Origin of the sequence: Paenibacillus sp. LjRoot153 (assembly GCF_964253085.1) — a bacterium.
Lineage (GTDB): Bacteria > Bacillota > Bacilli > Paenibacillales > NBRC-103111 > Paenibacillus_E.
This window is the reverse complement of the sequence record NZ_CAXUQH020000001.1, coordinates 335,172-565,857: the sequence shown is the minus strand read 5'-3', so window position 1 is coordinate 565,857 and position 230,686 is coordinate 335,172. Positions and strand designations below refer to the sequence as shown.

Here is a 230,686-nt window from a genome sequence, read left to right as displayed (position 1 = left end):
ATCCTGCGTCCGGATATCATTCAGCTGTACGAGGACATCGCGATTTTTCATAATCTCATCTAATAGCGTATTGATGGACATGCTGACGTTGCGCGAGTTGAACTCTTTCCCCGACTGAATAGATGCGAACGTCTGCCCCATCTGTGTCATGACAAGCCGCTTCGTTTCTTCCGACAGGATTTCTGGGATCTCCACATCTTCTAGGTTCGGGTCTTTGATATAAATCATCGTCACGCCAATTCGATTCAGCGTATTAATCATAAATACGGTTAGCTGCACATTCTCCGAAAGCAAAATAGCCCCATTGCTGGCATATATCGTACGTCCCAGGTATTGACCAGACTCCACCGAATCCAAATGCACATATTTCATAGGATTCACTCCACATGTTGTAGTTGTTGAACTTCTAGGAGAGCAATGTTCGTTGTTCCAAATCTAATAAGTGCATTTTGGTCGGAAGCCCCCCGCCATACCCCACAAGATCGCCGTTTGCTCCAATGATCCGATGACAAGGGATGATGACAGGAATGGGATTTTGATTGTTCGCTCCCCCTACGGCTCTAACCGCTTTAGGCGAGCCAATCGCTTCCGCTATATGTTTATAGGAAGCTGTCTCCCCATAAGGGATCGTTTGCAAGGCCAGCCATACACGCTTCTGGAAATCCGTCCCCTGCAAATCCAGTTCCCCTTCAAAGCTCTCCCGTTCTCTCTTAAAATACTGCGTTAACTGCTGAGTGGTTGCCTCCAATTGCTCGGCATTCTCGTTAAACTCATATTGTCCATACCATCGACCTGCCCATTGCTCACGTTGTTCTCGATTCTTCTCATAGGTACCGAACTCGACCTTGCAGAGGCCTTGTGGCGATGCCACTAGCACGAGGGGACCGATGGGAGAGTCGATCTCGGTATAGGTGAGCAAGACTGTCTCCTGCGGCTGTTTCATCTTATTCCTCCTCTTGTACGGCCACTGCTTGACTGTTCTGTACAGCTATGGCTTTCTCGATGTCCTTCTTCACCTGCGGCTCTTGCTCAGCCGCAGCGGCTTTACTTAAAGCGGCGAAAGCTTCCTCGCCGCCGATACGCCCTAGCGCCCACGCTGCGGTAGCCCGGATCTCCGGGCGAGGGTCACTCAGCAGCAGGTCCCCCAGGACCGGCACCGCTGTGCGGTCCTTGAAATTGCCCAACGCGATGATTGCGTTGCGCTGGATCGGTTTTTTGCCGCGCCAAGATGCCGCGATGCGCCCGTACTGCTCTTTAAAATCCTTGTTCGACATTGTGAGCAAGGGAATTAGGAGCGGCTTGACCTTCTCGGGGTCAGGCGTAAGCTCGGGATGATGCGTCCAGTTCATTCCCTTGTTCTTCGGACAGACGACCTGGCAGGTATCACAGCCGTAGAGTCGGTTGCCGATTTTACGTTTGTATTCGTCATCCACATACCCCTTGGTCTGTGTGATGAACGAGATGCAGCGGCTCGAATTGAGCTGTCCTGGGCCGACTAGCGCCCCTGTTGGACAGGCATCGATGCAAATTGTGCAGTCCCCGCATTGGTCCATAATCGATATATCGGATGCGAATGGGATGTTCGTGATCATTTCGCCCAAATACACCCACGATCCCCATTCGGGGGTGATGACGGCGCAGTTTTTGCCGCTCCAGCCGATGCCGGCACGCTCGGCGACGGCCCGGTCGACCAGGGCACCGGTGTCGACCATGCTCTGCAGCCTCGCCTCCGGCACGCGCTGGGCGATGAAGGCCTCCAGCTTCGCGAGCCGGTCGCGAAGCACGTCGTGGTAGTCGCTCCCCCACGAGGAGCGCGAGATCATGCCCCGATAAGCCCCAGGCTCAGATCGTGGCGGGTTCGGGAGCTTCGACGGGTACGCGACGGCGATCGAGATGATCGACCGCGGCGCGTCGAAGCTTAGCTCTGGGTGTACCCGCTTCTCGATATCCGGCTCCTCGAAGCCGGATTCGAAGCCCTTCTCCCTGTGGCGGAGAAGGATATCCTTCAGTTCGTGGAACGGCTCCGCAGAGGTGAAGCCGATCTTATCAATACCAAGAGATGGTGCGGCTTCCACGATCTCTTGTTGTAGCTTGCGCCAGTCTGTTGTCTCTGCAAGGGAAACCGCCAATCTGCTCACCTCTCTCAAGTCCAGTTTTGATCACGAAGTAGTCCAAGAAGCATACTCGACATCGAATATTGAATTCAGCCGGAACTTCCGGTACACGCATTTACAGCTTCCCCGCCATATCGAGCGGCCATAACACGAACTCAGCCCGTCCTTGGACGAGACTGATCGGTATGACCCCGAACATTCGGCTGTCTGCACTTGCTGCCAGATGGCGATTATCGCCCATTACGAAGATCTGGCCGGGTCCGACTTCTGTCGGTCCGAAGTCGCCATCCTCAATAGGCGTATCTGCATAGGGCTCGGTGACTTTATCGCCGTTCACATAAAGAGCCCCTTCGCGGCCCTGCACCTCATCACCTGCGATTGCAATGACCCTTTTGACCAACAAAGGGTGCTGCGGTAACGCTAACTTCTCAGGCTCCTGGAGAATAACGATTTCACCTCGGCTTGGTGCTTTCAAATAGGTGATGGCTTTATTCACGAAGAGCCACTCACCCTCCCGAAGCGTCGGATCCATCGAGTGACCGCGCACCGTAGATAAATTGAAGCCGAATTGATGAACAATGATAACAACAAGAAGAGCTACTAGAATGGATTTCGTCCAATCCCACAGCTCGTGCGTGAAACTTTTCGATTCTTGAACAATTCCTTGCGCAGTAACTTTCCTATTCGAATCTTCACGCCCTACAAAGAAGCTCATTCATCCGCCTCCGCTCTTATACTTTTCCCATTGCTCATAATAGTAGTTCACCATGTCATCCTGGAAAGGAGGCTTATCCTCATTCACTAGCGCCAGCAGCGCTGCGAGCCCTTCCTTCACCTTCGTTTCGACAAGGGACGAGTAATGATAGCCGATCTTATGACGCTCGTATTCATCTTGATCCACAATATGTACCGTTCGATCCGGCAACCGTATAACATCCAAGTCATAATCGATATACGTTAAGACTTGCTGATTCACATATAACGGAGAGGCGACATTACAGTAATAGCGCACCCCCGTCTCCTCCATGAGCGCTACGATATTGAACCACATTTTCGGAATAAAAAAAGAAACCCCTGGAATGCGGCTAACCCACTCCTTGCCATCCGCTTCTTGAATCTTAGTCTGACTATTAATGAACACAAGCATGCCCTGTTTCTGATGCTCTTCATGAAGCATACTTGAAGGAACCCGCCAGTTGGTCAACCACATGCGATGGAGATGCCCGTCGTGTTTGAAGCTTTTTATCACATACGGCGTGAAATTATCCATGTTCAAGCTCCTCTGTAAATTGCTGCCGAAACGTCACCTTATTATACTAGAAAAGCATATCTGACCCCCAATTGCAATGGCGGCACAGATATGCTCCCTATAAGTCAAACTTATGATTTCCCTACCTGTAACCCGTGAAAGACTACACGCTTACTTTTTTCACAATACTTAGCCGATGAGCAGCTCTGGAAAAGTCATTTGAACTGTAACCAGCAGACTCATACACAGGCAGCACCATTTCATTGTGCACATCTACCGTTACCATAATTTTCTTAACATTCCGCCCGAGAAACCGCTGCTTCATTGCCTCGATCAAAGCTTTGCCAATACCCTTACGTTGATATGCTGTTGCGACTGCGATCCTATAGTAGTAGCCATTGTTATTATCAATCGTGCCGATAATCATGCCTACGACTTGCTCTTCTTCTTGAGCGATTAAAACGAGCTCCGTGTCCCACGATAGCTGACGAGCGAAGGCTTCAATCGTCTCCTCATAGCAGGTTTCCGACAGAACGTCTTCTAGAAGTTCTTTAACCGAAGAGGTATCACCAAGCTGAAATGAACGAACATGCATACGGTTCTCTCCCAATTCCATATTAATTTGTTGAGATTAATTTTCTGGTAAAGAAGTAAATACGACAAAAAAACACGAAATCCTGCTGAAAATGTGATGAAATTCACAAAAAACTTTGTTTTTTTCGAAATATCTCTTGAAAGCGCTTAAATGCAAGCGTTTTCAATTTTATTCACTCGATTTTTGCAGATTATTCTAGTTCTTTCTACCTCCTTGCGATTCGTTATGATCTAGCCTCTAAGACGCATAAAATGACACATGCCAAGGAACAATGAAAGACAGAACTGTGAAATTGAGAATTTATGGGATGGTTGAACATGGAACTGCTCCGCCGCATATTAAAAGCCGCAAATCGGATGCTCGAGAAAAATGCTAACTCTCAACAGGAAATAGCCACATCCGAAATTGTCGAAATAAACGCTGCCCTATCGCAGAATATCGCTCAACTCGCTACGATTTTCAGTGATACGCCAGATTTAATCGTTCGCACGTTTACATATAAACAATCCGGGGTTCCAGCAGCTCTTGCCTATCTCGATGGGCTAGTGGATAAAAACTCCATCAATAATAACGTTCTCCACGAACTCATATTTCACACGACTACGGATGACAGGGATGAATTGTCTGTCGCTTTAGGAGAAATCAAAAGCCTCCTTGACTGGGAATCCGTAGAAAATGCAATTTTGCGCGGATACAGCATTCTTTTCATCGATGGGCAAGCTCATGCCTTTTCTTTAGAAACACAAGGCTGGCCGCAACGAGGCATTTCGGATTCTCAGGTCGAAGCATCGCTTAAAGGCGCACATCAAGGCTTTATTGAAACAGGTAGTCAAAATATTGCCTTAATTCGTCGATACATCTCCAGCCGAGAGCTCAAGATTAAAGAATTCTATGTCGGAAACAGGACCAAAAGCAAAGTATCCATCTTATATTTAGAAGATGTAGCTCTTCCGGAAATACGTCAGGAATTAGAGCGCCGCATCTCCAGCTTGCAGATCGACTGCATCTTAAATACAGGCGAGCTTGCGGAGTTAATCGAAGATAACCCCTTCTCCCTGTTCCCACAGATGATTACAACCGAACGTCCGGACACAGCTGCATCTCAGCTGCTGCAAGGAAGATTCTGCGTAGTTGTGGATCGATCTTCCTCCGTGTTGATAGCACCTGTAGGATTAGCCGCCTTCTTTCAAGGTATTGATGATTACAGCACGCGCTGGCCCGTTGCTACGTTCTTTCGACTGCTTCGTTTCTTCGCCTGTATCATCGCTGCATTTCTTCCCGCTTTCTATATTGCCTGTGTGTCATTTAACCATGAACTGATTCCTTTGGATTTGATTTTATCGATAGGCGAGTTTCGATCAGCGGTCCCCTTTCCTCCTTTTATAGAGGCGCTTATCATGGAGATTATGCTCGAAATGCTGAGAGAGGCTGGCGTTCGTCTTCCTGCGCCCGTGGGCCAAACTGTGGGGATTGTAGGAGGAATTGTCATCGGACAAGCAGCGGTACAAGCGGGCATTGTGAGCAACCTCATGGTCGTTGTCGTCGCCTCTACAGCGGTTGCCTCGTTCATCCTTCCGAATTATGACATGGCGGCTTCCGTTCGTTTAATTCGCTTTCCGATGATGACGATCGCGTCCATGTATGGAATCATTGGGATGATGGCAGGCGCCATGGTCATCCTAGCTCATATCATTAGTTTAAAATCACTCGGAGAGCCATATAGTTCTCCTATTGCACCGCTGCGAATGGCGGACTGGAAAGATGTTTTCATCCGCCTACCGCTCAAAAAAATGGTCCACCGCCCCAAAAGTGTACGGTCTCTTCAAAAGCGTCGATATGGCAAGATGAAACAGGAAGGGGGGGATTCTTCATGAATCCAGGCAAAGGCAATCAGATTACGCTGTTTCAATATATTTTGATCATTCACAGTGTTCAACTCGGTATTGGCCTCATTCCTTTGCCGGGCGATCTTGCGAAAGGCTGCGGGACAGACGGATGGATTGTTTTAATCATCGGATGGCTCGCTTCTATGGCCATCAGCCTGATTATCATTCAGATCATGAGAAGGCACCCCAATGGTACGATCATTGATTTACTGAGTCACTACTTTGGAAAATGGGTTGGAAAATTGGGAATGGTTATGTTTGTCGGCTATTTCCTCCTCTTCATTTATTTAATTTATAGTCGTATGGCCCTGCTGGTTCAGAATTGGGTCATGCAGCAAACGAATATTGCCATTCTCATGCTGCTTTTCCTTATTCCGGCTTATATGATCACCAAGGGTGGATTTCGAATTATTGGCCGCTATTCTGAAATTCTCCTTTTCCTTTCTAGCGGCTTACTATTAACTTCCCTCTATCTATTCAAACATGCGCACTGGATTCATCTGCTTCCCATCATGAAACATGGCTGGACGCCTATCTTACAAACTGTAAGAACCAACATTCTGGCTTTTATCGGGTTTGAGATTGCCTTCTTTCTATACCCGTACTTAGAAAAAAAAAGCTCTGCCTCTCTCGGCATTATTATTGCGAATTCGATTACCTTCTTCGTTTACATGCTGTTTACCTTACTTGCTTTTGTCAATTTCAGTCCAGACGAAATAACACAATACCATAATACAGTCATCTCTTTATTTAAAATCATTGAGTTTCGTTTTCTGGAACGTTTTGATATTCTAATCCTCTCCACCTACTTGCTCATTGTCGTAAGAACTTTCATACCACTGCTGTATGCTGCTGTTATTTGTACACAGCAGCTTGGGTTCAAAGGGCAGCCCCGACTACATATCCTCCTTATTCTTGCCGCTATGGTTGGCGTCACATGGATTTTGAAGCCTGGTTGGAATGAAAGTGAGCGATTAAAAGATTTTGTTCAAAATATCGGAATCGGGATCGTTTTTATTATGCCGCCACTCTTATGGGGCATTCTAGCAGGCATGCGTCGAATCTTAAAGAGGGCCTCGCCATGAAGCCGATGCGAACGAGCCTTATTTTATTTCCGCTTTTCGCTCTTTTCATTTTGATATCTAGTTGTAAAGATCAGATGCCCTTAGAAAATGTGACGCTTGTTCTCATGGTCGGGATGGATTTAGATAAAGATAATAACCTCGTCATTTATGCATCAAGTCCCGTCTTTAACAAAGAAGCCAAGGAGAAAAATGAAGTCATAAAAGTAACATCGATTAACGTGAGGGATAGCCGAAACAAATTAGACTCGCGTGCTTCGGCGCTTATTAGCGCAGGTAAAATTCAAAATGTGCTCATAAGCAAACGCATCTTGGCCCATGACGACTGGTTTAAACTGCTGGATGTCTTCTTCCGTGACCCCAAAACATCTGAAACGGCCAGAGTCATCGCGGTTGAGGGCTCCGTCGAGGAGATTATGAACTTTGCGCCAGCAGATAAACGGAGAATGTCCTTGCATATTGCCAAGCTATTGGATACCGCTCATATGCGCAACCTGGTACAAGTCACAACACTATTTGAGCTTCATCGGCAAATGTATGAGAAAGGAATTACGCCCTACTTAACTAACCTCCGCAAAGATACGGAAGTTGTGGCAGCGGGCACAATGCTTTTGAGTAAAAAAGGAAAGTATGCATACACCATCAACAATAATGAAAACCAACTTCTTCAAATGCTTCAAAAGGAGAAAAGTGGTGCTCTATCCTTTACCATCAAGCTTCCAGAAGAGCAAGGCGACTCCATCTTTGAAACAGGCACGCTCAGCTTCTATGCGTTACGTGTCAAAAGGGACATTAAAGTCACCTTCGAGCAGAATAAGTTCGTTTTTGATATCCAACTCTCCATTCCTATTCAATTGACTGAAAAACCTTTCACCTACGATGTGAGGCATGAAGCGACTAGGCTTGAAGCCGAAATCAATAAGCAGTTAGATGAGCAAATGAAAGCTTTGGTTACGAACATGCAGAAGCATGAAGTTGACCCTATCGGCCTTGGCCTTTATGCGCGCGGCTATCAGTTCAAAGCTTGGGAACACGTGCAGGATGAATGGGGGCACGCTTTCTCAGAAGCCGAGGTGAATGTTCATGTGGAGACGAAAATAAAGAATATGGGCGAAACCATTTAAGCATGAATGAGATGCATGAAATAAAACCATCTTATAGGAGGATATTCCGATAACGAAAGAGGTGAAACCTATGCCAGATAAAATTATTAAACTAGATAACGAAGGCGAGTATCCCCGTAATATTCCTGATTTTCAGCTGCTGAGCACCAAAAAGCCTGAAGAATGGACCGAAATTGAGCTCCTTCAGCTCCACCGGACTATGAGCGACTTATCTCCCTATCTTCATGAGCAAGATACAGCCATGCATAATCAAATCACGCGAGAAATGGAACGTCGTGGCATTTAAGAGTCTGCCGACTTAGTAAACACAAATGTTGCTTTATTAGCTTCGTTCCTTCATAATGAGATTGAAACTACATAATTTTTAGGAGGTATTTATTCAATGGCACATCAACTACCCGCTCTTCCGTACGCTAACGAGGCTCTTGAGCCGCACATCGATGCAAAGACAATGGAAATCCATCACGATCGTCACCATAACGCTTATGTAACAAACTTGAATGCAGCTTTGGACAAACACCCAGCTCTGCATGACAAATCCCTTAACGACCTGATCGCTGACCTTAACAGCCTTCCTGAAGATATCCGCACAGCAGTTCGTAACAATGGTGGCGGACACGCTAACCACTCCCTATTCTGGGAAACAATCGGACCAGAAGCTGGCGGCGCACCAACAGGCGCACTAGCAGCTGCAATTGACAGCGAGCTTGGTGGATTTGATAAATTCAAAGCTGATTTCGCTGCTGCTGCAACTACACGTTTTGGCTCTGGCTGGGCTTTCCTAGCTGTTGACAAAGCTGGTAAATTGAAAGTATACAGCTTGCCGAACCAAGACAGCCCGATCATGGAAGGCGAAACGCCTGTTCTTGGTCTTGATGTTTGGGAGCATGCTTACTACCTGAACTACCAAAACAAACGCCCTGACTACATCGCAGCTTTCTGGAACGTTGTTAACTGGAACGAAGTTGGCAAACGTTACGACGCAGCGAAGTAATAGGCATTGAAAAAGCGACCCTGAGGGTCGCTTTTTTTTGTGTAATAGATTTTTTTTCGCAAAGAATTCACATTTTATTTACATTTTCCTCGATAAACACCTTAAACGGAATAAAGCGCTCTCTAGGACTCTTTACGCCATTAAAGCGAAGTTGTACGATATTGGTAAATAAATCTAAAGCTGAAATGAGTTGACGCTTCCTTGAAGACCATCGTTCCTTTACTTCAACATATCCCCCTTTTTCAGGAGCTTGCTGAAGAAGACTTAATTGGGATCGCCCCATTATTTACTGAAAAGAAAGTGAAGAAGGGAACCATTCTTTTTGTCGAGGGAGATGCTGGCGAAGAACTATTTTTAATCCATACCGGCGTGGTGAAAATATATCGTTTGGATGAAGCCAAGGAGATTATTCTGGCGTTGTTTCGAGATGGGGATTTTTTCGGTGAAATGTCACTCATTAGCAGCGGTTTAACTCGTTCCGCAACCGCCGAAGCGATGCAATCTTGTACGCTGTACGTGCTCAATCGCACGGCATTTACGGACTTCATGGAAAAGAGCCCTAGGCTATGCCTAAAGCTCTTGGAAACGACGATGCAGCGACTGCGCCATGCTAATGATCAAATCTATGATTTGACGTTCCTTGGGGTACGCTCACGTATTATTAAAACGATTATTCGCTTGTCTGAGCAGCACGGAAGTGCTACGCCAAACGGTATTCTCATCAATGTGAAGCTGACTCACCAGCAGTTGGCGAACCTCGTAGGTACCGTGCGTGAGTCCGTTACGAAAGTTTTGCAGGAATTGTTGGATGATGAGTTCATTTTCATTGATAAAAAATTAATTACATTACGCAACATCGAGGCGATTCGGGCTGAGATTCGGTAAACCAAGGCAGCGAGTGGCTAACTCTTCGGGTTTGGACCATATTGATTATCGTTGGCATCGCTATCCTGGCAGAAAAACACGAGCAATATGATGGAACCAATCAAAGGAATCAGCCCAATGAGCAGCCACCAACCACTTTTACCTGTGTCATGCAATCTGCGAAATCCTACGGCTAGTGAGGGTAGCAAAACCGCTAATGAATAAATAAAGGACAATACTTGATTCGTTCCGATAATGGCTTCAATGATCGCAAGTCCGATTGAAATAATAATATTGAACAGCACAAACATCCAATATTCCTTTCGTCTTGCTCTACCTTGAAACCCGACGTAATTCGTTATTACCTTCAGATACCATTCCAATTAACATCAACTCCTTTTTGTTATTTGGGCGAACAGGCTCCTTGGGACACTTCCATGTTTTACTCAACCATTGATTGATATTCCATTGTGATGAATCTCATACATTGGTTTTTTCGCCAAAAATGAAAAAGAGACCCGAAAGGGTCTCTTTTTGTATCTTTTCAATTCATCATACAAGCCTCGCTACATGTCACTGCGCTCCTGCCATTCCTTCATGATCCGTACGAAAACATTTGGAAACGCATAGTTTTGGAGATCCTCCGGGCCTACCCAGCGGTAATGGAACGGAATCCATTCCTGCCCCGTGCTCGGACGGTTCGCATCGCCAAGCTTAGCGCGGTATACCTTCATTTTCCACACAATATGGCTGAAAATATGCTCGGTATCCATAAACCACATGTCGGGTTGGATACCGATTTTCTCTTGCTCAGCGAGAGCTTCGCGAAGTGCAGCCTGGTTGTCCTCATCCGATTGCCAGGCAGCAGTCGCCCACTCGACATGTGGTAATTCCCACATACGAGCGAGCAGCCCCTCTTGCGGGCGCTGTCGGATCAACCATTTGCCTGCATGCTCCCCAGTACCTTCGATGAGAGCCACAGCCCGCAGCTCTGGGCGGGGTGGTTTGGCTTTCTTTTTAATAGGCAGCGCTTCTTCCATGCCAGCTTCACGGGCCGAACAATGGGCCATTACAGGGCACGTCAAACAGTGTGGTGACCTCGGCGTACACACCATGGCCCCCAGTTCCATTAGTGCTTGGTTGAAGTCGCTGGCGGTCCCTTCCAAAATGAGCTCCCGCGCCAGCTTTTCCATAATCGTCCGCGTCGATGGCTTCATAATATCTTCTTCGATAAGAAAATAACGCGAAAGCACGCGCATCACATTGCCATCCACAGCCGGTTCCGGCTTATTGTAGGCAATGCTGAGGATCGCGCCTGATGTATAAGGACCCACACCTTTGAGCGCAGAAATGTCTTCTTTGTTAGCAGGGACAATGCCCTCGTAACGTTCGTGCACTTCTCTGACTGCTGATTGCAGATTTCTCGCTCGCGAGTAGTAGCCGAGTCCTTCCCACGCTTTGAGCACATTTTCTTCTGGTGCCGTTGCTAAGGCCTCGACAGTTGGAAATTGATCAACGAACCGATGGAAATACGGAATCACGGTATCCACACGCGTTTGCTGCAGCATCACTTCGGAAATCCATATATAATAAGGGTTTTTACTTCTTCGCCATGGTAAATCACGTTTATGTGTTTGGTACCAATCCAAGAGATTCTTAGAAAAATACATCTTCTGTTCTTCGCTGTACATGAGCTCTCCTTCTCTATGGGGCACGTTCAAGTTATAATGGATGAATGGACATGGTACCATTATACGAGAAGTATGGAACATAAAACTAGAGGTGAATGTATGCAAACGTCGAAGCAAGCTGATTTGACTAACACGGGGCAACAACAATTAGAAAATAAGAGAAAAGATTGGCTGCGTGATGCACAGGGCTTAATCACCCTGCTGTTCATTTGGGGCGCGGAATGGATATTCAGCGCAATCATTGATTTTGCCCTTTACTGGCGCGACCTAGATTGGCTGAAGCAAGCGGCTTTCGTTACGGCCGTGGTGGCCAGCTTGATCCAAATTTGGGGAATGCGGAAACTGTTTAACACGGCGGATACGCGTACAACGGATGATGCTGTGAAAGGTGGCTGGGGCCATCCGGTATTACTAGTGCTGCCGGGAGCACTGCTCGTTGCTGCCGTTGCTTTCATGGAGGCGATTGGTGCGGTGAACCCGTTTTTCGCCCCTATCCTGCGTTCATTCCTACTCGCGATTGGTTTCGTGCAGGTCGGACTGTTGCTTGGCAGGCCTCTTATATATTTGGGAGTGTGGCTTTTCGCGCTGGCCGCGGTGATGGGCGTGTGGTATTTGGGGTATTCGGGCGTGATTCTCGAGGGAATGGGCGGTATCAGCCTGCTTGTTAGCGGGTATATGCTGCGGGTTTGGAGAAGATAGGGTACTTAAGTATCAACCGCCCCAACACGGGCTCAGGCGCGCACCAGCAATTGCTCAACTATCGCATAAACCGCAGCCGTTGGACGACCTTGCGTAATGCTGATAACAGGGGGCAAATTAACTGGAAAACTGCACTTAGAATAAAAAGTGGACGTCTCTTAGTGTAGAAGTAATAATAAGCTTAACAATTAACTAAGAGGTGTCTCTCCATGAGCGAATCAAGACAACGATATAATGAAACTTTTAAACGTGAAGCTGTAAAGTATGTGCAAGAGCAGACTAAATCCTTAGAGCATATCGCGGACGAGTTGAATGTTAATCCTGGTACTCTTCGAAATTGGCTGGGGAAATACCGTGAGTTTGATCATGAGCCTGTGAACAAAGTGGAAAACCTCCGCGAGCAGTCTCAACTCATTGATGATCAGAAACGGGAAATCGAAGATCTCAAGGAAGAGATCGCAATTCTAAAAAAGGCCATGCACATCTTCAGCAAAGAAAGGAACTGAGATTTCAGTTTATTGAAGATCACCGCTCTGAGTTTCGATTGGAGAAGATGTGCAACGTTTTAAAAGTGTCCAAGAGCGGATATTACAAATGGAAAACAGCTGACGTCTCTGAGCAGTGCAAGCGTAAAGAGGAACTAACAGATCGTATTAAATACTATTTTCAACTGAAGCATGAAATCTATGGCAGCCCACGTATACACAAAGAACTTCTAAAGGAAGGCTTGTGCGTATCGGAACGGACGGTCGGCCTTATTATGCGTGAACAAGGGTTACGCTCCTGCATGGCACGTAAATTCAGAGTGCAAACAACGGATTCTAACCACGACCAGCCGATTGCGCCCAATCTCCTTCAGCAAGATTTTGCTGCAACGAAGCCAAATGAAAAATGGGTAGCAGATATTACTTACATTCCATGCCGTCAAGGAAAGCTCTACCTTGCAAGCATATTAGATCTTTACACAAAGCAAATTGTTGGATGGAAACTGTGTGACCGAATGACAACGGATCTCGTCTTAGATGCACTTAAGAAGGCTTATAGCGTGAAGAAGCCTAGAGAAGACCTGATTCACCATTCCGACCGAGGTTCTCAATATGCGTCCAAAGAGTACCGCAAACAGCTCGAAAACTACGGGATAACACCAAGTATGAGTCGAAAAGGAAACTGTTATGACAATGCCTGTATTGAGGCATTTCATAGCATTTTGAAGCGTGAATTCATCTATAGCAACCCAAAATTCAAGACCAAACAAGAAGCTCAGCAGAAGCTGTATCGGTATCTTGAGTTCTTTTACAACAGGACAAGGTCGAATAGCACAATTGGTTACATGTCACCTGAGCAATTTGAGCAGCTATACTACCAGCAGGTCGCATAACTTAGTGACGTCCACTTTCTTGACAGAAGAGCAAACCTCCAGCTAATTTAGGGGAAATTCACTTTTTTCAACGATTAGATGGATTTTCTGCATCTATTTTCGCCGATAGTAGCTAATTTAGCTCAATCGGCTGAAATTAACAGCAGAAAATCCATCTATTTGCTTTAAACGCCGAAATCCCGGTCATTTAGATGCAGAAAATCCAGTTATTTTGCTGCAGATTGCGGCATAGGTGGAAGTCGCTACTTATACTTGCTCAACAATCGCGTAGGCGGCAGCCATAGCCCCAGTATGCGTAATGCTGATATGAAGACGATGACTGCCTTGAAGGCCTGCGCGCAGCAAGGCCTCATCTGTCACGGTGCAGACCGGTTTACCTAGTAGGTCCGGCAGCACTTCTACATCTTGAAAACCAATCTGCTTGCCAATGCCGCAGCCGATGGCTTTCACGATCGCTTCCTTCGCAGCGAAACGGCCAGCAACGAACTCCGCGAGCCGTCCACGGCGCTTCTGTGCCAACTCTCGCTCCGCCGGTGTCAAGACCCGCTCCATAAACCGACCTCCTGAAGAGCCCTCTAGCATTTTGCCTATCCGCTCAATTTCAATTAAATCCGTTCCGACCCCAATGATCATCCTCAGCCGATCCTCTCTTTTTCCAGAACTAGCCTTTTGCGTACAATTTAACCGATTCCTCGCTTAAGGTCAAGTGAGATAACATGCACAAGGACCATTGCTTACGTAAAGGTAAGTAAGTAACACTATTTTCAGGTCTTATGCTGATCTGTATCAGGCGTTATACTATGCGTAGAACTTATAGCTTAGGAGGCCATCATTGTGAAAATCATGCCATTGGAAAGACGCGGGATTTCGAACAGCCGCATAGTCTTCGGATGTATGGGATTAGGCGGAGATTGGGCCGGCAATCCATTAACTAAGGAAGATTACATCACCGCTGAAAAAGCCGTAGAAGCCGCATTATCAATTGGAATTACGATGTTCGATCATGCTGACATTTATAAAAGAGGGAACTCCGAGACTGTCTTCGGTCAGGTTCTCAAAAATAGACCTGATTTGCGCGACCAAATTATTTTGCAATCGAAATGTGGGATTCGCTTCCAAGATGATCAGCATCCACAGCGTTTTGATTTCAGCAAAAATCACATCCTAAGCTCCGTCGATGGTATTCTCGGTCGTCTTGGGGTTGAGCACATCGATATCTTGCTGCTGCACCGTCCCGACCCGCTCATGGAGCCTGAAGAAATCGCGGAAGCTTTCAATACACTGCGCTCTGCAGGTAAGGTGCGCCATTTCGGCGTGTCCAACATGACTTCCGCACAAATGCGCTTCATTCAAAACTCACTTCCTGAACCACTTGTCGTGAACCAATTGGAGTTGAGTTTGGCACGCTTGGACTGGATTGAGCAAGGCATTCTGGTGAATCAGAAGGTAGGAAACAGCGTCAATTTCGCCGATGGCATCCTCGAATATTGCCAAATGAACGACGTTCAAATTCAGGCATGGGGCCCTCTCGCCAAAGGTAAGTTCTCAGGCAGCGATATCTCTGACGCGCCTGATACCGTCAAGAAAACGGCCGCGCTTGTTCAGAAGCTGGCCACTGAGAAAGAAACGACGCCCGAAGCCATCGTGCTCGGCTGGCTCATGAAGCATCCGGCACGCATCCAGCCGGTCATCGGAACTTCCTCCGCACAGCGTATCGTCGCTTGTGAAGATGCAGTTCGCATCGCGGACACCATGAGTCGCGAAGAGTGGTACACGCTGCTCGAAAGCTCCCGCGGCGTGCGCATGCCTTAGCCGTTTATATCCTGGGCATCTGCGTGCCCACGCACATAAGGCCGTCCCCAAGTAGAAGAACCTACTAGGAGACGGCCTTTTTTCTCAGCTTATCACTTCACGCAAATCCCGATACTCCTGGGGGCTAACACCCTCCATCTCCTTGAACACACGGCTAAAATGTTTCACATTCTCGAAGCCAGCTCGCTCGCTGATTTCATAAACCTTGAAGTCCGTCGTGGCGAGCAACTCACGTGCCCGTACAATGCGCAGCCTTTTCAAATAGTGAACGAAGCTTTCGCCAGTGTATTCCTTGAATGCCTGACTGAAATAGGAGTAATTGAAGGAAACATGATTCGAAACCATGGCCATATTCAAATCTTTATCAAAGTTCTCCTGTATGTATTGTGTGGCTTTCTTCATTTCTCTGTGATCAATATGGAACGTCTTCATCGTGCGCACATACTCATTGAGTCGATCCAACAGACCCTCGACACTATGAAAGTAATCGGAGAAATAATAAAAATTCGAGATATCCCCGACCTTTTTGAACAGCCGCAGGATCTCTACAGACTCTCCCCCATACACATGAAATACTTTATCAAACACAAGCTCATTCAAGGCTTTGCTCACAGCCTCCACATAGGCGATATCGAGCCGAGCTACAGTTTTCATGTCCAGTATTTCCAATAGCAGAGCGGACATTTCCTTATTGCGATCCGTTCCCAACATATTGGCGATTCTCTGGATGAGTGGAATAGGGACAGTGAAATCCTTATTTTTATGACAAATACTTTCATAACTAACACTGCCTGGCCCCGACTGTAAAAACGTATACTTCAGCGCCTCTAGAGCTTCCATATACGCAGGCTGCAACCGCTCCGCTCCACGCGTGTAGTCGCTTGCCCCCATGCTGTACATGAAATAACCCGCCCCAGCGATCCGCTCCGTTAAATACGGAAACAAATCACCCTGCTCGGCAATGAACACTAGCTGGTTTTCTTTATCCAGCACGATCGCATGCCGATCACGGCAGTGGTCTGGCACTTGGGCAAGCTCATCTTGGATACGAGCTAGAAATTCGGAATGCTTCATCCCCGGTATCGTTCCCCGATAGTGAAGCACCCCAACTTGAAACCCTGCCTCCACCCATGCCATGTCAATCTGCCCCAGCTTGCTCCGCATGGTTTCACCGTCCATATGAGAATGCCTGAGCAGATAACTCAACTGGCTCTCCTTGAAAGCTTCCCGCTGCTGGAAGGAGCTGCTCAGTTGCTCGGATATTTGCTCCTTCAGCTTCAGGTCATTCTCCAAACGAACTAGCGTGCTGGACAGCTCATCCCGAATAATAGGCTTCAAGAGATATTCCTTCACCTCACAACGGATCGCTTCCTTTGCATAGGGGAAGTCATCGTGTCCGCTTAGAATGATAACCGCAGGTTTCTGAGCCATCTCTTGAATACGATTTATCAGCGTAATTCCATCCATCACAGGCATACGAATATCCGTAATGACAATATCTATAGTGACACTCTGCAACAGTTGCAGCGCTTCTTCGCCGTCCTCAGCAAACTCGAACGTATAAGCTTCCGGAAATTCGCGGGCAATCATGGCTTTCAAGCCGAGTCGGATATTTTTCTCATCGTCAACGATAAGTATGTTTCTCATCCGTAGACATTCCTCCAGATAATATCAAATAAGGCAGCTTCATGAATACTTTGGTATACGTCCCCTCCGCACTCTCTACCCAAATCCCATACTCATTCCCATAGTACATTTTGATACGCTGCGTCACATTTCGCATCCCAATGCCGTTGCCTTCCTGCTCACGCTCAGACCTATTCCCATATTTGTTATGAAAATAAGCATCCTCCATATGCATCTTTTCGTGAAGCTCCTCCAGCTGACGCGCTGACATGCCTGCACCGTTATCCCCCACCTCGATGAGCATGCCATCCGCACTCTGGCTCGCACGAATCCAGATCGTGACACCCGCTCGTCTGGCACGCTCGATATTCATGCCGTGCTTCACCGCGTTCTCTACAAGGGGCTGAAGCGACATTTTCAACACTTCTTGCTCTAAATAACTGCTCGGGATATCCAGTTTCAGCTCTAATTTATCATCATATCGAATGTTCATGATCGCGATGTAATTCTGAATATGCTGAATTTCATTCCGCAGCTGAACCTGATCGCTGGACCACTTCAGACTGTAGCGCATCATCGCGCCAAGTGAAGTTAACGCATTGGAAATCGTATACTGCGCTTCGACTTCAGCCATCATTTTCAAATTTTCCAACGTGTTGTATAAGAAATGCGCATCGATCTGATTTTTCAATGAACTCAGCTCCGCCTCTTTGGTCGCCGCTTGTTTGTTCACAGCCTCCACAATGAGCTCATTCATCTTCTTCATCATTTGCCGGAAATGGTGGGCAAGCTCGCCAACTTCTCCGCCAGCATCCATATCAATCTGGACATTGAGATCGCCTCTGCGAACCTTTTTCATCGAATCTCGCAAGATATGCAATTTTTTCAAAATTAATCCTTGTAGGAAATACGTAATCGCTGACAAAAGCGCAATTAACACAACAGCAGCCGCGATAAATAGATTGCGGGTATGGCGAATTTGGGTTACGGGTTCTTTTAAAGACACCACATTCAGCAAGTGAGCATCCAAATTATCGATGACTGTCGCTAAGATCAGGTACGGCGTATCCCCGATGGTTACTGTAAAATTAGACCCTTCTGGATGCGGGTTGGCACTCCACGCTTGGCGCAGCTGCTCCATGTTCATGCCTTTGAAAAACGCATCACCATTCCCAGTGAACATCCCACCATGTCGATCGACGACGAGCATATGCGACTGACCATCCTGAATGGGACTGAACAGCTTCTGAAAAAACTTCTCCATCAGCATATCAACCTCAAGAATCGCGACACGCGTGTCCTTGGGATAATAGATTTCTTTCAACAAGGATACATACGTCCAGCTAGCTTCATTATCCGTGTTGTACCGATTCATAATATCTTTCTCATTCTGTAAAATTTCCCACTGAGCCTCGCCCTTACGCGCAAGCACATCCTTGTACCAAGGACGATCGGCAATTCGGTTCTCTTTTAGAAAAATGGGCCAAATCTCTTCCGTATTCGGATTATCTGTAAACAAGCGCACATTGGCGATATTCGGGTTGTTAAACAGGAGGCGCTGCAAATTTGAAAACGTATTCATATTAAAATCAACAAGTTCGGACACTTCAAGCTCATGAGCGCTATGCAGATATTGAATAACCTCTCTGTCCGTTATGGAAAACTGAGCGGCACGCCCCATCGCTTCAATATTGTTAAGAATACTCGCCTTCTCGCTCTCTAACGCATATTGATTATTGTTTACGGTGTCTTGGATCGTATTTTGGTAAAATTCATTAAATAAATACCAAGAAATCAATATAATGGGAATCAAAATGATGATGATATAGGCACCGATTAGTTTCGTTTGAATCGAAATACGGTTCGTTATCTGCGTAACCCGCATTCTCCCTTTGCCCAGCATGAATCCCATGGCCTCATATCCCGTCTTTCTTTCGGTAATTCTCTTATTTTAAACTAAAATACAGCGCATGCGGGAACTATTTGCAGCGAAAAACCCGAAAACCCGATAAATTCGGGCTCTCAGGTCATCTTATCGATTTACTTTGAGGATTGGGCAATTTTCTTCACGTTGGATTCAAATTCTTTCTGTTGATAGGCCTGCACCTTATCCAATCCAGCTGCTTTGCGATCCTTTTGGTACTTATCGAAAAGCTGATCGAATTCGGCATCTGTCTTGGCTAATAGCAGCTTCGGAAGCGTTTTGCCCCACGCCTGGGCGATTTTCGTATTGGCAATCCCCTCTTCCGATGTCCCTGTTGGCACAATGTTATCGTACTGCGAGAAGCTCTTCGACTTGCCTTTCGTCCACTCTTCAGGTTGTTTGATTGGTTCTACGCTAGGCGGAGCCCATTGCAGATTCATGTTCGTATCCATGAGCATCCAAAAGGTGTAGGACGAGCCGTATTTCTTATCAAAAGCAGCCCGGTCTTTATTCATCAGATCCAGCACTTCGGGTTTAAATTGATCCTTGCCATTGATGGTGTCATAGCTTACGCCTTTCTCACCTAGGTACAGATCCTTGTTGCCTTCCTCGCTAATGAGGTAGCTCAGGAATTTAATCGCTCTTGCTTTGTCCTTCACGTCTTTGGAAATCAAGGTCACTGTCCAACCGGAGATCCCAGGACCTGCTAGGGTTGGTGGGCTTTTCGCAGCATTCGCTGGACCGTCTACGGCGATGTAGACTTTGTTCGGATCTTTTTGGTACAGGGAAATATTTTGATTCGCTAAATCAGAACGTTGATACAACATGGAAAAATAACGGCCTTGCGCAATCTTTTCTTCCATTTGAGGGCGCTTATCGATAAAAATATCTTTGGCCAGCAAGCCCATTTCATTGGCTTTACGGAACGTTTTGAGCCAGCTCACGAACTCTGGATCCGTGGAACGATCGTAGAGCTTGTTATCTTTTTCATAAGGAATCGCTAAGAAATTCTGCAGCATGGAACCATTTTGACCAGCATCAAGCAGTGAACTATTCCCTAAGTCTCCGAACTCATGCAAACCTAGCGGAATCAGCGGCTGACCGTTCACATCAGGGAACTTCTCTTTCGCAGCCTTGAGCGCGTTCAGGAACCCTTCTTGTGTTCTCATATCCGGTTTACCGATCGCCTCATACATATCTTTGCGCACAAGGAACGTTTGGTTGGATACGAAGTTTTGCCCGTATTTCTTATAGTCCTCTGAGGAGGAGGAAGCGTTTGGATAGCCGTAGAAATTGCCATCTTTCTGTGTGTACCACGAGGTCTTAGCCGGGTCAGCGACCTTAATGAAATAAGGATCATACTGTTTGGCAAGCTCATTCAGCGGAAGCACCATATTGCCTTCGATCATTTTCTTCACAGCATCTTCGTACCAGCCCAGTGTGATAAAGTCAGGCAGCTTCCCGGAAGCAATCATCGTATTCAGCTTCTCGTTCTCATTGCCAGCAGGCACGATAAAGTTGATATTTACACCGGTTTTCTTGGTTATGTATTGCGAAGTAGCATCAACGCCCCATTTATTAGGAAACCATGAAAAGTTGAGGTACCAATCGAAAGTAATCGGCTTTGTATCGGATTTCCAACCGGGATCATTCGCATTCGCCACAGGTGCAGCCGATTGTGCTGCAGCCGTTTCAGCTGGCTTGGTCGCCTCAGGACTTGCAGTACTGGTGTTGGTCTCTTTATCCGTCGTACAGGCGGTTATTGAAAAAGCTGTAAATAAAGCAAGCAAGGTCGTTAGCGTTTTGCGTGGTTTTCTCATCGGCGTTTCCCCTTTTCTGATTCATTGTCATATGTGTAATCTCTGTTTACGAACAGAGCTGGCCACCAGTATCATTCAGCTCCAAGCGACTAACCTTTAATAGAGCCAATCATAAAACCTTTTACAAAATACTTCTGTAAGAACGGATATACCAACACAATGGGTAAAGTGGTCACAACCATCGTTGCGAGCTTAATCGACTGAGACGATACCGTCTTCGCCACACTTCCCGTCGTTGCGGCCATCATTTGATTGGAGCTGGACTGCGCAACAACCCGATAGAGATACGTCTGAATCGGTTGAAGCTCGCTTTTGTTAATATAAATCATCCCTGTAAAGTAATCATTCCACTGGTAGACGCCATGAAAGAGGGCAATCGTCGCCACGACGGGCATGGAAACTGGCAGGATAATTTGATAAAAGATTTTGAAATCATTCGCGCCATCAATCTTCGCCGCTTCCTCCAACGCATCCGGGATCTCTCGGAAGAAGGATAAGAAAATAATGAGATCAAAAAAGCTGAACATCGCAGGAATGATATACACAAGGAAGCTGTCGAGCATCCCTAAATCACGAATTAACAAGTAATACGGAATTAAGCCTCCGCTGAAAAATAAGGTTACCGTACCGATCAGCATGTAGACGTTGCGGCCGATTAACTCCTTGCGGGAAAATGCGTAGGCAACCATCGCTGTAAAAAGCACGTGAACCACGGTACCTATCAGTGTTTTCGCTACCGTTACTCCCATTGCAAGCATAATGCCATTATTCGCAAAAACAGCCCTATAGCTGTCGATACTGAACACCCGTGGCCACCAGTAAATTCCCCCTCGCATGGCGTCATTCCCTTCATTGAAGGAATTGACCAGCACATACCAGATCGGATAGATGGTTACGAAGCAGATAACTAGCATGAAAATAAAATTGAAATGATCGAATGCAGCCTCTTTGTAGGTTCTGCGATTCAGGGAAAGCATCGTTGGCTCACCTCCTAGCATTGAAGCATGATGATTTTAAAATAACGATGTGTTATTAAGACGCTTGGTGATGAAGTTCGCCGAAAGCAGCAGGATGAGTGAAATGAGAGACTTAATTAAGCCCACCGCCGTTGCATAGGAAAAGCGGCTCTGACGAAGACCTACTTCATACACATACACATCGATCACGTTGCTGGCGCTGGCGTTTAGTTGGTTTTTGAGTACGAGAATTTGGTCAAAGTTGGAGTTCAGAATACCGCTCACAGAAAGAATGAAGAGGATCGTGATCGTTCCTTTAATGGATGGAAGGGTCACATAGAACATTTTCTGAAAGCGTCCTGCCCCATCAATCGTAGCCGCCTCATACATATCCGGGGATACGCCGGACATCGCAGCTAAATAGATAATTGCCGACCAGCCAAGCTCTTTCCAGATATCGGAGGTGATGATAATACTCCAGAAATACGAAGGCTCTGCGAGATAACTGATAGGCTCTTGGATGATATTGAGCGCTAGGAGAACTTTATTGACTAAGCCCACGTCAGCTAACCATGTGGCAAGTATGCCACCGAGAATAACCCAAGATAAGAAGTGGGGTAAATAGGAAATGGTTTGAACCAGCTTCTTAAAACGGATAGAACGGAGTTCATTCAGAAATAACGCGAACACAATGGGAAGCGGAAAGCCAATAATGAGTTTGAGCACACTCATCCCGACGGTATTTTTAATGACGCTTGCCAAATTGTCATCTTCCAGAAAAGCCTTAAAGTGCTCAAGCCCCGCCCAGGGTGCTGCCGATATTGGTTTAACAATATTGAAATCCTTAAAGGCGATGATGATCCCGTACATGGGGACATAGTGAAAAATGATCATCCACACGACGCCCAGCAACGCCATGACCTGCAAATATCGCTGTGCATATACGATGCGGAGCAGCCTTGACGCTGATTTGCGGAAGGGGACTGACTTGTGATTCGGAGTGGCGATTTCCGTCTCCGTCTTCATTTCTGGCTGCACCTCCTGTGTCTTCTTCCTTGTAAGCACTTTCACTTCACTCATTATAGGTCTTCTATTCGGACGATGTAAGGCTTCAAAGTTCAGCTATGGTTACTATTTTTTGGGTGACCTCTACTCCTAATCCTCCTTCTACTCCTAAACCGCTTAACCATCCAGCCTATTCTACGCGCACTAAACAAATTAATGGATTTTATGTAGCTAATTTTGCTACTTCTCCCCATTTGGGAGCACTAGATGGATTTCCTACAGTTAATTTCCACCAAAGTCCACCAAACGGCCAATCTCGCTGATATTAGCTGTATTTTTTCCATCTATTCGCTAAATCTTAGATAATACGACAATTTTAGCTATATATTTTACAGTTATTTGATTATAAAAAAAGACCCAAGGCATACTTTGCCTCGGGTCTTCTTCGATTAGGTTTACTTACTTGCTGGCACGGCTGTCGGTGCTGACGTTAACTCCCTCACCGCTGGGGCTGCTGCAGGCGCTGATCTTGGACCCTCCACAACTTGAGCTGGAGCTGAACTTGGCTTCCTCACTTCTTGGGCTGCTGCAGGTGCTGATCCCTCTGTTGCTTGAGCTGGCGCAGGTGTTAGTGTTGGTGTTGGACTTGACTCCACCGTTGGAGTGGTTGGTGTCACTACGTCGGCCGCCTTGGTTTCACCTACGGTTTCTATGGAGGTATTCTTATCCGTTCCCGTTGTTAGTGAGCTTGTATCTGTTGTCTTTTGATCAACAATCGTAGAATTCGATTCCGTTGCTGACTTCTTATCTACACTAGCATTCGTCAATGAACAACCACTAATGATGAGAATGGCGGCCAAACCTAGGAACGACCAACGATACGAATTAAATTGAAACTGTTTAATCATCATAATTCTCCTCTTTAACTGTGACTTGTTTCCGGATAAATGAACATTGCCTGGCACACTTACGGGACGTACATAGCTTTCTAATAATTGAATGAGTGTATATCCGTACTCTTCTCTTTTGGCTGGCTCTATATAAGAAAGGGCTAAGGCATCGCTTGCAATCTCCTGGTCTTCACGCATACGTTGATATGCGTACCAAAGTACAGGGTTGAACCAATGAATAATCAACAGAAATTGCATTAGCCAATTGACGCCAATATCATTTCGTTTACAATGTGCCAGTTCATGTAGAAAAACATGCCGTAATTGTTCATGGTTCAAACTGTTAATTACCGTCTGCGATATAACTAAACAGGGATTCCTGAATCCAAATAGCGTCGGCATTGACAATTTGTCTGATACCACTAATGTGACCGGTTTATGTATCGACATTTGCTGTTGACACTGAGCGAACAACTGCATGATGCCGATGTCCGATATCGGTCTCGTTTCTTTCGTTATTTTCAGCACAAATTTACGGTTGATCACAAACGTATATATCGCAAATAGGACAATCCCCAGCAACCATACATACATGGCATACTTATAAAAAATATTCGCCATTGAGTCACCAACTGCCAACTCCTCATGCGTTCCTATCTCCACTGCTTGATCGAGTTCGTGAATCGTATCAGGGTAAGATAACCAATTATAAATGCTTAAATTGCTCTCCAAGTGCCAAGGTAGGAGCAGTCTTACGAGCACCAACAGCCACATGAGATAGTGCCATCTAGGTTTTATCCGTTTATGCAGAATGCGCTTAATCAGCATGATGAACACAACTGTAATGGTTGCCATGATCGATACCGATATGATCCAATCAAAAAAACCAGTAAGAAGTTCACTCATTTGGTTCACGTTCACCCCTCCCTTCACTCCTAGAAGTGGAACCTTGCTGAAGCGATGCCCAATCTCGGGTTCCTTGTCATTTGCTTTTACCGTCTAGCATATCTCTTAACTCTTTGATGTCTTCCTCTGACAACTGTTCCTCTTTCAAAAAATTAACGAGCATCGGCTTAAAGGCCCCGCCATAAATTCTTTTCAAAAAAGATTGCGTCTCCGACTTCACACACTCACCCTCAGAGACCAAAGGGAAGTAAGCATACACTCTGTTCTCTTGCGTAAATGATATCGCCTGCTTCTGCGCTAACCTGTTCAACAAGGTTCGAATTGTTTTGGGCTTCCACTCTGTCCTCTCCTGCATGGCATCAATAACTTCATTAGCCGTGCGTGGTGATTCGTTCCAGAGTACCTTCATAACTTCCCATTCGGCATCCGTAATATGAGGGACCGTCTTCACATCGTTTCCTCCTTTCGGTTGGATTACAACTGTAATACAAATTGAATATTACAGTTGTAATCCAAACTTGTCAAGCTGAGTCGTTCGAGAAATAAAAAAAGACTATCCATGTTTAACATGGATAGTCTCTATACTTTAACGCCTAAACCCCTGGAATCGGGATCCGTTTATGCTCCGTTTTCAAATACTGCTTCTCCAGCTTCTCTTGCACAGCTGGATCAATTTGCTTGCCTTCGAGGTAGTCGCTGTTATCACCATAGGTGATGCCGAGCTCATCCTCGTCGGTTTGACCGTCCCAAAGCCCGGCTGTCGGGGCTTTGTCCAGCACGCTTTGCGGAACGCCGATCTTCGCAGCGAGCGAGCGCACTTGGCGCTTGTTCAGCGTGCTCAGCGGCGTAATGTCAACCGCACCGTCGCCGTACTTCGTGAAGAAGCCGGTGATTGCTTCAGAAGCATGATCCGTACCTACGACGATCAAGCCCAGTTCAAAAGCCAAGGCATACTGCATGACCATGCGCGTACGTGCCTTGATGTTGCCTTTGCCGCCGCGGCTCACATGCTGGTGAACGCCGATATGCTTGAGGCCGTATTCGACTTCGATGGCAATCTCATCGACGGATTCTTCGATGTTGTTCTCGATTTGATACTTCAAATCGAAGGCTTTGGCTACAGCATAGCTATCCTCAATGTCGACTTGCTGGCCATAAGGCTGGAACACGCCGACGGTTTTGTATTCTTTGCCTTTTTCCGCTGTCAGTTCGTCCGTAGCTTGCTTACATAGTCCTGCCGCTACCGCGCTGTCGATACCGCCGCTGATCGCGATCAGCAGGCCGTTCGCGTGTGCGCCAAGCACGTAATTTTTCAGGAAATCTACGCGTTTACGGATCTCTTCATCAATATCAATTTCCGGTTTAACGCCGAGCTTAGCGATAATTTCTGCTTGCAAACTCATGCAACTCTCCACCTTTTATCTAAATTTTGGAATGATGCCTTCTTTAAGCATTAGTATAGACTTTCAGCCTTCAAATTTCAAAGTGTAATGGAAAAAACAGCCTCGCGAAAGACGAGTAAGTCGATTTTTCCGTCTAGGAGTGGAATCCTCCTACTTGATGGCAGCTCTTTTTGCTTTTTCCCACTTTCGTTCAAACACAACTTACTCCAGTATCTCACAAACCAAACCTTCCCCCGCAAACACCTTCACTCCAAGCCCCACTAACGATTAACTGGATTTCCTACATCTAATTTCACACCAATCGAGCATTAGCAGCGGTATGAAAACGCTAAAATTAGCTGTACTTTTTCCAGCTATTCGTTCCGGAAGTGGTAAGCCACAGCTTGATAATGACGCAGGTGCTGTTTAGGTTGGAAGAGATAGCTAGTTTGAAAGCCGATGTGCAGAAGGAGACGGATTGAAGTAGATGTGCAGAAATAGCTAAGGGAAGTGCCAGTAAGTCGATTTTTCGACTTACTGCTCCTGCAGGTCCTCAAGGATTGCTTTTCCACGCCCCAAAAATAAAAAAAGCCCACCTGCTCATTGGCAGGTAGGGCCCTTATGGTTCCTTGCTTGTATTATTTGCAATATTGTTCAAAAGCACCAATCAAATCGCCAGCGATCATGTCTGCGGAACGATCTTCGATTTGGTGACGTTGAATGAAGTGAGCTAGCTCACCGTTCTTGAACAACGCGATGGATGGGGATGATGGCGGGTATGGCGCCAAGAATTCACGCGCTTTTGCCGTAGCATCCTTCTCTTGACCAGCGAACACCGTGTACGTGTAAGTTGGTACGGTTTCGTTCTGAAGGGCTTTCGCAACACCTGGACGACATTGACCAGCTGCACAGCCACAAACGGAGTTCACGACAAGCAGCATCGTGCCATCCTTGGATTTCTCAATTGCTTCCTCTACTTGCTCAGGAGTCAGAAGCTCCGTAATACCCAGACGAGTCAAATCTTCTCTCATCGGTTTAACCATATCTTTCATGTAGGAATCAAAAGACATTGCCATATGTGCCACCCCTTAGGATTTGATAGTTACTCTTAAAACGTAATGACTATAACTTATATTATACATCCGTTAGCGATGAAAGCAAAGTCCAATGTCCCAGCTCCATAACATAGAAATAAAGCGAAAGCTGTTAGGCTTCCGCTTCATCATTTTTTTTGCTGGTCGTAGCTTCGGCCGTCACAGAGGCCACATTCTTATCCGCATGGGTAAATATCCCGCTCTGCGGCTTGATGCCCTCTTCAAATAGCTCTCGATTCTCGGCACTTTGGAAGCCGACATCCTTAAAGGGATGAACCCATTGATCTCCCGCCATGACCTCAGGGTTCGTGTCCGATGTCCACTGCTCCAATGGAGAGTTGTCGGATTCATAATCATGATCACCGATGGTGACACCATACTCATTCACAAATGGAAGCCGCGGGCCTCGCCCCTGTTCAAACTGTGGTAGAAATTCAATCTCATAGGGATCGAGATCACTCTGCTCCTTGGCTGACTTGGTCGACTTCGTATGATCCTGACTCATGTGGATGGGCGGTTGGGACCGTCCAGTTTTTTATCGACATAACCCTCTTTACTGGCAGGTGATTTAGCGCGTTCTTGGTTTTGCTGTTCTTGCTGGATTTGCGTTTTAGAATCATTCTGACTCATATCTATCAGCTCCCTTCTGCCCGTAGTATGTGACAAAATAGGGAGGTTCATTCCAATAATCAGCATGAGTAGGTTCATCAACTGCTCAAGGGTGAGATACACCGCGGTCGGCTCCGATAAAGCAAAATAGCTCGCAACCATCCCCGCTGCACCGCCATAGAACAAGGTGTCTTTCAGCAGCTTGCCTGATCCCAGAACCGTCGTCGAACGAGCAGTCCACAGCTGCTGCCACACCAGTAACGGCAGCAATAAGATCGCCAGGTACGCGTGATGGGGATGAAACCTCGACACGGTACCTTCCACCCCAATCCCCCAGGGCAAAAGGGTTGGCAGTCCGAATACAGGCGTCAACGCCGCATAAAGAAATACCGCTGACGCAGCACCGATAGCCAACATATCCAGCAAAACTCGCCAAGCAATACCATGCTTACGTACTTGATACGATAGATAGATATACGCTAACACGATGCCTACTACGATCTCCATCTTAGAGCCTGCTGTCAGAAGCAGCTTCATCGGACTTTCCCATAGCAGGGATGGCTGCGTCAGCAGGCCGCCTAATCGCCATGTAAAGAACACGATCAAGACCCCATTTAAGATCAAATCATCCAAACCTTTTACAGCTACCCGAGCATCATTTGGCACTTCAGCCCCTTCTGGCACTTCCAGCTCTGCCTGATTCCATTGCCGCAATACACGCCGCATCAACCAAAACCCGAACACACACGCCAACAACAATGCGATTAATTGCCCCTGCAATTGCAGCGGTCCGATGGATACCACTTCAGGCATAGGTGACCTCCGTTTTTCCATTACATGTATCATTATCATTAATACCCTTAAGTTTCGACAAGACGCTTACTATTTCCTGGGAAATTTTGCAGAAGAGCGTGAACGTTTGTCTAAATCCCTCGAAATTACTGATGATCGATCACAGCTACCTACCGAGATCGTCGTCCCATCCTATTTCCCGACAAAAGGAAACAACAGCTTCTGATTCTCGTTCGTATACATGTTATCCTTGGTGATAACCTCAGAGCCCGTATCCATCACGTGTTTGACCGTTTCGCCGCGATGCGCTTGGAGTGCCGTTTTGACAGCGAGATATCCCATGTTAAAAGGCTTCTGGACGACCGTTGCTTGCAAAATCCCAGCCTCAAGGAAGGAAATTTCATTCATTGAGCTGTCAAAGCCGACAAGCTTTATTGTTCGCCCAGGGTCCATCTCCTTTAGAGCCCTCCCGGCGCCAATAGTCGAAACCTCATTCAAACCAAAAATGCCTTTGATTTCCGAGTGCTCCCTGAGAAGTTCCTTCGTTTGCTCATACGCCTTGTCTTCAGATCCGTTACTATACAACGAATCTAGCAGCTTAACGGAAGCATCACTGTTCAAGCTATCTCGCACCCCGTTTTCGCGATCCATCTGGGTGGTCGAGGTTTTCACAAAGCTAACGATTGCGTACGTTGCTGGCCCTTGCACATAACCCTTCATCGTTTCCACAGCTTTGCGCCCTGCCGCGTAATTATCTGTTGCAATAAAGCTCTCCGAAAGGCCGCCCGCAAGACCTGAATCGACCGTGATCAGCGTAATCCCTGCATCTATCGCACGCCTAGCAACAGGAACTAGCCGATTGTAGTCCGTAGCCGCCAGTATGATCGCCTTCGGCTTCTCCGCTATCGCTTGTTCCACAAACTTAATCTGTTCCTCAATTTGTGATTCCGATGCGGTTCCCATGATCTTAATCTCTGCATTATACTCTTTCGCGGCTGCAAATACGCCTTGATTCAACACCTGCCAGAATTCCACATGTGGATCAATCGTCTTGGGGATCACAATAATGGAATTGTTCTTGGCCCCGAATTGGTTAGCGATGATTAGATATCCCGTGATCAGAATAACGGCAGCGGCAAGCGTAATCACAACAGCACTAATTCTAATTTTCAAAAGAACACCTCACTTCTAGCCTTCACTTTGATCCGGAACGGGCGGCATTTCAGGAAACGTAATTGTGACTGTCGTACCCTCTTCGAGTTCGCTTTCGAATTGCAATCCGTACAGCTCTCCAAAGTACAGCTGAATACGGTGATTCACATTAAGCACACCGAAGCCTTTCCCTGATTGCGATTGATGTGTTGTCTTCAGTCTTAAAGCCTTCAACTGCTCCTCGCTCATGCCAACGCCGTTATCTATGACCTTAAGCTCAATTACACCGTCCCGCTTCCGCCCGGTAATACGGATATGCCCGCTTTCTGCCAAATGCTTCATGCCATGATAGATCGCATTTTCCACGAGCGGCTGCAGCACGATTTTCAAACTACGATCCTCCAATAGATCCGCTTCCACCTCAATGTCGTACGTAAATTTATTGCGGTAACGGATATTTTGTATCGTTAAATAGTTCTCAATATGAGCCAATTCCACACGGATAGGAACGAGTTCCTCCCCTTTGCTAATGCTCGAACGCAGCAGCTTGGACAAGGCAGAGGTCATCGTCACAACATCATCGACTTTCCCCATCTCGGCCATCCAAATAATCGAATCCAGCGTATTGTATAGAAAATGTGGCTGAATCTGCGCTTGCAAGGCCTTCAGCTCGCTAATCCGTTTGACCTCCTGATCCAGCACCGTCTGGCTCATCAGCTCTTTGATTTTGCTAATCATCAGATTGAACGTCCGTGACAGCTTGCTAATCTCATTCGCTCCTTCCACATCAACACGGATGTCGAAGTTCCCCTTCTCAACCTGCTTCATGTGCACTTCGAGCTGTTTAATCGGTTTGGTCAACGTGATCGACAGCCAAATCGAAATCGCCAGCGCAATAATAAGCGCAATACCGCCCCACATGGCGGAGGTTAACTGCATGTCTTTTTTGTTCCCGCTGAGGTCACCAGCATAGGTTACGCCAATCATTTTCCAACCAAAGCTCGTTGTACGTACGGTATAGATCTTATTTTCATCCGTCACCACCTTCTCGAACGTACTATCCTTGGCCTGCATCAATGCACGGATATCCTCCGATTTCAAGCCCGAATACAGCAGCTGCTGCTGCGGATGATAAATGAGATCACCGCTCTGATCGAGGATGAATACGTACCCCCGCTGACCCAACTGAATTTGATTACACAAATCATTAATGAGGTTAAAGTTCAGGTCAACGAGCAGCACCCCGCTTGCGCCTCCTGACTGTGAACTTGGCATCTGTTTCGAGATCGAAACGACCCATTTATATTCATCTTTATACACATGCTGCACATGGGAAGAGGAAATGACGACATCCCCCTTGCTCCTGCTCGCTTTCGTGTACCATTCCTGTGAAATCAGCTCGGCATAGGGCTTAAATTCGGGTGACACCCGATCCGACACAACGGCACCATTGGAACCGATGAACACAATGGAAGCGATATCATTACGTGATGCAACGATTGTGCTGAAATAGCTGCTGATCTGGCTCTTCAGCTGTTGCGCTTCCGTATCTTCTAGACTTTTCAGAGAGAGATATTGCCTCAGATCCGTGTTGCTCAAAGAAAGGGTAGAAATGCTCTCCATGTTGCCAATGTAAGTTTGGATATTCTTATTCACTTGCTCCATCAGTTGGTTCGTATACGTCAGCGAGGCATCCGTTACAGCAACTGTCGAGAGACGATAGGCGCTATAGCTGAGAATGACGGTTGTACATAAAATTAAACAAGAAAAGGCCAATGCGAACTTCGTATGAATGCTTTTGAATTGAAAGGATCGAAGTAGACTTCTCATAAGCTCAGTCCAGCCTTGTTGGCGGCTCTGAACTCCTTCGGCGTCATGCCCGTATGTCTTTTGAAAATCACACTAAAATATTGCGGATCACCATAACCGACCTTGGCAGCGAGCTCATACGTTTTGAGCTGTGTGGTGGCTAGCATTTCCTTGGCTTTCTCCAACCGGTATCGGGTCACATACTCAATGAAGGTCTCCCCCGTATGCGGCTTAAATAAGGCGCTGAAGTAGCTCATGCTCATATAGATATGATTGCACACCTGCTGCAGCGAAAGCTGCTCATCGGCATAATGTTCATGGATATAGGCAACCGCCGACTCCAACTGCGCCCCTGACACATGCGTACGCTTCTCCGCCAACCGATCTACGAAGGCTAAACAAATGCCCTCTAGCCATAGTCGCACATCATCCAATGTTTTGCGTGTGTAGAGTTCCATGAACGAATGATCGCCTAGCATGTCTCCTTCATCCAGCCCGGTCTCCACCCCAGCATTCATCAGGGCGACGAGCAATTTGTGCAGCTTGCCGTAACAAGTCTCCATCGGGCACGCCGACTTCTTCAAATCGTCGATCCACTCGTGCAGCGTGTTCGTGATGGCCGTCTTTTCACCTGTTTTGATCGCTGCAATCAATCTCTTCTCTGTACGTAAATAGCTCGTATTATCTTGGCTGCTCCCGAACTCCATATCCCCAATAGCAATGATCCGATTATTTCCCAGCATAAAGCGGTAATCGAGAGCCGTTAGCGCCTCTTGAAAAGCCTTCGGCAGCTCCTGCAGTCCCTCGCACATGCGGCTAATGCCTACCGTGACGGTCATCCCTAAGTATTTCTCAATGCTGTATCTCGCTTGTTCAGCCAGCGTTTGGCAGATGACCTCGACCTGATCCTCAGCGCCCGAAACGAGCCCGACAAGCTTATCATCACGGGTCCGGAAAACCGTACCGCCATACTCCTTCTCTACAATTTCATGCAGAATATTATAAGCCGCAAACCGAAGCAGCTCTTCTTCCGCCACCTGGTCGCTGTACAGCTCCCTCCCAAAATCATCAATATCCAGGGCGAGCACGGCATGCCCCGAACCTGAACCGTTCAAGTGCAAACCAAACATCGGCAGCTTCCGCTCGATCTCGTCTTTCCGCATGCCGGACGTGACCAACCGTTCCAGAAATCGCTCGCGCAGCAAGGGCATGCTCTCTTGAAATTGATGGCGAAGGAACGTGATGTCCTCACGCTGCTTACGCTCCTCATCCAGCTCGAGGCATAGCTTCTGTAGGAATTCTGTGAATTCTGCACTATTGATCGGCTTCAGTAAATAGTCTTTGACCTTCAGCTTAATCGCTTGCTTCGCATAGTCAAAATCCTCGTAACCGGTTACAATTACGACTTTAATAGTACGATACTTGGCGACTATCCGCTCCGTGAGCTGAAGTCCGTCCATAAACGGCATATTAATGTCGGTGATGACGACATCTGGCTGCAGCCGCTCAACCGCCTCGTAGGCGTCACGGCCATTATCGTAATCACCAACCAGCTGGAAGCCGCAAGCTTCCCAGTTCGTCTTCTTCTTGATGCCTTCTCTGACTTCATCCTCATCATCTATCATGATAATTGTGTACATCTGGGTTCACCTCTGGCGAAATCGAATTAGGCTCTATGTGTATTGTACACAGCAGTCTCAGTAACTGGCAATGCATACTCCTTAGTCGATCGCTGACAAGCACACAAAAGAGGCTGCATAATTGCAGCCCCTATCGCTTGTATGATTATTTTCCGAGAACCGAGAACTTTTTCTACTATGCTTATAAAGGTACGTTATGAGTAGACAAGAAGAACTCAAACTGAATCTCTTGATCCGCTGGGATCTGATATTCTTCATGGACAGGCGCACCCCAACTGTCATCCCCGCCGACACCCATTTGTTTGCCCGCAATAGTAACAACCGTGTAATGAACCTCTGGCAGTTCAAAGGCATGATCCGCATGTTCAAGTTCAAATGCCGTATAAGGAGACAAGTTGCACTCTACAGGTGCTAATGGATCTGACTGAATCGATAGACCAATACCCGCTACATCCGTCACATTCACACGGCGGACACCGGTCCGGTTGCCAGATTCCTGTGGAACCAGATAAGGAGTAGGCAATTGATCCACTTGACGGCTAAATACGCCCAAACGAGCACCGAAATTGCGATCGATATAGTTTTCCTCAGGCCCCATTGCATACCATTCGGATTGGTTATAATCCGCAGACATCTTGAACGATACGGCTAGTATCGGCAAATTCGGCAGACCCGCGGCACCTTTATAGTGTGTATTCACGCGAATCGTTCCATTCGCTAATACTGTGTATGCAATGCGAACAGTCACTTCAGCGCTAATGCTGAATTTGTAATCAAAAATGACCGTTGCCGAACCTTTGTCTTGACGCAGCTCCCAATTGACACATTTGCGCGCAAGACTGGCGGCATACCAAGCCCCGGCCGTAAAGCTCATCGCGGTTCCTTTGTCATTATCCGTAGTTGCCCGCCAGAATAATGGAGCAGGAGGCGTTGCGATCATTTCGCGACCCTCGTATTTCAATGAAACAAGCGATCCTACCTGTTTGGAGAAAATGACGGAGAAACCTTTACCCGTCACGCTCATATTCACATCGCCTTCAACGACGACGACTTCACCAGATGGCTGCTCATTCTGACGGCTTGCCCCAATCACAAATGTTGTTTCACCAAACGTAGTCTCAAATCCAGCATCGGCCCAAATCGTAGCTTCTCTCAGAACCAAAGAAGCCTGAATGCAGTACTCACCTGGTATTTCTTCTACATCTGGCAGTTCAATTGGCAGACTGAATTCACTCTGAGCTTCGACTTCGATATTCGCTTGCCCACCGCCAATTTCTTTCCCCTCATGGTACAGACGATACACAAGCACGAAATCATCTGTATTCGCAAATAAATTCTCGTTCACGATGTTAATATGAGTTCTTGTTGGTTCCAGCTTGATATTCTGATACAGGAATTTAACTTCCTGCATTTTAGGTGTTATTTGACGATCAGCAAAGACTAGACCATTGCCGCAGAAGCTGTAATCGGTTGGACGATCTTTGAAATCTCCACCATACGCCAAAAACTCACGGCCATTTCGGTCCTTTTTCACAATTGCCTGATCGATATAATCCCAAATAAAGCCGCCTTGATACATCGGATATTTGTTCTCAAGCTCCGTATATTTATGAAGGCCTCCGACGGAATTCCCCATCGCGTGCATGTATTCGCAGCTAATGTATGGCTTATCTGGTTGACTTTTGAGGTACGCCTCAATATCCGCTGGCTTCGCATACATGCGGCTTTCCATGTCGCTGGTAGCTCCATAATTGCGATCGTAGAAAACACCTTCGTAGTGAACTAATCGCGTAGGATCCGTTTCGCGGAAATAGTTGGACACATTTAGAATAACTTGGCCAGCATACGACTCATTACCGCAAGACCAAATGAGAATCGACGGATGGTTCTTATCCCGCTCCACCATCGAAATCGCGCGGTCCATTACGATGTCTTGCCACCCCATATCGTTACCCGGAATATTCCAGGAAGGTTCAACAGCGCCCATCTTTTGCCATGAGCCGTGCGTCTCTAAATTCATTTCATCAATAACATAGACCCCGTACTCATCACAAAGCTCATACCAAAGCGTCTGGTTCGGATAGTGAGACGTACGGACCGCATTAATGTTACTGCGCTTGATTGTTTGAATATCCCACAACATATCCTGCTTCGTAATCGCACGTCCGCTGCGGCTGTTAAACTCATGTCGATTGACACCTTTGAAAACAATGCGTTTCCCATTGATGCACATCAGCTTGTCCTTCATTTCAAAACGACGGAACCCCGTCTTCTGAACGATGGCTTCAACTAAATTTCCGCTCTCATCGTAGATCGAGATACACGCGGCATATAAATAAGGGCTTTCCGCACTCCAAGGCTGAACAGTACCTGCTGAAACGTTGAATGATAGGTTGCCACCACGGAATTCACCTTCTTTTGTGAGGCAAATTTGTCCTTCAGCATCCTTTAGTTCCAGCTTAGCGCGAACGGATTCCGTATGCTCATTGCGAAGCTTGAGCTCAATCTCAAGCAGTCCTTGCTCATATGCATCATCCAAATCTGCCTTCACACGCATATCCCATACATGCACTTTTGGTACGGTGTACAAATACACCTCACGGAAAATACCTGACATCCGCCAGAAATCCTGATCTTCGAGCCAGCTTCCTGTGCTCCGCTGATAAACCTCAACAGCCAGTTTATTCTCACCTTCACGAATATGAGGCGTTAAGTCAAACTCAGCAGGCGTAAAGCTATCCTCGCTGTAACCGATGAATTCCCCGTTCAGCCAGACATAGAAGGCCGATTCAACTCCTTGGAAGGAAATATAGACGGGCTTGCCAAACATCGTATCAGGTAATTCAAAATTTTTCACATAGCTGCCAACTGGATTATGCTCTTGCGAAATGTGCGGAGGACGAAGCGCCTCTACACCATCCCACGGATACATCGTGTTGACATATTGCGGTTGCCCCCAGCCTTGAAGCTGGATATGGCCAGGTACTTGAATATGCTCCCAAGCACTACAGTTATAATCCATTTGATAAAAAGACTGCACACGACTTGCGGGGTTAACCGCATAACTGAACTGCCAGCGCCCGTTCAAGCTATGCCGCATATCCATAGGCGCGCCTGCCTCCGCAGACGCCATTGACTCATAATAGCGATGATCCGAATGGGCATCCAGCCTGTTCACTTTGAAAACCCGCACATCTTGAAGCCAATCAAGGCTTGGTACCGAATGTTTCATTTTTCTACGCCTCCCAAAAAATAAGACCCAAAAAGGGTCTCTAATTAAGCACTATTTTACAGAACCTACCATACCAGCGACAAATTGTTTCTGCATTAAGAAAAATACGAGCGCTGTCGGTAGTGTTGAGATCACAATTGCCGTCATAATCACCCCAAAATCCGGTGAATAACTCGAACCCAAATTGGAAATCAACAAAGGAATTGTTCGTTTCTCCGGTGTTTGCAAGACAATAAGCGGCCACAAGTAGTTGTTCCAGCTAGACATAAAAGTAATGATAGCGGCAGCTGAATACGTTGTTTTCATTGTCGGCATATACACACGGAAAAACAATCCTAATTCCGTCAATCCATCAATACGCCCAGCTTCCAGAAGCTCTTTAGCAAACATTTTCGTGCTTTGACGGAAGAAGAAAATGAGAAACGCTGTCGTAAATGTCGGAAGGACTACCGCATTCATCGTGTTGATCCCGATAAACGGGACCGCACGAGATAGGCTGGAAAACATTTGGTAAAGCGGAACCATTAACGCTGCGAAAGGAATCATCATGGAGACAAGAAGGATATTAAACACGATATCCTTGGCTTTACTCCGATAAATTTCAAAAGCATAACCTGCTAGCGAAGCAACCACTAAGGCTAAGATCGTTGTAGCTAACGAGATTCTCAATGAATTCCAAAGTGCAGGAACGAGATTGATTGACTTCGTTAATTTGTGGAAGTTGTCCATGAAATGCGTTCCTGGTAACATTCTGCCCTGCGTAACGTCCACAGACAGATTCGTGGAACTAATAACCATCCATAGGAATGGAAATATGGATATTACAGCCACTGCAAAAAGAAAGATATATATGATTGTACGTCTTAGAGCTATCATTTTTTATCACCCGCCAATTTGATTTGAAGGACAGATAACACAATGATCATGACAACAACCGAGTAGGAAACTGTTGCTGCATAGCCAAAATCAGGTGTGTATTTAAACGAAAGATTGTAGATGTACTGCGATATGGAGAGGGTAGAATTACCTGGGCCACCCTTCGTAATATTCATAATCTCATCGAACAATTGCAGGGTACCAATCGTCGAGGTAATGGACGTGAAGAGAACAATAGGCTTAAGCATTGGAAACGTAATAAAGAAAAACTGCTTGATCGAAGACGCTCCGTCAATACGAGCTGCCTCATAAATAGAGCTGTCAATGTTTTGCAAAGAGGAAAGGAAAAAAATCATATTATATCCTGTCCAGCGCCATGTAATGGCAAGGATAATCGTAATTTTCGCCCAGAAAGGATCCGAAATCCATGCGATGGGCTGTGAAATCAAGTGAATCTTAATTAAAGCCATATTGATCAAACCATCATTGCCAAATAAATATTTGAAAACTACCGAGTAGGCAACAAGTGAAGTTACACAAGGCAAGAAAATTGCTGTACGGAAAAATCCTTTGAAACGAAGCTTACTGTCATTTAACAACACGGAAATCATCATTGAAAGAATGATCATTACCGGCACCTGGATAATCAAATAGATAAACGTATTCTTCACGGCAGTAATAAAAGTCTTATCGCTAAAGAGCCGCTTATAGTTGCTGATCCCGTTGAAATGTAGATTCGCACCCGCGCCTGTTTTAAAGGATAGCAGCAATGCTTGAATCATGGGATAAAAGTAAAACAAACATATCATCAATACGGCAATAGCGATAAACAGCCATCCCGTAAGCTTTGCACGGCTACGCATCGAGTAGTTCATTAGAATTCAAATCCTTCCATTATTTACGATGAAAAATCGAAACGCTGTCCCCTGCTTTGCATATTTGCAATTCAGAGGTCAGCGTTCCATAGGTTAATGGGAAGAGAAACTTACTTAAGTTGGGATTCTGCTTGGGACTGAGCATCACTGAATACTTTTGCGATGTCTTTACCCTTCAGGTAGTTTTGCATCTCAACTTTGAGAATATCTTCAATCGCATACGTATGCAGACCATAGTTGACTTTAGGAATTTGAGCCGTCCATGTTGCGAAATCAGAAATCACCTTTTGACCTCCGAAGAAATCATCGGCTTTCGTATAAGCTTCACCTTGCGCAGCAGGTTTATAAGTACCAACAACCCCTACGTCTGTCACTAATTTTTGATACAAATTCACATCAGAACCGAGTGTTTTTCCAAGGAAATCAGCAGCGGTATCTTTCCCCGTACTGTTCAATACATACCAGGAGCTTCCCCCTAGGTTAGATGCGTTAACGGAACTAGCTGTATTTTTCAACTTAGGAAAAGGAACAACTGCCCATTTACCGGATTGATCAGCTTGTGATTTAACCGATGGCGTAATCCAGTTACCTGTCGGAACAGAAGCAACAGCACCGCTATTGAATCCAGCTAGGAAGGAGTTCCAATCCGAGTTGATTTTAACAATGTTCGCGTTCATGATTTCTTTGTATGTTTCGAAAGCTTCTTTCAACACAGCGTTGTCTTTCAGATCTGGGGTCGTGCCGTCACTTTTCAGATACCAAGCGCCTGCGGATTGAATCATCATACGGATCAAACCAAGATCATTTGGATCTTGCGTCAGCAAATCTTTACCTGTTTTGGCTTTAACCGCTTTACCGACTTCAATGAATTTCTGCCAATCGATATTTTTCAAATCATCAACTTTATAGCCAGCTGTTTCCAAATAATCTCTACGTACGTAAAGACCAGTAACACCGGAGTCAAATGGCACACCGTATTGTTTGCCATTCAAGCTCGTTGGGCCTAACTTGTATTCAGCGAAATCCGAAGCCTTAATGGATGCGGACATATCTGCGAATGCATCTGGATATGTTTTCAAAAAGCTTTGTGCACGATAATCTTCAATCAATACAACATTCGGAAGGCCTGACTTTGAACCAGAGTTCAAACCAGTGTTCATCTTTTGAATAATGTCATCTTGTGCATATTCAACAACATTGATCTTCACATCAGGATGATCCTTGGCATAAGCGTCTTTCGCTAGGTTCATTGCTGCGATATTAAAGTTCTTATCCCATGCCCAAACGGTAATTTCTTTACTAGTGCTTGCAGCACCGCCGCTAGGAGTAGTCGTTGATGATGTGTCTGACGAATTACTTGAACATGCCGTCAAAAGCATAAAACTTGCAAGTAAAACCGTAGAAATTTTCTTCTTCATATGATCCCCCTGATGATTTGAATTTGTAAGTGCTTACTTATAGATAATATCATTTGGGCAAATCGTCTTGTTAGAACGAAATTTACTGAAATTAGCGTTTTTATTGTGTCTGAAATCCCATCCTCCATCGTTCATTTGTATTATTTTTATATTTTGTATTTATTTTAGTTTTTTATACTTCTACGTGTACTGTTCTGTACGCCATGGAAGGGTAATCGATACTTTCGTCCCTTGTCCCAACGTGCTTGTTATCGCAACCCCATATTCTTCTCCGTACAAAAGAACCAGGCGATCATGAACATTACGAATACCAATTCCTGTGAACATTTGCCTTGCACTTGTGGGATTCGGCATCTCATCCGCTTCGTTAGAAAGTTCCATGCCATCCCCATTGTCAACGACTTCACAGAGCAGCGTATCCCTCTCTTTCGTGATGATGACATAAATATATCCCGTACCTTTCTTATTAAAAGCATGAAAAAAAGCATTCTCAATAAAAGGTTGCAGCATCAAATTAGGCACTTGCGCAGGGAAGCAGTCCGGTGAAACAAAGTAATCAACCTTAATCCCTTGGCCATAACGAATCTGATTAATGAATACGTAATGCTTTAAATTCACCAACTCTTGCACAACGGGAATCGTTTCTTTGACATTGCTGATGGTATTCTGCAGGAGAGAAATAAGCGCATGAATCGTTTGCGTGGCGGACTCTTGGCTCCCTCGCTGAACAAGGATGTTAACAGAAGCTAGCGTATTATATAAAAAATGCGGATTAATCTGCTGCTGCAGCGCGGCTAATTCTGCCTTGCGCTGCTCTTTCTGCGTTTCAACAAGCTGACTAATATAGTCGTTCAACTCATCGAGCATGAAATTGAAGGATCGGCTAAGTTCCCTTGTCTCATAGGTGCCCGTTACCGCCATATAATTATGAAAATTCTCTTTCGTTACCGTGGACATTTTCTTAACAAGCTTTCTTAACGAGAGCGTCAGCCTCCGCGTAATCACATACACAAGGAGCACAGCAATAGCAACGATTCCCGCAACAATGAAGAAAATCGCTTTCCTGTTGAGCATTTGACCAAGTGTCGCCTTCTTATCAATGACATTCATGATGTAAAAATCGTACAACGGCAACTCTCCAGCCAATACAATGACATCCTTATCGGACATCTCCATTTCATCATTGGCCAAGTTATGCTGACGAATCCTCTGGGCACTCTCTAAGAGCTCTTTCGATGTAGTTCCGATCAGCTCAGCTCGATTGCTAGAAACGATTAGACCTTGACGATCTAATATCAACACATCATTCCCATCACTTGTGAAGCTTGCATAAATGGATCTTAGATCGCTTTCTTTCATGATGATATAAAGCGTCCCATACCAATCTTTACTGACAGGATCAGTCAGAGCTTTGGCGGCAACCAGTCCTGGATCTCCAGAACCTGGCCTCCCTTCATCCAAATAGCTGTATAACAAGCGTCCTGGCTGGTTCCGCGACTCTTGTGTAATCGGATTTCGCCCTAAATCCGCCAAAGAACCTGACCAGTAGGTACGGTCGCTCGTATAGTTTTTGCCATTTATGCCCGAAATGATCATCCCAATGTTCTTGGCTCCAATGCCCGACTGGATTCGCTTCATCTGTTCGCTCATACCGAAGGCCACCTTGAAGTTGGTTACCGAATCGGTATCTCCTTCGGTCAGAAAACTCTTAATCGCGCCGCTTTGCGCTGCGTTAACGACAATATTTACATTTGAATAATGAATGGATTCCAAACCGCTTTTAATTTGTTCAATTATTTTGGAATTTGTGATACTAAATGTCTTCACAAAAAGCTTTTCCGACATTTGCACGGTAACCCAAGAAGTCGCCACCGTGACAGTGATCATGCTAAGCACCATCACAAGAAACAACTTACTGAATAAGCTTTGATCGGAGAATTTTCTTAACCATGCCCCCATATGTCTTATGATTCCCTTCGTCTTCATTTTTTGCGATAGTGGCTAGGTGAAGTCCCCATCAACTTCCGAAACACTTTCGTGAAGTAACTATGATCGGAGTAGCCAACAAGAGCGCTAATTTCTGAAATCGACATATGCGTGCTATCTCTTAGTAATTCACACGCACGTTCGATCCGAATCCGATTCAAATACTCATTGAAGCCTTCTTTATTATGAATGGTGAAATAATTGGATAGATAGGAGGGGTTGAAATGAAACTGTTTGGCTACTTCTGTCAGCGTCAGCGGTTCCGTAAAATGCTCATCCAGATACATTAAAATCTTCTGTATGCCCGGAGAACTCGTTTTGTTTCCTGTCACACAGTCTGTCGCCTCATTAAGAAACTTGGCTAGAAGAGCACGCACTTCCCCGATATGTTTGGCCTCATGAATGGCACGGAAATACTCATACTTCGCTTCATCCAGCGTTCTAGCCTCATAGTGAAAATGCAGTAAAGAGACAATAATATTGAATAGGCTGTGGCCTAGAAAGGATTTAAACTCGAACATATCCGTATCCAATCTGCCAGGCATGGAGGCTACATAACGGCCAAGACGTTCAAAAGCTTGTTGAAAATCTTGATGATTCAGTTCAGCGCTAAACGCCTCCGAATCAAATGATTCTCCGTTCCCTTCATGTTCTACCAGTTCGTCTGCAAAGAACAGTTGTTGATCCGATAAAAAGAAACGGTGATCCAACACTTTGAGAATATCTTGCGTATATACGTCATGGAGTTCTTCGATTTTCTTGAAATTTTTGCTAAGCGCCACATAGAAGGAGGATCCCCCTCTTACGCCAGAATCCACTACCTGTTCACATAAATGAATGGCATCCATTCTGCTAGCATCCTCTGTATTCAGCAAAAATCGGACATGGCTGTCTTGATGGGACAAACGATGAATGATAAAGGGTTGCTCGGCATCCTGAACCAACCCTTTCAATAAGGTTTCGATCCATTCCTCGTTTCGTTTCATCGAAGAAGATGAGCTATCTTGCATATCTGCAACGAATAAAATAAAGCAAGGATACGGGAAGTGAGTACTGATCTCCGCACCCTCCATCTCCATGGCATAGCCGGAAATGAGCCTGTCCAACACATAGTCGACAGACTGTCCTTTTTCATTCGTAAAGTCCATGTGTCGAAAGGCTGGCATCCCTTGTACGGTCTTTTTTAATACAGCTAACAGCGAATTTGCATCTAATTTAGGTTTTAATAAATAATCTGCTACACCATTCTGAAACGTAGAGCGCACATACTCAAATTCACCGTAGCTGCTGAGCACCACGATTTCAATCTCTGGATAGAGGCCTTTCACAACTCTGACCAATTCCTCTCCACTCATAACCGGCATAACAATATCTGTCAGGATCAGGTTGGGTTCGAGTCGCTTGACCATGTCAAGCGCATCCTGACCGTTAGAAGCCTCGCCGACAATCTGGAATCCTTCGCTTTCCCAATCGAGAAGATGTCTGATCCCTTGACGAACTAGCATCTCATCATCAACAATTAATATCTTGCAATACGTCTCCATGACTTACTCCTTTGTGGACTATACATAGCTTCCCACTTTTAGATTGAACGATGTATCGGTCTCTGTCGGATTTTAAAGTTAATTGTACACATTAACGAGCATGAATCAACAATCATCCCGAGAACTTAACTACGCAGCAAAAAAAAGCATCATTCACCATGTTAGCGTGAAAGATGCTTCCTGCAGACAGTTTTTCTAATTCATTTCCAATTTAAATATAACGTCGCATGATGTCGTTTTTATTCGTAAAGTAGCGGCTTGATATCCGCAGCATCAATGTTCGTTTTGTCATACCAGTGGAAACCTGTATCGATGTTTTTGGCAACTGTTTCGCCTTTGATCGCTTGCACGGCCGCTTTTACGGACCAATAGCCGATGCCGATCGGATCTTGCGTAATCGCCCCAGCCATTTTACCGCTGCGGATGGCATCCATTTGTTGTTTGCCGGAGTCGTAACCGATAACAACGATTTTGTCTTTCTTGAGCTCAGTCACCGCATTCAGAACACCGATAGCTGAACCTTCATTGGCACCGAAGAAGCCTTTGATATTCGGGTGTGCTTGAACAATCGCTTTGGCTAAGTCTGTTGATTTGAGCTGGTCGCCACCGCCGTATTGGGTATCGACGATTTTGATGTTCGGATATTTTGCTTTGATCTGATTCGTGAAGCCATCTCGACGATCGATCCCTGTGCGGCTCGTTTGGTCATGCACGACAAGTGCGATTTCGCCTTCGCCTCCGATAAGCGCAGCCATTTTGTCGGCGGCGAGCGCAGCAGCCGCTTTATTATCAGTAGCGGCAGTCGTCACCGGAATGTCGCTATCCACACCGGAGTCGAAGCCGATGACCGGGATTTTGCTTGCTTTGGCCTTCTCGAGCAGCGGCGTCGCCGCCTTACTGTCAAGGGCAGCGAATGCGATGGCCTGTGGCTTTTTGCCCAGTGCAGCTTGCAGCATTTCAATTTGCTTATCCACCTGTGTTTCTGTCTCAGGACCTTCAAATGTAATCTCCACATTGAATTCCTTCGCTGCTTTCTCTGCGCCTTGCTTCACCGCTTGCCAGAACTGGTGCTGGAAGCCCTTGGAGATGACCGGAATATAGATTTTATCTGACTTTACTGTTGTCGTTGATCCCGCTGTGGATGTCGCTGTTTTCGTCGTGGAACTGCATGCACTCAATAAAATGGCTGACAGCAATACCAAAGATGATGCAACAGCCAATTTCTTTGTCCGTTTAAGCACTGTACCTCGCCCCTTGCTTCTCAATTTTTGGTTGTATAGGACTCCTGACGGAGTGAATACCAAGGTTATTTCTTGCGGCGGCGCATCATATCTGCGTATACCGCCAGCACAATGACGATCCCGACAATTACCGTCTGCCACTCCTGCTTCACGGATAAAATACGAAGTCCATTCGTCAGCACACTCATGATCAGCGCACCGATGACGGTTCCAAGGATGGAACCTTTGCCCCCGCTGAGGGACGTGCCCCCAATGACCACGGCTGCGATGGCTTCGAGCTCATAGCCAGATCCAAGTGCAGGCTGCGCTGAGTTGAGGCGAGAGGCCATCATGATGCCGGCAATTCCGCTGAACACACCTGTTAGTGTGTAAATGACGATTTTCCAGTAGTCCACGTTGACGCCAGAAAGCCTAGTAGATTCTTCATTGCTGCCTAGGGCAAAGTTGTAACGGCCAATGATCGTTTTGGTCAAAATAATACTGGCTATGATCGCAGCGCCGAAGAACACGAGAATCGCGTTCGGAATTTCCACACCTGGGAAAATGTCGCTAACTAGTGAGCCCATCGAAATCTTCGTGAATGCAGGCGTATCGTTAAAATAAATCGGCTTCGTTCCCGATATGACAAGCGATAAGCCCTTCGTCACCATCATCATGGCAAGCGTTGCGATGAAGGGCGGAATTTTCATTTTAGCTACAAGCAGCCCGCTAATGAGTCCGCAGACAGCCCCAGTCAGAATGCCTCCGACAATGCCGAGCGGCATCGGGAGCTGCCACGTCGTGATGATCACGCCGGCCATGACGGAGGAAAAGGTCATCACGGTTCCAACGGCCAAATCGATCCCCGAGGTGATGATAACGAACGTAGAGCCTAACGCTAGAACCCCGATAACGGCGGTTGAGAGCATAATAGCAATGAGGTTATCGAATTGGAAAAAGTTGCTCGACGAGATGGAAAAAATGAGAACGAGCATGATTAAACTGGCAAATGCCAATAGCTTCTGTGCAGCTCCGTTTTGTTTGGACAAGGTGGGAATTGTTTTTTTGTAGGCATGTGCAAGTCTTGTTGACATGAGACTCCTCCTAACTGATTCGCATCGTGGCGAATCGCATAATAGCTTCCTGTGTGGCTTCTTGCTGCGTGAGTTCACCGGTAATGCGACCTTCGCACATGACCATGATGCGATGACTCATACGTAATATTTCTGGCAGCTCCGAGGAGATCATGATGATCGATTTCCCTTGCGCCGCGAGATCATCGAGCAGCTTGTAAATCTCGGTTTTGGCTCCCACATCGATGCCTCTTGTCGGTTCATCGAAAATGAGAATATCGCAGTCCCGCAGCAGCCATTTACCGATAACGACCTTCTGTTGGTTACCGCCGGATAGGAATTTCACCTGTTGATGGATCGTTGGTGTTTTGATTTGAAGCGCTTCCACATAGTGCTGCGCTTTCTCGCCGATGATGCTGTCTTGCATCCAGCCGAGTCGCCGCGCCTTTCGATAGGAGGCGAGTGCGATGTTCATTTTCACATCCATCTCCACCATGAGCCCGAAGCGCTTGCGGTCCTCAGACAAGTAACCGATGCCGTGCCTCACCGCGTCATGCGGCGCTTGGATACGGACCTGCTGTCCATGGATGCGGATGTCTCCGGAATCGATGGCGTCTGCGCCAAAAATCGCCCGCGCCACCTCCGTACGCCCCGCTCCCATCAGACCGGCGAAGCCGAGGATTTCACCTTTGGCCAGATGGAAGGAAACATCCTTCACCGCTGAGCCGCGGTTTAGTTTGGAAACTTCCAACACCTTCTCTTTTGAGGTGGTGGTTGTTTGTTGATTCGGGCTGACGTAGAGCTCGCGCCCTACCATCATCGCAATGATCTGATCGATGGATGTCCTCTGCGTCTGTACCGTATCTATATAACGGCCGTCACGCATGACGGTGATGCGATCACTGATGCGTTTCAGCTCTTCCATCCGGTGAGAGATGTAGACGATTCCCACACCGCGGCTGCGGAGCTGATGGATGATGCGGAACAGCTCCTCTATCTCTGCATGCGTGAGGGCGGCTGTCGGTTCGTCCATAATCAGCACCTCGGATTGAAAGGATAGCGCCTTCGCAATCTCTACCATCTGCTGCTTGGCTACTGTCAAATCCGCCACCATCGTTCGCGGGTCTAGCTGTAGGTTCATCTGATCCAGGAGGTTCTGCGCTTGCTCATTCAGCATGCGTTCATCGACGAATAGCTTGATGCCATGTCTCGGCTCGCGGCCGATAAAGATATTCTGTGCGATCGTCAAATCTGGCATCAGGTTCAACTCTTGATGAATCATCGAAATACCTAGCTGCTGCGCTGCTCTTGTATGGGGGAGGCTCACTTCCTTCCCCTTCACAAGGATGCGTCCTTCGTCCTTCTGGTACACACCTGTAGCAATTTTCATCAACGTTGATTTCCCTGCCCCATTCTCACCGACTAGCGCATGCACCTCACCAGCAGCCAGCGTCAACTGACACTGATGCAGCGCATGTACACCAGGAAAATGCTTCTCAATCCCTTCCATCCTGAGCAAAACTTCATCTCTCATCGTCTATCTCACCTCGTACCCCAGTTCGTCATGTCCCTTGTTCATGAGTTCATTCTACCCGCCAGAAGTTGGAATGAGAGTGGATAAATCTCTTCAAAAACGTTGAAAATCTTCTGATTCTGAGCGTGGGGTTGGAGCTAAGTGGGGGACAGGACGTCGTGCGCTGACTCTAAGACCGGGCTGCGTATGATGGGAGACGGGCTCATCGTGTGCTGGGCACCGAACAGCGAGCTCCATTGGAGAAATTCAATGGAATGAGTAAAATAGGCGGGCTGGATGGGTAACCACGTTTCGCAACTTGAGGAGTTAATTGAGGGGCGTGCTAGGGGCTGGGGAGTTCCGTACTACCCCCAAACACCGCAAAAAGCCCCTCACCAGGAGGGGCTTTCCGCACTACACACCAATCTGCTACTCAGCAGCTTGACCGTTCAATTTCTCTTTGAGCAGGTTCAACTGCTCATCCACTTTAGCTTGCTTCGCTGTATCGATCGGCGTGTAGCTGCCAACAGTACCTCCGGGTACGTATGGCTTGCGAGCGATCTCAGCTTCAACTTCAAGCTGGATGATTTTCTCTTCCATGCGCTGGAAGCCGCGGGATGCGTTGCCGCTCTCGATCACACCGTTGTAGGACACTTGTGCCATTTGTTTCTTCGCTTTCGCCAACTGAGCGCGGGATACAAGCTCGTTGCGTTTGTTGCGCATTTTGTAGAATTCATCTTTCATCTCGTGCAATTGCTGTGTCAACTCATCCGCATGTGCTTTCGCAGAAGCGTATAGATCTGTGTACTCAACAATTTTATCTTCGTGGTACAGTTTTTCTTCAACTGCTTGGCGAGCAATCGCTTCTTGGCCGTTTTTGATTGCTGCGGAAGCTTTCGCTTCGCGGTCAGCTACAAGGCGAACTGATTCCTCAAGGCGCTGCTTCAGCTTGCGCTCACTTGCGATTTGGCGAGCAACAGTTACTTCCGCTTGGGCAATTTCTTGCTCCATATCGCGAAGATATTGGTTCAACATTACGATTGGATCTTCAATTTTATCTAATACCTCGTGAATTGAAGCTTTCGTCATATCTTTCATTCTTGTAAATACACCCATGGTTTACACGTCTCCTTTTTTACTATCCAATGTTTGTTTTTCAAAGCGAGCCACTTTAGCTCTTAGTTCGTCTACTTCTCTTTGCAAGGCTTTCTTCTCAATGTCTTTCATCATCTCATCGATGTTGTTCGTTGGTTGGCTCGCTTCATAGGAAGCGTACTTGCTAGTCGGTTGTGGCGCTTGGCGGTGGTTATGGGATTTATGATGATTCCATGCTCCCCCTGAATAGTTTTGATGACCATACGAGCTTGCATAGGGATCAAATGGGGGCTGATCAAACCCAGGTTCCTTCGGAATAACAATCGCCGCTACAAAGTAGACGAAAATGACGGTGCCTCCGGTGAAAAACGTGGTGATCACGACTAGTAAACGTAATAGTGTGACATCTACATTCATGGCTTCTGCAAGTCCCCCGCATAGCCCCGTTAATTTCTTATCTCTTCGTGAGCGATACAGTTTGTTCATGATCCTTTGTTCCCTCCTGTTTCAGTCTATTGCGAAGTGCTTCCATTTCCGCATCTACAGCTGGGTTACCCCCACTGTAGTAGCTTTCGCGACCCATCTTCCTAACGTCGCGAAGCGTCCTGGCGTGCAGCTCCATATCGGATACGCGCTCTTCCAATCGGCCGAACATCCGCGGTGCCCCATCTTGTGTGACACTGCTGCGAGCGTGCATTCGCTGCTGCAAGCGAGCGGACTCCATACGAGCCAAGTAGTAGCTTCGTTTGTCTGCGACTTCTTTGTAATCTGCCTTCAATTGTTGCAGCTCCTCATCAAGCTCAAGGATGGACTGCTTCGCCTGCTCATAAAGATCATGGTATTGCACGCTTTTCTCTTCCGCCTGCAACTTCTCTTGCAGCACGATTCGTGCCATATGTTCTTCGCCAGCCTTCAAAGCCAGCAGCGCTTGATGCTCGCGCTTTTCTTTCGTTTCTAGTGCCGTTAAATATTGCTGCCGAAGTGACGCTGCATGACTTACGCATTGCTGATACAATCTTTCTGACTGCACAAGCTGCTCACGCTGGGCTGCTAAGTATTGGTCAATCAAGCGTACCGGATCTTCCGACTTCTCTAAATGCTCATTCAAAGTTGCCACGGTTATATCTCTCATCCGCCTAAATAGGCTCATCTTCACTCCACCTTTTTCACACTCTGTATTCGATTCTTTTCCTGCTTACGTTAAGCTGTTCTTCCTTTTAACATTGAAAATCCATATCCGATTAACCCGATTGCCAGAAGGATAATGATCCAACCTGCTAGCTTACTTACTAGAATGATTATCCCGATTCCGGCAATTACCCATCCTATTTTCTTATCGTTCTTAATCCCTAGGTAACCCAGTCCAACCATAATGAGGGGAATCACATATCCCATCACCGAGCCTATAAAGTCTCCTAAGTGAAAACCTAGCTTGTTAAATAAAATCAGTGCGCCGAATGCGATTAGCAGAGCGGCAAATCCTGTATTTCTTTTCATCGTTTCGTCACCGCCTTTCGTTGTTTGTCGTCGTCTTCTTCATGTCTTTATTCTAGGTAAAATCGCAGCTTTCCAAAACGGACCGTGGACGGTATTTGCTCCTAGACCTTAGTCGGGGTGGGTCTACGACCTCTGATAGACGGGTATCCCCCCCCTTCTGGCATGACTAAAATTATCGTGAGTGCCATTTAGGAAGTATGGTAAAATAAGGGCTAGTTGAACTATCTCGCTTATTGCGTAAGGAGGATTCTCTTGTGAACATCACGGAGGGAACGTTTCAGGGAGTTGGCGGGGTTGACCTTTTCTATAGAAAAGCCACTCCGTCAGAAGCACCAGCCAAAGGCGCTATTATTGCTGTCCATGGACATGGCGACCACAGCGGTGGATTAGTCAATATGTGTGACGCACTCGTACAGGGTGGTTATATCGTCTATTCGGCTGATTCACGTGGTCATGGGCGAAGCCCAGGTATTCGTGGATTCATTCGCTCATGGGATGAATACAAAGGAGATCTGCACATATTTAGAGAACTCGTCCTATCTGAAAATCCTGAATTGCCTCTCTTTATCATCGGTCACAGTATGGGTGGTGTGATTAGTGCGGACTATGTGCTTGATCAGGGTACTGGGATTAGTGGACTCGTTTTGGTGGCTCCTGCGATTTCATATGAAATGACGACCTTTGAAAATTGGCTCATTAAGCTTCTGGGAAAGCTCCGGCCACAACTCACCATTCAAAAATCCGGCAGTGTAGAGGGATTAACTCAAGATCCTGACATGGCGGCCAAACTGCAATCTGATCCATTGCGTCATAGTACCGTAACGCCAGGCTTAGGCCTTGGACTAAGTCAAGCCATTCCAAGAATCTTGAATCAAGCACAATCGTTTCAACTCCCCCTTCTCCTACAATACGGACTAGAAGATCAATTGACTCCCCCCGCTAAGCTTCAGCAATTCCTGCACTTGGTGGGTTCGCAGGATAAAAAGAGCTATGCTTACGATACGATGCGTCATCGTCCTTTTGATGACCTAGGGCGAGAGCAATTTCTTTCTGATTTACTAGGTTGGTTGGATCAACATACGGCTACGCCTACTAAACCCAAGATGTATGCTTGAAAATGAAAGAAAAACCGCCGTCAAATGACGGCGGTTTTTCCTATTCTCATAGTCGCTGCTACACGTTTTCTCTATCTAACACATACACCTTCACGTTCTTTTTCACACCAAACTCCTGGGCTTGGCCCAAATCATTCATGAAGACATCAATTCTAGAGCCACGAATCGCCGATCCGATATCTTCCGCTTTCCGAATGCCAATACCTTCGATGAACACCGTTGATCCTAAGGGAATGACGGCTGGATCTACAGCAATCGTGCGTCCCTCCTTGGCTTTAATACCACTATAAGTAATGCCGTATGTAGGATGAGAGGCTTTTTTGCCTGTCGATTCAAAGCCCGCGGTATACGCGGTTAACGTTGTATTAATTACTTTTTTAATAATTTTCGGCTGTCCCTCGGATGCAGATGCTACAGCGACAAGGGGGATGGTTAGACTTTGTCCGATCGTCAGTTGGTTCGGATTGGAAATTGAATTGGCAGAAATGAGGTCATCGACAGCGATTTCAAAGCTTTTTGCTATTTTGAACAGGGTGTCTCCTTGGCTTACTTTGTACGTTGTCACAGCTTGTTCGACTTCAGCGGCTGGAGCTTCAGCTATCGAAGTATCCGAGCTTTCATTCGAAGAAGCCACATAGACAGGCGACATATCCATATCTTCATCGTTCGTTGGATACGAATATGCCTTCGATTGCATGAACCACAATCCAAGCAACAAGATGAGGGATAAGGTCGAAATACATATTTTACGAAACATCATAGCTATAGCTCCTCCTAGAAAAGTTAATAGAGTTATAGCTACTAGACTCGGCTAAAAGTAAACTTTCTATACATTTCCTATGAAATTAATGATAGATACATAGGAACATTAAGAGAGAACCATAAGGGCTGTCTTGTATATTTCCACCTTATTCTGTTTACGATAGTAGACCTATGGCTGATATCAAAAGCAAAATGAATGAGTCTTGATACATTTACCCATTAGAATATGCCTTGACAGGAATATTCCGTTTGAGTTATATTCAATACATGAATACGATATTCAGTGCTCTTGCCGAACCACATCGCTTACACATGGTTGAGCTTTTGCGAGACGGCCCCCTGACTGTAGGGGAGATAGTCGAGCGGCTCGGCCTTAGTCAGCCACAAGTTTCCAAACATCTGCGTGTACTTAGTGAAGCAGGACTTGTAGAGGTACAGCCAATAGCGAATCGAAGGGTCTATAAACTGCGGCCGCAGTCCCTTCAAGACATTGAAAACTGGCTTGGTTCCTTCCGTCGCCTATGGGAATCACAATTCGATCGGTTGGAGGCCTATCTAGCAACCATGCAAGCGAAAGACAGCAAACCGACTGATCCGGAATAAACCAGGATTAGATCAACCAATTGGAGGTATTTACAATGACACAAGAAAACGCAACTTACAAATATGAAATGAAAAACGATGGCTCAGAATTGGTGATTACACGTATCATTAATGCCCCTCGTGAACTTGTATTTCAAGTATGGACGACACCTGAACATTTAGCAGAATGGTGGGGACCTACAGGCATGAAGCTAACGGTGGAATCCTTAGATGTTCGCCCTGGCGGCAGCTTCCACTACTCGATGAAGTCACCTGAAGGCTTTGAAATGTTCGGTAAATTCGTTTATCACGAAGTTGCTGCACCTGAGACGTTATCTTATGTGAGCTCCTTCGCTGATGCAGAGGCTAATGTGATTCGCGCCCCATTTAGCCCCATTTTCCCAATGGAAATTATGAACCACTTAACGTTCACAGAAGAGGATGGGAAGACGATTCTTACTATGCGTGGAGGTCCAATCAACGCGACAGAAGAAGAATTGAATTTCTTCGCTTCCATGAAAGGTTCTATGGAAGAAGGCTTCGGCGGAACATTCAAGCAATTGGATGAGTACCTAACGAAAATCACAGCTTAATAAATACAGTAAAAGAGCCTCCAGAAGTGATTCTGGGGCTCTTTTTGGTGAAAGTTTATACAGCCGCTCTGCGCAGCAATCCGTACGAAATGAGCGAATAGATGACAACCAATGGGATCAACCACCAGAACAAATCCATATAGTGATGCGCTACCCAATGCCCAATATCGTCCCAAAGTCCGAAATGCGTCAGCGTGTAGGACGTGATCGTCCCTAACAACAGCGCGGCTGTAAAGAAGATGTACATCGACATTCTGCCAAAACGGCGATGCAAGCTCGAAATGGCAAATCCAAGAAAGTACAAATGTATCAATAGGATGATATTAATCCCCAGTATAGCGATGTATGGTAGATCGTTAAGGAACCCTATTTCAAATAGATGCAAATTCACATTCCACCCATTCGTTGCATGCTCAATGGCCGAAAGTATGGTTATGGCTATCCCTGAAATCGTATTCACCAACAGGACAGTCAATGCTGTACCGAAGAAATAATCCTTTCTCCGAATGCTAAGACCGATGGCGAATGGGAACGTTTCTTTGAGCGTAAGCGTGCCTGCTATAAATGTGTAGACAAAGATGGAGGCAATCGCACCCGTATTTATAACTTCGCCTTCATTAAGTGAAAGAGCAATTAAAGCATTGATCAGAAAATTAGCGCCCAGGATGGCCCATGGAACCAAAAACCATGTGTTCTTATTCCTCAGATGGAGCATGACGACTTGCTTAACTCGGTTCATAGTGATTCAGACCCCTTTCCCGCCACTTGCGTGCGTGTCAGATGAACAATGAGCTGCTGGATGGAAACTGGCTCGAATTCCAGTCCTAATTCTTCGGCGTATTTGCGATCTTGCACCGAAAGAGCCCCTATGATGGTCGCTGTTGCAGCAGAACCAATTGCCGTTCGCTCCAGCACCTCTTTCCCCCGTGCGAACGCATCTACCGCTGATTTCAATCCAGAAACCGTACAAGCACGGCCGCGTAACGCATCGGCATCTTCATTAAGAATCAACTTACCGTTATCGATCACAAGCACATGCTCCAGTAAACGACTTACCTCGTCAATCAAGTGCGTAGAAAGGATGACGGTTCTCGGGTATTCTGCATAATCTTGCAGCAAGCTATCATAAAAAAGTACGCGTGCTACAGCATCTAAGCCTAGATAGGGCTCATCAAAAATCGTCAATGGCGCGCGGCTAGCGAGCCCAACCACAATTCCCACCGAGGAGAGCATACCTCTGGAAAGCTTTTTAATTTTCCTTTTGATCGGAAGTCGGAAATCTTCAATTAACGCGTAGGCATACGCATCATCCCAATTCGGGTATAACGTTTTGGCAACCGCCAGCACATCAATAATACGGAATGTATCCGGATATTTCTGGCTCTCTTTGATAAAACAAATCTGATTCAGCACCCGACTATTCTCAAAAGGCTCCTCGCCAAACACCCTCAACTCGCCGCTAGTCGCGAATTGCTGTGCGGAGATCATATGCATGATGGTCGTTTTGCCTGCGCCATTTCTGCCGAGTAAGCCATAAATTTTGTTCGCTTCTACCGTGAAGCTGACCCCGTCAACAGCCTTAACTTGGCCATAGGCCTTCGTCAGTCCTTTTACCTCAACAACGTTCATCATTAAGCTTTCTCCCCCCTCCGCACCATTTCCGTCAGTTGCTCTACCGTTATGCCCAGCTTCTCCGCTTCTCTCACCATCGTCACGACATATTGCTCATAAAAGAGTTCTTTACGCTTCTCCATCAGCTTAGCCCTCGCTCCCTCCGCTACAAACATGCCAATTCCACGCTTCTTGTATAAAATCCCTTGGTCCACTAGCAGGTTAACACCCTTCGCTGCCGTTGCCGGATTGATCTGATAAAAGGCTGCAAATTGATTCGTAGAAGGAACCTGCGATTCTTCCGGCATGCGTGATTCGATAATGTCATCTTCAATCTGCTCTGCGATTTGCATAAAAATCGGGCGGCTATCATCCATCATAAATCCCACAATTCTCACCACCGCTTTCATCACTACATTGGTTAGTTACTCATGTAATTAACCATACAACCAAATAACATTGAAGTCAAGTAAATTACAAAAGTTGGGTAGTTAAATAATTTCTTTTTTGTAGGGGAATACCAGTAGGGCGTGGGGTGGGAGCCGGACGAGGTAATGATACAAGGGCAGGAATTGGTTAAATAGAGGAAGAGATGGTTAAAGACATAGAGCAAGCGCATCACGACACTTTTATAGGAAGGTAGGTTTTCTATGTTTCTATCTATCATACGGAGTAGTTTGGCGGTTTTGTTGGGGTTGGCGTTGATTAACCCTGCTGGGGAAGGAATAAAGTCTACGCGCGCGTCACAGCATGCATCTGTACAAGTGGCGCCGCAAACAGCTGCTGCACAAGTAGAACCGAAAACCGCTGCACCGTTGTTTTCCTTCTCGGTGATGAGCGACGTTCATATCCTATCGTCGGACTCGGCTTCCCAGCTGCTTCTGCGGCAAGCGCTCGCCGATCACCATGAGCTGCGCCCAGACAGCAAGTTGCTTGTCCTGAACGGCGATCTCACGAATGGCAGTGAAGGCGATTACCGCAGCTTGTTGGCGCTGCTCAGTCGCCAGCCCCATGCCCCTGTGCAGGCAACCATGGGCAACCATGACTACTATGGCGTGTGGCGCAAGCCGGATGGGCAGATGGATTACACGAAGATGAATACATCGTGGACGAGTCGTGATGCGGTCGCGTTATTCGACCGCATGATGGGTTACGACAAGCCGTATCACGAGCTTGTCGTGGAGGGCTACCGCTTCCTGTTCCTTAGCGGGGAAGCGTACAGAGACGTAGACGCATCCATCAACGAGGATGCGTACCTCTCTCCCGCGCAGCTCAGCTGGCTGAGCGAGCGGCTCACAGCGGCGAGCTCGGCGGATGCCGGCAAGCCCGTGTTCGTGTTCCTCCACCAGCCGCTGCCGCAGACGCTGGATGGTACAGATACGGAGCTGGGGGTCGTCCAGCACAAGGAACTGCGTGCGATACTTGACGCACACCCAAACGTCATTTTGTTCAGTGGGCACACCCACTGGAACATCGAAACGACCAGCCAAGTGAAGCAGCTGAAGTTTCTTGCCGCTTCCAGCGCCTCCATCCGCGAGGTATGGAGCGCTAAAAATGAGCCCGAGACGCGATTGCTTAGCCAGAGCCTCGTCGTCGATGTCTACCCCGAACGCGTCGTCATTCTGCGCCGCGAGCATACCGAAAAGCGATGGATCGAGCCATCCATCGCTAAGGGGTATGATATGAAGTGAGGCTGCCGTTCCTGGGCTCATTTAAGTCCGAAGATCCGAACTATTGATTAGCATTGAAAGAGACCCTTCCCTATTGGAACGGTCTCTTTCTTTTCCTCTTTCTTTTCCTCTTGTTTTTCCTTCTTCTGTCCCTCGTTATCTTCATCTACTCACGGATTCAGCCCAATCAACGATTTTAACATTCACGCAATCCCGAATCTATTAATCAATCTATTAACACATTTTTTCTTACATGGGTAAATCTAGTTAACGGGCATGCCTGTTTCGACATCTACTATAAGCAGATAGAGAGAAGGAGGTGAAACATAGATGCAAAACAAAAAACGCAGCATCCCTACTCTCAAAGACTCTGGCAAGCTAGGTAAATCGTACACTCGCATTCCCCTCAGCAAAAACATCGGTCCTACACAAACACTAAGACGACTTACGATTCTTTGGGTAGCTACTAATGGTGTCCCTTTCGTCACCTCCGGCTTCTTCTGCGAGGCTCGTACTTTAAACGGAACTCGTCTTGCAACTGCTCGATTTGACGCTTTTGGAACTGCCGTATTCCGTACAATCGGTACGCCTACTACACGTACTTTAGTGCTTAGGACTTTCGATGAAGACGGTGTCCTCTTCCGTACACGTACGGTTCGTTCTGGTATTTCGGCTTTCGTATTTATCGGCTAATAAAACAAAAACAGCCCACCCCATGGCAAGTCCAAGGGTCGGGCTGTTTCTCTTTTACTTAAATTGCTTCAGAAGGCGCTTCGCTGTTCCGTTCGGTGTGTTAATGACTTCATACATATTGACGACGATGCCGGAACTTACTTGCTCGTTTTTCAATCCAGAAATGGTTACTCTCTGGCTGCCGCTCGTTAATTTGCCCGTGCCCATTAAAGAAGCATCTTGGGTGCCAACGATACGACCGAGAGAATCGACCATTTCGAATTGAATCTTGGAGAAATTAGCATCAATAATCACTTGATCTTCATGAGAAATATCCATATCCAAACTCAGGACATAGGAGTAGGTCCCTCCACTATACGTCCAGCCAATCGAGCTGTCATTAATTTTGAGCGAGAACGGATAGATCGCAATGGTATCTCCTGTCTCTGCTTCTTGCAAAGCCACTTTGAACGTCCCTGCGGACACATTGCCTTCAGAAACGGACTTATCATCATACACATTCAGCGCAAAAGAATCATCCTCGTCATCAGTTTCCTTATTAGGCAGCAAGTAGGAATAGCTGACTACATAGGAGCTTCCTGGTGTAATTTGTGTGGCCGCCTCGCTTTGTCGAGAGCCGGTATAAGCATTACCTTTATTATCGATGATCTCGTTCTGCAGCTCAGGCAGTGCGAGCGTGCTCGTTCCGTTGTTCGTGATTTTGTATTTGGCGATCGCGGTTTTGTAGCCGAGATCATCATTCTCATGCGCATGAAGCTCAATGAGCGATACATCAAGATTCGGGCTCACAACGCTGCTGCCCAGAGCAAGCTTGGTTCCAAGCTCATAGTCTACCGCTGTGGTGAAGCCGTTTTGGGCTTCGCTCGCACCTTTGAGCACGAACACAGCCACAGGCTGTTGCCCTGTTGTTGTCGATGTACTGATTCCTGTCGTGGCCGTACTGCTACCTGTTCCAGTCGTTGTCCCGCTCCCCGCTGTGCTTCCCGTCGTACTTCCCGTACTCGCCGCCGCTGCTTTCTGCCACAGCACGAGCTGTGCCGCATTCGGATCGACACCCGTTGGCAGTGTCGCATTGAAGTAATAGGTCGACGTTTCCTTCGGCGCTAAAAAGCCGCTGCGCGTACTGTTGTCTGTCGAGGATACGGATGAACCGGAATCGCCGAACTGGTAGGAGGCTGCCAATGCAGGAACAGGTGCGACTACGTCCCCATCATTACTCAGTGTGACCACAGTCTGAACATGGACACCATCGGCCTGAATGGAATACGTAGAAGAGCTTGCCTTCGCTGTCACGTTCTCGCCATCTTGCTGCCCCGCATAGCTCTGTTTCACGCCCAGAGCTACCGTATTCAGCGACGAATTCATACTCAAAGTTCCCAGTGAAACATCTTCACTTTGATTGAGGTAATAATATTCCAACGTTAGCCCGCTTGTAGGCATGCCTTTGGAAATTAGCGTTTTGAGCGTCAATGTGTCGGACTGATTTGGCAAAATAGCCGTATCCGCCCCACTCTGGACGGTAGCCGTATATTTCATGCCATTGGCATCCACAAGTCTAGCAAGCAATCCTGCGGGTACTTTCACACTGCTTGAACCTAAGTTCTTCGCTGCGACTTGCGTGTACATGTACCATTTGCCATTCTCGGTCACACGTACGCTCTGGCCTAGCCCAAAAGCAAGGGAAGCATCATTCGCAAGTGTGCTGTCTAGCGTACGCAAGCTAATAATTTCTTCTGGCGCTTCCAGCTGCCCTTCTTGGATGACGGAGACAATTGGCAGCTCGCCGAGATGATTCATGAAATCGGATTTATTGTAATCCCAACGGAATACATCTACTTTCAAATCAGCTGCAGTTTCACCTGCTGGCAAATTCGCGTAGAATCGGAAGCTCTCCTCTTGCCCGCCATTCACGATGCCGCTCTTTTTCTCACTCAAATTGGCCGTGTAGCTGTGTCCAGCACTATCCGTCACGCGAACACCATACTTGTTAAAATCAAGCGTCTGATTTTCCCCATTGTGGAACAGGACGGAGAATTGTAGGGATGAAGAGGAAAGTGAGGCTCTATTTAGCATAAAATAGGAATCTTTCGAGATAAAAACGCCTTCAGATGCAGCGTGTGCGGATGGCGCCGGAGCTGCCCATGAGGCAGCCAGCAAACTTCCCGTCAGCAGTACAGCTAGACTTGTCTGTTTAAATGAGTTTTTGGATCGGAGTCCAATCGATGTTAGTTGACGAATCATGGTACAAACCTCCTGTTGCCTAATCGTAACGCAGTGCGTCGATAGGTTTTAATTTTGATGCTTTATTCGCTGGATATAAACCGAAAATGACACCAACAAGTGCTGAGAATAAGAACGCGTAAAACCCGACGTTGAGCGATAAGCTCGTCTCTTGGCTTGGATTGATATACGGCCAGGCCAGTGATAAAGCGACCCCGACCAGTAGACCGATCAGACCGCCCATCCCGCTAATCAAGGTAGCTTCGACTAGGAATTGCAGCAAAATATTTCTTCGCTTCGCCCCAATCGACTTCCGAATCCCGATCTCTCTCGTCCGCTCACTCACCGTCACGAGCATAATATTCATAATCCCGATCCCGCCTACAAGCAGGGAAATCGCAGCAACAGCAACCAATTGGTTGGTCAGCGTACTAGACGCCGTTTGTCTTGCGCTAATGAGCTCGGATGAGTTCAAAATATTGTAGCCGGTTGTACTTTTAAACTTCTGATATAAGTAAGCTTCTACGGCTAATTGTGCACGGCTGACAAGATCACCAGAGGATGCTTCCACATAGGCGGTCCGAATATTACCTAACTTAAAATCCCGGCTCATCGTCGGCAGCGGCACTAACACGGAGCTATCCAATGAGGTTCCGCTCGTATTGGAACCCTTCGTTTGAAGAACACCGATAATCGTGTACATGTAGCCCTTCACATTAATTTCTTCGTCGATTGGATCTTCCTTGCCAAAAAACTTCGTAGCCACTTCACTCCCGATAACTGCAACGTGATTGCGGAAATCCAGATCTGCTTGAGCGAGGAAACGTCCGCTGGCCATCTTCCCTTTTTGCAACTCCAAATAACGGTCATTCGTTCCGATCACATTGTAGCTCTCCGTTGTGCGGTCGAATTTAATGCTGCTATTCTGCGTCATTGTAGGTGCAATCGACGAGATGCCCGCTGTACCCTCCAGGGTCATGAACTCATCGTAATTCAACTGTGTGGCGCGCCCGTTCCCCATTAGGTTAACCGTTAGCAGATTCGTCCCCAGACCTTCGTACTGCTTTTCGATGGCTTTGGACGTCCCTTGACCGATGGACACAAGCGTAATCACCGAAGCAACCCCGATAATAACGCCTAGCATGGTCAGAATCGTTCGTAACGGATTAGAACGAATCGTGCTCATGGCCATTTGGAAAAGCTCCCAAATTCTCATGAATGCGCCTCCTCTAACTTAGGCACTTCAACCGACCACGCATCATTGCGTGTATCACTGACGATTTCGCCATCTCGCAGCGCCACCACACGCTTCGCATTGTCTGCAATGTGATGATCATGAGTGATTAACACAATCGTGTTGCCCTGCTGATTTAATTCTTTGATCAACTCGAGTACCTCGATACCTGTCTTCGAGTCCAGTGCACCTGTCGGTTCATCCGCCAGAATGAGCGACGGTGAAATAGCCAACGCTCGTGCAATCGCAACCCGCTGCTGCTGTCCACCCGAAAGCTCACTTGGTTTGTGATGTCCACGCTCACCCATCCCCAACTTCTCTAGCATGCGTTTGGCTTGTTCTCTCCGCTGTTTGGCAGGTATGCCTGCATAAATCATGGGGAGCTCGACGTTCTCCGTCGCTGACAGCCTTGGCAACAGGTTAAACTGTTGAAAAATAAAACCAATCTTCCGATTGCGCAGCTGAGCAAGTCCGTTGTCTGACATTTTCTCAGTAGCTACGCCATCCAATGTATATGAACCTGACGTTGGGCTGTCTAGCAGCCCAATTGTATTCATCAACGTCGATTTCCCCGATCCGCTGGGACCAATAATGGCGACAAAATCCCCTTCTGCAATATGCAGGGTAATGCCCCGCAAAATCTGCAATTCCTCCGCACCACGGGTGTAACTCTTCGTGATCTCATTTAGCTCAATGATATTCATCCCATTAACTCCTTTCCGGGCGAGATTAGCTCTTTATTGACGCGCTCCGCCACCGCCAGCATTACCGCCACCCTGGAAACCACCGCCGCCAGCAGCTCCACCTGCACCGCCTTGGAAGCCGCCTGCACCACCTGGGAAGGCACCTCCGCCTGGGAAGCCTTGCTGTTGCTGGTTCGTCGTGGTTGTTGCTCTACGCACCGGCATGACGACCTCTTCGCCTTCTTTTACCCCGCCTAGAACTTCAACCTGCGTTTTGCTGCGGATACCTACTTGCAGTTCACGCTCTTCCGTCGTACCATCGGCCTTCTTCACCGTAACCGTCGACTTGCCTCTTGTTGTCGTCACCACTTGGATCGGAAGAACGAGAATATCCTTCTTATCTTGAATGAGGATTTCAGCAGTCGCCGTCATCGCATATTTCAAATCGTTCTGTGCTGTATTTGGAATCGCCACAACCGCATCATAGGTGGTCACGCCATTCGTCGTTGTACCCACATTGGAGACAGATGTCACTTCACCTGTAAAAGTTTTCCCTGCAATCGCATCTACTTTTACGTTAACTTTTTGCCCTACCTTCACACTCGTTAGATCGAGCTCATCCACAGCAATCGCGAGCTGCATTGTGCTTAAGCTTGCTACTGCACCGAGCGTTGTGTTCGCATTAATTTGCGCGCCAGCCGGGTAATTCCGAAGGACGTTATTTTTACTGTTGGCAAAATCCGCCGAGAACACGCCATCAAACGGTGCTTTGATCGTCAATTGATCGACTTTTTGCTGAGCATCGCTGACACGGATTTTCTGGCTTTCAATCGCAGATTGTTTGGAGATGATATTCTTTTGAATGTCGTCGTTAAAAAGGGTCACAATCAGATCGCCTTGTTTAATCGTATCGCCATCTTTGAATTTCAGCGTTTTCACAGTACCGCTAGCTTCGGAGAAAATAGACGCCGTGCGCACATAAGCAAGTTCAGCCTGATCGGAGGACGCCACCTTGGTAGTGCCGCTGCCGATGCTGCCTTTGACCTTCAAGCCCGCCGAAAGTGTACCGTCATTATCGACGAGTACATCGACCAATACCACTTTATTCCCATTCGCGTCGGCGCTAATTTCGTGACCGATCGTATCGACAGCACCAACCTTCGATAACAAGTAACCATCCACGCTCAGCTCCACGGGGTCACCTTTTTTCAGTTGAACAGCTTCTTGCAGTGAAAATGGCAGTTTTACCTTAAACTGCGTTGTATCTGAAATCGTACCGATCTTAGTCGTTTTACTCACTTGGCTGCCGACATCAAAATTAGCATTCAAGGTAATCTTGCCCGACATCGGAGAGGATACGCTCATATTTCCTTGTTCAGACTGCAGCTCGGCTAGATCACTTTCCAGCTGCCCCAAGGTCACTTGCGCTTCCTTGAGATTCGTTTCCGTTGACGGGACAGAAAGTTCGACGAGCACATCGCCTTTTTTTACCGCTTGATTCTGGGTTAGATTCATTGTTTTGATGATCCCTTCGATCGGAATCACTATGTTTTGCTTATCCTTAGCGTCCAATTGGGAGGTACCTGATACGGCCATCGAAATGGCACCCTTGGCCACTTTCATTGTCGTTTGTTGTGCTGCCGTTGCAGCTGGCTTCGCATTATTATGTACATAGTAGTATGTTCCTGCCCCACACAGGATGGCCGCCAGGGCTACAATGAGCCACCTTTTCTTACTGCCTACTTTCATCCGTCATAACCCCTCTCACGGTTTACCTAGACTTCCATGCCTAGGCCTAACATTCTTCACAAGATGTAGTCTACTAGGGACGACTGAAACCTGTCTGAGTGTAAGCTGAAAGTAAGTTGAACGAAAGCTGAGTGTTTGCTGAAAATGGGGACAAGTTCCGTGCCGCCTCAGCTGTTGTTACGCTCGGCACATTTCCTCACTTAGCTACTCTAAGAGCTCCCCGCCCAGTAAAATTCCCATATAACTGCCACCTCAAGCACAAAAAGCCGCTCACATGGTGAGCAGCTTCCTATTACATCCCCTTAGTTGGCAGCTGTCGGGGCTGGTGTTGTTGATTGTGTGGATGCGTTGCGACCCGGACGACCTTTACCACCCTCAGGACGCTGCTGAGCAGTACCTTTTTCCTCTACAGCCTTCTTGATAGAATCCGTCATGCCGTCTTTAATTTTGCTGATTAAATCATCTTCGCTAATCCCTTTCGCTGTTGCGATATCCACGAGGGATTTGCCTGATTCTAGTTCTGTTCTCAACTCATCTTGTGTAAGACCCAGAATAGTCGTGATGACTTCCGGATTGCCGAAATGTCCGCCACCGAAACCTCCTGGACCGCCTTTACCGCCGCCTGGGAAACCGCCCTTGAAGCCAGTGCCATCAATTTGCTTCGTTAATTGGTCGCTCAGGCCTTTAATCCTCTCATCTGCCTTCTCTTGTGTCAGCTTCCCAGCTGTGACATCAGCTGTAATCGCAGCTGTCTCGGCTGCAACCAGCTTAGATAAGTAATCTTCCTTCGATAGTCCTTTTTCAAGAGCAAAAGCAGCTAATGTTTTATCTGCTTTAAGTGCTTCCTGCACAACACTTTCTTCAACACCTAGAATCGTTGCTGTTTCTTTGATCACATTGCCGCCACGGAAGCCACCTCGATCTCCCATTTGTCCACGACCTTTATCGTTAAAGCCTTTGCCGCCCTGTCCTGCTGCGGGAGCTGCTGTACTCGTTGAATTGCCTACTACTGTATCTGCGAACGCTTCATTATGTAGGGCTCCTACTAAGCCAACTCCGATGACAAAAGATGCTACTAGTGAACCTGCGAGAATTTTTTTGCTGATTTTTTTCATAATTGAATTCCACCTCATCTTTGGATTTGTGTTTTGTGTTTCCCTTACAAAACCAAGTATAGACCCCTTACCTGAAACCCATCTGAGCGTAAACTGAAGGTTGGTTGAGAACTATCTGAGCATTGGCTGAAAGTGGCATGGAAAGTATTGAATGGAAATTTTACGTACTGGTGTTCGCTTTCGCTTATTTTATGGTAGAATAAGGATTATATGAGCACAATTCCGAAATAGGGGGATGCTGTCTAATGTCTTATCGTAAAGAGCGTAATAAACTAATCGCTTACTGGGTAACCACCATCCTAGGACCTGCAAGTTTCGTCATCGGCGGATTCTTCTTCCTTACCCATGGTGAGCAGCAAATCGCTACATTAACCGGGCTCGGATATCCCGAGTATATCTTAACCATCCTGGGCTTCTGGAAGCTGATGGCCGTCATCGCAATCCTTATCCCACGTTTTCCACGACTGAAGGAGTGGGCATACGCAGGCTTTTTCTTCGAGCTTACGGGAGCTGCAGCATCGCACATTTTGAATGGCGACAGCCTAGCTCTCGCTGCTCAACCACTTGTGTTTCTAGCGCTCGTCATGGCTTCATGGGCACTTCGCCCGCGCAGCCGCAAACTTGTCTCTTAGCCGTTGATGCCAAAGGCCAACCGTTCGACGATTGGCCTTTTTGGTGTTCATGCGTGAGGGGAGGCTGTTGGGGAAGGATGGGTGAGAGTAGCTAGTCTATGGTTGGAGGCCGATAACTGGTTATGCTGGGAGACTCTGTCGATGGGGGCGAGGGGTTAAGTAGCTAGTCTGTTGTCGTTGAGGGTGCTGGTGCCGTGTCCGTTGGGATGATTTCCTTCCCCCCACGACCATTAACTGTAAAAAATACAGTTAATTCCCGCATTCCCCCCTGATCTCAACGTTTAACTGGATTTCCTCCATCTATTTCTTACGATTTCAGTAAAATCGGCCACTTCGGCTGAATTTAGCTACATGAAATCCATCTATTTGCTCAAAAGCAAGATTTCCATCCAAATTAACTGTATGAAATCCAGCTATTTCCGCCGCTGAGGCTGTATACTCGGCATGAATCCTGCTATGCCCCTACTTTTGTCCATCTACATCCCTGCTCTCTACAACACACACCAAAAAAAGCCAACGCCTCAGCGTCAGCTTCTTCTCTTCCTACCTATCGCGGCAACCGCACGATAAATGCGCTACCCTCACCAACGCTACTCTCCACATGGATGGTTCCGCCATGCAGCTCCACGATGGAGCGAGTAATTGAAAGGCCTAAGCCCGCTCCGCCGCTGCGTCTTGCCCGCGAGGAGTCGATGCGGTAAAACCGATCAAACAAATGCGCGATATGCTCCGGCGCAATCCCAGGACCATTATCGCGTACAGCGATCTCAGCGCCTGCGTCCGTTTTCATAAGTGAGACTCTTACCTCACCTGTCTCCGAATGTGTATGCTGGACCGCGTTATGGAACAGGTTGAGAATGACCTGCTTGATTTTATCCGGGTCGCAATGGCACTGCGTCTCCGGCTCCAAGAGGAAGGTGACCGACCGCTCACCTGCGAGCAGACGCAGCTGGTGCTCCATTTCATGAAGCACATCGTCCATGGCTACCTCCGTCTTATGGAAAGACGGCGTTCGGTCCAACCGAGCCAACAGCAGTAGGTCCTCAACTAATTTATTAATGCGGATGGATTCACCGTGCATGCTTTTCAAAGCTTTCAACAGCGGTTCAGGCTGTTGATAGGCCCCGCGCAGCAGTACCTCCAGGAAGCCATGAATGGAGGTCAGTGGCGTGCGAAGTTCATGCGAGGCATCAGCGGCAAAACGACGCATCTGCTCCTTCGCTTCCTTTTCCGCTTCAAATGAAAATTCCAACCGCTCTAGCATGCTATTGAAGGAAGTCGCCAAGCGATCCATCTCAGCCTGCCCTTGATGGTCAGGAAAGCGTTCATTCAAGTTACCCGAATCAATACTTTTCACCGTATCTACCAAATTAGACAGCGGCACAAGCGTCCGCCGCAGCACAGGCAGGAAGCCTAACAATCCAATGACCATCGCCAGCATTGATAGAAATAGGAACGTGAGCAGCTGCCTTAGGAGAACATCCTTAATCGGCGCTGTGCTTGTGCTTGCTTGAATGAGCCCCTGATAGCCGCGGGAATGATCCGGTTCCCCTCCCCCGATTTGATGAAACACAATTAATTGCTCATTTCCTTTGCTGTCTTTCATAATCAGGTGTTCCTGCTTCTTTGTTCGCTTTTGCAGGATTCTCACATATTCTTCCTTGCCTAACTCCAACGTCGACTGTTCATCTTGGGAGGAAACGAGTTTATAGGTCCCCTTGTCATCAATAAGCGCAATCGTTAGATCCGGTACGAAAATCCGTGGACCTTCGCCGACATTATCCTGCCGATTGTTTCGCGTGAAATCCTGCCTAGGCAGAAATGGACTCGTACTCTTATCTCCCCCTAGCTCAGCCCGAAGCCACACGTTAGGCGGCAGCGCTGCAAGCTGATTGCGGATCGTCTCTGCTTTATTTTGAAACATAAACTGCTGCATGAATACATATTGAAACACGCCGATTAACAGCAATAGTGCAGACATGACCAATAAGGTGCGAGATAAAATTTGAAACTTTAAGGATCTCGTCTCCAAGACAGCAGCTAACCAACCGCGCGTCTTCATGTCAAATCCATCCGATACCCCGCGCCGCGAATGGTGCGAATCAGCTTGTGCTCCTTATCCCCTAACTTGTCACGCAAGGAACGTATGTACACTTCCACAATATTTTCTTCGCCGCCAAAATCATAGCCCCATACTTTATCCAGAATCATCGTCTTACTCAGCACGAGGCCGTGATTGATCGCCATAAATTTCAGCAATTCGTATTCCGTTGGCGATAGTTCTAAGATTCGGTCATACATACTAATTTCTTTGCGGCGATCGTCCATGCGAAGCGGTCCAATAACGACTTCCCCGAACAAGTTTGGAAAATGGTTTCGAATCCGCGCGTAGATCCGCGCCAGCAACTCCTCAAAGCTAAACGGTTTGATCATGTAATCATCGGCTCCGAGCGTGAGCCCCTTCACCCGATCATCGATTTCATCTTTGGCAGTTAGCATAATGACCGCGACATTGTCCGTCTTCTTGATCATGCGACACACCTCGAAACCATCCATGCCTGGCATCATGACATCCAGAATCGCGATATGCGGCTGAAATTTATTACAAGCTGTGATCGCACTGATGCCATCCTGTGCCGTCATCACTTCGAAGCCTTCGTTCGTTAGACCTAGCTCTAGAAATTCTAAGATATGTGGCTCGTCATCGACGAGTAATATTTTAATCCCTTTTAATTGACGCATCTGCACTCGACTCCCCCGAATTTCATTCATATACGACTTCTACAATCAGTATCCCATATCCTGCCTAAAAGCAATCTGAGCAGCGGCTGAAAGCTAGCTGAAAGTTAAATCTTCAGCTAGCTTTCAGCTAACGGTCAATTCAATCTCAGCTATCCCTCATATACTGATCTCAGATTAAGTACGGATTCGACAGAAAAGAGGAATTCCTGATGACAATGACAACAAACACCTTCCTCCCCTTTCATTTTCAAACGCTGGACTCAGCTATTGAACTTCTTCTTCCCTGCGGTGAGCAGCAACAACAGTTGCGGATTCATGAGATCGGCAACGAGTGGTTCGAGCGTGAGGAGAAGCGATTCAGCCACAGTCTCCCTGACAGTGAAATCAACCTTTTAAATACATTAGCCGGAGAATGCTGCCTTGTCTCCAACTCCATGCTAGAGGTGCTCTTCCTTGCTGAGATGTATCAAGCCATCACAGATGGTAAATATACGCCTCTTCTATATAAAGAAAAGACAACACTAACGCGCATGCCAGCTTCTGCTGCGCAAGGCTGGAAGGTAAATCCTACAACCAAATCAGTAACCCTGCCAGAGCATACCTCTATTCATTTGCAAGGACTCGACAAAAGCTGGTCCCTGAAACGATTAACCGACTATTTCAAGAAAACCTTATCCATTTCACGTGGACGCCTGCTATCTCAGGGCGATGTAACCGTATGGGGGCCAGCTAGCGCCGAGCAGGAGCCATGGATGATCGGGATCCAAAATCCATGGAACGAGAATGCCAAGTTAGGAGCGATTGCGATGCCAGAGGGTGCGTTATCTACTTACAGCCCGCTCGAGGACCGCAGAGATGGTGACTCCGGCAGCGATGTACTGCAATGCACAGTTGCTGGCCATGATCTCGTGGCATGCCATGTATGGGCACGATTGTTAGGCTCACTTGGGCTAGAGGCTGGCCTGCCCCTTTTCGCCAAACGCAGTGACGCTTGTGAAGCGATTGTGCTTACCAAGCAAGATGAGATTCACTACTATGGGCGGGAAACCTCCCTCGGGCATCGATGGCTAGATCTTCAGGTAGATCATTATCATTTTAGCGACAAACATGGTAGGAAGGATGTTGATAGTTTCACCTGAAGGATTTGTATTGAAGAACGTTTGTGGATGAAATTAGGAAAAAATGCATGTTATCCACATTTCGCCTACGATTGTCCACAGACGATAGGTCAGTTATCCACGAAAACAGCTATTTTATCAACAAGTTATCCACGTACTGTGTGTATCTTTTGAATATGAAGCCCTTCACATGCTATGATGATACAAAATACGCGAGGCAGGGGCTTTATTCGGATGACATATGATGTAATTGTAATTGGCGGTGGTTCTGCTGGCCTCATGGCTAGTATTGCCGCAAGCAGGGACGGCGCAAAGGTGCTGCTCGTCGATAAAGGCGATAAACTGGGGCGTAAGCTCGGTATTTCTGGCGGCGGCAGATGTAATGTGACGAACAACAAAGAGATGGATGAATTGATCAAACATATCCCCGGCAACGGGCGATTCCTTTATAGTGCATTTACCCATTTTGGGAATAAGGACATTATTGCTTTCTTTGAAAATCTCGGCATCCATCTCAAGGAAGAGGACAATGGTCGGATGTTTCCCATCAGCGACAAAGCCAAAACCGTCGTCGACGCGTTGATAGGCCAAGTGAGGCGCCAGGGTGTGGAGATCCGGACCAACAGTCCGGTCAAAAAGGTCTTGTACGCTGACGGCGCCGTGAGCGGCGTTCAGCTGCATGGCGGAGAGACGCTAAACAGCAACGCTGTGATCGTCGCCTCCGGCGGATGCTCGGTGCCGCATACCGGCTCCACGGGAGACGGTTATGCGTGGGCTGAGGCGGGCGGGCACACCATCACGCCGCTGTTTCCGACCGAGGTTCCGTTAACCTCGAAGGAGTCTTTCATTCGCAGCCGCGAGCTGCAAGGACTGTCCTTGCGCGACGTGACGCTCAGCGTGCTGAACGCGAAGGGGAAGCCGATCATCGCGCATCGCGGTGATATGTTGTTCACCCACTTCGGCCTTTCTGGGCCAATCGCGCTGCGCTGCAGCCAGTTCGTCGTGAAGGAACTGAACAAATCCGAGCGCAAGGAAGTGCTCGTCACGGTGGATTTGTTCCCTGATCTAAGCACCGACGAGGTGTACAATCAGAGCATGGCGCTCGCGAGAAGCGATGCGAAGAAAGCGATCAAAAACGTGCTCAAATCCCTGCTATCCGAGCGGCTCATTCCTCTTCTGCTTGCGAAGTCGGAGCTGGACGAGCTGCTGACGTACAACAACATTCCGAAGCAGAAATGGTTGGAGTTGTGCAAGCTCATGAAAGCATTCCCCGTCATCGTCAAAGGGACGCTATCCTTGGAGGAAGCTTTCGTCACAGGCGGCGGCGTCACGCTCAAAGAAGTAGATCCGAGCACGATGCAATCTAAGCTGGTTCAAGGTCTCTACTTCTGCGGCGAAATCCTCGACATCCACGGATATACGGGTGGGTATAACATTACAGCAGCCTTTTCGACGGGATATATGGCGGGCACGCATGCGGCAATGCAGAGCTAGGTGATATCTCCTTTTATACAGAAACTCCACCACCGACGCTCTTTTACTTCATTAACTGGAAAAACTACAGCTAGTTTGCGCAAGAAACGCCTTTTATTTTGAATAACTGGATTTCCTCCAGCTAATTTTGCACATCTTCGTTGAAATTGACGAATGACGAAAAATTAACTGGATTTTTTCCATTTAAATGGTGATTTCGATTCTAATCGATTAGTTTAACTGTAGGTTTTCCATTTAATGCTACTACTCGCCCCCCTCGGGTAGCTAGAATGAGAAAATCGCTTGGCGGAAAAGTGTTACTTAGAAGAGTCGTGTTACTTGGAGGTGGAGCGTTACTTGGCGGGCGGGCGGCACTCACGCATGCAGCGCTGCATGACTAATATCTGCGATTGGCGGATACGAAGTTGATGTCTTTTGTTCCATTTGTAGCAGTCCGGTGATTCAGTCTCCGCCCGAATGGGTATTATTTGGTATAAAGGTCAACCCCCATACCAGAAAAGGGAGCTGAAAACGATGGAACCGATGAAAAGCGTGGACATTGAGCAGAAGCGAATTGAGCAAAAATATGACAAGGGACTTGTCGCATCAACTTTTATCAAATATGCAGCGTACATCATTATCATTTTTGGACTGCTGTATTTCCTGGTCCGCTACGTATTTCCGCGGTTTTAGAACATACATCGACAAAAACCAAAAAGACGAACACACACCCAAGGTGCTGTTCGTCTTTTTTCATTTATTTACCGCGATTAAGCAGTTGCTAATTCCAATTCATCTTCTTCGTCACGATCGAATGAAGCGCGGTCGAATTCACCTTCGGATTCAGCTACTAACAGAGCCGTTACCGTAGTTCCAGTTGCATTAACTGCTGTACGACCCATGTCGATCAATGCTTCAACGCCTAGAACTAGACCCATACCTTCAATCGGCAAGCCAAGTGCAGTCAATACAACCGTTGTTGAGATGGATGCAGGACCTGGTACACCAGCTACCCCGATGGAGGAAATGACAGCTACTAAGATTAACAAGGCATACTCGGAAATGCCAAGCGGAAGATTGTATACTTTTGCTACGAAAATTGCCACAATCGCCGGCCAAACACCACCACAGCCGTTGAAGTTCATTGTTGCCCCAAGCGGTGCCACGAAGCTGGCAATTCGCGGTGATACGCGAAGACGTTTCGTAATAACTTCCAAATTCACTGGAAGTGTTGCATAACTACTACGTGTTGTGAAAGCAACAGCGATCGTCGGATATGCCTTTTTGAAGAATTTAATAGGGTTTACTTTCGCAACCAGCAGCACTAGGCCACCGAATACCAAGACGAAGTGAATAATTAATGCCACGTAGGAAGTCAAAATGATTTTAGCTAACGGCTCTAATGTTTCCCAACCGTATTTCCCTGCCATAGCCGCGATCAACGCGTACACCCCATAAGGTGTCAAACGAATTACATACTTAACAACTTGGTGCATAACCGCAGCAGCTGAAGCAATGAACGCCTTCACGGATGCTACAGCTTCAGGTTTCTTGGAACCTACCGATACAATGGCAACAGCTACGAAAATCGCGAAGATTAGAACCGGTACAACCTTACCGCTTGCCATGTCGCTAATTGGATTGGAAGGTACTAGATCCAAAATAACTTGTGAGAAAGTCGGAATTTCTTTGGCTTTAAAATCCTTCGGAACTGCTTGTGCGATCCCATTACCTGGATCAATCGCCAATGCGACTAGTAGACCGATCAATGCTGCGATCCCCGTTGTAAGTAGGAACCAGCCAATTGTTTTGAAACCTAATTTACGAAGTTGAGCCATGTTGGACAACGACGAAATACTATTAATTACTAGAATAAATACAAGCGGCATAACAAGCATTTTGATCAGATTGACGTAAATTGTTCCGATCGTGCTAACACTTTTAAATTGCAGACCTGCCTGATTGAAAATGACCCCTGCGATGATACCTAATCCTAAACCGATAAATACTCGGTTACCAAAACTGACTTTCTTTTTACCCAGAAAATAAATAAAGCCAATCACTACTAATGAAACGACTAAACTGACCCAGTTCGTTTGAAATGCACTTACTAAGTTGTTTTGCATGGTCAACATCTCCAATCCCCATTGGTTCACTTGGTTTAATTGTGATAAATATATGACAACTCACATCGGCTGTCAATGGTTACTATTTCCAGTTAGCACGAAAAACCGAACATTCCTCCTATTTATACGAAGGTCGATTCGGCTTTAGATCATTTTTATGAAATTTCATGTAAAACATCTACATCGTATGCTGGTCATGGACGATAGCAACCACATACCACTGTGATCCTGTATATTCAAAAACTAGCCGTAAGCTGGTCCAATCCATACCTTGATACTGTGGACCGAAGCCCGGGAAGTGATATTCAACCGTTATATAGGAAGATGTAGGGTACACGCTGAACACATTGTTGATCATATTCCCTTTGCCAATCATCGTATTATAGCTAATCTGTGGCGCAGCGGCAAAGTTAGCGTTATACACAAATTTAGCCCAGTAGTTTGGCATCGTAAGATCAATAGGGTCGCCTGACCCATCGAAAGTTCCCCAATGCGTGAGACTTGGGCTAGCCCATAGGGCCGCAAGATTGCTGCCTTGCACTTGAATGTCTGTCGCTGTGTGAATATAGGAATACGGTGAGAATTGTACACCTTTCTGCGGATGCACGAGACTGACAAGCTTTGTTATATTACGCTCTTTCAGCGCGGTCATCACTTCTAGGGCACGGGCTTCAATAACTTTCTTGGCATCTGCCGCAGAGGAAAAGCTTGGTGGCGTTGCTGCTGGCGTAGGTTGCGAGCTGGCTGTCGCCTGCGGATTCGTAGTGGATACTGGTGGAGATGATGGTTGCGATGTTCCTGGAACAGTAGTTGGTACGGATGTCGCTGCTGGCGTTGGTACAGGGGAGGGCGACGAAGTGACACTCGTGGTTGGTTGCGTCGTTGGCTGAGAACTGCTCGTGCCCCCATTTACGGTCTCCTTCTCGCTGCAGCCTGCTAATGCGCTGACCAAACTGACCATAACCACGGCCATGACGATCTTCCTCCTACTTCCCATGAGAACCACCCCTTCTTCAACTATCTTCCTTATTACACCAAACGTATGCGGGTTGCGAAAGGTTACAGACTATATATCTACAATCAAAATAAAATTGAAACCGTTCTCCTCCGTTCTCGTTCATGCGCCATGATTGGATAATTTACTGGTTCAAATTAGCGTTGTATGGGACTTGACCACCCCAAAGCTTTGCCTTCATCTTTTGTTAATCTTAGAGCTATTGGATATACTACACAACTGGAAGCATCGCTAAAAAATGGAGGAGGTATATGCGTTTCGTGCGGATAAAGAGTCATAGCTCTAACCAGATTGAATCGACAAATCCCCCTCTCCCTAACGAACAAAATGCAGAATTAAGTACAGAACTCGTTATGAACGAGAAGATGCTTAGAGAAACTTTTCAAGAATGCTCCGATATCGTATTTCGTCCTATTTGCAACAACCCTAAAGTACTTTTAATTTACACAGATGGTTTAATCGATACAAAAACGTTGGATATAGTTGTGTTAACGCCAATCTTATTTAATGGAACTCCCGGCGAGTTGAACGGAGTTCCTATTTCAGGACAGATCATCCAAGAGCAACTGGTTGCCATCTCGCAAATTCAAACGGTTTCTACAGTCAAGGATGTGACCGATGGGATTCTGAAGGCGAATATCGCCCTATTGGTTGACGGAGAAAACATGGCTATAATCGCGGATCTCAAAGGATTCGAGAAACGAGCTGTTGAAGAACCGGCCGCCGAAGTTTCTATCCGCGGACCCAGAGACGGCTTTACGGAAACGTTACGAATCAATACAAGCTTAATTCGTAGACGAATTCGCAGTCCAAAGCTGAAAATGGAATCGATTACGGTTGGTCAAGTTTCTCAGACCGATATCGTAATCGTATATATTGATGGGATTGTCTCGAATCCGATTTTGAAGGAAGTCCGTAAAAGAATCGACCGAATCCAAATTGACGGGATACTGGAATCGGGTTTTATCGAAGAATTTATTGAAGATGCCACTTGGTCTCCATTCCCCCAAATTCAAAATACCGAACGGCCCGATATCGTATGCGCCAGTCTGCTTGAAGGGAAAATAGCGATTATTGTCGATAACACCCCCTTCGCACTGATCCTTCCAATGACTTTTTGGACTGGCTTGCAGGCGGTAGAGGATTATTACGAACGTTCAATCTATACGACCTTCGTTCGATTCGTGCGATATTCCTTATTAAATATCGCACTATTACTTCCGTCTTTGTACGTCGCGCTCTCAACCTTTCATCAACAACTTATTCCTACCAACTTACTCATCAGTATCGCTAGTTCCAGGGAAGGAGTTCCATTTCCGACGTTTGTCGAGACGTTGTTGATGGAGTTTATGTTCGAGGGACTCCGGGAGGCGGGAATTCGTATGCCTAAAGCCGTTGGTTCGGCCGTAAGCATTGTGGGAGCGCTTGTCATTGGGCAAGCCGCCGTACAAGCAGGCATCGTATCAGCCCCTGTCGTGATTGTCGTAGCCACGACCGGGATCGCATCGTTTGCCATTCCACGATATAATTTCGGGACCGCATACCGGCTTCTTCGTTTCCCGATGTTAATATTGGCGGGAATGCTAGGTTTATATGGAATTATAAGCGGAGTATTTCTCATGATTATCCATCTTCTTAGTCTACGTTCGTTTGGAGTTCCGTATATGAGTCCGGTAGTTCCGCTAATGACTCAAGGCCTGAAGGATGTATTCATACGTGCGCCCAGATGGAGTATGAATCAGCGACCTTCACTCTTTTCAGGGGTAAATAAGAGGCGCATCCCAGAAGGGCAACAACCAAGTCCAAAACGAGGGAGAGATGGCAAATGAAAAGAAAACGAGGGGGGCGCCTCTGTCTGGTTCTCTCTCTTTTATTTATAACGGGCTGTTGGGATAGTTCGGAAGTTAACGAGCTTGCCATTGAACTCGCGTGGGGGGTCGACAAAGCCCCCAATAAGAAAGTCATGATAAGTGCTCAGGCAATCATCCCGTCGAAAATAAAGGGAGGGCAGTACGATGGTACAGGTGGAGCAAGCAAGGGAAAACCTTTTTTTGTTGTCACGAGCGATGGGATGAATACGCTCGATGCGGTACAGCGGATGCAGACTAAGCTTTCCCGGCAAGTGTTCCGTGGTCATCGGCGAGTCATTGTAATTGGGGAATCCATGGCTAGACAGGGGATTAAGGAGGTACTCGATACCTACACACGAGATCCGAACCTCAAGCTTCGAACAGATATATTTGTTGTCAAGGGAGGTACTGCTAAGGATTTCTTAAAAATATCTTACCCATTAGAGACTATTCCCGGTCTCGCGGTTTTAGGCGAAATTAACCAGTTGGGGACATTCAGAGAAATGGGGATCTTAACCTTTTTGCTCTCTGCAAACAGCGAAGGAGCTTGTCCATCCGTACCCTCAGTTGCAGTTGGCATGAACCCTGCTTCACAAGATGGAGACAATCAGAAAGATCAATCCGATGAGGATGGGTTTCGAATCGTAGGGCCTGGCATTTTTAATAAAGATTTGAAATTAGTTGGATTCTTGAATGTAGAGGAAGGTCAGGCCATGCGATGGGTATCCGGAAATCTAAAGAAGCTGACGGTTTCGGCAGCGATACCGCAAGAGGACGGCAACGTCAGTATGGACATATACAAGTTAGGCAACAAGATCCAATCGGTTATCCAAGGGGGCAAGATAAAAATCCATGTCACGTTAACGGGGCAAGGAGCGATTCGTGAAAACAACACCAGCCTGGACCTTACGCAGACAAAATATATTACCCTTCTGCAAAACGCACTAGACAAACAAGTTGAAGAGAATGTACTTCGAACGATTACCAAAGTGCAAAAAAACTATGGGACAGATGTGTTCGGATTTAGTGATAACATTCGCAGAAAAAATTTGCCATTGTGGAAATCCGTAAGGAATGACTGGGAAGCGGCGTTTCGAGAAGCTGAAATTTCCGTGAACACGAAATTGACGGTTCGACGGATAGGAATAACAGGGCCATCCTTACAATTAAACGTAAACGAGATTAAGAAATGAAGGTTCATTTCTTCAATTGCCGCAACCAAGTAACGATGAGAAGGATTGTTGGTAAGACTAGGAGCAAAGGCACCCACACATAAGGAACAAGTATTTCAAAGTGGTGACGATAAACGTGCTCGGAAATGTTTTTAGACATAGTCATCCCAAGGAATAGTGCGATGGCGCATGCAGGGATGACCAGTACGCGGTAATCCTTCATATTCGTTAATTGCTGAATCCCTTTTACCGCTGCGAGCATATGAACGACGCTTTTTAAAAGTGCCGTCATAAAGAAATAGAGGACGCCGATCATCTGTAAATTTTCAATGAAATTTCCGATACTTATCAAACTCAGTAAGGTGTAAAGAGGATACAGAAATCCCGAAAACATACCTCCAAAAACTAAAAGAGCCAACACGTCAAAGCTGGATATCATGATTCCGGACAGCAAAGTGGCGAGGACTGTAAGCTTCATTACTTTTTCAGGGCGTTTGGTCTCCGGCCAGAACATGGCAAAGACGAGTGTTTCCCCAAAGGATTGCGTGATGCCGGATGGGTAAACAACCTTCCAGACAGGCGCCCACCCTTTTTCAAACATAGGCAGTAAATTATTGATATGCATGACGTCGGAGCTAAAAAGAAGAATAACTTCAATACAAAACATGATTAATACGATGGGAAGGAACATTTCTCCCAGTCGAGAAACGATCTCAATGCCGCCATATACGCAATAGGCAATGATGATGACAAATACCCCTGCGATAATAATCAGCGGTGTATTAAATAATACGGTAGATGACACCATATCTCTGATATCCGCAATAATCCGTCCAACCACGTATAGAGACATAAGAGGGTACAGAAATGCAAGAGGCGTCCCGATCGCGCGCCCGAATTGTGCTGGAAACCATTGGACAAGGGTTAACCCCGGATTCATCCGCATTAAGGCGATATAGATCAGAACTACGAATACACCCAGACAACAGGAAACCAGTTCGCCAATCCACGCATCCCGGCCGGCTAAGCCTCCGAAGCCGAAGACAATGGTAGTACCTAATTGGAAAATAAAAGTAATCGCGAATAACTGATAGACGGAAATTTTATGCATAGTATCCTCTCGAAACAATCTGATTCGCTTCCGCTGTCAAAAGCACAACGTCTCGGAATATTTGGATGGAGCAGACCCTACCCGCACCAGCTATTATTACCATTGGAAAGATGCGGTAACCGCTTAGCAGAATTAAAAAATACCGGCGCTCCAACCCCAAACAAGCTAAGTAACCAGAAGAGCCCGAGAATTGCTTCCTCGGGCTCTTCTGGTTATGTGCCAATTAAATGCGAATACCTGCGCTAAAATGATTGTAGTCATCCGCCGAAGGATCGAAAGCAGCCTCGTCATCACTCGGTACCGCATCACGATCCACTGCCACCGCGGATGCGGCATAGCTGTCAGACCAATCCTCATTCACGGTATGTGCCGGGATGCGGATGGAGCCCTCCAAGTCATACGCCATTGCGAAGGTGGCCTGCTCGGACTGCATCTGCGGCCGATCCACGAGCCGCCCGCCGTGAGATTGAGCGATTTCGATTGCCGAGGTGATCTCCTGCTCATCTAGATGAATGTGCAGCGTTGCGCGCTCCCCTTCCAGCAGCTCCGGCTTGTAGCCGAGCTCTTCTAATGTGTCTAACGCCAGCAACGCATCTCGCGTTTGATCGAATTCAAAAAAGATAGGAACAAAGTCCTTCATCTAACAGCACCCTTTCTTCCTTCAAATGGAAAGTCTGCCATTAGGTTTGACCAATTGTTCCTATCCTATTCGAAAACCTATTTCGCTGTACGCAGCGCCTCTTGAACGAGTTGTAGCAACTCTGCATGATAGGCTGGCACAGCGGCGACCAAATAGCTAGCTCCGTCTGTGACCGCTTCATCTACAACGGCTATGCCACCGAGCAAAGCAACCGGATTACCCGCGAAATCCGTCACTTTCACACCAGCCTCCTGCGCAAGCAGCAAGCCAGCATAGAGATCTTCCCCTTCGGAGTTGTACATGACAACCCCATGCAGATCACCTCTGGCCAGCATCGCCCACACAATGGAAGGCGCCCATAAGCGCATCACTCTTTTGACTGCATACTCCAGATGATGTCGAAGCGCTAATGCCCGCTGATCGTCCTTCGTTACGGCATGCCCTTGAATCCATGAAAGGGTAGACTTCGTCAGCGTACCACTAGGCCTTGCCATCAGCCGCCTGTCACCTTGCCACGCTCCTTCATCTTGAACCGCCACATAAGTCAGTTCCATAGCCGAATCATGAACGACGCCAAGTACAATCCGACCTTGATAGCTCAAAGAAATGGAAACGCCGTACAAGGGGAGGCCCAGTGCGAAATTGTTCGTCCCATCCAAGGGATCCACATGCCACACCCAGTCACTCGCTGCTCCACCCTCACCCGCTTCTTCACTATATATGCGATGAGTCGGAAACACGCTCAAGATGTCATCCACGATGAGACGATCCGCCTGCACATCCACCTCCGTCACGAGATCACCGCGCTCATCTTTGTGCTGAAGGATTAATTGACCACCGAAACGTTTCTTGGCCAATTCACCTGCTTTCACAGCCGCTCCTACAGCAACCTCTCTTGCTAATGTCCATTCGTTCCGATTCATTCCGTTCATCCCCCTCGCGTGATCACTTCTGTCTTTTCCATATTACCATATCCTACCTAGAAAAGTTGCGCGGAAGCCTACGCTTGCATTGACAAGCCACCTGTTCATAAGTGATAATATAGCAAAATCAGAAGGCGACAAGAGCTGTCGAAAGGGGTATTTGCGAGTATGGTAAAGCATCATCAACACAAGATTTTGGATTGTACGATTCGAGACGGCGGTTTAGTTAACGATTGGGATTTTAGCGTGGAGTTTGTCCAAGATATGTATCGCGGTTTAAGCGCTGCCGGCGTAGAATATATGGAAATTGGTTACAAAAACTCAGAAAAGCTACTAAAAGGCGGATCATCCGGCCCTTGGAGATTCCTTAACGAATCCTTCTTGCGTGATGTTATCACCAAAAAAACAGATACAAAGCTATCCGCTCTTGTTGATATCGGACGTGTGGATGAGAAAGACATTTTGCCTCGTGAAGACAGCTTACTTGACCTGATCCGCGTTGCTTGTTACATCAAGGATGTTGATAAAGGCCTTGAGCTGGTTCAGAAATTCCATGACATGGGTTACGAGACGTCCCTGAACATCATGGCGCTTTCCCACGTAATGGAGAACGAATTGACAGAAGCTTTTGAAGAAATCAACAAAAGCGCAGTTGACGTTGTTTATGTCGTAGATTCTTACGGCAGCATGGGCAGCAAAGACATTGACTACCTCGTATCCAAATTCCAACGCTTACTTCCTGAGAAGGAGCTAGGCTTGCATATGCACAATAACATGCAGCTTGCTTTCGCTAACACAATCACTGGAGCTTCCAAAGGTGTAACTTTCTTGGATTCATCCGTGTACGGTATGGGTCGCGCTGCAGGTAACTGTACGACCGAATTGTTGCTCAGCCACCTCAAGGGTGCACGCTACGATGTGCGTCCAGTTCTTGAAATTATTGAGAAGCATATGATCACAATGCGTGAGAAATGGGATTGGGGCTACCTCATTCCTTACATGATCGTTGGTGCACTAGACGAGCACCCTCGCACGGCAATGGCATTGCTTGACTCACCTGAGAGAAATAATTTCACCGACTTCTACGATCGTTTAACTTCCGTAGAAACGTTCCCGTCAGCAAGCAAGAAATAATAATCAACTTAACTTCAAAAACCCCTAATCGACAGTTCAGGTAAGTTTATCACCTGACTGCACGACTAGGGGTTTTTTGCGACACAAGTTGACCACTATTTGATAATCTTTGCCGAAACGACATAGTTTTCTGCGTAAGCACGATCGATTAGGAAAATGAAATCCTCCCCTACTCTGCGATTAAAATTCCTTCTAGGAAGAACCTCGATATATTCACTGTCGATTAACATCGTACATTTCTCATCCGTGTAGATTAACCCATCTTCTAAGCGTTTTATAGCTTCCATCATGACTTCCCGTGATTTCAAATCTCCAAGAATCTCCACATAGACTTTGGCGGTAGCGTCGTGATCTTGGAGTAAAATCGCTACCTTGTGTTTAGCTTTGATGCGTACCTTCTTTTTGGGAGAAATACTCATTGGTTCTATACTCATAGGTTCTACTCCTTCATTACGTCTATAGGTTTATTTTATGTCGCAATCGGGTCATGTGGACTAGGCTAATGGACAATTTCACTCCTCTATTCCGTATGACTTCAGGTGTTTAAAGGCAAGGAAGGATATTTTTTCCCCAATTTGAAAATAGTAAGATCATTAGCACGTCAGGGGGGTTCTGCGTGATCCAAGTGCTCTCGACATGGCAAACATTCTGTCTTTTGTTTTTATTCCAGCTGGGTACAACCATTGTATTCGGCTTCGCTGGCGGAGCTAAGCAGGACGCTTGGCTAGCTGCCCTAATCAGTGCCACCATAGGAATAAGCATCGTATGGATGTTTACTCGTATTTATGAACGCAATCCAGGTGAAACCTTAGTTTCCCTGCTCCAGATAACCTTCGGCAAGTACGTTGGCCACTTTTTAACCTCACTCTATATTTTTGCTTTTATTTATGAATCGGGGCGCATTCTGAGGGATTTAGGTGAGTTGATGAGCACGTTTCTACTCCCAAGTACACCAGCTCCGTTCTTAATGCTGCTTCTTGTCCTATTGGTTGCTTATGCTTGTTATGCAGGGATTGAACGCATTGCTCGGCTAGCTGAACTCAGTATTATCATCGTTTTTTTGTTTACCTGCATCCAGCTCATTCTGCTTCTTTTCTCGGATGTTATTGACTTCTCCTGGCTGCTGCCTGTTGCATCGGATTGGAGAAGTATTGGTGTAACGGTATTCCCCCTAGGCTTAACAACAACCTTCGGTGAAATTATTGTCTTCGCTGTATTCTGGAAATTAACTGTAAGCCCTAACAAGTTTCGCAAGGCTGCGCTGTACTCCTCCCTTCTAGTCGGCGCTGTTTTTGTGGTACTTGATCTCATTGCCGTTAGTACGCTAGGACCAGACCTGTTCTACCGTTCTTTTTACCCGCTGCTCACCAGCTTTCAGTTGATCCGAATCGCCGATTTCATCGACAATTTGGATCCTTTTGTTGTAACAACTTTCATTACAGGCGGTTTGTTCAAAATCATTCTGTATGCCTACGCGGCATGCACAACGATCACCACACAGTGGAAAATGGAGAATCATCGCGTCGTTATTATACCGGTCACCTTGCTGATTTGGTTTATTTCCATCTACACCGCCAAAAATATTGCCAGCCATATTTTTGTAGGCCTGAAGGTTGTGCCTTGGATTATCGAACTCCCTTTATTCGTCGTAATCCCATTGGTTATTTTCATCCTGAACGGGGTATTCAGAAAACGCAGCGTAGAGAGCTAAGGAGGGAGAAGCGGATGCTACAAACACCTGTTGATGAAGCCATCGACATTACTCAACTGCAATCTGATATCACTCAGCAGCTTGATCACGATCCAGATTTAGTCTTTGTGTACATCCGTTCTACCCTCATTGTCTACATCTCAGGCTTGGTTGACGCAGAGCGGATTGAACGCGAGATAACCAAACCCTTATCTGAAGCACAGCCAACAACAGAAACGCTTTCCTCCCATCTATTGACGCCTGAAGTCAAACAAACCAATCTTTTCGAAACGTTGATCGATAGTCTGCTCATTGGCTTTGTTATGATCGCCGAGCAAGGGGAGAGGCAGGTGCTATTGGCCAATCTGGCCTGCCTGCCACATCGTAATATTGAGCAGCCTGAAACAGAATCTGGTGTCCGCGGCCCTAGGGAGGGCTTTACAGAGCATTTGGAAACGAATGTTGCCTTACTTCGACGTCGTTTGAAAACAGACAAAATGCGGATAAAAACCTGGCAAATCGGCGCGCTCAGCCAAACGGAAGTACGACTCATTTATTTGGAAGGTATCGCGGATCAAGAAATTGTCGATGAAATTATCAAACGGCTATCCGCTATTCATATTGATGCCGTACTGGAAAGCAGCTATATCGAAGAATTGATTCGGGATAATCCCTTCAGTATTTTCCCTACCATGGAATACACGGAAAGGCCCGATGTGGTAGCAGGCGCACTCTTGGAAGGGAAGGTATCTATTTTCACAAATAATACGCCTTTCGTGTTAATTGCTCCGTTTCAGTTCTGGTCGGCCTTTCAGTCCAGTGAAGACTACTACTTGATGTTCACCAGCGCAACCTTCATTCGGTTTATTCGCTCTTTGTCTATCATTCTGGCTCTTCTATTGCCTTCTCTCTATGTGGCCATTACAACCTTCCACCCTGAAATGCTGCCGACGAATTTACTGCTCGCTGTTGCAGGTGCTCGTGAAGCCTCTCCTTTCCCTGCTATGGTCGAGGCACTCATCATGGAAATTACCTTCGAAGCACTCCGGGAAGCGATACTCCGGTTACCGCGCATCATGGGACAAACCGTCAGTATCGTCGGCGCTCTCGTCATCGGACAAGCGGTTGTACAAGCTGGGATCGTATCTACACCCATGGTCATCGTTGTTTCAGTGACGGGGATCGCTTCGTTCATGATTCCGCGCTATAACATGACCTTTTCCATTCGGATTATGCGCTTGCTGCTGCTCTTGCTTGCAGGTACGCTCGGCTTCGTCGGAATCCTGCTTGGGCTGTTCACACTTGCTCTCTATTTGACGGGAATCCGCTCTGTTGGCGTTCCCTACTTATCTCCGATTGGACCTTTGCGATTAAAAGGGCTGCGAGACTTTCTAGTCCGTTCCCCGCATTGGATCCTGGACCGTGATCTGGTTACAACTCCGCCAGAGGCGGATACCAAGAGGCACGAATGATGAGAAGACTGAGTCAACTGATAACGTATACGATGATGCTTCTCCTTCTGACAGGGTGCTGGGATCGAAAAGAAATTAATGACATTGCCATTATTCAGCTTGCCGCATTTGATCTGATGCCGGATACAGGCAAGTACCGTGGCTATGTTCAAATTGCGATTCCTAAATCGATTGGTGCGGGCCAATTGACCACAAGTGGTGGCACGCAACAGAAGACGTACATGCCGCTCGTCGATTATGGCGACAATATGGAGGCTATGACCGTGAAGCTAGAGCGTAAGCTTTCAAGAGATGCGTTGCCGTCACACCGCCGGATTTTCATGGTCGGAGAATCATTAGCCCGGCAAAACATGGCGCCCTTGCTAGATTTGATTTCAAGAAATCCCAAAAATCGATTGCGCACCTATCTTGTTATTGCTCGGGATACCGATGCCAAAAGTCTCGTCGAGACGGAGTATCCCTTGGAAGCCACGAAGGAAGAAGCTTTGCGTGAAATCATTGTGCGTAAAATGCAGATCCCTTCGATGCTCCGCAGTTTCTATGCCTCCTCCGCTGCTGCCGGTATTGAGCCCATTGCGGCAGCGTTCTCCAAGGATAAGGACGGTAAAATTCTGCTGAGCAGCGTCGCCTTGTTTAATAAAACTACTTTGGTAGGCTATGTGGATGATATGCAAGCTGTCGCGCTTACGAGTCTATTGGGCAAAAAGCCCTTCGGTGACGTGGATGTAGCTCTCCCCGATCAGGAAAGTAAATTGTCTGTTCGAGTCAGTACGTTATCTGCTAAAAAACGAGTGGAAGTCTCTTCCGATGAGCAGCCGCATTTTATTATGGACATTAAAGCTACTGGCCGTATCATGGATAATCGCTCAAAGCTGGATCCAAGTGATCCGGCTGTTATGGAGAAACTCAATGCGTCCTTTCAAGAGCAACTAACGCAGAGTTATCAGAAGCTCTTTCACACCCTGCAAACGACCTACAAGACAGACAACGCAGGTCTCGGACAATCTGTCTATCGGAAATATCCAAAGTTGTGGAAAAAAATTGAGAAAGATTGGGAGACTATGTTTCCTGAAGTGGACGTTCAGTTCAAGGTTGACGCTAATATTTATCAAATCGGTGTTCAGGGCGCTCCCTATTACTTAAGAGAGGATGAGATTAGTCAATAATGTGGCTCAAAATGACCGCCCTTACGATTCCATCCATCCTCATTGCCATCCAGCAAATGTCCTATTGGACGAGACAGGGAAGCCGCAAACAAGCTTTGGTCTTTCTCCTCTGGATGATCATAGCTTGGGGGATCGGATGCGCCTTTATCGGCGGATTTCGTCTTCCAGAACCTACCAAACCATTATTCCCTGGTTGGAAGTAGGTCGGGTTAACACGCATCCACTTCTGCCCACATACATTAATATCATTGATTAATGTGATCGTGGGAGGAATTGTGCTTGAAGATAAACCCGGTTGATTTACTTATATTTGCTCCGCATCCCGATGATGAAATACTCGGGACAGCTGGCACGATCATGGACGCCATTGCCTGCGGCAAGAGAGTTCATGTTGTGTTCTTCACGAATGGTGATGGGTACCCGGAAGCAGCTACCCTCTTATTTGGCAAGCGTCCTGAGGAGCTGGGGCCAGCGCATTATTTGGAGCTGGCACGCATACGCCAGCAAGAGGCTTTGACAGCCGCGACGCTGATCGGGCTCCGCCCGCAGGATCTGACCTTCCTCGGCTATCCAGATGCCGGGCTGGGCCGTGTATATGCCACTACGGGCGCCATGCCGCCCTTTCAGCAGCGTTTCACGCAGCGGCAGGCGACCTACGGCGGGCTTGTGCCTGATTTTCACTCGATGTATTACGGCTGCCCTGCACCGTATCGAAAGGCTTGCGCCCTCGGCGATACGAAGGTATTAATCGCGATGCTGCAGCCCAAAGAGATCTATGTCACAGATGCTGCCGATACCCATCTCGACCATGCGGCGGCCCATGCATTCGTCATGGAAGCCGTCCTGCAAACTGGGTATACGGGTGCGGTCTACACATATTTGATCCATAGCGGTGCCGAATCTCAGTGGCCTTGGCCACGTGGTATCACACCAGATCTTCCTTTCGAGGCGCACCTTGTAGAGGGACATCGCGTTCCTTTGAACGTACCTTGGCCGCCACCGATCCGCCGACCACTGACATTGGCCCAGGCCTATTGCAAGTGGCAGGCGCTGCTCGCCTACCGTACACAGATTCCAGTTGAACCGGAATTTCTTCAATCTTTTATTAAATGCGAAGAGATTTTCTGGATGCCGAATCCGATACAAATCGATATCGCTGCCTCTAAGCAGTGACTTTGGGAGTGAATATGAGCCGTTATGAGCCGCATTTTGCTAATTGAAGATGAAGAACGTATTGCCCGTGTGCTGCAGCTAGAGCTTGAGCATGAAGGCTATGAGGTACTAATTTGTGGGGATGGGCGATCTGGACTTCAAGCTGCCTTAAGCGAAGACGGATGGGATCTCATCCTTCTTGACGTCATGCTCCCGGAACTCAACGGACTTGAGGTTCTAAGACGGCTTAGACAGGTAAATGCCTCCCTGCCTGTCATTCTGCTGACTGCACGCGATGCTATCCCTGATCGCGTCAGCGGGCTGGATCAAGGCGCCAACGACTATGTCACGAAGCCTTTTGCAACCGTGGAGCTGCTAGCCCGTATTCGCAGTCTGCTCCGGCAGAAGAGCCTGCAAGAGCAAGTGCCCGAACAGGATCATTTGCTGAAAATCGATGACCTAACGATGGATTTGAAGAGCCGCGCGGTCTCGCGTGAGGGCACTGCCATTGAGCTGACGCCAACGGAGTTTGATTTGCTGCGCTTTCTCATTCAGCATCAGAATGAAGTGATGTCCCGCGAGCAAATTATTACCGAGGTGTGGGGCTATGATTTTATCGGGGATACGAATGTTGTCGATGTGTATATTCGCTATTTACGTCAGAAAGTGGACAAGCCCTTTACCACCAAGCTGATTCAGACGATTCGCGGCATCGGCTATTTGATTAAGTCAGATAAGACGGATTCAGAAGGCAGTTCTTCACTCTCCGATGATGGGCAGGAGTCGGTATGAGCCTAAGATTGAAAATTACGTTATGGGTATCGGTCGGATTGATGGTGATCCTATTCGTCTGCTTTACCTTCGTATATTACATGTTTATCCGCGTGACAACGAAGGGTGAAATTGACCTTTTGAAGGATAAAGCCAGCGCTTTGCTGCTAAAGGATTTACCTAACCATCCCGAGTATTGGAAAGATAATATGCAAATGGATGAATTGCTCATCCCGCAAGAAATGCTGCGATATATTACACCAGACTCGAAGGTCGCACACCAGATTTATTCAGATACGTATCTTGCCAGTTACCCAGCAAGCTATTCGACTGAGGCGTCTGAAATCTTATTAACCGATGCGGATGGCATTCTATTATTCGTTCGGACACCCGTATTCAAAGACGGGAAACAAGTTGCCCTCTTAGAAATAGGACGTAACTTGCGAAGACTTGGCACGTACTCCGAAATGTTGATCTCGATTCTTGTCCTGACTTCCATTGGCGCGCTCATATTGACTCTGATTGGGGGTTATTTTTATACAAATGTGCTGTTTCGACCGCTTAAACAATTCATCGTTACTATGCAAAACATTGAGGAAAGCGGTTCATTCCGTCATATTACACTACCTGCCAACCAAGCCAATGATGAATTGATGATGCTCGCTAACACCTTCAATCGCATGATTGACAGGCTGCAAGATATGTTTCGCAAACAGGAGCAATTCCTCGCCGACGCATCTCATGAGCTTAGAACCCCGCTCACGATTATTGAAAGCTACGCAAGTCTCTTGCGGAGATGGGCTTCCAGCAATGATCAATTGCGCGAAGAGGCCCTAGAGGCCATCGTGTCAGAGTCCGCCCAGCTGAAGCTGCTCACGCAAAATCTGCTTTCACTCACGAATACCAACCGTGAAAACTGTGAGCAGAATACAGACTTCGACCTTATTCTACTGGTAGAGCAAACCGCCGCGTCTCTTCGCGTCACTTCTTCCCGAGAGATTCGGGTACAGTCCGAGCTCAATATGAAGGAACTTCCGATGACAGGGGATCCCTATCAGATCAGGCAGTTACTTATTATTTTAATAGACAACGCTTTAAAATATAGCCAGAAGATCGTGGATATTCGCATCTGTTTGCAGGATAAACAAGTGATTCTTAAGGTCATGGATCAAGGTATTGGCATCGCTGAAGAGGATCTCCCCCATGTCTTTGACCGCTTCTATCGGTCTGATAAAGCTAGAAACCGTAAACAAGGAGGAGCAGGTCTTGGACTCGCTATTGCCCAGCATATTGTGCAAAAACATCGAGGAACAATAGAGCTCCAAAGCAGTCTAGGACAAGGCTCCACGGCCGTTGTAACGCTTCCACAATCCTGTCAATAAGAACATTATAAGGGGATTCTCATCATTCTCTCAGAATTGGGCTTTCCCCTTGATATAGCACGAATTACATGGTTGCGTGGTAAATAATAGGGCAAATTTCATCTGCTATACTGAGTCTCAGGTGGTCAACCACATCGCCAAACTCATTCAACAGTATGAAATAAGTTTACTTGAGATAAATCAGCGAGTGCTTACCTAATAAGCTTTCTCGCGAAAAACTCTAAGGAGGCAACCCCTATGAAAAACACACAAAAAACTTGGTACAAAAAATTAGTCGTTACGGCATTGTCCGTATCTATAGGATTATCAGTAGCTGCAGCAGCTACACCAGCTAAGGCAGAGGCAGCTACAGCTGCGTCTACAGAAGTAACCAACGCTACAGCGCTTACAGCATCTGCAACCTCAACTTCTAGAGGCAGTCAAGTCATTTCCATTGGTAAAAGATATTTAGGAACACCTTACAAATTCGGAGCTACTGCAGGTCAAACACGTAACTTTGACTGTTCTTCCTTCACGCAATATGTATTTAAAAAAGTAGGCGTTCGCCTGCCGCGTACATCCCAACAACAAGCTCGTGTAGGTAAGTATGTATCTCGCAGCAACCTGCGGGTTGGCGATTTGGTGTTCTTCTCGATCCCAGGTAAGCCGGGTGTCATTCACCATGTAGGGATTTATGCAGGTAATAACAAAATCCTTCAAACCTACGGCGCAGGTGGTGTACGGATTACCAATCTGTACAGTGGTACTTGGTCATCCCGTTATATGACAGCACGTCGCGTGCTGTAGTAGGTTAACGGCCATGTGTTTTGCCCCATGAATGAGAGAGTGAGAGAGTGAGAGTCGAATAGATGGAAATCATCCATCTATTTCGGCTCTTTTTGCGTGAAAAATCCAAATAGCTGGATTTTCTCCCGTTAATATTGGCTAATTTCGCAAACAGATGAGGAAACACTGAAATTAACTACATTAAATCCATTTGTTTTCTTTTTCGGCTTGTTTTCCGCGAAAATAACTACAGTAAATCCATCTAGTTTGCGGCAGAGCGGCGGGTATGGTGGGGGAATTGAGCATGGGGAGCTGAGCTTGCTGTGGGTTGTTGGAGTGCTCATGGAGAATTGAGCCTGCTTCTGTTGGGGATCTGATCGTGGATTGGCTCATGGAGAGTTGCTCTGTTGGGGAGCTACTGGAGATTCATATCCCCCTACCAGCTCAGCCGCTCCTCCCTCCCCTACACCGAAACGAAAGAACCCCCTCAGCCATATGGCTTAAGGGGGTTCCTTCAGTTCCTACGCGGTGACTAGTACCGGATATACGCCTCATGATAGCTCTCCTTCAACCCGCGCTTGCGAATCTTGATCTCCAATACTCGCTGCTTATAGGTCACATTGGCAGTTCTCGGCAGCACGAGTGTTGGCACCTTTACAATTCGATTCTTACCATTCGTAAATCCTGTCAGCTTAATTTGATTCGATTTGACGAACACTTGGAGCGCCCTCGGATCTTCTTCCTTCGCAATTTTCACCTTAACTATGACATGCTCATGGGTTTCAAAAATTTCTGTTCCGATGGTTCCAGAGGATGAAATGCTGGCATCCATGCCTGGCATCGCTTTTTTCAGCATGTCCTGTACATATCCTTCAGCCCACGTCATATTATCTAGAAAGGTCTGCCCTTTTTCGGCGAATGGCAGCTTTTGTCCAAGAAACTTCTCAACCTGTTCCCACTTCAGCCAAGGATGGCGATTAAATCCGCTCAAGCCTATCACCTCATTTTGTTAACAGTATATGTGCCTACGTCCCGATGTGACACCCTTCCGAAAATTCAGAGCACCTCTAGGCGGATACCTCATATACTGTAGGTGTGATAACGCAAGGGGGATCGGATTATGCCAGCTATCGTCGGGAATGTGAAAATTATTAGTGTCGGTTCCAGTTCTGTCGTTCATTTCGGCGATTCCTTTATTATTTCACCCACTAGCTCCTCCAAGACTTTTGCCGGAGCCGGTTCATTTAACACCGGGGATTTCCCACGTGTCTATAATACTTACAGTACGACGGTCACCAATGATTCTGACTTTATTGATGCGAATGCGAGCGGCAATATCCTCTGACAATTGTCAGCCTAGAGCGAGGTGTTCCACGGCATATGAACTGGACCATCCATCAAACCATTATGATTCAGCAGCTAAAAGTAAACTCTGTCGCCAACTCATCCGTCCTCCAAATTGGCACAGCGGGATCGATTCGTTCCTTGTCTAATCTGTACAATACAGGTGGTTTCGTAGAGCCTGCTCCTGAGCTTGGAACAAGTGAAGTTAATCCTGTCGCCCTTGTTCCTCTGCCGGCACCGACATAATGTTAACTCAACCTTATACATTTCGCTTCAAGATTAGCCAGGCAGTCCTTTGAATATCGGAGTCATCCGGAAGGAGGTGCATTCTCGAATGAATAATGCGATCACGTGGCAGCAATGGGCCCAACAACTCTGCAGCTATGTCGACATGCAGAAACAGCGCATCGATAAGTTAGAGCAAACCGTAAACAAGCTGCAGGCGGATCTGAAAGCCATGAAGGACGAGAAGCGCATTCACATTGATAAAATAGAATATAATTTTGATCAGCTTAAGGTTGAAAAGCTAGACGGGACGCTCACGATCGGAATCAGTCCCAGTGCACTGGATCAGATTGAAGACTTCAGCGTGAATGGTAACTCCCTGAACAAAGAGAATACCGGTGGCGGCATGGCTCCCATGGATATGAATCCTTTTTACCAGGGCGGGCAATATCAGGGAACAGGGCCAAGTGGCGGGATCGGTGCGGGTCAAGAGGCCGTACGAGGAGAAGCTGCAAAGCAAGGCAAAGACATTCAAGCCGATGTTGCTAGGGGCATTGAACAGTATTTACAGTTTGGCGTACAGGGCGATATTAATAACCTTGAACATAAATATCAGCATCCACTCGATGAGGATTACAAAGATTTGATCATCGAAGATATTCGCAAGCAACTGGATACACGTATCCAACATTATGTGAATCAATACCGCGGCGTTGGGTTCAAAGAACCTTTGGAGGCTGTAACCAACAATATCATGGACAAAACGAAGCAAGACATCCTTACAGCAATAGAGACTTACATATCCAGTCTGCCCAAGTAAATGGTTCCAACTTGATCAACTATTTTAGGGAGAGAAGGGCTAAAGATGTTTAATTTACATGTTGAAAACAAACAAATCTGTGTTGGCGATGTCCGTATCGTTGGGGTATCCAGTGCGTCCGTTTTCCTGATCGGGGATACAGAGGTCATCTCCTTATCCTCCATGTTTGACACGCCGCCGGAATCCGTCATTATCTCCCCTTTCGTTCCACTTGCTTCGGAAGGCTAATCGATGGTTCGACTATCGATTGTTGGCAACATCTATATCAATAGCATAGGCTCAGCAAGCACGATGCATACGGGTGATAATGTTTATACTGCCTTGCAGAACAGAGTTTTTGCTGTCCAACGTGAAGTGCCTTTTTATTATGGGAATGAGGGCAGCTTTGCTGCTTACTCTTTCTTCCAACGACCTTTCCCTATTCCACAGCCTCCTGAACCCTTCACAATGTGTGTGGATAACTTAGGGAGCTATATAACAGTTCGTAACATCCGCATTCTCGGAGTCGCGGCTTCATCTCTCTTTCAAATTGGCAGCAATCGCGTCACGACCGCCGAAACCCGCATCAAAAATATTCGTCAATTCGTGACTAATAAACCAGGTCCGAAGGAACAAACAACATTCGTTTATACAGGGACAGATGATACGCTTGGCGAACCCCCACCAAAGTCGACAACTGCTGCTGAGAAGAAGCCGCCACGTATTGTATTTGTCACTCAGCAGCTACAATCTACACCAACGTAAGTCTTTTTAACTTTTGCAAACATTTCAGATCGAGAGGTTACTTCGATAAAAAATGTTTCATCTTTGCACTTCCAATGCTTCACAGCTTAATTCATAATACGAACAAGGTGATTTGGAGAAATATCTTCCTGGTCGCAGCATTTCCATGTCACCCTTGCAAGAAGAGGGGTCCCCGCCACATACGTGGCTTTGGGGACCCCTCTTTTACCTATCACTGCGTGAGCAGCGGCTGCGCACGGCGTAGTAGTGCAGCCATCTGAGCTCGCGTCAAGGACGCGAGCGGGCGGAACGTGCCGCCCTCGAAGCCGTCGACAAGGCCCCTGCTGCTCATCGCAGCAATGGCCTCTGCCGACCAGCTGTCAGCTGGCACGTCCGTGAACGTCTTCGCCACGCCGCTAGCCGGCGTGGTCAGCTTTAAGGCGCGGGAGAGCAGCACACTCATCTGCTCCCGCGTCATGGTCTGATCGGGCGCGAAGCGATCGTTGCTGATGCCCTGCATCAGCCCGTTCTGCTGCGCGATCCCGATATTCTGCGACGCCCAGTGGGTCGCAGGCACATCCTTGAACGCGGCACTGATGACGACCGCCGCGCTCTCTAAACCGAGCGCGCGCACGATAATCGTCGCGGCTTCTGCCCTTGTGAGCGCCGCGTCGGGCGCGAATGTGTCTGCGGCTACGCCAAGCATCCAGCCGCGATTCGCGGCGTTCAGGACGTCGGCCTGGGCCCAGTGCTTTTGCATATCCGTGAAGTAAAAACCATCAGCCCAAAGCTGGTAGTAACTCCAAGTATCGTCAGCCTCTTGATTTAAGCTCCAGCTGCCGGTTCCTTTCAACTGATATTTCCCTACTAACTTCAGCTTAGCTTTCATAGATTGCTCGTTATCGAACCAAACCGTGTAAGTACCTGCTGCTAACTCTTTGCCATTCACGGTTGCTTTCGCATCCGTTGATTGGATCGTAAATGTAGCAACAGGTGACTGACTTGCTGCATCATAACGTACTGTCCCTTGATATTGATATACCAGCTTTTGAACGCTCTTAGCAGTTATACCTGCCCCATTGGATGCAGGATCTTGGTTCCAATAGCGGCCATATAATGGGATTCCCAATACGATTTTATTTGCTGGAGCTTGGGACAACGCATACTGAATGGATTTCTCGACAAAGGGTAAGCTAGCAACAGGACCCGGTGTAGGATCACCAGGATAGCTCTCATCATAGGTCATCACCATTAGATAATTACTGACCGACGCTAATGCTTTATAGTCATACAGACCGATCCAGCTCGTCGTAGAGCCTGTTGGATTTGCGGCCACAGCAACAGAAACCTCCATCGTGGTCGGCAGCTCCGCACGGAGCTTTTTAACGAAATCTGTGTACTTATCGCGGTATGCTGCGCCTACATTTTCAATATCTAACTGGATGCCGTCAAGCTGATTGGCTTTGATACTTGCAACAAGTTCTTTAACTAGTGTTTCGCGTTCATCGATCGCTTTCTCACCTAGCGTTCTATCGAAATCGTTACTTAGAAAAGGAACAACTCTCTTCCCTTGCCTGTGCATCTCCGTTATGAAGGAGGCCTGCAGATCTATGACGTCTAAACGACCATCTTCTTTTATGTGATAATAACTCGGCGACACCACATCTAAGGTATCTCCGCTCTTATTTACTTGTGACGTATAGGTGCTAGGCGCTCCACTGAATAAGTAGGACATATTGAATTTCCCCTGAGCCACCGTAGCCTCAGCTAGAACCTCATTCTTGTACACGAACGTTACCTGACACATCGCACCGACGACGACTAGGGACATAACAAGCCTTCGCCATCCACGTTTGGATTTCACCTTGTCTCATCCCCTATTCGATTCGTTTTGATTCCTTCTATCATCCTAGAAAGCTACCAAAATCGCTACGAGTAAATTCTGGGGATACGCCAAAAAACCTTTACGGCAGCGTGATTACACACTGCCGTAAAGGTCAAACATACTGGCCTTATTACGGTTAAATCACCGCCAGCTTTTCCTATAAATGTAGTCTAGTTGTTCTTAATCTTTGTCTAAGGCTTGGATTAAACGGCGAATCATAGCCGCTGCTTCAGCGCGGGTTGCATTAGCTTGCGGCAGGAACTTGCCTGCATCATCCCCTTGGATAATACCTATCTTCACAGCTAAGTTCACACCTGCCTTTGCCCAATCCGCAATCTGATCTTGATCTGCAAATGTTTTGTTTACCGTCAGATCCGCCTGTTTCACCAAACGTGAAATCACAACAGCCAGCTCTTGTCGGCTGATTGCCGCATCAGGACGGAATTGTCCATCTGCTCCTTGGAAGATACCTGCTTTCTCTACGGCAGCTACGGCATCCGCATACCAAGCATTTGCTGACACATCTACGAAGGAAGACGCTGTATCTGAATTCTTTAATTGAAGCATTTGTGCAAACAATTTGGCAATTTGCCCGCGTGTCGTTGTACCTGCAGGATCAAATTCCGTATCCGTGGTACCATCAACGATATGATGAGACACTAAATATTGAATATCTTGTTTTGCCCAGTGGTTATCCACATCCATAAATTTGCGTTCGAATTTAGCCAACCCAAATGTTCCTGATGCAGAGAAGGATACATTAATTTCTCTACCAAGGTAATGTGGCGTACCATTAACAAATTCATATGCGCCTAGCAACTCAGGTTCATTCGAAGGCGTTGCAGAAAGCCTTAAGATCAATGGCTCAGCAGCTGTAAGCTCTTCTTTTTTACCGTTATTCTTCTTGCCCAAGCTAACTTGAAGCGTTTGACTTGAAGCTGTATAACCGACAGGATAAGTTGATTTACTCGGTTGCAGTACTAGCTCCAATGTCTCGTCGTCTTTTAAGACAAAAGCTTTGGCTGGAATCGTAACCTCAGCATCTTTATGCTGCAGTTTCACGATGTAGCCTTTGGATTGAATGGCGTTCCATACATTCCCTTTAACAAGAATTGTATCTTGTTTGTCAGTCAGAGTTACATGCACTTCATTATTCGTCACGGATTTGGATAAAGTAACGAAATCCAATTCCAGTTCATTCGAAGCAACGGAATTACCACCGCCACCACCAGTTTGCATCGGCTTTGCCGAAGTTACTGTCTTAAACGTATAACTTGTGTCAGCTACGAGTATGTTGCTGCCGCTATAGTCAAGCAAGTTGCCTTTAACGATAACTTTATATGTCGAACCTGACGCAAGCGCAGTCCGCGGTTTCAGCGTCAGCTTCTTACTTAATTTCTTCGAATCATCTTCGATAAACCAACCACTCTGGTTATTGCCATCCAGAAGTTGGGCATCTCGCAATGATAGATCTTCTTTGTAGCCCTTCATGTGCTGATACTCAAACGTAACATCAATCGGTGTCTCTTGCACTCCCTCAACCTTCACAAGCTGAATAACATCCGTATTCAAACTCGTTTCATCCATTGGGCGATCAAAGACAATATCCACATTCGAGCTTACATTAACATCCTGCGCATTGTTCGCAGGTGTGATAGATGTAATCTCTGGCGTTGTTGTACGTACTAGCGGTACATTCAATTGCGTTTCCGCTGGAGGCACAACTACGATCCGGGAAGTATAGTCTTCATAGCCTTCTTTGCTAAACAATACACGCCAATTGCCTTGTAGGACATCCCAACCGTAGCGGCCTTCAACATCCGTGGTTTGCGGGTTGATTTGACCATAATCGTCTGCATTCCAGCTAGTCCACTGCGTGTTATTTTCCTGTTGTACGACAGCTGTCACACCAGACACTCGGTTATCCATACTGCCTTCAAATACGTAACCAGATGGATCGATGAGCACGATAACTTCCATCAGTGGCACAGTAACACTTAGCCCATTCTTAACATAAGTGAGCGTAAGCATTTGCTCACCGTATGAGCTCCATCCATAAGGCACTTCGCCTGTAAAGGTTTTTCCATCACTAGATTTGGTCAATGGATACGTGCTTCCGATAAAGGAAATGGACGCCTCATTGACAGCCTCTTTAAATACAACCTTTGTTGAAATCGGCGTTTTCTCCGTAACCGCGAATGTAGCTACTGAAACTTTCGGATTCAACTTCACATCTACGTTCCAACCTGCTGTAATTCTAGCCTCATCAATCCCCGGTACGCCAGACTTATACTTCACATTCACAGCTTCCGAAGATTGGCTTTGATTATTTTCTACAACCTGTGCAGTAAGTCGAAGCTCAGCTTCATCCGCATCAGCTGCTACTGGCAATACAACATCTGCATACCACCAACGGCCTTCTGCTGTCACACGTCCCAGACTCATGGAGCCTGCAAAAATTTCCACCGTAGATCCCGGCTTTGTCGACCCGTATACTTTGATCTTCTTATCCCCGGTTACAGCCGGTGCATTCAAAGTCACATACAATACATTTGAAGTAGCGATCTGTGTTGGCTCTTCTTTGTTCCCGTTAATGACCGGGTAAGCAGATGTACGAATCGAAGCTTCATCCGCTTGATCGACGAGAGCCTTAAAGCTGATCTCACCGCTTCCCCCCGCAATAACATCTCCGGCTGGAACTTGAAGTACGCCGTTTGTTGCCGTTGCATTTACTATTTTGCCATTCAATTCTACAGAACCATTGACCAACTTCACATTGGACGGCAGTTCAAAACTCCAGATCGTGCTGACAGATGTGGACGTATTATTGTTCTTATATTTCAAACTGTAGCTAAATTCTTTCCCTAAAATAACTGTAGCTACAGACGGAGCAAAGCTATTACCTTCTCCGAAGAAGTGTCCACCTTGTGACTGTAGAACGATGGTTCGTTGGTCTGCGCTTGTTACGAGATTATTCTCATAGCTCGGATAACCATACAAGGAAGCACTGAATTTGTAGGTTCCTGCGGACAATCCACGAATTTTGAAATAACCATCGGCATCGGTTCTTGCCCATCCGCTGTTCTTGCTGTTGCTTGCATATACACTCACATATTTCAGCGGTTTGTTGTCTTTATCAACAACCTTACCGTGTATGAATTGATCATTTTCAAGCGTAATCAACGGAATTTGGTGATCGGTAACCTGTTGCATCGCCGTATTATCCGTAAATCCAACAGCATGCACCGAAATCTGAATTTGATTCGATTCACTCAATCGATCCAGTCTGTAGCTGCCGTCCGCATCCGTACGCGCATACGCGTAAGATGATCCTGCATACGCAGATACATCAGCACCCACGACTGGACGTCCAGCTTCATCTACGATCCGACCGGTATACACAACCGAAGGCTGAAGCGCAACCTCAAGCGTCGAAGTTCCTGTAACAACGGTTACTTGGGACTTGTTCACAGGTTGAAGGCCAGGTACGGAAACGTTAAGTGTGTAGTCATTTGCAGCCGCAATCCCAGGAAGCGAAAGAGTGCCATAATATCCGTATACTTTCTGAGTAACCGTTGGATCTGCACCTTCCAGCACAAGCAGTGGATTCGGCACATAGACACGTTCCGATACGGTCATGGATTGATTGTACCCATAGAGATAGCCTGACTCCCAACCAAATGATTGAGAAGCTGTGGAACTATAAAGATAATAAGATTCCAACTGATTCGTTTGAGCACCCTCTGGCATGAAGAGCTTTAACGTAACATTGGCAATTCCTTTGATCTTTTTGGCAACTGAGATCGTTACCGGATTTGTTACGTAATTGGAAACTTCATCTACGTTAAATGTCGTTTTCGTTTCTTCATATAAGCTATCGCCTATAATGGAAATGGTATAACTGCCTGGCTTTAATCGCCTAAGCTCCGATTCACCAGAGTAGGTCGCGAAGTAACCGTCCTGTCCGATATACCCTTCTTTGTTGACAGAACCTGAGATCGAAACGTGCAGCGATCTGGTTACAGGTACCTGCGTTCCTTGTTCTAGCAAACGAAGCTTCACGTTCTGCAGCACTGGTAATTTAACTATAATACCCGTCTGTTTGACACCAAGCTCAGTTGTAATTCCCTGAACCACATCTGTGTAGCGGTCTGTGCCTGTGCCAATCACATTGATTTTAACGGAACCGCCCGGCAGACCTGCTGCCGTAAAATTGCCGTTGGCATCCGCATTTACTTTCACGTACTGGCCACCAATGATAAATTCTATATCCGGTTTGTCTGTGACAGCTGCATCGCGCTGCTTAATGGTACCTGCCAGCGTTGCGCCGACTTTCTTGTTCAATTCAACTTTCTTCTCATCCGAGTTCGTTCCGTCTCTCGTCAAATAAGCTTTAACCGAAACAATCTCGGTCACACCTTCTTTAATCTCGAATGTACCTAGGTACTTGCCTTGGCTAGGTGTAAGAACGACCTCCTCCGTGAGCACCTCTGTACCCGTACCTTTCTTGAAAGAAACCACCGCTTTCGCGCTAATTCCATCTCCGATGGATCCAGTCAGTTCGATAGGCATTTGGCTGCCCATTTTGAGAAGTCCAGCTGAGCTTTGAACTGTGGATGTTTTCACATCCAGCTGTGACACAGCAAATGCTGGAACAGCAAAATGAATAATGCTGGATTCCGTGCTAATGCCCTTACTATTTACTGCAACAACCTTAAGATCGTAGATCTTGCCAGGTTGGGCCTCTGCGTAAGTGAAGGATGTACCCGTAACATTGCCTTTGATTTTGACCAAAGTTTGACCTTGCTCTGCTGCATAGACGTCGTAATACGACGCTCCAGACACGGCATCCCAAGTCAGCTTAAGCCCTTGGCCAGCGAAAGTTGCTTTCGGATCCGGCTTGCCCGGAGGAGCGTTCGGATCGCCTACAGAATAAGGCTGAGAAAATGCAATTTCTTGTCCAGGTCCAATCGGTAATTGGTAGGTTAACAGATAATTGCCGTTTTTGTCAGGAATCTCTGCATAAACCGAATCCGAATAAGAAGAATCCGATTTTATCACAACATTGCCGCTCTCATCTTTGACGGTAAGCGTCCCTGGGACGGAATTATAGTAGGAATACCCTCCGTCATCATAAGGACCTTTCCCCACAATTGCAGTGCTAAACGTTTGATAACTGTTGCCTTGCTTTACGAACACTTGATTAAGATTCAAGTCGCCGGCTTTGATGATTGCCGATGTGTAGAGTAACGTCCGATCAGGATTCGTATAGTCATAGGTCTGGATTGGACCGAAAACGCCTTGAATATCATCATTAAAGCTCAAGCTCGTAGCTTCTGAGTAGACTCTTCGTTCCGAACTCCATATGTAGCGCCACGGTGTTTCGTAGTCCGCTTTCTTAACCTGAGAAAACTGGAATCGATATTCGCCTGGCGTCGTATACAATTTCGTTAGCTTATTCTCTTCCGTTTTACTGGTTGATGGCAAGATAGACGAGTAGGAATAATTGGATTTAAGCACACTGACCATTTCGAAGGGAACGTTGGTTTGACCGTTCTTCAATTCCACTGAAATGAGGCTGTTAGCCAACTCAGCAAAACTTACGATGTTCTGCTCTTGTGCCGGAATCGTAACCGACTTATTGTAATGATACGCATTCGTTGAGCCATCTGTACCAACAAGTGATGCCTCCAAAGTGGTAGGCGTACTTAATAATACACCTGGCGCTGAGAATGATACCTGGTCATTCAAGGCTGTTATTGGTAGAGATAAAACCACATTTGCCATTTGGGTAATCGATGTTCCGTCCAGAGAGAATACCGTCCGAACAAGTCCGCTTTGCAGCGGCAGCGATTGTAGATTCTGCATTTGTTCGCCTGTGAAAGTTTGGTCTACCAGATAACCGGCAGTTGGACTCCCAGTCGAACTCGAAATTAGAAATGCAGCCACTATTCGGTATTGACGTGCAGGATTAATCTCTTTATAAAATTCGAGACTGCCGCCAGATATAGTTTGACTAGCTGTCACACGACTGCCGTCGAGTTCAATAATTGCCCCTCTATTTAAGTAACTGGTGGAGTAGCCGGAAGGTAGTTGAACACCAATTGACTTCGTGCTGTTGTTTTGTCCAATCTGAATGGACTGATCCAAGGATAAAGACACGACATTGGTAGGAAACAACTGCCTATTCAATTTAAGACGATATGTACCTTGAGACACATTATTGATTTGAATCGGATATGAGATTTGTCTTATCCCTGAGAGGGTTCTCAGTAATGTGCCATTCTGGCTAAGCTGATACTCCAAAATCGGGTCATTCCAATCAAGCGCTTGTACGACACCATTAGGATCGATGCCAGTCCCTGCGCTGTTGAGCGAAGATCGGACCGGTGTTCCGTTCGTACCTAACGTCTCATTCCAGAGTCCCTTCTCTTGCATAGACGTGCTGAAAGCGCCCGCTGGTAGTGAATCTACGAATTGCAATTGATTATTGTATCTGTCAAAGTAATAAGCATATGTGTAGTACTCGCCATTTCCATTGCTGTTTACATAGGAGACTTTCCCTTGAAATGTGCTGTCCAGTTGTAGAGTTATGTTTTCAGTAAAAGAAATATTGCCTCTTGAAAAAATATATCTCGTATTATCTTTTAAGACACTAAAATTTACACTGCCTATCATGCCTTTGCTAACATAGCCTACTCGAGCCTGAAAGGCTGATCCAATGTTTTGCAATCCAAGCGATACCCCTGAGTTATCATAACCCGTCGGTGGTGTAACCTTGACCGTCTCACCGCCGAAAGAAATGGATTGCCCGCTTTGCACATCGGCAGGAATGTTTGCCTCTAGCATATAAGTTTCTGAATAACCTTGTGTCACTAGAGATGCATATGCTTTAAATCCTGCGTTGGAAGCTACCCATGCTGTCACTTCACCTTGCTCATTGAATGGACGGGTATACATAGGGTAGGATACCTTATCTGTCTTGCCATAAATATCTGTAGGCATCAGCAGCAAATTACCTGTTGCTTCTTTACCATGTGTGAATGTCAGTCTTTTTAATTGATCTTTGCCGAAATTCAAGCTGCTTATATCTCCACCTATAAAGCTATAGTGGTAAACAATTGCTTCACCAGAGGAAGATGTTCCTCTCACTTGAAGCTCATACTGCTTACCTTTTAAAATAAAAGAATTCGGGATGAAAATCTCCCCGTTACGAACCCTGGTAGTGAATGCCTGGTTCGTATAATACTGCTGTTCCCCGTTTGAAGAATAGTGCATGTATACATAGAGATTCACCTCTCCATCTTGCATAGGTGCACCCGTGTCATTTTCAACCTGGGCAATCAGACCATTGACTTCCTGAACCTCTGCGAACGCTGGTAAACTGCTGCCAAACAACAATATAACGGCAAGCGCAAGCTGTAACCAACGTAATGACGTCTTTTTACTCATTCCTCGCCATTCCTCCTTATACATAATTTAACAAAATTTCTAGTATTTCGACTTCCATCTTACTAAACAAGGAATTACAATAGCATTACACGCTAGCACTTTAGACACATTAAGGAGTTTGTCATGCGCCTTATTAATGATTTTTTTGATGCCCATTCCCCTTCTAACAGGCTAGAAGGACCTAAACAAGCTGTCGTACTTATTCATGGATTAGGGCTGAATAGCGCACTATGGGAGACTTTGACGCCCTATTTGTATGATAAATATTACATTATCACCTATGACTTGCCGGGCCACGGGGTTGAGCATGTACATCCGCTCCCTTTCACTTGGTCTGATATATGCGATCAATTTATTGCTTTTTTGGATAAAAACCGATTAGACACCGTCCATCTCATCGGCCATGGCCTTGGAGCCAATCTCGCTGTTAAAGCAGCTCTACGAGTCCCCTTACGTATACAGTCGCTCAGCTTGCTCTCCTTGCCGGGATTTATTCCATCTGAATATTTAAAACAAGGGATTGAAGATAGAATTAAGCTTATGCTAAGCAACGATCGCGCTAGTTTTATTACGCATATCCTGCCTTCATTGACGCTTCAGTATGAATCCGATGAAATAAGCTCGCGCATCTCTCAAGCCTACCAAAGTGTCCATACAGGGAACTATCTCAAACTCTTACAGTTGTTCCGTGAAAATGATACGATTGCTGATTTGAAGAGTTTGAGTACACCCACCATCCTTTTGGTAGGAGAGCAGGACCCCGTTTATACGCCAGTGCTTTCTGCTATAAGTGCCAGCTATATTCCACAAGGGCGCTTCCAGGTCATTCCTGGCGCCGCGAACCTCATTTTCATGGATCAGCCCAAGTGGACAGCTTATTGGGTTTGTAAACATATCGACACATCGTCTTCCATTGCGATCGATACCGAAAACGCGATGCCAGATACCACGATTTCCTTGCATAAAGTCATTCAATCGGGACAACACCTTTTACAGAACCGGCAGGAATTGGACATCCAATTTCTGCATTCGTTCCGGATTTGTGTAAATGGCGTTGAGCTTCCTACAGGCTGGAACAAACGGTTCGCCAAACAACTACTTCTATATTTGTTGCTTTTCCCCAATGCAACTCGTCAGCAAATGTACGACGATTTATGGCCGAATTACGAACTGAAGAAAGCACAAAATTATTTGCGGGTCTGCTTGAGTCATTTGAAGTCGTTACTTGAGCAGCATTCCGAAGGGAGTGAGTTTCTGCGTATCGACCGGGAACATATCACACTTCAAGGGAATATACGCTGCGATTTGCTCGACTTGATACATAACTTGAAAGAAGCGATGAACGAACAGAATGAGGAAGTGAAGGCCGCTCGTATCCTTCAGATATGGGAGAACCTTCCACGTCATCTTCTATCCGGCTACGTCGACGATTGGATTCTGGGGACAAGAGACAAAATAGAATGGCAGCTCACCGTTTTAGCACACTGGTTGAAAAAAAAGGGGAATCTCTCCGACATGGCTGTCAACTTCAATTACATAGCAATAAGAAACTTCTTGCATGAGGAGGAATAAGCCAAAGGTCGAAAATTAGCGAACGCTGTCAATTCACTTGCCATTTTGGATGACCCGAAACCTACTGTATACCTAAATGTATCAATTTAGCCCGCGAGAATCTACCTTTTGTCAATAAATGGATAGAAATTATTAGGAGAATCGTTCTATAATGTAGGTAATATATGTAATATTCGAGAGAGGGAAACACCCTTCTTACTTTAGGAGTTGTTTCATCACTGAGGGGGATTTCAAACATGGCAGGAGAAACCATTTTAGTCGTTGATGACGAGCAAGAAATTGTCCAGTTAATTCAACTCTACTTGGCGCGTGAAGGCTACACAGTAATCAGTGCCAATAACGGACATGATGTGTTTGGTATTGTTAGAGAACATAAGCCTGATCTCATTATTCTGGATATTTTGCTGCCAGGACTTGATGGTATAGAGGTGTGTCGTCAGCTCCGCAAAACGAGTAATACGCCAATCTTATTTATTTCATGCAAAAGCGAGGATATTGACATCATTCTTGGTCTTAGCATGGGTGGTGACGATTACATGACGAAGCCGTTCAGCCCAAGTCAGCTTGTGGCCCGGGTCAAAGCACATCTTCGCCGTAACTCCATTCGCGAGCAGCATCAGGATGATCCCCAATTGGTTAAATTCCCTGGATTAGAAATCGATCTCGTGAGCCACATCGTACGTGCAAATGGACAAACGATCTCCCTTTCAGCCAAAGAATTTGATCTGCTCTCCCTAATGGCCAAGACACCTAACCGTGTTTATAAAATCGAACACCTCTTTGAACTCATCTGGAGCTTGGACAGCATGGGCGATCCACGCACACTCATTGTACATATTAGCAATTTACGCAAAAAAATTGAACTTAATCCAGCTGAGCCCCGCTACATTATTACTGTACGAGGCGTAGGCTACAAATTTAATGGCTCCGCTGTATAAATTTATTTATTCAGCCAATCCGTTATGAACTGCTGAAGTGGCACCGCTGCCGCGGCAATGACAAGTGCAGGCAGCATGTTCGCCACGTTGATTTTCCTTATTTGTAAAATATTCATTCCCACACCAATCACCAACACGCCACCTACCGCGGTAATTTGAACAATCATCGCATCCAGAGACGCTTGGCTAAACGCCATGGCGATTACGGTTGCCAACAATGCAATCGTTCCTTGCATCACAAACACAGATGCGGCGGAGAAGATAACGCCAATCCCCAAGGTGGATGCGAAGATGATGGATAAGAATCCGTCGAGCAGTGACTTGGTGTATAAAATATCGTGATTATGCCGCAGCCCGCCATCCAAGGGACCTAATATCGCCATAGCGCCGATGCAATACACGAGTGTACAGGTGACGAAGCCTTCCGATATGCTGGTTGGCGCTGCTGGATGAGATGTCGGTTGCTTGCTCATCTTGGTCTGCAGCCAATCGCCAAGTTTGGTGAGATTCGCTTCTATCCGCATGAGCTCTCCGAGAATACCGCCAATCACAATGCTCATGATGACAATCACAATTTGATCTGATTTGAGTGCCATTGTAATACCTAACACAGTGATTGCGAGCCCAAGGCCCTGCAGGACTGTGTTTTTTATACTTTCTGAGATGCGGGGCAGCAGTATGCCTAATAATCCACCGATAATAATGGCAACTGCATTCACGATCGTCCCCCATAAAGCCATGCCTTTCATTCCTCTCTGCGTACAAGCTATGATGACCTTCTCATTCTACATGATTCTCCTCATAATTTCCTGCAACCTTGGAAATGGTAAGGATAAGCAACAGGAAAGGAGGCATGTTGAATGTCGAAGAACAAATCAATGGATCCCATGACTGGCGATACGGTCGAAACCGACGGTATTTATGCCAATGAGGCTGGACAAGAAGTCACACTTAAACGAGGTGATGAATTCCCCGCCGATCTGGTTCTAGGCCGTAGTACGTATGAGCTGCAAGGCTTTGCCGATGAAGCGGAGATTGATCACGATCAGTCGGAGCTTAACCCTATGCGTAAGCGTGTAGATGCAAGAACCTAAGCTTTACTAAGCATGCATCCTGCAAAAAGAAACCGAGCGGCCTCTATGGCTTCTCGGTTTTTTACTCTTCTGTGCTATACTAAGGGGAATACATTGGTTAATTTTTCCCCGGGGGATTCTTGATATGACACGCATAATGATAATTACAGGCGGCACACTTGGCGATTGGGCACTAAAGGAGATTCGCGCGGATGATATTCTGGTTGGTTCCGATCGTGGGGCCCTCTTCCTCATTCAAAACGGCCACCTCCCTCATATTTCGATGGGGGATTTCGACTCCGTCACAGCCGAGGAGCTTGCCCTTATTCGAGCTTCTAGCAAAGAATTCATAGACTGTGATCCTATTTATAAGGATCTGACGGATACGGAGATGGCTTTTAATTGGGCGCTGGATCAAAAGCCAAGCCAAATTCTGCTCGTCGGCGCGTTAGGCACGCGGTTCGATCATTCCCTTGCCAATGTGCATTTGCTTCGCAAAGGCATCGCGCATGGCATTCCCTGTGCGATTATGGATGCCAATAATCTCATAATGGTGATCGATCAACCCACTCGCGTGAGGAAGGGTCCGTACACACATACTTCCCTGCTCCCACTAAGCTTAGAGGTCACGGGGATCACGCTGCATGGCTTCCAATATCCCCTTCATCAAGCAACACTTGAAATTGGGATGTCGCTTGGCATCAGTAATATTCTCCTTGAGCCAGATGGTCTCATCGAGCTGTCTTCAGGTCTCTTGCTTGTGATTCAAAGCAAGGATTAGGGACCACTCCACCTTGTAATCCGGCAAAGTTACATGAAAATTTGGAAATTCGACACGCACTTCCATACTATAGGATTGCTTACTCTGTTACAATAAAGGATAAGCTAGACATTTATTGAGATATTGAGGTCGTTTAAGCATGCCCCCTGTTCAAGAGAATCTTGTGAGAAATCTTCTTCCTACCAAACTACCTTCTGTTATCACACACTTTGCATCTCGACATGTCCTTACAACGCGTGAAGCCGAAATTATTAGCCTTATCGCTTTGCGTGGTTATAGCAACAAAGAAATCGCAGATTATTGCTTTATCAGTGAGAAAACAGTCAAAGTGCACATCGAGAAAATCATGGATAAAGTCGGAACTCGATCGATGCGCAAGCTTCTATCAGCTATTATCAGCACCGACGCTTATCCTTCATAATGAGACCACAAAGAACCGCCAGTTGCATGAGCAGCTGGCGGTTCTTTGTGATATTGAGCGATGCGTTAGGGTGCGGCGAGCTGATGTGAGGCGAAATGCCCAGAGGTACGCGGACACCCCGACTAACTGGAAAAACTACAGCTAATCCTGCTGTTTTTCGCTAGATACGTAAAACAGATGGAAAACCCGGCTAGGCCCCCTTAATTTGGAGTCTTAGCCTACAGTAATTGTGCATTCTTAGAAAAGCTCACTATTTCGAGCGTTTACATGGAATTATGAAATGCCGAAGAGTCTTCCAGTGTCTTTACCCATTCTGAAAACTTGCTTGGAGGCATTAATCTCAAACTACCGTGCATTTTACGATTATTGTAAAAATCCATATAGTCATCGAGTTTCTTGTACGCTTCATCAAAGGTCATAAAATCTCTTTGACTGAAGAGATCACGTTCTAAGAGGCTATGGAAAGACTCGATGAATGCATTAAGGTTCGGAGTCTTTGGCGGTATGCGTTCATGTACCAAATCGAGGCTCTCACAGGTGTCTTGAAATAACTTACTAATGAATTGAGGCCCGTTGTCCGTTCGAACGACTGGTAATTCCTCACTAGCCGTTATACGGCTCTGTATTGCGTTCCATAATGTTTGGACGGCATGTTTGGCTTCACAAATCGGACCTTTGTATTGCCCAACAACGACGCGGTCAAACACATCAATAATACTGAGTACATAGAAGAAACGTTCCAGTCCAATGACATAGCCATACTTAATATCCATTTGCCAGAGCTGGTTGTGCCCTGTTATGGATCTATTTTTCGCTAATCTACGGGGATGTGTCTGAATTCGTTTGCGTTGTTTTTGAAGGATCCCTAGCTCTTTACACAAGCGATACGACTTCTTTTTGTTCAGTCTCACGCCATGTTGGTTGCGAATGCATTGTGCTAGAAGTTTATAGCCGTAGACATGTTCCTCGCCTTCAAGAAGCTCTAGAAGCCACTCTTTGATTTGTTCATCACTAACCTTATTACCTGTTTCTGTATGCGAGTAACCAGGCACGGGGCGTCCCATTACAGCATTTGTCGGGCATATCGGCCTAGATTGTGCAGATCGCTTTTTCCGATCATAGTATGTGGATTCAGACAATCCAAGTATGCGCAGAACCTTTGCAGTTGAATTTCCCCGCTTAATAAATAGATCTGCTACTTCAAATTTTTCAGATAAGCGGGGTTCTTCTTTTTTAGCAGCTCACGTAAAATCTCAATTTCTAGTTCCTTTTCACCAAGCACCTTACAGGCCTTTTCATAGCGCTCTTCAACTTCTTGTAGCCTTTGAAGCTCTTGCAAATGCTCGTCCGCCATAGGTATTTCTTCTTGTGGAATGGAGTCACGGTGCTCCCTAACCCACTCGCGAATGGTCTCAGGATGAATGTCGTACATACGAGCTAACACCCCAACCTTAACTCCAGCCAATGCTTCTTTAACAATTTTCAGACGTTCTTCTTGCTTCAATCTTTTTCCCATACCGGATCATCTCCCTTATCCCTATTTTAATAAAATGGGTAGGAAGACTCCAGTTTCATTAGGGGGCCTAAGAGAACCTACAGTTAATCCAGTCACCTCCACCGTTTTGGAGCTGAATGCTGGAATTTAGCTGTATATTATCCTGCTATTCTCTTCAGATCGATAAATTAGCGAGAATTAGCTGGATATTATCCAGTTATTCGCTATTAGACACCAATAATATCGCGCCGAACGCCGCCCTTCGTTAATTTTGATGCTGCATCGCCGCGGCGAGCTTTTGCACAAACTGCTCCAGATAGCGCTGGTCGACGTCATTGAACCGATTGAGGCTCGGACTGTCGATATCCAGCACCCCGACAAGTTCAGCTCCTGCCACAATCGGGATCACGATCTCCGATTGCGAAGCCGCATCACAAGCGATATGTCCCGGGAAAGCATGGACATCAGGAACAAGCACAGTTTCCATGCGCTCAGCAGCCGTACCACACACCCCTTTACCGAAAGGAATTCGTACGCAGGCTGGTAATCCCTGAAAAGGACCGAGCACAAGCTCCTTCCGGTCAAGCTGCTCATCCACCAAGTAGAATCCTACCCAATTCACGTCCTCTAGGAACTGCCCCAGCAATGCGGAGGCATTCGCCAGATTAGCAATACGGTTTGGTTCATCCTGTATTAATGCTTCAACTTGCCCAATCAGCAAGGTATATTGTTCTTCTTTTGTTCCACTATAATTCGATTTCGCAAACATCTGTCATCATCCTCTTCTGCCTAGTCTACTTTTCATCATACCAAATGAACGGCTCCCCGCCAAAAGATGTAAAGCGCAGCTTAGGGTCGCATGCAACAAAAAGGACAATCAGCTGAGTCAGCCGATTGCCCTTGATAAATCTTATTTTTGCCCGTAATACGCGTTGGCTCTTTATATGTACAGCATCATTTAAGAATGAATAATTGAGAAAACAATCGTCTTCCCATCGGACTCCAGCCGCGTTTCCACCGAATAATTGCCGATTTGTTTTGTTGTTGTTTCGAGAACACCCTTCGCTGCTGCGCGCCCGCATGCATCCGTAAATTGACGGTTGAAAATATCTGCATCATAACCGAATAGGAAATCCGTAAACTTGCGTATGCTTTCCGTATTACGAGCAAGCACCCCGTCCTCCAGTCGCACAGTGACTCCATAGGTCGCAAACTGTGGATCCAACCAGAGAGAAGCTTCATTGCTGTTGCGCGCTTCCGCCGTAGCTCCGCTCAGAGATTGCGCTTTGGCTTCTGAATTCCGAAATAGACGCAGCGTCGTTTCTTCCAGATCGTAATTCGTCCCGCGCAGCTTGCCTGCCCCTTCCATCACTTCGTAGGCTTGCAGCATGCGCTCATCTGGGAAAACGAGCTTCTTGTAGCTGCCATCCTTGGTTGGCACGACTTTGATGAAAGCTTCGTTATCGTTTTTCACGCTGACGCGCTTTGATTTCGTCTGCAAACGCGTAATAATTTGCAACGCTTCGGCACGTGTCACATATTGACCCACCCCGAAGTAGCCATTCGGATACCCTTCCATGATCCCCTTCGTCATCGACTCTCCGATAAACTTCTGCTGCCTGCTCGTTGCGCTCTGTAAATCTCCGAAATGAGATGCTGCTGCAAGACTATATGTCTCGTCCTCCAAATATTCCGTTTCCTTCAATAAATAGTACAAAATCTCCGCGACATCTTCTCGCTTCAATGAAGCTTTATAATCAGTGAATTGTCCTTTGCTTATAAAATGAAGATCACTTGCCAAATCCAAATATGGCTTAGCCCAGTAACCGACCGTGTTCGGCTTAAACGTGAAATCCCGGTAGTCCTGTTGTAAAATATTTTGATTACTGGCACTCAGCGTTTGCAAAAAGCTTGTCTTCCACTTCCGTTCCCCATTTGGGAACTTATCTGTGAAGGCTAGAAGTACAATTTTCACAAATTGATCTGCGGTAACGGTCTCATCCGGTCGGAATGTTCCATCTGGAAAGCCATCCAATAAACCTTGCTGTACCATTTGATCAATCGTCTGTTCCGCCCAATGTCCCCCAATATCCTTAAACCCTGCTGCCTCGCTTCTACCTTGCAGACCACCTATTGTTAATAGGCAACCGATCGTCGCAATTGTCAGCCATTTATTCCATCGTATCATCGCCAATTTCTCCGCTTCTGTCCTAATTTTCGGCACCAACTTCTACCATTCTCTAGGATAAGCCTTCTACTAGTCTTTGAGAACATGCTAAAAAGCCCATTCATTAAGGCAGAATAATCCCACCTTAACTGGGTCTATAGCCATATAAAAGGCCAAAAAGACCCTGCCCTCTACTAGGTAGAAAGCAAGATCCGCTATCGTGAACGTTATTATACTTTCTTTTTCGTACTTGCTACCGCTTTGGCAGAATTATAATAGCGCATCCAATCGACTATGTACATCATTTTAGCTAAGTAATCGGGTGCACTCCCCTGCAAATGACTGTACTGCTCTTCCTGCAGCAGCTGTTGCAGCTCGTACCCCTTCGTGTAGAGAGTCTTCGTGAACGCTTCTTCCGTCTGTGGCTTGTAGAGATCCGTTCCTCGGGAAAGCTCAATTTCCTCGATAATTGTACCCCGATAGTACGGGTAAACATTCACCTGCAGGCCCATATCGATATAGGCTAAACCTGTATATTCATAAGGAAGCCAAATTAAATTCGTCTTCTTGTCTTCTAGCTTCACGGTGTACACTAAACCTAAGTTCAGGGCAATCGGCTGCGGATAATTGCTTATTAGTCCGGATCGCAAATGATCTGCTATATGCTCAACGAAATTCATGCTGCTCTTCCTCTCCGAAGGATCTAGTCCTTCCTTCATATTGCGTGCTAAAGCGCTTCGTTGTCAAGCAAGTCCGCATACGTTCCAGTTTCTACTCTTATTCTTCTCTTTCCTAGGCATAATTTCCTGCCGATCACGATCTAGCTATTGGGCATGAACAGATCTACAAAAGAATACGCTCTGATGAGGCACAAAGGGGCAGCGGCTTACGAAAGATGTAAGTAAAGTTTTTATTTCGAATGATGAACTTTTCAGGAATAGATGCGTCTATATAGAAGAGGTGAGAGAATTGGAAACGACCGGTGTCCATGTATTTGATTATTTGAAGTACATTGCAGAAACAACAGATCAGAAGGTGATCCTTCGTAATTTGATGGAAACCTACGGGAATGATGTGTGGAATTATGCCTTCAGTATTTGTCGCAATAAAGATGCAGCTGACGATATTGCACAAGATGCTTTCTTAAAAGTATATCGCAATCTGACGACTTTCCGTGGTGAAGCTGCGGTAAAAACCTGGTTGCTTACGATAACCCGCAATACCGCTTATGATTATATGCGCAAAGCATTTTGGCGCAAGGTGACTCTGGTTGGATTCGTGCAATCGGGAGGTACCACAAGCTCGGCAGAAACAGAAGCGGTTGAGAATTTATATGCAAGTGAAATTTGGCAGAAAGTCATGACCTTATCCGCAAAATATAGAGAAATTTTGATTCTTCACGCACATTATCAGATGACCACCAAGGAAATGGCAGCTATTCTGGATATTTCGGAAGGAACAGTTAAATCCAGGCTTCACCACGCCAGACTTAAGGTACTTAGTCTGAAGGAGCGTGAAGCGCTTGAACACTCCTGAGCCGGATGACTTCCAGAAGCAATTGGAAGATGGGCCCCTTCAGCAGAAGGGGTTCACCTCCAAGCTTCAGCATGACATCGAGCAAACGATTCGACAGAAGGAGCGCAGCAAGTCCAAGGTAAAGCCTCTTCTCTGTGTCGCTGGTTTAGGTACTGTCTTGGCTGTTGTACTTTTTTTCCCATGGCATACGATGCATACACAAAGTGAGGCAGCAGCTCTCGAGGGGAAAATGATGCCGGCGGCAGTCACCGTCTCCACGCCCCCTCCTGCTCCCATTAGCACAGCCTTGCTTATTGGACTACGGACAGAGCATGAGTCTGCCGCAAGCGGCCAAGGGCGCGTACTGTCGCCGCTTCGTTACAGCACCTATCGAACGATGCTCATTGCGCCCGTTCGCGGGCAATTACAGAAAACCTCCGAAGGCGCTGGCATTTTGATGCCGTATAAGCAAAATTTCTGGAAAATCGACTCCCTCACACATATAACGAACAAAGGCGAGTCTCACTATTTATCTGCTCATTTGGCTGATCAGCCCGTCAAGCCAGAACGCTTCGCAGAGCCAGAGGATCAAGAGTTTAATCGCGTAGAAACACTGTTGTTTGCAGGCAACCAGTACGTCTCCATAGCCGAGTCGGAGGCAGCTTGGAATGGCAATGCTCCCTATCATGCGGATCGCATCTGGGTGCGCACACTCCCGCAATTGAAGGAAGCACGCACATTGCAATTCTACAAAAAGCCAGTGGACAAGAACCATGTGTCCTTGATGGATGTCTTTGGCACAAGTACGAGCACTGATCTTGCGAAGATGTCGAGCATTGAAGACAATGCGCTTAGTGAGGTTTCTGGGCAGAGCTGGACAGTGCAGCGTGAGCCAGGACAGTGGGTTGGCAAAGTTGCTGAAACGCCTAAAGCTGGTTTATCGAGACCTGATTCTTACGTACTGCGCAATTTCCCACGTCAGCTGCCGGATAAAGTCGTTAATCACGACGATATCTGTTGTTCTTGGAACAATATCAAGTCCTCGTGGCCGCAAGCTAAAGATGCGCTAACCTCCCCCTTGGACGATATGCTCGTCATCTTCGAGGGAGATACGCTCAAATTCTACTCCTACGGGCAAGCGCCCGGCAGCATTCCGCAGCTTACCTTAGATCTGGCGCCTGGTGAACAGCTCGTCATGGCTCAATGGGCCACAGATCACTACGTCCAGGAGTGGATCGACAAGGTCGGACGCTATCTATCCACTGAGACGGATTTCAGGCCCGTGGGTGCTACTGGGTCTGCGGCGGGACTGCAAATGGAAACACAAACCAAATCTCGCTAGAGATTAATAAAACCCGCTGGTCCTCCTGGACAGAGCGGGTTTATTGTGGTTTCGGCTGGGCAGGTGTTTACCAGCCTTCCGCATTATCTCCAATTCTGGCCATAATAGCTGCACTTTTTCCATCTATTCGACACCACAGGCCGCTCGGCTACCCTACTCCCCTGTGGCCCCCTGACTACCACTTCCAGCTAACTAGTCCTTGTCCTTGTACGCATCCATAAAGCCCTGAACAAACCGGGGATCCCACTGGCTCCCCTTCCCGTCCGCGAGAATGTCCATTGCCTTCTCGATAGGCATTCCTTTCCGATACGGACGATCGGACGTCATCGCATCGAACGCATCCGCTACTGCAATGATGCGGCCGAACACAGGGATATCCTGGCCCTTCAGGCCATCGGGATATCCGGCGCCATCGTAGCGCTCGTGATGCGAGCGCACGCCTGGAAGCAAAGGAGCCATCGCCTCAACAGGCTCAATCTGTTTTAAAATCGACTCACCCAGATCTGGGTGAAGCTTGATTTGCTCAAATTCCTCCTCGGTTAATCGGCCATCCTTCAATAGCACCGCATCGCGCACGCCGATTTTGCCGATATCGTGCAGCAGCGCTGTTTTGTTCAACCAATCGAGCTCTTGTTCGCTCAGGTTAACCGCTCGTCCAATCAACAAGGAGTACTTGGCGACGCGCGTTGAATGCCCTGCTGTATAGGCATCTCGCGCATCGAGAGCTGCTGCAAGTGTAGCGTAATAGCTGTGCAGGAGCTGATTGTTCATTTTTTCACGGGCATCGAGGCCCTTCACCATATGGTTAAAGCCCGCAAATAACCGCGAAAACTCATCCGAGTATAAGTCAGAGGCCCTTACTTTGAGATCACCGGACTGCACTTGCTTCATCACGCGATGTAAATCTTCAATCGGTTGTTGAATATCACTGGCCAGCAGGCGTGCTCCCAAAGACGAGAAACCAACGCCCAGCAAAAGAATAATCGCCGCCCATTTCCAATAATCAGCGATCAGCTGGGAGGAATCCCCGCTTGTGCTCAACCGAATTTGCGTTGCTAAGCTAAAAAGAAATAGCGGCATCGTACCAATGAGGAACGCACTCAACTGAAATTTGCGCTGAATCGACACAATGACGCGTCCATCCAACGAGACGTCTTCTCCATAAAGCCGCTGACCCAACTCGCGTATATGTATCAGCATGGGCCGAATGGCTTGCGCCGTCGTAAAAAACTCAAGTAACGCATGCATACTGGCAATCAGTATGGCCCCTATGCCCGCCAGCCCGATATAAAAAGCCGGCAATGTCAACCAACCCCATGCAATCCCTAAGCTCGCCATAGTCATTGCTGGAATCGATAGCCCCAAAAAGTGCGGCCCCATAATCCGCATCACCGACAACGCAGGAAAGCGATGTGTCTGTAAGTAGGCTGCACGAATAGTCGCCAGTGACGGCTTCTCTTGCCCCATCATTTCGCGAATAGGACTCATGTGTCGGCGAAATACCAGAAACTCCGCAAGCATCATTACACATAACGATGAAATCATAATAATAAACACACGGAACAACTCGACACCCGAAATCGTAAGTGTTGTCGAAATAATAACCCCGCCTACAACAAGAACAGCAATACCCGAACCCATCATATAATTTCGTAAAAGATCACGCAGAAATTTTCTGTATATCAGCATTTGTCTCCCCGCCTCTATCCAAACTATGCTTAGTGCGAAGTAGACTCGCATCCCCTCTATTGTATCGTAATCTAGTGAAATCTGCTTGATAACTCTAGTAAAATCGATTAGATTGCTAGCTATTCTGGCAAAAGGAAAAAGCCACGCTCTACAGCTAAGAGTGTGGCTTTGTTTGGTCCGTGTCCGCGGTTTTAGCGCCCCTTTCGGGCCTTACCTTATCCGCGGCCCCCTCCCTATCCTTCCCGCTTCAACGTCGGGTCGGCATCCGTACCTAGGAACGCGCGCGCCAAGTCGGTTACGCTTTTGCCTGTGAGCGTCTGGGTGATTTCCGGTACCTGCGCGATCATTTTGGCAATATCACCGGTGATGCGATTCACGCCTGACGTCGAGCCGTCCTGCGAGATCACGGTGATCTTATCCACGTTGCTTAGCGGTGCTGCAATTTTCTCCGCCAGCTCCGGCAGGATGCGGAGGATTTCCACCGTCACAGCCGCCTGCGTGTACTGCTTGTAGGCCTCGGCTTTCTTCTCCAGCGCCTCCGCTTCCGCAAGCCCCGCTAGGCGCACGACCTCAGCGTTCGCCTTCCCTATGGCGAGTTCCGCTTCCGCCGTGGCTTCGCCGCGCTTTCTCGTCGACTCCGCTTCCGCCTCGGCCTCAAGGATTTGCCGTTGCTTGCTCACCTCGGCGCGCATAATGGCCGCCAGCCTCTCCGCTTCGGCTGGTTTAATAACAGAAGCCTCGAGCTCCTTCTGCTTCAGCTCGACCTCGATCTGGCGAACGGTTTTGTTCGCCTCCGCTTCCATCTGACGGATCCGTACCTGCTCCGTCACAAGTTGCTGCTGAATTTGCTTTTGCTTCAATTCATAGGCCAAATCAGCTTCCGCTTGACGACTCGTCGTCTCCTGCTTGAACTCGGCTTCCTTCATGCTGAGCTCCTTGCGGTACTGGGCTTCCTTCGCCGATGCCGCACTCTCCGCTTCAATCGTCAATTGATGGGCTTCCGCCTTGCGAATGGCCGACTCCTTCTCCGTATCTGCCTGCCTAATTTGAATATCCCGCTCGACTTCCGCCTTGGCAATACTCGCGCTTTTGCGAATCCGCTCCACCTCAGGTACACCCAAGTTCTCGATGTAGCCCTGATCGTCCGCTACCCGCTTCAGCACGAAGGAAATGAGGTTGAGTCCCATTTTATCCAAATCCTCTGAACACGTTTCCCTCATCTTACTGTTGAGCTCATCGGGGTTCTTGAGGATCGATTCTACCGTCAATTGCCCGACCAATCCCCGCAAATGCCCTTCTACTGAGTGCAAAATCATCGCTTCCCGCTCCGCCATCGAATGATCGAGGAACTGCTCGGAAGCGGTTGCGATCGCGACGGGATCGCTTTGGATTTTGATCTGAGCGACAGCTTCAATTTTGAGACGAATACCTTGCAGAGAGAACATCGGCTGGTCCGGCTTCACGTCAAAGCTCGTAAGCATCATTGAGATGGTTTTGTAGCTCTGAAAACCGGGGATAACGAATGTCCCACCGCCTTGTACGACTCTTTTGCCACCTAAACCAAACACGATCATCGCTTCATTCGGCGGCACCTTTTTATACGCTTTTACAATCGAAGCTAGTAAGATAAAAACAACAACCACAATGGCAACTACCATAATAAGTACTGAATACATCATTCCTGCCCTACCTCCCTGTCATTCCTCACTATTGGTTGAAGCAAGAACCTGTCATTCAAATTCACTAAATTCCGTCACCGTAGCAACACCTTTGCTCATGTTCAAAATAACAACCTTCGTCCCTTTCGCCAGGGACTCACCGTTCTCGGAACGAACGCTGATAGAGCGTGTGGTTCCTTGGAGCACATACACCATTTCACCCATGCCTTTTCCAATAATCGGAACTGTAAGCTTCCCCAACTGACCGCTGAGCTCAAAATCGCTCTCCCTCATACTGTCATCATGCTTATAAATAACCTTGGCGTACAAAAGAAAGAAGAGCCACGCCATCACAAGACCAGCCGCAATGGCAACTAGAAGAATCATTAAACCGCTTGTCATGCCAACCTTGCCCAAGATATACCCCATACCGCCGAATACGGTTAAACCCGCGAGCAATGAGGACAAATTGAACCACGATGGGCCGCTTTGCCCGTGCCCGTGTCCATGTGTAGCGCCTGCATCGCCATGCAGCTCGAAGCTGTCCACACCGAAGAGTGTGATGAGCAACGTAAGTACGAGACCTACAAAAAAACAAACAATAAACATCGTCATCATCGGCTTTACCTCCCACATAAATTTAGACGAAATTGGGAATAAAAGGTTTCGATTCAACTCGATTTAGTTGTTTAGGCTAATTTAGTTTCCTTTGTTAGGACTATCCCAAAAATTATTCATTTCAAAGTAGGAATAGTTCGATGTTTTTGGATTATTGGAATTAGGGGATTCGAAATACCGATGCAATTACTTACATGCAAAACGCATCCTTCTCATATTACTTGCGTATAATCATTCGATGACTTATCGTTAATTCTATTAAAACAAAGGAGTAGATTATCCCATGCACACAAAAAAATGGACTTGGTTAATTTCGGCAGCGCTGGTAATCATGATGTTGACACTAACGGGTTGTCAATCAATACAAGGCATGGAACTGGCGAAAGCCGTTCAGAATGACGCGAATGTGAAGTCTTCCGAGTCAAAAGGTACTTTGCAGTTCGAGCTTGTCCCAGGAGATACGTCAAAGCTATCCGCGGGTGAAAAAGCGGCACTTGCAGCCTTGCAGAATGTGAAGGTTGAGCTCGCGGTAAAAACGCAGGATAGCCAACATCTATCTGCCGACGGTAAGATTATTTACAGTAAAGGTACCATTCCTTTCACTGTCACCATGGAAGGAACGAAAATCAATCTAAGCATTGAAGGTGCGAAACAGCCGATTGTTATTGATCTTTTAAGCGGGGCTGATATTTCTTTCTTAAGTTTCCTACCTAAGGCAATCCAAGAACAATTCGGTAATAAATTACTTGAGATCAAATCAGCACTCATCGAACTTATTTTAGCGAACACCTCTGATCCTGCTAATCTAGCGATTACTTCGGTAACAGATAAAGTCAATGATGAATCGCTCTCATTGCGCAAAGCCCATGTAGAGCTTAGCGGCACTGAATTAGCTTCCCTTCTGCAACAGCTGTTAGCTAACGTTCTTGCCGACGAAGCTGGCCTCAAAAAAGTGCTTAGCCAGTTGTACGATGCGCTTGCTCCTGTGATCCAAGAACAAATCGCAGCTGGAGATAAAAGCATTACTTTGAGTCTTCTATCGAATAAAGATCTGACGCTTGGCTTTGTGTACTCCCCGATCCACGATTACCTAGCGGGATTGGCGGATTCAATTGATCCAACGAAAGATATGTTTAGTAGCAAGGCATCGCTTCAAGCAGATGTATACATCGATAGTGACAAGCAAATCCGTAAGCAGAACATCGCAATCCATATGCCAATTACAGAATCAAACAATGGCGCTTCCGCGATTAAGATTTCCTATGTGAGTGAATCTTGGAATTTGAATAAACCAGTTACGGCGAGCACAATTAATACGTCTGGCGCACTCCAACTTAAACCAGATGCTACGGCCATCTTCAAGGTGCTTGCTACACTCGATAAGCAGTCTACGCTATATAAAATGCTTAAAAATGATCTGCAAGTAACGAAAAAAGATATCAATATGGTTACCGATGGGTCGGGGGCTAAAGACGACGCACCTCAACCATTTATTAATGCAAATGGCACGACGATGGTACCGGTTCGCTTTGTTTCCGAGCAGCTAGGTGCTGAGGTAGGCTGGAATGGTGAGCTCAAACAAGTTACCATTACAGATTTTATCAATGGCAAAACACTCCTCTTGACGTTGAATAGCACAAACGCAACTGTAAATGGCGCAGCCGTTCCTGAACTGGAAAGTGCAGCTACACTGTCCGATAACTCAACTTTTGTTCCTATTCGCTTCATTGCTGAGCAGCTTGGCTGCGTAGTTTCGTTCAATAATGAGACGCGTGTCGTCACGATCCACCGTGATTAAGGGATAAATTGCTCCTAGGCGATCACCCTTTTCGTAAAGCTGAATAGTCTAGTAATGAACCTAGGCAGAAAGCCTGCTGCGAGTGCGCAGTTGTACGAGAAGGAGTGAACGTTTATCTATACAAACCCTATGCATCCGCAAGGGCCGCAAGGCCATCATGGGCACCAAGGACCTCATGTGGTGTACCAATCAGAGCCCAACTGGCAGCACATGATGAAGCACAAAAGAGACGCAGTCATGCATGCACTGCATCCGCTCATGGGCCGTAAGATTCGTGTAACGACAATTGATGGGCATACACATGAAGGTGTCCTCATTAACGCAGATGGTCATCACGTGTATCTGAATACGGATCCTCATCATGGGCACCATCAAGGTCATCACAGACCCATCTACACACCAGCACAATATAACCAAATTATGACACTCGTGCTCTATGAGCTTTTGGTTATCCTTCTGCTCGCCTAAAACAGAAAGCTCACTCCTCAAGGCCGTAGGCCAAGGGAGCGAGCTTTTTTAATTGATTATTGCTGAGCGGCAAGATCATATCGCTGCCTGAAAATAACTTTGATGTTTTTTCAGAAAAGTGGAATAAGCTTCCTGAATAATGGATATATTATCAAAGCTGCGTTAATAACTTACAAACTCTTCGGAACGAGTTGAATCCGCCGATGAGAATCGCAGGCACAAATTATTGTTGGAGGTTTATGAACACATGGAAACTGGTACAGTAAAATGGTTTAACGCAGAAAAAGGATTTGGGTTTATCGAAATGGAAGGCGGCAATGACGTATTCGTTCATTTCAGCGCCATTACAGGAGAAGGTTTTAAAAGCTTGGATGAAGGCCAACGTGTTCAATTCGAAGTTGTTCAAGGTAACCGCGGACCGCAAGCTGAAAATGTAGTCAAGCTGTAGTCCTTCATCACATATGCTTTAACTGCTTGCGCGTCAGAGTCAATTATGACAAGGAGGAGTTCGATTGTACTTTTCAAAAAAATCATTGGAACCAGTACCGGAGGAACAAACCAGCATCTGGACCTGCAGCACTGATCAGTGCTCTTGCTGGATGAGAGATAACTTTTCATTCGCGGATAGTCCCGCATGTCCGATTTGCAATTCATCCATGGTCAAGGATTTAAAGATGCTCCCAACCTTATCGAACACAAGCAGCAGGCGATGAATCCGGCACAAAAGCCCCTGTCTCCAATGGAGACAAGGGCTTTTGCTTGTTATAGGAAGTTATAGGACTAATACATAGTATCCTCTTATATGATAGTTCGCTGGAAAGCTTCTCCTTGGTACATCAACAAGGTATCTTCTTCGCTCATATGAGGCGTGGCTAATACGAGGATTTTCCCCCACTCCAGTTCAGTTATGAGTCTGTCCGCTTCCTCTTCTGGCACGCCGAGCGCCATAATCTTGGCTTTGAGCTCTTCACCACGTGATCGGAACAGATTGGCGATCGACGTGAACAATCCTTCTTCCGCCATCGAAATCTGCTCTGCACCCGTAAACTCCGCAACGTAATCTGTACCTTCAGCACTATGTGTCAGAACATAAATATGATCTTTTTTAAAGCCTTCGTTATGCAGCTGTTGTACCTTATTCTGCGTATCCTCAAGACTTGATGTCACACTTACTCTGGTATACGTACTCATGGTAATTCCTCCTCGTCAATGGGTTTTATTGGGTGTATCCGTGTTACTCGAGTTACATCCTTAAGTTACATGCTAGCTAGACGCGTTGACGTCTGCCGAAAATCAGAGATACTACGAACATAATAAGGAAGACGAAGAACAAAATTTTGGCGATACCTACTGCTGTTGAGACAATCCCAAAGAATCCAAAAACACCTGCAACTAGCGCAATTACGAGAAACATGATAGCCCATCCTAGCATACCCAACACCTCTCTCTTCCTTTTCGATAGTGTTCATCTTGCTATGCTATCTATTACCCACACCACCTAGGGTTGAAACAGGCCTTTAAACGAATCTGGTCAAAAAAAGAGGCGCCCCCGCCATATATATGGCTTTGGGGCACCTATCCAATAACGCCTGCTACGATTTCTTACGGTAGATACGCTCTTGTGGCACAAAATCATCGTAGTGCACACCTTCAGGCACGTGAAGAATATACTCTTTCTTCCCCAGACCCAAGTAACCTTGCGGGGTTAAGCTGCTGTAGAACAACCTGTGCACCTGCTGCTGCAGCTTCTGATCGAAGTAGATCATCACATTCCGGCAGAGGATGACGTGAAATTCGTTAAAAGAGCCGTCTGTCACCAGGTTATGTTGGGCAAACATCATATTTTCTTTCAGCTGGGGTTTAAAATAGGCAAACTGATGATCGGTCGTGTAATACTCCGAGAACGCTTTGGTGCCGCCAGATTCCAAATAATTCGTGGTATACAGCTGCATCTGCTTCAGCGGGAAAGCACCTCTTTGCGCGGACTCAATGGCGTGCTCATTCATGTCAGTAGCATAAATGCGCGTCTTCTCCGCCAAGCCCTCCTCTTGCATGAGGATGGCCATGGCATAGGCTTCTTCGCCTGTCGCGCAACCTGCGTGCCAGATGCGAATCTCCGGATAGTCCCGAAGCTCTGGCACAACTAGGCTCCGAAAAGCATGGAAGAAACTCGGATCTCGGAACATTTCCGTCACGCGAATCGACATGTCTCCCAGTAGTTTGTCTACGAACAGCGGCTCATGTAACACTTTTTCCAGGAGTGCTGAAATCGTTGGCAGCTTTTCCATTTTCATTCGATTCAGAATACGCCTGCGTAAAGAGGAGCGTATATAATGACGGAAATCAAATCCGTACATTTGAAATAAGCCCTCCAGAAGCAGATTGATCTCAATATTTTGCCTCTCATCGTCAGGCAGCTCTTCCACCTCATTCCAACCATCCTGAGGTTCACGTGTCAATGCTTCTTCACCTGCTTCGTGAGCCACACTCGCATCAGTGAGAAGAGTTGTTCCATCTGCAACGGCTTCGTAATATAGTCCGATGCTCCCGCTTCGAGACATTTCTCTTTCTCACTCTTCATCGCCTTCGCTGTCAATGCAATGATTGGCAAATGGCGTAATTCCAGTCCTGCCCGTATCTCCTTCATTGCGTCGTAGCCACCCATAATTGGCATCATAATATCCATTAATACCAAATCGTAATCTGGCTTCTCAGTTAATAGATCAATTGCTTCTCGGCCATTCTCGGCAACAACGACTGTTATGCCTTTTAATTCCAAGGCACTAACCAGAGCGAATACGTTACGGGCGTCATCATCGACAAGCAAAACCCTCTTCCCTTCGAACAACTGCGCATCCGCATGGATGGGCACATCTAGGGATGGACCGGCTTCGCTAAAGGAGCTCTTCCGATAGGAGGCTCCCCCCATATACGGAATCCCTTGCTCATTAGAAGCGGCGATCTGACCTTGTGCGTAGGTATCGTCATGACGGATCAGCTCTTCTTGGCCATTATTGGGAATATACAGGGTGAACGTAGAGCCTACCTGCAGCTCACTCTTAACAACGATCGTGCCCCCAAGCAAACGGGTAAACTCGCGGCAGATGGATAAACCAAGACCCGTTCCGCCATACTGACGATTCGTTGTACCATCCACTTGTTGGAAAGCTTCGAAAATAATGTGCTGCTTATCAATTGGAATCCCAATACCAGTATCCTTAATCGAGATCGCAAGAATCGTTTCCTCTGGATCTCGGTGGAGAAGTTCTTTAATACGTGCCGATTCAGCAAGCGCTATTCGCATGGAAACCGAGCCTTTTTCGGTAAATTTAAAAGCATTCGACAGCAAGTTCTTCAAAATTTGCTGCAGTCGTTGACCATCTGTTACGATGACGGACGGCACATTAGGCTCAAGAATAATATGGAAATCAAGCGCCTTCTTAGCGGCCACCGGTGCAAACATAAGCTCCATAGCCTGCGGTAGCTCCGTCACATTAACTTCATCCTGCATGATCTCTATTTTCCCAGCTTCGACCTTGGACAAATCTAGAATATCATCGATGAGCGACAGCAAATCATGACCCGCTGCATTCACTACACGCGAATACTCCACGACCTCGGACATTTGAATGTCTCCATTACTCTCCGCTAGCATTTGCGAAAGAATCATGATGCTATTCAGCGGTGTTCGCAATTCATGGGACATATTAGCCAAGAAGTCGGATTTGTACTGCGAACTTGTCTTTAACTTCAACGAATAGTCTTCGAGTTCGTCTTTGGCCTTCTCTAGCTCCATCGCTTTCTGTTCGGCAAAATGGTTCTGCTCCTCCAGAAACTCATTCGTCATCCGCAGCTGCTCCTGTTGCATCTGCAGCTCTTCCGACTGTGTCTGAAGCTCCTCTGATTGAGCTTGCAGCTCCTCTGTCAGCATTTGCGACTCTGAGAGGAGACGCTCCACTTCCATACGGCTGCGCACACTCGTAATCGCCGTCCCGAACTTCTCTTGCAGAGAATCAATTAAAGTCAGATGCTTCGACTCAAATTGATGAAGGGAGGCTAACTCAATAACAGCCTCTGTATTTCCATCGACAAGAATCGGTGCCACTAATAGGCTGCGAGGTGTCGAAACCCCGAGACCAGACGTTATTTTCACATGATTGTCGGGGAGGTTGTCCATGAGAAAGATCCGCTTGTCAATTGCACATTGTCCAATCAGGCCCTCACCTAATTGAAAGCTTGATACCGCTTGATATTGTCCAGAAGCAGCATAGCCTGCAATTTTCACATAAGAAGGCTGCCCTCCCTCGTTCTGCCTCAAGTAAATAACGCCATAACTTGCCTCCAGCATGGGAGCAAGCTTTTGTATAAAAGCCTCACTGAGAACAGTTATATCACGTATACCTTGATAGAGGGTGGACACCTCGGTAATACTGGATTGAATCCAGCTCGTTTTCTCCAAATTCGCCAATAACTCGTTCGTAGCTTCGGCCAGCACACGAATTTCATCATTCGTTCTCACTTCAATCCTTGAGGTAAGACTGCCCTCCATCGCGGTTATATCACGAATTTTTCGAGTAACTTGTTTAATTGTGTTCGTTATCGAATTTGATAAAATCAATGCCACAATAACAGCAATAATCGAAATAAGGCCTAAAATAGTAAAAAGAACAACTTTAAGATTATAGTTGCTTTTGGCGATTTGCTGAACTCTTTTGGATGTAAGCATCTTCTCCGTGATGAGGAAGGCATCAAATTGCGTCCGCAGCTGATCCGTCAATTTCTTGCCTACATTCTGCTTATAAAACTCATTGATTGCAGCTGTATTGTTTTCTTTTTTCATACGAATGACATTGTCCCCGCCAGTTTTCAACCAACTCTGAATCGTCTCTTCGATCCCTTCCAAGCTTTGCACTTGGGATGGGTTGTCACTGATAAGTTGATGAAGGTGATCATACGTCTCCTGCCAGTTGCGATTGCCTTCAATGTAAGGCTCAAGATACTGCTCCTCACCTGTAATCACATAGCCGCGCATGCCTGTTTCCATATCAAGCACATTTTTCAGTAAGCCGTGCAACTGGTCGTGCACATCCATATCATGCGAAGAAACATAACTAACTTCTTTCTGTAGATCGGTCACACGACTACTTACGACCAATAGCGCTAGACCAAGGCAAATAAGAATTAATACATAACTCATCATAATTTTCGGTTTAATCTTCAATTGGGAAGTAAACATGTGAGCGTGCCTCCTGGTACAGTTGGTAGCAAATGTAATGACATTATACTAACCTACTATACCACACTTACTGCCTCTAGCAGGTAGCTAGCCTCTATATGTTTGGGGTCAAGGCTGTTTTCAATTTCAGCATCGCCCTCTTCTGAATGCGAGATACACTCATCTGAGAGATGCCTAGCTGCTCAGCAATATGGCGTTGAGACTGTCCTTCTTGGTAAATCATACCAATAACTGTGCGTTCCTCTTCCTTCAAGCAATCCATGGCTTCCGCTAGATCCATACGCCGCTCTAAGACCTGATAATCATCGGAGGTACCTGCAATCATATCCCCAATTGTAGCCCCCCCATCCCCATCACTTGTGAGCGGGGTATCTAGGGATGTGTAATGATAATAATCACGACCAGCTAAGATCTCAATGGTTTCTTCTGAACTCAGCTCTAGATAAGCTGCAATTTCCTCGACATTCGGTGAGCGCTCCAGCTTAGCTGTCAGCTCGTCCAACGCACGCCCAATCTGCGCTCCCTTTTCCTTAATACGTCTGGGAACTTGTATGTACCATGATTTGTCGCGTAAATAATTTTTGAGATGACCTATGATGCTTTTCATCGCGTAGCCTTCAAAAGGCACTTCCATGGCATGGTCATACTGCGCAAATAACTTGAGCATGGACATCTGAGCGACTTGAAATAGGTCTTCATAAAGGTCAGGGCGGCTTCGAGACATTTTGCCTACTGCCATTCGAACAATCGGTTCATAGTGCAGGAGCAATGCGGTAGCTGCCTCTTGGCACCCGGTTTCCTTATAAATCTTCTTCTTTTCATAGATATCATATAAAGAGTCGGAGGAAGAGACAGTTCCCTTCGCATTCATACAATCTCCTCTTTTCTACACACCTGCTTGGTTAGAATGACCTCAGTTCCCTGGCCACCGCGCGCAAATACCTGCACATCATCCATTAAAGCTTGCATAAGAAAGAGACCTAGTCCCCCAACCGTAGCCTCATGAATGGATTTATGGTGCAGCGTTACTTCCTCGGGGTCCGTTTGAACATAATGAAAACTGCCCCCTTCATCCTTCACCGTTATTTTCATATAGCCCTCGCTAAGCTCAAATTGAATCTCTACTATGCCTGGCTCCCCCTCTGCATAAGCATGAAGAATAGCATTGTTGCAAGCTTCCGCGACAGCGACTTTCATATCTTCAATATCTTCAAAGGAAAAGCCAGCTTTAGTTGCAACGCCGTATAAAGTGAGTCGAACAATATCCAAATATTCTGCTTGTGCAGGTATGGTCAGACCGATGTATGGGCTCATATGATTTCTTCTTTCCTTTCAGCAACGCCTTGATTTTCTCTTAAACTGCCATTGTTATGCAAATAACTGGAAACGCCTGTAATATCGAATAACCGTCTAACTTTGGCCGGGATATGGTCGATCTGGAACGCTGCGTGCGTAGCAGCCCTGACTTTAATCGCGGAGACAATGAGCCCGATTCCCGTGCTATCTATATATTTTAACTCCTTCAAATCTAGGATAAGTGTTTCTTCCGCTTTCCAAACTACAGAGTCCAGTACACTAGCTAGTGAAGAGGCCGCTGAGAGATCAAGCTCCCCACTGAGATATATCCTATTTTCTTTCCCATCCGACTGTTTATAAAACATAAATTTACGTATGGCGTTCACGTGATGACCCCTCTCTATTTCATCGTACCGGCTTGCGGTGATGACTTCTTACTTTTCATTTTATCCCAAATTTCGAGCGTCATGGTCGCTCCTTGCAGAATAGTTCTCAGCTTTCCGCTAAACGGAGAAGCCTGCTTCGATGATGCACCCTTGGGTTGGACAGAAGCAAGAATGCTTGAGGCTGATTGTTTGACGGAAGAAGATAGCTCATGGATCACTTGACCTACATCCTGCACGGAGCTGAATAGATGATTAAGATTGGAAAGCTTCATTCGCATATCGATCGCAACCTCATTCGTATTGAGAATGACATCCTTCACATCGGAACTGATCTCCGTCACTTCATTTTTCATCTGCCCCATCGTTGACGTTATCTCATCAAGGGAATGCTTCAATGATTTTAAGGTTTGGATCAAATAAAAGACCAGAAATGCAAACGCAACTGCTACTAGGCTTACACTTATTTGAAGCATCATGGGAATCCCTCCTATTTGCCTTGTTATTACGTAGTTACCCAAGTTAGAGGAAGTTGAAACACATGAATCACAAATATGTTCATCTTAACTTAACTGTTTCACTTCGTCCCCGTAAGGGTACTTATCTTGTAGACACAACAAAACCAATTATGTGGAGGTATGATCATGGTTAATACGACTACTATAACGAAGGCTAGCCCGCTAACAGACATGCTCGATAAACAGGTCGCCAACTTCTCGGTACTCTATATGAAGCTGCATAATTATCATTGGTATGTGAAAGGTGAGCAGTTCTTCACCCTACATATCAAATTCGAGGAATTGTACACGGAAGCCACACTCCATTTGGATACGATTGCAGAAAGAATGCTTTCCCTGCGCGCGATCCCGACTGCCACCCTGAAAGAGCATCTACACTTGGCTTCAATTAACGAAGCTAAGAAGACTGAAAATGATGGCAATCTCATGGTGGAACAACTCGTTGATGATTTCACTTTGTTATGCTCAGAATTGACCGAGGGGATCCAACTGGCTGAAGACCAAAAGGATCAGCCTACAGCGGATATGCTTATTACCATCCGCTCCTCCTTGGAGAAACACAGCTGGATGCTAGCCGCCTATCTCGGCAAATAGAACAGCAAAGAAAAACCACGGTTTGGCGGTTATTCCGTCATTCCGTGGTTTTTGCTGTGAACATATTTAACTAAAGTAACCTCAGTGCCATCCGTTGTATCGATCAGGACTTCGTCCATTAACGCTTCCATCAGATAAATGCCCAGACCACCGGTGGTAAGCTCGCTCGGCGTCGTCCCCGTGAAAGGAGCCGTTTGTCGGCTTTCGTTAGACGCCTCGTAGCCTGTACCGTTATCCTTCACTTTCACCCGGAGTGCATCGTCACTAAGTTCATAGCTAATGTCGATGTGGCCGCTGCCATCTCCGGAATTCGCATGCAGAATGGCATTATTACAAGCTTCAGATACAGCTACCTTCATGTCTTCAATGTCTTCATACGAGAAGCCTAGTTTCGTTGCTACACCATACAAGCTAAGTCTCACGATCTCCAAATGCTCCGCTGCTGCTGGAATATGTAAGCGAATGACCCTCATACGCTGTCTTCGATCCCTTCATTCAGAAATCCGGTAATCCCCGTCAAATCAAACAGCTTCCTTACCCCTGGCGGAATATCATGAACGGCAAACGGCGCTTTGATTTCATCGCGAATTTTCAAGGTAGATACCACGATGCCAATCCCCGTACTATCGATATAGCTTAAATGCTTCAAATTGAGAATTAATTCTTTATCTTCCCGATGAACAACGGCCTCCAGTGCCTGGCGGAAGGCTTGTGCTGCTGCCAAATCAAGCTCCCCACGAATAATGAGCTGTATCGACTTCTCCGATTCTTCAAGATCCATTTGAAATCTTTCTGAGGACATAAGCCACACTCCCTAGTCATTATTGTCTAAATCCCATCAAGACCACTACTAGTATTCAAGTTTCACTGACTTGCGCAAGCTAGGAGGCCGAGATCATCACCAGGCACATATCATCCTGCGAAGGGTCGCTCATCGTTGTAGGAGAGAGCCTTTCGATTAGCCCTTCCGGGTCATGCCCGTTCATATTCTTGAGGCTGCCCTTAATTTGAGCCATACCATCCTGCTCCTCGTCCGCGATCCATTCCGTCAATCCATCGGTGTATAAGACAATCTGAGCTTGTTCCTCGTAACTCGCATACCCTTTGGTAATCCCAATACCTTCAAAAAAGCCAATTGCACAGCATCCTTCAGAGAGCAGCTGCACTTCGCCATCGAGCACAGCAACGCCAGCTGGATGGCCTGCATTCACATATTCAATGGTACGCTGCTCGGTATCAAGTACCAGATAGATCGCGGTAAAGTAATAATTAATAAGACTATCCGTGACATGAAGCTGATTCATTCGCCGATTAAGCTCCTGCATCACCAGCTCTGGATCGCCTATCCCCGTGATCGTATCCTTCAAAGCCGAGTAGATGTACATACATACTAAGGATGAAGAAATACCATGCCCCATCATGTCGAGCAAAATAATGCCATATTGATGCGGCCCGATCGGATACCACGCATAAAAGTCACCCGCCAGTTCTGACGAAGGCCGATACACCGCGGAAATCTCGATATTCTCTTTCTTCAGTGGATGGCTAAGCACACTAAGTTGGACCTGTTTAGCCAAATCAAGCTCATACTTAATCCGTTTGTCGCGCTCTTTATGCCAATCCTTCTCATATTTCAAACGAAGTGTTGAACGAATCCGCGCTAGAAGCTCCACCTTGTTAATCGGTTTCATTACATAATCCAACGCCCCTGCATCTAATGCCTCTGCCAACTTATTGGAATCCCCCATCGCCGTTACGAAAATGATCGGAATATCCCTTAACCGCTCATCAGCTTGTACCCTACGACATGCTTCTACCCCGTCGATTTCCGGCATCATCATATCCATAAGAATGAGATCAACTGTTATTTCCGCTTGATCGGGTGTATCCATACCAAGCAAGTGATAGAGCTCTCTTGCCGAAGAAAGCGCAATTAAATCTGTGTAGCCCGCTTTCTCCAAAATCTTTTCAATAATTAATAAATTCGTCTTATTATCATCCACAATTGCAATACTCATCGCACTAACCCCTTTCGGGTGAATAGGAACAAAGTCCCCATACATATAATCTATCATATATCCTATAACCCTATCGCCGACAATTCAATCAGGTAATAAATAATTTTGAAATATTATCCAATAATTACACTTCCCAAGGCGTCAGAAAAAAGTGACAGATTAACATTTGTGCACTCCCCTGTTTCAATATGCCTCTAAGCGGGTACATCCAAGTATGGACATGCAACACCTATCCCCACAAACTGAAGGAGAGATGACGTATGAGTGAAACAGTCGAGACGAACAAAGGCGGACTATGGTTAGGTCTAGTGATTGGTGGTGCTGTCGGCGCGATAACCTCATTGTTAATTGCCCCTAAAGCGGGGTCGAAGCTGCGCAAAGATCTCTGGAGCACCTATCGTACTTGGCAGGATAAAACGAAAGAGTTCGCCTCCTCCGTAAGCGAAAACTCAAAAGCCCTTGCGGAATCCGTTAGCCAAAAAACGGAAGACCTCGTAGATACAGCTAAAGAAAGTCAGCATCGTGTCACAGACTCGATCCAGGCAGCGAAAACAACCTTTCAAAATAATTAACACTAGCTGTAATGGGTTCGTCCCCTACGAAAGGAGCGATATCCGATGGACAAACATACCTTGCATCAACAATTAACTGACCTTGGACTTGAACGTATGGAATACGTCGAAAAGTCCGTGTACCGCATTGATATTTACAATGATGCCACCTCAGCGGCCTATCCGTTGACGTTAACCACCGTAACCTCAGAGCTTGGGAGCACAACCGTGCATTTCCATGAGGCCGATTTCACAGACAACCAATTCATTCCTCTTCAAGTTCGCCGGGCCGCGCTGGATAAATTAATTGAGCTTGAGCAGATCTGTAATGGATCGGCCGGTAAATCCATTGAAGAAGCCAACAACGGCTCTATGGCTCAGGATATGGACGAAATGAAGAAACTCGGGAATGAAATGAAGCATATGAAAACCAATAGCGAGCTCATAGAGAACGATATGGTTCCTGATCCGATGCCGTAGTGGATTGGACATAATAGCAGACTGTTTCATCCGATATCTGGAAAAACCGAAATGACAAAGGAGCTAAAGCGTGTTTGCGCTTAGCTCCTTTTTTTTGGAAATTCGGCTGGAAGCGTGGATGCTCCCCTTATATACCAACCTTATGCCTTCGGATGTACCATATCCTCTGGCTTCACGTAGCTGTCGAATTGCTCCGCTGTTAAGTATCCGCTGCGCACCGCTGACTCCTTCAGCGTCAGCCCTTCCTTGTGCGCTTGCTTCGCAATGCTGGCAGCCTTCTCATACCCGATATACGGGTTGAGCGCCGTGACCAGCATAAGCGACTGCTCGAGATTGCGCTGAATCACCGCGCGGTTCGGTTCCATGCCTGCGAGGCAGTGATCGTTGAACGAGCGCATGCTATCCGCCAGCAGTCGTACGGACTGCAGGAAGCTGTGGATGATCACGGGCTTGAACACGTTCAGCTCGAAATTGCCTTGGCTAGCGGCGAAGCCGATGGTCGCATCGTTGCCCATGACCTGGCACACGACCATCGTCATCGCTTCGCTCTGCGTGGGGTTGACCTTGCCCGGCATGATCGAGCTGCCGGGCTCGTTCTCCGGAATCGTGATTTCACCGATTCCGCAGCGGGGACCGCTCGATAGCCACCGAACATCGTTGGCTATCTTCATTAAGTTCGCCGCCAGCGCCTTGAGCGCGCCGTGGGCGTAAACGATCTGATCATGGCTGGTCAGCGCATGATATTTGTTCTCCGCCGAGACGAAGCGCGTGCCCGTCTCGCGAGTCAGGGCTTCGGCGACGCGGGCGCCGAATTCGGGATGCGCGTTCAGCCCCGTGCCGACGGCGGTCCCGCCGATCGCGAGCTCGCGCATCGTATCTACGGCGCCGCGCACCATGCGCGCCGTCATGTCCAGCATCGCCCACCACCCGCTGATCTCCTGACCCAGCGTCAGCGGGGTCGCGTCCTGCAGGTGGGTGCGGCCGATCTTGACGATGTCGGCGAAGGCCGACATCTTGGTGTATAGCGTCGCCTGCAGCAACTCCAGCGCAGGCAGCAGCTCTTGCTCTACCGCGATGACACCGGCAACGTGCATTGCGGTCGGGAACGTATCGTTCGAGCTCTGCGAACGATTCACATCATCGTTGGGATGGATGCGCGGAGCGCCCTCCCCGAGCAGTTCGTTGCCTCGGTGGGCGATCACCTCGTTGACGTTCATGTTCGACTGCGTGCCGCTGCCCGTCTGCCAGACGACAAGCGGGAACTCGTCGTTCCATCGGCCTTGTACGATTTCATCCGCCGCTTGAGAGATCGCCTCCGCTTTCTCCGGCGGCAAACCGCCGAGGTCACGGTTAACGTGAGCGGCTGCTTTTTTGAGCAGTGCAAAAGCGCTTATCAAGCGTGGCGGCATCCGCTCCGTACCGATTTTGAAATTTTCGAAGCTGCGCTGTGTCTGTGCCCCCCATAACTTATCCACAGGTACTCTGATTTCCCCCATGGTATCACGTTCTATGCGATATTCTTGCGTCATATGTTCCCTCCTAGGTCATGCCAAACTAACACATCTTTACTTAGTACCGTACCCATACCCACTACTACCCACACTTGGGTACGCATAAACACGCATCGCATAGTTTCCCCAAATGTTGGTGCCTTATGAGTCGCTACTGGTTATCCCCCTACCGGGAAAGCTATAATAGTGAATGTTAGAGGATAGACATCTGCATCTATTGCCCTTCCCACTGTCGAATGCCACGTTGTATTTGGGTTACGAGTTACAGCGCGTACTGCGGTTCGGCGGTTACCGGTTCCCGCACCCTTTCATACTAGTCATTCAAAACAAAAGGAGATCACACATATGGAAACAAAGCTAGCAATCATTGTCCGCTCCACTGAAATTGATGTGAATGGTCATGTAAATAATGCCAAATATTTGGAGTACCTCGAATGGGGGCGTGAAGAGTGGTATGAGGCCTGTGAGCTATCTTACGAGACTTTTGATGCCCTTGGTATTCAAACGGTAACCGTCAATATCAACATCAATTATCGTAAAGAATGCAAGCAAGGTGAGCATCTAACGGTGAGCTGCCGCCCGGAGAAGATCGGCAGCTCCAGCTATGTGCTGCAACAAGAGATTCGTAACCAGCAAGGCGAACTGTGTGCAGATGCACTTGTGACCAGCGTGACGATGGACAGCACAACGCGCAAAAGCCGGGAGGCCCCGGCGGCATTACGAACGCATTTCGTCTAATCGTTCGGCATAAGCGAAGGCCGAGTTAGCGGACAGTGACCGAGTGGCGGCGCGTCAGGTATGAATTCAGTGAGCTTGCGCATGAAATAGCACGACTCCGGAAAATGGTGTTCTAGAAAACGCAGTGTCGATTTCGATAGCAATTGAGCATTGCGATATTGAACAACGATTCGCTGTACGAAATCATAGAATGCTTTCACAGTTCCTAATACTTCCTTAGCAAATTGAATCTCCGCTGGGAAGCCTGGCGGTGTGAACCGCAAATAACCTTGCATGGCGCGATTTTTCGTCATATAGGACGAGAAAAGCGAAGCAAATTTATCCGTCTCTAGACCAAGTATTCGCTCCACAGGGTCCAGCAGCCCATTAAGCAGCACGGCATGCCCTAGCTGATCCTCAAGCCAGAGATCCAACAATTGAGTCAGTTTCAAAGGTACAGCGGGAACTCCTTGCATCCAGTACGTGAGTTGCCGCAAATACTCTCTGTTTTCATTAATGGTCCCATTAAAGTAAGAGGGCGTTAAATTCAGATTGACGCGATTCCACAACCGCAAATGCTGCATGTGTCCTTCAAGCCTGCAATATGCGTCTGCTAGGGGGTATACATGTCTCGCGAAAGCCTGCATGTTCGGAGAATCAGCTGTATCTATCGGTGATAACCCTTTCGCCTGTTGGATAGCCTCTTGAAATTGCGGGATGAACCTCTCAGCTTCCTGCCACCACTTGATTTCCACTGGAGATAAATAATCCCTCAGAAAATGCGCATGATCTTCTAGCACCTCAAGCCAGAAAAGATGCTCTTCCTTCACTGTTATTCGCGTCTCTATCATCTTGCAGGTCCCTCCTCCGCACGCCTTTCTTTCATTCAAAATGTATGAAAGAAATCGGAGTCATAGACCGCTTCACGGTTTGGGAGCTGGTTGATTAATACGGGCTCTTCTGCTTTTTATCCAGAAGACAACCGGATAGATGAAGAACAAACCCTCGATGAATAGGGCAAAGGTAGCCCAGCTGCTATTAAAATATTCCGCCAGCTCTACGGGATTCTTAGCTAAAATAAGTGACAGCAAGACGACAATGGCCGCCAGCGAGAATGTAATTGGTTTGTAAGTACTTAGCGACAGGGCTTGCGAGCAAAGCAGCGTCCCTATCGTAAAAATAATACTCAGCTTAATGAAATAGCCAGTGAACCAGATCGAGACAATTAGCGCATCTGTGTTGCGTAGAAAGTCGCCTAAATGCAGGAATCCCGTAAGCTCTAGCGCAGGATACCTTAATGTAGCCCCAAGCTTAGGCCCGAAGAAAAACATCATTAACAGAAATTCTACAAGAAGTATGTAAGTGCCCGCCAAGGATCCTATCCAAATGATTTTGCGGTTTTTTTGCTTGGTATTTAGCTCTGGGACGATATACGAGAACATAATTAATTCGCCATACCATGGGATCATGGCATACGTTTGAGCCCACAGTGCCTTCCAATCATGAATACGCGTAAACTCGTACCACATGGGTGTATCCATAGCCGTAAGAAAAAATAATGGTTTGAACACGAACAGCACGCCTATAAATAAAAAGCACCCCTGGGCAAATCTGAACACAGTTGAGACCCCGGATTGGGTCAAAGATGCAACGGCAGCCATAACCAGCACAGCAACAGCGACGGGCGGTGTTTCCCGCAAATAAGTCGGTATGAAGAAGTCGGTAAACTCGCGCAAAATATAAGAGGCCAAATGTAGAAAAAAGAATGACACCAGCAACAGAATACCTTTATGCAAGTACTTGTTTATGATGGTGCCGCCGTACTCACCAAGATAGTTCGAGGGTTGGCGCAGAGCAAATCGGAGGCTGAGGGTCGCAAGCCCTGTGCCACAGATCGAGGCAAGTAGGATGCACCATCCGCCATCAAAGGAGACCGCACCCGCAAGAGGACTGATGAGAAAGGCTATCGTGGTTGAAAATACGAACACAAAGGTCAAGGCACCCAACTGCAGTCCTGTCACTGTTCCTTGCTGCTTCACCTTGCCGCCTCCCTGCATGCCTATCTTTGAGTAATGAAGCTTTGAATCGGCTCAAATAGCAAATGAATCGCGTGACTGGGATTTACCCACTCCGGCCAGAAGATACTGATGGTGCCAAAAACAAACGCGGCACCGGTAACCGACAGAGCAATTCTCCTTTCTTTCGGGCTTGCAGATTGACGTCGAAGCAACGAGATTTGATAGATCAGGATACAACCAATACCTATGATTACATACAACAAGGACTGTGATCTCCTTTCGAATTCAAAGTTTCGCTGAGCGGCTTATGCCCGTGCTTCGCAAAACCACATGAACATGTATTTCAGGATCTGTATGTGTAAACATCATCTCGCGGGGGTTTTCCGCCCATTCCTGCCATATCCCGGGGTATTTATATTTAACTAATTCGCTCCACTGAAAAACATCGGCCTGATGATCTTGCGCTTTCTCAGTCGCAGATTGAACCAGTTGTCGAATACGATCACTCACTGCCCTCTCCACGATTGTGATATTCTCTGGCGCGTTTAAATTCATATTGGATTCAATGGAAATGAGATCTGATTTTGCCTGAATAGATACCTGAATGGTGACCTTGCTTCCGCTGCGAATCGCTCGCGTTTTATGCTTCACATCAATGAGCCTGGCGCTAAAAACACCCTTTTTATCTGGGAGTTTCCCCGTAATGATCATCTCAGGAATCCGGTTCATCATGATTAAAATGCCCATCGTTTCTTCATTCGTAAATCTACCTGTAACAGTGCCATTTTTCATGATGGCAGCGCCCCCAACCCCCGACCACTTCACCGTCTTGGCTTCTGTCAGCAGCTTAAGATCACGCAAACTTAACTCCGGAATATAAGAGTCCCCTAAGTTATTCCATTGGGCATATAATAATTCTCGGATTCTGATTGGAGGAATTCGCTTGGTATGCGCTGATTCTCGCCAAATTTCAGTGGGGAACCGCTCAAACACAGATTCTAACTTCGCTAGATTCCTGGCGAGGCCGTTGAAATAAAACACATAGATCGGCAACCTGAAGTCCGTTGCACGAATCAAATGATCAAACAGAGGGGTCAACCCTGCACGTGCGAAACGATCACCAATCACGACGACTTGCATCTGTCCCCACGTAACCGATCTAGGTAACTCCGCCTGAATATGCTGGAGCGCCTCAGCGACATCGGAGCCTTTGCCCGAAATCGATACGAACGGTTTTTGATTAACACTATTCGAATTGACTCCATTAGATATGCGATTTGGCAACATGAACAGCGTAGAAACTTCGGTCTGTCCATCTTCGTTCAAATCAACAAGCATCGTCGATACGAAGGTGCGGTCATTGAGTTCTTGTTTGGACCAGCATCCGGTTAACCCTGTTGGGACAGCCGTGATAAGCACCAGCATAACAACGACACGCTTTATATTTCGCAACATGGCAGCCCCTCCCTGATTGATCAAGGTCGTTTCTTGCTAATCCAATTCGTCCAAGGAAATCGGCCAGCGGCATCCCTCATCTGTTCAGACTTAAAAGGAATGAACGGAGAAAGATAAGGCGTGCCATAAGACTCCATCGATAACAAATGAATATAAATAAAAAAGACCCCAATCAATAATCCGAGAAGCCCAAATATGGCCGAGATAAACAATAGCGCGAATCTCAGGATTCGAATCGTCAAGGTAAGTGAGAAATGCGGTACAACAAAGGAAGAAATTCCAGTGAGGGCAACAATAATAACCATTGGCGCACTCACGATGCCTGCCTGAACAGCCGCTTCCCCTATGACAATGGCTCCGACGATGGAGATCGTCTGTCCCATGGTTGTAGGGATACGCTGCCCCGCTTCTCGCATAACTTCAAACGTTACCTCCATAATTAAGGCCTCCAAGATCGCTGGGAATGGTACAATATCCCTGCTTGCGGCCAAAGAGATCAGCATATTATAGGGAAGCATCTCTGGATGAAAGGTCGTAATGGCCACATAAGCTGATGGCAAAACTAGACTGACAACGAAAAAAATGTATCGCAGCAGACGGATCCAACTACTGAAGAAATAGCGCTGATAATAATCCTCTGCCGACTGCATAAACGACAATAAGGTCGCAGGGGCGACCAAATTACTTGGTGTTCCGTCTGTCAGCAACGCCAAGCGTCCTTCAAATAACGAAGAAACCACAACATCAGGTCTCTCTGTATTCAGCATTTTAGGAAATGGAGATATAAGACGATCGTCTAGTAACTCTTCTAGAAAGCTGCTGCCCGGAACACGGTCCGTTCGAATCTCCCCAAGTTTCGTTTTAAATTGCTGCACCATATCAGGGGCACAGCGACCATTCATATAGACCAGAAGAACAATGGTTCGTGATTCACTCCCGATAATAAATTGCTCAACGACAAGATTTTCGCTTTTGATACGCTGACGGATGAGTGACAAGTTCGTCCATACATCTTCTACGAAGGATTCCTTCGGACCTCGAATCGTCTTCTCATTCTCAGAAATACTAACTACTCGCTTCGCTTTTTGAGGAAATGGGAACAAGACGCCCGCTGTCTCACCGGAAATACAGAGTAAGACATACCCGTCCAATAAGCCTTCTAACGCTTTTTCTGGCGTATGTGCAACGGAATAAGTCGTCGGAAAAAACGTGTAACTCTGGAATATGCTTTGGAGACGCTCGTCACTACGTCCCGGATATGGCTGCAGCAACTTACGCAGTACATGCGTTTGCAGCATCTCCAAATCAATCGCATCCATCATATAGTAAATTGTGCAGATGAAGTCATCCTGCTCAATCCTTTGCGAGACCATATCTAAACGATCTTGCAGCCTCTCGCGGATCCATTGGGTCAAATCCATATACGGGACTTCCTTTTTGGTAGTAGTTTCCTCCGAATTGGAAGTAATTATGCATCCCACGGCGAAACCATTGGCCCCATATGCATAGGCAAATTACATACTATCTGTGGATAACTTCTCGCCGATCGGTGTCGGCAGTCCGTCCATGCTCGTCATATTTTTCTTCTGCCAATAGGCGAGCAGTCCTTCATCCCCTTGCTTCGTTGCCCAATTTTGCAGCGTATTCCGCTCACCCTCATAGGTGTAAAATGGAACGCTGTAGCCGCAGGAGGACTTCACCTCATGAATGTCTACGACCATGATTTGCCGTGCACCCGGCAGCAACTCGAACTTCGGCGCCAACTGTTCCCACTCCTCCGATCCAAGCAAAACCACGCGTCCTTTACCATATAGTCTTATAATTTGTGGAGGTCCTTCAATCGCCATGAACATGATCGTGATGCGGCCATTTTCCGTTAGATGCGCGCTGGTTTCATTGCCACTCCCTGTTAAATCCAGATACGCCACTTCACTAGGAGATAGCACACGTAGCACATCGTGCCCCTTTGGCGAGATATTAACATGACCTTCCGCAGATAGCGGGGCTGACCCCACGAAAAAGATGTGTTGCTTAGCGATAAACGCCTCGTGTTCCGGCAGTAGTGCCGCGAATGATTTCCCCATTTTGCACTCACTCACTTTCCATTTTCTTCTATTATGTGCTCCGTAACTCTATTTGTAAAATACATAAATTATATCCACTCCATAGGAATTACCTATAGCGATACGTATCCATGCATCGATCAAATTCTCACCGATCGCTTTTACATATTTATGGAATTTACAGGTTAAAGTAAGGGGAAGTGATGATGCAGGAGGGGACACGCGTGAAACAAAGTCCAACGATTGAAGCGGCAGAGCCCTATTTCAAACAACTTTTCTCCGAACAAAGCGACTTTCAATCGAAACAGTTGCTCATTGGAGGAACTGTGTTTAGGCTGTTTTATTTCGACACGATGGTCGATTCGTCCCTCGTTCAAGATTTTATTCTGAAGCCGCTGTTTCTCCATCCTCAGGATGCGATTCGCGAGGTAGTGTCGATTCTCGACTATGCCGAAACGGAGCATCTGGAGGAAGCGGTTCAGGCCATTTTGTACGGTAAAGTCGTACTCCATCACGGCGGAGACAGCAAGCTTTACCTGCTCGGGGTGGATTTAAAGAAGGAACGCTCCATCAATATCCCGACCAACGAACGGGTTTTACGCGGTGCGAACGAAGCCTTCATAGAAAACTTAGATACCAACATCAATCTCATGCGCAAGCTAATTAACTCTACCGAATTCGTCGTAAAAACATATACAATTGGCCGACTCTCGCGGACGAAGGTCGCTGTCATGTACATCAAGTCGATTGCAAAAAAAGCGATCGTAGAGGAAATAGACAAGAGGCTTAAAAGCATTGACATGGACTATGTCGAAGCACCAGGATTTATCGATGAGATGATCCATGAGAAGAAATTCAGCCTATTTCCGCAACTACTCATTACGGAACGTCCAGACCGCGCGCGCGCCTATTTAATGGAGGGGAAAGTCGTCATTGGAACAGCAGGGTCACCAGACACGATCATCCTGCCAGTGACGTTCTGGTCCTTCTTCCAAAGCCCTGATGATTACCAAGTAAGTTGGCTGATAGGTACTTTTTTTCGACTTTTGCGCATTAGCTGCCTTTTCATTACGATTGGCCTGCCTGCCGTTTATGTGGCAGTCAGTGCCTTTAATCCACAACTGCTGCCGATCAATTTCGTCAATACGCTGCAGAGCTCACTGAAATTCGTCACGTTCCCACCGGTACTCGAGGCGCTTTCGATGATGTTCATGCTTGAGATTTTAAGAGAAGCGACCATTCGGCTGGCGAGTCCCGTCGGCCAAACCATTGGCGTAGTGGGCGGTATTGTTATCGGAACAGTGGTTGTGCAGGCCAATTTGGTTTCCAATACCATTGTTATCGTAACTGCTTTAACCGGACTAGCCTCCTTTGTCTTGCCTTCTTACGAGATGAGCAGTGCAGTTCGCCTGCTAAGCTATCCTGCGCTCCTTCTTTCCTCGTTGTTCGGCTTGTTTGGCCTCGCATTCTTCTTCATGATGATTTGTATCCATCTGTGCCAAATGACAACGCTGGGACTCCCGTATTATACGCCGCCCTTTTCCTTTCGTGATACGAAGGATACGCTGTTTCGGGCACCGCTTTGGAGCATGCGTAAGCACCCGATAGGAGCGGTTTCGAGCAATCGAATACGGATACGGAATCCAAGGAGTTGGAAACGTTGAAAAAGGAAGAAACCATCACGAGAAGACAGCTGATCTCGCTAGTCATTATGGTTCAGCTCGGAACCGAAGTATTATCCCTGCCCCATGTAGAAGCTAGAGTTGCAGGCCATGATACATGGTTGGCTGTCTTGCTAGCTGCACTGGCCTCACAAGTAGGCATTACTTTGCTTTGGTGGCTTGGCAGCCGCTATCCAACGCGTATCTTCTATGCCTACATCCCACTTATTGTAGGTAAACCTATTGGAACCAGTATCAATTTGTTATTTGGATGCTATTACACCCTTTCTGGACTCTTGTTGACATTACTTTATAGCGACATCTTAAAAAGATGGCTGTTTCAACTCACGCCTAGATGGGTTCTCATTCTTATGATTCTCCTTGTGTGCGGCTATGCGGCTACGTCAACGTTGAAACAGCTTGCTAACGTATCGCAAACCTTTATGGTCTTCGCTTACATCAGCTTTGTGCTTATCGTATTTAGCGGAATCTACGGTCTTGATGTGAGAAATTTGCTGCCGATTTTGCAGGGCGGTTGGTATCCCATTCTGAAGGGGGCTTATTCAGCATTTAGTGCTTATGTTGGTTATGATCTGCTCCTTTATGCTTACCCGTACGTACAATCCCAAAGCAAAAAAAAGCTGCTGCTTTCGATGACTCTGGCGAACGCCTCCACGGCCGTGTTTTATATTGCCGTTTGCCTGATCTGTTCCATGAAGTTCAACTTGAAACAGCTTGAGGTTATACCGGAACCTATCATTTTTATCTTAAAAAATTATCGCGTTGATATCTTGCAGAGCATTGACATCTTGTTCCTCATCTTCTATGTATGCATTGTATCGGCGACGATCTATGTGTATTTCTTTATGGCTGTTAAAGCATTCCTGCATCTACGCAGCCAGGGCTTGGGTAAGCAGCATGTTTGGGTATGGACGATGGTCGCGCTTTGTTTCCTTGGAGGTTTCTTCCTAACGAAGCGTAACGACATTTTGCAGTTTGCTACGATTCAGGATATCATGTCGATCCTGTTGGTCATCGGTCTGCCAGCCGTTCTGCTCATCATTTCCGGGCTACGCGGTGCGGGGAGGAACGAGATATGAAGAAAGTGATAGCGGCGCTGCTCGTCTGCTTACTGCTGACAGGATGCTGGGATCAGTCCCAGCTGAAGAAGCTGCTTTTTGTCGATGTGATCGGCGTAGATTACGAGGGTGACAGCAAGCAGCTTAAGATCAGCTATGTCATTTCCTCGCTTCAGAATGCCAATCAAGGGGGAGGCAATCCGAACAACTTATTCGTGGAGTCAACAGGCGATAACATCTATGACGCCGTGAGTAAAACAAATAAAGAATTTCCTGGCATTCTTTCTGTACTGGAAACCAGGTTATTTCTAATAAGCACCCGATTCGCCAAAGATCAGCCGCTGAACTATCTGAATGTTACCAGCCAATTCATCGCCAATCCGTTATACGGCTATCTGGCGGTATATGACGGCGATCTTTCGACGCTGTTGCATAAGAAGAAAATTAAAGATCAGACCTTATCGGAATTTCTGGTAGGATTATTAGAAGAGGAGAAGAAGAGGGGGACAATCCCTTTAAACAAATTAGTCCAATTTATACTCGGGGGAGCGGGGTTCCTTAACGATTTCGCACTTAATCGGTTCGAGCCTTACGAGAACGGGGTTCGTCTAGCAGGTACCTCCTTGTTTCGAGACGGGACGTTTACCGGAATCAATCTGGATGATGAGGATACCCTCTTCGCCACTCTTTTGGGTGGCACATCGGGCAAAAACCAGCTGATTACGGGTAAATTGGATGGAAAGAATTACTCGGCGCAGGTGCAGAACGCCCATCGGGATTTCCATATTAACGATAAGGATGGCAGTCTTCGTGACATTGAAATCTCGTTAAACCTGGATCTTAAACTAATCGAAGCAGGACTTGACGTTAAAAGACATACGAAAGACAGCCTCACAGAGATCGAAAAAAAAATCACTGCTGATATTACGGCAAAAGTGACTAACGTGATTGCAACCTTGCAGAAGACCAATTGCGATTACTTACAGCTTGGACATGAGGTTTCAGCCTATCATCCGAAGCTGTTTGGAGGCATCGACTGGTGGCGCGAACAGTATCCGAAACTCAGCATTAAGCCACAAGTTAAGGTTAAGATTCTTAACACGGGTATTTTGGAATAACGTCAGTAAAAATCTTGCGTTATGTTTGCATATTTTACCACCATTTGAAGAATACTTAGTTGGTTGAATCTTAGCTAATGCTTACGACGCCAGTTTTCTGGCGAAAACGTGAAGGAGGTGATCGTACCATGTCAACGACGAACAGTAATGACGACGTAGTCAGTCACGCGATTAATGCTGCTCAGGCGAATGCTGAAGACAGCCAATCCCAGCAACAGGTTGAGGAATTGTCTGCTGCGCTGCAAAGTTCAACATCCGATGCTAGTGATGAGGAAAACACCTCACAGGAATAATTCGCTTCAGTTCTGCACCAAATAAAGAGCTTTCCCTCACGCCAATCGCGATGTAGGGAAAGCTCTTTATCTTTGGCAATGGCATGAATTCCTCCCATGTATTGAACCAAACGCCCAGTTTTTGAATATGGTGTAGCAAAAACGTTGGGATGATGACACATGAGAGACACGAAAGTCATGAGAGACATGGACCAGGACTTGGAATTGGAACACCAACCCGTTAGTATACAAACCTATAAAGTGTTGAAGAGCAATTTAAATCTGTTGTACCCCGCTGTTATTCATTTGAATCCGCCGATGGTGCAGCATACCATTAACACAACGATTGTCGATGCCGTGAACAAACAGCTGCATGATCAGGGCTACCCGCAAAACCCGTCAACCGATGTGACGGCCTATTACGAAATTAAAACAAACGAACGCCGTGTACTTAGTTTATCTTTGATCAATTATGCTTTTTCAGGCGGGGCTCACGGACTCACGATTCAACATTCGTTAACCTTCAATACGGAAACTGGAAAAAGCTATAAGCTGAGCGAGTTATTTAAGCCAGGCAGCGATTATGTCGCTAAGCTGAGTGCCATGATTGCAGCCGAGATCAAGTTACGGGATATCCCTTTGTTGGTTGATTTTAAAAGCATTCGCCCCGATCAGGATTATTATATAGCTGATAAATCTCTCGTTATTTATTTTCAAGTGTATGAACTTGCCGCTTATGTATATGGATTCCTCTACTTCCCGATTTCCGTCTATGCGCTGCAAGATATGATTGCTGAAGACAGCCCGCTCGGGAAAATGATGTACTAATCAGGGCTAGACGCAGACGATAATCTGCCTGCTGAAATTGCCCTTGTTCACGGTGCAGCGTGAATCGATGTGGAAGCCTGCTTGGGTCAAAAGCGGGTCGATCTGCTCTGTCGTTACGATTACCGCGCGCCGCGCTAATCGGCGGGCTGTTTGCAGCATGTCCAGTTTCTCTGCCTCGGGCAAGACAGAGCACAGATTGTATGGCATGTCCAAGATCAGCGCATCGTAGATGGGCTCTGGACTGCCTTGCAGGGCTGTAGGATGCGGAACGAGCGTCCGCATGTCCGCGATTTGAACCACATCCGGCATGCCGAAGTGGTCCAAATTCACCCGCGCGCCGCGCACGGCCAGCGGGTTGATGTCGTAGCCCACGATGTCGATCCCCATCGACATCGCCTCCACCAGCACCGTGCCGATGCCGCAGCACGGGTCAATGACCCGCGTGCCCGCGACCTCGGGCACGGCGATGTTCACCACCGCCCGCGCGAGGCGCGTACCAAGGGCGGTGGAGTAGTTCTGTGGCTTCTGCTGATGCTGAAGCCACACAGCTTCGCCGTAGCTGCCCTCGCCGAACAACCACCGGCCTCCCAGCTCCGTCACGGCGAAATATTGCTCCGGCCTGCGCATCTCGGCCTTGCCGCGCAGCCCCAGCCCTAGTTCGCGCTCGACGCTTCGCTGGCGGTCATAGCTGACCGCCGTGTCCGTCTCCGCGAACACGACCTTAAACGTTGCGCCGCGCACGGTCAACGTCTCCAACTGCGAGGCCAGATCCGACAGGCTGTCGGCCTCAAAGGCAACATCCATCCGTAGCTTTAGAAACGGGCTGCGGCTCGGCTCTACCCTGCGCACGCTGACCGCGTAGCGCGCACCTATTACTGCGTCTGCGCCCAACAACGTGCGCAGCTCCAACTGACACAACGCCTGCTCATCTTCATGACAGGCGAATACATATATACTCTTTTGCACCATACCCATACCCATACCCTCACTCTTCCCTCAACACGAAGCAAATTCCTGAATAACCTGCTTCACGAACGTATCCATTGTTTTGCACAAAAACATATCCTTCCGATACACAATGCCCACTTCCTTCTGTGGAACGGGATCGATAATCGGGATCGCGCAAAGCTTCTGCTCACGCATCTGAACGCTCATCCCCTCCACATACGATTGAGGCAAAATTGCGCCACACACATGGTTTTTCGCCATTTGCAGCAGAGATTCGAGCGTTGACAGCTCCACAATAGGCTTCCAAGCAAGACCAATCTGCGCGCAACAATTATCCATCATTTGCCGAACATAGAACTTCTGCTGAAGCATCGCAATCGGAATCTCAGTCAGCTCCGCCAACCTGATCTCCTTCACCTGATCTTGGGCAAATGAATGCTGAGCCGATACCACAAGCTGAAGCTTCTCTTGGTATAACGGCATACACCGCAGCTGCTCGTCCTCCTCCGGCAAAAAAACCACACCAACATCCAACTCATTGCTCAGCAGTTTTTCCTTGGTCTCCTCGGTCGCCAGCTCCATGACGGAAAGCTCAATATTCGGATATTTGGCATGAAACGTCATGATTGTCGCCGTCAGCAAATGATTCCCTGAACAGCCGATTCGCAATCGTCCACGCTGCATGCCTTGGAGCTCATTCATCGCCGTCTGCGCTTGCTCCAGCTCATGAAAAATATTCCGGCTATGCTTGCGCAAAATCTCGCCCGCTTCGGTCACATATACTTTTTTACCCATGCGCTGAAAAAGCGGAGACCCCACTCGATCCTCCAGCAATCGGATCTGTTGACTAAGTGTAGGCTGGCTAATGCCCAGCTTCTCTGCTGCTTTGGTGAAGTGCAGCTCCTCACACACCGCCAAAAAATACACCAATAACCGATAATCCACCTGAAGCCCCCCGATCATAGTTATTAACTATGATAGTAATTGATAAATCGCAATTGATCAATGAATCCGTTTTTTTTATAGTTAAAGGTAAAAGATTGTGAGAACCCTCAATGGGAAAGGTGGCACAACGTATGTACGGAAGCATTCGCATCGAACAGCATCTAAAGGGCAAGCCCATGCCCAATTTAGATGAGAATCTAGGGTTTGGTAAACATTTTACAGAACATATGTTTATGATGGATTACGAAGAAGGCCAGGGCTGGCATGATCCGCGCATCATTCCTTACGGTCCAATCTCACATGATCCCGCGGCGATGGTTTTCCACTATGGGCAAGCGGTTTTCGAAGGTATGAAGGCGTTTCGCACCGAGAACGATGAGATCGTGTTGTTCCGACCTGATCAAAACGCCAAGCGTTTGAACCGCTCCAGCGAACGACTCAGCATCCCACAAATGGATGAAGAATTCGTTGTCCGTGCCATTCAGGAGCTAGTTCGTGTCGATGCTGCTTGGGTGCCGAAGAAGAAAGGCTCCTCCCTTTATATTCGCCCCTTCGTCATTGCTACGGAAGCGATTTTAGGTGTCCGCCCATCTATGCAGTATTCCTTTATCATCATTATGTCGCCTGTCGATGCTTACTATGATGAGGGGTTGCAGCCGATTAACATCCTTGTGGAAAGCTATTATGCTCGATCCGTGCAAGGCGGGACGGGCAATGCCAAAGTAGCCGGCAATTACGCAGCCAGTCTGAAGGCGCAAACGCTGGCTAAAGAGCATAACTGTGCGCAGGTGCTCTGGTTGGATGCGATCGAGAAGAAGTATTTAGAAGAAGTCGGCAGTATGAATGTTTTTTTCAAAATCAACGGAGAAGTAGTCACGCCTAGCCTTAGCGGCAGCATTCTGGAGGGTATCACGCGTGGTAGCATCATCCACCTGCTGAAAGAATGGGGCATCCCCGTATCTGAGCGGAAAATTTCAATCGATGACATCGTTAAGGCTCATGCGGATGGAACGCTGGAAGAGGCTTTCGGCACCGGTACCGCTGCGGTCGTATCGCCAATTGGCAGCCTGCTGTGGAACGGTACACCGATGGTCGTAAACCATGGGGAGATCGGCAAGCTTGTCGAGCGACTATATACAACGATCACAGGTATTCAAAGTGGGAAGCTGCCGGACACGTTCAGTTGGTTGTTAAAGGTTTAAGATCTATTTTGTCGCGAAATAACTGCGGAGCAAATAACCGACGAAGGAAAAATTCGTCGGTTATTTGTTCATTGATGCTGTTTAGGTACATAGATGTTTGAATAGAGGCAGGGTTGGTGGCTAGCAAGTTGGCCCTCACCAGACTACCTCAAAAACTTCAACTACTTCGAATAGCTGGAAATCATACAGTTAAATCCACGCTAATCCCCGACTTTAGCGGGATAGCTGGAAAACATGTAGTTATTTCCGCTCGTTTTCAGCGAAACTGGCGGATGTGCGGAAAATAACTACGTATTTTCCATCTAATCGTTATTTTTACCCGTAAACCGTGAAATTAGCTGTAGATTTTCCAGTTATACGAGGAACTCAGCGGGCTCAGCTCCTTCAACCACTCCCCACATATGGCGCGGCACCCGCCGCCGCCGGCCCCTCGTTCCTTTTGTTTTTGCTTCAAATAGCGCCCTCACGTTCCCTTATCGGATACCTGCATCCCTCTACCAACTACTTCTCCACATGCACGTCATCGTCCTTCGCTTTCCCTTGCTCTTCCACCACGTGACCATCAATATCGATAATATCCTTGCTGCTCACAACATCGTCTCCAAGGAAATCTCTCAGCTTGCTTTTCGCTTTCCGCCTGACATCGTCATCGATGCTCTTCGATACAGCCGCCAAGGCAAAGCCCAGTGCACTTAGATCATCCACATATCCCACAATCGGCAATAAATCTGGCATAAGATCTAACGGCAAGATAAGATACCCCAGCGCACCATAGATTTGAACCTTTGCGCGTAGCGGTGTTTTCGGGCTATCCAATGCGTAAAACAACAGCAAGCCACTATAAATCACTTTACTGCCTGCTTTCTTAGCACCTTTTTTCAACTTGGACCAGAAGCCATCAATTGAGAAATACTTTTCATATTTGGACGCATTCATGTAGCGATCACTCCATTCATCAGCAATTACTCTGTATATACCCCTATTTTACACCTATCTCACGCTTGAAGCTTAATTCTTATTGTTATGCGCTAATTGATTATAGATAATCGCATCTGGCAACAATGGTGAGAAATCCTCTACCCTCGGCCATTCAAGGATGCAGCCGGATTAGAGGAACTATTATGGCCAGTAGAAAGATGATTGCGGGAACCAAACCTCATACTTTCTACTATGGCAAAAAAAATTGGAGGCGTATGGTTGTGGCAGAAATTAAAGTTCTGGATAATGGTCCCCTACTCGTAAGTGGCGTTACGTTAATGGATGGGGAAGGAGATCCCATGGAAACGAAAGAACAGATTTACCTATGTCGTTGCGGACTCTCTTCGAACAAACCTTATTGTAACGGTGCTCATAAGGGACATTTTGAAAGCCAGGTACGCGACTAACCTTATAACACGCATACGACTGGTCTAACATTCTACCCACAAAGGGCTGCTCTCAAGTTGATACTTGAAGAATAGCCCTTTGTATATTTAGTGTATAGACGATCGCCCGATCGAACCATTCTCTCGCTCATCGGTTATCGTCAGCATGGCACGCAGCTCGTTCTGATTCGTGTACGCTTGCAATTCGAAAGGCACGCTGACAGAGGCAGGCAAAATGATGTACCAAACGACATAACCCTCGTCAGTTTTTACAATTTCGGCCTCATATTCCATCGCCCCTGTTTCATCGCCCTTCACAACGATATGCGTTATAGACGTATCTCCTATTTCTCCAAATAACAGAGAGGTCCCCCTAGGCTTTTCCAAACGAATTGGCATTATCATATAGGAAAGGGCAGTATCCGACGATGTGTCCATCTTATCTGCGCCAATAGAGTACCCACCACCAGAAGCCCATTTCCACCCCCGCCATGATTTCTTTGCGATTTCTACTTTCAAGTCTGTCCCGCTATGATCTTGCAGCCTTTTGCTGAATTGTAGAACGCCTTCGTGAACAGGCTTCCGAAAAATGACTTTATATTTATCTTCATTGGAAGAACCTCGAAATTGTCGTATCGCCTCTTCGGATGTTCGTTCGAGTGGAATACGCAGAGTCTCTGTTAATCCCATCGCTTTGGACAGCCGCCAATCCGCTATACCTCCCGGCTTTTCTATCACATAGATCGTGGAATAGGCTAGGATAAGCATGATAAAGAGGATCCCTGTCACCAAAGCGTATCTGGGCATTCGCCGAACTACGTTTAGCATGTGCATTCTACCTCCGTTCGATGATAATCGGGCGGCGTAAGCTGAACACACCACTCGCTCATTTTACCATTCGCTGGAAGTTACTGTCACGATTTTATCCTCAACATAGATCCAAGCAGCCTCAACTAACTTTTACCCAAGTCCATCCAAAGAAAGCCCCTATACAACGCATAGCTTATCCTGTATGGTGTTGAAATCGACATCTTACAGCATGAAATGAGGCCATCGTATGATTCCAGCCCTGCGTAAACTTACTTCCATTCGACTGCCTTTCTGGGTCATGTTTATGAATACTTTCAGTATGGCGGTCGGATTTTATATGATGATCCCCCTGCTTGCTTCTTATTTATTAAATGATATCCTGCTGACCGTCACCATGGTTGGTATCATTTCCGCTATACGCAGCTTCAGCCAGCAAGGACTTTCCGTCCTCTGCGGTACGTTGGCCGACAAGCTGGGCTATAAGCGCACGATTCTGATCGGTTTGCTCATCCGTACCTTTGGGTTTGCCATGTTCGGCTTTGTCGACAGCATCCCGGGCTTTATCATCGCTTGTTTCTTCTCTGGTTTAGGCGGATCTCTTTTCAACCCAGCTAGTTATGCGTATTATGCAGCACTATCTACTTCGAGTAACCGTATTACCATCTATTCCATTCGAGAAATGTTAAGCAATATGGGATTCGTCGTGGGTCCCGTCCTGGGTGCTTTACTCATGGGTTTTAATTTCAAATACGTGAGTTTGGCCGCTACACTTATTTTCGCATTTTCCTTTTTCTTTAGTCTCTTCTTTTTGCCGGCTATCCAGAGTGAACAATCTCGCAAGGCCTATACAGGCATCTGGTCCCAGATGCAAATCGTCTGGAGCAATCGCCCTTTCCGACGCTTTATGTTATTCACGATGATCTCGTGGTCTCTTGTCACTCAGTTATATATTGCCGTTCCATTTCGTGTCCATCAGCTCGCTTCGGATGCGAATATCGGACTCATTTACAGCTCTGGTGCCATCGTTATGGTCCTTCTGCAGGTTCCACTTTCTAAATTAGGCAACAGTAAGTTACAGCCTTTTGGCGTGATGTCACTCGGTACCTTACTGCTCGCTGGGGGCTTATTTACAATGGGGATGATGGGGTCCATGTGGGGGATTTATGCGGGGGTTATTGCCTTTATGATTGGACAGGTTTTTCTACAGCCCATGATGAATACCATGGTTTCCGATTATGCCGGGGATGAGCAGATTGCCAGCTATTTTGGTTTTAACAGCTTTGCGCTTTCCATCGGGGCTATCATCGGAAACGTAGGTGGCGGCTATTTGTATGATCTGGGCAATTACCTCGGCTGGAAGAGTCTTCCTTGGGTATGTTTCTTGGTGTTTGGGCTTATGAATATTCGGTTTATGCTCAAAGAGCAAAGAACGACGGGCTCAGTAAGCTCCATTCGCAAAGCCGTCTGAGGTATCCGTCGCTAAGTTCGTACCGCCTGTTAAAAGCATTCGTTCACTCACGCAAAGAGGGTATTTCCTTCATTACCCTTGGAAAGAAGCCACAACTTCCTCGATATAGATATCCTGCTCCCCGATATAATAGTTCGCAACATCATCCTTCAATTCCTGAACTCTAGGATCGCTGATGAACGATTCCAAAGCTTCTTTCGTTTCAAAATACAAACTGAATATAAACGAATACCTAGGCGTCGTTCCATCTGCTGAGGACAGGACCTTTTTGACCTCATACTTGGCCGCCCCCATTTCAAGCACCGTCTTCTGCGATAGTAAAGCAACATGTGTATTCAGATAATAAGCTTCATCGAAGGGGATACCTTGTTTGTATTGAAACGTTAATACGAGCATGCAATCATCTCCTTATCAGATATACATGCATCATAAACGATGACATTAGTGGTAGTGTCAATTGCAAATGCCTATTGCACTCTATATCACGCGGTGATATACTCATCTCATGATATATCACGACGTGATACAACGAGACATGATATAAGATATCCTGATGATGTAAGAAAAAGGAGAATTTATGGATAGCGAGAAGCTCTACCGTCAGTACTTGCCGATGTCTGAAACCGCCTATTACATTTTGCTTTCCCTGACTGAAGTCCGGCATGGTTACGGCATTATTCAGTGGGTTGAGGAGCTCACACAAGGTCGAATTCGCCTAGGTCCTGGAACGATTTATGGCAGCTTATCACGGATGGAAAAGGATCGTTTGATTCAGGCTGTAGCTGAAGAAGAACGTCGTAAGCTGTACCGCATTACCCCATCGGGTAAAGAACTGCTCAAGCTGGAGATTGCCAGAATTACGGTGTTATACGAAAATGCTAAGAAAGTAGAGGGATCTTTATGACTGAGATCAAAAAAGTGTTTAAATGGTGGGACAGTTCACAATCGGAGACGATTACGGCGTGGTTGGAGGATATGGAGGCGCAAGGCTGGCATTTACTTCGTGTAAATTGGAATGGCTTGCGATTTCATTTTCAAAAAGGCGCTCCCCGCAAGATGAGCTATTGCGTAGATTACCAAACGAAGGTCGATGCTAATTATGCAGGTATTTTCGAGGATACAGGTTGGGATAAAATTTACAGCGGCGCAGGCTGGTATATCTGGAGACAAACGTATCAGCATACAAAGCCTGAAATTTTCACTGACATCGACTCCATGATCGAGCGGAATAAACGACTCATTGGCGTATTTACGGCAGTTACTGCCGCACAAATCCCAATTTTCATGATAAATATAAAAAATACGATCTTTTATCCCTTGCTGATCCTCTATGTGCCAGTCCTTGGCTTACTGAGCATTAGTCTATACCGTTTAGTTGCTGCCAATAAAAGACTCCAAGCCAAAAAGGACATTCTCTGATCCGCTATCCGGTTAGCTGAATGTCCTCTATTCACCACTCTTCGCGATCCGTTACCCTATAGCCCCGTGCTCTCGCAACAAGCCAATTACCGCAGTATGACCCTGCTCTTTGGCTAGATCAATCGCATAGATGCCGTCCTCTGACTTCGCATTCACATCCGCACCCTGGTTGATTAAAAGTCCAATGATCTGAGTACTATCCTTATGGAAGGCGGCCACATGCAGACTCGTATGCCCATTGCTATCCTTAATCGTCGGCTTCGCACGGTGAGCGAGCAGCAGTTGTATGACCTCTAGGCTCCGCTCGCCGGCAATAGCCGCATGTAGTGCCGTATTTGAAGGGATATAGCTAACTTTAGAATGCGATACAGCATTCACATCAGCGCCATTTTCCAAAAGCAGCCTAACCACTTCGCTCTGACCGAAATGTGCTGCAAATCCCAGAAGGGTAAGGCCATCACTGTTCTCAGTATTGGCAAGCGAAAGATCCGTGTCCAATAAATCCTTGACTCGGTTTACGTCGCCCGTGCGTGCAGCTGTAAATACGTCATTAATCATGTAAGGGTGGCCTCCTCTAACTTATTTGCTATTTCAATTCGGCAAAAATCTAGATTTTCCCTTTTTCCCGATTAAATAATTCCTGACGCCGCCTAACGCGAGAAAGACCCACAGCAACATCACCGCAGGCCTTTCATGCTACTATTCATTTCAACTCTTCTTCGGCCGATTTCGCACCTCATGCAAATAAGCACGAACATTTCTTTCTTCCATATGAACATACTCGAAGTTCAAATACGCAGCAACCTCTTGCGCGGTTTCACTGAACAGGTCACACATCTTAAAGAGCGAATGCCAAATGTTATCGTAATCGGCGGAATTCGGATACGTCCTTGTGAACGCCTGCCATTCGTCAGCAGTCAGGTGGTTTGGCATGTACTTACCGCATTTGCCAGCACTCATCGTAAAATCAGCACGCATCCCAATTTTCCACTCGAGCATCTGAATCAGGACATTTCGATTGATTTGCTCGTGCATGAACATGACATAGGTCAACTCTTCGCGCCAAAGTCCCTTCGCCATATTTAAACAGATCCACCAGAACTCATTGCATGCCCCTTGAAATTGTTTCTCTGTGGGCCTACGGATATAATAGTCGCTGTCGCTCGAGACAGGAAGTGGACCGATCGTTCCATCTTTATCCAATAGCAATACACTCAAGCTGTCAGGCTTCATCAACTGCTGCCGCTGCGCCAAAGGGATTAATGTGAGGTCAATCCGATTCCCATCTTGGAATTGCATAAGATACACGAGGCGCTCTGTAGGCTCCGCTATTGGATAAAATTCGTTATCATCCGGCATCTGCATGATGAGCCGTTCTCCGAACCGATTGATCCAGCCTGGATCCGACCGGAAAGAGCCGGTTTCCTGTACGAAATAGACGATATCGTAGTCCTGAAAATCATCTCGTGGCACGTTCGGATTTGTACGGGATCCGTTCATCATTACGGCTCGGATTCGATCATCTTCTCGAGCCGTGTCTAGGATCATGGACATCATTTCTTGTTCGCTTCGCATGGCTTTGGTTTAGCCTCCTTTGCAACTCTAGTGATGGTCTACTTCGCCCCTGAAGGTTCCTACTCCTGTCTTATAGCTTGAACTTACCAACGGCTTGCTGCAGTCTTATTGACATACTGTTCAAGTCGTTCGCGAAAGCAGCGACTTCTTGCAGCGCTGCAAGCTGCTGCTCGGCGCTCCCCGCCACATTCTGAGCAGCGTGGGCGGATTGCTGTGCAATGTTAGCCGATTCGATCACAGAAGCCGTCACCTGTTCGGATCCAGCCGACATCTCTTCAGCCACGGCAGACACATCACGGATCTGATCAGCCACTTGATCAATTGCCTGCAGAATCAATTGAAAGGCCTCACCTGCCTCGTGCACGACGACGATCCCCGTATGAACCTCTCTGGTTCCCTCGTTCATCGCATCGACAGCTAGCTGAGTCCCTTGCTGGATTTGTTCAATCAACTCGATAATCTGATTGGCAGAACTGCCTGATTGTTCGGCTAGCTTCCGTACTTCTCCAGCAACGACCGCAAAGCCGCGACCGTGTTCTCCAGCACGAGCCGCTTCAATAGCTGCATTGAGCGCAAGCAGATTCGTCTGGGTGGCGATATTGGAGATTACACTTACAATGCTGCCAATTTCTATGGATTGCTTGTCGAGCTTCTGCACCATAGAGGCTGTGCGATCAACAGTGGCCCGAATGGATTCCATCTGACGAATGACTTGCTGTAAAGATACGTTTCCATGCCTTGCTTTCTCAGAGGCATCCATTGAAACTTCCGATACGGAAGAAGACGTTTCTGCAATCCGTTGTATGCCTATTGACATCTCCTCCATGGCTCGTGCACTTTCATTGGAAGTTAGGCCCTGAGCTTCAGCCCCTCGCGCTACTGCCTGGATGGAAGTCGCGATTTCGTTCGAAGCCGCCGAGGTTTCTTCTGCGCTTGCCGAAAGCTGCTTAGAGGAAACTGCTACATCATTTGAGCTTGCATTTACCTCCCTAATCAGCTCTTGCAAATTAAGGATCATTCGACCAAAGCTATCGGTTAATTTTCCTATTTCATCCTTACTACGGCTCGTAATCGTGCGTGTTAAATCTCCCCCGGCGATGCTTTGTGCGACATTCATCAACACATTGATAGGTCCAATGATGATTCTGCTAAGCAGCAATGCTATGCCTATGCCAAGTAAAACATCAATAATACACGAAATAACGAGTGTGAAATTGACTGAATGAATTTGCTCCGTTAAGTAATCTGTGGATTCCTTAGATTCTTGATTGAAGCTATTAATATACTGATCTGCCACGGTGTAGATGATTTGTTTGAACTCGTCCGTCTGATCATCTGCCTTTTTATTTTCATCGCGAAGCTGAGCGGCCGTTAATTTACTGTTTTTTTTATTAATGTCCATGACCACATCAAATGATTTGATAAAACCCTCGCTGGCAGTCCGCAAACTTGCAGCCCACTCTTGCTCCTTTGGGCTGTCCGATTTTAGGGCAATGAACTCGATGTACTGTTTGAATTTCACTTCGTTATCCTTGTACTCTTTAGCAGCCTCATCACTTTGATTGATAATGACATCGGCTTGATTACTGTACAGTATACCTACGTAGTTCTTAAGCTCGTAAGCTGCCTTTACCTCCGCGTTGCGTTCAGTTTCCTGATTCATTGCACTTTCGACTTGAGATAGTTTAAAGTAATTGTTCACTGCAGCAATCGTAAATAATAAAATAACTAAGAGCATGCCAGATAATAGTTTCGTTTTTAATGACCAATTTTTAATCATGAAAAGACCCCTTCTTTCTTGTTTTGAATTCTAGCCGCTAAGTTACGTTCATCGTTCTATTCCCTTTGAACTCAAGAAGGTTCTTTTTCTCTTTTTGTAACCATCTAAGAACGCATAAATCGACAATTTTCGACGAGTTACTCTCTATATATCGACAAATGCCAATGAGAAAATAAGGCACTATGTCATATTCCATAACATGGCAAAAAAAGCTACCCCCGAAGGAGTAGCCCCATTTCCGCAAACAAACCAAACATCGATAACATCGTACCAGAGACGCGATTAATCCACAGGAACGCCGCTCCTTTGAGCCGCTCCCGCAACAGTCCAACCAACAAGCTGAGCAGCAACCACCATAGCGCCGAGCCTGCAAAAACGCCGATCACCAAGGCAATCGCAGGCGTAAATCCTGCATCCGCGCTATCACCAAGCCCAAGCCCCGCGAAGGCACCGACAAACGACATGATCGTCATCGGATTCGTAATCGTGAGCAGCAGCGTGGACGCATACGATTTAATCAATGTGTCCCCTGTCGCTTTGGCGGCCTCAGCGGCTGGCTTGGAGCGGAAGGTCTGCACGCCTAAATAGATAAGGAACAATCCACCTACCAGCTGGAGGATCACCTTTTGATTCAAAAGAAAGCTGGTAATCAACGTCAAGCCGAAACCAGCGATAAAGCCATAGATGGCATCCGCCGTAGCAGCGCCAAGTCCAGATAGAAAGCCATGCAAGCGGCCTAACGTCAATGTTCTACGCATGCATAGGATTCCAATGGGGCCGACAGGTGCCGCGATAGAAAAGCCTAATAACAGGCCCTTAAGCAAGGGAATCAGCCACACGTTTAGAACACCTGCTCACCATCGTACGTAGCGATTTTCTTGTATAGATCTGGACGACGATCTCGGAAAATTCCCCATTCGATACGCTGGATTTCCAGCTGATCCAGGTCAAACTCGGCAACGAGAACCGTTTCCTCATCACGGCCAGCTTCCTCCACCAGATTGCCCTGCGGGCCTGCAATGAAAGACGAACCATAGAAGTTGATGCTGGAATCCTCATCTTCTTCCTTACCGATCCGATTCGATGCGATAACCGGCATCAAGTTGCACGCCGCGTGGCCTCGCATGCACATCTGCCAGTGATCCTTCGAATCAATGGAACCATCCTGCGGCTCCGAGCCGATGGCCGTTGGATAGAACAACAGCTCCGCCCCCATCAGCGCCATCACGCGGGCAGCTTCCGGGTACCACTGATCCCAACAAACACCTACGCCGATTTTGGCGTAGCGTGTTTTCCACACTTTGAACCCCGTATCTCCCGGGTTAAAATAAAACTTCTCCTCATACCCCGGACCGTCAGGGATGTGGCTTTTGCGGTACGTGCCAAGCACAGAACCGTCGGCATCAATCACGGCAAGCGAGTTGTAGCGTGCATAGTTCTTTTTCTCGTAGAAGCTGATTGGCAGAACAACTTGCAGTTCTTTGGCGATCTCACGGAAGTGATTGATCGCTTTGTTCGTCTCTAGTTCTGTTGCGAAGCGGTAGTAATCGGATTTTTCTTTTTGGCAGAAATACGGCGTTTCGAACAGCTCTTGGATCAAAATAATTTGCGCACCCTTAGCCGCGGCTTCGCGAACCAATTTCTCTGCTTTGGCGATGTTTTCTTCTATGTTATCGGAACAGCTCATTTGTGTAGCTGCTACAGTCACTTTTCTCACGTTGAATCACCCTTTCTTACTGGCTGGCATTTGCTGCGTCGTGCAGTGAACATTGCCGCCTTCTTTTATGATGGACATGCCGTTAATTGTACGGATTCGACGTTCTGGGAACGTCGCTTGAAGCACCTCGATCGCCTTACGATCCGTCTCCTCGGCTGTCCCGCCAAACACCGGCAAAATAATGCCGCCGTTCACGAAATAAAAGTTCAAATAGCTAAGCGTCAAGCGCTGCTCTTCAAAGAACGTAAGCGGTGGCTGCTCGATCTGAATGATCTCGAAAGAGCGCCCTTTCGCATCTGTCGCGCTGCGGAGAATTTCCAAATTCTCCTGCGTAATCGCATAGTTGGCATCCGAAGGATCGCCACAAACTTGCAGAATGATTTTGCCTGGAGCTGCGAAGCAAGCAATATTATCCACGTGACCATCCGTCTCGTCGCCGTCCAGACCTTTGTTCAACCAGATAATTTTTTCCACGTTCACGAAATTGCGGACATGCTCCTCAATCTCCTCACGGCTCAGTTCCGGGTTACGATTCGTGTTCAACAGACATTCCTCTGTAGTCAAAAGCGTACCTTCCCCATCCACGTGGATGGAACCGCCCTCCATGACGAGCGGAGCGTCAAAACGTTTCACACCATGATGCTCCGCAATTTGCGGGGCTACGTTATCATCCAGATCCCAAGGCGCGTACTTGCCGCCCCATGCGTTGAACTTCCAGTTGACTGCTGCGATTTCTTGCTGCTCGTTCAACACGAAAGTCGGACCATTGTCGCGGAACCAAGCGTCATTATGCGGGATCTCAAGGAAATCCACGTTGGACTCTGTGAACATCGCTTTCACTTGGTCTGCATCAGAAGGGTTCACAATCACGGTAACAGGCTCAAATTCGGCAATCGCTTTTGCCAAATCTGCATACCCTTGGGACACAACCGCGTGATCCTCTGGGTAAACCATCGACGCTTGAACTGGCCAAGAAATAAAAGTCCGCTCGTGCTCTGTCCATTCTGCTGGCATGCTATAGTTTACATCTTTAGGTTTCGTCATCATCCGTCATCTCACTTTATCTAAATTTAGTTAATAGTCTCGTAGAAAATTCAAATAAAAAACATCGTCTCCCATCATAACTCAAAAGTAGCTAAGGCTCAATGTAAATAGGTAGTTCTGTGACCAAATCTTTCTCGACACGTGCATCAATTTCACGCATGTTACGGTTTAACCATTACCTACCAGCATATTTCAAGTGCTTTTAATGAACATTAGAAGAGGATTTCCTAGATCACGTACCCGAAAGGATGGATCACATTTGGCAACTGTTCTGTATATTACCGCCCACCCTCATGATCATCAAACCTCTTACAGTATGGCTGTTGGTAAAGCTTTCATCGATGCTTATCGAGAAGCGAATCCCAGTGATGAAGTGATTCCTATTGACTTGTATCGTGTCCAAGTACCGCATATTGATGCGGATGTTTTCAGCGGATGGGGCAAGCTGCGCAGCGGTCAGGAATTCTCTTCCTTAACTAACGATGAGAGTTCCAAAGTAGGAAGAATTAATGAACTTACCGAGCAATTTATAGCTGCGGACAAATACGTATTCGTCACACCGATGTGGAATTTCTCATTTCCTCCTGTGATGAAAGCTTATCTGGATGCACTTTGTGTGGCTGGCAAAACTTTTAAATACACTGCGGAAGGTCCTGTCGGATTACTCTCTGGCAAAAAGGCACTGCACATCCAAGCGCGCGGCGGCGTGTATTCGGAAGGGCCTGCGGCTGGTATGGAATCAGGTCATCGGTATATTGCAATTATCATGGCGTTTTTCGGGATTATGGAAACACAGGGACTATTCGTAGAGGGACATAATCAATTCCCTGATAAAGCGCAGCAGATTAAAGAGGACGCGATTGCGCGTGCGAAGGATTTGGCGCATACGTTTTAATAAGGAGCTGTCCCCCAAGATAATGGGGGGCAGTTTTTTCTTTTTGGATTAGCCGCTTAGCTCGGTAGAGCAGATGATATTAATTAGCAGGAGTGAGCTGTTTAACGGACACAGAAGACCCTAATTGGTTCAAAAGTGCCCCCTAGCATGGCTAACGGACATGAGAGACGCTATATACTTTATTTGCACATGCTAGTCACACAAAATGATCAAATAACGTCGCTGGCGTCCGTTACGTTGAAAAAGGCATCTTTTTTGTGGAATAAGGGCGCTAGTGTCCGTTAGACAGATCATCTTTACACTTCGAATTCGGATCTAGCTGGCTTAACACTAGTATCCCCTTTTCCTACGAGATAGGGATAAGTTAAGTATAACCCGCCGACATACAGCATCACGGCTATGTAAACAGGCAGTAAATGAACAAAATCCGTGTATCCAATATGATAATGAACCACTAATCCTGCTGCGAATCCAGGTAGCCCACCCCAGAGGAACGTCCACCATAACCAGCCCTCACCTTGATTAACACCCCACAGCGCCGAAGCGGTTATCGCTACTGCTAATGAAAACAGCGCACCACCAAAGCCCGCACGATCATGTGCGATAAGCGGGATAATAGCCTCACTCCAAGCTGACAACTGTGAAGAAGTTAGTTCCAAATAGACCAAATCACTTGGGACGAATACATCCGTGATGCCGACGAAGGATATCGTAAGTCCCCCGATTCCCAAACCAAAGCCAAGTATCACGAAGCAGCACTGCCCCCACTGCGCCCTTAACCAAACTCGATCATTTCGTAGACCTGGCGGCTTACGAGACGGACGATCCTTCAAACCACGCATCGTCAGCAGCAGCATAGGCAGCAAAACAACTGCTACAGCCGCATGAAGAGGATCAAAATAACCGTATCCCAAATAAAGAAAGAAACTGCTAAAGCCGACAACACAAGAGGATATAGCTGCTGTTCGCGCCCAATGCAGCCCGTAACGCAATCCGTGATGAGCTAGCTGATAATAGAAGATGCCCAGGGAAATCATCGTGCCCGCTAAAGTAATGCGATCATGAGACATGAAATGCAATAGATGTGTATTGAAACGGATAATTTCACTGCGTGATTTGCCCAAAAAGTCTTCATCATAAGGCAAAAGTACCGTCGTTGCTGCAATAAACCATGCGAGCACACCGCCGATTACCATCCCTAATCCCAGCAGGCTCATCCAACCCCAATTCGCCCAGAAGGCAGGGGAAGCTGGGGAGGATAGACTTGGCGGGAACGATAGGGATGCTGGAATGGATGTGTTAGATGGGACCACTCCCCGCTGTGGTGTGGACGATGAGTGGGAATGGACTGTGACAGCGACTATAGAATCGGAATCGTGCTCGTTAGCGGAAGCACCCACTTCGTTCCGCAAATTCTCAGTGCCCGCCGAGGTCGCAGGAGCTGTGATGCGATCATACAGGATCGCTTCATTGATCCGCTTCGGCAGCCCCGGCCCCGCGTAGACGAGCCCGCTGTGCAGCATGACGCTATTCGCTCCTGCTGCCAGCAGCGCGAGCGCGTCCTCCGGCTGATGCACGCCGCCGGCCGCGACAATCGCGCTGCGCTCGCCCAGCGACTCGCGCAGCAAACGGACCTTGCTCAGCTGCGCGCTGAGCAACGCAGCACCGCCGCCGACGCGCTCGCGACGGGTGCACGGCTCCCGCTGCGCGTCGCCGAGGACGACACCGCTGAAGCTGCGCGCGGTGTCCGCAAGCTCTTGCAGCTCCCCCTCTGGGAGCTGCTGCGGCACAACCAACAGCACCGGCTTGCCCGGGGCTGCCGCTTGTACAACCTGGCGCACCTCCGCGAGGTACGCCAAAGCCTCCTCTGTTGGCCAGCCTTCGGCGAGGCCATCGAGGGTGAACCCCGCCGCGTACGGAGCCAACTTAAGCAGCAGCTCCCGCTGCTCCTCTAGCGCTTCGCGCGGCGAACTTCCCGGCATCGGCCGCAGCCGCACGAAGTGCGGCAGACGATGCCCCGTGCCCTTGCGCAGGCGCGCGGCGATCGCGTCCGCGCCGTCGTTCTCATAGCCATCGGGGTAAACGATGGCTTCCACTTCCGCCATGCGAGTAATCGATGCATGGCTCTGTACAGCTCGGACCGTCACGGGGCCGAGCTCGATGAAACCGAGCCCGAACTGGGCGAGGGCCTTGTGTGCGGTGCCGTGCGGGTCAAGCCCGCCGCTGAGGCCGACGGGGCAGGCAATCGGCACGCCTGCTAGCTCGCTCGCAAGATGCGGCGACATTTCCATGTGGCCCATCGTGCGAATCACAAAGGTACCGCCAGGTATGCGGCTTAGCCCGCCTATCGCATGCAGCGTGAGATCCCTAGCCCTCCGTCCGCTAAGGCGAAACAGCAACGGTTTAAATAACGTATGATACGACCAATCGGGCATAGGCCGCCTCCCTCTTTTGGATGTTATATCCAGTATATCGTGTATCTCTTTCGTTGCCCATAGACACACTTTGTTGCTATTCTCTGTGATTCTAATCACAGAGGTGCCCTACTCTTGTTCGTTATACTAAAGGCATAAAGTCATTCTATTGGAAATGAGATGATCCTCATGCTAAGCGAACAAACCATCCGAATCATTAAATCCACTGTGCCTGTACTAGAAGTTCATGGTGTAGCGATAACCAAACGTTTCTACGACAGGCTGTTCACGGCTCATCCAGAGCTGTTGAATCTTTTCAATCACGCCAATCAAAAGCAAGGCAGACAGCAAACGGCTCTCGCAAATGCCGTCTATGCAGCAGCTGTGCATATCGATCGATTGGAAGCCATTCTACCTGCAGTCAAACAAATCGCGCATAAACATCGCAGTCTTGGCGTCAAACCCGAGCAGTATCCCATCGTCGGGGAGCATTTGCTAGGCGCGATTAAAGAAGTCCTAGGCGATGCCGCAACGGACGACATTCTGGGGGCTTGGGCTGAGGCTTATGGAGTCATCGCCAGTGCATTCATCGGTATTGAGTCCGACATGTATGCGAATTCTGCCTTGCAGCCTGGGGGATGGTCTGATTTCAGACCTTTCGTCATCGCCCGCAAAGAAAGAGAAAGCGACGTCATCACATCCTTTTACTTGACCCCGCAGGATCAAGGGCCTATTGCTGGATTTGAAGCTGGACAATATGTCAGTATTCGCGTTCAAATTCCAGGCGATGATTACACACATATTCGTCAATACAGCCTCTCCAATGCATCTGGTCAGCCGTTCTATCGAATTTCGGTTAAACGCGAAGACACGAACCCGGCTGTCCCTGCAGGCAAGGTTTCCGTCTATTTGCACAACCAGGTTCAAGAGGGGGATGTCGTCTGGCTTTCCGCGCCAGCAGGCGACTTTACACTAGATTCAGCGGATACACGACCTATTACGCTTCTCAGCGGCGGTGTCGGACTTACCCCAATGGTAAGCATGCTGCATTCACTTGTAACTACGCAGCCAGATCGTAAGGTTACTTTTATCCATGCGGCTCAAAATGGGGGGCATCATGCGCTCCGTACTGAAGTCGAACAGCTTGCTAAGGAACACCCTCAAGTCACTATTGCTTGGTGTTATGCTCAGCCAACAGCTGTCGATACCCGTGAGCAGGCTTACCACAAAGAGGGCTTTCTCGATCTGCCTTGGATTCAAAGCCTTGTGCCGACTGCGGATGGCTGCTTTTACTTCTGTGGACCGTTGCCGTTCATGAAAACTGTCAATCAATCGCTCATCGCGTGGGGCGTTGCGGAAGCGGACCGTCATTACGAATTCTTCGGTCCTGCAGGTGCGCTTTCCTAAGAACGAAAAAGGCCCATTGGCTTATGTTCTCTGACACCTAATTTAAAAACGGCTCTGTTCGCATGATGCGACAGGGCCGTTTTGTTTGAATACATCTAGGTAGAGCGGGGATCTCATCGCAGGATAACTGGAATTTGTCCATCTAATTGAGCTCATTTTGTGCGAAGAAGGTGATTAACTGGATTTTATACAGGTAATTTAGCTACTTTTCCCAAACTGGTGTGAAATCACTGAAAATAACTACATATATTCCAGCTATTCCTCTTTTAGCGCTAGATTACACTAATATAACAGCACAAAATCCATCTAATTTGTTGGAGGGTGAGCGGTTCATTTGTCGGTAGGTGTGAGGTCTATTTTCCGGAAGGTGTGCAATCCATTTGTTGGAGGGTGTGCGATCCGCTAGTTTGACCGAAGATTAGCCCCTAGCACTCATTCTCTGTTATCTCCGATGTGTAATTACTTTCTCCCTGTTTCTCGTAGCAGCCGATTCACGGTTTCGCGGCGAAGCCCAATGAACTGGCCAATTTCTTCTTGGGTAAGCACATCTGTCAACTTCAAAGTGCCGATATACTGCCCAAACCATGCCTCCATTTTCAACAATTTAGCCGCTGGAGCAACTGCTGTTAGCTGATCAATACGCTGCTGCATCATGCGCAGCTTGCCTTGTAATTGACGCGCGATCGTGCGAAAGTGGTCGGGGTTGCGTTCCAATTCCCCATACCAGTGCTCGGCAGGCAGCACTTCAACGTCACTTGTCACCAGCGCAATCGCTGTTGCATAGTAGGCACTTGGACTAATCAGCGAGTGATGCGGAATCGTCTCACCCGGTACAATGATATTTACGAGCGTCGTATTTCCGTCCTCATGCGATCGGACGATTTTCAACAGACCTGAATGCAGCCTGAATAGAGAGCCCGACTCTCCTTGGCGGAATAGAATTTCTCCCTTATGCAGTTTCATCTTCGTATCTCCTTTAATGAGCAAAAAAGCGACAGCACCTTGGGCTGATCGCTTTTTCATTTGCACACTCATGACGGCGTGCTTATAGCTCTTTCTTCAATGGCTCAAGTGGCGTCCGAATCAACAGACGCGCCTGTGTTAATTTCCCCGTTAAGCTAACGTACCAATTCAACTGCTCGACCTTGCCAATGAACCAAATCGATATCAGTAATCCTGTAAGCGATACGAGAACAGCAATCGGCAATGCCCACATGGAGACCGGATGTGCGAAATAAGGGATGAACGATACCGCCAGAATTGGCGCCGCATTCCATTTGAAAAATTGAATTAAGGTGATCGTCACGAGGGCTGTCAGGAAGAAAGAAACGGCTCCCGTGCTAATGGTATAAAAAAGACTGCCCATCGTTACCGCAATAATGGCTCCGAGAATAATGCGGCGTATTTCTCTAATGTTGTCTACGCGATGCATGAATAGAAAACTGAATGCGCCCAACGTTGGGTAAAAGACCATCTTCAGCGATGGAAAGTGATAGGATGCCCAATAAGCTCCCATCAAATAACAGCAAATCATAAGTGAACGAAGAAACATCGTTGGTTCCCGTCCTTTTCTTTAGTAAGATGGCATGAGGCCGATCCAAAACAGACCTCTCCCATTTTACAAAAAAAACAGAGAATCAGTCAATAACTTTACATGCCATGTTATGTCATTTTTTCCTTATTTTTCGCTTAATTAGCTCCGATCCACCGACACGGTTGTCGAAGCAAAAAACTTCGCCACAGCAAAAGACGCCGCCCCAAGCACAGTCGACCGATCCCCAAGCTCCGAAAACTCCACCTTCAACTGCTTGCGCGGATGCGGCAAAGATCGCTTCTCTAGCAGCTCCAAAAGCGGCTTCATCAGCCACTTTTCACCGCCAGCCAAGCGTCCACCGAGAATAATAAATTCCGGATTATACCCGTTAATGATGTTCACCACACCGACCCCAAGGTAGTAGCCCAGCCGCTCAAAAAGCGAAATGACCCTCGTGTCGCCGCTTTCGGCTTTTCTAAGCATGATTTCCAGGTCGACTTCATGCCCTAGCTCTCGCCCTGCTTGCTCCAATAATGCATGCTCCGATGCGTATAGCTCCCAGCAGCCCAAGCTGCCGCAGCGACACTTCGGACCATCATGCTGAATTGAGATGTGCCCGATCTCGCCGGAGAAACCCGTCGCCCCGCGATATAGCTCGTTTTTAATAATAATGCCCGCACCGATCCCCATACCAATGGATACATAAATGAGATTCGCAGTGTCTTTGCCAGCGCCGAATTGCTTCTCGCCCACTGCTCCAGCATTCGCTTCATTATCAATGACAACAGGGAGTCCGAATTCAGCTTCTAACTGGCTCTGCAGCGGCACATTCTCCCAGCCTAGATTCGGGGCAAACAACAAATTCCCTTCCTCATCTACGATGCCTGGCACGCCAAGGCCGATGCCAATCACACCATAAACGCTTTCTGGCGCCGTTTCAATCAACTCACGGATCGTCGTTTTGAGTAAGTGCGTAACCTGCTCTACAGATTCATTGTGATGCTGGATGCGGTTTTCGCGAATCACTTTACCCGTCAAATCGGTGAGAACAGCCAACATATCATGCACACCAAGATCAACGCCAATCGCATATCCCGCCATGCTATTAAATAGCAGCATCATAGGCTTGCGCCCACCGCTCGATTCCCCGGCGCCGATCTCCTCAACTAGAGAGCTCTCGATGAGCTCATTCACGAGACTAGATACCGTCGCTTTCGTCAGCCCTGTGATTTCAGCGATTTTAGCGCGTGAGATCGGCGAATCCGTTCGGATGTGATGCAAGACGATCGTTTTATTTATCTTTTTCACGAGGTTTAAGTCGCCTGTTTGTTTCATAATTATCCTCCATACCGTTCCCAATGCTACGAGTCATCGCTATGGAAATGATTCTAACATAGAAGACTTTTTCGCGCACTAACTAAGTTTGTTTAATGAATTTACAAACTTTCGGAATGATGCTATGATGACTTCATAAGCACTTATCATTCATTTATATGGAGGCTGAATTCATGAGCTACTTTGACAACATTCAACCAGTTAATTACGAGGGCCCGACATCCACGAACCCACTTTCCTTTAAATTTTACAATCCAGATCAAGTTATTCTAGGCAAAACAATGCGTGAGCATATGCGTTTCGCCGTTGCTTACTGGCATTCTTTCTCTGCGAATGGTTCCGACCCATTCGGTGCGGGTACTAACATCCGTGCTTGGGACAAATACGACGGCTTAGAGCTGGCGAAAGCTCGCGTTGACGCTTGCTTCGAGCTTCTAAACATTCTAGGTGTCGACTACTTCGCATTCCATGATCGTGATATCGCGCCAGAAGGCAACACCTTGCAAGAAACTAATGCTAACCTCGATGAAATCGTTGGTTTAATCAAAGATAAAATGGCTTCCACAGGCAAAAAACTGCTTTGGAATACAGCGAACATGTTCACTAACCCGCGCTTCGTTCACGGAGCTGCTACTTCCAACAATGCAGAAGTTTTTGCTTATGCAGCAGCACAAGTGAAGAAAGCTCTGGACCACGCGAAAGAGCTTGGCTCTGAAAACTACGTGTTCTGGGGTGGGCGTGAAGGTTACGAAACGCTTTTGAACACGGATCTTGGTCTTGAGCTCGACAACCTTGCTCGTTTCCTTCATATGGCTGTAGCTTATGCCAAAGAAATCGGCTACACAGGTCAATTCTTGATCGAGCCTAAACCGAAAGAGCCTTCCAAGCACCAATACGATTTCGATGCAGCTACAACACTTTCATTCTTACAAAAATACGACCTGCTTCCTTACTTCAAATTAAACCTTGAAGCTAACCATGCTACGCTTGCTGGTCACACGTTCGAGCACGAACTTCGTGTAGCTCGCGTTAACGGCATTCTTGGTTCCATCGATGCTAACCAAGGCGACTTGCTGCTAGGTTGGGATACAGATGAGTTCCCAACTGACCTATACTCGACAACGATGGCGATGTACGAAATCCTCTTGAACGAAGGCGGCATCGGCCGTGGCGGCGTGAACTTCGACGCGAAAGTTCGCCGTACTTCCTTCGAGCCAATCGACGTTGTTTATGCACACATCGCAGGTATGGACGCATTCGCTCGCGGCTTGCAAGTTGCAGCTAAATTGATCGAAGATAAAGTATTCGACAACATCCTTGACACGCGCTATGGTTCCTTCAAGTCCGGCATCGGCGCAGACATCGTGTCTGGCAAAGCAGACTTCAAGTCCCTTGAAGCTTATGCGCTTGAGAACAACGCTCCGATTGTGAACCAATCTGGTCGTTTGGAATTGATCAAGGCAACTGTGAATCAATATTTGCTTAACGCATAATTTGTTTAACACCAAAAATCCCGCTTCAGCCATTAGGCTGGGGCGGGATTTTTTTTGGATTTGAGTCACTGAAACGTATGAGCCACCTTGCTCCCCCGATGAAATAACTGGATTTTTTGCAGCTAATTTCATGGTAAATGCTCATTTCATTGGAATAAATGGATAAAATGCAGCTAATTTAGTCGCATCAGCCCGAAATCAGCGTATACGGTAATTTTAACTGTATATTTTCCATCTATTCGTCTAAATTAACTGATCTGGAGAAAATTAGCTGTAGTTTTTACAGTTAAGCACCTCGTCGTGCGGGATTTTTCGATTCATCGCTTCCTACTTCGAACGCGCCTATTTCAATGCATCGCGGATCGCAGCTTCGATCTGATCCATCGGATCGCTGCCCGGTGCCTTATAAAGCCCACTAGCCACAGCGGCTTCAGCACTCACGGCCTTGTCGTCCTCGACCAGCTTCTGCAGCAGCGTGCGCGTGCTGCCCTTAAGCTTGGTCTGGATCGCGCGATACGCCACCGCGACCATCTCGTCGCGGCGGAACGCTGTGCCTTGCGCGATCAGCTGCGCTTCACTCGCGCTGAGCAGCTCGCTTGTCGCCGCAAGCTCGCTGGCCGTCTGCGGCTCTGCCTCTGCATAGCCGAGCGCGCGCAGCGTCAGCGCCAAGAACTGCTCGCCGGTGACGCTCGCATCCGGCGCAAAGTGCACGTCGCTGACACCGTGCACCAACGCTTTACTAAACGCGAAGCCAACGGACTTCGCGGCCCAGTGCGCAGCTGGCACATCTGTGAACGGTGAGCTCAGCTCTTGCGCATTCGCGGCGGTTTCCCAGCCGAACAGACGCAGCAGCATCGTGGCGCCTTGCGCCCGTGTTAGCGTCTGGTCTAGCTCGTAGCCGCGATCCGTGCCTTGAAACAGCTGCAGCTTGTTCAAGCTGTCGGCTTCAGCCGTGTGCTTTGCCCCATCGTCCGCAGCCCAAGCTCCTGTGACAAGCAACGTGGATAAGAGCGCAGTTCCAGCCGCTGTCATAGCTAGCTTTTTGACAATAGATACCTTGCCTAAGAATCCCCTCATCGCTGCACCGCCTGATTCGCGCCTTTATGACGAAGCGTGGTGAGGTCGATGACATAGGAAGTTTCCGTTAGCTTTTGGAAAAAAGGATCCGTTGAACCTTTCAAATCCCATTTGAAACTAATCGCAAAATTCATCGGGTTCCCGTAATCATCCCAGTTGCGCGTCAGTCTAATCGCTTTCCAGCCATCGGAGTAATCCTTTACGACGCTTTTTTCGGCTAGCTTTTTACCGGTCACGAACTCGGTTTCCTGCCCTCTTACTTGGTTATTCAAGTTGTAAATAGAACCGCCACCATTCGATAAACCACGTGCAATATTCACGCCATCCGTAACGCTAATGAACTCCTCTGTGAAGGAGTAGCCCGTCGGCATCGTCAACTTAACCACACCATACAACACTTGCAATGGCTTAGCCGAGTCACTGTAAACCGCATCGTAGACTGACTTAGATACCGTAGATTTCCCTACCATTGCTTGCGGATAAGCGGTAAATTCGGCCGCATACTGCACCTGAATATCCTGCATCTCATACGTGATACTGCCAGGCTTGGTGACAACTTGCTCAGCCCCCCACACGGGAACTGTAAACCCAAGACAGCCTATTAGCATCAACGCAGAGATTACTTTACTTATTTTCCTAATCATACCAAATCCCTCCCCATTCATAGATTACTAGAACGAGAGGGGGGTTGGCAATATTTGTTAAGACTACTCTTCCATTTTCATTTCGTTTGCATGGGAAGTTGTGTGTACATGCTGCACAGAGATCAACGAATCGTCATCATTGTTATCACGAACTGTTTTTTGCAGAACAAAGGAGGACATCGTCAGGAACAAAGCTGTTACAGCGTAGTACCCTTTAACAGAAAGAATCTGGTCCAAATTAATAATCCCGATGAACATGCCCAGTAGTGCTAATGCGAAGGAGATCCACGCCAAGAAGGTAAAAGCGGATGTATTCCGTTTACGGGATTCGTACCCATCCTCCAAATTATCTCGAATGACCTTCTGCAGCACGAACGCCGACATGGTGAGAAACAGTGCACACACCGCGAAATACCCCTTCACGCTAAGCGATTCTTCAAGTGTATATATCCCAATAAACATTGCTACGAAAGCTCCGATAAAGGATGCCCACGCCATAAAAGTAAACGCCGTTGTGTTCCGTTTCCGCTGATTCATCATCTAAAAATCCCCCTATCGTTGCCAAGCAACGTTATGAATGACTTGCTCTCTTGATACTCAGTATATGGTACTGCGCCTTTTCCAAATAGTACTATTTTCCAATAGTACCTACTCCTAAGACTAAGCCTAAACTCCTCTTTCTCCCACACACCTCTAACAACACCTGTTTCACCAGCTGTAAGCATGAAAACCATCACTACAGCACCACCAACACCTCCGCATCCCCTATTCCACCTGTTCATCCTCCCCCATCCCGCCTAAATGACATGGAACAATTTGACACTCACGTTTTAGTACTGTATAGTACTATTTATGACAAAGACAAAAAGAATAACCAATCGTGATGTTGTACTTCTGACAGCTAGGAATCTCTTTCTGACTCAAGGCTATCTGGCGACGAGTATGGATGAAATCGTGATCACCAGCAAGGTGTCTAAGACGAATATTTACTATTATTTCAAAAGCAAAGAAGAGCTCTTGGCCGCGATTCTCGATCAGCTTATTGGGGCCTACACACGGCAGATGCAAGAGATCGCAGCTCGTTCAGACTTACCTGTACAGGAGCGTTTCGATCTGTTCCTTCAAAGCATGGCAGGCCCAGAAACTAGTTTCTTAGCTGGGTGCCCCTTCCTCACGCTGTATACCCAAATGCCGCAGGAGGCAGACGAACTTAGACGGAAAGTGGGGTTGTTTTTTCAGGATCAAATGCGCCTAGTGGAAGATCTGCTTCTCGAAGGCGTGCGCAAAGGAGAGTTCTCTCCTACTCTTTCTACAAAAGCTGTCGCAGGGCTTATCGTTTCGACACTCGAAGGCGCTCTATTTCTACAGCATGCGAATCAAGATCCAGCTTTGTTGGGTCAAACACTTACTACTTTAGCCCAATTGCTAAAGTAATTTTTTTACTCATCTTTAGTACTGTTTGGTACTAAAAAAACACAAGATGGAGGTTATTCATTTGGCTCATATTTTTATGACTGGTGGTACAGGATTTATCGGAACGCACACGTTAGAGCAGCTTTCCCAAGAGAATCACACGGTGTCTGTGCTCGTGCGGTCAAGTTTGCGTTGGGAGCAAATTTGTAAAGAACTAGGTTGGTCATACAGTGCTGCCCCCATGACAAGTCGCATTCGCCCTGTCATTGGTGATTTGGGCACGCCTGGCCTTGGCTTGAGCCACGCTGACAGGGAAAAGGTTATGACCGCAAATGTCATTATTCATGCAGGTGGACCGATGGATATTCGGATCAGCGAAGCGAAGGCACGCGTGGTTTTCCTGCAGGCTGCAGAGGAAATGCTTCGATTGGCTGCGGACATTCAGCTGCGCGGAGGATTAAAGCATTTTATCCACGTGGTTGGGTTCAAAAGCCCTTGGACGGACGAAAATATGCACAATCCCGCTCCCGTCATCGCACAATTGGAACAAGGTCCGCCGTATGAGCTGATGAAATGCCTCGCGGATTTGCGCATTCGGGAAGGCGCTCAGGAACTTGGATTCCCTCTGTCCATCGTTCATCCCAGCGTGGTCATCGGCAGCTCGCAGCATGGAGAAACGCCCCAAACCGGCGGTCTCGGCATTCTTGTCCGAGCTACGGCGCGCGGCTTGATGTCTATCGTACCTGGCGGTTCTACACATTGGTTGCCGCTGGTCCATGTCGATCATGTCGCCTCCTTCGTCAACTTATTAACCAAAGAAGCTGCACCACCGTCTACGCAAACTTACTATTTGTTGGACGATCCCAAGGTAAGTCTTTCCATGCAGGAGCTAGTTGCCATGATCGCCAAAGAGCTGCGTGTCAGTAAGCCTCATGGATCCATCTCGCCAAAGTGGCTCAGTAAGCTTTTAGGTACTTCTTTAGGACAAAAGTTAGGTATCCCCAAGGAATCCCTAGAATTTATCGTAAAAAAGAACACCCCTTTTCCGGTTGCACCGAAAGAAAGCTTGCTGCACAAACATAAGCTCCCGAATAAGGTTCAGGGTGAGATACTGCCTTTTACGATTGCGGATCTTGATTTTCAGCTCGTGCATGGCCATATGCCTGCGGAAGGGTTTGTGAGAGGGAAGCGAGGGCCTTTGGCTAGTCTGGAGCGAAGCGGAACTGGGCGTCGTACATCGACAGAGGGTTTGGTAAGGAGCGACGCTGAACTACGGCTGGAACGAAAGCCTTTGGAGCCGCAAAAAAACACCCTCCTCTTCGTGCACGGCACGCTTAGCGGAGCAGATTGCCTGCTCCCTCTCGCAGCGCAGTTCCCAGAGCACGACGTCTGCCTAGTCGATCTGCCAGGCTTCGGGCGCTCGCCCTACCATCACGCAAGCGATGTGATGGAGGGCCACATCGCGGCGCTCGTCGAGGCGATCCGCGCCTTCGACAGCCCGGTCACGCTCGTGGGCCACTCTCTGGGCGGCTTGCTGGCCGCCCACGCCTACGCCCGCGTGCCGGAGCGGATCCACAGGCTGCATTTGCTGCAGCCTGCCCTGCAACCAGCCGCACGCATGTACCGCAGCGCGCGCCTCAACCATCTTGCGCTGCGCCGGCTGCGCGAGAAAGACCTGCGGAAGCAGCTGCTGGCGCAGCGCTGCTTCGTAGACATAAGTGACATACCGACTTCGTATGTCACTTATGTCCTGCAAGAGCTGCAGTCGCCGCGTGTGCGGAAGTCGACTGCCGAGACCCTCTCTGCGCTGACCCGCGCAGAGGCGTTTCCCCCGCAGCAACAGGCGGAGCTGCTGCGGGAGGCTTCGATCCTGTGGGGCACACAGGATCGCGCATTGGCTTTGGCGGAGGAGCTTCGCTCCGCCCGCGTGATCGAGATCGCGGCAGCGCACCATTTCCCAATCTCGCATCCAGAGCTGACAGCCCAGCTGCTTCGGCAGCAAGGGCTGTAACCAAGCTCGCCTCTTTGACCCTACGTGGGTCCGCAGAGGCGAGCTCTTTATCTTTTTCCCCAAGACATTCACCTAACGCCCACTGGCGGAATAACATATGAGAAAACCTTTGACGAGGTCATTCCAGGGATGAACGACCACGGTTAAGAGGTTAGTTTTATCGAAAAGCAGGCTCGGATACAGTCATTTCCGACTCCCCATCTCCTGAGCCTCCCACTTTGGGTGTCTTAGTTGCGCTTTTAGCCAGTTTCAGCCACTGAGACTTCCATGTAGGCGGCTCGGTTATTTTTTTAAGGAGGCATAACCTATGCAAATTCACGTTGTCCAAAAGGGGCAAACGTTGTATCGTATTTCGCAAACCTACGGCGTGTCGGTCGAAGAGGTGGCAGAAGCGAATGAGTTAACTCCCTCGCAATCGTTAGTCATCGGACAGGCATTAGTCATTCCGATTGTTGGCTCCTACTATTGGGTACAGCCTGGCGAGGGTCTTTACCGGATCGCACAAAAGCTTGGCATTGACCTAGACGAACTCGCTTCTGTCAACGGACTCACGTTATATCAAACATTGCCTAGCGGTTTCCGATTATATATCCCCCCTACCCCGCGCAAACAAGCCGAAGTAAATGCCTATATTGAGCCTAGAGGCTCTGATGTGTCACCTGTTCTCGTTCAAGCCGCTCGCGAAGCATCACCTCATTTGACCTACTTAGCTCCCTTCAGCTTCCGCATTAACCGCGATGGAACCTTGGTTCAGCCGCCACTTGACCATTTGCGAGACATCGCGAAGCAGCATGGAGTCACCCTGATGATGGTGGTCACCAACCTTGAGAATGATCAATTCAGCGCAGAACTTGGGCATGTTATCCTAACCGACGAGGCTGTTCAAAATCGTTTGCTCGATACCATCGAAACAACAGCGGAGAGGCTTGGGTTTAAAGATATTCATTTTGACATTGAACATCTTCTCCCGACAGATCGCGAGGCGTATAACAAATTCCTGCGCAAAGCCGTAGATCGCTTCCATCGGAAAGGCTATCTCGTATCCACCGCGCTCGCACCTAAAACAAGTGCAACACAAGCTGGTGCTTGGTACGAAGCTCACGATTATAAAGCCCATGGTCAAATTGTCGATTTTGTCATCATCATGACCTATGAGTGGGGCTACAGCGGCGGACCGCCAATGGCCGTTTCTCCTATAGGACCCGTTCGCAAAGTGTTGGAGTATGCCCGCAGTGAAATGCCCTCTTCGAAAATCATGATGGGTCAAAATTTGTACGGCTACGACTGGACGCTACCCTTTGTGCAAGGAGGCGCTTACGCCAAAGCGATTTCACCACAGGCTGCAATCGATCTAGCCCGTAAATATAACGCGCAAATTTTATACGATTACACCGCGCAAGCTCCGCATTTTAACTATTGGGATGACGCGGGTAAGGAACATACGGTTTGGTTTGAGGATGCTCGCTCTATTCAAGCTAAGTTCCGTTTGATCCAAGAGCTCGGTCTTCGCGGCATCAGCTATTGGAAGCTAGGACTTAAGTTCCCGCAGAACTGGCTGCTGCTTGAAGATAACTTCAAAATTGTGAAACGCGGTTAAACCTTGAACCCCGCAGGCGCGTGAAACCGGGGTTTTCTTTTTTTCGACATATTCAGCAAACTTTCAGCAAGTAATACCATGATTTCCCTTCATTTTCCGCTATGAAATGCCGATGAAAATAAATATCTATTTTCATCAAGCAAATTCTAGCAACAGCTTTAATGGAGGGAAATGAAGCATGAAGAGGTTTTCTCAAAGTAAATGGTTGTCCCTAGTCGTGATTTTCATTTTAGCAAGTCAGGCTATTTTCACAGGAAGTGCTTTGGCAGCAGATGAGATTTCTAAGCTCGTTTTGAACAAAAATGAACTCAGCTTACAAGTCGGTAATACAGCAAATTTATCGGCTACAGCTATATTTGTCAGCGGTTCGACGGAAAATGCTACTGTCAAAACAGACTGGAATTCGGGTTCAACGGACGTAGCTTCCGTATATGCAGGTGTCGTTACTGCGAAAAAAGAAGGAAAAGCGGTTATTACGGCTACTTACTTGGGTAAAACGGAGATCGTTACGGTAACCGTAAGTAAGAAAGTGAAATCGTTAACGACGGATAAGCAAGCCCTTGATCTTCGTCTCAATGGGACAGATCAAGTCACAATTACTGCTTACTATGAAGATGGCACCTCAGAGAATGTGACGAGTAAAGCTGATTACACCGTCGATGCAAGCTCAATCGCAACGGTAACCAATGGATTAGTCAAAGGACAAAATCCCGGCAGCGCCACGATTACAGTTACGTATATGAATCAAACCCTTGCCTTGGACGTCGATGTCGAAGTTGTACGTCGATTAGATGCAGAGAAATCAAATGTTTCCTTACTTCTGAATGGTACAGCGAAACTTAAGTTGATGGCGACTTATCCGGATGGCTCCGTAGATGACGTATCGAGTAAAGCGGTATGGACAACGGATAAATCAGCTGTAGCGGATGCGATCAAAGGAACGATTACGGGTTATAGCGTTGGTAAAGCAACACTAACAGCTACCTACGGCACGAAATCAACAACGATAACGGTTGATGTAGACAGCACAGTGAAGCTTGAATTGGATAAACAAAGCATTTTGCTCAAGAAATATGGGACTGGCTCGTTAAAGCTTACAGCTACCTATGCGAACGGAACCACGACAGATATTTCGGATCGTGCAGAATGGACGTCAAGCAATGAAGATATCGTGAACGTAACGAATGGCCAACTGCTCGGCAATGCGATCGGTGAAGCAACCGTTACTGCGAAGTATGGAGAGAAAGTAGTTACGGCTAAGGTTGACGTTGAGGTTCCACGACGTCTAGTTGTGGACTCTGAATTGGTAACATTGAAAACAGGCGACACTGCGCAGCTCGTGCTGCGTGCTACCTATGCCGATGGCACAACGGCAATCATAACGGATAGCGCTGCCTGGAGCGTTGACGATGAGGATATTGCTTTTGTTACCAAAGGAAATATCACAACTTATAAAGCCGGAATTGCCAAAGTAACAGCAACTTATGGCGGCAAAACAACAACGACACAAGTCGAAGTTGATGTGCCTACACTCATTAAAGCTTCACAGAAGATCGTCAACATGCAGATTGGCGATTCGGCTAACGTCGAGTTGACTGCTTATTTTAAAGACGGTCGCGAAGTTGAAGTGACGGACAAAGCTACCTGGAAAACTAGCTCCGAAGCGATTGCAGAGGTACGCGGCGGGACCATTACAGGCACGGCTACAGGCGCTGCATCAATTACTGCAGAATACGGGACACGGAAAGCAGTCGTTCAAGTTTCGGTAGGCGTGCTGAAGAGTCTAACGATTAGTGAAGAGGAACTGGTCCTGAAGAAGGGCGCATCCGTTACACTAACAGCCGAAGCTTTGTACACCGACGACAAGGAGAAAGATGTCACCGCAGATGTTATCTGGACTAGCAGTAATATCAAAGCAGTCACCGTCGATAAAGGTGTTGTGAAAGCTATCGGATCTGGTGTATCGACTTTGACGGCTCAACTGGATACAACAACGGTCACAATCCCCGTGCAGGTGGATATGGCAAGTGAATTAACAGCGAATGTCGCTAGCCTCATTTTTGATCTGAACGAAACAAGAATCATTGCCCTTACAGCCACTGATGCGAATGAAGCATCGCGTACGGTAACAACGGAAGCCGAGTGGAAAACAAGCAATAGCTCTATTGTTACGGTGTCCAAAGGTCTCGTGACGCCAGTTGCCCGCGGCAAAGCGACGATCACAGCGACTTTTGGCGGTAAAAGTATTTCCATTCCGGTTGAAATCGGCGTGATTGATGGACTAACCGCTGATAAAGCGTTCTTCGTTACCAAAAGCGGTGTTCAAACTCAACTGAAATTAACCGCAACTTTGTCCGACGGGACAACGAAGGATGTAACAGAAAGCGCGATTTGGAAAGTGAGCTCCTACAAACTCGGTACCATCGATAAAGGACTTTTCACAGCGACAGCTTCAGGGAAAACCAATATCACTGGCTTCTTTGGAGGTAAAACCGTATCGATTCCTGTCGAAATTGATTCTTTGAAATATTTGAAGACCAATGTCGTTAAACTAACGCTTAAAGAAGGCGAAACAGCGAAAGTGGAAGCCTTGGCTACGTATACAGACGGATCCGAAGAAGATGTAACCAAGCCCGCACTCTGGACAACTTCCAACATCATGAACGCAGATGTCAAAGATGGCATTATCAAAGCAACTGGCAAAGGGACTGCCCGTATTACCGTTACTTTTGCCAACATGAAAACGACCGTTCAAGTGACAGTCACAAAGTAAATGGTTGTACAGAACCGTTGTCTCCTAGTTATCTAGGGGCGACGGTTTTTTCTTTGTATAGCGTCAAACGACAAGCCTCCTCCATGCATAACTTCTCATTCGCAGGGGAATATATGCTTACCTACACTGAATGACTCCTATCTACTAAATACCTGGAGGTATGGATAATGGTTACCCGCTCTTTCAAATTAGCTTCGATTTCTTTCCTTACTTTTTCGCTTCTACTCGGTGCACATCAATATCGGCTGCATGCCAACGATCACAGCTCGAATGTGTCACAGACCGAAAATCTGCAACATTTAAAAAGTGGCTCTGCCACGATGTATCAAACCAATCCTTTTGGTATGCCAGGGGCAGACACTCGTTTACTCCCAACTGTGAACTTGAATGGCTATGCTGCTGCTTATGGGATTACACCGCCAACGGCGCTTAACGTCACAACCCTACAAGCTCAGTCCGTCACTACTGCGCCAAAAAATAAAACAAAGCCGTGGTACAGCTACCTCGGTTTATTGGGCTTACTCGGTTTGCTTGGACTAGGGTCGCGCTCCAACTCTACGCATTCGGAATAGCTTTTGTTTGGGCCACTAGAGAAGCCTAGTTCCTAATTGGGGAACGGGCTTTTTGGCACGCTCACATGGACACTTGTTTATTAAATAGACTTTTGTTTTGAGGTGCGTTAAAATAAGGAGAGAAAGACGAAGGAGGGGAGTTTTGCATGGATCGTGAACAGCAAATCCTAGCGCTTATCCGTCAAAATCCATTCATTTCCCAGCATGAAATGGCAGGTATCATCGGGATCTCCCGGTCCGCTGTTGCTGGTTATATTGCCTCTTTGACCAAGAAGGGAACGATTCGCGGCAGAGCCTATGTCACTTCGGATGAAGACATGATTGTCTGCATCGGCGGAGCCAATCTCGACAGTAAAGCCACTGGCAAACAAGCGATCCGCTTAGCTTCCTCTAACCCTGTAACCGTAACCGAGTCTTGTGGCGGCGTTGCACGCAACATCGCTGAAGCTTTAGCCGGATTAGATCGGCAAACGGCGCTCCTAACTGTGGTTGGCGACGACAAAACGGGCCAGTGGGTACTGGAGGAAACGAGGCGACGAGGTGTTGACGTCAGCCAAGCCATCGTATTGAATGGTGAGAATACGGGATCATATACCGCACTCCTAGATACTTCGGGTGAGATGTTTCTCGCTTTTGCCAATATGGACATCTACGATAAATTTTCACCAGCGATGCTTCGGGATAAATGGTCCCATGTTGCCGCTGCCAAGCTCGTGATTGCAGATACGAATCTACCTAGTGACACCTTGGAGGAGCTGATCCGTCGATGTCAGGAGGAGAATATCCCCCTCTTCATTGATCCTGTTTCCTCGGAGAAATCGAAGAAGCTTCCGACTGATCTGTCTGGTGTAACGGCTATTTTCCCCAATTTAGAAGAGGCCATACAACTAACTCACACACCACTATCCAAGAACCAGGACGTCATTGATATGTTCTATGTAGAGCCAGACCATTCGAAAATTGCTGGGGCCATTCGCGAGCGGGGTGTGAAGCATGTTTACATTACACTCGGAAGCCGAGGAGTTCACTATGCGGGCGAAGAAGGCGAACATTTCTTTCCTCCGTTTCCCACTCAGGTGGTCGAGGTTACAGGCGCAGGGGATGCTTTCGTAGCAGGTATTGTCTATGGCGTTACCCATCAACAATCATATCTGAAATCCTGTGAATTCGGTCTTGCTGCTGCGCACATTACGCTTCAAACCAGTCAATCCACGTCCAGCGAGCTGAACGAGGAACGCTTGCATCTTACGATAAACACGATGACTAAAGGAGATTAAACCATGTTATCTAACTCATATTTAACTTTTACCGATGAAGTGAAGGAAGCTCTCGCGAACAATAAACCGATCGTGGCGTTGGAAACAACGATTATTTCCCACGGTATGCCCTACCCGCAAAATATTGAAATGGCGAAAAAAGTGGAACAAATTATTCGCGATAACGGCGCTGTTCCGGCAACGATCGGCATCATGGATGGCAAAATCAAGATCGGCTTAAACGAACAGGAGCTCGAAGCTTTTGCAACGAATGGCCATGTGGAAAAAGTAAGCCGCCGCGACTTCCCGTACATCCTCTCCTCTGGAAAAATCGGTGCAACCACGGTATCTGCGACGATGATCGGTGCTGCCCTCGCTGGCATCGAAGTGTTCGCTACCGGTGGCATTGGCGGTGTCCACCGCGAGGGAGAAACCTCCATGGACATCTCCGCTGATTTGACGGAGCTGGCGGCAACCAACGTCGCTGTCGTCTGCGCCGGCGTGAAATCGATCCTCGACATTGGACGTACGCTCGAGTACTTGGAAACCCACGGCGTGCCCGTGGTTGGTTACCAAACGAGCGAGTTCCCGTCCTTCTACGCCCGCGAAAGCGGCTATGGCGTAGACTTCCGCCTCGATGAGGCGGCTGACGTGGCCGCTATGCTCCGCACGAAGTGGGAGCTGTCCTTACGCGGCGGCGCCGTCATCGCCAACCCGGTCCCAGCGGAATCCGCTATGGACCATGTCGAGATCGAGGCCGTCATCCAGCAGGCGCTGAATGAGGCCAAAGAGCAGAACGTGACCGGGAAGAAGGTCACGCCTTTCTTGCTAGCGCGGATCAAGCAGCTGACGGAAGGGCGCAGCCTGGAGACGAACATCGCGCTCGTTTATCACAACGCGCAGACCGCCGCAAGGATTGCGGTTGCGCTGAAGAACTAGAATAGACTCGCTCCCCGCATAGGGGGGCGAGTTTTTTTATGACCATAACGATGATTGGCTTTATTTGGCTACCGATTCCCATGTTGTGTTAACGAGTAGGGATACTCCCTCCAAAAAGGTTCGGAAAACGGTAGTTACTCCGTTATCCATTGCGTTTTTAATGCAAAGGGAACACGTGCTGCCTTCGTTGGAATGACTTCCGGGTAACCGATGTAGATGAAGCCGACCATCTCTTCTTTGCCTGCGAGACCGAAGTTCTCTTGCATTTTCGGATGATACGTGGGATCACCAGTACGCCAGATGGTGCCTAAGCCCAGGGCATGTGCAGCTAGCATCATATTCTGTACGGCGCAGTGAACAGCCGCATACTCCTCAATCACAGGTACGACTGGCTTTTCGGCTGGGGAGACAGCCACAGCAATAACGAGCGGAGCTCGAAACGCTTTCTTCTCACTGCTGCTGCGCAGCTGCTCTTCTTCTTCCTCAGACAGTGCCGCATCTGCACCTGCCTTCGCTTCCGCAATGGCGACTTCGGCATACCCGCGTCCCAACAGCTTTCTGCCTTCACCTGACATCACCCAGAACCGCCAAGGTTCCGTATTCGCGTGATTAGGTGCCCAGACAGCAGCTTCCAAGATCTCTTCAATCAGCGCGTGCTCGATGGGATCCTGCTTGAGTTTCCCAATACTGCGCCGCTGGCGAATCGCTTCTTTCACATCCATGCTTCCCACTCCCCATTTCAGATAACATCTTAGTCTTAATGTACATGTTCCCCTGATTATTTTCAATTTTTTAAAAGTCTCGGGAAGAGAGATAACTACCCAGCTAGCTTGTGCGAGCGATAGTTGCAAGGTGGAGATAAGGTGTACAGATAGCAAATGTTTGAACTTCCCGAAGATACATGGAAATAGTACTGTTATATTCGTACTATTCCCCTTTTATATTGAAATAGCTGGATAACATGTAGTTAATTCCGCCCGTTTCCAGCGAAAATGGCGGATACGCTGAAAATAACTACCCTTTTTCCATTTAATCGTGATTTTTACCCGTGGAACATGAAATTAGCTGTAGATTTTCCAGTTAAACGAGGCCCCTCATCCTTCCCCTTCAGCCCGCTACAATTCGCATTTGATGCAGATGCCCGCGGAGAAATCTCCCAAAATACACGTCAAAAAAAGGACCCTAACGAGCCTAACCTCGCCGGAGTCCTTTTCCAAATCTTCTATGTGTGCCGAACCTTATTTGTCTTTTTTAGCGTGTGAACCGTCGCAGTTGCCCTCACCGTTTTGTGTGTTTCCGCATGCACATTTACCCATGATCTCTACCTCCTCCAAATGTAATCTTGTGTTGGGTTTATTATATCCAACTCACTTACATTTGTAAAGTAGTTAATTAAAAGTTAGTAAATGAGGATAATTATCATTCTCAATGAGCCTATTCTTCGCTATTCATTTGTCATGTTTAGCTTTTTATCCGTAGGAAGAAAGGCTGCTAGCAGTCCTAGCAATGGCAAGTACGCACATAGCCGAATCACGAAGCCAATGCTGGTCGCATCCGCCAAAGTCCCGAGTACCGCTGAACCAATCCCGCCTAAGCCAAACGCCAGACCGAAGAATAGCCCAGATACCGTGCCAACCTTGCCTGGCAACAGCTCTTGCGCGTAGACCACGATCACGGAGAAGCCAGACAACAGAATGAACCCGATGCACGCACATAGAACCGCTGACCAGAACAAGCTCACAAACGGAAGCAGCAACGAGAAAGGCGCCGTTCCCAGAATGGAGAACCAGATCATATTTCTTCTACCAAATCGGTCAGCCAAGGGGCCACCCATAAATGTACCCACAGCCCCAGCTGCTAGCAAGGTGAAAATAATGAGCTGTGCTTTCCCCGTCGTGACTCCGAAGTGGTCCATTAAATAGAACGCGTAGAACCCCGTCATACTCGCCACATAGACGAACTTGGAAAAGAGCAGCATGATCAGAATACCTAGCGCGTAGGCAACTGTTTTCTTAGGCAAAGGCTTCTTCACCGAAGCCGATTTACGAACAGTGGAACGCACAACTAGCGCGCCTTGGTACCATTTTGCCACAAATATCTGAACCACTATCCCCGCTGCCGCCGCAAACGTAAACCAGATGATTCCGAACTGACCTAACGGTACGAAAATGAGTGCGGTAAAAATAGGAGCCAACGCCTGGCCAATGTTCCCGCCTGTTTGAAAAATCGACTGCGCCAGCCCTCTACGAGGACCCGCAGCTAAAAAGGCGACCCGCGAAGACTCCGGATGCAGCACCGAAGACCCTAATCCAACGAGAATAACTGCCATGATCACATGTGAAAACGTTCCAGCATAGGCCAGTACGACAATACCTAACAACGAGAACACCACGCCGATTGGCAATAAATAGGGCTTCGGTCTCGCGTCCGTATACAACCCAATTAAGGGCTGGAACAAAGAAGCTGTCACATTGAGCGTAAAGGCGATCCAGCCGATCTGCGTAAAACTTAATTGTAGGGAGTCATGCAGAATCGGGAAAATGGCGGGAATGACCGACTGAATCGCATCATTCAATAAATGCACCAAGCTGATCGAGAATAAAATGGCGTAGACCGTACGTGCTTGTGTCTGTGCTGAATTGGTAGCAGTAGCTGATCTTGTTGCTGTTTGCATGAAAATCACTCCTTATCATCATATCATCTGATGTTTAAAAACATGAGAAAGGCAAGGATGACTTCCGCTCCCATCTTCCTCTTGAAGCTATTCTTACTCTAGTCCTGTTGAAGAAACTTTTTGACTTGCTGGACGGTCCCTTCCAGATTCTGAAGCGTCCAATGCTCCGCAGCGGCAACATCCTTATCTTGGATCGCTTGAAACAAATTCACATGAAAGAGATGATGGTGATCGTGAACCTGCTCATCTTTTACTAAATTCGTCAGAGCATCCAACAACACCGCTGAAAATGAGCGATACAGATCGACAACAATGCTGTTTTTGCTAGCGACCGCAATCGCCTGATGAAAAGCCATGTCTGCCGCTAAATAAGCGTTCGTGTCCCCTCGCTCCAGCGCCTGCAACCGTTGATCCAATGCTTCACTCATTTGCTCCAAATCCGTTTCGTCGCGACGTACTGCTGCGAGTCTGGATATTTCTAGCTCGAGCATTTTTCTAACTTCGTAGACTTCCAAAATTTCCGCCCGACGCAGTCGGTGGACTAGCGGTTCCTGCATCGCTGCATCGGAATGCCCCGTTAGAAACGTGCCAAAGCCCTGCTTCTTCTCCAGCAGTCCCGCATGCACAAGCACTCTTACAGCCTCACGTATGGTAGAGCGGCCGACGCCGAACTGCTCCATCAATTCCGGCTCCGTCGGTATCTTATCACCGATTTTCAGCTCGCCATCCGAAATTTTCTTCTGCAGCTGTGTCACAACATCATCGACAAGCTTGGGGCGGCGGAGCGTTTGGAAAGAAACCTTCGCATTCATCTGATCATCTCCTGTATGTGAGTATATCATGAAGCGAACTGTTTTTCTATTCGCAGCTTAAAATCCATATTGAATTAGCACTCTCCTATTGAGACTGCCAGAAATTTGACAATGACGTGGATGATCAGGCAAGCTATAGTTATAGCAACAAGACAAGCACGTGAAATACGAGATAACTAGAAATGCTAGAAACACAAAACTCGTAACATGCCAAGGAGGCCATTCCTATATGAAATCTAATAAAAAACTTACGGTGATCTCGACAACTGCCATGGCTTTATCACTATTCGCTGCTCTAACACTTGTTCAACCTGCCTCCGCCGCTGTTAAAACAAGCGCTGATTTTACAGATTTGGCTGGAAGTAACGCAACTTTGAAAACGAAAATCGATCGTATGATCGCTGATGGTATTTTCGAGGGAGTCTCGGGTACAACTTTTGGAATCTCGCAAAATATGACGCGTGCTCAATTCGCTAAAGTAGCTACGAAAATCTACAATATCCCGGTTGATCTTACTATTAACGTGTCCAGCTTCACAGATGTTCATGCGGATGACGCAGCTAACGGTTGGGCAATCCCTTATATTGAAGCGGCCAAAAAAGCCGGTCTCATCGACGGCGTTACAGATACAACCTTCCAGCCTGGCGAATCGGTTACGGCGGCTCAGTTGGATACCGTGCTTCTTAAAGGATTAGGAAAAACGGTTTCTATGACAGGCTCGCCTTGGTATACCGATGCGGTTAAACAGGCCACTGCGCTTGGTATTCATCCAACTAGCAAAGCTGGCGACCAAGCCGCGACACGTGAAGATCTCGTACTTAGCTCGTACGGGGCTCAAGATGCATTCAAAGCTCAGAATCTGCCGATCGTATCTCCATCTAACCCAAGCAATGTATCCATTGTAGGTGATTACCATTTGGCTAGTGTCATCGATAGTGGTTTGACTAGCTCCGCTACAGGTATCATCACAAAAACGATTGCTGAAGATCCTACGCAAAGTAAATTTGCAAAAGAGATCAAAATAAAAGTAACATCATCTGCTGGTGAAGAAATCGCGATTCCCGGAATTGTACAGTCTGTTGTCTCCACAGATCCTAGCATTGCCAAAGTAGGCCTTACTTCCGACCATCGTGCCTACGTGTTGGGGAACAAAGCAGGAACCACTGACGTAAGTGTGATTGTGCAAGTGGGTACTGGGGAAGCTAAACAACTGCATGTCAGCGTAACAGTCCAAAGCGATCCTGTGAGTGTAAAGACATTGACGGTCGGTGAAACTTCCTTTACGGAACCCATGGCAATAGATGTTGCTGACAGTGTATACAAAGCTAATTTCAACGCTTACACAGCTATGGATCTTACGGCTACAGATAGCTATGGAAACACATACAAGGGCCTCGACATTCCAAATTACAACTTTGCTCTAGGCACTTTATTCATCACGAATGATGTGCGAGGGGAAGCAGGCTCCACTGTTGGCTCGGTATCGGTCGATTCCGATGGTACCGTGCATGTAACGGGTAATGTGACATATTTTGAACTTACAGCAGTTTCAGCAACGGGTGTAAAAGTTACCAGCTACGTTACACTAACTAAATAAAGTGAAGTTGAACGAAGAAATGCAGCTCCCCGCCTGGGGAGCTTTTTTGTACGCGGACGCACACTCGCCCATCTATCACATATATTGCTAGTGCTCATCATTTTACAGAAAGGGGTCGGTCTCGATGTACAACGACCCAACCTATTACTCCTATCCCCCAGTTCAGTATCATCAGTATCCAGTTCATCCCTACCACTACGCACCTTACTGGGCGTGGGACCGCAACTTTCCCCCTGTTAATACTAAAATGCTGTCTAACTCGGTCGTTACCTCTGAGCACCTACTGAAGGATGCTTCCTTCCTCGTCAAGAAGCTCACAGACCCCACGATTGCCCAACAGTTAATGACAAATGCTCAGAGTGGCAATCAAAAAGAAGTAGATCGCATTGTTCAATCCCTCGGTAGTGAATCTTCTATTGAAACTAGCTACAGCCCAAGTGCTGTACAGTTCGTGGTTGGCCCACGCGTCACTGGCAATCCATGCTGCCGAGTCACGCTCATGCTCAAATGGGGCGAATGAGCCAAAGAGCAACCCACCTCGCATCAGGAGTTGGATTGCTCTTTTTTTAACGCACATCTACACTGCTTAGAAGCGGCCACGTAACTGCTAGCCAATAGGATGCTGCAATCAGTACGACCCAGTAGAGACTGTAATATACATCCAACCTAGAGTAAGTGGATACATAATAATACGTGCGTTTGCGACTCATCGAAAAACGCTTCGCTTCCATCGCCACCGCCGTCCGATGGGCACGGCGAATGCTTTGAGCCAGCAGCGGGATCGCGATCATCCGCATCGTGGTATACCACGATGTCAGCGGATTCCGCTGCTTGCGCTTGCCCCTGACCTTGAGCGCATAGCGAAGCGTCTGCAGCTCCTCCAAGATGACAGGCAGCATGCGCAATGCTGCCAGAAAACTGTACGCGTACTTCGGCGCGACCTTCCACTGCTGCATCATCGCATAGAACAAGGCGACAGGCCGCGTGGTCAAGCTGAACAACAAGCCTACGGAGGCTACCTGTATGCCGCGCAAACCAAGATGGATTCCGCGGTAGAAGCTCTCCTCGGTGATTCGAATAATCCCGAGATGAAACCATTCGGTCTCCCCGTTACCGAACATCATCATCCCCGCGGTGGAGGACACGAAAATCAGCAGAAATGGCGACGCATATAGTAACAGTCTCTTCGTAGGATGTCCTGATAATAGCGCCAACGGCAGCAAGGCGCCTAACGTCAGGAACAGCATCATGTTGAGGTTATGTGTGAAGACAACCACGATGAATAGCAGAATCGACAAGACGAGCTTCACTCCCGGGTTCACCCGGTGCAGCCACGTCTCACGAAAGCTGAACGTTATTTGCATAGCAGCGGCTCACCTCCCGTGACGGCATGCACGACGTGGGCAGACAGCTTAGGAGCACTTTCGGTCACGCGCCCCGCCTCGACCTGCCAGACGCGGGTCGCCCAGCGCTGGACGATCTCGTGATCGTGGGTCACCATCACGATCACAGTTCCGCTGGCGCGCAGCCGCTCCAGCTGCTCGAGCATGCGCAGCGTGCCGCGCGCATCGAGCCCGAAGGTGGGCTCATCCAGCAGCAGGATGCGTGGCCCGCGAACCATCGCGGACGCCACGCTGAGCCTGCGCTTCTGGCCCAGCGAGAGCTGGAACGGGTGCCGCTCGCGCAGCGCGAGCAGGTCGTATTCTCGGAGCAGCAGCTCAGCCGCTGCCCACTGCCCGTTCTTTGGCTGACCCTCTGGCAAGCCATAGGTCAGCTCCTCCTCCACGGAGTTCGTGACGAACTGGAACTCCGGGTTCTGGAACACAAAGCCGACTTGCTCCGCAAGGTGCTCGACTTTGTTGCCCTTCACGCCCGCGATCACACAGCTTCCGCGGGTTGGGATGAGCCGCATGATCGCGAGGAGGAGCGAGCTTTTGCCTGCACCGTTGGCGCCGACAACGGTGATCCAATCACCTGGATAGACGATAAAGTTATCCACAGAGGTCCTGATCTGCCCGCCGCGAACACCGACGAAATCCTGAAAGACCATAACGGGCGCCAGCGGCACCACACTTGTGGGCTCCATATTCCCTTGGTCCTCTCCCCTCACATCCGCAAGCAAATTCTCCTTGGCGTAATCCTCCCACACCTCAGGATACCAAATGCCATATTCCCTCATTTGCTCTTTGTACAGCTCGAACATGGTATTCGGCGGTCCATCCGCTAGAACCCTACCCTCGGGTGTCAGGATGATCAACCGATCGAGCAAATCCAGCATGCCGCTAATTTTGTGCTCAACAATGAGGAGGGTTTTGTCCCCGCTAATCGCTCGAATCGTGTCCCACACTTGTTTCGTACCTTCTTCATCCAACAATGCCGTGGGCTCATCGAGAAAGAGTACCTCCGGCTCAAGCGCCAGCACGCTAGCAATCGCTAGACGCTGCTTCATTCCTTGAGACAGCGTACTAATCAACGTATGCGCATCGGGCACATGCAACCCGACCAAGTCCAAATAATACCGAATGCGCGCAGGCATATCTGCCCGCGGCACTTCCTGATTTTCCAACACGAACGCGATTTCTTCGTCAATATAAGGCATACAGAACTGTGTATCTGGATCTTGAAATACATACCCCCACCGGCTAGGCCTGCGAATCTCATCCGCTTTGAGCGGAAGCTCAATCATGTCCGGGACAATTCCGCTCAGCACTTGAAGCAGCGTCGATTTCCCGCTGCCGCTAGGTCCTAGAAGCAGCACCTTCTCACCAGGCTCGATGGAAAAGGAAACCCCCTGAAAGATCAGGGGGGCGTCATCGCCGGGATATTTTAACCGTAGATTCGTAACGCTCATTCCTTCACTCATCTCGTTACCCCAATACGTCGTAATCTTTTTTGGAAACAGGTCGAATCAGATTCAGCACACCCGTGCGAGACAAGGCGCTCGTCAAATAGTAGGCGAATACGCCAGCGATCAAAGCGCTGCCCAGTAAACGTAAACCAATGAATAACGTATAATTCCAGAAAGCCAGCTGATCGATGTAGCCATAGTACGTATCCACAAAAATGGACATGATGGCTGAAGCGAAAGCTGCAAGAATAGTTACCCCCACATTGGTGCGACGATAGCGGAAAGCCGCGAACACCAGCTCAGCACCAAGCCCTTGCAGTAATCCAAAGACAAGCGTCGCCACACCCCAATGGCCGCCATACAAGGCCTCGATCGTTGCCGCTGCCAATTCAGCCAACAGAGCAACACCAGGTTTGCGGATCACGAGGAACGCGAAAGTTGCCGCCATGAACCACATGCCATAGCTCAACTGCTCCGCATGTAAGCCTAGGGGCTTCATGAGATCATAAATCGGTCCCCAAATCCGATAAATCACACCAAACACTGCTGAAATAACAATCGTGATCAAAATATCTGTCAGCTTCAACCCTTTTTTGCTTGCTTCCCTTTGCGCCATCTTCTTCTCGACTCCTTTTTCCCATTCATATTTGTCAATGAGATAGGCGAACACGCCAACCTTGGATACATGGTCTCCTTGCCCCTAAAGGACAAAAAAAGCCCACCGAAATACCGGCAGGCTTGAACATTTGTGCATAAAAAAAGCACATCAGGTCTCTACGCTGGCATTATCCAGATCAGATTAACGGTCAGTGGCATTAGGGCCACTATCTCAGCCTGACTTCATCAAGCACCCGTGTTGCTATTCATTTGGCTTAACTGTAGCGGATTAGCCGCTCTTTGGCAATCCTTTTTTTCCCAAAGGATCCTCGTGCACATTTATTTCTCAATCAGATGCTTCAGATCCTGCGTCAATCCGTTTAATTGACGGATGCTGTCTACGATATTCTGCACCCGATGCTGCTGCACTTCCGCGCTAGCCAGCACTTCTTGAACGGATGCTGCGGACTCCTCGGTAATTGCTGCAACAGACGTCATCTCTTCCGCTACACGCTGCGATGAGATCTGCAATTGTTGATTCATGCGCTGCAGGTGCCCCGCCTGCTCCATCACTTCCGCTGTATTCGAATTGATAACCTCGAACAATTGATTGACGCTAACTGTCGATTTCTTCCCGGATTCTACGGCAGTAATGCCAACGGCAACCTTCTGGGCGGCTTTCACAACTTTGGCCTGAATTGAGCCGAGGATTTCTGAAATATCCGTCGATGCAATGTGCGCGTTCTGCGCCAGCTTCCTAATTTCGTTGGCTACAACGGAGAAGCCCTTGCCATGCTCGCCTGCACGAGCAGCCTCGATTGAAGCATTCAGCGACAATAGATTCGTCTGGTTCGCGATTTCTGCAATGGTGGAAACGATATTCCCGATTTTCACGTTTTCTTCATTCACTTCATTCATGATATCGGAAGTCTCGGTGACGATGACGGTGATATCATTGATTTTGAGCGACAAATCTTCCATCTGGGTCTTGCCTTCGTTCGTCATTCTCGCCGTATCCTGAGATCTGCTGCTCATCGTATTCGATGCCGCAGTGGTCTGTTCCACCGTCTCATTCACATTCTGAATAGCTGATGTAATATCGTTAATGCTGGACGCTTGTGATTCAATACCGATCGTAATCTCCTGAAAGGCAGCAACGACTTCCTCCGTAATTCTACCTGTTACCGTAGCATTCTCTTGCAGGTTTCCACTCGATGTACCCAGCACTTCTGTCGTTGTACGCACGCCTGACAGTACTTCATCGGTCTTGATTTTAGCAAGCTCCGATTCCTTCGCACTTCTGGCAACGTTCGTTAACATTCTTCTCCCAATCTGACTTTGACCGATGAGTGTCATGATCGTGAGCAGATAAAAAACATTAACCCCAATGGGATCTACATGTGGAGTTAGCGTTGTTATGTAATAGTTCAAATTAATCAGTCCGAGTACACCATTCAGTACGAGCGGCTTATAGTCCATGTATAAAGAAATGAGGGCTAAGCTTAGGTACAAAATAAACAGACCAAACAAAGATGCACTATGTGACATGAAAAAATAAGAAATCGCACTAAGCCCAACTGCAATAACATACTTCGTATACGGAATAGCAATCTTCTTCCAGGTTAAAATCGTGCATACAATGGCAATCGGTACACCGACCGAGGAAAGGCTTATCATCATGGATGCGGATGTATACGCAGCCGCGACCCCAAGGGCAAGACACGCCCATAAAAGCTTAACCATTAAGCTGTTCCTTCTGTTTAATTCAAGCAGTTGATCCGTCATTGTTACTCCCCCCTAAATAACTTTCTACAAAATCAGACATTTCTCTACACCATTCAACAAATAGTTCTTCAAACCCTTTATTTGGCATTCCAAAATCAGGAAAACATTAGAAGTTGACTTCCACCCCTTAGAAAAACTACAATTTGTAGTGTCTTCATTATTTTTCAATAATGGAACTTATTCAGGGTGGATCATTCCACGATGCAGAAAGGGATTGAAATGATGACCATATTGCTCTATATCGGACTAGCTCTATTCATTGCAGCTATCATTGGTTATGTGCTCGCAGCAAAAATAAACAAAGACAACACCTCGCGGTTGAAAAAGGCTGAAAAGCAAGCACTGAAAAAGAAACATAAAACATGGCTCCTTCTTTCACATGCCCTGCTCATTATCGCTCTCGGCAGCGTCGGTACTTCACTTATTCAAAGCTCCGCAGGCAAGTACAGCCTAGATAAGCTTAATTTCCATGCCAATATTCAGGTCACAACAGATAAAGATTACGGGCGCGATCATAAAGATGGCACCTTGATGTACGACATGAAAATTCCTACTTCAGGTACGCATAGCCCTCATGATTTGAAATTCGGTTTCTATAAGGAAAGACCTGGTTACGAGATGCTTGTCCACAACTTGGAGCATGGCGATATCATCATCCATTACCATCCCGATGCACCGAAGGAGCTGCTCGATCGACTTGAATATTTGACCCACTTCAAGACGGCTGGTGCTGGTGTTCTCGCAGTACCTAATGTGGATGTGCCTGCCGATCAAGAGGTCGTGGTTACAGCTTGGACGAAAACAATGTCACTCGCCAAATTCGATGAAGCTAGTGTCGGTACATTCATTCACGACTATATCAACAAAGGTCCTGAACAAATTCCAGCTAACGTACGTCTCGGCGGCGGAACGATGTAATTATTTTCGAATGGTTTCACGATCTGAAACTAGCTCGGTTGGCACTAACCCGGTCATTCTTCGGAATACACGATAAAAATAAGAAGGATCATTATAGCCGATAAACTCGGCAATTTCGGTGACGGTCAGGGCGGAATGGCGCAGCATGTAGACGGCTGTTTTGATTCTCGTGACGTGAACGAATTCGCTGATGGTTTGACCTGTGACTTGGCGAAAAAGCGACGCTGCATAATTCGGCGAGCGGCTGATACAGGTGCCTAACTCGTCCTTGGTGACATGCTCGCGATAATGATTCTGGATATAGCCTTTCATTTGCTCCACGAGAAGTGCGGTCGCCGAGGTTGTGGCTGCCTGATCCCACTCCCGTTGGAGATACACAAACAGCTCTTGCAGGTGCGCTTCACATAGCGCCATGTAATAGGGCTGTTTGTCTTGCCAGCCGCGATGAATCAAGCGCAGCCGATCTGCGATGATGTCGAATTTGCCGGTCTGTCGGCAGGTGTAGGACGCTTGTTGGAGCAGCGGAAATATGTGAGAGGCTGTTTGTGCATCTACATGCAGCACAAATTTCTCATGAATTTTCGTGGGTACACTTCGACCATAGTAGGGAGTTTCACTCGGGATGAGCAGCCATTGCCCTTTCTCTAGCACCTGTTTTTTCTCATTAATCCAGTATACACAGCGGCCATAGATCACGAATATCAGCGTCCAATCCGGACGCTTATTGGGCTGTTCCTCGTTCCATGTACTGCTTTTATCATAGTGAAAGCCGGTTAGCTGCATAGGATCCTCGCCTCTTTTTATCATACTATATTACATATATCATACTATAGTTCATAGAAAATCGCATGAATAAGGCATATAATGAAGCCAACTAATCTCTTACATTCGAAAGGAAGTCCTTCACGATGCGTAAAACGAAAATCATTTGTACGATGGGTCCTGCGTGCGACTCCGTTTCAACTCTGAAAGAATTAATTGGCGCTGGCATGAGCGTTGCGCGTTTAAATATGGCACATGGCGATTTGGATGAACACCGCGGTCGTATTCAGCGTGTACGCCAAGCTGCTCAAGAAATGGGTGTTATTATCCCGATCCTGATGGATATCAAGGGTCCAGAAATCCGCATCGGTCAACTGAAAGATGCTTCCTATGACTTGCAAACGGGCGATCGCATCGTCTTGACGACCGAACAAATTATCGGTGACTCCAGCCGCGTATCCGTGAACTACCCAGGCTTGCCGCAAGATGTTAAACCAGGCAATCTTGTGTTGATCGACGATGGCTCCATTGAACTGCGCGTTGAAATGATCGACGGCACAGAAGTGACATGCAGTGTCTTGAACCCCGCTCAGTTGAAGCAGCGCAAAGGCGTTAACTTGCCAGGCGTACGTACATCCTTGCCAGGTGTGACAGAGCGCGATGTGATGCACATCAAATTCGGCGTTGAGGAAAATATTTCGATCGTCGCGATGTCCTTCGTTCGTAACGGAAACGATGTTAGTGAGGTTCGCGCGCTTCTGGAGCAGCACGGCGCTGGTTTGACGCCGATCATCTCCAAAATCGAGAACGAAGAAGGCATGACGAACTTCGCTTCCATCTTGGAAGCGTCCGATGGCATCATGGTTGCCCGTGGTGACCTTGGGGTTGAAATTCCGACAGAGGAAGTTCCGATTGCACAAAAAGATATGATTCGCGCTTGTAACCTCGCTGGTAAACCAGTTATCACAGCTACGCAAATGCTGGATTCCATGCAGCGCAACCCGCGTCCGACTCGCGCTGAAGTGAGTGACGTGGCCAATGCCGTGCTTGACGGCAGTGACGTTGTGATGCTTTCCGGCGAGACAGCCGCTGGTAAATATCCGATCGAGTCCGTGACGATGATGGCGACCATCGCTGAGCGCGTCGAGCAAACCATGGTGCGCAGCTCCTTGGTTGATGCGCAGCTGCAATCCAACAACGAAATCACGGAAGTGTTGTGCCAAGCGGTTGTATCTTCCGCGAACAAGCTGCATGCTGCGGCGATTCTCACACCGACAGAGACAGGCTTCACGGCGCGTATGATCGCGAAATATCGCCCAGAAGCACCGATTATCGCGGTAACGAACAGCCAGCACGCGATCAGCCAATTGAGCATGGTGCAGGGCGTTATCCCTGTTCTTGGTGAGTTCTGCGAATCGACGGATGCGATGATTCGCTCCGCGATCAACCAAGCGGAGACGCTTGGTTATGTGAAGAAAGGCGACCTCACGGTCGTCTCCGCCGGTATTCCAGTTGGGAAGTCCGGTACAACCAACCTGTTGAAGGTTGAGCGAGTTTAAGGGCATCATACCAAACCACCGCAATCAACTGATTTCTTGCTGCAACCACCGCCTCCCCGACGCCCCCACGGAAACGATTAGATGGAAAACCTCCATCTAATTTCGGCGATAACGGCTGGCGAAACGAAATAACGGGAAAAACTCCCGTTATTTTCGAGGAATCACTAGGAAATCGGTTAAATATCGAGAAATAGATGGACTTTCTCCATCTAACTGCAATTTTCGGCGCAATGTCAGTCAATTAGCTGTACTTTTTACAGTTAACTGCCTGCGTAGCACAGACCATTAAGCCTCCCTTCCACCCTTGTCCTGTGGAGTGGGAGGCTTTTTTGTGTCCCCCTGCCACCAAGATGAAAGTTTGTGAGAAAGCTAGCTAGGAAAAGGGGTACACTAGAGTAACCATTAACTTTCGAGCAACGGAGGACGCACGTGATTATTCGACTTGGATTCGTATCTACTGCAATGGCGATTTATAATAACACGCCTAGTTCAACGTTCACATATAAGCTATTCTCCGAGCGGCCGCGCGACGAAGCCATGCAGCGTGCTATTGAAATTGGCCGCAAAAACCTCCAAGCTACGCAGCGGATTCTCTATTACAATGCCGCTCACGGCATTCGTTTGTTTCGACTGTCGTCTGCACTAATCCCGCTGGCCACACATCCAGATGTGCGGATTGATGTAGCCAGTGAGTATGCGGACGAGCTTCGCAAGCTCGGTGACTTCGCGAAGGCACACGATATTCGGCTCAGCATGCATCCGAATCAATTCACGCTGCTCAACGGAAGCGATAAAGTGGTTGCTGCGGCGATCGAAGATTTGAATTATCATGCGGCCATTCTGGATGGCATGGGACTGGACGAGGCCGGCATCATTAACATCCATGTTGGCGGTGTGTATGGCGATAAGGAGGCTGCGACGCAGAAGCTTTTCGACAACGCGCCGAAGGTACCCGAGTCTGCGATGCGGCGGCTGACGTTCGAGAACGATGATAAAACGTACACGTTGGAGGAGACCCTTGCCGTAAGCCAGAAGCTGCAGCGCCCGTGCATGCTGGATTTGCACCATGATTGGTGCAATCCATCCGTTCTTTCTCCCATAGAGCTGCTTCCCCAAATTGCCCAGACATGGGGAGAACTGCCGATAAAGATCCACGTCTCCTCGCCCAAGAGCGAGAAGGAATTTCGCTCCCACTCGGATTACATCGAACCGGAGATGCTCACGGCTTTTCTCAAAAGCTGCAAAGAAATCGATCTTCCCCGCATCGACGTCATGATTGAAGCGAAGGTGAAGGATTTGGCTCTATTCCGTCTTGCGGAGCAGCTTGGCAAAATCCGCGGCGTTAAGCGGTTGGAGGGTGGGGTACTGAGTTGGTGAGTTCACTGGATCGCCAGGCCAGCCCCAACTGAATCACATCAAAAGAACCGATTCTGATGATCAGACTCGGTTCTTTTCCGTCGTTTCAAGGGCCGCATTGGCCTTGTGTATATTTTTCACATGGCGCAAGGCATTAATTTCGCCGCCGATAATGATAATGAGGGCTGAAATGTAAAACCAGGTCATCAACACAATGATCCCGCCAATACTACCATATGTCGCGCTGTAGTTGGTGAAGCTGTTGACATAGAAGGAGAACGCCAACGACGTTCCTTGCCAACCGATGGCGGCGAATAACGCGCCGGGCAGCACGCTTTTACAAGTTAAACATGTGTTGGGTGCGATATAGTAAATGCCGATGAATACGACAAAAATGATGACAAAGTTAATAATCCAGCGCAGATGGTTCCACAGCTCAATATGGGAAGTCGCCACATGGACATGCTCCGCTAACCAATCCCCAATCCAGTGACCGAATACGCTGAGCAACAGCGCTGAGATGATCACGACTAACATACCTAAAGTAAGCATGATAGCTAAAAAGCGAGAGTGAATAAAGCTTTTACGAGCTGGCAATCCGTACGCTTTGTTGACTGCCCGAACAATTGCGTTCATCGCCGCGCTGGCACTCACTAAGGCCAAGATTAAACCGAAGGAGAGTGTGCCTCCTCTTTTGACATTGAGCAGGTTACTGAGTGTTTCCTCGAGCCACCCTGCCACAGCACCCGGAATGTACTCCCGAATCAAGCCGACGACATCGTCGGAGGAGAACGGCAAGTACCCGAGTAAGCTCATTACGAACAGCAGTAATGGAAAAAGGGAGAGCAGAAAATAGTAAGCGCACTGTGCGGCAAGCCCGGTGGCATCGTGTTCATTGAACTGCCCCCACAACAATTTAACGTAAGATTTAACCATACGGCTATTTTTCCTTTCATACGGCTATAATTGTGGTAAAATAGGTGGTTCAGTCTTGCAAGAAACATTGTTATGAAACAGGTGGTCACATGAACTCTCTTCCTATGTATACAACGCCGTTAGGCTTTAAACCAACGACAGAACGCCCCGTGCCCCATGCGAAAATGGCACTTCTTACGAATAGCACGGAGCTTGTGCCCGATACAGATGCAGATAGCTATTTTTTCCGTGATCTAGAGGAGCACGGCATCCTTCTAAATGAAGCTCAAATTAAGGCAGTCCGACATTTCAAAGGCCCCCTGCTCACGCTAGCTGGCGCCGGTTCTGGTAAAACGACGGTGCTTGTGTGCCGCGTTGCTTACTTACTCCGTGTCCATCAGGTGCAGCCTGCGAATCTGTTGCTGATTACGTTTTCCAAAAAAGCCGCTGAAGAAATGCGAGAACGTCTCACGACGTTGCCCGGTCTTCATGCGAGTATGGCTAATGTGATGCAGGTGCGGACCTTTCATGCATTTTGCCTGCGTTTACTACGAATGAACGGGCTGCAACAGGAGATTCTGAGCGATGGCCGCTTTCAACAAATTGTTTTCAAGCGGATCATGCTTAGTATGGGCTTGCAGGATACTTATCAGCCAGAGGTGCTGATTACACTGCTTTCCTCCTACAAAATGCAGCTTACCGACGTCGAAGATCTCCCTGAAAGTACGGAAGAAGAACAGGAAGTTAAGAAAATTTTCTTGCAGTATGAACAGTGGAAAATGGAGCAGATGAAGATCGATTTCGATGATATTTTGATCAAAGCGTATCAGTTATTGCTTTACAATCCCGACATTCTCCGCTCCATGCAGCGCAAATTCACATACATCAGCGTTGATGAGTTCCAGGATACGAATACCGTTCAGTATGAAATTATAAAAATGATTGCGGCGGTTCATCAGAATCTGATGGTCGTGGGTGACGATGACCAAACCATTTACTCGTTCAATGGCGCAAGAAATGAGTTCATTTTGCAATTCCATGAACAGTACCCTACTGCAACAACCGTCACACTGGATATCAATTATCGATCGACATCGAGTATTGTTGGCTTAGGCAATGCGATCATTAAGCATAACGTGCAGCGGAAATCGAAAACGCTTCTGGCCACCAAGGAAAGCACACTAAAGCCGCATTATGTGAAGCCTGCGAACAGCGATGACGAAGCGGATTGGTTAATCGACGATATTCGGCTTAAAGTTGCTGAGGACGGCAACCAGTATGGGGATTTCGCGATATTATATCGGACGGCGAGCAACAGTCGGGCCATTATTGAGGCGTTGATCCTACACAACCTCCCTTTTGTCGATTACGGTTCGAATGATTCCTTCTACGAACAGTGGATGGTGAAGCCGATTATTGACCATTTGCGGATTGCGCATGAGCGACGGAATTTCGAAGCCATCGAAGGGGTCCTCCCCTCATTATATATTGGACGAGACCAAGGCATGCGTATTATTCAAGATCAAGAAGCGATTCAGGCAAAAAAGTGGCCTTTAATCCATCTGCTGGGGCTTCCACAGTTAAAGGAATTTCAGAAAGAAAAGTTGAAAGCCCGCATTCGTTTGATCAAATCTCTCGTGGAGATGACGCCGCTCGCAGCGATTCAGGCGATTCGCAAGGATTTCTATGATACTTTCCTCGAGACGAATAAGCGCAGCAAGCTCACACAGCATCGTGAAATGCTGAAGGAAACGCTGGACGAGCTAGAGTCCTCTGCCAAGCGGTTCAATACGGTCGAGCAGTTCCTTTATTTTATCCATGAAGTGGCGGAAAAACGCACGGAAATGCGGATGCAAAGCAAAGAACAATTCGCGGACAAAATCTCGCTGATGACGATTCATAAATCGAAGGGACTCGAGTTCCCGATTGTGTACCTGCTCTGTGCGATTGAAGGCAATATGCCGCATAGCTCGGCACTCGATGCAAGCCATTTGGACGATGTCAAAATGGCGGGCGTTGCGGGGCGCGACAAGGGCACCGCCGCGCTCGAGGAAGAACGGCGACTAGCTTATGTCGCCGTGACAAGGGCGAAAGGCGAGCTGCTGATTAGCTCGCCGGCGTTCTACCGCGGGAAGAAGGCGGAGCCTTCCCGGTTCTTGCTGTCCGCGTTCCCTGGCGCGGACGGAGCCGTGACCAGCCGCAGCAAGCCGGCTGGTGGGTTCGGCCCGGCCACAGGCGGAGCCGTGGCTGGCGGTAGTGCTGCGACCGCGACCGAGCGGGTCGCGGCTTGGTTGTGCGGCGCGACCCGCTGCAAAGCCTGGTCGCGGATCTCTTCGCCGAAGGAGGCACGACTCGCGGCGAAGGCGTGCCCGCTCTGCGGCACGGGCATGGTCAAGGGCAGCCGCGAGATCGCGCTGGCGCGGCGGTAGCTGTTGCTGATCTTCCTCTTTCGACTCAGATGTTGTAGAAACTACAACATTATGCTTGGATTTGTGTCATTTCCAGCGTAATGTTGTATCGCATACAACAATATTCTCTGATTTATTTCATTTCCAGCGAAATCGAGCAGTAATGTTGTATGGCATACAACATTACCCTGCTACATGAGCCTTCAAACAATATGTTGTTGTACAACCTACAACATTCCCTCTTCATACCAAAGAGCAGCCATCCCACAAGGATGACTGCTCTTTTCTTTCATCTCGACATTTTACACTAACGCTCTCAACGCCTTTAAAGCTGCCTCATAATCCGGATGGTTACTCATTTCAGTCAAATACTCCACATAGCGAACTGTATCATTCGCATCTACGATGAAGATCGCACGCTGATCCAACTGAATTTCTTTGATAAGCACGCCGTATGCTTGACCGAAGGAACGATTTTTGTAGTCGGAAAGGGTGACGACTTTATCAATACCGGCAGCACCGCAGAAACGGCTTTGTGCAAAAGGCAAATCCACCGAAATCGTCAAAATGACGACGTCATCGCCAAGTTTGTCAGCTTCCACATTGAAGCGGCGCGTCTGAGCGTCACATGTTCCTGTATCCACGGAAGGTACAACGGAAATAAGTTTCACTTTGCCCGCATAGTCCGCCAAGCTGACTTCCGTCATCAGATCCTTATTTACTTTAAAGTCTGGTGCTTGATCCCCTACTTTAATTTCTGGTCCCAGTAAAGTAATTGGATTGCCTCCAAGGGTAGCGATGCCTGTACGTTCTTGTAGGTTTGTCTGTGTCATATGGTAATCCTCCTAAGGTATATGTGAGTGATTTCGTTGTTCGTGAATGTAGTTAACAACGATTTAGAATGTACGGTCTAGCTTAAACCGCTGCAATAACGGCTTTCAACTTCTCTTTGCTCTGAAACCCAACCAGCTGATCGACCACTTGCCCATCTTTGAAAACAAGTAATGTCGGGATGCTCATCACGTTGTACTTTGCAGCGGACTCTGGGTTATCATCGACGTTGATTTTAACAATTTTCGCAGTGTCACCGAGTTCAGCTGAGAGTTCATCTAAGATTGGAGCGATCATTTTACAAGGGCCGCACCATGGTGCCCAGAAATCGACGAGGACGGTACCAGTCCCAGTTTCATTTTGAAAAGAAACATCGGAAATATGATTAACGGACATAGCTCATTCCTCCTTGTAATTCGTGCTCTACGGAAGCTTGTTGCTCCGAAATATAGCGTTCGGCATCGAGTGCAGCCATACATCCGCTGCCTGCTGAAGTAATCGCTTGACGGTAGATCCGATCCTGTACATCGCCGCAAGCGAATACCCCTGGGATCATTGTTTGGGACGTACCCGGTATCACCTGCAAGTAACCAAGCTCATCGGTTGGCAGCTGCCCACCTAAGAAACCGGTATTAGGGGTATGCCCGATTGCGAGGAAAATCCCGTCCGCCTCGAGTAACTCTTCTTTACCTGTAGCGTTATTGTGGACTTTCAGTCCTGTCACACCCATCGGTCCTGCCACCACTTCAAGTGGTGTACGATTCAAGCTCCAAGCTACTTTGCTGTTGCCGCGAGCGTGATCTTGCATGATTTTTGAAGCTTTGAGATCGTCTCTACGATGTACTATGCGCACTTCAGACGCGAATCTTGTCAGGAATTGTGCTTCCTCCATTGCAGTGTCGCCGCCGCCGATGACGATGATTTTTTTGTTCCGAAAGAAAAATCCGTCACACGTCGCGCAAGTACTTACCCCTTTGCCGATATTGTCTGCCTCACCAGGTATGCCTAATTTCTTAGCTGTTGCACCTGTCGAAATAATTAACGAGTCTGCGGTTAATTGTCCGCCGTCCTCGAGAAATAAAGTGAATGGACGTTTGGAGAAGTCCACCTCTGTTACACGCCCCGACTGAATCGTTGCCCCGAAGCGAAGCGCTTGTTTCCTCATGTTGTCCATTAGCTCAGGCCCCGTAATTCCATCAGGGAAACCTGGGAAGTTATCGACCTCTGTCGTCGTGGTCAGTTGACCACCTGGCTGTATACCCTCTATAACAAGTGGCGAAATGTTCGCTCTCGCTAAGTAAATGGCTGCAGTTAGTCCTGCAGGTCCTGTTCCGATAATGATCGCTTTATGATGCATAGGAATTCCTCCTTTTTTTCTACCGGTATGCTGACACTTAATTCATACTTTTATATTGTGTAAAATTTAATTGGTGACAAACCTTATGAACAAATCATATCAATCACAGTTTATTTTGTCAACAATTAAATTGTACACAATTTAAAATACATACCTATCATGTATTAAGCTCACGTTCAGCTTGCACTCATACTTTCTTCAGCTTGGTCAGGCATAATGGGGTACAGAAAGAGAACGACCCACACAAACAGCCACATCACGAGAGGAAGTATATACATGAATTCAAAAAATAATCGCATATGGGTATGGACATCATCCGCCCTTTTGGTCAGCTTGATCGCTTACGCTTCGGTATTTCCACCTGTTTCTAAAAGTAACAATGAGAAAGCCGTTGCCAAGGTCAACGGTGTTGAAATAAGTACGACTAAGCTGTATAGCGCGTTGGTAGCAAGTGGCGGAGAACAAACGCTAGACTCTATGATCACGGAAGAGCTTATCAACCAAGAGAGTAAGAAGGCGGGAGTCCAGATTACGGATGCCGATGTGACGAATGAGATTCAAACGATTAAAGCTACGTATGGCTCCGACGATGAATTTAACCAAGCGCTTGCCAACTATGGCATGACACTCGACGATTTGAAGAAAAACATGCAGTCCCAAGTGATGCTGAAAAAGCTTTTGGAGCCACAAGTCACGGTCACTGACGATGAAATTAAGAAATATTATGATGAAAATTTAGAATCATTAAAAGTACCTGCACAAGTGAAAGCTTCTCATATCTCTGTAGCGACGGAGGCTGAAGCTGAGGCAATTATTGCGAAGCTGAAAAGCGGCGGGGATTTCGCAACACTTGCGAAAGAAAGCTCCACGGATGCAGCAACGAAGGATAAAGGCGGAGATCTTGGTTATATCTCGGCAGGACAAGGAGATCCGGTCTTTGAAGCCGCGGCGTTTGCTTTGGAAACAGGCGGTCTAAGCTCTGCAGTACAAACAGCAACAGGTTACGATGTTATTAAGGTAACGGATCATAAAGCTGCTTCGACACCAACGCTTGCAGACAAAACAGCTACAATTAAACAATCGTTAGTCGATCAAAAGATCTCAACGCTTTCCCAAACTTGGTTGGAACAAAAGAAATCCGAAGCAAAGATTGAAAATAATCTTGCCGACTTGACTAAGACAACCTAGTCTTGGCTTCCGTACGGCGCATGTGAACTGAAATAACTGTAAAATAGGTAGTTAAATTGAGCTTTTTCCACTCGAATCTCGATTTAGATGGAAAACATCCAGTTAATTCCAACCAGTTTCTGCTTAAAAAATGTCGCTAATTAGCTGCATGAAATCCATCTATTTCGGAAATCCGGGGTAATTGCATGAAAATAGATGCATAAAATCCATCTAATCGGTCCGCTAGGCGCACCACCACCACCTACAAAACACCAAACAAGCCCCTTAGCTACAGTAGCTAAGGGGCTTTCTATTTCCTATCTACGGGGTGCGAAGCTTCATCTCGTCTAGACTCTTGAACTGGTAGCCCTGTGCCCGCGCGGCATCAATGATTTTACCGAGCGCTTCCGTATTATCGCTGGATACGGAATGCAACAGGATGACAGCACCTGGATGCAGCTGGGCCATCACATTTTTGTAGGCATACTCCCAGCCCTTCTGCTGCTTGGGTTCCCAGTCGCGATACGCAACGGACCAGAACACATTCGTGTAGTTAAGCCCCTGACTGACAGCCAGCGAGCGGTCGTTGAATATGCCCCGCGGAGCACGCAGATAGTGCATTTCCTTTTGCCCTGTCACCGCGGCGACCTCATCTTTCACTTTGTTGAGCTCTTTCTGAATGCGTTCTGCCGGAATCTGGCTCATATCGGGATGGCTCCATGAATGGTTGCCGATCAGATGCCCCTCGGCTGCCATGCGCTTGAGCAACTCCGGTTCCGTCCGAATGTAGTGGCCCGTTACGAAAAATATGGCCGGTACCTGCTTCTCTTTGAGCACATCCAGAATTCGACCTGTGTAGCCTTGTTCATACCCGTTATCGAAGGTTAAGTACAATTCCTTTTGAGACTGATCGCCTGTAAAGACAGCGCCGTGCTGCTTCAAGAGACCCTTGAATCCCTCTTCATCGATCGATGGCGGTTGGCCGTTGACACTCTTTTTGAAACCAAAATGATAAGTTCCATCCGCTGAGACCATGGTCACTTGCCCCGCCATAAGAGCTAGGGAAAATAGGAGAATACGCAAGATTTTCATATGGATGTCATGCACTCCTTGCCTTGTGTGATGAGTTGTGGCGAGTTACAGCCAATTGGGACTGTTACTAATATGCCACACCACGGCAGGAGATTATGTGTTGGCCACCTCATTGAAAACCAATATAATATTCCGCCATCTTCGAATTCTGTGATATCCCCCCATTCCACTTGGCTTTCATCTGAATACAATAGAGTACATGATCTGTAGGGGTGGAGATTCATATTCGTAGACGTGATCCTAAACCAATCAAAGAAGATTTACTGCATGTCCTAAAACTTTCGTCCGAGGAAGACATTTATACAGCACAAGTTAACGGATTTTCGTTGGCCGATATCGCGAAAGCTAACCAGGTTGATGTACAGAAGGTCATTGAACTCCAATTAGCGGAACTAACAGAGCAGCTGCAGTTGCGACTGTTTAATGGCAGCATCACACCTGAGCAATATCTAGCCCAGCGTGCTGAATTACCAGAAATCATTAGTAAGAGTGTATATGCGATGTGATCGCGCGGCACCCCGAATGGGGTGCTTTTTTTGTCAGTGAAGGCTTGTTGCTGTACTGCTTTTATGTCACTATGAGACTACTACCTACGCTGCTTAGAAAGGAGTTCATGCGATGTGAATTTCCATCAAATGATTCCACTTGTTCCGCTGATTGATCATATTCAGGTGGCTTCTTCCACCCTAGCCATCACTAGTTCACCTAGCAAATATCAATTAGTTATTGTACGCCAAGGTCACTTCATGCTACACTTCGCCGGCCATGAACCCATCATTTGTTCACAAGCTTATGCCTGTCATCCTAATCAAGGTGACTACACCATTCAAGTACCCAGAACGAAAATCGTCGACTATGTCGTCATTACCTATACCATGGTGCCAGATGAGCATGTTTGGACCTTACAAGGACATCTAACAACCTTAAGCGAAATCAAAATTCACTATATGCTCGATGAGATTATCCGAAGAACACAGGAGCTTACTCCCCAGACCGCCCAAGATGACGCGACACATAGGATGCGAATGAGGATGATGCTGGAGCGCATTCTATTTATTTATCTGCACGAATCCGATTTGACTCACGAGAAGAAGTCAGCTGCAGAATCGATCGAGGGCACGATCTCCTATATCAACGAGCATTATATGCTAGAGCTTACCTTGCCTATGCTGGCACGACGTGCAGGAATGAGTGTGGGGTATTTTACAGTTTTATTTAAAAAGATGACTGGAAAGACACTCATGAGCTACTTGTATGCCTTGCGTATCGAGAAAGCTAAGATCATGTTCCTGCAGACAGATCTGCTGGCCAAAGAGATCGCGAGCCGCGTTGGATTCGTCGATTACTTCCATTTCAGCAAGGTTTTCAAGAAAAAAACAGGTTATACACCTTCCGAATATGTCACCACTCACTCTAAAATCTAACAATAAGACATGTCCAATCTGCATATTGGACATGTTCTATGTAACCATTATTCGGTATTATACTCATTGAGAATAATAATCATTTTCACGGAGGAATGCTGAGATGAAATCCTTATTTACCCGTATTAGCCTTATCGCACTGATCAGCGTTTTTGCACTAAGCCTTGCTGCTTGTGGCAAAACGACGAATACCGAATCAGCTGCAACAACGACACCAGCTGCCGCTAGCCCAACCCCTGCTGCCAAAGCGGATGGAAAAATAACTGTTCAAGATGCGGTAGGCACGGTTGAACTGCCTAAGAAGCCTGAACGTATCGTAGCCATGGAATTCGGCTTCACAGATATCCTTGTTTCTCTTGGCGTACAGCCAATCGGCGTTGCGGACGATAGCTCTCCAGACCTTTTGATGGACTCCGTAAAAGCATTGCTGAAAACTTACACATCCGTCGGCTCACGCTACGAGCCTAACATTGAACTTATTTCTTCCCTTAAACCAGATCTGATTATCGTTGATATTAATAAACATAAAGCTGCGATTCCACAGCTCAAAGGTATCGCACCTGTCCTTGTTTTGGATGACTTCCAAGCGGACTACAATCAAATGCTTAAAAATGTAGGCATTATCGCACAAGCCGTTGGTAAAGTTGAAGAAGGCAAGAAGCGCCTAGCTGAACACCAAACGAAAGTTGAAGCGATGAAAAAGAAGCTAGCCGCATCGAACATTAGCGTTCTCCCTGCGGTTGTGAATCCAAAAGGCTTCTTCGCACACTCCGATCATGCGTACAGTGGCTCCTTCCTCTCTATGCTTGGCTACAATGATCCAGTTAAAAATGCGACAGCTTATCCACAGCTTACCCTTGAACAGCTGGTAGAGTCGAATCCAAAAGTCCTATTCGTAATGCCAACTGAGAAAGTTACCATCGTGCAAGAATGGGAAAAGAACCCGCTCTGGCAGAAAATTGATGCTGTAGCTAACAAAAAAGTATTCACTGTTGAGAGACGTGACTGGTCCTTGTCCCGTGGCATGATCGGGTCGGAGAAAATCCTCGACGATATCGTGAAGAATTTGGGGCAGTAGTTCAATGAACCAACCCATGAACCTTGAGAAGCAGAGCCGTAAATGGCCTCTGCTCTTCCTATTTTCTGCGAGTCTACTAGCTATACTAATTGGGATTATGGCTAGTTTAAAATGGGGCCAATCCCCCGTGTCATGGCACACGTTGTACGAAGCTGTGACCTATCAAGGCAATGATAAGGCTCATCTGTATATCCAAACGCTGCGCTTACCGCGCGCCATCATGGCTTGCATCGTCGGGATGCAGCTTGGGTTGGCAGGGCTGCTCACCCAGCTCACGACCAAAAACCCGCTGGCTTCCCCTCACATTTTCGGCATCAATGCGGGAGGTGCTTTAGCGGTTGTAGTTGGACTTGTTTTTTTGCCACATTTCGGCAACATGGGGTTGATTGCTTTTGCCTTTGTCGGCGCTGCGCTAGGTGCTTTGCTGGTCTGGTCGCTTGCTGGAACGGGTAGCAAACAATACGTCTATATTGCGCTCGCTGGCATCACGATCCACTTCCTCCTTTCCTCGTTGACGGAAGGGGTCATTATTCTTAATCAGCATGCGACAGACAGCATGATTTTCTGGTTGGTCGGCTCTTTGAGTCAAGCCGCTTGGACCGAAGTGCGCGTGATTCTTCCGTTTTTTATAGGAGGTATGCTGCTATTTGCGTTCATGCTCCCTTCGTTTAAACTGCTGCTTGTCGATGATGAAATTGCGACGGGGCTTGGCCAACGCATCACGTTCGTGCGCGGCATCAGCGTGCTGCTCGTCATTGTACTCGCTGGCTCCGCGGTAGCCTTATGTGGTCCCATCGGCTTCGTCTGCCTGATTGTGCCGCATATTGCGCGCGCATTAGTAGGTACGAACTTGGTCGTTCTCGGACCGTTAACGGCTTTACTTGGCGGTATTCTGCTGTTATATGCTGATTTTTTAAGCCGTTTTATTGCCTTTCCGTTCGAGTCACCCGTTGGCATCGTAACTTCCGTCATCGGCGCTCCCTTCTTCATTTACTTGGCTTTAAAGCAAGGGAGGTCAAGAGGATGACTCGGAAAGCATTGCGGATCCCCGTTATTTCGTTGATCATTGCTTTCCTGCTGATGATCATCTTAGCCATCATCTATGCGCATGTTGGCGCGGTTCGTATTCCTTATCGCGACGTATGGGCAGCGCTTACGGATGCAAAGCATCCTTCGTATTTTATCGTGCACCAATTGCGCTTACCTCGTATACTGGTTGCTATTCTTGCTGGTTTTGGACTGGCGGTTGGTGGCGTGATTCTCCAAAGCGTCATTCGAAACCCTTTGGCGAGCCCCGATGTTATCGGGATTACCAAAGGGGCTGGCTTTATGGCCGCCGGGGTCATTTTCTTGTTCCCTAAGCCGCCAAGCTATTACTTACCGATTGCCGCTTTCATTGGGGCATTCGCTGCCTTCCTCTTGCTGCTCTTGTTAAGTCGCCGGCTAACCCTGCGTCCCTCCCATCTTGCCCTTGTGGGCATTGCGATTGGGACGATCTTTCAGGCTGGCATCCAGTATTTGATTGTTCGCCATCCTAGTGACATCAATGCGGCGCTGCTTTGGCTCTCAGGCAGTCTGTGGAACCGCAGCTGGAGCAACGTATACAGCCTGCTGCCGTGGATTGCCGTGCTGTTGCCCATCGTATGGGCGAACTTCGCCAAGCTGAACGTGTTTCAGCTTGGGGACGAGATGACCGCCGCGTTGGGCGTGCGAATTGGGCGGCAGCGCTTCTGGCTGCTGCTGCTCGCCGTTAGCTTAGCCGGCATCTCCGTGTCGGCTGTCGGAGCGATCAGCTTCATCGGCCTGATCGCGCCCCATATTGCGCGAAGCCTCGTCGGCGGCCGGCACCAATGGTTGATCCCGCTCGCCGCCTTGATCGGCGCGGATCTCATGCTGCTCGGCGACTTAGTCGGCCGCGTCATTATTCTCCCACGGGAAGTCCCCGTGGGGATTATGACGGCGGTCATCGGGACGCCGTACTTTATTTATTTGCTGCGCCGCGAGCGGCGTCGGCGGTAGGGAACAACTCCTTAACTAACTCCCATTGCTACCTTTGATCTATTTGCGCTTCTCAAGCTCCTATTGTTTCAAACTAGCTAATATTGAAGAGGCAATCCGTGGAAAGCCTCTGTGGTTGAGGTGGAATCGGGCGTCAGAGTGCGAGCGCCTACGTGCCTGCATCCGCTTTAACTGTATAAACTACAGTTAATTTTCGCGAATTCGCTTGTTTCTGACGAATAACTGGAAAATATACAGCTAATTCGTTGAGATTTCGAAGAGTCGGGCTAAAACCTGAAAATTAACTACAGGAAATACATCTAAACCTTCGAATGCGTGAAACAATGCTTAATTTAGATGGAGTAAATCCAGTTATTCGTGTTTGACACGCTGATTGGATGGGTGATCGGGGAGTAGGGGGAACTCCGCACCAGACATAAATTAGGTGTCACTTCACTCCCCCGATTTCCTACCAAAAAGGAGTCCAACCCTCTACCAGGGTTGGACTCCTTCTCTGTTTACTATGCTAGATCATGCCTCGCAGGCGATCCGCAATGACTCGCATCATGCTGCGCAGTACGTCGATGTTCTGGAAGCAGAAGCTCAGCACGAGATCACGGTGCAGCTGGAGCAGCACGGCTGGGTCCTTCGCTGTGCAATCTGCTGATCGAGGGCCGCTGTCGATGATGGCCATCTCGCCGAAGAATGCGCCTTCGCCCAACAGCGCGAACTCCTCGCTGCCGCGATGGACGCGGATGCTTCCCTCGATGATGCCATACATCGTATCTCCGAAGTCACCTGCGCGGCAGATCGCTTCACCAGGCTCATAGGCAACTTCCTCGACCATTTGAGCCAACCACATGAAGTCGTTCGGGCCCAGATGGGCGAAGAGGTCGATCTTTTGCAAGACGAGGATCCGACGTAAAATCACTTCATCCCTCGTCAAATCTGTCGCAGCCTGTGGCTCCTGCAATGCCGCTGCGGCAGCCTCCGCCTGAGCAAGAACAAGCTCTGACCGAGCAGCTTCTTCATTCCCATCTCGTCCTTGATCTCGCACTTGCACCTGATCTCCTGCCAACTCTTCTCCCTGCTCCACCACAGAAGCCTGCCCTTTCCCCTGACCTCGCTCCAACTCAGAGCGCAGTCTGCGCGAAAGCAGCTTCATCATTTCTACAGCAATGCTCGTCTGATCGAACATCATATCGTAGAAGACAGACGAGTCTAGTCGCCACAGCACCATGTTTTCTTCCGCTTTAATCGTTGCTGTACGCGCGCTGTTCGTCAGAATTGCCATTTCACCAAAACAATCGCCAAGATTCAGCTCTCCGAGGAGTTGCTTATTGCGATAAACGCCAGCTCTGCCCTCATCTACGAGCATAAGGGAATCGCCTGGATCGCCTTCTTTAATGATTGTATTGCCTTGTTCGACGACCAATTTATGCAGTCGCTTGGCGATCACAGATAAGTCTCTGCTCGTGAGACCCTGGAATAACGAAACACGACGAAGCAACTGCACGCGATGCATGAGATCTGCAAGCTCGACGTTCACAAACGTATCCGACTTCCGATGCGTATGGTACTGAATCGTTTGAGTCAGCCACTCATCACCTTGCTCAGCTAACCAGCTCAAATGCAGATTCAGCTCAACCTTGCTTGCGGCTACCTTGGACAGCTTGCGGGAACCTGCCATGAATTTGGCCATCTCTGTACGCAAAGTCCCTTGAAGCGTCTGATCAATAACCTCTTCAGCATTGGCCTGCTGACGTGAGTCCCCTTCGGACCAGTCCAGATACACGGCCTGCATGGTTTGCCCATCTTTCAGAAGCGCCAGCAATAAAAACACACGCCGAGTAATGGCCGTACGAATTTCGCCGATCATCTTCTCAATTTCCGCATAGTCATCTACGCCAACAACGCATGCACCATGCTCAGCGAACTGTGCATACAGCGTAAGCTCTTGAAAAATATAGCCCTCCACCTTGCGGCTATCCGGCTGAAGCAACTGCTTACTCATGCGTTGCAATGACTCTAAGATACGATCACGCAGAGCGTATGGCGCCTTCTCATAACAAGCAAACAACATGTCAATCGCACGTTGGGTAGCGATCCTTTCAAACACCGCAGGCAAATACAAGCTAATTTCCTGTTGCTCCAAGTATGGAGCCAGCTGTGGCAGCACATCATCTTCGTCGTACGCGGCGAGCGCGTCTATGGCGTAGCGCCGGGTTTTGCTGTCTTTTAGCCTGCCAATAATCGGTACAAGTAATGGAGGAACATGCAGGATTGCCGCTGACTCCAAGGCCCGAATTCGAACCAACGGACTGTTATCCTGCAAAAGGGAGATGAGCGGCTTGTAGAAGTTTTTCACACGGATTTGTCCAAATAACGCAGCCATGGCGATCCGTTCCTCTTCATGTCCGCTCTCCATCATGTCTTTCAGCTTCCCAACCGCGCGGAACATGCCTTCAATACTGTAATATTTGACTAGGCCAGCAATTGTTGCTGCTTGAACTTCGACAGAAAGGTCTTCCAAATGCACAGTAATCTCATCCACATAATCTTCATCCGCATAAGCGGAGAGGGCGATAATGGCCTTGGCTCTGACTTGTACATGTTCAGATGCGATCAGTTCCTTCAGAACGGGTTCAAAACCTTCTGGCACCTTCACCTCCACATATGCCAAGGCTTCTAAGCGAATTTCGGGTATGGCATGACGCAGTAAACCGTCCAAATGCGGAGTTAGGTCAAATGAACTTGTCTCCTTTAAAAGACCGAACGCGTACAACGCTTGCTGCTTGTCCGAACCGTTCAGCGCATCGATCAAGATTTGCCGAGTCACGGAATCCATGAGATTAAGCTCGACCTTTTGCAGGTCATCGCCGCCTGTTTTGAGATTGGACAGGAGCGTTGTCAAGTACGCTTTCTTTACCTTGATGCCCGCAAAAATCCCTACAACGAGCAAAACTAACACGATATAACTCAACTTCTCAGGGGCTACGAATCGTGTAACGAGGAGAAGGCAGATGGCCGCAAGTCCTTTGGCACCGTTACGGACAATCCCGTCCAAGAAGCCCTTCGCTTTATTCCGCCATTCTGGAGGAACGGGGAACATCACTAATTGGCTGACCGAGGAGTAAATCGTGTCTCCGACGACTTTATCGCTTCCTTTGACAACAACCGCCATAGCAAGGACCGGCAATATGAGAATCCCGAGACTTCCCGCGAAGAGAGCAATTGGAAAAATTAACAGCGCCGTCATCACGCCAAACCGCGTAATCACACGCCCTGAAACGAACAATTGCACACAGAGGGCAATCAACCCAGAGAAGCCGTAAAAGCTTCCCATAAAGCCGGCTAATGCTTCATTTTGCAGGGTGCCACGCAGAATGACCTTGAATTGATAATCAATTAGGGTTAGCGATACGACGAGCGCAGCAGCCAATATTGCGACATACTTGAGATGCGGCACACTCGCGAAAAGTCCACCTTTTTGTTGGACAGATGACGACTTCGATGAGGCTTTGCGAGCCTGCGCTGGCTTCGAATCACCATGATCTTTGGTCATGCCCAATATGACAAACACAGCAACAAGACCGAGTAATTGCAGACCAGCATACACATAGATTAAATTCGCCGTTCCGACGAGTGGAACAAGAACTTTGAGGCCGAAGCCGCTCAAAATCCCTCCCATAATCCCCCCGCTGCCAACGAGTCCAATCATCTGCTTCGCTTTCCGTTGGTCCATCACCGATGTTGCGAACTGCCAGAAGCATACGATCATCAGGAAATTGAACACATCGTATCCGATATAAATGACAGGAAACACCCATCTCAGCTCGAGCCCTACACCGAATCTAGAGATCAACACGAAGGTCGAGATCAGTGGAATCATCAGCTTGAGGAGAGTTTCTAAGCGTACCTTGGGAGAGAAACGTTGAAATACGATGCCTGCCGTAATCATGACGAGTGCCTGCGGCAAGTACATCAAGGACAAATACGAATTGTCGAACCGACTTAGGAAGAGTGTATCCGCCGCCGTTCGTCCGATTGTTGATGCGGATACCACAAAGAACAAATAGGCAAATAACAGAAATACTTTTCTGTATTCCTTCTTATCCTCCGTCATTTTACCTAAAAAAGAACGATACGTTTTACTAATACTGCTACTCACACGACACCTCATTCTACAATTAAACGATCATGACTCTTTCCTAAAATTGTATCAGAAGTCCTAGGAAAAAATAACTACATTTTCAATAAAATAACGTACAAAAATACAAAAAAAGACAACATCCGGCGGATGTGTCTTCTTGAAGATGACATTTTATATTCTAAAATTGTCGCCTCTCCAGCTGCGAATTGCTTTCTTAATCGCATCCGGAGCCATCCGCTCCTCTGCTGCCTTCTTACAAAGTGCAGGAAACTCTTCATCCGATGCAAAACGCAAAGCCGTAATTTGTCCCATCGTCAACTTCTTATCTAGCAGCTTCTGTGTCAGCACAAAATGCCGAAGGTTCTCTTCTGCCCGAATCGCCCGATCCTGCGCCTTGATGGGGTAGGATCGGATAAGCAAAAAGATCACAACCACAATAACAGCTATGAGAACAAAGATGACTGCTGGCAGCACCTGATCGCCCGCCTGTAAGGCGCTAACAAGCTGCATAATGGATAGGACCACTAAGCCTAATGCTAACAATGAGAAAAAGTAATGAAACAACGGATGCATACGTCGATGATTGACATAATTCTGAACCTTCATCTACTTATTTCCCCACAATCTGAGTAATCTCACTCTCTAACAATAGATAACGGTGCACACTTCGCATGATCGGCACTTTCGTCAAATTGTTTTTGTCCACATATTGCTTCATCTGATCTTTGGACAGACCTAAGATTTTACCCGCTTCCATTACCGTGAGCACCGCTTCATTGCTAGTCGCGTTGAAGGTTGTCTTCACCTTTTGATTCCAGTCTTCAAATGATTGCATGTTTTCGCACCCTTCTCAATCCGATCCTTCTATTATAGCACGAAAACACCTGCATCACCCAATTACCTTCATCTGCCAACTAGGACTCCTCTCCGCTCATGAGTGCCAGCAGCGCTTTCGGCAACGGAAATTTCTGATTGCTTATCATGATTTGATTCAAGGCATCTTCGGCGATATCCGCCTGCTCTTCCTTAATCACACTGATCTCCGCATGCAGCCGCTCCATCTGTGAATCGAGTGCCGCCGCTGAAGCTGCTGCTTGCTTTAACTCTTCTAAGAGACGAGCGGGTACGGCTTGGTTGCCTTCATTAAATTTATAAAATATTTTATGCTCCAGGCTCGCCCAACAGTCCATGGCAATCGTACGAATTTGAACTTCCATACAGACGCGCTCTTCGCGATCCGACATATGTACGGGTACTTCAATGAGCAAATGTAAGCTTTGGTAGCCATTGGGCTTTGGGTTTTTGATATAGTCTTTTTCGCTCAAAATATGAAGGTCATTCTGATTTCTAAGCATCTTAGAAATGACATAAATATCGGAGACGAAGGAGCACGTAATGCGGAGACCCGCAATGTCCTTCACGCTGCCCTTAATGCCTTCGAAAGAGAGCTCTCCGCCTTTTCTCATTAGCTTTTGAAAAATACCTTCCGGCGATTTCAACCGAGACTTCGTATGTTCAATCGGGTTATATTCATGCAGCATCTCGAATTCTTGAACGAGGATATCAATCCTGGTTTCCATTTCATCCAGCGCAAACTTATAGGTCATCATGAAGCGTGTAATTTCGTGCTTAAACTTTTTCAAATCATTCATCGAAAACTGATTCGTGATCATATTCATCCACAATTCCATCCTTTGGTCATGGTTATTTTCCCATTCCTTGCTAGTTTAAATCATGGAGATCGCTCTACGCAAATGCAGCGATGAGAAAAGACACCACTAGGGTGTCTTTCGTGTCCGTTGTATGAATTAGTGTAAGTCTTGGGCTATGCTGGCGGACCTCTTCCGCAACAATCGTTTGAATATCCGCCGCGAGGTGGGCGTGGGGCGGCGGTTAACTGTAAAAAATACAGCTAATTTCTTTAAAACTGGCCAATTTGAGAATATAGCTGGATTTCCTCCAGTTATTTACGGCCATTTCTTGCCGATCCGCCAATATCAGCAAAATTAACTACACCTTTTCCAGTTAAAATAAAAAATCAGTGTTTTTGAGGGAATTTTAATGGAGATTTTCCATCTAACCCTCCAGAAGGCGGCTTGTTTGGGCAATACGAGCGCAGATTTGTATTTGTGAGGAGCCCATTTGCTACCCACAACTACGAAACATTTAAGTTGAACACCAAGGCCCCTTCTTTTTCCCAAAGGTTGTACATAGAAATGGAGAGAGACACCCTCGAAAGGATGTGCTTTCCCACTATGGCGATGCAACACTTGCTGTCTAATCAAATGGAGCTCTTCCTTCAATATGGACTAGCTATTTTCTGGACAGTCACCTATATCCTCATCATCATCCAAGGGTTCAAGGATCGCGCCTGCGGCATGCCACTGGCAGCTATATGCGCCAATATCACGTGGGAGTTTCTGTTCGCATTCGTGATGCCGTTTCACCCGCTGCAGATGATCATTTCACTGGTCTGGTTTCTGCTCGACTGTGTCATTCTATTCCAAGGTGTCTACTTTGCCAAACGTCAGTTTCCGCCACGCCTGCTCCTGCCTGCGATTTTCTCTTTACTTGTCATTTCTCTGCTGCTTCACGTCGGCATGGTTGTTGAGTTTCATGATCAAGAGGGGAAATATACAGCCTTTGGCATCAATTTGATGATGTCGCTTCTGTTTATCCAGCTACCTTTCAAACAAGGCCTCAAAGGCCAGACGATCTACATCGCCTACTACAAAATGATCGGCACCTTGTGCGCATCTATACTTTGCTACTCGCTGTATCCGGACTCTTTTCTACTTACGATCATGTGCGTGTTAGTGACGATTGCGGATATCGTGTATATTGGGATTGTTCAGCGGGCCGTACTTGCCGCTCGGCGGGTTTCCAGCTTAAATACAAATACCCTCAATAAATAGAAAAGACACCCCACAAGGTGTCTTTTCTTTTTCTAATTCCTATGCCTACGCCAAAATCGGCAGCAACTTCAGGCTCGATAGCTGCTCGAAATCATCATTCTTGTTGTAAGAAATACAACATCGGGGCGGGAAGTGTTACAAGCGAGATAGGGATGCAAAAAAGGGCACCCTTGGTTGGGCACCCTTTTATAAACCAGGTTAGCTAGCACTAACCTTCCGGTACTTGAGAAAGCTGCCGATACGCCACACGCAAATGTATAAGTACGCCATGACCATCGTTAACACAGCAAATTCCGACGGATCCAAGCCTTTGAAATACTGGGATAATATCAATCGGACCGCGATAACGGCAATAATCACATATTTGAAGTTGGGGTTAGGTTTCGAGTAGACCAAACCATCCTCCCGCTTCTCATACCCCGTGTGGTACAGCATAATACTGCCTAACGCCACGCCGAGCACGCCTGCACACAGCAGCTCCCAAATCGCTGGTATATGGAAAGGATGATCCGGTATATGTGTCAGCGAGTTAATACTAAGCCCGAACACAATGAGAAGCAGGAAAACGGGAATCAGCATGCCTCTTCCTTTATTCCGAATCGGCTTCGCTTTCCCTCGCGTTCTTAGCCAAATAACTAAAATAATAACTACAGCACCGATTCCATAACCGATGAGTGTTTCAGCATTCATATCGTAGTGCTCCTTTCGATGACAAGTTCTACAGAAATTATACGATCACACGTAAGATTTCACCTCCGTCTTGAGACTGACAACACACTTGGATGGCAAAAAGCACCCCGCAGGGTGCCTAGTTTATTTGATGTATGTAGCTTATCCAGATTACGATTGGAACATTTGCTTCACTAACTCTTTATTCCGCTTCTTAAATGCTTGATTATGCGAAGAGACCATCCCGAACTTCTCTGCTGTTGGCTGAATGTACTGTTTCGCTTTATTCACCGCATTCGCCGCGTCTTGGAAGGCTCCCGCGATCAGATGCACTTTGCCTGGATGATGAAGAATGTCCCCAGCTGCATATAGTCCTGGCACTGAGGATTCACTGTTCGCATTACCCGCGATATAGTAATTCTCCGCTCGTTCGATCTCGATTTCACTATTCTCGAGCAAGGTTGTGTCGCGATCATAACCATGGTTGATAACGACTTCATCCACGTGGAATGAGGTCACTTCACCTGTTTCATGATTCGTTAGCTCCACACGTTCAATGGAGGCGTCCTCACCAGAAGCAAACAGTTTCGTAATCGAGGTGTTCAAAAAGCACGCCACGGAGCTATTCTGTAGCTGCTTCACTTGGGCCTCATGCCCTGTCAGCTGTTCTTTGCGATAGCTCAAAATCACCTGCTTCGCGAATGGCTCCAGCTCATTCGACCAATCCACTGCCGAGTTGCCGCCACCGGAAATGACAACAGTCTTATTCTTGAAGCGCTCCAATGATTTTACCGTATAGCTCAAATTCGAAACTTCGTAGCGCTCCGCGCCTTCGATCTCCAGTTTTTTCGGGTTAAGAATGCCGGAGCCTACCGCGACGATGACGGTTTTGGAGTAGTGAAGCTGACCTGATGTTGTGCGTAGGACGAAGACATCCTCTTCGTTTTTAGCGATTGCTTCTACTTTTTCATTCAACACCACTTCAGGGCTGAACGTAAGTCCTTGCTCAACAAGCTGATTGATCAGCTTCGCTCCTGGAGTAGGCGTGACGCCGCCTACGTCCCATATCATTTTTTCGGGATATACATGTATTTTGCCGCCGAGATGCGGTTGAAATTCAATGATTTTGGTCTTCATTTCACGAAGCCCACTATAGAAAGCCGAGTAAAGACCCGCTGGTCCCCCGCCAATTACCGTTACATCAAACAATTCGTTCTGTTCCATGCACATTTCACTCCTTAACTCCAATTGCGATTGATAATCATTATTAATGAATGATACTGTGTTTTGATGATTTTTTCAACTTAAAAAATGCTGAACGCACCACGATAGCCTCTTCTAACGGAGCGTGGTTCCGTTACATCTGGAAGATGCCAAGGTGTCTACTTCTGGAAATCAGCGCTTCAGATCACCTCTACGAAAGACCAAAAAAGCTTGAGCACAATTGTGCCCAAGCTTTTTCCCACTCCCTACACAGGAATCCGCACGCGAAAGACGCTGCCTACACCCTGCTGACTCTCTACTTCGATCGTCCCTTGTGCGGCATCTACAAGGTTCTTCGCGATGGCTAGTCCAAGCCCATGACCGCCAACCTGTCGGGTTCGAGCCTTATCCTGCCGGTAAAACCGATCAAAAACACGCGGAAGCGCCTCAGGTGCGATCCCCATTCCGTTATCCCTCACGTCGAGCGTGAGAAAGCGGGTCCCTTTTTCCACCTTATCCGCAAGAATGACATGTACGTCTCCACCATCCTGCGTATATTTAATCGCATTATCGATGAGAATCACCAGCAATTGTGTCAATTTGCCCTGATCCCACTCCACATTCAGCTCGTCAGGAACATGCAGCTCCAGTGCCATGCCTTTGGCCTGCGCTGCAGGCAGCAGCTTCGCTATTACGCTCTCGGCAGCTGCTTTCAACTGAAAAGCAGAACGCTCCAGCACGAACTCGTCAGCATCCGAACGTGCCAGCTGCAACAGCTCGCTGGTCAGCCTCGTGATGGCGTTGACTTCATCTTTCATACCCTTCAGCACGTTATTCGTGAAGGGATTGCTTTCATCTGCATCGAGCTGCAGCGCCTCGATCGAGGTGAGCATAACACTGAGCGGGGTACGCAGCTCATGCGAAGCATCGGCAACGAACTCGCGTTGCCGCTCATACGCTTTGGCAATCGGAATGATCGCTCTACGCGCCATACGATGACTGAACCACAGCGCGAGTACAAAGAAGAGCAGCGCCATTCCTAGCATCAGAATCAGCAATAAGCGAAAAAGCTGATGCTGGAAGGTCACCTCCTTCCCCACATATAAGGTGCCGATCAACTGTCCGTTCTTCTTAAGCTCGCGATTGGTTACGAGAAACCGGGCGTCCTCCCCATTTTGCGGTCGACCTTGGGTATCCACCGAGGGTTGATCGAACGTCTGCAAGGTCGTTTGCTGGGTCTGCTCTCCCTTGAACTGGCCCTTTGCGATTAAAGCCATCATCTGTTCTCGCAATTCCGGCTGCGTCTCATCACCCAATTGCACATTCCCTGTATCGGAAATAAGGTAATAGAACGATTGATCTGCGCTAATCGAGAAGGCATCCTCCACAGAGCGCGGTGGCTGACGCTTAGGATTGGTGTCCCCGTCCACCCATTTCTGCAAAACCTGCAGCTCACTATTCGTCAACTCGGTCAGATGAGACCGTTGGTCGCTCCAGATGAACACATACAGCAACGCATATACAATGACTACGAATAACCCGAGAAAGATCATTAGCACGCCGCTATATTGCAGCGTAAGTTTATTGCGTGTCTGGTCAAATAAATTCCCTTGAGACAGGCGCTTATTCAGCCAACTCTTGTTACGCTTCAATTTTATACCCTACGCCTCTCACGCTCTGAATGAGCTCCCGTGCACCGGAAGACTCTAGCTTCTTACGAATTAATTTGATGATCGCGTCGATCGATTTTAAATTCACGTCAGCATCTAAGCCCCATACTTTATCTAAAATAACCTCGCGCGTAAGCGTCCGCCCCTTGTTCTGCAACAGCAGGTCCAAAATCTGAAACTCACGCGGAGACAACTGGATCTCTTGACCACCCTGCCGAACCATCTGATTCGTCCGCTGCAATTCCAGCTCTCCCATTCGCACAATGTCGTCCTGCAAAGGAGCAAAGCTTCTGCGCATCAGCGCCCGCAAGCGTGCCAACAGCTCGTCCATTTCAAAAGGCTTCACGAGATAATCATCCGCTCCCGCATCCAGCCCTTCAACTCGATCTCGCAGACCGTCCTTGGCTGTCAGCATAAGAATAGCTCCTCGATATCCGGCCTGGCGCAGCCTAGCACAAGTGTCACGGCCATCTCCCTCTGGCATCATCCAATCGAGAATAACCACATCATAACTGGAGGCTGCGGCATAGTCGAAGGCATCGTTCCCCGTTTGCACCCAATCGACGCTGCATCCCGTCTTTTTTTTCAACATATACGTCGTTAGCTCGCCTAATTTCACGTCATCTTCTGCTAATAAAAGCTTCATCTATCTGCCACCTTCTCTCGTTCGCTCTATTACTATCAAGTATAATCTATCGCCTTCGGGCTTTCACCGTAATTTCACCAAGTGGGGTTAAGATTGGTCTCATGGAACAACAAATCTACGAAAACGAAGGGAAGATCCCCATGAAAACAAAAATGAAAATCATTCTAGCAAGCGCACTATCCGTTGTATTAGCAGGCAGTGGAGTCATTGCTTTAAGCGCTGGCAGCCAAGTATTCGCTGCAACCGACACGTCGCCAACGGCAACATCTGCCCCGCAGGATAAGCCAGCAAAGCCGAAGCCAAGACAAGGGGAAGCCGGCAAGCCAGATGGCCCTCGTGTTAATGGTCAAAATCCACCTCCGCCTAACCGCGACGGTTTGGATTGCCCGGGACAAGGAGAAGGAGAAAGAGGAGCAGAAGCAACGCCAAGCCCGCCGGGAAGCTCAACCCTTTCGAATGGTGAAGCAACTAGCGGGATTACGAATCTTTCTACCTATTCCGTCGTGATTACAGGTGGTCTCACAACAAATCCTCAGGACAAAGGACGGCCCGTTGTGTTGATTGCCTCCGCTCTCGGCGTACCTACCGAAGTGTTTCGAGAAGCTTTTAGCGGAGTGACGCCATCTGGGTTAGACAGCCAACCGAGTCACGAGCTCGCACAACGAAACAAAGCCGCTTTGATGAAGGTACTTGAGCCTTACGGCATCACCAATGAGCGTCTAGATGAGGTATCTAATTTCTACCGCTACAACGGGAATCGAACCGCAACTTGGCAAAAGACCTCGGCAACCGCAACAGCCATCGTCACTGATGGCGTGGTAACTGGCGTTACCATCACGAATCCGGGAGCTGGCTATTCCTCCACGCCGACAGTTAACATCACTGGACCTACTGGCACCGTGACGGCCAAAGCCGTAGTGACGTATACGCAAGATTTTAAAACGAATGGCAGCATCACCTCGATTACCCTCGATTAAATTAGAAGGAGCCTGTCACAGTTCATCTGTGGCAGCTCCTTTTTACGTTAAAAGTTTCCACAACTGGAACCATTCATTCTCCTAACCGCCTTGTTTCCAAACGAAGAATGGTAGTATGATAGGGAGATACTTAAATTAACCAGAGGTAAATTAAATCATGAAGATGAGAGATTGGGACATTAATTTAAAAATCCGCCTCGGCGGAGAAACCGCTTTTAACGTTATTTTTTGGGCATTCTTTCCGTTCTTATCCATCTATTTCGCCAATTCGTTCGGTAAAGGTTGGACGGGGATTCTTCTTGTCTTATCGCAGGCGCTTTCTGTGTTCGGCAATTTGCTCGGCGGATACAGCGCGGATCGGTTCGGGCGGAAACGAATGATGGTGATCGCCGCTTTGGGACAAGCGGTCGGCTACGGGCTCTTCGCACTGGCCGCTTCTCCATGGCTGGCAATGCCGGTTATGAGCTTCATTGGCTTCAGCTTCGCTAGCTTTTGCGGCTCGTTGTACTGGCCTGCCAGCCAAGCTATGGTGGCGGATGTCGTGGATGAGGAGCATCGCTCCAGCGTGTTCGCTATCTTCTATACAACCGCGAACATGGCAGTCGTCGTCGGACCTTTGCTCGGCTCTCTCCTCTATAAGGACAATCCGTATCTCGTGCTGGCCGCGGCGGCTGTGGTTTGCGTGTTACTCGCGCTCATGATGGCACGACGCTTACACGAAACACTGCCGAAGCAGCTAGCGGATCGCCATCGCGCACAGGCTGACACCCCTTGGTACCATGCCATCGCGGTGCAGCTGCGGGACTACAAAATCATTGCCACGGACCGCGTATTCCTGCTGTTCGTCATCGCTGGCGTACTGCTTTCGCAGACCTTCATGCAGCTCGACTTGCTTTTCCCCGTCTTCTTGGAAGAAACGATGCCATTGACGACGATCTTCTCCTACAACGACTGGGATCTCCAGCTCACGGGTAAGCAACTGTTCGGCTTGATCGTCTCCGAGAATGGTCTATTCGTCGCCATTTTCACGGTCATCGTGACCAAATGGATGCTCGCGTATCGCGATCGCTATGTGTTCATTGGCGGCTCGCTTTTCTATGCGCTGGGCATGGTGATGTTCTGCCAGATGTCTACCTTCTGGGGATTAACCATTGCGATAGCCGTCTTCACGCTTGCCGAGCTCATGTCCGCAGGACCACAGCAAGCTTTCGTGTCCAGATTGGCGCCGGATCATATCCGCGGCCAATATTTTGCTGCCTCTAGCTTGCGTTATACGCTCGGGCGTACCATAGCACCGCTGTCTATCCCGATCAGCTCGTGGATCGGCTTTACCTGGACGTTCATCTTGTTGGCAGCACTAGCGGTTCTCTCCGCTGCGATCTACAACATGATGTTTAATCAGTATGATAAGCAAACTGCGTTGCAGTAGGCTAATTATAAAAAGCACCCGCAAGGGTGCTTTTTCATTATTTGCATGGTTACTATACCTGTTTGAGGCAGGTGAGAACTCCCTGTTTGCCAGTTAGGCACCACTCACCAAATAACTGGAAAATACGTAGTTAATTTCGGCGATTTCATCTTTAAATTCACTTTAACTGGAAAACATGCAGGTATTTTCGCGACAAAATTCACTTTTCTGCTGGAATGGGTTGATTTAGATGGAGGAAATCCAGTTATTCGGCCAAATTTGCATGAAAACCAGAAATTAGATGGAGGAAATCCATCTAAACCTGTCTCACTACTCACATGCTACGCCGTCCCCGTCCCCATCCAGCTTCGCGCTGTAGCCTGGCTCGCCTTTCTTGATCTTGTAAGCTCCAGCCGCGTTGGCTTCCTTGCAGGAGTTGTAGGTCACGGTTGTTTTTGGCTGCGACGTAGTCACGGGTTTCGGTGTAGTCGTTGTGGATGACTTCGCCGATGGCGTTGCGCTCCCTTTTACTACACCCTCATGATACCCATCCTCTTGCGCATAATTCTCTACGCTCCAGATGTTCAAACCTTTCTGCTGTGCCTTCTTCTGAATCTCACGGAACTGATCGACATACTTCACGTTTGGCGGATAAATATACGCAACTCTAGCATAGCCATTTTCGAGCAGAAGCTCGTTGAACATCTTATCCCCAATGTAGAGATAACATAGTAATCGGCCGTATTTGTCCCGCTCCGACACATCCAATTCTAGTCGAACGTCCTTGCCCGTGAGCATCGTTTTCGCATAGTTGGACGCATCCAGCGCAAAAGGTTGAACCGGCTTCTCGGGATCCACGCTTTCTGGCGTATCTACAAGGAGCAGACGAATCGTTTCCTCTTTGACTTTGCCGCCGTCGGTAAAAGAGACCTTCATAGTGTCGCCATCAACGACCCGAACTACTTTAGCGGGAATTTGCTTATTCATCGCAGAATCATTAGCCGTTCCTTTGACTGTTGCCCTGACAGACGCAGAGGCCGCTGCGGAAGGTGTTGTGCTCTCCACGTCCACTTCTGACGACGAACAGGCTGACGCCACGATCACAAGCAGAACGAATAGGCTTACACGGACGATTTGTATTTTTCTGCTAAAACCTAGGATTGCGTTTACCAATGTGTTGTACCTCCATATGATGACTGTTCTAGTGGTCTACGATCTCGTATGTACCCTTCCTATTATATCAGATCGCACAGTAGACTCCCTGATCAATTCGCCATTGCACAGCGATAAATCCAATCAATTCCAAAGAATCCTCAAAGCTTATTGAATCATTGTCCAACGTCATGGAGCGTTCTGACAATACACTAAAAGGACTGAATGATCGATAGTATGAGTTACAAATAGAAAAAAAGCACCCCCAGGGTGCTTTTTTCGCATGACTAAGGCGTTCCGCTCCGAAAAGAAAGCGCCAAATCCAACACATGCTCGGTTTCATTATAGGAGCTAATATCCGTCTTCCGATTGCCGTCAAAATCAGCAACGACACCCCGTCTTTCTTTGCCTTGTGCCCATGGGCCAAACTCGTTATCCAGCGGCTGGAAGTGGTTCTCTCCCTCGTTCTGGAATACCCGCCAAATGCCCGTCTCAGCGGTGTAGGCAATCAGATCACTGCGCCCGTCGCCATTCGTATCGCCGACTAGCAGCTGGTCGCTATTTCCAAAGGAAACCCCACCCGCCGTCTGGGGTTCAGCGAACATCCCTTGCCCTTGATGATACATAATGGATACGCGTCTATCCTTATGCGAGACGCACAGGATGTCATCATCGTCATCAGTGTCCTGCATTTGGGCCGTGAAAATTTCTGCATCATCGGGCAGCTGCGAGTTTGACTCTGTGTACGTTAACTGCTGATTCCGCAGGTTAACTAGCACGAGCCCCCCCTTGTCTCCTTTGGCAATTAAGCCCACGCCATGACTAGATCGGAGCGTACGAACAGATGAAAGTCCGAGCGGTAAAGCACCGATTGCGCGTACTGGCAAGAACTGCTGCTTATCTGCCAAGGCCACCCGCACATTTCCCGTTTCTGCGTTATACGCGAGCAGATCTTGCTTCCCATCGCCATTGACATCAACGAGCAGGAGTGACTCATCGGGCGTAAACGTTTCTCTTAACCATACTTGTGAAGCTTCCTGCTGGCGATTTCTCGGCATATCGTAATTCCCCGGAATAACCAGTATGCGATGCATCTGGCGTACAACAACATCCGCGTGCCCGCGGCCTGTAACATCGCCAAGCATCACATTCTGCAGCTTCGTTCTAGGCGGCAGCATCACACGATGCGCTGGGGTGAAAGGGACGATGTCATGCAGTGACATCCAGCGATAGTCCAGCTTTTTGAAGCCAGTAATCAATTTATGCAGGTAGGAGCCCTTATCTCCCTCTTTATATTGATAGACGGGAATACCATCCTTCTCTTCTGGATTTCCGTCTGCAGCCATAACAGGCTCTAGGTGCGAGAACTCCAAAAATGGATGGAAGTAAAAGGAAGCTAGTCCATCATCCTTCGCTGCCTTCTCCAACATCTGGTCAACCGATTTGTCATCGCTTATATAGCGATATGGTGCAGGGATATAGACGGAACCCAAACTATCTTGACCGTACGTATTAATCGTATCATAGGTATTCATATCATCACGAGCGTTTTTGGCGTAGAGATCCGGTTGATACATAAGGCCGACAAAAGAACGAAACACACCTTGTTGCTCATGGGTATCTTTATAGTGGGGAGACTCCCAGAACGCAGGATGCAAATCCGCTCTAGCAAAGGCAGCCAAGCTTTCTTTCATCCGTTCCGCTGCATAAGAAAGCTCTTGCGTTTCTGGTGCATCTTTAATGTTAAATTCAGAGCCTATTCCTGAATTTTGCTCCCCATCTGAGCGATATGTTTCTCCATATTGATGACGGTACCCATGCATGCCTAATACGCCGCCATGCTGCTCGGCCTGTTGAAGAAGATGAATAAAAGCGCTGACAACTTCGTCTGGATTAGGGTCGTCAATGCCCTTCTCTTTCCAAACACCATCCGCCTGCAGGCTCATTCTTCTTGGAATCACAGCGACATGAAAAGGCACATGCTCAGACTCAATATAGGTCATCACGGCCCGCAGTTTCCCTAGACCTTCGAGTGTGTTGTAATCACCGCCAAGTCCGACATCCTCTAGTCGGATCATGACATGACGTTTACCCACATTAGGAGAGTCATTCATCTCTGTATTCGCAGGGATATAAGCGGCAAGCCCAATGGCTGCAAGAACACCCCCGACGATCCCTATTCCGATTTGCTGCCACAATTTACGTTTCACGCCAGCCTGCTCCCCCATTATGTAAAACGTAGATTATACCTATGAATTCGACATTTTTCTCCTAAATTATATCCGAATCTATGACTTCTTACTATAAGAGTTTGAACAGAGGTCAAAATGATATAAAGCAAGGCGCAGCGCACTTGGAATCGCTTCCAATTCTCTGGAAATCTAGCAGGATGACTAGCAATCTCCCCTTTGCATTAGTCCGATATTGCTCCCTGGTTCATTTCTATCGTAGTTGGGTAAACTTAAGATAACTTTACATTCAGCTAATACTGTAATGACATACGCAACGTATGATGAAAATATCTTATTGTGACGGAGGCATCCGACGATGACAACCAAAATAGGTTTCGTATTTTTCTGTATATTGTCCCTATCGGTTTTAGGTGTTGCTGCCAAAGAGAGTCAGCCAGATCCGCCCACGGATCAACGTACAGACAAACACATTGTTAGTCCGTACTCACCAGCCCTTTATGACTCCACGGAACAATTCGAGTATGAATTCGAGTGGCAAAACGGGAAGATTATTGCGAATCCACAGTAAGAAAACTTTACCTACATATACGTGAACCCAAATAAACCCCCGACTCTCGAAGTCGGGGGTTGTACTAATTGAACTTAATTTTATCCAACTCATCTATAAAAGCAGATCTATTAGGATACTTCAACCGGAAATGAGTAACTAACTTCTCCGCACGATCGCCACCGACGGCTTTGATCATATGACGGATGAGCTGACACACCTTCTGCATACTCACCCAGCCAAGCTTACTTTGCTATTCTCAGTGCTTTTCGCCTTCATATAGATCACTGCCTTCTTTGAAATTAAGTACCATCGCTTTTCGCGGCTTTCACTCACCACTCTTCTTACTCATCCCGTACTTCTTCCCCCACTCCCCCATACGTTCGAGGATCGGCATGAAGCTTCGTCCGGCATCGGTCAGCGAGTATTCCACCTTCGGAGGGACCTCCTGATAAACTTTCCGATGAACCATGTCATCCTTTTCTAACTCTCTCAACTGCGACGTCAGTATGCCTTTCGATACCCCTGGCACCAATCGTTGCAGCTCGCCGAATCTCCTCGTTTCCCTTAAATGCCACAGAATAAGGATTTTCCATTTCCCCGCAATAACATTTTGGGTTGCGGTAACGGGGCAGACTTCGATTTGTTCCTCTGGAATTTCTCCCTGAAATGTTGTCCGAGACATGCGCAATCCCGCTCCTTCCTTGATGGTTCTATTTTTATGACTAGGTCACTTTTTAATGACTACTTACATATTTCGAGCTACTATAATAATATATGACTATAGCGAATTATCCAACAACATTTATTTATATAGGAGGACATCACAATGTCAAAAATCGTCGTTACCGCAGCAACAGGTGAATTAGGGAAAAGAGTAGTCAAACATTTATTAGCGAAAGTTCCAGCAAGTGAGATTGCCGTGAGTGTCCGCAATATCGAGAAAGCTGCTGAATTTGCAGATTTAGGCATTGAAGTTCGATATGGTGATTGGGATGTTCCCGCCTCACTGGAGCAGGCTTATGCGGATGCATCCAAGCTGTTGCTGATTTCTTCCCCACAAGATGAGTCGATCAGTCGTGTTCGCAAACATGTTAGTGCTATTGAAGCCGCCAAAAAAGCAGGCGTTCCCCACATTGTCTACACGAGTTTCGCCTTTGCGGATGTAGATGCCTTCGCCCCTCTGGCAAACGTGCATCTAGCAACCGAATTCGCGCTGAAGGCATCAGGCATTCCAACAACGATCCTGCGCAATACGTGGTATCAGGAGCTTTACGTTAATCCAAGCTTGCAAGCTTACATCGATAACGGCAGCATTATAAATTCTGCAGGTACAGGGAAAATTAATACAGCGACACGCGACGACTTAGCGTTGGCTGCTGCAACTGTTCTTGCCGAAGAGGGGCATCAAGACCAAGTCTACGAGTTAGCGTCATCCGAGTCATGGAGCTACGAGCAATTAGCAGACATTTTATCACACGTATCCGGTAAAAAAGTAGCTCACCAATCCGTCTCTGATGCTGACTCCTTGCAAGGTATGGTGCAAGCCGGGCTGCCTGAAGGTCTTGTACAATTTTTAGTTGCCATTGATAGCAAAATGGCTGCAGGAACAGAAGGACGCACGTCTGGCGACCTTGAGAAACTAATTGGGAAGAAACCTACTTCCATTCATGAAAGTATTGCGCTATTATTCAATGAATAATCGTTTTATTAACCAACATAGAGGTGAGCCTTATGCAAGTTGAAATTTGGTCGGACTTCGCGTGTCCGTTCTGTTACATTGGCAAACGTCGCTTTGAGCAAGCTCTAGCGGACTTTGCATACCGCGATCAGGTTCAAGTTGTCTATCGCAGCTTCGAGCTTGACCGTCATGCGCCCAAAAGTGTCCCGCACGATGTCTATGATATGCTCTCTTCCAGGTACGGCATGAGCCGTCAGGAAGCTATCGCCATGAATGAGCAGATGCGTCGGCAAGCTGCGGCAGACGGGCTTGATTTTCAGTTCGATGGCCTGGTGCTGACGAATACATTCGATGCTCATCGGTTACGGCTATTTGCCGAGCAACATGGCCAAGGTGTCGCCATATCAGAGTTATTGTTCCGCGCCTATTTCACCGAATCCAAAAACATCAGCGACCACAGCATCCTTGCCGACATTGCTGCAGCCGTTGGGATTGATCGGAACGAAGCTTTGTCCGTTCTCGCGAGCGATCAGTTCGCTCAGTCGGTGCGTACCGAAGAAGAGAATGGCAGCCGCATGGGCATCCGCGGCGTTCCGTATTATGTCATCAACAGCAAACACGCCATATCCGGAGCACAAGCAAGCGGCGTTTACTTGAACGCTCTGCAGCAGCTTTGGGATACCGAGCAGCCAACACAGGTTGCAAAAGCAGCCAGCGATGAGGCTTGTTTGGACGGCACATGTGTTGTTCCAAACAAACCATAAGCGGTGTTTGCACCTATCACAAGAAGAAGCACCCTCGCGGGTGCTTCTTCTACTTTGATGATTTCGCTGCAACCAGGAATATTTAATTAATGCACTCACGAGCTCGTTTCCTTAATCAACTTCACTTTATTCAAGTCCTTTTGGTTAGCCCTTTGCAAGGTGTTTGCCATTCGGCCGCGCTTCTTCACTTAATTAAGCCAATAATTTCGCTATCGGCTCCCAATAATTCGTATGCCAACCTGCTGCAAGATGCTCGCCTTGCTCTTCCGGGAAGGCAGAATGGTCAAATACCAGCAACGTTTCCGACCCTTTCTCCTGAAGCTCGAATTTGACTAGCGAATAGACACCTTCCGGCCAATTCGCCACACGCCAGGCTTGTACAACACGTTTGTTCGGTACAAGCTCAATGTTACGGCCAAGAATCATGCCGCCGAAGCAGGAGAAAGTTCCGCCTTCTTCTGTGCTAATCTCCGTGGGAGCACCGCCGCTAGCTTTGCTGAATTGCTCGCTGCTCGTAAGGATTTCGTAAATACGTGCAGGATCAGCTGTAAATGTTACTTCTTGACGAATCGTTCCACTCATCATTACGTGCCTCCACAATTTCAAATTAGTGTAGTCATTTTTATGGTATTCCAATGTTTAATGCATAGCTTGCTCTGACCAAGGATCGACACCCGGATCTTGGCCTTGTGCAATAGCTTGAATACGAGGCAAATAATGTGTCCATCCTTGTACATGTGAAGCAACTTCGGTTGCTGGCAAATCATAATGCGTTAATTCCAAAAGCGTCCCGTTATCTTTCGGCGTCAGTTTAAATTCAACCGTACTGGCCCCCGGCGGAACCAACTTCGATTTTTCCCAGCCCCACGTCATCACGATTTTCTCGTTCGGAATCAATTCCTTATATTCCCCCATCGCAATGTCGCTGCCATTCACATCAATGCGATACTTGCCCCCGATACTCGGATCAAGCAGTACGTGGCGTCCCATCCAACGAACTAATTTCTCAGGATCCGTAAAAAATGAAAACAACGTCTCTGGACGGCATTCGATAAAAATTTCTTTCTTAATCGTGTCGCTGCTACTGATTGGCGTCATGTTTTCTCCTTTCCTCCTCTTCCGCGGCTTCCTTCAAGCGCAGCAAGCTGTCGTCCCAGAAGCTCTCGATATACATCATCAACTCAGCGAACCCTTCCCTCCTTATGCCATAAAATCGTTTGGTTCCGTCTCGTCTCACAACAACGAGTCCTGCTTCTTCGAGCACCTTCAGGTGCTGTGATATGGCTGGTGCTGATACGTCAAAATGTGACGCAATCGCGCTGGAGGTCAGCTCTCCATCACGGACAAGATGTAAAATATCTCTGCGCCTAGGCTCCGTTATCGCTTGAATGGCTTTATCTATCATGACATTAATTTAGCATATACTTAATTAAGTGTCAACTTAATTAAAGTGATTGTAGTGTTTCCTCATTTGATATATTCTGTACATAAGTTCAAATACTAAATCAGAGGAGTCATACCAATGTCGACAGTGATCGGTACGAAAGAAAATCCATGGCCATTAAAAACGCCCCCACTAACCTCCGAATATGAAATGTATAAAGACGAAAAAGATGGCAAGGCTATCCTTGTTTGCACAGTAGGCAAAACCGTTTTGCATTACGACTACCGTTGTATTGATGACTTGCACGCGATGCTCAAGCAGCATGGAGATTGGATCGAGCTAGGCAGCGCTGATGAGCAGAAGCCAGCCAAAGAAGGTACGGTTGAAGCTTGGGGTCGCTCTCCTGAAAACCCAATTGGCGGTTGGTATGGCTTGAAGAAAGGTTTCCGCGGAAGATTCGGCATGTATGTCCCCCCATTAATGGAGGCACTCGGTCTTGCGGAAGTCGAACACAATCCAAGAAATAATCGGATGCGGGCTTTATAAAATACGATTAATAAATTGCTTCCCAAAAAGCTATTCCGCGAACAAAAACTCCACTTCCACTCCGACATAAAGAAAAGAGCCTGTCACCATACTCAAGTGACAGGCTCTATCTGATTCTATTTAATGGCTCTCAACCACAATGTTCGTATTTTTTCTATCTGATTTTAACGAGTACATATCGAGATCTGCTGCATGTAGTAAATCATCCAAGCTCCGCGCCTCATCAGGATATACAGCCGTTCCGATCGATACGGATATTTCTAAATTGAACTCTCTCGAAGCTAACATCAATTCGTTCTGAATATGACTGATCAACACTGCTTTCTTGGACGCATCCGTAGAAGCCGAAAGAATCAAGAATTCATCCCCCGCCCACCGTGCGGCTAAATCTTTTTTCTGTAAATCGAGCAGTAAGACATTCGCGATGCGCTGCAGAACTTGATCACCGATCTTGTGCCCGCGAGAGTCATTAATTAATTTAAAGTTATCTACATCGATGAAATATAAAATCAACTGTCCTCGTCTGCGCTCCACCGAAGAAATAAGCTTAGGAAAGGCTTCCAGGATGAATCTTCTGTTATACAGCGTTGTGAGGTTATCCTTTTCAGAGAGGAACTTCAATCGATCATATTGCGTGCCTAGTACCCAACTTGCCAATAAAATGAATACGCCAGCGACAGGAAACTGAAGAGTGGGAAAATTATAATACATCGTACCATAGGTTCTTAAGGCTACAATCGTGACTATAACGACCGAAATTATAACGATTCGTCCCGAATACTTCATCCCAAATCACCATCATCCAATTTGTGTCTATATAGGTCTATAGTGACACACTTGTTCCATATATTTCAAGAAATATTTGGTTTGTGCAGTCGAATCGACTCGAAAATTATCGTTAGCAGAAATTTACAGCATTTTATGGTAAAGTATTGGTATTCGACATTTTTTGAGAACATCCAATACTTCCAACAGTCAGATGAGGTTCAAAATGGATCTACTTTTAGATATGAAAACTATCCTGTTGACACTGGTCATCGGCCACCTATTTACAGCCGTACTCATTATCGCCTACTGGCGTCAACATAAGAACGAAAGCACAATCAGATACTTTTTCTATGCAAAATGTTTTCAAGCCGCTGCGTGGCTGATCTTAATTCTTCGTGGCGGCCTATCAGATACACTTACAGTATCCCTGGTGAACTCCTTGCTGTTAATCGGCTACACATTAGAAACCATATCCGTCCTGAAGATTCAGAATGCCCTAAGCAGGTTCGGACGAAATATGTATATCGCGCTGACCATTTTCAATATTGTCGGCTTTCATGGCATCCTTTTATTTTCCAACGAAGAGAAGTTCAGAATTATCTTTGTTTCCATTGCAGTAGCTGCTGGACTCCTACTTCCGGCATTCAGAATGATTCGAAGTCAAACCTCATCTACACTAACCAAGGTCATTGGCTATTTTTATCTAACGATCCTTGCAGTTCTTCTGATTAGAGTCGTTAGTGCGATATTCTTCGACACACTGATGAGCTATTACCATCTTAACGGCAATCAAACCATGATGCTGCTAGCCCAATATTTCGTTATGATTGCAGGAAACACGGGATTTATTCTCTTAATGAAAGAACAAACAGACCAAATCCTGCTTCGACTGGCCAATTATGATGATTTGACGGGTACACTGAACCGCAGGACGTTCATCACACGTACCAATCAATACATTGCCGCTTATGCAAAGACACAAAAGCCAATCACCTTACTGCTTTTTGATATTGATAATTTCAAGTCCATTAATGATTCATTCGGTCATGATACCGGAGATCAGGTGCTTGTCGACCTCACAACACGAATGAAGGAACAGCTCGGCGCTAATGATCTTTTCGCCAGATACGGCGGAGACGAATTTGCTATCATCGTACCAGGAATGGATGAAGCGGAATCCTCGCTTTATTCCGAGAAACTTAGACAAGCCGCAGAAGGAGCTCTTGTTCCTGGATTAAAGCTCTCCTATACCATCAGTTTAGGAGTTCTCACGTTCATCCCGGATGAGCAGACGCATATTGAGGAGCTTTACTCCACGTGTGACAAGGCCCTTTACCGAGCCAAAAGGAACGGTCGAAACGGTGTACATCGTGGCTCTGTAGATAAACAATTCGTACATGCTTAAATAGATTTATGTAAGTAGGCTGTCGCTATGATGCGATGGTCTTTTGTTGTTGTCTCAGTTCACCTTTGACTGCCTGACCACGGTTTGTGACAAACTATCAAACAATCCTTATTTTGAACCTGTCGACGACAATTTTCCTGATACTTTTTAACCCATTCTTGTTAATTTAATTCTAAGTCGCAAATAACCCTGACAGAGAGTAGGTAGGTAAGATGATTTCTCTAAATGATAAGCCCATGTATCTAGCACATTTCGCAAAGCTAATCCAAATGGATGAATATCGGCTATTCCGTATATGTAAGGGGATCGAGGAGAACGGGTATCAATTAAACCGAAACGAACACGGACATATTGATCTAACGGAGACCGATATTACGGTCGTGTTGAGTTTCTGTTTGTGAAGGCACGGTTACGCCAAGGAGTAATCATATGTAGACGTTGTAAACAATGAGAAAACCCCGCTCCATGAGCGGGGTTTTCCATCATTCGTGATCTTTTGGATCCTTGGGGTCTTTTGGGTCTTTTGGATCTTTCGGTTTCTTCGGCTTTTTATCATGGTGCTTGTCAGTGTAATCGACTTTAGGCGCTTGCAGTCCGCCTGCCAGAACAGTCTCTTTGATGTCTTCGCCGAGGTAGAAGCTTAAATGCGGCGGCTGATTGTACGCTGTGTTCTGCCATGCGATCCCATTTCTGTAAACCGGGTCATGCATCAGCGTATAAATCCGGTATTCCGTAGGAATCGTCGTGCTGAAGATTCTCAGTTCTGAGCTGTCTGTGGTAGGCAAAAGAACTTCCTCACGCCAGTCTCCTAGGATATCAGCCTGTAAAGTCGGAGTCGCCTTCGTTCCATTATTGCTCACTACGTCTGCAAAGCTTTTCAAAGGCTCAGCTTTCTTCGTGCTAGGATTAAATTTCGTAATCGATGTATTGTCCAGCAACTCATTTAATAAATCCCCATCCCAGAGAAGAGAGAAGTTAACAGATACGCCTGCCGTTCTAAAGCTATCGGCTTCAACCTTCCCCTGTACGTTGTAAATACCTCCGCCCGACGCTGGCGTTGTTCCACCTGTCCCCCAGAACTCAAAGCCTGGGCTTGCAGTAATATTAGCCGCCAAGCCACGTCCTGTATCCACGTAACCATTATAGGACATCAGTGTTTCCCCTGTTGCAGCATCATGGAGCTCTACCGATGCAACGGATGGGACTTCATGTACCGCCATGACCTGCAAACCTTCACGAGCTGGATCAAACGCCCCTACATGAAGCGCGTCACCATGTGAACCCTGTTCACGCTGCATCTCACCATCCATTTCATACAGAATGCTGCCGTCCTGATCCAGCGTCAACGATCCTGCGATAATTTCGTCGAAACCATCATTATCAACATCCGCTGTGGCCAGATTGTGGAATCCTAAGCCTGCCCCTCTCCCCGCTTGAGCGGAGTCGAAGGTCCACTCTTCTTTGAGCTTGCCATGCACTAAGCTATAGGCCACATACGTTGTCCGTTCATAATAGCCTCTGCCATAAATGGCACTCGGTTTCTTACCGTCCAAATATGCCAATCCTGCAAGGAAACGATCCGAACGGTTATGCCAAGTGTCTCCCCAGGAAGCTACATCACCCAGTGGAAATGCATAATCAATGGTATCGATTTCCTTACCCGTTTCACCTTTGAACACAGAAATGTACTCAGGTCCACCGAAAATATGGCCAAACTCATTCACCCATTTGCCATTATCCGCGGCATTGCCAATGACGCTAATCACTTTGCTGCTATCGAATTTCCCATCGGTTACCCCATAGACGGTCGTAGCATCTGCCGTTTTAATGAGGAACTCGCTTTTGCCATCCCCATCATAATCCGCGATAATAAATTGATGATAATGGGCTCCTGATGTGAGGTTAAGCCCCATATTCATCCGCCACAATAGTGTCCCGTCCATTTTATAAGCATCAAAAATCGTCGGCCCCGTCATCGCGTTTTGTGAGCTGTCAATGGCGTTGGAAGGGTACCATTTCACGATAACCTCATACTCCCCATCACCGTCCAAATCACCTACACCAGCGTCATTGACACTATACGTGTAGCTGCCTGTGGCCGTAGTTCCTCCTTCAGGCTTTTGCATAGGGATGGAAAGATAGTCGTTAGCTGCCGCTGTCGTTTCTTCCTTATCCGTTCGCGCCCCTTTAACTAGGGTCTCCACTTCGTAGGCGTCACCAGGGACGCCAGC

The 230,686-nt window shown here is 47.4% G+C and carries 224 protein-coding genes, 1 pseudogene and 1 riboswitch (2 of these 226 only partly in view); of the genes and pseudogenes, 92 read left to right on the top strand and 133 right to left on the bottom strand.

Annotation, left to right across the window (positions count from 1 at the left end; all coding sequences use genetic code 11):
- The 6 genes from ACSQ8P_RS02655 to ACSQ8P_RS02630 all read right to left on the bottom strand — a co-directional run.
- Window positions 1-372 carry the 5' portion of an HD-GYP domain-containing protein gene (locus tag ACSQ8P_RS02655; protein ID WP_436233780.1) on the bottom strand. The gene continues 660 nt to the left of window position 1, outside the view, so 372 of the gene's 1,032 nt are visible here — the first part of the coding sequence; it begins with the start codon at window positions 370-372; its stop codon lies beyond the left edge, outside the window.
- Window positions 373-406: 34 nt separating this feature from the next.
- Window positions 407-943 carry a methylated-DNA--[protein]-cysteine S-methyltransferase gene (locus ACSQ8P_RS02650; RefSeq protein WP_436233779.1) on the bottom strand — a complete coding sequence of 179 codons (537 nt, stop codon included), beginning with the start codon at window positions 941-943 and terminating at the stop codon, window positions 407-409.
- A 1-nt stretch (window position 944) separates the two neighbouring features.
- Window positions 945-2,138 carry a tRNA epoxyqueuosine(34) reductase QueG gene (gene queG / locus ACSQ8P_RS02645; RefSeq protein WP_436239441.1) on the bottom strand — a complete coding sequence of 398 codons (1,194 nt, stop codon included), beginning with the start codon at window positions 2,136-2,138 and terminating at the stop codon, window positions 945-947.
- A 91-nt stretch (window positions 2,139-2,229) separates the two neighbouring features.
- Window positions 2,230-2,829 carry a signal peptidase I gene (gene lepB / locus ACSQ8P_RS02640; RefSeq protein WP_436233778.1) on the bottom strand — a complete coding sequence of 200 codons (600 nt, stop codon included), beginning with the start codon at window positions 2,827-2,829 and terminating at the stop codon, window positions 2,230-2,232.
- Window positions 2,830-3,384 carry a DUF402 domain-containing protein gene (locus ACSQ8P_RS02635; RefSeq protein WP_436233777.1) on the bottom strand — a complete coding sequence of 185 codons (555 nt, stop codon included), beginning with the start codon at window positions 3,382-3,384 and terminating at the stop codon, window positions 2,830-2,832.
- A 142-nt stretch (window positions 3,385-3,526) separates the two neighbouring features.
- Complete coding sequence (locus tag ACSQ8P_RS02630; protein WP_436233776.1) at window positions 3,527-3,958, bottom strand: GNAT family N-acetyltransferase; 432 nt, start codon at window positions 3,956-3,958, stop codon at window positions 3,527-3,529.
- Window positions 3,959-4,314: 356 nt separating this feature from the next.
- Here ACSQ8P_RS02630 and ACSQ8P_RS02625 point away from each other — a divergent pair, with 356 nt between their 5' ends.
- The 6 genes from ACSQ8P_RS02625 (at window position 4,315) to ACSQ8P_RS02600 (ending at window position 9,929) form a co-directional block, all read left to right on the top strand.
- Window positions 4,315-5,832 (top strand): spore germination protein, encoded by a 1,518-nt coding sequence (locus tag ACSQ8P_RS02625; RefSeq protein WP_436239440.1) that lies wholly within the window; start codon window positions 4,315-4,317, stop codon window positions 5,830-5,832.
- Window positions 5,829-6,929: a GerAB/ArcD/ProY family transporter gene (locus ACSQ8P_RS02620; protein ID WP_436233775.1), complete on the top strand. Its 1,101-nt coding sequence runs from the start codon at window positions 5,829-5,831 to the stop codon at window positions 6,927-6,929. Before ACSQ8P_RS02625 ends, ACSQ8P_RS02620 begins: the two co-directional genes overlap by 4 nt.
- Window positions 6,926-8,050 carry a Ger(x)C family spore germination protein gene (locus ACSQ8P_RS02615; RefSeq protein ID WP_436233774.1) on the top strand — a complete coding sequence of 375 codons (1,125 nt, stop codon included), beginning with the start codon at window positions 6,926-6,928 and terminating at the stop codon, window positions 8,048-8,050. Before ACSQ8P_RS02620 ends, ACSQ8P_RS02615 begins: the two co-directional genes overlap by 4 nt.
- Before the next feature lie 70 nt (window positions 8,051-8,120).
- Window positions 8,121-8,336: a hypothetical protein gene (locus ACSQ8P_RS02610; RefSeq protein ID WP_436233773.1), complete on the top strand. Its 216-nt coding sequence runs from the start codon at window positions 8,121-8,123 to the stop codon at window positions 8,334-8,336.
- A gap of 96 nt (window positions 8,337-8,432) precedes the next feature.
- Window positions 8,433-9,044 (top strand): superoxide dismutase, encoded by a 612-nt coding sequence (locus ACSQ8P_RS02605; protein WP_028555379.1) that lies wholly within the window; start codon window positions 8,433-8,435, stop codon window positions 9,042-9,044.
- A gap of 201 nt (window positions 9,045-9,245) precedes the next feature.
- Window positions 9,246-9,929: a Crp/Fnr family transcriptional regulator gene (locus tag ACSQ8P_RS02600; protein WP_436233772.1), complete on the top strand. Its 684-nt coding sequence runs from the start codon at window positions 9,246-9,248 to the stop codon at window positions 9,927-9,929.
- Window positions 9,930-9,946: 17 nt separating this feature from the next.
- On the opposite strand, the gene ACSQ8P_RS02595 is transcribed toward ACSQ8P_RS02600, so the two are convergent.
- Both ACSQ8P_RS02595 and mutY read right to left on the bottom strand, forming a co-directional pair.
- Complete coding sequence (locus ACSQ8P_RS02595) at window positions 9,947-10,291, bottom strand: DUF805 domain-containing protein (RefSeq protein ID WP_436233771.1); 345 nt, start codon at window positions 10,289-10,291, stop codon at window positions 9,947-9,949.
- 183 nt (window positions 10,292-10,474) lie between these two features.
- Window positions 10,475-11,599, bottom strand: a complete 1,125-nt coding sequence (mutY, locus tag ACSQ8P_RS02590) for an A/G-specific adenine glycosylase (RefSeq protein ID WP_436233770.1) — start codon at window positions 11,597-11,599, stop codon at window positions 10,475-10,477.
- Between the two features lie 72 nt (window positions 11,600-11,671).
- Here mutY and ACSQ8P_RS02585 point away from each other — a divergent pair, with 72 nt between their 5' ends.
- The 3 genes from ACSQ8P_RS02585 (at window position 11,672) to ACSQ8P_RS02575 (ending at window position 13,676) form a co-directional block, all read left to right on the top strand.
- Window positions 11,672-12,298, top strand: a complete 627-nt coding sequence (locus tag ACSQ8P_RS02585) for a hypothetical protein (RefSeq protein WP_436233769.1) — start codon at window positions 11,672-11,674, stop codon at window positions 12,296-12,298.
- A gap of 209 nt (window positions 12,299-12,507) precedes the next feature.
- Complete coding sequence (locus tag ACSQ8P_RS02580; RefSeq protein WP_436233768.1) at window positions 12,508-12,804, top strand: transposase; 297 nt, start codon at window positions 12,508-12,510, stop codon at window positions 12,802-12,804.
- Window positions 12,801-13,676: an IS3 family transposase gene (locus tag ACSQ8P_RS02575; protein WP_436239439.1), complete on the top strand. Its 876-nt coding sequence runs from the start codon at window positions 12,801-12,803 to the stop codon at window positions 13,674-13,676. The genes ACSQ8P_RS02580 and ACSQ8P_RS02575 overlap by 4 nt, the downstream gene beginning before the upstream one ends.
- A 246-nt stretch (window positions 13,677-13,922) precedes the next feature.
- On the opposite strand, the gene acpS is transcribed toward ACSQ8P_RS02575, so the two are convergent.
- On the bottom strand, window positions 13,923-14,258 hold the full coding sequence (acpS, locus tag ACSQ8P_RS02570) for a holo-ACP synthase (RefSeq protein ID WP_436239438.1): 336 nt from the start codon (window positions 14,256-14,258) through the stop codon (window positions 13,923-13,925).
- Window positions 14,259-14,510: 252 nt separating this feature from the next.
- Here acpS and ACSQ8P_RS02565 point away from each other — a divergent pair, with 252 nt between their 5' ends.
- Complete coding sequence (locus tag ACSQ8P_RS02565) at window positions 14,511-15,488, top strand: aldo/keto reductase (protein WP_436233767.1); 978 nt, start codon at window positions 14,511-14,513, stop codon at window positions 15,486-15,488.
- A gap of 84 nt (window positions 15,489-15,572) precedes the next feature.
- On the opposite strand, the gene ACSQ8P_RS02560 is transcribed toward ACSQ8P_RS02565, so the two are convergent.
- From ACSQ8P_RS02560 to ACSQ8P_RS02430, 27 genes are all read right to left on the bottom strand, one after another.
- Window positions 15,573-17,135: a response regulator gene (locus ACSQ8P_RS02560; RefSeq protein ID WP_436233766.1), complete on the bottom strand. Its 1,563-nt coding sequence runs from the start codon at window positions 17,133-17,135 to the stop codon at window positions 15,573-15,575.
- A complete protein-coding gene (locus tag ACSQ8P_RS02555) occupies window positions 17,113-19,026 on the bottom strand; it encodes a sensor histidine kinase (RefSeq protein ID WP_436233765.1) in 1,914 nt (637 codons plus the stop codon). The genes ACSQ8P_RS02560 and ACSQ8P_RS02555 overlap by 23 nt, the downstream gene beginning before the upstream one ends.
- A 128-nt stretch (window positions 19,027-19,154) precedes the next feature.
- Window positions 19,155-20,858: an extracellular solute-binding protein gene (locus tag ACSQ8P_RS02550; RefSeq protein ID WP_436233764.1), complete on the bottom strand. Its 1,704-nt coding sequence runs from the start codon at window positions 20,856-20,858 to the stop codon at window positions 19,155-19,157.
- Between the two features lie 89 nt (window positions 20,859-20,947).
- Complete coding sequence (locus ACSQ8P_RS02545) at window positions 20,948-21,835, bottom strand: carbohydrate ABC transporter permease (RefSeq protein ID WP_173118172.1); 888 nt, start codon at window positions 21,833-21,835, stop codon at window positions 20,948-20,950.
- 36 nt (window positions 21,836-21,871) lie between these two features.
- Complete coding sequence (locus ACSQ8P_RS02540) at window positions 21,872-22,840, bottom strand: ABC transporter permease (protein ID WP_436239437.1); 969 nt, start codon at window positions 22,838-22,840, stop codon at window positions 21,872-21,874.
- 434 nt (window positions 22,841-23,274) lie between these two features.
- Window positions 23,275-24,615 carry a M56 family metallopeptidase gene (locus ACSQ8P_RS02535; RefSeq protein WP_436239436.1) on the bottom strand — a complete coding sequence of 447 codons (1,341 nt, stop codon included), beginning with the start codon at window positions 24,613-24,615 and terminating at the stop codon, window positions 23,275-23,277.
- A gap of 76 nt (window positions 24,616-24,691) precedes the next feature.
- Window positions 24,692-25,024, bottom strand: coding sequence for a BlaI/MecI/CopY family transcriptional regulator (locus tag ACSQ8P_RS02530; RefSeq protein ID WP_436239435.1), 333 nt, complete (start codon window positions 25,022-25,024; stop codon window positions 24,692-24,694).
- Window positions 25,025-25,208: 184 nt separating this feature from the next.
- Window positions 25,209-26,018 carry an ammonia-dependent NAD(+) synthetase gene (gene nadE / locus ACSQ8P_RS02525; RefSeq protein ID WP_436233763.1) on the bottom strand — a complete coding sequence of 270 codons (810 nt, stop codon included), beginning with the start codon at window positions 26,016-26,018 and terminating at the stop codon, window positions 25,209-25,211.
- 617 nt (window positions 26,019-26,635) lie between these two features.
- Complete coding sequence (locus ACSQ8P_RS02520; protein ID WP_068665909.1) at window positions 26,636-27,073, bottom strand: BrxA/BrxB family bacilliredoxin; 438 nt, start codon at window positions 27,071-27,073, stop codon at window positions 26,636-26,638.
- Window positions 27,074-27,203: 130 nt separating this feature from the next.
- A complete protein-coding gene (locus ACSQ8P_RS02515; protein WP_436233762.1) occupies window positions 27,204-27,596 on the bottom strand; it encodes a DUF3905 domain-containing protein in 393 nt (130 codons plus the stop codon).
- Entirely contained in the window at window positions 27,593-28,513 is a 921-nt protein-coding gene (locus tag ACSQ8P_RS02510) for a hypothetical protein (RefSeq protein ID WP_436233761.1), read from the bottom strand. The genes ACSQ8P_RS02515 and ACSQ8P_RS02510 overlap by 4 nt, the downstream gene beginning before the upstream one ends.
- A 171-nt stretch (window positions 28,514-28,684) precedes the next feature.
- A complete protein-coding gene (locus ACSQ8P_RS02505; protein WP_436233760.1) occupies window positions 28,685-29,665 on the bottom strand; it encodes a substrate-binding domain-containing protein in 981 nt (326 codons plus the stop codon).
- Window positions 29,666-29,680: 15 nt separating this feature from the next.
- Window positions 29,681-31,474, bottom strand: coding sequence for a cache domain-containing sensor histidine kinase (locus ACSQ8P_RS02500; protein ID WP_436233759.1), 1,794 nt, complete (start codon window positions 31,472-31,474; stop codon window positions 29,681-29,683).
- The gene (locus ACSQ8P_RS02495) at window positions 31,471-33,093 is read right to left on the bottom strand and encodes a response regulator (protein ID WP_436233758.1); all 1,623 of its coding nucleotides are present in this window, start codon (window positions 33,091-33,093) and stop codon (window positions 31,471-31,473) included. Before ACSQ8P_RS02495 ends, ACSQ8P_RS02500 begins: the two co-directional genes overlap by 4 nt.
- 181 nt (window positions 33,094-33,274) lie before the next feature.
- The gene (locus tag ACSQ8P_RS02490; RefSeq protein WP_436233757.1) at window positions 33,275-36,325 is read right to left on the bottom strand and encodes a glycoside hydrolase family 2 TIM barrel-domain containing protein; all 3,051 of its coding nucleotides are present in this window, start codon (window positions 36,323-36,325) and stop codon (window positions 33,275-33,277) included.
- Window positions 36,326-36,376: 51 nt separating this feature from the next.
- Window positions 36,377-37,201, bottom strand: coding sequence for a carbohydrate ABC transporter permease (locus ACSQ8P_RS02485; RefSeq protein WP_436233756.1), 825 nt, complete (start codon window positions 37,199-37,201; stop codon window positions 36,377-36,379).
- The gene (locus tag ACSQ8P_RS02480) at window positions 37,198-38,064 is read right to left on the bottom strand and encodes a carbohydrate ABC transporter permease (RefSeq protein WP_436233755.1); all 867 of its coding nucleotides are present in this window, start codon (window positions 38,062-38,064) and stop codon (window positions 37,198-37,200) included. Before ACSQ8P_RS02480 ends, ACSQ8P_RS02485 begins: the two co-directional genes overlap by 4 nt.
- Window positions 38,065-38,186: 122 nt before the next feature.
- Window positions 38,187-39,494, bottom strand: coding sequence for an ABC transporter substrate-binding protein (locus tag ACSQ8P_RS02475; protein WP_436233754.1), 1,308 nt, complete (start codon window positions 39,492-39,494; stop codon window positions 38,187-38,189).
- Between the two features lie 180 nt (window positions 39,495-39,674).
- Window positions 39,675-41,453 carry a histidine kinase gene (locus ACSQ8P_RS02470; protein ID WP_436239434.1) on the bottom strand — a complete coding sequence of 593 codons (1,779 nt, stop codon included), beginning with the start codon at window positions 41,451-41,453 and terminating at the stop codon, window positions 39,675-39,677.
- A gap of 23 nt (window positions 41,454-41,476) precedes the next feature.
- The gene (locus tag ACSQ8P_RS02465) at window positions 41,477-43,024 is read right to left on the bottom strand and encodes a response regulator transcription factor (RefSeq protein ID WP_436233753.1); all 1,548 of its coding nucleotides are present in this window, start codon (window positions 43,022-43,024) and stop codon (window positions 41,477-41,479) included.
- Between the two features lie 239 nt (window positions 43,025-43,263).
- On the bottom strand, window positions 43,264-44,265 hold the full coding sequence (locus ACSQ8P_RS02460; RefSeq protein WP_436233752.1) for an ABC transporter substrate-binding protein: 1,002 nt from the start codon (window positions 44,263-44,265) through the stop codon (window positions 43,264-43,266).
- A gap of 65 nt (window positions 44,266-44,330) precedes the next feature.
- The gene (locus ACSQ8P_RS02455; RefSeq protein ID WP_436233751.1) at window positions 44,331-45,338 is read right to left on the bottom strand and encodes an ABC transporter permease; all 1,008 of its coding nucleotides are present in this window, start codon (window positions 45,336-45,338) and stop codon (window positions 44,331-44,333) included.
- Between the two features lie 10 nt (window positions 45,339-45,348).
- A complete protein-coding gene (locus ACSQ8P_RS02450) occupies window positions 45,349-46,851 on the bottom strand; it encodes a sugar ABC transporter ATP-binding protein (RefSeq protein WP_436233750.1) in 1,503 nt (500 codons plus the stop codon).
- A 408-nt stretch (window positions 46,852-47,259) separates the two neighbouring features.
- Window positions 47,260-47,946, bottom strand: a complete 687-nt coding sequence (locus tag ACSQ8P_RS02445; protein ID WP_436233749.1) for a PspA/IM30 family protein — start codon at window positions 47,944-47,946, stop codon at window positions 47,260-47,262.
- Window positions 47,947-47,949: 3 nt separating this feature from the next.
- Complete coding sequence (locus tag ACSQ8P_RS02440) at window positions 47,950-48,411, bottom strand: PspC domain-containing protein (protein WP_436233748.1); 462 nt, start codon at window positions 48,409-48,411, stop codon at window positions 47,950-47,952.
- Window positions 48,380-49,075 (bottom strand): PspA/IM30 family protein, encoded by a 696-nt coding sequence (locus tag ACSQ8P_RS02435; protein WP_436233747.1) that lies wholly within the window; start codon window positions 49,073-49,075, stop codon window positions 48,380-48,382. The genes ACSQ8P_RS02440 and ACSQ8P_RS02435 overlap by 32 nt, the downstream gene beginning before the upstream one ends.
- Before the next feature lie 50 nt (window positions 49,076-49,125).
- On the bottom strand, window positions 49,126-49,422 hold the full coding sequence (locus ACSQ8P_RS02430; RefSeq protein ID WP_056617426.1) for a LiaF transmembrane domain-containing protein: 297 nt from the start codon (window positions 49,420-49,422) through the stop codon (window positions 49,126-49,128).
- A gap of 254 nt (window positions 49,423-49,676) precedes the next feature.
- Between ACSQ8P_RS02430 and ACSQ8P_RS02425 the strand changes: the two genes are divergently transcribed.
- Window positions 49,677-50,537: a lysophospholipase gene (locus ACSQ8P_RS02425; RefSeq protein ID WP_436233746.1), complete on the top strand. Its 861-nt coding sequence runs from the start codon at window positions 49,677-49,679 to the stop codon at window positions 50,535-50,537.
- Window positions 50,538-50,595: 58 nt separating this feature from the next.
- On the opposite strand, the gene ACSQ8P_RS02420 is transcribed toward ACSQ8P_RS02425, so the two are convergent.
- Entirely contained in the window at window positions 50,596-51,297 is a 702-nt protein-coding gene (locus ACSQ8P_RS02420; RefSeq protein WP_436233745.1) for a 3D domain-containing protein, read from the bottom strand.
- A gap of 269 nt (window positions 51,298-51,566) precedes the next feature.
- Between ACSQ8P_RS02420 and ACSQ8P_RS02415 the strand changes: the two genes are divergently transcribed.
- Window positions 51,567-51,902 carry an ArsR/SmtB family transcription factor gene (locus tag ACSQ8P_RS02415; RefSeq protein WP_436239433.1) on the top strand — a complete coding sequence of 112 codons (336 nt, stop codon included), beginning with the start codon at window positions 51,567-51,569 and terminating at the stop codon, window positions 51,900-51,902.
- A 35-nt stretch (window positions 51,903-51,937) separates the two neighbouring features.
- On the top strand, window positions 51,938-52,474 hold the full coding sequence (locus tag ACSQ8P_RS02410; RefSeq protein WP_436233744.1) for an SRPBCC family protein: 537 nt from the start codon (window positions 51,938-51,940) through the stop codon (window positions 52,472-52,474).
- A 55-nt stretch (window positions 52,475-52,529) separates the two neighbouring features.
- Here the strand turns inward: ACSQ8P_RS02410 and ACSQ8P_RS02405 are convergent, their stop codons facing one another.
- From ACSQ8P_RS02405 to ACSQ8P_RS02395, 3 genes are read right to left on the bottom strand one after another with little or no spacing between them, the layout of a single operon-like run.
- Complete coding sequence (locus ACSQ8P_RS02405; protein WP_436233743.1) at window positions 52,530-53,213, bottom strand: hypothetical protein; 684 nt, start codon at window positions 53,211-53,213, stop codon at window positions 52,530-52,532.
- Complete coding sequence (locus tag ACSQ8P_RS02400; protein ID WP_436233742.1) at window positions 53,210-54,106, bottom strand: ABC transporter ATP-binding protein; 897 nt, start codon at window positions 54,104-54,106, stop codon at window positions 53,210-53,212. Before ACSQ8P_RS02400 ends, ACSQ8P_RS02405 begins: the two co-directional genes overlap by 4 nt.
- Entirely contained in the window at window positions 54,106-54,474 is a 369-nt protein-coding gene (locus tag ACSQ8P_RS02395; RefSeq protein WP_436233741.1) for a GntR family transcriptional regulator, read from the bottom strand. Before ACSQ8P_RS02395 ends, ACSQ8P_RS02400 begins: the two co-directional genes overlap by 1 nt.
- 261 nt (window positions 54,475-54,735) lie before the next feature.
- Here ACSQ8P_RS02395 and ACSQ8P_RS02390 point away from each other — a divergent pair, with 261 nt between their 5' ends.
- Together ACSQ8P_RS02390 and ACSQ8P_RS02385 are read left to right on the top strand one after the other, a co-directional pair.
- Window positions 54,736-55,776 carry a metallophosphoesterase family protein gene (locus ACSQ8P_RS02390; RefSeq protein ID WP_436233740.1) on the top strand — a complete coding sequence of 347 codons (1,041 nt, stop codon included), beginning with the start codon at window positions 54,736-54,738 and terminating at the stop codon, window positions 55,774-55,776.
- Window positions 55,777-56,085: 309 nt separating this feature from the next.
- Window positions 56,086-56,448 (top strand): hypothetical protein, encoded by a 363-nt coding sequence (locus ACSQ8P_RS02385; RefSeq protein WP_436233739.1) that lies wholly within the window; start codon window positions 56,086-56,088, stop codon window positions 56,446-56,448.
- Window positions 56,449-56,502: 54 nt separating this feature from the next.
- On the opposite strand, the gene ACSQ8P_RS02380 is transcribed toward ACSQ8P_RS02385, so the two are convergent.
- The 5 genes from ACSQ8P_RS02380 to ACSQ8P_RS02360 form a co-directional block, all read right to left on the bottom strand.
- Entirely contained in the window at window positions 56,503-58,689 is a 2,187-nt protein-coding gene (locus ACSQ8P_RS02380) for a hypothetical protein (protein WP_436233738.1), read from the bottom strand.
- Between the two features lie 19 nt (window positions 58,690-58,708).
- Entirely contained in the window at window positions 58,709-59,884 is a 1,176-nt protein-coding gene (locus tag ACSQ8P_RS02375; RefSeq protein WP_436233737.1) for an ABC transporter permease, read from the bottom strand.
- Window positions 59,881-60,606 carry an ABC transporter ATP-binding protein gene (locus tag ACSQ8P_RS02370; RefSeq protein WP_436233736.1) on the bottom strand — a complete coding sequence of 242 codons (726 nt, stop codon included), beginning with the start codon at window positions 60,604-60,606 and terminating at the stop codon, window positions 59,881-59,883. Before ACSQ8P_RS02370 ends, ACSQ8P_RS02375 begins: the two co-directional genes overlap by 4 nt.
- A gap of 33 nt (window positions 60,607-60,639) precedes the next feature.
- Window positions 60,640-62,334, bottom strand: coding sequence for an efflux RND transporter periplasmic adaptor subunit (locus ACSQ8P_RS02365; protein WP_436233735.1), 1,695 nt, complete (start codon window positions 62,332-62,334; stop codon window positions 60,640-60,642).
- A gap of 302 nt (window positions 62,335-62,636) precedes the next feature.
- Window positions 62,637-63,449: a hypothetical protein gene (locus ACSQ8P_RS02360; RefSeq protein WP_436233734.1), complete on the bottom strand. Its 813-nt coding sequence runs from the start codon at window positions 63,447-63,449 to the stop codon at window positions 62,637-62,639.
- 245 nt (window positions 63,450-63,694) lie between these two features.
- Between ACSQ8P_RS02360 and ACSQ8P_RS02355 the strand changes: the two genes are divergently transcribed.
- A complete protein-coding gene (locus ACSQ8P_RS02355; RefSeq protein WP_436233733.1) occupies window positions 63,695-64,081 on the top strand; it encodes a DoxX family protein in 387 nt (128 codons plus the stop codon).
- Window positions 64,082-64,628: 547 nt separating this feature from the next.
- Here ACSQ8P_RS02355 and ACSQ8P_RS02350 read toward each other — a convergent pair.
- Window positions 64,629-66,143, bottom strand: a complete 1,515-nt coding sequence (locus tag ACSQ8P_RS02350) for an ATP-binding protein (RefSeq protein WP_436233732.1) — start codon at window positions 66,141-66,143, stop codon at window positions 64,629-64,631.
- A complete protein-coding gene (locus ACSQ8P_RS02345; RefSeq protein ID WP_436233731.1) occupies window positions 66,140-66,823 on the bottom strand; it encodes a response regulator transcription factor in 684 nt (227 codons plus the stop codon). The genes ACSQ8P_RS02350 and ACSQ8P_RS02345 overlap by 4 nt, the downstream gene beginning before the upstream one ends.
- Window positions 66,824-67,032: 209 nt before the next feature.
- On the opposite strand from ACSQ8P_RS02345, the gene ACSQ8P_RS02340 reads away from it, so the two are divergent.
- From ACSQ8P_RS02340 to ACSQ8P_RS02330, 3 genes are all read left to right on the top strand, one after another.
- Window positions 67,033-67,962 carry an FAD:protein FMN transferase gene (locus tag ACSQ8P_RS02340; RefSeq protein ID WP_436233730.1) on the top strand — a complete coding sequence of 310 codons (930 nt, stop codon included), beginning with the start codon at window positions 67,033-67,035 and terminating at the stop codon, window positions 67,960-67,962.
- 213 nt (window positions 67,963-68,175) lie between these two features.
- Window positions 68,176-69,435, top strand: coding sequence for an NAD(P)/FAD-dependent oxidoreductase (locus tag ACSQ8P_RS02335; protein ID WP_436233729.1), 1,260 nt, complete (start codon window positions 68,176-68,178; stop codon window positions 69,433-69,435).
- 513 nt (window positions 69,436-69,948) lie between these two features.
- Window positions 69,949-70,107, top strand: coding sequence for a hypothetical protein (locus tag ACSQ8P_RS02330; RefSeq protein WP_167357022.1), 159 nt, complete (start codon window positions 69,949-69,951; stop codon window positions 70,105-70,107).
- Window positions 70,108-70,184: 77 nt separating this feature from the next.
- Here ACSQ8P_RS02330 and ACSQ8P_RS02325 read toward each other — a convergent pair whose 3' ends face one another.
- Window positions 70,185-71,540 (bottom strand): dicarboxylate/amino acid:cation symporter, encoded by a 1,356-nt coding sequence (locus ACSQ8P_RS02325; protein WP_436233728.1) that lies wholly within the window; start codon window positions 71,538-71,540, stop codon window positions 70,185-70,187.
- Window positions 71,541-71,718: 178 nt separating this feature from the next.
- Window positions 71,719-72,513: a hypothetical protein gene (locus ACSQ8P_RS02320; protein WP_436233726.1), complete on the bottom strand. Its 795-nt coding sequence runs from the start codon at window positions 72,511-72,513 to the stop codon at window positions 71,719-71,721.
- 293 nt (window positions 72,514-72,806) lie between these two features.
- On the opposite strand from ACSQ8P_RS02320, the gene ACSQ8P_RS02315 reads away from it, so the two are divergent.
- Entirely contained in the window at window positions 72,807-74,384 is a 1,578-nt protein-coding gene (locus ACSQ8P_RS02315; protein ID WP_436233725.1) for a spore germination protein, read from the top strand.
- Window positions 74,381-75,598 (top strand): Ger(x)C family spore germination protein, encoded by a 1,218-nt coding sequence (locus ACSQ8P_RS02310; RefSeq protein WP_436233724.1) that lies wholly within the window; start codon window positions 74,381-74,383, stop codon window positions 75,596-75,598. Before ACSQ8P_RS02315 ends, ACSQ8P_RS02310 begins: the two co-directional genes overlap by 4 nt.
- 4 nt (window positions 75,599-75,602) lie before the next feature.
- Here ACSQ8P_RS02310 and ACSQ8P_RS02305 read toward each other — a convergent pair whose 3' ends face one another.
- The 3 genes from ACSQ8P_RS02305 to ACSQ8P_RS02295 form a co-directional block, all read right to left on the bottom strand.
- Entirely contained in the window at window positions 75,603-76,688 is a 1,086-nt protein-coding gene (locus tag ACSQ8P_RS02305; RefSeq protein ID WP_436233723.1) for a GerAB/ArcD/ProY family transporter, read from the bottom strand.
- Between the two features lie 223 nt (window positions 76,689-76,911).
- Window positions 76,912-77,328 carry a hypothetical protein gene (locus tag ACSQ8P_RS02300; protein WP_436233722.1) on the bottom strand — a complete coding sequence of 139 codons (417 nt, stop codon included), beginning with the start codon at window positions 77,326-77,328 and terminating at the stop codon, window positions 76,912-76,914.
- A 77-nt stretch (window positions 77,329-77,405) separates the two neighbouring features.
- The gene (locus ACSQ8P_RS02295; RefSeq protein WP_436233721.1) at window positions 77,406-78,251 is read right to left on the bottom strand and encodes an inositol monophosphatase family protein; all 846 of its coding nucleotides are present in this window, start codon (window positions 78,249-78,251) and stop codon (window positions 77,406-77,408) included.
- 168 nt (window positions 78,252-78,419) lie between these two features.
- Here ACSQ8P_RS02295 and ACSQ8P_RS02290 point away from each other — a divergent pair, with 168 nt between their 5' ends.
- Window positions 78,420-79,385, top strand: a complete 966-nt coding sequence (locus tag ACSQ8P_RS02290; protein ID WP_236288096.1) for an aldolase catalytic domain-containing protein — start codon at window positions 78,420-78,422, stop codon at window positions 79,383-79,385.
- A gap of 95 nt (window positions 79,386-79,480) precedes the next feature.
- Here the strand turns inward: ACSQ8P_RS02290 and ACSQ8P_RS02285 are convergent, their stop codons facing one another.
- Window positions 79,481-79,819, bottom strand: a complete 339-nt coding sequence (locus ACSQ8P_RS02285) for a hypothetical protein (protein ID WP_436233720.1) — start codon at window positions 79,817-79,819, stop codon at window positions 79,481-79,483.
- 182 nt (window positions 79,820-80,001) lie between these two features.
- On the opposite strand from ACSQ8P_RS02285, the gene ACSQ8P_RS02280 reads away from it, so the two are divergent.
- The 8 genes from ACSQ8P_RS02280 (at window position 80,002) to ACSQ8P_RS02245 (ending at window position 87,804) form a co-directional block, all read left to right on the top strand.
- Window positions 80,002-81,096: a GerAB/ArcD/ProY family transporter gene (locus ACSQ8P_RS02280; protein ID WP_436233719.1), complete on the top strand. Its 1,095-nt coding sequence runs from the start codon at window positions 80,002-80,004 to the stop codon at window positions 81,094-81,096.
- A gap of 14 nt (window positions 81,097-81,110) precedes the next feature.
- Window positions 81,111-82,547, top strand: coding sequence for a spore germination protein (locus tag ACSQ8P_RS02275; RefSeq protein WP_436233718.1), 1,437 nt, complete (start codon window positions 81,111-81,113; stop codon window positions 82,545-82,547).
- Window positions 82,544-83,713, top strand: a complete 1,170-nt coding sequence (locus ACSQ8P_RS02270; protein WP_436233717.1) for a Ger(x)C family spore germination protein — start codon at window positions 82,544-82,546, stop codon at window positions 83,711-83,713. Before ACSQ8P_RS02275 ends, ACSQ8P_RS02270 begins: the two co-directional genes overlap by 4 nt.
- The gene (locus tag ACSQ8P_RS02265; protein WP_436233716.1) at window positions 83,713-83,916 is read left to right on the top strand and encodes a hypothetical protein; all 204 of its coding nucleotides are present in this window, start codon (window positions 83,713-83,715) and stop codon (window positions 83,914-83,916) included. The genes ACSQ8P_RS02270 and ACSQ8P_RS02265 overlap by 1 nt, the downstream gene beginning before the upstream one ends.
- 76 nt (window positions 83,917-83,992) lie before the next feature.
- Complete coding sequence (locus ACSQ8P_RS02260) at window positions 83,993-84,886, top strand: PIG-L deacetylase family protein (protein WP_436233715.1); 894 nt, start codon at window positions 83,993-83,995, stop codon at window positions 84,884-84,886.
- Window positions 84,887-84,910: 24 nt separating this feature from the next.
- Window positions 84,911-85,657: a response regulator transcription factor gene (locus ACSQ8P_RS02255; protein ID WP_436233714.1), complete on the top strand. Its 747-nt coding sequence runs from the start codon at window positions 84,911-84,913 to the stop codon at window positions 85,655-85,657.
- Window positions 85,654-87,018, top strand: a complete 1,365-nt coding sequence (locus ACSQ8P_RS02250; RefSeq protein ID WP_436233713.1) for a sensor histidine kinase — start codon at window positions 85,654-85,656, stop codon at window positions 87,016-87,018. The genes ACSQ8P_RS02255 and ACSQ8P_RS02250 overlap by 4 nt, the downstream gene beginning before the upstream one ends.
- A 237-nt stretch (window positions 87,019-87,255) precedes the next feature.
- Entirely contained in the window at window positions 87,256-87,804 is a 549-nt protein-coding gene (locus tag ACSQ8P_RS02245) for a C40 family peptidase (RefSeq protein WP_436233712.1), read from the top strand.
- Window positions 87,805-88,315: 511 nt separating this feature from the next.
- Here ACSQ8P_RS02245 and ACSQ8P_RS02240 read toward each other — a convergent pair.
- The gene (locus ACSQ8P_RS02240) at window positions 88,316-88,774 is read right to left on the bottom strand and encodes an Hsp20/alpha crystallin family protein (protein ID WP_436233711.1); all 459 of its coding nucleotides are present in this window, start codon (window positions 88,772-88,774) and stop codon (window positions 88,316-88,318) included.
- A gap of 129 nt (window positions 88,775-88,903) precedes the next feature.
- On the opposite strand from ACSQ8P_RS02240, the gene ACSQ8P_RS02235 reads away from it, so the two are divergent.
- The 5 genes from ACSQ8P_RS02235 to ACSQ8P_RS02215 all read left to right on the top strand — a co-directional run bounded on the left by ACSQ8P_RS02235 (window position 88,904) and on the right by ACSQ8P_RS02215 (window position 90,916).
- Window positions 88,904-89,128: a spore germination protein gene (locus tag ACSQ8P_RS02235; RefSeq protein WP_056610720.1), complete on the top strand. Its 225-nt coding sequence runs from the start codon at window positions 88,904-88,906 to the stop codon at window positions 89,126-89,128.
- Between the two features lie 35 nt (window positions 89,129-89,163).
- On the top strand, window positions 89,164-89,373 hold the full coding sequence (locus tag ACSQ8P_RS02230; protein WP_173118046.1) for a spore germination protein GerPB: 210 nt from the start codon (window positions 89,164-89,166) through the stop codon (window positions 89,371-89,373).
- 88 nt (window positions 89,374-89,461) lie between these two features.
- Window positions 89,462-90,172: a spore germination protein GerPC gene (gerPC, locus tag ACSQ8P_RS02225; protein WP_436233710.1), complete on the top strand. Its 711-nt coding sequence runs from the start codon at window positions 89,462-89,464 to the stop codon at window positions 90,170-90,172.
- A gap of 45 nt (window positions 90,173-90,217) precedes the next feature.
- A complete protein-coding gene (locus ACSQ8P_RS02220) occupies window positions 90,218-90,400 on the top strand; it encodes a spore gernimation protein GerPD (protein ID WP_436233709.1) in 183 nt (60 codons plus the stop codon).
- Window positions 90,401-90,403: 3 nt separating this feature from the next.
- The gene (locus ACSQ8P_RS02215) at window positions 90,404-90,916 is read left to right on the top strand and encodes a spore germination protein GerPE (RefSeq protein ID WP_436233708.1); all 513 of its coding nucleotides are present in this window, start codon (window positions 90,404-90,406) and stop codon (window positions 90,914-90,916) included.
- A 211-nt stretch (window positions 90,917-91,127) separates the two neighbouring features.
- On the opposite strand, the gene ACSQ8P_RS02210 is transcribed toward ACSQ8P_RS02215, so the two are convergent.
- Together ACSQ8P_RS02210 and ACSQ8P_RS02205 are read right to left on the bottom strand one after the other, a co-directional pair.
- Entirely contained in the window at window positions 91,128-92,759 is a 1,632-nt protein-coding gene (locus ACSQ8P_RS02210) for an S-layer homology domain-containing protein (RefSeq protein ID WP_436233707.1), read from the bottom strand.
- Window positions 92,760-92,960: 201 nt separating this feature from the next.
- Window positions 92,961-100,232 carry a carboxypeptidase regulatory-like domain-containing protein gene (locus tag ACSQ8P_RS02205; RefSeq protein ID WP_436233706.1) on the bottom strand — a complete coding sequence of 2,424 codons (7,272 nt, stop codon included), beginning with the start codon at window positions 100,230-100,232 and terminating at the stop codon, window positions 92,961-92,963.
- 123 nt (window positions 100,233-100,355) lie between these two features.
- Between ACSQ8P_RS02205 and ACSQ8P_RS02200 the strand changes: the two genes are divergently transcribed.
- Entirely contained in the window at window positions 100,356-101,804 is a 1,449-nt protein-coding gene (locus ACSQ8P_RS02200) for an alpha/beta fold hydrolase (RefSeq protein ID WP_436233705.1), read from the top strand.
- A 236-nt stretch (window positions 101,805-102,040) separates the two neighbouring features.
- On the top strand, window positions 102,041-102,742 hold the full coding sequence (locus ACSQ8P_RS02195; RefSeq protein WP_436233704.1) for a response regulator: 702 nt from the start codon (window positions 102,041-102,043) through the stop codon (window positions 102,740-102,742).
- A gap of 2 nt (window positions 102,743-102,744) precedes the next feature.
- Here ACSQ8P_RS02195 and ACSQ8P_RS02190 read toward each other — a convergent pair whose 3' ends face one another.
- Window positions 102,745-103,482, bottom strand: coding sequence for a DUF554 domain-containing protein (locus ACSQ8P_RS02190; RefSeq protein WP_436233703.1), 738 nt, complete (start codon window positions 103,480-103,482; stop codon window positions 102,745-102,747).
- A 120-nt stretch (window positions 103,483-103,602) separates the two neighbouring features.
- On the opposite strand from ACSQ8P_RS02190, the gene ACSQ8P_RS02185 reads away from it, so the two are divergent.
- The 3 genes from ACSQ8P_RS02185 to ACSQ8P_RS02175 all read left to right on the top strand — a co-directional run bounded on the left by ACSQ8P_RS02185 (window position 103,603) and on the right by ACSQ8P_RS02175 (window position 105,017).
- Window positions 103,603-103,836 (top strand): hypothetical protein, encoded by a 234-nt coding sequence (locus ACSQ8P_RS02185; protein ID WP_056610744.1) that lies wholly within the window; start codon window positions 103,603-103,605, stop codon window positions 103,834-103,836.
- Between the two features lie 124 nt (window positions 103,837-103,960).
- Window positions 103,961-104,596 carry a thiamine diphosphokinase gene (locus tag ACSQ8P_RS02180; RefSeq protein WP_436233702.1) on the top strand — a complete coding sequence of 212 codons (636 nt, stop codon included), beginning with the start codon at window positions 103,961-103,963 and terminating at the stop codon, window positions 104,594-104,596.
- 163 nt (window positions 104,597-104,759) lie between these two features.
- The gene (locus ACSQ8P_RS02175) at window positions 104,760-105,017 is read left to right on the top strand and encodes a response regulator transcription factor (protein WP_436233701.1); all 258 of its coding nucleotides are present in this window, start codon (window positions 104,760-104,762) and stop codon (window positions 105,015-105,017) included.
- Between the two features lie 263 nt (window positions 105,018-105,280).
- Here ACSQ8P_RS02175 and ACSQ8P_RS02170 read toward each other — a convergent pair whose 3' ends face one another.
- The 5 genes from ACSQ8P_RS02170 to ACSQ8P_RS02150 form a co-directional block, all read right to left on the bottom strand.
- Entirely contained in the window at window positions 105,281-106,201 is a 921-nt protein-coding gene (locus ACSQ8P_RS02170) for an IS3 family transposase (protein ID WP_436239432.1), read from the bottom strand.
- Window positions 106,202-106,212: 11 nt separating this feature from the next.
- Window positions 106,213-106,533, bottom strand: coding sequence for a transposase (locus ACSQ8P_RS02165; RefSeq protein ID WP_436233700.1), 321 nt, complete (start codon window positions 106,531-106,533; stop codon window positions 106,213-106,215).
- Window positions 106,534-106,777: 244 nt separating this feature from the next.
- Complete coding sequence (locus ACSQ8P_RS02160; protein WP_436233699.1) at window positions 106,778-107,281, bottom strand: GAF domain-containing protein; 504 nt, start codon at window positions 107,279-107,281, stop codon at window positions 106,778-106,780.
- Window positions 107,282-107,470: 189 nt separating this feature from the next.
- Window positions 107,471-108,736, bottom strand: coding sequence for an S-layer homology domain-containing protein (locus tag ACSQ8P_RS02155; protein WP_436233698.1), 1,266 nt, complete (start codon window positions 108,734-108,736; stop codon window positions 107,471-107,473).
- Between the two features lie 173 nt (window positions 108,737-108,909).
- Window positions 108,910-109,359, bottom strand: a complete 450-nt coding sequence (locus ACSQ8P_RS02150) for a hypothetical protein (protein ID WP_436233697.1) — start codon at window positions 109,357-109,359, stop codon at window positions 108,910-108,912.
- A 280-nt stretch (window positions 109,360-109,639) separates the two neighbouring features.
- On the opposite strand from ACSQ8P_RS02150, the gene ACSQ8P_RS02145 reads away from it, so the two are divergent.
- Both ACSQ8P_RS02145 and ACSQ8P_RS02140 read left to right on the top strand, forming a co-directional pair.
- Window positions 109,640-110,215 carry an RNA polymerase sigma factor gene (locus tag ACSQ8P_RS02145; protein ID WP_436233696.1) on the top strand — a complete coding sequence of 192 codons (576 nt, stop codon included), beginning with the start codon at window positions 109,640-109,642 and terminating at the stop codon, window positions 110,213-110,215.
- Window positions 110,202-111,536, top strand: a complete 1,335-nt coding sequence (locus ACSQ8P_RS02140) for a hypothetical protein (RefSeq protein ID WP_436233695.1) — start codon at window positions 110,202-110,204, stop codon at window positions 111,534-111,536. The genes ACSQ8P_RS02145 and ACSQ8P_RS02140 overlap by 14 nt, the downstream gene beginning before the upstream one ends.
- Before the next feature lie 192 nt (window positions 111,537-111,728).
- On the opposite strand, the gene ACSQ8P_RS02135 is transcribed toward ACSQ8P_RS02140, so the two are convergent.
- From ACSQ8P_RS02135 to ACSQ8P_RS02125, 3 genes are all read right to left on the bottom strand, one after another.
- Window positions 111,729-113,225: an HD domain-containing phosphohydrolase gene (locus tag ACSQ8P_RS02135; RefSeq protein ID WP_436233694.1), complete on the bottom strand. Its 1,497-nt coding sequence runs from the start codon at window positions 113,223-113,225 to the stop codon at window positions 111,729-111,731.
- A gap of 233 nt (window positions 113,226-113,458) precedes the next feature.
- The gene (locus ACSQ8P_RS02130) at window positions 113,459-114,904 is read right to left on the bottom strand and encodes a flotillin family protein (protein ID WP_436233693.1); all 1,446 of its coding nucleotides are present in this window, start codon (window positions 114,902-114,904) and stop codon (window positions 113,459-113,461) included.
- Window positions 114,905-114,955: 51 nt separating this feature from the next.
- On the bottom strand, window positions 114,956-115,501 hold the full coding sequence (locus ACSQ8P_RS02125; RefSeq protein WP_436233692.1) for a hypothetical protein: 546 nt from the start codon (window positions 115,499-115,501) through the stop codon (window positions 114,956-114,958).
- Between the two features lie 283 nt (window positions 115,502-115,784).
- On the opposite strand from ACSQ8P_RS02125, the gene ACSQ8P_RS02120 reads away from it, so the two are divergent.
- The 4 genes from ACSQ8P_RS02120 (at window position 115,785) to ACSQ8P_RS02105 (ending at window position 118,480) form a co-directional block, all read left to right on the top strand.
- Window positions 115,785-117,299 (top strand): copper amine oxidase N-terminal domain-containing protein, encoded by a 1,515-nt coding sequence (locus ACSQ8P_RS02120; RefSeq protein WP_436233691.1) that lies wholly within the window; start codon window positions 115,785-115,787, stop codon window positions 117,297-117,299.
- A gap of 129 nt (window positions 117,300-117,428) precedes the next feature.
- A complete protein-coding gene (locus ACSQ8P_RS02115) occupies window positions 117,429-117,767 on the top strand; it encodes a hypothetical protein (RefSeq protein ID WP_436233690.1) in 339 nt (112 codons plus the stop codon).
- Between the two features lie 247 nt (window positions 117,768-118,014).
- Complete coding sequence (locus ACSQ8P_RS02110; RefSeq protein ID WP_028555458.1) at window positions 118,015-118,215, top strand: cold-shock protein; 201 nt, start codon at window positions 118,015-118,017, stop codon at window positions 118,213-118,215.
- 64 nt (window positions 118,216-118,279) lie between these two features.
- Entirely contained in the window at window positions 118,280-118,480 is a 201-nt protein-coding gene (locus ACSQ8P_RS02105; protein WP_081787428.1) for a cold-shock protein, read from the top strand.
- 85 nt (window positions 118,481-118,565) lie between these two features.
- On the opposite strand, the gene ACSQ8P_RS02100 is transcribed toward ACSQ8P_RS02105, so the two are convergent.
- The 8 genes from ACSQ8P_RS02100 to ACSQ8P_RS02065 all read right to left on the bottom strand — a co-directional run bounded on the left by ACSQ8P_RS02100 (window position 118,566) and on the right by ACSQ8P_RS02065 (window position 125,161).
- The gene (locus ACSQ8P_RS02100; protein ID WP_436233689.1) at window positions 118,566-118,958 is read right to left on the bottom strand and encodes a general stress protein; all 393 of its coding nucleotides are present in this window, start codon (window positions 118,956-118,958) and stop codon (window positions 118,566-118,568) included.
- Window positions 118,959-119,034: 76 nt separating this feature from the next.
- The gene (locus ACSQ8P_RS02095; protein WP_436233688.1) at window positions 119,035-119,199 is read right to left on the bottom strand and encodes a DUF1328 domain-containing protein; all 165 of its coding nucleotides are present in this window, start codon (window positions 119,197-119,199) and stop codon (window positions 119,035-119,037) included.
- Between the two features lie 160 nt (window positions 119,200-119,359).
- Window positions 119,360-120,226: a CheR family methyltransferase gene (locus ACSQ8P_RS02090; RefSeq protein WP_436233687.1), complete on the bottom strand. Its 867-nt coding sequence runs from the start codon at window positions 120,224-120,226 to the stop codon at window positions 119,360-119,362.
- The gene (locus tag ACSQ8P_RS02085; RefSeq protein WP_436233686.1) at window positions 120,223-123,003 is read right to left on the bottom strand and encodes a CHASE3 domain-containing protein; all 2,781 of its coding nucleotides are present in this window, start codon (window positions 123,001-123,003) and stop codon (window positions 120,223-120,225) included. Before ACSQ8P_RS02085 ends, ACSQ8P_RS02090 begins: the two co-directional genes overlap by 4 nt.
- A 94-nt stretch (window positions 123,004-123,097) precedes the next feature.
- Window positions 123,098-123,874, bottom strand: a complete 777-nt coding sequence (locus tag ACSQ8P_RS02080; protein WP_436233685.1) for a sigma-70 family RNA polymerase sigma factor — start codon at window positions 123,872-123,874, stop codon at window positions 123,098-123,100.
- Complete coding sequence (gene rsbW, locus ACSQ8P_RS02075; RefSeq protein ID WP_436233684.1) at window positions 123,871-124,317, bottom strand: anti-sigma B factor RsbW; 447 nt, start codon at window positions 124,315-124,317, stop codon at window positions 123,871-123,873. Before rsbW (ACSQ8P_RS02075) ends, ACSQ8P_RS02080 begins: the two co-directional genes overlap by 4 nt.
- Window positions 124,314-124,685, bottom strand: a complete 372-nt coding sequence (locus ACSQ8P_RS02070) for an STAS domain-containing protein (RefSeq protein WP_436233683.1) — start codon at window positions 124,683-124,685, stop codon at window positions 124,314-124,316. The genes rsbW (ACSQ8P_RS02075) and ACSQ8P_RS02070 overlap by 4 nt, the downstream gene beginning before the upstream one ends.
- 14 nt (window positions 124,686-124,699) lie before the next feature.
- Window positions 124,700-125,161 (bottom strand): DUF948 domain-containing protein, encoded by a 462-nt coding sequence (locus ACSQ8P_RS02065; RefSeq protein ID WP_436233682.1) that lies wholly within the window; start codon window positions 125,159-125,161, stop codon window positions 124,700-124,702.
- Between the two features lie 165 nt (window positions 125,162-125,326).
- Here ACSQ8P_RS02065 and ACSQ8P_RS02060 point away from each other — a divergent pair, with 165 nt between their 5' ends.
- Window positions 125,327-125,794, top strand: coding sequence for a Dps family protein (locus ACSQ8P_RS02060; RefSeq protein ID WP_436233681.1), 468 nt, complete (start codon window positions 125,327-125,329; stop codon window positions 125,792-125,794).
- Between the two features lie 29 nt (window positions 125,795-125,823).
- On the opposite strand, the gene rsbW (ACSQ8P_RS02055) is transcribed toward ACSQ8P_RS02060, so the two are convergent.
- The 3 genes from rsbW (ACSQ8P_RS02055) to ACSQ8P_RS02045 form a co-directional block, all read right to left on the bottom strand.
- On the bottom strand, window positions 125,824-126,267 hold the full coding sequence (gene rsbW / locus ACSQ8P_RS02055; RefSeq protein ID WP_436233680.1) for an anti-sigma B factor RsbW: 444 nt from the start codon (window positions 126,265-126,267) through the stop codon (window positions 125,824-125,826).
- Window positions 126,264-126,596: an STAS domain-containing protein gene (locus tag ACSQ8P_RS02050; RefSeq protein ID WP_436233679.1), complete on the bottom strand. Its 333-nt coding sequence runs from the start codon at window positions 126,594-126,596 to the stop codon at window positions 126,264-126,266. Before ACSQ8P_RS02050 ends, rsbW (ACSQ8P_RS02055) begins: the two co-directional genes overlap by 4 nt.
- A 79-nt stretch (window positions 126,597-126,675) precedes the next feature.
- Window positions 126,676-127,812: a PP2C family protein-serine/threonine phosphatase gene (locus ACSQ8P_RS02045; protein WP_436233678.1), complete on the bottom strand. Its 1,137-nt coding sequence runs from the start codon at window positions 127,810-127,812 to the stop codon at window positions 126,676-126,678.
- 260 nt (window positions 127,813-128,072) lie between these two features.
- Between ACSQ8P_RS02045 and ACSQ8P_RS02040 the strand changes: the two genes are divergently transcribed.
- Together ACSQ8P_RS02040 and ACSQ8P_RS02035 are read left to right on the top strand one after the other, a co-directional pair.
- Window positions 128,073-128,384 carry a YtxH domain-containing protein gene (locus ACSQ8P_RS02040; RefSeq protein WP_436233677.1) on the top strand — a complete coding sequence of 104 codons (312 nt, stop codon included), beginning with the start codon at window positions 128,073-128,075 and terminating at the stop codon, window positions 128,382-128,384.
- Between the two features lie 45 nt (window positions 128,385-128,429).
- Entirely contained in the window at window positions 128,430-128,843 is a 414-nt protein-coding gene (locus ACSQ8P_RS02035) for a hypothetical protein (protein ID WP_436233676.1), read from the top strand.
- A 140-nt stretch (window positions 128,844-128,983) separates the two neighbouring features.
- Here the strand turns inward: ACSQ8P_RS02035 and fumC are convergent, their stop codons facing one another.
- On the bottom strand, window positions 128,984-130,372 hold the full coding sequence (gene fumC / locus ACSQ8P_RS02030; RefSeq protein ID WP_436233675.1) for a class II fumarate hydratase: 1,389 nt from the start codon (window positions 130,370-130,372) through the stop codon (window positions 128,984-128,986).
- Between the two features lie 327 nt (window positions 130,373-130,699).
- On the opposite strand from fumC, the gene ACSQ8P_RS02025 reads away from it, so the two are divergent.
- Entirely contained in the window at window positions 130,700-131,092 is a 393-nt protein-coding gene (locus tag ACSQ8P_RS02025) for an acyl-CoA thioesterase (protein ID WP_436233674.1), read from the top strand.
- Here ACSQ8P_RS02025 and ACSQ8P_RS02020 read toward each other — a convergent pair.
- The 6 genes from ACSQ8P_RS02020 to ACSQ8P_RS01995 form a co-directional block, all read right to left on the bottom strand.
- Window positions 131,089-131,922 carry a DUF2935 domain-containing protein gene (locus ACSQ8P_RS02020; protein WP_436233673.1) on the bottom strand — a complete coding sequence of 278 codons (834 nt, stop codon included), beginning with the start codon at window positions 131,920-131,922 and terminating at the stop codon, window positions 131,089-131,091. The two genes, ACSQ8P_RS02025 and ACSQ8P_RS02020, sit on opposite strands and share 4 nt — an antisense overlap.
- 72 nt (window positions 131,923-131,994) lie before the next feature.
- Window positions 131,995-133,110: a GerAB/ArcD/ProY family transporter gene (locus ACSQ8P_RS02015; protein WP_436233672.1), complete on the bottom strand. Its 1,116-nt coding sequence runs from the start codon at window positions 133,108-133,110 to the stop codon at window positions 131,995-131,997.
- Between the two features lie 20 nt (window positions 133,111-133,130).
- Window positions 133,131-133,352 carry a hypothetical protein gene (locus ACSQ8P_RS02010; RefSeq protein WP_436233671.1) on the bottom strand — a complete coding sequence of 74 codons (222 nt, stop codon included), beginning with the start codon at window positions 133,350-133,352 and terminating at the stop codon, window positions 133,131-133,133.
- A 22-nt stretch (window positions 133,353-133,374) separates the two neighbouring features.
- On the bottom strand, window positions 133,375-134,544 hold the full coding sequence (locus ACSQ8P_RS02005; RefSeq protein ID WP_436233670.1) for a Ger(x)C family spore germination protein: 1,170 nt from the start codon (window positions 134,542-134,544) through the stop codon (window positions 133,375-133,377).
- A 20-nt stretch (window positions 134,545-134,564) separates the two neighbouring features.
- Entirely contained in the window at window positions 134,565-135,965 is a 1,401-nt protein-coding gene (locus tag ACSQ8P_RS02000) for a spore germination protein (RefSeq protein ID WP_436233669.1), read from the bottom strand.
- Window positions 135,966-136,058: 93 nt separating this feature from the next.
- On the bottom strand, window positions 136,059-136,628 hold the full coding sequence (locus ACSQ8P_RS01995; RefSeq protein WP_436233668.1) for a pyridoxamine 5'-phosphate oxidase family protein: 570 nt from the start codon (window positions 136,626-136,628) through the stop codon (window positions 136,059-136,061).
- A gap of 203 nt (window positions 136,629-136,831) precedes the next feature.
- Between ACSQ8P_RS01995 and ACSQ8P_RS01990 the strand changes: the two genes are divergently transcribed.
- The 5 genes from ACSQ8P_RS01990 to ACSQ8P_RS01970 all read left to right on the top strand — a co-directional run bounded on the left by ACSQ8P_RS01990 (window position 136,832) and on the right by ACSQ8P_RS01970 (window position 141,565).
- Window positions 136,832-138,271, top strand: a complete 1,440-nt coding sequence (locus ACSQ8P_RS01990) for a spore germination protein (RefSeq protein ID WP_436233667.1) — start codon at window positions 136,832-136,834, stop codon at window positions 138,269-138,271.
- Window positions 138,268-139,368 carry a GerAB/ArcD/ProY family transporter gene (locus ACSQ8P_RS01985; protein ID WP_436233666.1) on the top strand — a complete coding sequence of 367 codons (1,101 nt, stop codon included), beginning with the start codon at window positions 138,268-138,270 and terminating at the stop codon, window positions 139,366-139,368. Before ACSQ8P_RS01990 ends, ACSQ8P_RS01985 begins: the two co-directional genes overlap by 4 nt.
- Window positions 139,365-140,465: a Ger(x)C family spore germination protein gene (locus ACSQ8P_RS01980; protein WP_436233665.1), complete on the top strand. Its 1,101-nt coding sequence runs from the start codon at window positions 139,365-139,367 to the stop codon at window positions 140,463-140,465. Before ACSQ8P_RS01985 ends, ACSQ8P_RS01980 begins: the two co-directional genes overlap by 4 nt.
- Before the next feature lie 128 nt (window positions 140,466-140,593).
- Window positions 140,594-140,758 carry a hypothetical protein gene (locus tag ACSQ8P_RS01975; RefSeq protein ID WP_436233664.1) on the top strand — a complete coding sequence of 55 codons (165 nt, stop codon included), beginning with the start codon at window positions 140,594-140,596 and terminating at the stop codon, window positions 140,756-140,758.
- Between the two features lie 159 nt (window positions 140,759-140,917).
- A complete protein-coding gene (locus ACSQ8P_RS01970) occupies window positions 140,918-141,565 on the top strand; it encodes a DUF3298 domain-containing protein (protein WP_436233663.1) in 648 nt (215 codons plus the stop codon).
- 6 nt (window positions 141,566-141,571) lie between these two features.
- Here the strand turns inward: ACSQ8P_RS01970 and ACSQ8P_RS01965 are convergent, their stop codons facing one another.
- Both ACSQ8P_RS01965 and ACSQ8P_RS01960 read right to left on the bottom strand, forming a co-directional pair.
- Complete coding sequence (locus tag ACSQ8P_RS01965; protein WP_436233662.1) at window positions 141,572-142,540, bottom strand: TRM11 family SAM-dependent methyltransferase; 969 nt, start codon at window positions 142,538-142,540, stop codon at window positions 141,572-141,574.
- A 21-nt stretch (window positions 142,541-142,561) separates the two neighbouring features.
- Window positions 142,562-143,458: a LysR family transcriptional regulator gene (locus tag ACSQ8P_RS01960; RefSeq protein WP_436233661.1), complete on the bottom strand. Its 897-nt coding sequence runs from the start codon at window positions 143,456-143,458 to the stop codon at window positions 142,562-142,564.
- A 131-nt stretch (window positions 143,459-143,589) separates the two neighbouring features.
- Here ACSQ8P_RS01960 and ACSQ8P_RS01955 point away from each other — a divergent pair, with 131 nt between their 5' ends.
- Window positions 143,590-144,660, top strand: a complete 1,071-nt coding sequence (locus tag ACSQ8P_RS01955) for a branched-chain amino acid aminotransferase (RefSeq protein ID WP_436233660.1) — start codon at window positions 143,590-143,592, stop codon at window positions 144,658-144,660.
- Window positions 144,661-145,161: 501 nt separating this feature from the next.
- Here the strand turns inward: ACSQ8P_RS01955 and ACSQ8P_RS01950 are convergent.
- Window positions 145,162-145,596 carry a YkvA family protein gene (locus ACSQ8P_RS01950; RefSeq protein ID WP_436233659.1) on the bottom strand — a complete coding sequence of 145 codons (435 nt, stop codon included), beginning with the start codon at window positions 145,594-145,596 and terminating at the stop codon, window positions 145,162-145,164.
- A gap of 257 nt (window positions 145,597-145,853) precedes the next feature.
- On the opposite strand from ACSQ8P_RS01950, the gene ACSQ8P_RS01945 reads away from it, so the two are divergent.
- Window positions 145,854-146,045 carry a CDGSH iron-sulfur domain-containing protein gene (locus ACSQ8P_RS01945; RefSeq protein WP_171629932.1) on the top strand — a complete coding sequence of 64 codons (192 nt, stop codon included), beginning with the start codon at window positions 145,854-145,856 and terminating at the stop codon, window positions 146,043-146,045.
- 87 nt (window positions 146,046-146,132) lie between these two features.
- On the opposite strand, the gene ACSQ8P_RS01940 is transcribed toward ACSQ8P_RS01945, so the two are convergent.
- Window positions 146,133-146,852, bottom strand: a complete 720-nt coding sequence (locus ACSQ8P_RS01940; protein WP_436233658.1) for a hypothetical protein — start codon at window positions 146,850-146,852, stop codon at window positions 146,133-146,135.
- 229 nt (window positions 146,853-147,081) lie between these two features.
- On the opposite strand from ACSQ8P_RS01940, the gene ACSQ8P_RS01935 reads away from it, so the two are divergent.
- Entirely contained in the window at window positions 147,082-148,302 is a 1,221-nt protein-coding gene (locus tag ACSQ8P_RS01935; RefSeq protein ID WP_436233657.1) for an MFS transporter, read from the top strand.
- 72 nt (window positions 148,303-148,374) lie between these two features.
- On the opposite strand, the gene ACSQ8P_RS01930 is transcribed toward ACSQ8P_RS01935, so the two are convergent.
- A complete protein-coding gene (locus ACSQ8P_RS01930; RefSeq protein ID WP_436233656.1) occupies window positions 148,375-148,698 on the bottom strand; it encodes an EthD family reductase in 324 nt (107 codons plus the stop codon).
- A gap of 181 nt (window positions 148,699-148,879) precedes the next feature.
- On the opposite strand from ACSQ8P_RS01930, the gene ACSQ8P_RS01925 reads away from it, so the two are divergent.
- Both ACSQ8P_RS01925 and ACSQ8P_RS01920 read left to right on the top strand, forming a co-directional pair.
- Complete coding sequence (locus ACSQ8P_RS01925; RefSeq protein ID WP_436233655.1) at window positions 148,880-149,206, top strand: PadR family transcriptional regulator; 327 nt, start codon at window positions 148,880-148,882, stop codon at window positions 149,204-149,206.
- The gene (locus ACSQ8P_RS01920; protein WP_436233654.1) at window positions 149,203-149,721 is read left to right on the top strand and encodes a DUF2812 domain-containing protein; all 519 of its coding nucleotides are present in this window, start codon (window positions 149,203-149,205) and stop codon (window positions 149,719-149,721) included. The genes ACSQ8P_RS01925 and ACSQ8P_RS01920 overlap by 4 nt, the downstream gene beginning before the upstream one ends.
- Window positions 149,722-149,772: 51 nt before the next feature.
- Here the strand turns inward: ACSQ8P_RS01920 and ACSQ8P_RS01915 are convergent, their stop codons facing one another.
- The 6 genes from ACSQ8P_RS01915 to ACSQ8P_RS01890 form a co-directional block, all read right to left on the bottom strand.
- On the bottom strand, window positions 149,773-150,279 hold the full coding sequence (locus tag ACSQ8P_RS01915) for an ankyrin repeat domain-containing protein (protein WP_436233653.1): 507 nt from the start codon (window positions 150,277-150,279) through the stop codon (window positions 149,773-149,775).
- Window positions 150,280-150,429: 150 nt separating this feature from the next.
- Window positions 150,430-151,296: an aminoglycoside 6-adenylyltransferase gene (locus ACSQ8P_RS01910; RefSeq protein WP_436233652.1), complete on the bottom strand. Its 867-nt coding sequence runs from the start codon at window positions 151,294-151,296 to the stop codon at window positions 150,430-150,432.
- Between the two features lie 70 nt (window positions 151,297-151,366).
- Window positions 151,367-153,076: a methyl-accepting chemotaxis protein gene (locus ACSQ8P_RS01905; protein WP_436233651.1), complete on the bottom strand. Its 1,710-nt coding sequence runs from the start codon at window positions 153,074-153,076 to the stop codon at window positions 151,367-151,369.
- 212 nt (window positions 153,077-153,288) lie between these two features.
- Window positions 153,289-153,915, bottom strand: coding sequence for a LysE family translocator (locus ACSQ8P_RS01900; protein ID WP_436233650.1), 627 nt, complete (start codon window positions 153,913-153,915; stop codon window positions 153,289-153,291).
- Window positions 153,916-153,917: 2 nt separating this feature from the next.
- Window positions 153,918-154,793 (bottom strand): N-carbamoylputrescine amidase, encoded by an 876-nt coding sequence (aguB, locus tag ACSQ8P_RS01895; RefSeq protein ID WP_436233649.1) that lies wholly within the window; start codon window positions 154,791-154,793, stop codon window positions 153,918-153,920.
- 6 nt (window positions 154,794-154,799) lie between these two features.
- Window positions 154,800-155,807 (bottom strand): agmatine deiminase family protein, encoded by a 1,008-nt coding sequence (locus ACSQ8P_RS01890; RefSeq protein ID WP_436233648.1) that lies wholly within the window; start codon window positions 155,805-155,807, stop codon window positions 154,800-154,802.
- Window positions 155,808-156,096: 289 nt separating this feature from the next.
- Here ACSQ8P_RS01890 and ACSQ8P_RS01885 point away from each other — a divergent pair, with 289 nt between their 5' ends.
- Window positions 156,097-156,732, top strand: a complete 636-nt coding sequence (locus ACSQ8P_RS01885) for an FMN-dependent NADH-azoreductase (protein WP_436233647.1) — start codon at window positions 156,097-156,099, stop codon at window positions 156,730-156,732.
- 296 nt (window positions 156,733-157,028) lie between these two features.
- Here the strand turns inward: ACSQ8P_RS01885 and ACSQ8P_RS01880 are convergent, their stop codons facing one another.
- Window positions 157,029-159,266 (bottom strand): hypothetical protein, encoded by a 2,238-nt coding sequence (locus tag ACSQ8P_RS01880; protein ID WP_436233646.1) that lies wholly within the window; start codon window positions 159,264-159,266, stop codon window positions 157,029-157,031.
- Between the two features lie 69 nt (window positions 159,267-159,335).
- Here ACSQ8P_RS01880 and hmpA point away from each other — a divergent pair, with 69 nt between their 5' ends.
- Window positions 159,336-160,553, top strand: a complete 1,218-nt coding sequence (gene hmpA / locus ACSQ8P_RS01875) for an NO-inducible flavohemoprotein (RefSeq protein ID WP_436233645.1) — start codon at window positions 159,336-159,338, stop codon at window positions 160,551-160,553.
- A 459-nt stretch (window positions 160,554-161,012) separates the two neighbouring features.
- On the opposite strand, the gene ACSQ8P_RS01870 is transcribed toward hmpA, so the two are convergent.
- The 3 genes from ACSQ8P_RS01870 to ACSQ8P_RS01860 all read right to left on the bottom strand — a co-directional run bounded on the left by ACSQ8P_RS01870 (window position 161,013) and on the right by ACSQ8P_RS01860 (window position 163,422).
- Window positions 161,013-161,516, bottom strand: coding sequence for a Crp/Fnr family transcriptional regulator (locus ACSQ8P_RS01870; protein WP_436239431.1), 504 nt, complete (start codon window positions 161,514-161,516; stop codon window positions 161,013-161,015).
- Window positions 161,517-161,598: 82 nt separating this feature from the next.
- Window positions 161,599-162,105, bottom strand: coding sequence for a hypothetical protein (locus ACSQ8P_RS01865; RefSeq protein ID WP_436233644.1), 507 nt, complete (start codon window positions 162,103-162,105; stop codon window positions 161,599-161,601).
- Between the two features lie 141 nt (window positions 162,106-162,246).
- Window positions 162,247-163,422 (bottom strand): ROK family protein, encoded by a 1,176-nt coding sequence (locus ACSQ8P_RS01860; RefSeq protein WP_436233643.1) that lies wholly within the window; start codon window positions 163,420-163,422, stop codon window positions 162,247-162,249.
- Window positions 163,423-163,595: 173 nt separating this feature from the next.
- On the opposite strand from ACSQ8P_RS01860, the gene xylA reads away from it, so the two are divergent.
- Complete coding sequence (xylA, locus tag ACSQ8P_RS01855; protein WP_236287954.1) at window positions 163,596-164,915, top strand: xylose isomerase; 1,320 nt, start codon at window positions 163,596-163,598, stop codon at window positions 164,913-164,915.
- Window positions 164,916-165,257: 342 nt separating this feature from the next.
- On the opposite strand, the gene ACSQ8P_RS01850 is transcribed toward xylA, so the two are convergent.
- The 5 genes and pseudogenes from ACSQ8P_RS01850 to ACSQ8P_RS01830 form a co-directional block, all read right to left on the bottom strand.
- The gene (locus ACSQ8P_RS01850; protein ID WP_436233642.1) at window positions 165,258-165,851 is read right to left on the bottom strand and encodes an S-layer homology domain-containing protein; all 594 of its coding nucleotides are present in this window, start codon (window positions 165,849-165,851) and stop codon (window positions 165,258-165,260) included.
- Window positions 165,852-165,988: 137 nt separating this feature from the next.
- Complete coding sequence (locus ACSQ8P_RS01845; protein WP_436233641.1) at window positions 165,989-166,636, bottom strand: hypothetical protein; 648 nt, start codon at window positions 166,634-166,636, stop codon at window positions 165,989-165,991.
- 63 nt (window positions 166,637-166,699) lie between these two features.
- Window positions 166,700-166,930, bottom strand: coding sequence for a YiaA/YiaB family inner membrane protein (locus ACSQ8P_RS01840; RefSeq protein WP_436239430.1), 231 nt, complete (start codon window positions 166,928-166,930; stop codon window positions 166,700-166,702).
- 42 nt (window positions 166,931-166,972) lie between these two features.
- Window positions 166,973-167,173, bottom strand: a pseudogene (locus ACSQ8P_RS01835) (YiaA/YiaB family inner membrane protein); the annotation flags it as partial.
- Entirely contained in the window at window positions 167,173-167,418 is a 246-nt protein-coding gene (locus tag ACSQ8P_RS01830; protein WP_436233640.1) for a hypothetical protein, read from the bottom strand. The pseudogene ACSQ8P_RS01835 and the gene ACSQ8P_RS01830, both read right to left, overlap by 1 nt.
- 70 nt (window positions 167,419-167,488) lie before the next feature.
- Between ACSQ8P_RS01830 and ACSQ8P_RS01825 the strand changes: the two genes are divergently transcribed.
- From ACSQ8P_RS01825 to ACSQ8P_RS01795, 7 genes are all read left to right on the top strand, one after another.
- Window positions 167,489-168,070: a TetR/AcrR family transcriptional regulator gene (locus ACSQ8P_RS01825; RefSeq protein ID WP_436233639.1), complete on the top strand. Its 582-nt coding sequence runs from the start codon at window positions 167,489-167,491 to the stop codon at window positions 168,068-168,070.
- Window positions 168,071-168,116: 46 nt separating this feature from the next.
- Entirely contained in the window at window positions 168,117-170,060 is a 1,944-nt protein-coding gene (locus tag ACSQ8P_RS01820) for an alpha/beta fold hydrolase (RefSeq protein ID WP_436233638.1), read from the top strand.
- 307 nt (window positions 170,061-170,367) lie between these two features.
- Complete coding sequence (locus tag ACSQ8P_RS01815) at window positions 170,368-171,657, top strand: LysM peptidoglycan-binding domain-containing protein (protein WP_436233637.1); 1,290 nt, start codon at window positions 170,368-170,370, stop codon at window positions 171,655-171,657.
- A 178-nt stretch (window positions 171,658-171,835) separates the two neighbouring features.
- A complete protein-coding gene (locus ACSQ8P_RS01810; protein ID WP_436233636.1) occupies window positions 171,836-174,430 on the top strand; it encodes an Ig-like domain-containing protein in 2,595 nt (864 codons plus the stop codon).
- 167 nt (window positions 174,431-174,597) lie between these two features.
- Window positions 174,598-175,002 carry a hypothetical protein gene (locus tag ACSQ8P_RS01805; protein ID WP_436233635.1) on the top strand — a complete coding sequence of 135 codons (405 nt, stop codon included), beginning with the start codon at window positions 174,598-174,600 and terminating at the stop codon, window positions 175,000-175,002.
- A gap of 146 nt (window positions 175,003-175,148) precedes the next feature.
- A complete protein-coding gene (locus ACSQ8P_RS01800) occupies window positions 175,149-176,279 on the top strand; it encodes a carbohydrate kinase (protein WP_436233634.1) in 1,131 nt (376 codons plus the stop codon).
- Between the two features lie 3 nt (window positions 176,280-176,282).
- On the top strand, window positions 176,283-177,197 hold the full coding sequence (locus ACSQ8P_RS01795) for a pseudouridine-5'-phosphate glycosidase (protein WP_436233633.1): 915 nt from the start codon (window positions 176,283-176,285) through the stop codon (window positions 177,195-177,197).
- Between the two features lie 134 nt (window positions 177,198-177,331).
- On the opposite strand, the gene ACSQ8P_RS01790 is transcribed toward ACSQ8P_RS01795, so the two are convergent.
- The 3 genes from ACSQ8P_RS01790 to ACSQ8P_RS01780 form a co-directional block, all read right to left on the bottom strand.
- Entirely contained in the window at window positions 177,332-177,919 is a 588-nt protein-coding gene (locus ACSQ8P_RS01790; RefSeq protein WP_436233632.1) for a nitroreductase family protein, read from the bottom strand.
- 722 nt (window positions 177,920-178,641) lie between these two features.
- On the bottom strand, window positions 178,642-179,871 hold the full coding sequence (locus ACSQ8P_RS01785; RefSeq protein WP_436233631.1) for an MFS transporter: 1,230 nt from the start codon (window positions 179,869-179,871) through the stop codon (window positions 178,642-178,644).
- A gap of 98 nt (window positions 179,872-179,969) precedes the next feature.
- On the bottom strand, window positions 179,970-180,683 hold the full coding sequence (locus ACSQ8P_RS01780; RefSeq protein ID WP_436233630.1) for a FadR/GntR family transcriptional regulator: 714 nt from the start codon (window positions 180,681-180,683) through the stop codon (window positions 179,970-179,972).
- A 229-nt stretch (window positions 180,684-180,912) separates the two neighbouring features.
- On the opposite strand from ACSQ8P_RS01780, the gene ACSQ8P_RS01775 reads away from it, so the two are divergent.
- Window positions 180,913-182,280, top strand: coding sequence for an S-layer homology domain-containing protein (locus tag ACSQ8P_RS01775; RefSeq protein ID WP_436233629.1), 1,368 nt, complete (start codon window positions 180,913-180,915; stop codon window positions 182,278-182,280).
- Between the two features lie 247 nt (window positions 182,281-182,527).
- Window positions 182,528-182,800: a hypothetical protein gene (locus ACSQ8P_RS01770; protein WP_436233628.1), complete on the top strand. Its 273-nt coding sequence runs from the start codon at window positions 182,528-182,530 to the stop codon at window positions 182,798-182,800.
- 46 nt (window positions 182,801-182,846) lie between these two features.
- Here ACSQ8P_RS01770 and ACSQ8P_RS01765 read toward each other — a convergent pair whose 3' ends face one another.
- The 4 genes from ACSQ8P_RS01765 to ACSQ8P_RS01750 all read right to left on the bottom strand — a co-directional run bounded on the left by ACSQ8P_RS01765 (window position 182,847) and on the right by ACSQ8P_RS01750 (window position 187,510).
- A complete protein-coding gene (locus ACSQ8P_RS01765) occupies window positions 182,847-183,644 on the bottom strand; it encodes an energy-coupling factor transporter transmembrane component T family protein (RefSeq protein ID WP_436233627.1) in 798 nt (265 codons plus the stop codon).
- Window positions 183,635-185,143, bottom strand: a complete 1,509-nt coding sequence (locus ACSQ8P_RS01760) for an ABC transporter ATP-binding protein (RefSeq protein WP_436233626.1) — start codon at window positions 185,141-185,143, stop codon at window positions 183,635-183,637. Before ACSQ8P_RS01760 ends, ACSQ8P_RS01765 begins: the two co-directional genes overlap by 10 nt.
- A 4-nt stretch (window positions 185,144-185,147) precedes the next feature.
- Window positions 185,148-185,744 carry an ECF transporter S component gene (locus tag ACSQ8P_RS01755; protein ID WP_436233625.1) on the bottom strand — a complete coding sequence of 199 codons (597 nt, stop codon included), beginning with the start codon at window positions 185,742-185,744 and terminating at the stop codon, window positions 185,148-185,150.
- A gap of 138 nt (window positions 185,745-185,882) precedes the next feature.
- Window positions 185,883-185,993, bottom strand: a riboswitch (TPP riboswitch).
- A gap of 71 nt (window positions 185,994-186,064) precedes the next feature.
- On the bottom strand, window positions 186,065-187,510 hold the full coding sequence (locus ACSQ8P_RS01750) for a methyl-accepting chemotaxis protein (RefSeq protein WP_436233624.1): 1,446 nt from the start codon (window positions 187,508-187,510) through the stop codon (window positions 186,065-186,067).
- A gap of 201 nt (window positions 187,511-187,711) precedes the next feature.
- Between ACSQ8P_RS01750 and ACSQ8P_RS01745 the strand changes: the two genes are divergently transcribed.
- Window positions 187,712-188,428, top strand: coding sequence for a DUF3105 domain-containing protein (locus ACSQ8P_RS01745; protein WP_436233623.1), 717 nt, complete (start codon window positions 187,712-187,714; stop codon window positions 188,426-188,428).
- On the opposite strand, the gene ACSQ8P_RS01740 is transcribed toward ACSQ8P_RS01745, so the two are convergent.
- A complete protein-coding gene (locus tag ACSQ8P_RS01740; protein WP_436233622.1) occupies window positions 188,429-189,211 on the bottom strand; it encodes an AraC family transcriptional regulator in 783 nt (260 codons plus the stop codon).
- A 125-nt stretch (window positions 189,212-189,336) separates the two neighbouring features.
- On the opposite strand from ACSQ8P_RS01740, the gene pyk reads away from it, so the two are divergent.
- Both pyk and uvsE read left to right on the top strand, forming a co-directional pair.
- Window positions 189,337-190,749, top strand: a complete 1,413-nt coding sequence (gene pyk / locus ACSQ8P_RS01735) for a pyruvate kinase (protein WP_436233621.1) — start codon at window positions 189,337-189,339, stop codon at window positions 190,747-190,749.
- Between the two features lie 429 nt (window positions 190,750-191,178).
- A complete protein-coding gene (gene uvsE / locus ACSQ8P_RS01730; RefSeq protein WP_436233620.1) occupies window positions 191,179-192,126 on the top strand; it encodes a UV DNA damage repair endonuclease UvsE in 948 nt (315 codons plus the stop codon).
- A gap of 60 nt (window positions 192,127-192,186) precedes the next feature.
- Here uvsE and ACSQ8P_RS01725 read toward each other — a convergent pair whose 3' ends face one another.
- Window positions 192,187-193,041 carry a YihY/virulence factor BrkB family protein gene (locus tag ACSQ8P_RS01725; RefSeq protein WP_436233619.1) on the bottom strand — a complete coding sequence of 285 codons (855 nt, stop codon included), beginning with the start codon at window positions 193,039-193,041 and terminating at the stop codon, window positions 192,187-192,189.
- A gap of 89 nt (window positions 193,042-193,130) precedes the next feature.
- On the opposite strand from ACSQ8P_RS01725, the gene ACSQ8P_RS01720 reads away from it, so the two are divergent.
- Window positions 193,131-195,449, top strand: a complete 2,319-nt coding sequence (locus ACSQ8P_RS01720) for a UvrD-helicase domain-containing protein (protein WP_436233618.1) — start codon at window positions 193,131-193,133, stop codon at window positions 195,447-195,449.
- Window positions 195,450-195,730: 281 nt separating this feature from the next.
- Here ACSQ8P_RS01720 and tpx read toward each other — a convergent pair whose 3' ends face one another.
- From tpx to trxB, 3 genes are all read right to left on the bottom strand, one after another.
- Window positions 195,731-196,261: a thiol peroxidase gene (gene tpx / locus ACSQ8P_RS01715; protein WP_436233617.1), complete on the bottom strand. Its 531-nt coding sequence runs from the start codon at window positions 196,259-196,261 to the stop codon at window positions 195,731-195,733.
- 82 nt (window positions 196,262-196,343) lie between these two features.
- Window positions 196,344-196,655 (bottom strand): thioredoxin, encoded by a 312-nt coding sequence (gene trxA, locus ACSQ8P_RS01710; protein WP_436233616.1) that lies wholly within the window; start codon window positions 196,653-196,655, stop codon window positions 196,344-196,346.
- On the bottom strand, window positions 196,645-197,616 hold the full coding sequence (gene trxB, locus ACSQ8P_RS01705) for a thioredoxin-disulfide reductase (RefSeq protein WP_436233615.1): 972 nt from the start codon (window positions 197,614-197,616) through the stop codon (window positions 196,645-196,647). Before trxB ends, trxA begins: the two co-directional genes overlap by 11 nt.
- A gap of 276 nt (window positions 197,617-197,892) precedes the next feature.
- On the opposite strand from trxB, the gene ACSQ8P_RS01700 reads away from it, so the two are divergent.
- The gene (locus tag ACSQ8P_RS01700; protein ID WP_436233614.1) at window positions 197,893-198,804 is read left to right on the top strand and encodes a peptidylprolyl isomerase; all 912 of its coding nucleotides are present in this window, start codon (window positions 197,893-197,895) and stop codon (window positions 198,802-198,804) included.
- 300 nt (window positions 198,805-199,104) lie between these two features.
- Here ACSQ8P_RS01700 and pdaA read toward each other — a convergent pair whose 3' ends face one another.
- Window positions 199,105-199,875, bottom strand: coding sequence for a delta-lactam-biosynthetic de-N-acetylase (gene pdaA, locus ACSQ8P_RS01695; RefSeq protein WP_436233613.1), 771 nt, complete (start codon window positions 199,873-199,875; stop codon window positions 199,105-199,107).
- A 212-nt stretch (window positions 199,876-200,087) separates the two neighbouring features.
- Between pdaA and ACSQ8P_RS01690 the strand changes: the two genes are divergently transcribed.
- The 5 genes from ACSQ8P_RS01690 (at window position 200,088) to ACSQ8P_RS01670 (ending at window position 204,396) form a co-directional block, all read left to right on the top strand.
- On the top strand, window positions 200,088-200,381 hold the full coding sequence (locus tag ACSQ8P_RS01690; RefSeq protein WP_056611039.1) for a hypothetical protein: 294 nt from the start codon (window positions 200,088-200,090) through the stop codon (window positions 200,379-200,381).
- 114 nt (window positions 200,382-200,495) lie between these two features.
- Complete coding sequence (locus ACSQ8P_RS01685; protein WP_436233612.1) at window positions 200,496-201,299, top strand: helix-turn-helix transcriptional regulator; 804 nt, start codon at window positions 200,496-200,498, stop codon at window positions 201,297-201,299.
- Window positions 201,300-201,402: 103 nt separating this feature from the next.
- Window positions 201,403-202,377, top strand: coding sequence for an ABC transporter substrate-binding protein (locus ACSQ8P_RS01680; RefSeq protein WP_436233611.1), 975 nt, complete (start codon window positions 201,403-201,405; stop codon window positions 202,375-202,377).
- Between the two features lie 4 nt (window positions 202,378-202,381).
- A complete protein-coding gene (locus tag ACSQ8P_RS01675) occupies window positions 202,382-203,404 on the top strand; it encodes a FecCD family ABC transporter permease (protein WP_436233610.1) in 1,023 nt (340 codons plus the stop codon).
- Window positions 203,401-204,396: a FecCD family ABC transporter permease gene (locus ACSQ8P_RS01670; protein ID WP_436233609.1), complete on the top strand. Its 996-nt coding sequence runs from the start codon at window positions 203,401-203,403 to the stop codon at window positions 204,394-204,396. Before ACSQ8P_RS01675 ends, ACSQ8P_RS01670 begins: the two co-directional genes overlap by 4 nt.
- Before the next feature lie 505 nt (window positions 204,397-204,901).
- Here ACSQ8P_RS01670 and ACSQ8P_RS01665 read toward each other — a convergent pair.
- The 4 genes from ACSQ8P_RS01665 to ACSQ8P_RS01650 form a co-directional block, all read right to left on the bottom strand.
- Window positions 204,902-208,546, bottom strand: coding sequence for an Npt1/Npt2 family nucleotide transporter (locus ACSQ8P_RS01665; protein WP_436233608.1), 3,645 nt, complete (start codon window positions 208,544-208,546; stop codon window positions 204,902-204,904).
- 153 nt (window positions 208,547-208,699) lie between these two features.
- On the bottom strand, window positions 208,700-209,134 hold the full coding sequence (locus ACSQ8P_RS01660; RefSeq protein WP_436233607.1) for a DUF6526 family protein: 435 nt from the start codon (window positions 209,132-209,134) through the stop codon (window positions 208,700-208,702).
- Window positions 209,135-209,138: 4 nt separating this feature from the next.
- On the bottom strand, window positions 209,139-209,363 hold the full coding sequence (locus ACSQ8P_RS01655; RefSeq protein ID WP_056611059.1) for a hypothetical protein: 225 nt from the start codon (window positions 209,361-209,363) through the stop codon (window positions 209,139-209,141).
- A gap of 79 nt (window positions 209,364-209,442) precedes the next feature.
- Complete coding sequence (locus tag ACSQ8P_RS01650; RefSeq protein ID WP_436239429.1) at window positions 209,443-210,201, bottom strand: GTP pyrophosphokinase; 759 nt, start codon at window positions 210,199-210,201, stop codon at window positions 209,443-209,445.
- Between the two features lie 154 nt (window positions 210,202-210,355).
- Here ACSQ8P_RS01650 and ACSQ8P_RS01645 point away from each other — a divergent pair, with 154 nt between their 5' ends.
- Both ACSQ8P_RS01645 and ACSQ8P_RS01640 read left to right on the top strand, forming a co-directional pair.
- Window positions 210,356-210,538 (top strand): hypothetical protein, encoded by a 183-nt coding sequence (locus ACSQ8P_RS01645; RefSeq protein ID WP_436233606.1) that lies wholly within the window; start codon window positions 210,356-210,358, stop codon window positions 210,536-210,538.
- A gap of 245 nt (window positions 210,539-210,783) precedes the next feature.
- Window positions 210,784-211,443 (top strand): hypothetical protein, encoded by a 660-nt coding sequence (locus ACSQ8P_RS01640; protein WP_436233605.1) that lies wholly within the window; start codon window positions 210,784-210,786, stop codon window positions 211,441-211,443.
- Between the two features lie 198 nt (window positions 211,444-211,641).
- On the opposite strand, the gene ACSQ8P_RS01635 is transcribed toward ACSQ8P_RS01640, so the two are convergent.
- From ACSQ8P_RS01635 to ACSQ8P_RS01620, 4 genes are all read right to left on the bottom strand, one after another.
- A complete protein-coding gene (locus ACSQ8P_RS01635; RefSeq protein WP_436233604.1) occupies window positions 211,642-212,133 on the bottom strand; it encodes a CcdC protein domain-containing protein in 492 nt (163 codons plus the stop codon).
- A gap of 150 nt (window positions 212,134-212,283) precedes the next feature.
- Window positions 212,284-213,336 (bottom strand): NAD(P)/FAD-dependent oxidoreductase, encoded by a 1,053-nt coding sequence (locus ACSQ8P_RS01630; RefSeq protein WP_436233603.1) that lies wholly within the window; start codon window positions 213,334-213,336, stop codon window positions 212,284-212,286.
- 245 nt (window positions 213,337-213,581) lie between these two features.
- Window positions 213,582-214,967: a sensor histidine kinase gene (locus tag ACSQ8P_RS01625; protein ID WP_436233602.1), complete on the bottom strand. Its 1,386-nt coding sequence runs from the start codon at window positions 214,965-214,967 to the stop codon at window positions 213,582-213,584.
- On the bottom strand, window positions 214,957-215,631 hold the full coding sequence (locus ACSQ8P_RS01620) for a response regulator transcription factor (RefSeq protein WP_436233601.1): 675 nt from the start codon (window positions 215,629-215,631) through the stop codon (window positions 214,957-214,959). The genes ACSQ8P_RS01625 and ACSQ8P_RS01620 overlap by 11 nt, the downstream gene beginning before the upstream one ends.
- A 140-nt stretch (window positions 215,632-215,771) precedes the next feature.
- Here ACSQ8P_RS01620 and ACSQ8P_RS01615 point away from each other — a divergent pair, with 140 nt between their 5' ends.
- Both ACSQ8P_RS01615 and ACSQ8P_RS01610 read left to right on the top strand, forming a co-directional pair.
- Window positions 215,772-216,608, top strand: a complete 837-nt coding sequence (locus ACSQ8P_RS01615; RefSeq protein WP_436233600.1) for a hypothetical protein — start codon at window positions 215,772-215,774, stop codon at window positions 216,606-216,608.
- Between the two features lie 157 nt (window positions 216,609-216,765).
- Window positions 216,766-218,037, top strand: a complete 1,272-nt coding sequence (locus ACSQ8P_RS01610; protein WP_436233599.1) for an MDR family MFS transporter — start codon at window positions 216,766-216,768, stop codon at window positions 218,035-218,037.
- 309 nt (window positions 218,038-218,346) lie between these two features.
- Here the strand turns inward: ACSQ8P_RS01610 and ACSQ8P_RS01605 are convergent, their stop codons facing one another.
- Entirely contained in the window at window positions 218,347-219,189 is an 843-nt protein-coding gene (locus tag ACSQ8P_RS01605; RefSeq protein WP_436233598.1) for a thermonuclease family protein, read from the bottom strand.
- Between the two features lie 266 nt (window positions 219,190-219,455).
- Window positions 219,456-221,378 (bottom strand): DUF2334 domain-containing protein, encoded by a 1,923-nt coding sequence (locus tag ACSQ8P_RS01600; RefSeq protein WP_436233597.1) that lies wholly within the window; start codon window positions 221,376-221,378, stop codon window positions 219,456-219,458.
- 337 nt (window positions 221,379-221,715) lie between these two features.
- On the opposite strand from ACSQ8P_RS01600, the gene ACSQ8P_RS01595 reads away from it, so the two are divergent.
- Complete coding sequence (locus tag ACSQ8P_RS01595) at window positions 221,716-221,928, top strand: hypothetical protein (protein WP_436233596.1); 213 nt, start codon at window positions 221,716-221,718, stop codon at window positions 221,926-221,928.
- A 64-nt stretch (window positions 221,929-221,992) separates the two neighbouring features.
- On the opposite strand, the gene ACSQ8P_RS01590 is transcribed toward ACSQ8P_RS01595, so the two are convergent.
- On the bottom strand, window positions 221,993-222,142 hold the full coding sequence (locus ACSQ8P_RS01590) for a hypothetical protein (protein WP_436233595.1): 150 nt from the start codon (window positions 222,140-222,142) through the stop codon (window positions 221,993-221,995).
- A gap of 93 nt (window positions 222,143-222,235) precedes the next feature.
- Window positions 222,236-222,592, bottom strand: a complete 357-nt coding sequence (locus ACSQ8P_RS01585; protein WP_436233594.1) for a winged helix-turn-helix transcriptional regulator — start codon at window positions 222,590-222,592, stop codon at window positions 222,236-222,238.
- Window positions 222,593-222,736: 144 nt separating this feature from the next.
- Here ACSQ8P_RS01585 and ACSQ8P_RS01580 point away from each other — a divergent pair, with 144 nt between their 5' ends.
- Window positions 222,737-223,609 (top strand): SDR family oxidoreductase, encoded by an 873-nt coding sequence (locus ACSQ8P_RS01580; RefSeq protein WP_436233593.1) that lies wholly within the window; start codon window positions 222,737-222,739, stop codon window positions 223,607-223,609.
- Between the two features lie 32 nt (window positions 223,610-223,641).
- On the top strand, window positions 223,642-224,352 hold the full coding sequence (locus ACSQ8P_RS01575) for a DsbA family oxidoreductase (RefSeq protein WP_436233592.1): 711 nt from the start codon (window positions 223,642-223,644) through the stop codon (window positions 224,350-224,352).
- A 192-nt stretch (window positions 224,353-224,544) separates the two neighbouring features.
- On the opposite strand, the gene ACSQ8P_RS01570 is transcribed toward ACSQ8P_RS01575, so the two are convergent.
- The 3 genes from ACSQ8P_RS01570 to ACSQ8P_RS01560 are packed head-to-tail and all read right to left on the bottom strand — an operon-like array spanning window position 224,545 to window position 225,757.
- Window positions 224,545-224,934 (bottom strand): SRPBCC family protein, encoded by a 390-nt coding sequence (locus tag ACSQ8P_RS01570; RefSeq protein WP_436233591.1) that lies wholly within the window; start codon window positions 224,932-224,934, stop codon window positions 224,545-224,547.
- A 57-nt stretch (window positions 224,935-224,991) separates the two neighbouring features.
- Window positions 224,992-225,450, bottom strand: a complete 459-nt coding sequence (locus tag ACSQ8P_RS01565) for an SRPBCC family protein (RefSeq protein ID WP_436233590.1) — start codon at window positions 225,448-225,450, stop codon at window positions 224,992-224,994.
- A complete protein-coding gene (locus tag ACSQ8P_RS01560; protein WP_436233589.1) occupies window positions 225,434-225,757 on the bottom strand; it encodes an ArsR/SmtB family transcription factor in 324 nt (107 codons plus the stop codon). The genes ACSQ8P_RS01565 and ACSQ8P_RS01560 overlap by 17 nt, the downstream gene beginning before the upstream one ends.
- A gap of 117 nt (window positions 225,758-225,874) precedes the next feature.
- Here ACSQ8P_RS01560 and ACSQ8P_RS01555 point away from each other — a divergent pair, with 117 nt between their 5' ends.
- The gene (locus ACSQ8P_RS01555; protein ID WP_436233588.1) at window positions 225,875-226,282 is read left to right on the top strand and encodes a DUF6855 family protein; all 408 of its coding nucleotides are present in this window, start codon (window positions 225,875-225,877) and stop codon (window positions 226,280-226,282) included.
- A gap of 120 nt (window positions 226,283-226,402) precedes the next feature.
- Here ACSQ8P_RS01555 and ACSQ8P_RS01550 read toward each other — a convergent pair whose 3' ends face one another.
- Window positions 226,403-227,068 (bottom strand): GGDEF domain-containing protein, encoded by a 666-nt coding sequence (locus ACSQ8P_RS01550; protein WP_436233587.1) that lies wholly within the window; start codon window positions 227,066-227,068, stop codon window positions 226,403-226,405.
- A 223-nt stretch (window positions 227,069-227,291) separates the two neighbouring features.
- Here ACSQ8P_RS01550 and ACSQ8P_RS01545 point away from each other — a divergent pair, with 223 nt between their 5' ends.
- Together ACSQ8P_RS01545 and ACSQ8P_RS01540 are read left to right on the top strand one after the other, a co-directional pair.
- On the top strand, window positions 227,292-228,455 hold the full coding sequence (locus ACSQ8P_RS01545; protein WP_436233586.1) for a diguanylate cyclase: 1,164 nt from the start codon (window positions 227,292-227,294) through the stop codon (window positions 228,453-228,455).
- Window positions 228,456-228,691: 236 nt separating this feature from the next.
- Window positions 228,692-228,856, top strand: coding sequence for a hypothetical protein (locus ACSQ8P_RS01540; protein WP_436233585.1), 165 nt, complete (start codon window positions 228,692-228,694; stop codon window positions 228,854-228,856).
- 81 nt (window positions 228,857-228,937) lie between these two features.
- Here ACSQ8P_RS01540 and ACSQ8P_RS01535 read toward each other — a convergent pair whose 3' ends face one another.
- Window positions 228,938-230,686, bottom strand: the 3' portion of a protein-coding gene (locus ACSQ8P_RS01535; RefSeq protein ID WP_436233584.1) for a rhamnogalacturonan lyase. It continues 1,215 nt past the right edge of the window; the window shows 1,749 of its 2,964 coding nt (coding positions 1,216-2,964); its start codon lies off the right edge, out of view; it ends in the stop codon at window positions 228,938-228,940.

Coding starts and splice junctions, on each gene's coding strand:
- xylA (WP_236287954.1), top strand. CDS start 163,596: ATGAGCTACTTTGACAACATTCAACCAGTTAATTACGAGGGCCCGACA.
- ACSQ8P_RS01870 (WP_436239431.1), bottom strand. CDS start 161,516: ATGAAACTGCATAAGGGAGAAATTCTATTCCGCCAAGGAGAGTCGGGC.
- ACSQ8P_RS01650 (WP_436239429.1), bottom strand. CDS start 210,201: ATGATCACGAATCAGTTTTCGATGAATGATTTGAAAAAGTTTAAGCAC.
- ACSQ8P_RS01965 (WP_436233662.1), bottom strand. CDS start 142,540: ATGGGTATGGTGCAAAAGAGTATATATGTATTCGCCTGTCATGAAGAT.
- ACSQ8P_RS02190 (WP_436233703.1), bottom strand. CDS start 103,482: ATGGCTTTATGGGGGACGATCGTGAATGCAGTTGCCATTATTATCGGT.
- ACSQ8P_RS01815 (WP_436233637.1), top strand. CDS start 170,368: ATGCAAATTCACGTTGTCCAAAAGGGGCAAACGTTGTATCGTATTTCG.
- ACSQ8P_RS02110 (WP_028555458.1), top strand. CDS start 118,015: ATGGAAACTGGTACAGTAAAATGGTTTAACGCAGAAAAAGGATTTGGG.
- ACSQ8P_RS02615 (WP_436233774.1), top strand. CDS start 6,926: ATGAAGCCGATGCGAACGAGCCTTATTTTATTTCCGCTTTTCGCTCTT.
- ACSQ8P_RS02020 (WP_436233673.1), bottom strand. CDS start 131,922: ATGATAGAGACGCGAATAACAGTGAAGGAAGAGCATCTTTTCTGGCTT.
- trxA (WP_436233616.1), bottom strand. CDS start 196,655: ATGTCCGTTAATCATATTTCCGATGTTTCTTTTCAAAATGAAACTGGG.
- ACSQ8P_RS02355 (WP_436233733.1), top strand. CDS start 63,695: ATGTCTTATCGTAAAGAGCGTAATAAACTAATCGCTTACTGGGTAACC.
- ACSQ8P_RS02430 (WP_056617426.1), bottom strand. CDS start 49,422: ATGAAAAGAAATACAGGATTTGCCGCTCTGCTAATCGCATTCGGCGCA.
- ACSQ8P_RS01630 (WP_436233603.1), bottom strand. CDS start 213,336: ATGGAACAGAACGAATTGTTTGATGTAACGGTAATTGGCGGGGGACCA.
- ACSQ8P_RS01975 (WP_436233664.1), top strand. CDS start 140,594: ATGTCAACGACGAACAGTAATGACGACGTAGTCAGTCACGCGATTAAT.
- ACSQ8P_RS01935 (WP_436233657.1), top strand. CDS start 147,082: ATGATTCCAGCCCTGCGTAAACTTACTTCCATTCGACTGCCTTTCTGG.
- ACSQ8P_RS02320 (WP_436233726.1), bottom strand. CDS start 72,513: ATGGCCGTGGTTATGGTCAGTTTGGTCAGCGCATTAGCAGGCTGCAGC.
- ACSQ8P_RS02165 (WP_436233700.1), bottom strand. CDS start 106,533: ATGGGAAAAAGATTGAAGCAAGAAGAACGTCTGAAAATTGTTAAAGAA.
- ACSQ8P_RS02365 (WP_436233735.1), bottom strand. CDS start 62,334: ATGAAAGTAGGCAGTAAGAAAAGGTGGCTCATTGTAGCCCTGGCGGCC.
- ACSQ8P_RS02275 (WP_436233718.1), top strand. CDS start 81,111: ATGCTACAAACACCTGTTGATGAAGCCATCGACATTACTCAACTGCAA.
- ACSQ8P_RS02475 (WP_436233754.1), bottom strand. CDS start 39,494: ATGAAGAAGAAAATTTCTACGGTTTTACTTGCAAGTTTTATGCTTTTG.
- ACSQ8P_RS02435 (WP_436233747.1), bottom strand. CDS start 49,075: ATGAGCCTATTTAGGCGGATGAGAGATATAACCGTGGCAACTTTGAAT.
- ACSQ8P_RS02065 (WP_436233682.1), bottom strand. CDS start 125,161: ATGATGCTTCAAATAAGTGTAAGCCTAGTAGCAGTTGCGTTTGCATTT.
- ACSQ8P_RS02420 (WP_436233745.1), bottom strand. CDS start 51,297: ATGATGTTTCGTAAAATATGTATTTCGACCTTATCCCTCATCTTGTTG.
- ACSQ8P_RS01810 (WP_436233636.1), top strand. CDS start 171,836: ATGAAGAGGTTTTCTCAAAGTAAATGGTTGTCCCTAGTCGTGATTTTC.
- ACSQ8P_RS01645 (WP_436233606.1), top strand. CDS start 210,356: ATGCTGGCGGACCTCTTCCGCAACAATCGTTTGAATATCCGCCGCGAG.
- ACSQ8P_RS02635 (WP_436233777.1), bottom strand. CDS start 3,384: ATGGATAATTTCACGCCGTATGTGATAAAAAGCTTCAAACACGACGGG.
- ACSQ8P_RS01700 (WP_436233614.1), top strand. CDS start 197,893: ATGAATTCAAAAAATAATCGCATATGGGTATGGACATCATCCGCCCTT.
- rsbW (WP_436233684.1), bottom strand. CDS start 124,317: ATGAGCCCATACATCGGTCTGACCATACCTGCACAAGCAGAATATTTG.
- ACSQ8P_RS01905 (WP_436233651.1), bottom strand. CDS start 153,076: ATGATTAAAAATTGGTCATTAAAAACGAAACTATTATCTGGCATGCTC.
- ACSQ8P_RS02620 (WP_436233775.1), top strand. CDS start 5,829: ATGAATCCAGGCAAAGGCAATCAGATTACGCTGTTTCAATATATTTTG.
- ACSQ8P_RS02515 (WP_436233762.1), bottom strand. CDS start 27,596: ATGAGTCAGGATCATACGAAGTCGACCAAGTCAGCCAAGGAGCAGAGT.
- ACSQ8P_RS02530 (WP_436239435.1), bottom strand. CDS start 25,024: ATGAAGGTACTCTGGAACGAATCACCACGCACGGCTAATGAAGTTATT.
- ACSQ8P_RS01725 (WP_436233619.1), bottom strand. CDS start 193,041: ATGGTTAAATCTTACGTTAAATTGTTGTGGGGGCAGTTCAATGAACAC.
- ACSQ8P_RS02400 (WP_436233742.1), bottom strand. CDS start 54,106: ATGATGAACGTTGTTGAGGTAAAAGGACTGACGAAGGCCTATGGCCAA.
- ACSQ8P_RS02200 (WP_436233705.1), top strand. CDS start 100,356: ATGCGCCTTATTAATGATTTTTTTGATGCCCATTCCCCTTCTAACAGG.
- ACSQ8P_RS01910 (WP_436233652.1), bottom strand. CDS start 151,296: ATGCGAAGCGAACAAGAAATGATGTCCATGATCCTAGACACGGCTCGA.
- ACSQ8P_RS02440 (WP_436233748.1), bottom strand. CDS start 48,411: ATGAACAAACTGTATCGCTCACGAAGAGATAAGAAATTAACGGGGCTA.
- ACSQ8P_RS02480 (WP_436233755.1), bottom strand. CDS start 38,064: ATGCGTAGCCGTGCAAAGCTTACGGGATGGCTGTTTATCGCTATTGCC.
- ACSQ8P_RS02095 (WP_436233688.1), bottom strand. CDS start 119,199: ATGCTAGGATGGGCTATCATGTTTCTCGTAATTGCGCTAGTTGCAGGT.
- ACSQ8P_RS02305 (WP_436233723.1), bottom strand. CDS start 76,688: ATGCATAAAATTTCCGTCTATCAGTTATTCGCGATTACTTTTATTTTC.
- ACSQ8P_RS02340 (WP_436233730.1), top strand. CDS start 67,033: ATGACAATGACAACAAACACCTTCCTCCCCTTTCATTTTCAAACGCTG.
- ACSQ8P_RS02330 (WP_167357022.1), top strand. CDS start 69,949: ATGGAACCGATGAAAAGCGTGGACATTGAGCAGAAGCGAATTGAGCAA.
- ACSQ8P_RS02650 (WP_436233779.1), bottom strand. CDS start 943: ATGAAACAGCCGCAGGAGACAGTCTTGCTCACCTATACCGAGATCGAC.
- ACSQ8P_RS01545 (WP_436233586.1), top strand. CDS start 227,292: ATGAAAACTATCCTGTTGACACTGGTCATCGGCCACCTATTTACAGCC.
- ACSQ8P_RS02215 (WP_436233708.1), top strand. CDS start 90,404: ATGGTTCGACTATCGATTGTTGGCAACATCTATATCAATAGCATAGGC.
- ACSQ8P_RS02085 (WP_436233686.1), bottom strand. CDS start 123,003: ATGTTTACTTCCCAATTGAAGATTAAACCGAAAATTATGATGAGTTAT.
- ACSQ8P_RS01805 (WP_436233635.1), top strand. CDS start 174,598: ATGGTTACCCGCTCTTTCAAATTAGCTTCGATTTCTTTCCTTACTTTT.
- ACSQ8P_RS01770 (WP_436233628.1), top strand. CDS start 182,528: ATGCTGTCTAACTCGGTCGTTACCTCTGAGCACCTACTGAAGGATGCT.
- ACSQ8P_RS02195 (WP_436233704.1), top strand. CDS start 102,041: ATGGCAGGAGAAACCATTTTAGTCGTTGATGACGAGCAAGAAATTGTC.
- ACSQ8P_RS02265 (WP_436233716.1), top strand. CDS start 83,713: ATGTGGCTCAAAATGACCGCCCTTACGATTCCATCCATCCTCATTGCC.
- ACSQ8P_RS01790 (WP_436233632.1), bottom strand. CDS start 177,919: ATGGATGTGAAAGAAGCGATTCGCCAGCGGCGCAGTATTGGGAAACTC.
- ACSQ8P_RS01845 (WP_436233641.1), bottom strand. CDS start 166,636: ATGATTAGGAAAATAAGTAAAGTAATCTCTGCGTTGATGCTAATAGGC.
- ACSQ8P_RS02385 (WP_436233739.1), top strand. CDS start 56,086: ATGCAAAACAAAAAACGCAGCATCCCTACTCTCAAAGACTCTGGCAAG.
- ACSQ8P_RS02100 (WP_436233689.1), bottom strand. CDS start 118,958: ATGAGTACGTATACCAGAGTAAGTGTGACATCAAGTCTTGAGGATACG.
- tpx (WP_436233617.1), bottom strand. CDS start 196,261: ATGACACAGACAAACCTACAAGAACGTACAGGCATCGCTACCCTTGGA.
- ACSQ8P_RS02535 (WP_436239436.1), bottom strand. CDS start 24,615: ATGAGTGAACTTCTTACTGGTTTTTTTGATTGGATCATATCGGTATCG.
- ACSQ8P_RS01865 (WP_436233644.1), bottom strand. CDS start 162,105: ATGTTTCTTCGTTCACTTATGATTTGCTGTTATTTGATGGGAGCTTAT.
- ACSQ8P_RS02290 (WP_236288096.1), top strand. CDS start 78,420: ATGGTAAAGCATCATCAACACAAGATTTTGGATTGTACGATTCGAGAC.
- nadE (WP_436233763.1), bottom strand. CDS start 26,018: ATGAGTTTGCAAGCAGAAATTATCGCTAAGCTCGGCGTTAAACCGGAA.
- ACSQ8P_RS01820 (WP_436233638.1), top strand. CDS start 168,117: ATGGAGGTTATTCATTTGGCTCATATTTTTATGACTGGTGGTACAGGA.
- ACSQ8P_RS01550 (WP_436233587.1), bottom strand. CDS start 227,068: ATGAAGTATTCGGGACGAATCGTTATAATTTCGGTCGTTATAGTCACG.
- ACSQ8P_RS02230 (WP_173118046.1), top strand. CDS start 89,164: ATGAACTGGACCATCCATCAAACCATTATGATTCAGCAGCTAAAAGTA.
- mutY (WP_436233770.1), bottom strand. CDS start 11,599: ATGTACAGCGAAGAACAGAAGATGTATTTTTCTAAGAATCTCTTGGAT.
- ACSQ8P_RS02245 (WP_436233712.1), top strand. CDS start 87,256: ATGAAAAACACACAAAAAACTTGGTACAAAAAATTAGTCGTTACGGCA.
- ACSQ8P_RS02630 (WP_436233776.1), bottom strand. CDS start 3,958: ATGCATGTTCGTTCATTTCAGCTTGGTGATACCTCTTCGGTTAAAGAA.
- ACSQ8P_RS02310 (WP_436233724.1), top strand. CDS start 74,381: ATGAAAAGAAAACGAGGGGGGCGCCTCTGTCTGGTTCTCTCTCTTTTA.
- ACSQ8P_RS02120 (WP_436233691.1), top strand. CDS start 115,785: ATGCACACAAAAAAATGGACTTGGTTAATTTCGGCAGCGCTGGTAATC.
- pyk (WP_436233621.1), top strand. CDS start 189,337: ATGCGTAAAACGAAAATCATTTGTACGATGGGTCCTGCGTGCGACTCC.
- ACSQ8P_RS02415 (WP_436239433.1), top strand. CDS start 51,567: ATGAATACGATATTCAGTGCTCTTGCCGAACCACATCGCTTACACATG.
- ACSQ8P_RS01565 (WP_436233590.1), bottom strand. CDS start 225,450: ATGACGCCAATCAGTAGCAGCGACACGATTAAGAAAGAAATTTTTATC.
- ACSQ8P_RS02060 (WP_436233681.1), top strand. CDS start 125,327: ATGGTTAATACGACTACTATAACGAAGGCTAGCCCGCTAACAGACATG.
- ACSQ8P_RS01825 (WP_436233639.1), top strand. CDS start 167,489: ATGACAAAGACAAAAAGAATAACCAATCGTGATGTTGTACTTCTGACA.
- ACSQ8P_RS01925 (WP_436233655.1), top strand. CDS start 148,880: ATGGATAGCGAGAAGCTCTACCGTCAGTACTTGCCGATGTCTGAAACC.
- lepB (WP_436233778.1), bottom strand. CDS start 2,829: ATGAGCTTCTTTGTAGGGCGTGAAGATTCGAATAGGAAAGTTACTGCG.
- ACSQ8P_RS02270 (WP_436233717.1), top strand. CDS start 82,544: ATGATGAGAAGACTGAGTCAACTGATAACGTATACGATGATGCTTCTC.
- ACSQ8P_RS02520 (WP_068665909.1), bottom strand. CDS start 27,073: ATGGCAATGTCTTTTGATTCCTACATGAAAGATATGGTTAAACCGATG.
- ACSQ8P_RS01655 (WP_056611059.1), bottom strand. CDS start 209,363: ATGCAATCATTTGAAGACTGGAATCAAAAGGTGAAGACAACCTTCAAC.
- ACSQ8P_RS01890 (WP_436233648.1), bottom strand. CDS start 155,807: ATGCCAGCAGAATGGACAGAGCACGAGCGGACTTTTATTTCTTGGCCA.
- ACSQ8P_RS01635 (WP_436233604.1), bottom strand. CDS start 212,133: ATGAATGCTGAAACACTCATCGGTTATGGAATCGGTGCTGTAGTTATT.
- ACSQ8P_RS02180 (WP_436233702.1), top strand. CDS start 103,961: ATGACACGCATAATGATAATTACAGGCGGCACACTTGGCGATTGGGCA.
- ACSQ8P_RS02035 (WP_436233676.1), top strand. CDS start 128,430: ATGGACAAACATACCTTGCATCAACAATTAACTGACCTTGGACTTGAA.
- ACSQ8P_RS01795 (WP_436233633.1), top strand. CDS start 176,283: ATGTTATCTAACTCATATTTAACTTTTACCGATGAAGTGAAGGAAGCT.
- ACSQ8P_RS02335 (WP_436233729.1), top strand. CDS start 68,176: ATGACATATGATGTAATTGTAATTGGCGGTGGTTCTGCTGGCCTCATG.
- ACSQ8P_RS02150 (WP_436233697.1), bottom strand. CDS start 109,359: ATGAATTTCGTTGAGCATATAGCAGATCATTTGCGATCCGGACTAATA.
- ACSQ8P_RS02550 (WP_436233764.1), bottom strand. CDS start 20,858: ATGAGAAAACCACGCAAAACGCTAACGACCTTGCTTGCTTTATTTACA.
- ACSQ8P_RS02205 (WP_436233706.1), bottom strand. CDS start 100,232: ATGAGTAAAAAGACGTCATTACGTTGGTTACAGCTTGCGCTTGCCGTT.
- fumC (WP_436233675.1), bottom strand. CDS start 130,372: ATGACGCAAGAATATCGCATAGAACGTGATACCATGGGGGAAATCAGA.
- ACSQ8P_RS02050 (WP_436233679.1), bottom strand. CDS start 126,596: ATGTCCTCAGAAAGATTTCAAATGGATCTTGAAGAATCGGAGAAGTCG.
- ACSQ8P_RS02250 (WP_436233713.1), top strand. CDS start 85,654: ATGAGCCTAAGATTGAAAATTACGTTATGGGTATCGGTCGGATTGATG.
- ACSQ8P_RS02300 (WP_436233722.1), bottom strand. CDS start 77,328: ATGAAGGACTTTGTTCCTATCTTTTTTGAATTCGATCAAACGCGAGAT.
- trxB (WP_436233615.1), bottom strand. CDS start 197,616: ATGCATCATAAAGCGATCATTATCGGAACAGGACCTGCAGGACTAACT.
- ACSQ8P_RS01775 (WP_436233629.1), top strand. CDS start 180,913: ATGAAATCTAATAAAAAACTTACGGTGATCTCGACAACTGCCATGGCT.
- ACSQ8P_RS01830 (WP_436233640.1), bottom strand. CDS start 167,418: ATGAACAGGTGGAATAGGGGATGCGGAGGTGTTGGTGGTGCTGTAGTG.
- ACSQ8P_RS01750 (WP_436233624.1), bottom strand. CDS start 187,510: ATGACGGATCAACTGCTTGAATTAAACAGAAGGAACAGCTTAATGGTT.
- ACSQ8P_RS02160 (WP_436233699.1), bottom strand. CDS start 107,281: ATGTTTGCGAAATCGAATTATAGTGGAACAAAAGAAGAACAATATACC.
- pdaA (WP_436233613.1), bottom strand. CDS start 199,875: ATGAAAATCTTGCGTATTCTCCTATTTTCCCTAGCTCTTATGGCGGGG.
- ACSQ8P_RS02360 (WP_436233734.1), bottom strand. CDS start 63,449: ATGAAAAAAATCAGCAAAAAAATTCTCGCAGGTTCACTAGTAGCATCT.
- ACSQ8P_RS01765 (WP_436233627.1), bottom strand. CDS start 183,644: ATGCAAATAACGTTCAGCTTTCGTGAGACGTGGCTGCACCGGGTGAAC.
- ACSQ8P_RS02040 (WP_436233677.1), top strand. CDS start 128,073: ATGAGTGAAACAGTCGAGACGAACAAAGGCGGACTATGGTTAGGTCTA.
- ACSQ8P_RS01950 (WP_436233659.1), bottom strand. CDS start 145,596: ATGAATGCGTCCAAATATGAAAAGTATTTCTCAATTGATGGCTTCTGG.
- ACSQ8P_RS02235 (WP_056610720.1), top strand. CDS start 88,904: ATGCCAGCTATCGTCGGGAATGTGAAAATTATTAGTGTCGGTTCCAGT.
- ACSQ8P_RS02610 (WP_436233773.1), top strand. CDS start 8,121: ATGCCAGATAAAATTATTAAACTAGATAACGAAGGCGAGTATCCCCGT.
- ACSQ8P_RS02465 (WP_436233753.1), bottom strand. CDS start 43,024: ATGGAGACGTATTGCAAGATATTAATTGTTGATGATGAGATGCTAGTT.
- ACSQ8P_RS01800 (WP_436233634.1), top strand. CDS start 175,149: ATGGATCGTGAACAGCAAATCCTAGCGCTTATCCGTCAAAATCCATTC.
- ACSQ8P_RS02315 (WP_436233725.1), top strand. CDS start 72,807: ATGCGTTTCGTGCGGATAAAGAGTCATAGCTCTAACCAGATTGAATCG.
- ACSQ8P_RS01980 (WP_436233665.1), top strand. CDS start 139,365: ATGAAGAAAGTGATAGCGGCGCTGCTCGTCTGCTTACTGCTGACAGGA.
- ACSQ8P_RS01555 (WP_436233588.1), top strand. CDS start 225,875: ATGTCGACAGTGATCGGTACGAAAGAAAATCCATGGCCATTAAAAACG.
- ACSQ8P_RS02325 (WP_436233728.1), bottom strand. CDS start 71,540: ATGCAAAACAACTTAGTAAGTGCATTTCAAACGAACTGGGTCAGTTTA.
- ACSQ8P_RS01610 (WP_436233599.1), top strand. CDS start 216,766: ATGAAGATGAGAGATTGGGACATTAATTTAAAAATCCGCCTCGGCGGA.
- ACSQ8P_RS02540 (WP_436239437.1), bottom strand. CDS start 22,840: ATGAAGACGGAGACGGAAATCGCCACTCCGAATCACAAGTCAGTCCCC.
- ACSQ8P_RS01955 (WP_436233660.1), top strand. CDS start 143,590: ATGTACGGAAGCATTCGCATCGAACAGCATCTAAAGGGCAAGCCCATG.
- ACSQ8P_RS01860 (WP_436233643.1), bottom strand. CDS start 163,422: ATGAAACAAACAGGCGACTTAAACCTCGTGAAAAAGATAAATAAAACG.
- ACSQ8P_RS02295 (WP_436233721.1), bottom strand. CDS start 78,251: ATGAATCGGAACGAATGGACATTAGCAAGAGAGGTTGCTGTAGGAGCG.
- ACSQ8P_RS02490 (WP_436233757.1), bottom strand. CDS start 36,325: ATGAAACATTCGGTACCAAGCCTTGATTGGCTTCAAGATGTGCGGGTT.
- ACSQ8P_RS02255 (WP_436233714.1), top strand. CDS start 84,911: ATGAGCCGCATTTTGCTAATTGAAGATGAAGAACGTATTGCCCGTGTG.
- ACSQ8P_RS02510 (WP_436233761.1), bottom strand. CDS start 28,513: ATGCCTGAAGTGGTATCCATCGGACCGCTGCAATTGCAGGGGCAATTA.
- ACSQ8P_RS02585 (WP_436233769.1), top strand. CDS start 11,672: ATGGAACATAAAACTAGAGGTGAATGTATGCAAACGTCGAAGCAAGCT.
- ACSQ8P_RS02350 (WP_436233732.1), bottom strand. CDS start 66,143: ATGAAGACGCGCGGTTGGTTAGCTGCTGTCTTGGAGACGAGATCCTTA.
- ACSQ8P_RS01995 (WP_436233668.1), bottom strand. CDS start 136,628: ATGGGGAAATCATTCGCGGCACTACTGCCGGAACACGAGGCGTTTATC.
- ACSQ8P_RS02455 (WP_436233751.1), bottom strand. CDS start 45,338: ATGTCAACAAGACTTGCACATGCCTACAAAAAAACAATTCCCACCTTG.
- ACSQ8P_RS02380 (WP_436233738.1), bottom strand. CDS start 58,689: ATGATTCGTCAACTAACATCGATTGGACTCCGATCCAAAAACTCATTT.
- ACSQ8P_RS01740 (WP_436233622.1), bottom strand. CDS start 189,211: ATGCAGCTAACCGGCTTTCACTATGATAAAAGCAGTACATGGAACGAG.
- ACSQ8P_RS01595 (WP_436233596.1), top strand. CDS start 221,716: ATGACAACCAAAATAGGTTTCGTATTTTTCTGTATATTGTCCCTATCG.
- ACSQ8P_RS02115 (WP_436233690.1), top strand. CDS start 117,429: ATGCATCCGCAAGGGCCGCAAGGCCATCATGGGCACCAAGGACCTCAT.
- ACSQ8P_RS02370 (WP_436233736.1), bottom strand. CDS start 60,606: ATGAATATCATTGAGCTAAATGAGATCACGAAGAGTTACACCCGTGGT.
- ACSQ8P_RS01755 (WP_436233625.1), bottom strand. CDS start 185,744: ATGGCGCAAAGGGAAGCAAGCAAAAAAGGGTTGAAGCTGACAGATATT.
- ACSQ8P_RS02080 (WP_436233685.1), bottom strand. CDS start 123,874: ATGAATGCGAAGGGAACTGTCTCTTCCTCCGACTCTTTATATGATATC.
- hmpA (WP_436233645.1), top strand. CDS start 159,336: ATGCTAAGCGAACAAACCATCCGAATCATTAAATCCACTGTGCCTGTA.
- ACSQ8P_RS02005 (WP_436233670.1), bottom strand. CDS start 134,544: ATGTTGCGAAATATAAAGCGTGTCGTTGTTATGCTGGTGCTTATCACG.
- ACSQ8P_RS01745 (WP_436233623.1), top strand. CDS start 187,712: ATGCAGAAAGGGATTGAAATGATGACCATATTGCTCTATATCGGACTA.
- ACSQ8P_RS02500 (WP_436233759.1), bottom strand. CDS start 31,474: ATGAGAAGTCTACTTCGATCCTTTCAATTCAAAAGCATTCATACGAAG.
- ACSQ8P_RS02545 (WP_173118172.1), bottom strand. CDS start 21,835: ATGCTTTCCCTGAATCGCAGAACCTACAAAGAGGCTGCATTCGATCAT.
- ACSQ8P_RS02605 (WP_028555379.1), top strand. CDS start 8,433: ATGGCACATCAACTACCCGCTCTTCCGTACGCTAACGAGGCTCTTGAG.
- ACSQ8P_RS02025 (WP_436233674.1), top strand. CDS start 130,700: ATGGAAACAAAGCTAGCAATCATTGTCCGCTCCACTGAAATTGATGTG.
- ACSQ8P_RS02485 (WP_436233756.1), bottom strand. CDS start 37,201: ATGATAGCTCTAAGACGTACAATCATATATATCTTTCTTTTTGCAGTG.
- ACSQ8P_RS01920 (WP_436233654.1), top strand. CDS start 149,203: ATGACTGAGATCAAAAAAGTGTTTAAATGGTGGGACAGTTCACAATCG.
- ACSQ8P_RS01540 (WP_436233585.1), top strand. CDS start 228,692: ATGTATCTAGCACATTTCGCAAAGCTAATCCAAATGGATGAATATCGG.
- ACSQ8P_RS02345 (WP_436233731.1), bottom strand. CDS start 66,823: ATGCGTCAATTAAAAGGGATTAAAATATTACTCGTCGATGACGAGCCA.
- ACSQ8P_RS02470 (WP_436239434.1), bottom strand. CDS start 41,453: ATGGGGGCATGGTTAAGAAAATTCTCCGATCAAAGCTTATTCAGTAAG.
- ACSQ8P_RS01930 (WP_436233656.1), bottom strand. CDS start 148,698: ATGCTCGTATTAACGTTTCAATACAAACAAGGTATCCCCTTCGATGAA.
- ACSQ8P_RS01915 (WP_436233653.1), bottom strand. CDS start 150,279: ATGATTAATGACGTATTTACAGCTGCACGCACGGGCGACGTAAACCGA.
- ACSQ8P_RS02285 (WP_436233720.1), bottom strand. CDS start 79,819: ATGAGTATAGAACCAATGAGTATTTCTCCCAAAAAGAAGGTACGCATC.
- ACSQ8P_RS01970 (WP_436233663.1), top strand. CDS start 140,918: ATGAGAGACACGAAAGTCATGAGAGACATGGACCAGGACTTGGAATTG.
- ACSQ8P_RS02495 (WP_436233758.1), bottom strand. CDS start 33,093: ATGTACACAATTATCATGATAGATGATGAGGATGAAGTCAGAGAAGGC.
- ACSQ8P_RS02625 (WP_436239440.1), top strand. CDS start 4,315: ATGCTCGAGAAAAATGCTAACTCTCAACAGGAAATAGCCACATCCGAA.
- ACSQ8P_RS01585 (WP_436233594.1), bottom strand. CDS start 222,592: ATGTCTCGGACAACATTTCAGGGAGAAATTCCAGAGGAACAAATCGAA.
- ACSQ8P_RS02410 (WP_436233744.1), top strand. CDS start 51,938: ATGACACAAGAAAACGCAACTTACAAATATGAAATGAAAAACGATGGC.
- ACSQ8P_RS01670 (WP_436233609.1), top strand. CDS start 203,401: ATGACTCGGAAAGCATTGCGGATCCCCGTTATTTCGTTGATCATTGCT.
- ACSQ8P_RS01560 (WP_436233589.1), bottom strand. CDS start 225,757: ATGATAGATAAAGCCATTCAAGCGATAACGGAGCCTAGGCGCAGAGAT.
- gerPC (WP_436233710.1), top strand. CDS start 89,462: ATGAATAATGCGATCACGTGGCAGCAATGGGCCCAACAACTCTGCAGC.
- ACSQ8P_RS01615 (WP_436233600.1), top strand. CDS start 215,772: ATGAAAACAAAAATGAAAATCATTCTAGCAAGCGCACTATCCGTTGTA.
- ACSQ8P_RS01640 (WP_436233605.1), top strand. CDS start 210,784: ATGGCGATGCAACACTTGCTGTCTAATCAAATGGAGCTCTTCCTTCAA.
- ACSQ8P_RS01675 (WP_436233610.1), top strand. CDS start 202,382: ATGAACCAACCCATGAACCTTGAGAAGCAGAGCCGTAAATGGCCTCTG.
- ACSQ8P_RS02125 (WP_436233692.1), bottom strand. CDS start 115,501: ATGATGACGATGTTTATTGTTTGTTTTTTTGTAGGTCTCGTACTTACG.
- ACSQ8P_RS01780 (WP_436233630.1), bottom strand. CDS start 180,683: ATGAATGCGAAGGTTTCTTTCCAAACGCTCCGCCGCCCCAAGCTTGTC.
- ACSQ8P_RS01680 (WP_436233611.1), top strand. CDS start 201,403: ATGAAATCCTTATTTACCCGTATTAGCCTTATCGCACTGATCAGCGTT.
- ACSQ8P_RS02390 (WP_436233740.1), top strand. CDS start 54,736: ATGTTTCTATCTATCATACGGAGTAGTTTGGCGGTTTTGTTGGGGTTG.
- ACSQ8P_RS02045 (WP_436233678.1), bottom strand. CDS start 127,812: ATGAGTATTGCAATTGTGGATGATAATAAGACGAATTTATTAATTATT.
- ACSQ8P_RS01575 (WP_436233592.1), top strand. CDS start 223,642: ATGCAAGTTGAAATTTGGTCGGACTTCGCGTGTCCGTTCTGTTACATT.
- ACSQ8P_RS02375 (WP_436233737.1), bottom strand. CDS start 59,884: ATGAGAATTTGGGAGCTTTTCCAAATGGCCATGAGCACGATTCGTTCT.
- ACSQ8P_RS02445 (WP_436233749.1), bottom strand. CDS start 47,946: ATGGGTGTATTTACAAGAATGAAAGATATGACGAAAGCTTCAATTCAC.
- ACSQ8P_RS01720 (WP_436233618.1), top strand. CDS start 193,131: ATGAACTCTCTTCCTATGTATACAACGCCGTTAGGCTTTAAACCAACG.
- ACSQ8P_RS02555 (WP_436233765.1), bottom strand. CDS start 19,026: ATGGGATTCATGCTGGGCAAAGGGAGAATGCGGGTTACGCAGATAACG.
- ACSQ8P_RS02405 (WP_436233743.1), bottom strand. CDS start 53,213: ATGAACCGAGTTAAGCAAGTCGTCATGCTCCATCTGAGGAATAAGAAC.
- ACSQ8P_RS02185 (WP_056610744.1), top strand. CDS start 103,603: ATGTCGAAGAACAAATCAATGGATCCCATGACTGGCGATACGGTCGAA.
- ACSQ8P_RS02560 (WP_436233766.1), bottom strand. CDS start 17,135: ATGAGAAACATACTTATCGTTGACGATGAGAAAAATATCCGACTCGGC.
- ACSQ8P_RS01570 (WP_436233591.1), bottom strand. CDS start 224,934: ATGAGTGGAACGATTCGTCAAGAAGTAACATTTACAGCTGATCCTGCA.
- ACSQ8P_RS02135 (WP_436233694.1), bottom strand. CDS start 113,225: ATGCTGATATACAGAAAATTTCTGCGTGATCTTTTACGAAATTATATG.
- ACSQ8P_RS02220 (WP_436233709.1), top strand. CDS start 90,218: ATGTTTAATTTACATGTTGAAAACAAACAAATCTGTGTTGGCGATGTC.
- ACSQ8P_RS01760 (WP_436233626.1), bottom strand. CDS start 185,143: ATGAGTGAAGGAATGAGCGTTACGAATCTACGGTTAAAATATCCCGGC.
- ACSQ8P_RS01785 (WP_436233631.1), bottom strand. CDS start 179,871: ATGCAAACAGCAACAAGATCAGCTACTGCTACCAATTCAGCACAGACA.
- ACSQ8P_RS02580 (WP_436233768.1), top strand. CDS start 12,508: ATGAGCGAATCAAGACAACGATATAATGAAACTTTTAAACGTGAAGCT.
- rsbW (WP_436233680.1), bottom strand. CDS start 126,267: ATGAGGGTCATTCGCTTACATATTCCAGCAGCAGCGGAGCATTTGGAG.
- ACSQ8P_RS01660 (WP_436233607.1), bottom strand. CDS start 209,134: ATGAAGGTTCAGAATTATGTCAATCATCGACGTATGCATCCGTTGTTT.
- ACSQ8P_RS02000 (WP_436233669.1), bottom strand. CDS start 135,965: ATGGATTTGACCCAATGGATCCGCGAGAGGCTGCAAGATCGTTTAGAT.
- ACSQ8P_RS02450 (WP_436233750.1), bottom strand. CDS start 46,851: ATGAGAGATGAAGTTTTGCTCAGGATGGAAGGGATTGAGAAGCATTTT.
- acpS (WP_436239438.1), bottom strand. CDS start 14,258: ATGCTAGAGGGCTCTTCAGGAGGTCGGTTTATGGAGCGGGTCTTGACA.
- ACSQ8P_RS02130 (WP_436233693.1), bottom strand. CDS start 114,904: ATGATGTATTCAGTACTTATTATGGTAGTTGCCATTGTGGTTGTTGTT.
- ACSQ8P_RS01580 (WP_436233593.1), top strand. CDS start 222,737: ATGTCAAAAATCGTCGTTACCGCAGCAACAGGTGAATTAGGGAAAAGA.
- ACSQ8P_RS01940 (WP_436233658.1), bottom strand. CDS start 146,852: ATGCTAAACGTAGTTCGGCGAATGCCCAGATACGCTTTGGTGACAGGG.
- ACSQ8P_RS01620 (WP_436233601.1), bottom strand. CDS start 215,631: ATGAAGCTTTTATTAGCAGAAGATGACGTGAAATTAGGCGAGCTAACG.
- ACSQ8P_RS01945 (WP_171629932.1), top strand. CDS start 145,854: ATGGTTGTGGCAGAAATTAAAGTTCTGGATAATGGTCCCCTACTCGTA.